General features: G+C 39.9%; 198 protein-coding genes and 2 tRNA genes (1 of these 200 running past the window's edge). 75 read left to right on the top strand and 125 right to left on the bottom strand.

Going from position 1 to position 230,686, the window contains the following annotated elements; genetic code table 11:
• Nucleotides 1–7: 7 nt before the first annotated feature.
• Entirely contained in the window at nucleotides 8–1,078 is a 1,071-nt protein-coding gene (locus tag ACKGJO_RS04340) for an alanine racemase (RefSeq protein WP_411322175.1), read from the top strand.
• Between the two features lie 12 nt (nucleotides 1,079–1,090).
• On the opposite strand, the gene ACKGJO_RS04335 is transcribed toward ACKGJO_RS04340, so the two are convergent.
• From ACKGJO_RS04335 to sufB, 13 genes are all read right to left on the bottom strand, one after another.
• Nucleotides 1,091–2,122 carry a S66 peptidase family protein gene (locus ACKGJO_RS04335; RefSeq protein WP_411322174.1) on the bottom strand — a complete coding sequence of 344 codons (1,032 nt, stop codon included), beginning with the start codon at nucleotides 2,120–2,122 and terminating at the stop codon, nucleotides 1,091–1,093.
• 23 nt (nucleotides 2,123–2,145) lie between these two features.
• The gene (gene nadD, locus ACKGJO_RS04330; protein WP_411322173.1) at nucleotides 2,146–2,730 is read right to left on the bottom strand and encodes a nicotinate (nicotinamide) nucleotide adenylyltransferase; all 585 of its coding nucleotides are present in this window, start codon (nucleotides 2,728–2,730) and stop codon (nucleotides 2,146–2,148) included.
• On the bottom strand, nucleotides 2,730–3,554 hold the full coding sequence (locus ACKGJO_RS04325) for an outer membrane protein assembly factor BamD (protein ID WP_411322172.1): 825 nt from the start codon (nucleotides 3,552–3,554) through the stop codon (nucleotides 2,730–2,732). Before ACKGJO_RS04325 ends, nadD begins: the two co-directional genes overlap by 1 nt.
• A gap of 19 nt (nucleotides 3,555–3,573) precedes the next feature.
• Nucleotides 3,574–4,569: a polyprenyl synthetase family protein gene (locus ACKGJO_RS04320; RefSeq protein WP_411322171.1), complete on the bottom strand. Its 996-nt coding sequence runs from the start codon at nucleotides 4,567–4,569 to the stop codon at nucleotides 3,574–3,576.
• A 55-nt stretch (nucleotides 4,570–4,624) separates the two neighbouring features.
• Entirely contained in the window at nucleotides 4,625–5,650 is a 1,026-nt protein-coding gene (fni, locus tag ACKGJO_RS04315; RefSeq protein WP_411322170.1) for a type 2 isopentenyl-diphosphate Delta-isomerase, read from the bottom strand.
• 59 nt (nucleotides 5,651–5,709) lie between these two features.
• Entirely contained in the window at nucleotides 5,710–6,432 is a 723-nt protein-coding gene (locus ACKGJO_RS04310) for an SDR family oxidoreductase (RefSeq protein ID WP_411322169.1), read from the bottom strand.
• A gap of 72 nt (nucleotides 6,433–6,504) precedes the next feature.
• The gene (locus tag ACKGJO_RS04305; RefSeq protein ID WP_411322168.1) at nucleotides 6,505–7,011 is read right to left on the bottom strand and encodes a DUF2480 family protein; all 507 of its coding nucleotides are present in this window, start codon (nucleotides 7,009–7,011) and stop codon (nucleotides 6,505–6,507) included.
• 60 nt (nucleotides 7,012–7,071) lie between these two features.
• Complete coding sequence (locus ACKGJO_RS04300) at nucleotides 7,072–7,407, bottom strand: HesB/IscA family protein (protein WP_411322167.1); 336 nt, start codon at nucleotides 7,405–7,407, stop codon at nucleotides 7,072–7,074.
• A 25-nt stretch (nucleotides 7,408–7,432) separates the two neighbouring features.
• A complete protein-coding gene (locus ACKGJO_RS04295) occupies nucleotides 7,433–7,984 on the bottom strand; it encodes a NifU family protein (RefSeq protein ID WP_411322166.1) in 552 nt (183 codons plus the stop codon).
• A gap of 18 nt (nucleotides 7,985–8,002) precedes the next feature.
• Nucleotides 8,003–9,250 carry an aminotransferase class V-fold PLP-dependent enzyme gene (locus tag ACKGJO_RS04290; protein WP_411323275.1) on the bottom strand — a complete coding sequence of 416 codons (1,248 nt, stop codon included), beginning with the start codon at nucleotides 9,248–9,250 and terminating at the stop codon, nucleotides 8,003–8,005.
• A gap of 78 nt (nucleotides 9,251–9,328) precedes the next feature.
• Nucleotides 9,329–10,666: a Fe-S cluster assembly protein SufD gene (gene sufD / locus ACKGJO_RS04285; RefSeq protein WP_411322165.1), complete on the bottom strand. Its 1,338-nt coding sequence runs from the start codon at nucleotides 10,664–10,666 to the stop codon at nucleotides 9,329–9,331.
• Entirely contained in the window at nucleotides 10,666–11,439 is a 774-nt protein-coding gene (sufC, locus tag ACKGJO_RS04280) for a Fe-S cluster assembly ATPase SufC (protein WP_411322164.1), read from the bottom strand. The genes sufD and sufC overlap by 1 nt, the downstream gene beginning before the upstream one ends.
• A gap of 107 nt (nucleotides 11,440–11,546) precedes the next feature.
• Nucleotides 11,547–12,989, bottom strand: coding sequence for a Fe-S cluster assembly protein SufB (gene sufB / locus ACKGJO_RS04275; protein WP_411322163.1), 1,443 nt, complete (start codon nucleotides 12,987–12,989; stop codon nucleotides 11,547–11,549).
• Between the two features lie 261 nt (nucleotides 12,990–13,250).
• Between sufB and ACKGJO_RS04270 the strand changes: the two genes are divergently transcribed.
• From ACKGJO_RS04270 to dnaB, 4 genes are all read left to right on the top strand, one after another.
• Nucleotides 13,251–13,784, top strand: a complete 534-nt coding sequence (locus ACKGJO_RS04270) for an RNA methyltransferase (RefSeq protein WP_411322162.1) — start codon at nucleotides 13,251–13,253, stop codon at nucleotides 13,782–13,784.
• A gap of 84 nt (nucleotides 13,785–13,868) precedes the next feature.
• Nucleotides 13,869–14,630, top strand: a complete 762-nt coding sequence (locus tag ACKGJO_RS04265) for a uracil-DNA glycosylase (RefSeq protein WP_411322161.1) — start codon at nucleotides 13,869–13,871, stop codon at nucleotides 14,628–14,630.
• 87 nt (nucleotides 14,631–14,717) lie between these two features.
• Nucleotides 14,718–15,485 (top strand): CDP-alcohol phosphatidyltransferase family protein, encoded by a 768-nt coding sequence (locus ACKGJO_RS04260; RefSeq protein ID WP_411322160.1) that lies wholly within the window; start codon nucleotides 14,718–14,720, stop codon nucleotides 15,483–15,485.
• A gap of 120 nt (nucleotides 15,486–15,605) precedes the next feature.
• Nucleotides 15,606–17,141, top strand: coding sequence for a replicative DNA helicase (gene dnaB, locus ACKGJO_RS04255; protein ID WP_411322159.1), 1,536 nt, complete (start codon nucleotides 15,606–15,608; stop codon nucleotides 17,139–17,141).
• Nucleotides 17,142–17,288: 147 nt separating this feature from the next.
• Here dnaB and ACKGJO_RS04250 read toward each other — a convergent pair whose 3' ends face one another.
• The 4 genes from ACKGJO_RS04250 to ACKGJO_RS04235 all read right to left on the bottom strand — a co-directional run bounded on the left by ACKGJO_RS04250 (nucleotide 17,289) and on the right by ACKGJO_RS04235 (nucleotide 21,126).
• The gene (locus ACKGJO_RS04250) at nucleotides 17,289–18,401 is read right to left on the bottom strand and encodes a tRNA-queuosine alpha-mannosyltransferase domain-containing protein (RefSeq protein ID WP_411322158.1); all 1,113 of its coding nucleotides are present in this window, start codon (nucleotides 18,399–18,401) and stop codon (nucleotides 17,289–17,291) included.
• 406 nt (nucleotides 18,402–18,807) lie between these two features.
• Nucleotides 18,808–20,037 (bottom strand): hypothetical protein, encoded by a 1,230-nt coding sequence (locus tag ACKGJO_RS04245; protein WP_411322157.1) that lies wholly within the window; start codon nucleotides 20,035–20,037, stop codon nucleotides 18,808–18,810.
• A complete protein-coding gene (locus ACKGJO_RS04240; protein ID WP_411322156.1) occupies nucleotides 20,034–20,519 on the bottom strand; it encodes a hypothetical protein in 486 nt (161 codons plus the stop codon). The genes ACKGJO_RS04245 and ACKGJO_RS04240 overlap by 4 nt, the downstream gene beginning before the upstream one ends.
• A gap of 64 nt (nucleotides 20,520–20,583) precedes the next feature.
• Nucleotides 20,584–21,126, bottom strand: a complete 543-nt coding sequence (locus tag ACKGJO_RS04235) for an adenine phosphoribosyltransferase (protein ID WP_411322155.1) — start codon at nucleotides 21,124–21,126, stop codon at nucleotides 20,584–20,586.
• A 56-nt stretch (nucleotides 21,127–21,182) separates the two neighbouring features.
• Between ACKGJO_RS04235 and tadA the strand changes: the two genes are divergently transcribed.
• Nucleotides 21,183–21,656, top strand: coding sequence for a tRNA adenosine(34) deaminase TadA (gene tadA / locus ACKGJO_RS04230; protein ID WP_411322154.1), 474 nt, complete (start codon nucleotides 21,183–21,185; stop codon nucleotides 21,654–21,656).
• Between the two features lie 5 nt (nucleotides 21,657–21,661).
• Here tadA and ACKGJO_RS04225 read toward each other — a convergent pair whose 3' ends face one another.
• From ACKGJO_RS04225 to trpE, 10 genes are all read right to left on the bottom strand, one after another.
• Entirely contained in the window at nucleotides 21,662–22,450 is a 789-nt protein-coding gene (locus ACKGJO_RS04225; protein ID WP_411322153.1) for a methyltransferase domain-containing protein, read from the bottom strand.
• Nucleotides 22,451–22,483: 33 nt separating this feature from the next.
• Nucleotides 22,484–23,587 carry a DUF4837 family protein gene (locus ACKGJO_RS04220; RefSeq protein ID WP_411322152.1) on the bottom strand — a complete coding sequence of 368 codons (1,104 nt, stop codon included), beginning with the start codon at nucleotides 23,585–23,587 and terminating at the stop codon, nucleotides 22,484–22,486.
• A 9-nt stretch (nucleotides 23,588–23,596) separates the two neighbouring features.
• Nucleotides 23,597–24,394: a tryptophan synthase subunit alpha gene (gene trpA / locus ACKGJO_RS04215; RefSeq protein ID WP_411322151.1), complete on the bottom strand. Its 798-nt coding sequence runs from the start codon at nucleotides 24,392–24,394 to the stop codon at nucleotides 23,597–23,599.
• A 98-nt stretch (nucleotides 24,395–24,492) separates the two neighbouring features.
• Nucleotides 24,493–25,710: a tryptophan synthase subunit beta gene (gene trpB / locus ACKGJO_RS04210; RefSeq protein WP_411322150.1), complete on the bottom strand. Its 1,218-nt coding sequence runs from the start codon at nucleotides 25,708–25,710 to the stop codon at nucleotides 24,493–24,495.
• A gap of 92 nt (nucleotides 25,711–25,802) precedes the next feature.
• Entirely contained in the window at nucleotides 25,803–26,462 is a 660-nt protein-coding gene (locus ACKGJO_RS04205) for a phosphoribosylanthranilate isomerase (protein WP_411322149.1), read from the bottom strand.
• Nucleotides 26,455–27,273, bottom strand: a complete 819-nt coding sequence (gene trpC / locus ACKGJO_RS04200; protein ID WP_411322148.1) for an indole-3-glycerol phosphate synthase TrpC — start codon at nucleotides 27,271–27,273, stop codon at nucleotides 26,455–26,457. Before trpC ends, ACKGJO_RS04205 begins: the two co-directional genes overlap by 8 nt.
• Nucleotides 27,273–28,316 (bottom strand): anthranilate phosphoribosyltransferase, encoded by a 1,044-nt coding sequence (gene trpD, locus ACKGJO_RS04195; RefSeq protein WP_411322147.1) that lies wholly within the window; start codon nucleotides 28,314–28,316, stop codon nucleotides 27,273–27,275. Before trpD ends, trpC begins: the two co-directional genes overlap by 1 nt.
• A complete protein-coding gene (locus tag ACKGJO_RS04190; protein ID WP_411322146.1) occupies nucleotides 28,313–28,876 on the bottom strand; it encodes an anthranilate synthase component II in 564 nt (187 codons plus the stop codon). The genes trpD and ACKGJO_RS04190 overlap by 4 nt, the downstream gene beginning before the upstream one ends.
• A gap of 58 nt (nucleotides 28,877–28,934) precedes the next feature.
• Nucleotides 28,935–29,921, bottom strand: coding sequence for a tryptophan--tRNA ligase (gene trpS / locus ACKGJO_RS04185; protein WP_411322145.1), 987 nt, complete (start codon nucleotides 29,919–29,921; stop codon nucleotides 28,935–28,937).
• Between the two features lie 20 nt (nucleotides 29,922–29,941).
• Nucleotides 29,942–31,402 (bottom strand): anthranilate synthase component I, encoded by a 1,461-nt coding sequence (gene trpE / locus ACKGJO_RS04180; RefSeq protein WP_411322144.1) that lies wholly within the window; start codon nucleotides 31,400–31,402, stop codon nucleotides 29,942–29,944.
• Nucleotides 31,403–31,828: 426 nt separating this feature from the next.
• Between trpE and ACKGJO_RS04175 the strand changes: the two genes are divergently transcribed.
• Nucleotides 31,829–32,857 (top strand): glycosyltransferase family protein, encoded by a 1,029-nt coding sequence (locus ACKGJO_RS04175; protein WP_411322143.1) that lies wholly within the window; start codon nucleotides 31,829–31,831, stop codon nucleotides 32,855–32,857.
• Nucleotides 32,858–33,034: 177 nt separating this feature from the next.
• Here ACKGJO_RS04175 and pssA read toward each other — a convergent pair whose 3' ends face one another.
• The 16 genes from pssA to greA all read right to left on the bottom strand — a co-directional run bounded on the left by pssA (nucleotide 33,035) and on the right by greA (nucleotide 47,938).
• Nucleotides 33,035–33,865 (bottom strand): CDP-diacylglycerol--serine O-phosphatidyltransferase, encoded by an 831-nt coding sequence (pssA, locus tag ACKGJO_RS04170; protein WP_411322142.1) that lies wholly within the window; start codon nucleotides 33,863–33,865, stop codon nucleotides 33,035–33,037.
• Nucleotides 33,865–34,515 carry a phosphatidylserine decarboxylase family protein gene (locus ACKGJO_RS04165; protein WP_411322141.1) on the bottom strand — a complete coding sequence of 217 codons (651 nt, stop codon included), beginning with the start codon at nucleotides 34,513–34,515 and terminating at the stop codon, nucleotides 33,865–33,867. Before ACKGJO_RS04165 ends, pssA begins: the two co-directional genes overlap by 1 nt.
• 2 nt (nucleotides 34,516–34,517) lie before the next feature.
• Nucleotides 34,518–35,858 carry an RIP metalloprotease RseP gene (gene rseP / locus ACKGJO_RS04160; protein ID WP_411322140.1) on the bottom strand — a complete coding sequence of 447 codons (1,341 nt, stop codon included), beginning with the start codon at nucleotides 35,856–35,858 and terminating at the stop codon, nucleotides 34,518–34,520.
• A 5-nt stretch (nucleotides 35,859–35,863) separates the two neighbouring features.
• On the bottom strand, nucleotides 35,864–37,015 hold the full coding sequence (locus ACKGJO_RS04155; protein WP_411322139.1) for a 1-deoxy-D-xylulose-5-phosphate reductoisomerase: 1,152 nt from the start codon (nucleotides 37,013–37,015) through the stop codon (nucleotides 35,864–35,866).
• Between the two features lie 64 nt (nucleotides 37,016–37,079).
• Nucleotides 37,080–37,919 carry a histone deacetylase family protein gene (locus ACKGJO_RS04150; RefSeq protein ID WP_411322138.1) on the bottom strand — a complete coding sequence of 280 codons (840 nt, stop codon included), beginning with the start codon at nucleotides 37,917–37,919 and terminating at the stop codon, nucleotides 37,080–37,082.
• A 70-nt stretch (nucleotides 37,920–37,989) separates the two neighbouring features.
• Complete coding sequence (pgeF, locus tag ACKGJO_RS04145; protein ID WP_411322137.1) at nucleotides 37,990–38,736, bottom strand: peptidoglycan editing factor PgeF; 747 nt, start codon at nucleotides 38,734–38,736, stop codon at nucleotides 37,990–37,992.
• Nucleotides 38,720–39,571, bottom strand: a complete 852-nt coding sequence (aroE, locus tag ACKGJO_RS04140; RefSeq protein ID WP_411322136.1) for a shikimate dehydrogenase — start codon at nucleotides 39,569–39,571, stop codon at nucleotides 38,720–38,722. Before aroE ends, pgeF begins: the two co-directional genes overlap by 17 nt.
• 75 nt (nucleotides 39,572–39,646) lie before the next feature.
• Nucleotides 39,647–40,120 carry an SRPBCC family protein gene (locus tag ACKGJO_RS04135; protein ID WP_411322135.1) on the bottom strand — a complete coding sequence of 158 codons (474 nt, stop codon included), beginning with the start codon at nucleotides 40,118–40,120 and terminating at the stop codon, nucleotides 39,647–39,649.
• 209 nt (nucleotides 40,121–40,329) lie between these two features.
• On the bottom strand, nucleotides 40,330–40,935 hold the full coding sequence (tmk, locus tag ACKGJO_RS04130; RefSeq protein WP_411322134.1) for a dTMP kinase: 606 nt from the start codon (nucleotides 40,933–40,935) through the stop codon (nucleotides 40,330–40,332).
• 33 nt (nucleotides 40,936–40,968) lie between these two features.
• On the bottom strand, nucleotides 40,969–41,916 hold the full coding sequence (gene pta, locus ACKGJO_RS04125) for a phosphate acetyltransferase (RefSeq protein WP_411322133.1): 948 nt from the start codon (nucleotides 41,914–41,916) through the stop codon (nucleotides 40,969–40,971).
• Entirely contained in the window at nucleotides 41,916–42,779 is an 864-nt protein-coding gene (locus ACKGJO_RS04120; RefSeq protein ID WP_411322132.1) for an EamA family transporter, read from the bottom strand. Before ACKGJO_RS04120 ends, pta begins: the two co-directional genes overlap by 1 nt.
• Nucleotides 42,779–44,503 carry a caspase family protein gene (locus tag ACKGJO_RS04115; protein ID WP_411322131.1) on the bottom strand — a complete coding sequence of 575 codons (1,725 nt, stop codon included), beginning with the start codon at nucleotides 44,501–44,503 and terminating at the stop codon, nucleotides 42,779–42,781. The genes ACKGJO_RS04120 and ACKGJO_RS04115 overlap by 1 nt, the downstream gene beginning before the upstream one ends.
• A 53-nt stretch (nucleotides 44,504–44,556) precedes the next feature.
• Nucleotides 44,557–45,774, bottom strand: coding sequence for an acetate/propionate family kinase (locus tag ACKGJO_RS04110; RefSeq protein ID WP_411322130.1), 1,218 nt, complete (start codon nucleotides 45,772–45,774; stop codon nucleotides 44,557–44,559).
• A gap of 7 nt (nucleotides 45,775–45,781) precedes the next feature.
• A complete protein-coding gene (locus ACKGJO_RS04105) occupies nucleotides 45,782–46,951 on the bottom strand; it encodes a hypothetical protein (protein ID WP_411322129.1) in 1,170 nt (389 codons plus the stop codon).
• Nucleotides 46,952–46,989: 38 nt separating this feature from the next.
• Entirely contained in the window at nucleotides 46,990–47,445 is a 456-nt protein-coding gene (locus ACKGJO_RS04100) for an NUDIX domain-containing protein (protein ID WP_411322128.1), read from the bottom strand.
• Nucleotides 47,446–47,461: 16 nt separating this feature from the next.
• Entirely contained in the window at nucleotides 47,462–47,938 is a 477-nt protein-coding gene (gene greA, locus ACKGJO_RS04095) for a transcription elongation factor GreA (RefSeq protein ID WP_411322127.1), read from the bottom strand.
• A 211-nt stretch (nucleotides 47,939–48,149) separates the two neighbouring features.
• On the opposite strand from greA, the gene ACKGJO_RS04090 reads away from it, so the two are divergent.
• The 11 genes from ACKGJO_RS04090 (at nucleotide 48,150) to ACKGJO_RS04040 (ending at nucleotide 63,432) form a co-directional block, all read left to right on the top strand.
• Nucleotides 48,150–49,937 carry an SLC13 family permease gene (locus tag ACKGJO_RS04090; protein ID WP_411322126.1) on the top strand — a complete coding sequence of 596 codons (1,788 nt, stop codon included), beginning with the start codon at nucleotides 48,150–48,152 and terminating at the stop codon, nucleotides 49,935–49,937.
• An 8-nt stretch (nucleotides 49,938–49,945) separates the two neighbouring features.
• A complete protein-coding gene (locus ACKGJO_RS04085) occupies nucleotides 49,946–51,679 on the top strand; it encodes a SulP family inorganic anion transporter (RefSeq protein WP_411322125.1) in 1,734 nt (577 codons plus the stop codon).
• A gap of 102 nt (nucleotides 51,680–51,781) precedes the next feature.
• The gene (gene metG, locus ACKGJO_RS04080) at nucleotides 51,782–53,821 is read left to right on the top strand and encodes a methionine--tRNA ligase (protein WP_411322124.1); all 2,040 of its coding nucleotides are present in this window, start codon (nucleotides 51,782–51,784) and stop codon (nucleotides 53,819–53,821) included.
• Nucleotides 53,821–55,842, top strand: a complete 2,022-nt coding sequence (locus tag ACKGJO_RS04075) for an alpha-amylase family glycosyl hydrolase (RefSeq protein ID WP_411322123.1) — start codon at nucleotides 53,821–53,823, stop codon at nucleotides 55,840–55,842. Before metG ends, ACKGJO_RS04075 begins: the two co-directional genes overlap by 1 nt.
• 46 nt (nucleotides 55,843–55,888) lie before the next feature.
• On the top strand, nucleotides 55,889–57,235 hold the full coding sequence (locus ACKGJO_RS04070; RefSeq protein WP_411322122.1) for a sodium-dependent transporter: 1,347 nt from the start codon (nucleotides 55,889–55,891) through the stop codon (nucleotides 57,233–57,235).
• A gap of 67 nt (nucleotides 57,236–57,302) precedes the next feature.
• On the top strand, nucleotides 57,303–57,872 hold the full coding sequence (efp, locus tag ACKGJO_RS04065) for an elongation factor P (protein ID WP_411322121.1): 570 nt from the start codon (nucleotides 57,303–57,305) through the stop codon (nucleotides 57,870–57,872).
• Between the two features lie 7 nt (nucleotides 57,873–57,879).
• A complete protein-coding gene (gene accB, locus ACKGJO_RS04060; protein WP_411322120.1) occupies nucleotides 57,880–58,356 on the top strand; it encodes an acetyl-CoA carboxylase biotin carboxyl carrier protein in 477 nt (158 codons plus the stop codon).
• Nucleotides 58,357–58,365: 9 nt separating this feature from the next.
• Nucleotides 58,366–59,718, top strand: coding sequence for an acetyl-CoA carboxylase biotin carboxylase subunit (gene accC, locus ACKGJO_RS04055; RefSeq protein WP_411322119.1), 1,353 nt, complete (start codon nucleotides 58,366–58,368; stop codon nucleotides 59,716–59,718).
• A gap of 1 nt (nucleotide 59,719) precedes the next feature.
• Nucleotides 59,720–60,100 carry a glycine cleavage system protein GcvH gene (gene gcvH, locus ACKGJO_RS04050; RefSeq protein WP_411322118.1) on the top strand — a complete coding sequence of 127 codons (381 nt, stop codon included), beginning with the start codon at nucleotides 59,720–59,722 and terminating at the stop codon, nucleotides 60,098–60,100.
• Nucleotides 60,101–60,121: 21 nt separating this feature from the next.
• Nucleotides 60,122–61,672, top strand: coding sequence for a glutamine-hydrolyzing GMP synthase (guaA, locus tag ACKGJO_RS04045; protein WP_411322117.1), 1,551 nt, complete (start codon nucleotides 60,122–60,124; stop codon nucleotides 61,670–61,672).
• A 41-nt stretch (nucleotides 61,673–61,713) separates the two neighbouring features.
• Nucleotides 61,714–63,432, top strand: coding sequence for an ABC transporter substrate-binding protein (locus tag ACKGJO_RS04040; RefSeq protein ID WP_411322116.1), 1,719 nt, complete (start codon nucleotides 61,714–61,716; stop codon nucleotides 63,430–63,432).
• Here ACKGJO_RS04040 and mltG read toward each other — a convergent pair.
• The 10 genes from mltG to ACKGJO_RS03990 all read right to left on the bottom strand — a co-directional run bounded on the left by mltG (nucleotide 63,416) and on the right by ACKGJO_RS03990 (nucleotide 72,168).
• The gene (gene mltG, locus ACKGJO_RS04035) at nucleotides 63,416–64,498 is read right to left on the bottom strand and encodes an endolytic transglycosylase MltG (protein ID WP_411322114.1); all 1,083 of its coding nucleotides are present in this window, start codon (nucleotides 64,496–64,498) and stop codon (nucleotides 63,416–63,418) included. The genes ACKGJO_RS04040 and mltG overlap by 17 nt on opposite strands.
• 248 nt (nucleotides 64,499–64,746) lie before the next feature.
• Nucleotides 64,747–66,015: a BamA/TamA family outer membrane protein gene (locus tag ACKGJO_RS04030; RefSeq protein ID WP_411322113.1), complete on the bottom strand. Its 1,269-nt coding sequence runs from the start codon at nucleotides 66,013–66,015 to the stop codon at nucleotides 64,747–64,749.
• 73 nt (nucleotides 66,016–66,088) lie between these two features.
• On the bottom strand, nucleotides 66,089–66,625 hold the full coding sequence (locus tag ACKGJO_RS04025) for an HD domain-containing protein (RefSeq protein ID WP_411322112.1): 537 nt from the start codon (nucleotides 66,623–66,625) through the stop codon (nucleotides 66,089–66,091).
• A 2-nt stretch (nucleotides 66,626–66,627) separates the two neighbouring features.
• Nucleotides 66,628–66,972 carry a TM2 domain-containing protein gene (locus tag ACKGJO_RS04020; protein ID WP_411322111.1) on the bottom strand — a complete coding sequence of 115 codons (345 nt, stop codon included), beginning with the start codon at nucleotides 66,970–66,972 and terminating at the stop codon, nucleotides 66,628–66,630.
• Nucleotides 66,965–67,279 carry a DUF2752 domain-containing protein gene (locus tag ACKGJO_RS04015; protein ID WP_411322110.1) on the bottom strand — a complete coding sequence of 105 codons (315 nt, stop codon included), beginning with the start codon at nucleotides 67,277–67,279 and terminating at the stop codon, nucleotides 66,965–66,967. The genes ACKGJO_RS04020 and ACKGJO_RS04015 overlap by 8 nt, the downstream gene beginning before the upstream one ends.
• A 25-nt stretch (nucleotides 67,280–67,304) precedes the next feature.
• Entirely contained in the window at nucleotides 67,305–68,456 is a 1,152-nt protein-coding gene (locus ACKGJO_RS04010; protein WP_411322109.1) for a hybrid sensor histidine kinase/response regulator, read from the bottom strand.
• Between the two features lie 162 nt (nucleotides 68,457–68,618).
• On the bottom strand, nucleotides 68,619–69,353 hold the full coding sequence (locus tag ACKGJO_RS04005; protein ID WP_411322108.1) for a PspC domain-containing protein: 735 nt from the start codon (nucleotides 69,351–69,353) through the stop codon (nucleotides 68,619–68,621).
• 42 nt (nucleotides 69,354–69,395) lie between these two features.
• A complete protein-coding gene (locus tag ACKGJO_RS04000) occupies nucleotides 69,396–69,971 on the bottom strand; it encodes a 5-formyltetrahydrofolate cyclo-ligase (protein WP_411322107.1) in 576 nt (191 codons plus the stop codon).
• A gap of 1 nt (nucleotide 69,972) precedes the next feature.
• Complete coding sequence (gene bshC, locus ACKGJO_RS03995; RefSeq protein ID WP_411322106.1) at nucleotides 69,973–71,586, bottom strand: bacillithiol biosynthesis cysteine-adding enzyme BshC; 1,614 nt, start codon at nucleotides 71,584–71,586, stop codon at nucleotides 69,973–69,975.
• Nucleotides 71,587–71,589: 3 nt separating this feature from the next.
• Nucleotides 71,590–72,168: a bifunctional nuclease family protein gene (locus ACKGJO_RS03990; protein WP_411322105.1), complete on the bottom strand. Its 579-nt coding sequence runs from the start codon at nucleotides 72,166–72,168 to the stop codon at nucleotides 71,590–71,592.
• Nucleotides 72,169–72,442: 274 nt separating this feature from the next.
• On the opposite strand from ACKGJO_RS03990, the gene ACKGJO_RS03985 reads away from it, so the two are divergent.
• Both ACKGJO_RS03985 and ACKGJO_RS03980 read left to right on the top strand, forming a co-directional pair.
• Nucleotides 72,443–72,946 carry a hypothetical protein gene (locus ACKGJO_RS03985; RefSeq protein ID WP_411322104.1) on the top strand — a complete coding sequence of 168 codons (504 nt, stop codon included), beginning with the start codon at nucleotides 72,443–72,445 and terminating at the stop codon, nucleotides 72,944–72,946.
• Between the two features lie 56 nt (nucleotides 72,947–73,002).
• Nucleotides 73,003–73,491 carry an outer membrane beta-barrel protein gene (locus ACKGJO_RS03980; RefSeq protein WP_411322103.1) on the top strand — a complete coding sequence of 163 codons (489 nt, stop codon included), beginning with the start codon at nucleotides 73,003–73,005 and terminating at the stop codon, nucleotides 73,489–73,491.
• A gap of 413 nt (nucleotides 73,492–73,904) precedes the next feature.
• On the opposite strand, the gene ACKGJO_RS03975 is transcribed toward ACKGJO_RS03980, so the two are convergent.
• Both ACKGJO_RS03975 and ACKGJO_RS03970 read right to left on the bottom strand, forming a co-directional pair.
• Nucleotides 73,905–75,065: an alkaline phosphatase gene (locus ACKGJO_RS03975; protein WP_411322102.1), complete on the bottom strand. Its 1,161-nt coding sequence runs from the start codon at nucleotides 75,063–75,065 to the stop codon at nucleotides 73,905–73,907.
• A gap of 64 nt (nucleotides 75,066–75,129) precedes the next feature.
• Nucleotides 75,130–76,713, bottom strand: a complete 1,584-nt coding sequence (locus ACKGJO_RS03970) for a DEAD/DEAH box helicase (protein WP_411322101.1) — start codon at nucleotides 76,711–76,713, stop codon at nucleotides 75,130–75,132.
• Nucleotides 76,714–76,851: 138 nt separating this feature from the next.
• Here ACKGJO_RS03970 and ACKGJO_RS03965 point away from each other — a divergent pair, with 138 nt between their 5' ends.
• Nucleotides 76,852–77,565, top strand: a complete 714-nt coding sequence (locus tag ACKGJO_RS03965) for an FKBP-type peptidyl-prolyl cis-trans isomerase (protein ID WP_411322100.1) — start codon at nucleotides 76,852–76,854, stop codon at nucleotides 77,563–77,565.
• A 294-nt stretch (nucleotides 77,566–77,859) separates the two neighbouring features.
• On the opposite strand, the gene recD is transcribed toward ACKGJO_RS03965, so the two are convergent.
• From recD to ACKGJO_RS03940, 5 genes are read right to left on the bottom strand one after another with little or no spacing between them, the layout of a single operon-like run.
• Nucleotides 77,860–79,662 carry an exodeoxyribonuclease V subunit alpha gene (gene recD / locus ACKGJO_RS03960; protein WP_411322099.1) on the bottom strand — a complete coding sequence of 601 codons (1,803 nt, stop codon included), beginning with the start codon at nucleotides 79,660–79,662 and terminating at the stop codon, nucleotides 77,860–77,862.
• The gene (gene recB, locus ACKGJO_RS03955; protein ID WP_411322098.1) at nucleotides 79,659–83,183 is read right to left on the bottom strand and encodes an exodeoxyribonuclease V subunit beta; all 3,525 of its coding nucleotides are present in this window, start codon (nucleotides 83,181–83,183) and stop codon (nucleotides 79,659–79,661) included. The genes recD and recB overlap by 4 nt, the downstream gene beginning before the upstream one ends.
• Complete coding sequence (locus tag ACKGJO_RS03950) at nucleotides 83,180–86,278, bottom strand: exodeoxyribonuclease V subunit gamma (protein ID WP_411322097.1); 3,099 nt, start codon at nucleotides 86,276–86,278, stop codon at nucleotides 83,180–83,182. The genes recB and ACKGJO_RS03950 overlap by 4 nt, the downstream gene beginning before the upstream one ends.
• A gap of 50 nt (nucleotides 86,279–86,328) precedes the next feature.
• Nucleotides 86,329–86,607 (bottom strand): hypothetical protein, encoded by a 279-nt coding sequence (locus ACKGJO_RS03945; protein ID WP_411322096.1) that lies wholly within the window; start codon nucleotides 86,605–86,607, stop codon nucleotides 86,329–86,331.
• A 4-nt stretch (nucleotides 86,608–86,611) separates the two neighbouring features.
• Complete coding sequence (locus ACKGJO_RS03940; protein WP_411322095.1) at nucleotides 86,612–87,370, bottom strand: ParA family protein; 759 nt, start codon at nucleotides 87,368–87,370, stop codon at nucleotides 86,612–86,614.
• 178 nt (nucleotides 87,371–87,548) lie between these two features.
• Here ACKGJO_RS03940 and ACKGJO_RS03935 point away from each other — a divergent pair, with 178 nt between their 5' ends.
• Genes ACKGJO_RS03935 through galE form a run of 3 tightly spaced genes read left to right on the top strand, consistent with a single transcriptional unit; the run spans nucleotide 87,549 to nucleotide 89,289 of the window.
• Nucleotides 87,549–87,923 carry an acyl-CoA thioesterase gene (locus ACKGJO_RS03935; RefSeq protein WP_411322094.1) on the top strand — a complete coding sequence of 125 codons (375 nt, stop codon included), beginning with the start codon at nucleotides 87,549–87,551 and terminating at the stop codon, nucleotides 87,921–87,923.
• Nucleotide 87,924: 1 nt separating this feature from the next.
• Nucleotides 87,925–88,275 (top strand): taurine dioxygenase, encoded by a 351-nt coding sequence (locus tag ACKGJO_RS03930; RefSeq protein WP_411322093.1) that lies wholly within the window; start codon nucleotides 87,925–87,927, stop codon nucleotides 88,273–88,275.
• A 3-nt stretch (nucleotides 88,276–88,278) separates the two neighbouring features.
• Nucleotides 88,279–89,289: a UDP-glucose 4-epimerase GalE gene (gene galE, locus ACKGJO_RS03925; RefSeq protein WP_411322092.1), complete on the top strand. Its 1,011-nt coding sequence runs from the start codon at nucleotides 88,279–88,281 to the stop codon at nucleotides 89,287–89,289.
• A gap of 1 nt (nucleotide 89,290) precedes the next feature.
• Here galE and ACKGJO_RS03920 read toward each other — a convergent pair whose 3' ends face one another.
• From ACKGJO_RS03920 to ACKGJO_RS03910, 3 genes are all read right to left on the bottom strand, one after another.
• Nucleotides 89,291–89,887 carry a Tll0287-like domain-containing protein gene (locus tag ACKGJO_RS03920; protein ID WP_411322091.1) on the bottom strand — a complete coding sequence of 199 codons (597 nt, stop codon included), beginning with the start codon at nucleotides 89,885–89,887 and terminating at the stop codon, nucleotides 89,291–89,293.
• Nucleotides 89,888–90,012: 125 nt separating this feature from the next.
• Nucleotides 90,013–91,923, bottom strand: coding sequence for an acetate--CoA ligase (acs, locus tag ACKGJO_RS03915; RefSeq protein ID WP_411322090.1), 1,911 nt, complete (start codon nucleotides 91,921–91,923; stop codon nucleotides 90,013–90,015).
• A 161-nt stretch (nucleotides 91,924–92,084) separates the two neighbouring features.
• A tRNA-Leu gene (locus ACKGJO_RS03910) sits at nucleotides 92,085–92,166 on the bottom strand.
• 196 nt (nucleotides 92,167–92,362) lie between these two features.
• Between ACKGJO_RS03910 and ACKGJO_RS03905 the strand changes: the two genes are divergently transcribed.
• The 9 genes from ACKGJO_RS03905 (at nucleotide 92,363) to ACKGJO_RS03865 (ending at nucleotide 99,103) form a co-directional block, all read left to right on the top strand.
• The gene (locus ACKGJO_RS03905) at nucleotides 92,363–92,947 is read left to right on the top strand and encodes a hypothetical protein (RefSeq protein ID WP_411322089.1); all 585 of its coding nucleotides are present in this window, start codon (nucleotides 92,363–92,365) and stop codon (nucleotides 92,945–92,947) included.
• 117 nt (nucleotides 92,948–93,064) lie between these two features.
• Nucleotides 93,065–93,298 (top strand): cold-shock protein, encoded by a 234-nt coding sequence (locus ACKGJO_RS03900; RefSeq protein WP_411322088.1) that lies wholly within the window; start codon nucleotides 93,065–93,067, stop codon nucleotides 93,296–93,298.
• Nucleotides 93,299–93,303: 5 nt separating this feature from the next.
• A complete protein-coding gene (locus ACKGJO_RS03895; protein ID WP_411322087.1) occupies nucleotides 93,304–93,630 on the top strand; it encodes a hypothetical protein in 327 nt (108 codons plus the stop codon).
• A gap of 62 nt (nucleotides 93,631–93,692) precedes the next feature.
• On the top strand, nucleotides 93,693–94,265 hold the full coding sequence (locus ACKGJO_RS03890; RefSeq protein WP_411322086.1) for an acyloxyacyl hydrolase: 573 nt from the start codon (nucleotides 93,693–93,695) through the stop codon (nucleotides 94,263–94,265).
• A 7-nt stretch (nucleotides 94,266–94,272) separates the two neighbouring features.
• Nucleotides 94,273–94,803: a peptidylprolyl isomerase gene (locus ACKGJO_RS03885; RefSeq protein WP_411322085.1), complete on the top strand. Its 531-nt coding sequence runs from the start codon at nucleotides 94,273–94,275 to the stop codon at nucleotides 94,801–94,803.
• 88 nt (nucleotides 94,804–94,891) lie between these two features.
• Complete coding sequence (locus tag ACKGJO_RS03880) at nucleotides 94,892–96,370, top strand: pentapeptide repeat-containing protein (protein WP_411322084.1); 1,479 nt, start codon at nucleotides 94,892–94,894, stop codon at nucleotides 96,368–96,370.
• Between the two features lie 202 nt (nucleotides 96,371–96,572).
• Entirely contained in the window at nucleotides 96,573–97,010 is a 438-nt protein-coding gene (msrB, locus tag ACKGJO_RS03875; protein WP_411323274.1) for a peptide-methionine (R)-S-oxide reductase MsrB, read from the top strand.
• 77 nt (nucleotides 97,011–97,087) lie between these two features.
• Nucleotides 97,088–97,612 carry a PH domain-containing protein gene (locus ACKGJO_RS03870; protein ID WP_411322083.1) on the top strand — a complete coding sequence of 175 codons (525 nt, stop codon included), beginning with the start codon at nucleotides 97,088–97,090 and terminating at the stop codon, nucleotides 97,610–97,612.
• Between the two features lie 12 nt (nucleotides 97,613–97,624).
• Complete coding sequence (locus tag ACKGJO_RS03865) at nucleotides 97,625–99,103, top strand: phytoene desaturase family protein (RefSeq protein ID WP_411322082.1); 1,479 nt, start codon at nucleotides 97,625–97,627, stop codon at nucleotides 99,101–99,103.
• A 14-nt stretch (nucleotides 99,104–99,117) separates the two neighbouring features.
• On the opposite strand, the gene ACKGJO_RS03860 is transcribed toward ACKGJO_RS03865, so the two are convergent.
• The gene (locus tag ACKGJO_RS03860; protein WP_411322081.1) at nucleotides 99,118–99,633 is read right to left on the bottom strand and encodes a metallophosphoesterase family protein; all 516 of its coding nucleotides are present in this window, start codon (nucleotides 99,631–99,633) and stop codon (nucleotides 99,118–99,120) included.
• A gap of 92 nt (nucleotides 99,634–99,725) precedes the next feature.
• Between ACKGJO_RS03860 and ACKGJO_RS03855 the strand changes: the two genes are divergently transcribed.
• Entirely contained in the window at nucleotides 99,726–100,745 is a 1,020-nt protein-coding gene (locus tag ACKGJO_RS03855; RefSeq protein WP_411322080.1) for a glycosyltransferase family 2 protein, read from the top strand.
• Nucleotides 100,746–101,004: 259 nt separating this feature from the next.
• Here ACKGJO_RS03855 and ACKGJO_RS03850 read toward each other — a convergent pair whose 3' ends face one another.
• Nucleotides 101,005–102,966, bottom strand: a complete 1,962-nt coding sequence (locus tag ACKGJO_RS03850) for an aconitate hydratase (protein ID WP_411322079.1) — start codon at nucleotides 102,964–102,966, stop codon at nucleotides 101,005–101,007.
• 185 nt (nucleotides 102,967–103,151) lie between these two features.
• Here ACKGJO_RS03850 and ACKGJO_RS03845 point away from each other — a divergent pair, with 185 nt between their 5' ends.
• The gene (locus ACKGJO_RS03845; RefSeq protein WP_411322078.1) at nucleotides 103,152–103,658 is read left to right on the top strand and encodes a hypothetical protein; all 507 of its coding nucleotides are present in this window, start codon (nucleotides 103,152–103,154) and stop codon (nucleotides 103,656–103,658) included.
• 256 nt (nucleotides 103,659–103,914) lie between these two features.
• Nucleotides 103,915–104,790, top strand: coding sequence for a DUF58 domain-containing protein (locus ACKGJO_RS03840; RefSeq protein ID WP_411322077.1), 876 nt, complete (start codon nucleotides 103,915–103,917; stop codon nucleotides 104,788–104,790).
• A gap of 20 nt (nucleotides 104,791–104,810) precedes the next feature.
• On the opposite strand, the gene ACKGJO_RS03835 is transcribed toward ACKGJO_RS03840, so the two are convergent.
• Nucleotides 104,811–106,106, bottom strand: coding sequence for a peptidoglycan DD-metalloendopeptidase family protein (locus tag ACKGJO_RS03835; protein ID WP_411322076.1), 1,296 nt, complete (start codon nucleotides 106,104–106,106; stop codon nucleotides 104,811–104,813).
• 157 nt (nucleotides 106,107–106,263) lie between these two features.
• On the opposite strand from ACKGJO_RS03835, the gene ACKGJO_RS03830 reads away from it, so the two are divergent.
• The 8 genes from ACKGJO_RS03830 (at nucleotide 106,264) to ACKGJO_RS03795 (ending at nucleotide 118,841) form a co-directional block, all read left to right on the top strand.
• Nucleotides 106,264–107,268: a hypothetical protein gene (locus tag ACKGJO_RS03830; RefSeq protein ID WP_411322075.1), complete on the top strand. Its 1,005-nt coding sequence runs from the start codon at nucleotides 106,264–106,266 to the stop codon at nucleotides 107,266–107,268.
• Nucleotides 107,268–108,266: a vWA domain-containing protein gene (locus ACKGJO_RS03825; RefSeq protein ID WP_411322074.1), complete on the top strand. Its 999-nt coding sequence runs from the start codon at nucleotides 107,268–107,270 to the stop codon at nucleotides 108,264–108,266. Before ACKGJO_RS03830 ends, ACKGJO_RS03825 begins: the two co-directional genes overlap by 1 nt.
• A 113-nt stretch (nucleotides 108,267–108,379) precedes the next feature.
• Nucleotides 108,380–111,724 (top strand): transcription-repair coupling factor, encoded by a 3,345-nt coding sequence (mfd, locus tag ACKGJO_RS03820; RefSeq protein WP_411322073.1) that lies wholly within the window; start codon nucleotides 108,380–108,382, stop codon nucleotides 111,722–111,724.
• Nucleotides 111,717–112,646 carry an L-threonylcarbamoyladenylate synthase gene (locus tag ACKGJO_RS03815; protein WP_411322072.1) on the top strand — a complete coding sequence of 310 codons (930 nt, stop codon included), beginning with the start codon at nucleotides 111,717–111,719 and terminating at the stop codon, nucleotides 112,644–112,646. Before mfd ends, ACKGJO_RS03815 begins: the two co-directional genes overlap by 8 nt.
• A gap of 77 nt (nucleotides 112,647–112,723) precedes the next feature.
• Nucleotides 112,724–113,311, top strand: coding sequence for an RNA polymerase sigma-70 factor (locus ACKGJO_RS03810; protein WP_411322071.1), 588 nt, complete (start codon nucleotides 112,724–112,726; stop codon nucleotides 113,309–113,311).
• Complete coding sequence (locus ACKGJO_RS03805) at nucleotides 113,308–114,234, top strand: FecR family protein (RefSeq protein ID WP_411322070.1); 927 nt, start codon at nucleotides 113,308–113,310, stop codon at nucleotides 114,232–114,234. Before ACKGJO_RS03810 ends, ACKGJO_RS03805 begins: the two co-directional genes overlap by 4 nt.
• Nucleotide 114,235: 1 nt before the next feature.
• Nucleotides 114,236–116,998: a TonB-dependent receptor gene (locus tag ACKGJO_RS03800; protein WP_411322069.1), complete on the top strand. Its 2,763-nt coding sequence runs from the start codon at nucleotides 114,236–114,238 to the stop codon at nucleotides 116,996–116,998.
• A 79-nt stretch (nucleotides 116,999–117,077) separates the two neighbouring features.
• Nucleotides 117,078–118,841, top strand: coding sequence for a fasciclin domain-containing protein (locus tag ACKGJO_RS03795; RefSeq protein WP_411322068.1), 1,764 nt, complete (start codon nucleotides 117,078–117,080; stop codon nucleotides 118,839–118,841).
• A 103-nt stretch (nucleotides 118,842–118,944) separates the two neighbouring features.
• On the opposite strand, the gene ACKGJO_RS03790 is transcribed toward ACKGJO_RS03795, so the two are convergent.
• The gene (locus tag ACKGJO_RS03790) at nucleotides 118,945–120,033 is read right to left on the bottom strand and encodes a M42 family metallopeptidase (protein ID WP_411322067.1); all 1,089 of its coding nucleotides are present in this window, start codon (nucleotides 120,031–120,033) and stop codon (nucleotides 118,945–118,947) included.
• Nucleotides 120,034–120,135: 102 nt separating this feature from the next.
• Here ACKGJO_RS03790 and ACKGJO_RS03785 point away from each other — a divergent pair, with 102 nt between their 5' ends.
• Together ACKGJO_RS03785 and ACKGJO_RS03780 are read left to right on the top strand one after the other, a co-directional pair.
• The gene (locus ACKGJO_RS03785) at nucleotides 120,136–120,579 is read left to right on the top strand and encodes an acyl-CoA thioesterase (RefSeq protein WP_411322066.1); all 444 of its coding nucleotides are present in this window, start codon (nucleotides 120,136–120,138) and stop codon (nucleotides 120,577–120,579) included.
• 82 nt (nucleotides 120,580–120,661) lie between these two features.
• Complete coding sequence (locus tag ACKGJO_RS03780) at nucleotides 120,662–121,918, top strand: HD domain-containing protein (RefSeq protein ID WP_411322065.1); 1,257 nt, start codon at nucleotides 120,662–120,664, stop codon at nucleotides 121,916–121,918.
• On the opposite strand, the gene ACKGJO_RS03775 is transcribed toward ACKGJO_RS03780, so the two are convergent.
• The 16 genes from ACKGJO_RS03775 to pfkA all read right to left on the bottom strand — a co-directional run bounded on the left by ACKGJO_RS03775 (nucleotide 121,915) and on the right by pfkA (nucleotide 135,397).
• The gene (locus tag ACKGJO_RS03775) at nucleotides 121,915–122,661 is read right to left on the bottom strand and encodes an ATP-binding response regulator (protein ID WP_411322064.1); all 747 of its coding nucleotides are present in this window, start codon (nucleotides 122,659–122,661) and stop codon (nucleotides 121,915–121,917) included. The genes ACKGJO_RS03780 and ACKGJO_RS03775 overlap by 4 nt on opposite strands.
• A gap of 209 nt (nucleotides 122,662–122,870) precedes the next feature.
• Nucleotides 122,871–123,338, bottom strand: a complete 468-nt coding sequence (locus ACKGJO_RS03770) for a dihydrofolate reductase (protein WP_411322063.1) — start codon at nucleotides 123,336–123,338, stop codon at nucleotides 122,871–122,873.
• Complete coding sequence (locus ACKGJO_RS03765; protein ID WP_411322062.1) at nucleotides 123,335–124,183, bottom strand: thymidylate synthase; 849 nt, start codon at nucleotides 124,181–124,183, stop codon at nucleotides 123,335–123,337. Before ACKGJO_RS03765 ends, ACKGJO_RS03770 begins: the two co-directional genes overlap by 4 nt.
• A gap of 17 nt (nucleotides 124,184–124,200) precedes the next feature.
• Complete coding sequence (gene mgtE / locus ACKGJO_RS03760; protein WP_411322061.1) at nucleotides 124,201–125,583, bottom strand: magnesium transporter; 1,383 nt, start codon at nucleotides 125,581–125,583, stop codon at nucleotides 124,201–124,203.
• A gap of 135 nt (nucleotides 125,584–125,718) precedes the next feature.
• The gene (gene rnc, locus ACKGJO_RS03755; RefSeq protein WP_411322060.1) at nucleotides 125,719–126,462 is read right to left on the bottom strand and encodes a ribonuclease III; all 744 of its coding nucleotides are present in this window, start codon (nucleotides 126,460–126,462) and stop codon (nucleotides 125,719–125,721) included.
• A 6-nt stretch (nucleotides 126,463–126,468) separates the two neighbouring features.
• Nucleotides 126,469–127,713: a beta-ketoacyl-ACP synthase II gene (fabF, locus tag ACKGJO_RS03750; RefSeq protein WP_411322059.1), complete on the bottom strand. Its 1,245-nt coding sequence runs from the start codon at nucleotides 127,711–127,713 to the stop codon at nucleotides 126,469–126,471.
• Nucleotides 127,714–127,737: 24 nt separating this feature from the next.
• Nucleotides 127,738–127,977 (bottom strand): acyl carrier protein, encoded by a 240-nt coding sequence (locus ACKGJO_RS03745; RefSeq protein WP_411322058.1) that lies wholly within the window; start codon nucleotides 127,975–127,977, stop codon nucleotides 127,738–127,740.
• 95 nt (nucleotides 127,978–128,072) lie between these two features.
• Nucleotides 128,073–128,822 carry a 3-oxoacyl-[acyl-carrier-protein] reductase gene (gene fabG, locus ACKGJO_RS03740; protein ID WP_411322056.1) on the bottom strand — a complete coding sequence of 250 codons (750 nt, stop codon included), beginning with the start codon at nucleotides 128,820–128,822 and terminating at the stop codon, nucleotides 128,073–128,075.
• A 7-nt stretch (nucleotides 128,823–128,829) separates the two neighbouring features.
• A complete protein-coding gene (gene fabD, locus ACKGJO_RS03735) occupies nucleotides 128,830–129,717 on the bottom strand; it encodes an ACP S-malonyltransferase (RefSeq protein WP_411322055.1) in 888 nt (295 codons plus the stop codon).
• Nucleotides 129,717–130,709: a beta-ketoacyl-ACP synthase III gene (locus ACKGJO_RS03730; RefSeq protein WP_411322054.1), complete on the bottom strand. Its 993-nt coding sequence runs from the start codon at nucleotides 130,707–130,709 to the stop codon at nucleotides 129,717–129,719. Before ACKGJO_RS03730 ends, fabD begins: the two co-directional genes overlap by 1 nt.
• A gap of 14 nt (nucleotides 130,710–130,723) precedes the next feature.
• Nucleotides 130,724–131,707: a phosphate acyltransferase PlsX gene (plsX, locus tag ACKGJO_RS03725; protein ID WP_411322053.1), complete on the bottom strand. Its 984-nt coding sequence runs from the start codon at nucleotides 131,705–131,707 to the stop codon at nucleotides 130,724–130,726.
• 11 nt (nucleotides 131,708–131,718) lie between these two features.
• Nucleotides 131,719–131,898: a 50S ribosomal protein L32 gene (gene rpmF, locus ACKGJO_RS03720; RefSeq protein WP_103663746.1), complete on the bottom strand. Its 180-nt coding sequence runs from the start codon at nucleotides 131,896–131,898 to the stop codon at nucleotides 131,719–131,721.
• A gap of 17 nt (nucleotides 131,899–131,915) precedes the next feature.
• Nucleotides 131,916–132,419, bottom strand: coding sequence for a YceD family protein (locus tag ACKGJO_RS03715; RefSeq protein ID WP_411322052.1), 504 nt, complete (start codon nucleotides 132,417–132,419; stop codon nucleotides 131,916–131,918).
• Nucleotides 132,420–132,472: 53 nt separating this feature from the next.
• Complete coding sequence (locus ACKGJO_RS03710; RefSeq protein WP_411322051.1) at nucleotides 132,473–133,108, bottom strand: deoxynucleoside kinase; 636 nt, start codon at nucleotides 133,106–133,108, stop codon at nucleotides 132,473–132,475.
• Nucleotides 133,109–133,114: 6 nt separating this feature from the next.
• Nucleotides 133,115–134,404, bottom strand: coding sequence for a glucose-6-phosphate isomerase (locus ACKGJO_RS03705; protein WP_411322050.1), 1,290 nt, complete (start codon nucleotides 134,402–134,404; stop codon nucleotides 133,115–133,117).
• 3 nt (nucleotides 134,405–134,407) lie between these two features.
• Nucleotides 134,408–135,397 carry a 6-phosphofructokinase gene (gene pfkA, locus ACKGJO_RS03700; protein WP_411322049.1) on the bottom strand — a complete coding sequence of 330 codons (990 nt, stop codon included), beginning with the start codon at nucleotides 135,395–135,397 and terminating at the stop codon, nucleotides 134,408–134,410.
• 97 nt (nucleotides 135,398–135,494) lie between these two features.
• On the opposite strand from pfkA, the gene ACKGJO_RS03695 reads away from it, so the two are divergent.
• The 3 genes from ACKGJO_RS03695 to ACKGJO_RS03685 are packed head-to-tail and all read left to right on the top strand — an operon-like array spanning nucleotide 135,495 to nucleotide 139,622.
• Complete coding sequence (locus tag ACKGJO_RS03695) at nucleotides 135,495–136,514, top strand: polyprenyl synthetase family protein (RefSeq protein ID WP_411322048.1); 1,020 nt, start codon at nucleotides 135,495–135,497, stop codon at nucleotides 136,512–136,514.
• Nucleotides 136,515–136,518: 4 nt separating this feature from the next.
• Nucleotides 136,519–137,295 (top strand): UDP-2,3-diacylglucosamine diphosphatase, encoded by a 777-nt coding sequence (locus ACKGJO_RS03690; protein ID WP_411322047.1) that lies wholly within the window; start codon nucleotides 136,519–136,521, stop codon nucleotides 137,293–137,295.
• Nucleotides 137,292–139,622, top strand: a complete 2,331-nt coding sequence (locus tag ACKGJO_RS03685; RefSeq protein ID WP_411322046.1) for a penicillin-binding protein 1A — start codon at nucleotides 137,292–137,294, stop codon at nucleotides 139,620–139,622. The genes ACKGJO_RS03690 and ACKGJO_RS03685 overlap by 4 nt, the downstream gene beginning before the upstream one ends.
• Before the next feature lie 25 nt (nucleotides 139,623–139,647).
• Here the strand turns inward: ACKGJO_RS03685 and ACKGJO_RS03680 are convergent, their stop codons facing one another.
• The 3 genes from ACKGJO_RS03680 to atpD all read right to left on the bottom strand — a co-directional run bounded on the left by ACKGJO_RS03680 (nucleotide 139,648) and on the right by atpD (nucleotide 142,439).
• On the bottom strand, nucleotides 139,648–140,559 hold the full coding sequence (locus ACKGJO_RS03680) for a DUF4350 domain-containing protein (protein ID WP_411322045.1): 912 nt from the start codon (nucleotides 140,557–140,559) through the stop codon (nucleotides 139,648–139,650).
• 102 nt (nucleotides 140,560–140,661) lie between these two features.
• Nucleotides 140,662–140,919 carry an ATP synthase F1 subunit epsilon gene (gene atpC / locus ACKGJO_RS03675; RefSeq protein WP_411322044.1) on the bottom strand — a complete coding sequence of 86 codons (258 nt, stop codon included), beginning with the start codon at nucleotides 140,917–140,919 and terminating at the stop codon, nucleotides 140,662–140,664.
• A 20-nt stretch (nucleotides 140,920–140,939) separates the two neighbouring features.
• Nucleotides 140,940–142,439, bottom strand: a complete 1,500-nt coding sequence (gene atpD, locus ACKGJO_RS03670) for a F0F1 ATP synthase subunit beta (RefSeq protein WP_411322043.1) — start codon at nucleotides 142,437–142,439, stop codon at nucleotides 140,940–140,942.
• Between the two features lie 477 nt (nucleotides 142,440–142,916).
• Between atpD and ACKGJO_RS03665 the strand changes: the two genes are divergently transcribed.
• The 6 genes from ACKGJO_RS03665 to lon all read left to right on the top strand — a co-directional run bounded on the left by ACKGJO_RS03665 (nucleotide 142,917) and on the right by lon (nucleotide 155,583).
• Nucleotides 142,917–144,500, top strand: a complete 1,584-nt coding sequence (locus ACKGJO_RS03665; RefSeq protein ID WP_411322042.1) for a mucoidy inhibitor MuiA family protein — start codon at nucleotides 142,917–142,919, stop codon at nucleotides 144,498–144,500.
• Between the two features lie 178 nt (nucleotides 144,501–144,678).
• The gene (gene rsmB / locus ACKGJO_RS03660; protein ID WP_411322041.1) at nucleotides 144,679–145,998 is read left to right on the top strand and encodes a 16S rRNA (cytosine(967)-C(5))-methyltransferase RsmB; all 1,320 of its coding nucleotides are present in this window, start codon (nucleotides 144,679–144,681) and stop codon (nucleotides 145,996–145,998) included.
• 85 nt (nucleotides 145,999–146,083) lie between these two features.
• Nucleotides 146,084–148,777, top strand: coding sequence for a valine--tRNA ligase (locus ACKGJO_RS03655; RefSeq protein ID WP_411322040.1), 2,694 nt, complete (start codon nucleotides 146,084–146,086; stop codon nucleotides 148,775–148,777).
• A 300-nt stretch (nucleotides 148,778–149,077) separates the two neighbouring features.
• Entirely contained in the window at nucleotides 149,078–151,366 is a 2,289-nt protein-coding gene (locus ACKGJO_RS03650) for an ATP-dependent helicase (protein WP_411322039.1), read from the top strand.
• A gap of 25 nt (nucleotides 151,367–151,391) precedes the next feature.
• On the top strand, nucleotides 151,392–152,906 hold the full coding sequence (locus ACKGJO_RS03645) for a DUF5723 family protein (RefSeq protein ID WP_411322038.1): 1,515 nt from the start codon (nucleotides 151,392–151,394) through the stop codon (nucleotides 152,904–152,906).
• A gap of 130 nt (nucleotides 152,907–153,036) precedes the next feature.
• A complete protein-coding gene (gene lon / locus ACKGJO_RS03640) occupies nucleotides 153,037–155,583 on the top strand; it encodes an endopeptidase La (protein ID WP_411322037.1) in 2,547 nt (848 codons plus the stop codon).
• A gap of 362 nt (nucleotides 155,584–155,945) precedes the next feature.
• On the opposite strand, the gene ACKGJO_RS03635 is transcribed toward lon, so the two are convergent.
• Entirely contained in the window at nucleotides 155,946–156,287 is a 342-nt protein-coding gene (locus ACKGJO_RS03635; RefSeq protein WP_411323273.1) for a DUF6122 family protein, read from the bottom strand.
• Between the two features lie 112 nt (nucleotides 156,288–156,399).
• Between ACKGJO_RS03635 and rsgA the strand changes: the two genes are divergently transcribed.
• On the top strand, nucleotides 156,400–157,305 hold the full coding sequence (gene rsgA, locus ACKGJO_RS03630) for a ribosome small subunit-dependent GTPase A (protein WP_411322036.1): 906 nt from the start codon (nucleotides 156,400–156,402) through the stop codon (nucleotides 157,303–157,305).
• A gap of 143 nt (nucleotides 157,306–157,448) precedes the next feature.
• The gene (locus tag ACKGJO_RS03625; RefSeq protein ID WP_411322035.1) at nucleotides 157,449–158,468 is read left to right on the top strand and encodes a DUF6588 family protein; all 1,020 of its coding nucleotides are present in this window, start codon (nucleotides 157,449–157,451) and stop codon (nucleotides 158,466–158,468) included.
• Nucleotides 158,469–158,544: 76 nt separating this feature from the next.
• On the opposite strand, the gene ACKGJO_RS03620 is transcribed toward ACKGJO_RS03625, so the two are convergent.
• The 8 genes from ACKGJO_RS03620 to ACKGJO_RS03585 form a co-directional block, all read right to left on the bottom strand.
• Nucleotides 158,545–159,270 (bottom strand): ABC transporter ATP-binding protein, encoded by a 726-nt coding sequence (locus ACKGJO_RS03620; protein WP_411322034.1) that lies wholly within the window; start codon nucleotides 159,268–159,270, stop codon nucleotides 158,545–158,547.
• Between the two features lie 13 nt (nucleotides 159,271–159,283).
• On the bottom strand, nucleotides 159,284–160,669 hold the full coding sequence (locus ACKGJO_RS03615) for an efflux RND transporter periplasmic adaptor subunit (RefSeq protein WP_411322033.1): 1,386 nt from the start codon (nucleotides 160,667–160,669) through the stop codon (nucleotides 159,284–159,286).
• A gap of 36 nt (nucleotides 160,670–160,705) precedes the next feature.
• Nucleotides 160,706–162,085: a TolC family protein gene (locus ACKGJO_RS03610; protein WP_411322032.1), complete on the bottom strand. Its 1,380-nt coding sequence runs from the start codon at nucleotides 162,083–162,085 to the stop codon at nucleotides 160,706–160,708.
• Nucleotides 162,086–162,208: 123 nt separating this feature from the next.
• Nucleotides 162,209–162,592: a hypothetical protein gene (locus ACKGJO_RS03605; RefSeq protein WP_411322031.1), complete on the bottom strand. Its 384-nt coding sequence runs from the start codon at nucleotides 162,590–162,592 to the stop codon at nucleotides 162,209–162,211.
• Nucleotides 162,585–163,004 carry a phage holin family protein gene (locus ACKGJO_RS03600; RefSeq protein ID WP_411322030.1) on the bottom strand — a complete coding sequence of 140 codons (420 nt, stop codon included), beginning with the start codon at nucleotides 163,002–163,004 and terminating at the stop codon, nucleotides 162,585–162,587. Before ACKGJO_RS03600 ends, ACKGJO_RS03605 begins: the two co-directional genes overlap by 8 nt.
• Before the next feature lie 6 nt (nucleotides 163,005–163,010).
• Nucleotides 163,011–163,223 (bottom strand): hypothetical protein, encoded by a 213-nt coding sequence (locus tag ACKGJO_RS03595; protein ID WP_411322029.1) that lies wholly within the window; start codon nucleotides 163,221–163,223, stop codon nucleotides 163,011–163,013.
• 71 nt (nucleotides 163,224–163,294) lie between these two features.
• A complete protein-coding gene (locus tag ACKGJO_RS03590; protein WP_411322028.1) occupies nucleotides 163,295–164,518 on the bottom strand; it encodes an ABC transporter permease in 1,224 nt (407 codons plus the stop codon).
• A 1-nt stretch (nucleotide 164,519) separates the two neighbouring features.
• Complete coding sequence (locus tag ACKGJO_RS03585; RefSeq protein WP_411322027.1) at nucleotides 164,520–165,749, bottom strand: ABC transporter permease; 1,230 nt, start codon at nucleotides 165,747–165,749, stop codon at nucleotides 164,520–164,522.
• Between the two features lie 140 nt (nucleotides 165,750–165,889).
• Between ACKGJO_RS03585 and bshB1 the strand changes: the two genes are divergently transcribed.
• Complete coding sequence (bshB1, locus tag ACKGJO_RS03580) at nucleotides 165,890–166,633, top strand: bacillithiol biosynthesis deacetylase BshB1 (protein WP_411322026.1); 744 nt, start codon at nucleotides 165,890–165,892, stop codon at nucleotides 166,631–166,633.
• Nucleotides 166,634–166,707: 74 nt separating this feature from the next.
• Nucleotides 166,708–167,574, top strand: coding sequence for a hypothetical protein (locus tag ACKGJO_RS03575; protein ID WP_411322025.1), 867 nt, complete (start codon nucleotides 166,708–166,710; stop codon nucleotides 167,572–167,574).
• Here ACKGJO_RS03575 and ACKGJO_RS03570 read toward each other — a convergent pair.
• Nucleotides 167,568–169,547, bottom strand: coding sequence for a GNAT family N-acetyltransferase (locus tag ACKGJO_RS03570; protein WP_411322024.1), 1,980 nt, complete (start codon nucleotides 169,545–169,547; stop codon nucleotides 167,568–167,570). The two genes, ACKGJO_RS03575 and ACKGJO_RS03570, sit on opposite strands and share 7 nt — an antisense overlap.
• A 95-nt stretch (nucleotides 169,548–169,642) precedes the next feature.
• Entirely contained in the window at nucleotides 169,643–170,452 is an 810-nt protein-coding gene (locus ACKGJO_RS03565; protein ID WP_411322023.1) for an inositol monophosphatase family protein, read from the bottom strand.
• 149 nt (nucleotides 170,453–170,601) lie between these two features.
• On the opposite strand from ACKGJO_RS03565, the gene rpiB reads away from it, so the two are divergent.
• The 4 genes from rpiB (at nucleotide 170,602) to ACKGJO_RS03545 (ending at nucleotide 173,823) form a co-directional block, all read left to right on the top strand.
• Nucleotides 170,602–171,039 carry a ribose 5-phosphate isomerase B gene (gene rpiB, locus ACKGJO_RS03560; protein ID WP_411322022.1) on the top strand — a complete coding sequence of 146 codons (438 nt, stop codon included), beginning with the start codon at nucleotides 170,602–170,604 and terminating at the stop codon, nucleotides 171,037–171,039.
• An 8-nt stretch (nucleotides 171,040–171,047) separates the two neighbouring features.
• Entirely contained in the window at nucleotides 171,048–172,346 is a 1,299-nt protein-coding gene (glyA, locus tag ACKGJO_RS03555; RefSeq protein ID WP_411322021.1) for a serine hydroxymethyltransferase, read from the top strand.
• 12 nt (nucleotides 172,347–172,358) lie between these two features.
• Nucleotides 172,359–173,207, top strand: a complete 849-nt coding sequence (gene tatC, locus ACKGJO_RS03550) for a twin-arginine translocase subunit TatC (RefSeq protein WP_411322020.1) — start codon at nucleotides 172,359–172,361, stop codon at nucleotides 173,205–173,207.
• 130 nt (nucleotides 173,208–173,337) lie between these two features.
• On the top strand, nucleotides 173,338–173,823 hold the full coding sequence (locus ACKGJO_RS03545; protein WP_411322019.1) for an FKBP-type peptidyl-prolyl cis-trans isomerase: 486 nt from the start codon (nucleotides 173,338–173,340) through the stop codon (nucleotides 173,821–173,823).
• 7 nt (nucleotides 173,824–173,830) lie between these two features.
• Here ACKGJO_RS03545 and alr read toward each other — a convergent pair whose 3' ends face one another.
• Together alr and ACKGJO_RS03535 are read right to left on the bottom strand one after the other, a co-directional pair.
• Nucleotides 173,831–174,889, bottom strand: coding sequence for an alanine racemase (gene alr, locus ACKGJO_RS03540; protein ID WP_411322018.1), 1,059 nt, complete (start codon nucleotides 174,887–174,889; stop codon nucleotides 173,831–173,833).
• A gap of 8 nt (nucleotides 174,890–174,897) precedes the next feature.
• Nucleotides 174,898–176,502: a phytoene desaturase family protein gene (locus ACKGJO_RS03535; RefSeq protein WP_411322017.1), complete on the bottom strand. Its 1,605-nt coding sequence runs from the start codon at nucleotides 176,500–176,502 to the stop codon at nucleotides 174,898–174,900.
• A gap of 119 nt (nucleotides 176,503–176,621) precedes the next feature.
• Between ACKGJO_RS03535 and sppA the strand changes: the two genes are divergently transcribed.
• The 4 genes from sppA (at nucleotide 176,622) to ACKGJO_RS03515 (ending at nucleotide 182,246) form a co-directional block, all read left to right on the top strand.
• Nucleotides 176,622–178,412, top strand: a complete 1,791-nt coding sequence (gene sppA / locus ACKGJO_RS03530; RefSeq protein ID WP_411322016.1) for a signal peptide peptidase SppA — start codon at nucleotides 176,622–176,624, stop codon at nucleotides 178,410–178,412.
• Nucleotides 178,413–178,421: 9 nt separating this feature from the next.
• Nucleotides 178,422–179,270 carry an MBL fold metallo-hydrolase gene (locus tag ACKGJO_RS03525; RefSeq protein WP_411322015.1) on the top strand — a complete coding sequence of 283 codons (849 nt, stop codon included), beginning with the start codon at nucleotides 178,422–178,424 and terminating at the stop codon, nucleotides 179,268–179,270.
• A gap of 111 nt (nucleotides 179,271–179,381) precedes the next feature.
• Nucleotides 179,382–181,787, top strand: coding sequence for a TonB-dependent receptor (locus tag ACKGJO_RS03520; RefSeq protein ID WP_411322014.1), 2,406 nt, complete (start codon nucleotides 179,382–179,384; stop codon nucleotides 181,785–181,787).
• Nucleotides 181,788–181,808: 21 nt separating this feature from the next.
• On the top strand, nucleotides 181,809–182,246 hold the full coding sequence (locus tag ACKGJO_RS03515; RefSeq protein ID WP_411322013.1) for a copper resistance protein NlpE: 438 nt from the start codon (nucleotides 181,809–181,811) through the stop codon (nucleotides 182,244–182,246).
• A 20-nt stretch (nucleotides 182,247–182,266) separates the two neighbouring features.
• Here the strand turns inward: ACKGJO_RS03515 and rho are convergent, their stop codons facing one another.
• From rho to ACKGJO_RS03420, 19 genes are all read right to left on the bottom strand, one after another.
• On the bottom strand, nucleotides 182,267–183,808 hold the full coding sequence (gene rho, locus ACKGJO_RS03510; protein ID WP_411322012.1) for a transcription termination factor Rho: 1,542 nt from the start codon (nucleotides 183,806–183,808) through the stop codon (nucleotides 182,267–182,269).
• 119 nt (nucleotides 183,809–183,927) lie between these two features.
• Entirely contained in the window at nucleotides 183,928–185,181 is a 1,254-nt protein-coding gene (locus ACKGJO_RS03505) for a bifunctional folylpolyglutamate synthase/dihydrofolate synthase (protein WP_411322011.1), read from the bottom strand.
• On the bottom strand, nucleotides 185,178–186,032 hold the full coding sequence (locus ACKGJO_RS03500) for an aminotransferase class IV (protein ID WP_411322010.1): 855 nt from the start codon (nucleotides 186,030–186,032) through the stop codon (nucleotides 185,178–185,180). The genes ACKGJO_RS03505 and ACKGJO_RS03500 overlap by 4 nt, the downstream gene beginning before the upstream one ends.
• Entirely contained in the window at nucleotides 186,025–186,552 is a 528-nt protein-coding gene (locus tag ACKGJO_RS03495) for a TlpA disulfide reductase family protein (protein WP_411322009.1), read from the bottom strand. The genes ACKGJO_RS03500 and ACKGJO_RS03495 overlap by 8 nt, the downstream gene beginning before the upstream one ends.
• 30 nt (nucleotides 186,553–186,582) lie before the next feature.
• Nucleotides 186,583–188,361, bottom strand: a complete 1,779-nt coding sequence (locus ACKGJO_RS03490) for a glycoside hydrolase family 13 protein (protein WP_411322008.1) — start codon at nucleotides 188,359–188,361, stop codon at nucleotides 186,583–186,585.
• 10 nt (nucleotides 188,362–188,371) lie between these two features.
• Nucleotides 188,372–189,907: an MFS transporter gene (locus tag ACKGJO_RS03485; RefSeq protein ID WP_411322007.1), complete on the bottom strand. Its 1,536-nt coding sequence runs from the start codon at nucleotides 189,905–189,907 to the stop codon at nucleotides 188,372–188,374.
• Nucleotides 189,908–190,075: 168 nt separating this feature from the next.
• Nucleotides 190,076–191,449, bottom strand: a complete 1,374-nt coding sequence (locus ACKGJO_RS03480; protein ID WP_411322006.1) for an alpha-amylase family glycosyl hydrolase — start codon at nucleotides 191,447–191,449, stop codon at nucleotides 190,076–190,078.
• 9 nt (nucleotides 191,450–191,458) lie between these two features.
• Nucleotides 191,459–193,831, bottom strand: a complete 2,373-nt coding sequence (locus ACKGJO_RS03475; RefSeq protein ID WP_411322005.1) for an alpha-amylase family glycosyl hydrolase — start codon at nucleotides 193,829–193,831, stop codon at nucleotides 191,459–191,461.
• Nucleotides 193,832–193,843: 12 nt separating this feature from the next.
• Nucleotides 193,844–196,699 carry an alpha-amylase family glycosyl hydrolase gene (locus tag ACKGJO_RS03470; RefSeq protein ID WP_411322004.1) on the bottom strand — a complete coding sequence of 952 codons (2,856 nt, stop codon included), beginning with the start codon at nucleotides 196,697–196,699 and terminating at the stop codon, nucleotides 193,844–193,846.
• 11 nt (nucleotides 196,700–196,710) lie between these two features.
• Nucleotides 196,711–197,724 (bottom strand): LacI family DNA-binding transcriptional regulator, encoded by a 1,014-nt coding sequence (locus ACKGJO_RS03465; RefSeq protein ID WP_411322003.1) that lies wholly within the window; start codon nucleotides 197,722–197,724, stop codon nucleotides 196,711–196,713.
• Nucleotides 197,725–197,845: 121 nt separating this feature from the next.
• Nucleotides 197,846–198,913, bottom strand: a complete 1,068-nt coding sequence (locus ACKGJO_RS03460; RefSeq protein ID WP_411322002.1) for a SusE domain-containing protein — start codon at nucleotides 198,911–198,913, stop codon at nucleotides 197,846–197,848.
• Nucleotides 198,914–198,938: 25 nt separating this feature from the next.
• Nucleotides 198,939–200,486 (bottom strand): RagB/SusD family nutrient uptake outer membrane protein, encoded by a 1,548-nt coding sequence (locus ACKGJO_RS03455; RefSeq protein WP_411322001.1) that lies wholly within the window; start codon nucleotides 200,484–200,486, stop codon nucleotides 198,939–198,941.
• A gap of 25 nt (nucleotides 200,487–200,511) precedes the next feature.
• Entirely contained in the window at nucleotides 200,512–203,559 is a 3,048-nt protein-coding gene (locus ACKGJO_RS03450; protein WP_411322000.1) for a SusC/RagA family TonB-linked outer membrane protein, read from the bottom strand.
• A 308-nt stretch (nucleotides 203,560–203,867) separates the two neighbouring features.
• A complete protein-coding gene (gene ispG, locus ACKGJO_RS03445) occupies nucleotides 203,868–205,097 on the bottom strand; it encodes a flavodoxin-dependent (E)-4-hydroxy-3-methylbut-2-enyl-diphosphate synthase (RefSeq protein WP_411321999.1) in 1,230 nt (409 codons plus the stop codon).
• Nucleotides 205,097–206,017, bottom strand: coding sequence for a rhomboid family intramembrane serine protease (locus tag ACKGJO_RS03440; RefSeq protein WP_411321998.1), 921 nt, complete (start codon nucleotides 206,015–206,017; stop codon nucleotides 205,097–205,099). The genes ispG and ACKGJO_RS03440 overlap by 1 nt, the downstream gene beginning before the upstream one ends.
• The gene (locus ACKGJO_RS03435) at nucleotides 206,010–206,642 is read right to left on the bottom strand and encodes a rhomboid family intramembrane serine protease (RefSeq protein WP_411321997.1); all 633 of its coding nucleotides are present in this window, start codon (nucleotides 206,640–206,642) and stop codon (nucleotides 206,010–206,012) included. The genes ACKGJO_RS03440 and ACKGJO_RS03435 overlap by 8 nt, the downstream gene beginning before the upstream one ends.
• Before the next feature lie 243 nt (nucleotides 206,643–206,885).
• Nucleotides 206,886–208,391 (bottom strand): phytoene desaturase family protein, encoded by a 1,506-nt coding sequence (locus tag ACKGJO_RS03430; RefSeq protein ID WP_411321996.1) that lies wholly within the window; start codon nucleotides 208,389–208,391, stop codon nucleotides 206,886–206,888.
• A gap of 181 nt (nucleotides 208,392–208,572) precedes the next feature.
• Nucleotides 208,573–209,142, bottom strand: a complete 570-nt coding sequence (locus tag ACKGJO_RS03425) for a hypothetical protein (protein WP_411321995.1) — start codon at nucleotides 209,140–209,142, stop codon at nucleotides 208,573–208,575.
• A gap of 103 nt (nucleotides 209,143–209,245) precedes the next feature.
• Nucleotides 209,246–209,431 carry a hypothetical protein gene (locus tag ACKGJO_RS03420; RefSeq protein WP_411321994.1) on the bottom strand — a complete coding sequence of 62 codons (186 nt, stop codon included), beginning with the start codon at nucleotides 209,429–209,431 and terminating at the stop codon, nucleotides 209,246–209,248.
• Between the two features lie 526 nt (nucleotides 209,432–209,957).
• Here ACKGJO_RS03420 and ACKGJO_RS03415 point away from each other — a divergent pair.
• Together ACKGJO_RS03415 and ACKGJO_RS03410 are read left to right on the top strand one after the other, a co-directional pair.
• Nucleotides 209,958–211,046, top strand: coding sequence for a 3-oxoacyl-ACP synthase III family protein (locus tag ACKGJO_RS03415; protein WP_411321993.1), 1,089 nt, complete (start codon nucleotides 209,958–209,960; stop codon nucleotides 211,044–211,046).
• A gap of 199 nt (nucleotides 211,047–211,245) precedes the next feature.
• A complete protein-coding gene (locus ACKGJO_RS03410) occupies nucleotides 211,246–211,404 on the top strand; it encodes a hypothetical protein (RefSeq protein WP_411321992.1) in 159 nt (52 codons plus the stop codon).
• 357 nt (nucleotides 211,405–211,761) lie between these two features.
• Here ACKGJO_RS03410 and polA read toward each other — a convergent pair whose 3' ends face one another.
• Entirely contained in the window at nucleotides 211,762–214,515 is a 2,754-nt protein-coding gene (polA, locus tag ACKGJO_RS03405; RefSeq protein ID WP_411321991.1) for a DNA polymerase I, read from the bottom strand.
• A gap of 142 nt (nucleotides 214,516–214,657) precedes the next feature.
• Between polA and add the strand changes: the two genes are divergently transcribed.
• Nucleotides 214,658–215,647 carry an adenosine deaminase gene (gene add, locus ACKGJO_RS03400; RefSeq protein WP_411321990.1) on the top strand — a complete coding sequence of 330 codons (990 nt, stop codon included), beginning with the start codon at nucleotides 214,658–214,660 and terminating at the stop codon, nucleotides 215,645–215,647.
• A gap of 31 nt (nucleotides 215,648–215,678) precedes the next feature.
• On the opposite strand, the gene ychF is transcribed toward add, so the two are convergent.
• Genes ychF through nusB form a run of 3 tightly spaced genes read right to left on the bottom strand, consistent with a single transcriptional unit; the run spans nucleotide 215,679 to nucleotide 217,938 of the window.
• On the bottom strand, nucleotides 215,679–216,773 hold the full coding sequence (ychF, locus tag ACKGJO_RS03395; RefSeq protein ID WP_411321989.1) for a redox-regulated ATPase YchF: 1,095 nt from the start codon (nucleotides 216,771–216,773) through the stop codon (nucleotides 215,679–215,681).
• A 16-nt stretch (nucleotides 216,774–216,789) separates the two neighbouring features.
• Nucleotides 216,790–217,467: a metallophosphoesterase family protein gene (locus ACKGJO_RS03390; protein WP_411321988.1), complete on the bottom strand. Its 678-nt coding sequence runs from the start codon at nucleotides 217,465–217,467 to the stop codon at nucleotides 216,790–216,792.
• A 3-nt stretch (nucleotides 217,468–217,470) separates the two neighbouring features.
• Entirely contained in the window at nucleotides 217,471–217,938 is a 468-nt protein-coding gene (nusB, locus tag ACKGJO_RS03385; protein ID WP_411321987.1) for a transcription antitermination factor NusB, read from the bottom strand.
• A gap of 792 nt (nucleotides 217,939–218,730) precedes the next feature.
• On the opposite strand from nusB, the gene ACKGJO_RS03380 reads away from it, so the two are divergent.
• The 4 genes from ACKGJO_RS03380 to ACKGJO_RS03365 all read left to right on the top strand — a co-directional run bounded on the left by ACKGJO_RS03380 (nucleotide 218,731) and on the right by ACKGJO_RS03365 (nucleotide 224,999).
• Nucleotides 218,731–220,386: an L-lactate permease gene (locus ACKGJO_RS03380; RefSeq protein ID WP_411321986.1), complete on the top strand. Its 1,656-nt coding sequence runs from the start codon at nucleotides 218,731–218,733 to the stop codon at nucleotides 220,384–220,386.
• Between the two features lie 4 nt (nucleotides 220,387–220,390).
• Complete coding sequence (locus ACKGJO_RS03375) at nucleotides 220,391–223,237, top strand: FAD-binding and (Fe-S)-binding domain-containing protein (protein WP_411321985.1); 2,847 nt, start codon at nucleotides 220,391–220,393, stop codon at nucleotides 223,235–223,237.
• 45 nt (nucleotides 223,238–223,282) lie between these two features.
• Nucleotides 223,283–224,512, top strand: a complete 1,230-nt coding sequence (locus ACKGJO_RS03370) for a hypothetical protein (RefSeq protein ID WP_411321984.1) — start codon at nucleotides 223,283–223,285, stop codon at nucleotides 224,510–224,512.
• Between the two features lie 410 nt (nucleotides 224,513–224,922).
• Nucleotides 224,923–224,999: transfer RNA gene (locus ACKGJO_RS03365), tRNA-Val, on the top strand.
• Between the two features lie 95 nt (nucleotides 225,000–225,094).
• On the opposite strand, the gene ACKGJO_RS03360 is transcribed toward ACKGJO_RS03365, so the two are convergent.
• The 3 genes from ACKGJO_RS03360 to ACKGJO_RS03350 form a co-directional block, all read right to left on the bottom strand.
• Nucleotides 225,095–226,165 (bottom strand): hypothetical protein, encoded by a 1,071-nt coding sequence (locus ACKGJO_RS03360; RefSeq protein WP_411321983.1) that lies wholly within the window; start codon nucleotides 226,163–226,165, stop codon nucleotides 225,095–225,097.
• Nucleotides 226,165–227,217 carry a type I restriction endonuclease gene (locus tag ACKGJO_RS03355; RefSeq protein WP_411321982.1) on the bottom strand — a complete coding sequence of 351 codons (1,053 nt, stop codon included), beginning with the start codon at nucleotides 227,215–227,217 and terminating at the stop codon, nucleotides 226,165–226,167. Before ACKGJO_RS03355 ends, ACKGJO_RS03360 begins: the two co-directional genes overlap by 1 nt.
• 498 nt (nucleotides 227,218–227,715) lie before the next feature.
• On the bottom strand, nucleotides 227,716–229,863 hold the full coding sequence (locus tag ACKGJO_RS03350) for a PAS domain-containing sensor histidine kinase (protein ID WP_411321981.1): 2,148 nt from the start codon (nucleotides 229,861–229,863) through the stop codon (nucleotides 227,716–227,718).
• Nucleotides 229,864–230,032: 169 nt separating this feature from the next.
• Between ACKGJO_RS03350 and thrS the strand changes: the two genes are divergently transcribed.
• Nucleotides 230,033–230,686, top strand: the 5' portion of a protein-coding gene (gene thrS / locus ACKGJO_RS03345) for a threonine--tRNA ligase (RefSeq protein WP_411321980.1). The gene runs 1,290 nt beyond the window's last position; only the first 654 of its 1,944 coding nucleotides appear in the window; the start codon lies at nucleotides 230,033–230,035; the stop codon falls past the right edge of the window.

Here is a 230,686-nt window from a genome sequence, read left to right as displayed (position 1 = left end):
CAATATCATGAGTTCAATATATCCTACACTTAATCTGGATTTGGAAATTGTCAGACAGAATATTAAAAATATGGCTGTGAAGTGTCGCCGTTCTGATATTGAATTCAGACCCCATTTTAAAACACATCAGTCGATTGATATTGGTCGAATATTCAAAGAAAATGGTGTGAAAGGAATAACCGTTTCCTCCCTTAAAATGGCTGAATATTTTGCCAATGATGGCTGGGAGGATATAACTATTGCCTTTCCTGCCAATATTTTAGCTTCATCAGTTTATAATGATATTGCTTCAAGGATAGATCTTAAAACACTCGTTATCTCTGATGATGTCATCAAGAAATTAGATTCTGAGATCCGACATGAAATGGGACTGTATATAGAATTGGATCCTGATTATGGACGTAGCGGTGTACCAATTGGTGATCTCGACAAAATGGAGATACTGCTAAAGACCATAAATTCCTCTAAAAACTTATATGCAGCAGGTTTTTATTGCCACGCCGGTTTTACATATAAAGCCCGTTCAGCTGAGAATGTATTAAACCTGATCGAACCTGTGATAGAAAAGCTATCGACTATAAAGAGTAAATTCTCTGATCTACCTATTTGTTTTGGGGACACGCCCTCTTGCAGTCTACTGAATGACTTTGGACCTGTAGACCAGCTTAGTCCGGGTAATTTTGTATTCTACGATTGGATGCAGGTTGAAATAGGCTCCTGCTCACCTAACGAAATTGCAATATATATGGAATGTCCTGTTATCGAAAAGTTTGATGAAAGATATGAGGTTTTGATTCACGGTGGTGCCGTTCATTTTTCTAAAGAAGCTATCGAGATCAATGGCAGTAATAGTTTTGGAGAACCGCGTCTTAAACATCTTTCTGTGGAAACATACCTGAAAAGCTTATCCCAGGAACATGGTATCATTAAATGCAGCCCACCGGTATTTAATGAGATCAACGTTGAAGAAACGATTCAGATTTTTCCAATACATTCATGTCTTACAGCTGATCTTATGCAGTCCTATATAACTACGGAAGGTAAAATTGTTGATCATTTATCTGCTGTAAATAAATAGCGTGTGCTTACTTTAGCTTAACACAGCTTTTTCCATAAATCGAATGACCATATTATCCGCATCCATTTCAGTATTTATTCCAATTGGAATAGTGAGGTTGTTATCTTCATGACTGATCATTGCCCCATAGAATGCCGGAATTTGTAATGGTTTGATGTGGTGTTTAAGTACTTCACCCATCTGCAGACTATTTGATCCTGAATTGCATTTCGTACATTTTCCAAAAATAAACCCACTGATTTTGTCTAGTATACCTGCCATTTTAAGATGTGTTAGTAGTCTGTCAATACGATAAACACTTTCCCCAACATCTTCTAAAAACAAAATTACTCCTTCAAGATCAGGTAAATAATCAGTACCGATCAAAGTTGTCAATACGGATAGATTTCCACCGAAAATTCTTTCGGTTGTTTTACCTGAGTTTATTATAAAGGCGTTTTCTTTTTCTTCATCGGGAATTTTAATCTCTTTTAATTTTGGAGACATCACTGTATCTCGAAAAGCCTGAGTTGTATATTCATTCCAAACAGACTTGCCGACCGGTCCATGAAAAGTATAAAGGCCTGAATATTTATTAATGGCCATGTGGATAGAGGTAATATCACTAAATCCACAAAATACCTTAGGATTATCTCTGATCAGTTTGTAGTCAATTAGCGGCAATATTCGGTTACTACCCCATCCGCCCCTGATACACATGATACCGTTTACTTCATCATCCTCAAACATTGTCATAAGATCAAGCAGGCGTTCGTCATCCCTGCCGGCAAGGTAGCCATATTGTTTTTTTACTGACTTACCGAGCTTTAGTTTAAAACCAAGATCTTTCAGATTTGCAATCATTTCCTGAAACACCTGATCTTGATAAATTGGGCTTGCCGGAGCAACAAGACCCAAAGTATCACCTACTTTTAAAGCCCGCGGTTTGATCATCTCCGGTTTATTAATCCAATTAAGATCCTTGATAATTTGACTTGCACTTGTTATTGATAAGCCTGTGGCTAACAGTGAATTCCGAAGAAAGTCTTTTCTGGATATTGGCATGCTTAATTCACTTTAAAGTGGTATTACTGATATAGATTATTAGCCATAATATATTTATAAACTTCCGGCGTCAGTAAATGTTTTACACTTTTACCATCAGATATCAGTGATCTTATAGAAGTTGAGGATACTTCAACAGGTTTATGTTCTACAAAATGTACTTTGTTCATGATCTCTTTATCAACATGTTCGTGGGAAACATCTGGCCGTTCTGCAACTAGAAGTTCACACATATCAAGGATATCTCTGTGGTCTTTCCATTTATCAAAATTGGCCAAGCTATCCTCTCCTATACACAGGTAAAATTTTACACTTTGATGTTCTTTAAGTAGATGCCTTAATGTCCTAATGGTATAGGAAGGTTTTGGAAGATCTCGCTCAACTGTATTGATACTCACACGATTGTCATTTTTGAATGCAAGATTAAGCATGTGTTTTCTGTCATCAAATGAAGCATGCTCTTTGTCTTGTTTGTGAGGTGGTACTGGAGTGAGTAAAACCCATAATTCGTCAATTTTGTGGGACTCCAGAAATGAGTTCACTAAAGCAACATGCCCATAATGGACGGGATCAAAAGTACCCCCGAATAATCCGATCCGTTTAGACATTAGTTATCAGATGATTCACTGACCATATCATTTAGGACATCAGTAAGTTTATTCTGAGCTTCATCATGCATATTCTCTACATTACTCCTGTAGTCACTTTCAGGGAAAAGTTGTAAGAACTTCTCATAAGTATCCACAGCCTTGGAATAACGTTCCTCCTGTCGATCCGGCACGCTGTTGTCGGCATAGGTTATGTAAGTCTTAATAAGGTCAACCAAGGCTCTTTCTGCCCATTCTGATTCAGGATATTGATCAATGGTTTCTTCAAGATAGATGGTAGCTGCTAAATACTGATCTGTTCTTACATAGAATTGAGCAGCTTCATAAGATTTTCGGGCGAGTTTATTTCTAAGTTCATCAATTTTATCAGCGGCATCGGTAACCAGTTCCGAATCGGGATAACGGTTGTTGAATAGTTGAAAGCGTTCAATGGCATTTCGTGTGGCAGACTGATCCAACTTATAGCGTGGACTTTGGTGATAGTAGGACATGGCAGCTTTAAATTCTGCCTCCTGTCGGCGTTCCTCATTTGGGTAAAGGCTTGCAAAGCGATCAAATTCTGAGGCAGCCAGCAAATACTGTCTGTTTTTATAATAGCTTTCTGCCAGATAGAATTGAGCTTCCTGGCCATAGTCAGTTCCCCGTCCAAGTCTGGTAACTGTATCAAAAGCATTAGCGGCCTCAGTGTAATCTTCATCCATGTAAAAAGCCATAGCCTTTTGATAGGCAACCTGTAAGGTATCTCCTCTTTTGATCAATTTATCGTTTTGACAGGCTGAAAATATGAACAGCAGTCCAAATACCGTTAACAGTTTATTAAGCATCGAAATTTTTGATTGTTTTTTAATGATCACGTTTTCGTAAGAAGTTAAGAAGTTTTTCAAGCTCTATTTTATATTCAGAATTTTCAAATTTACTCAATAGGTCAAATGCCTTTTGATAATGTTCGTCAGTTTCGTTGTCCACGTCCTTAAGCACTCCCAGATCACCCATAATCTCAAGTACCTGTTCTACAGCTTCTTCAGTAGGTTCATCTTGTTCTAAAGTGTTGCTGATGATCTTTTGCTCAACGTCATCTGCCCTTTCTAACGCAAGTATGGTAAGATATGTTTTCTTGCCCTCATAAATATCTCCACCGGGCCTCTTGCCGAATTTTTCAGGGTCTGCAATAGCATCTAAAAGATCATCCTGTATTTGAAATGCAACACCCATCTCATATCCAAGTTCAGCTAATTCAGCTCTTTTATGATGTGTGGCGTGTGCCGCCACAGCTCCCATTTCAAGTGAACCGCTTAATAGAGCTGCTGTTTTGCCACCGATCATTTGTAAATATTCTTTGTTTGAGACATCTATGCGATCTACAAATTCCATATCCAGTGCCTGGCCTTCACAAACTGTTATGATCGATCTTGAAAAGATGTGATGCATCGCAGCAAATTCTTGTTTTGAAAACTTATCAGACTCACCATAATAATGCAGATGTTTGTAGGCATCTGCAAACATTACATCTCCGGTTAAAATAGCTGTATTTTCATTCCATTTTTTATATACACTTTGCTCTCCTCTTCGAGTATCAGCACTATCCATAATATCATCATGGACCAGCGTAAAATTGTGAAGTACCTCAACAGCCAATGCTGCAGGTAGAGCATCGTCAATTTCACCTTCACATAACCCACAGGCTATTAAGGTTAATAAAGGTCTTATCCTTTTACCCCCAACGGCCATAGCATATTTATACGGTTCGTATAAAGAAATGGGTGAGTCGGGCAGTTCCATTTGCTGCAGTGCCTGCTCTACCTTCTCAAGTAAAATGTATTGTAATCCGGTTTTGCTCAATGCTCTTTTGATCTGATGAGTCGATGAATATAAGGAATATCTTGCAGCTTATGGGTTAAGCTTTTCTTCTAAGGTCGCTCTTATTTAATTTTAGAATATTAGGATGTCCTAAGAGTGTTAGGATGGTTTTCAGGTCATTTTTCAACTCTTTATATAGAGTTTCCAAACCTTCATACCCATCTTCTTTGATCGCTTTTATTACAGGTTGAGCCGATGCCGTGAAATGAGCACCAAGACAAATTGCCTTAGCAATATCAAAAGCTGATCTGATACCTCCTGATGCAATCATTTCGAAACCACGCTCGCACTCCAATCTACTCAATTCAATGAGGCATTCTACAGTCGGTATACCCCATTCATCAAAAGAATGATTTGCCTTTTGATTTGTATGTCTGAAATTTTCAACTTTCGACCAACTTGTGCCCCCGGCTCCCGCAATATCAATAACTTTTACACCGGCGTTCAACAGCCGCTTTGCAGTATGTAATGAAATTCCGGCTCCGGTTTCTTTGACAATTACAGGGAGTTGGGTGTCGGATACTATCTTTTCTATTCCATTTAAAATTCCTTTGAAATATCGGTCTCCTTCAGGTTGCATTAACTCCTGTAGTGGATTCAAATGCACGATCAAAGCATCAGCTTCAATAGAATTGATCAATCTTTTCAGTAAATTCGCTTTTAAGCCACCTATCAGTTGTGCACCGCCAATGTTTGATGCTATAAAAGCATTTGGAGCCTTTTCCCGAACTATAGAAAATGTATCTGTTAAAGACTCATCTTCCAGCATAGCTCTCTGGCTGCCTACACCAAATGGCAGGTTTTCAGCTTCACAAAATTCAGCGATTACTGCATTAACAGGGCCTGCATCAGCATATCCACCGGTCATAGAAGAAATAAAGAGAGGAAAATCAAAAGTTCGACCTAAAAGTTTAGCTTTAGTCGTAACTGAGTTATAGTCTAATTCAGGAAGCGCATTATGATCAAAATAATACTGATCAAACCCGGTAGGCGTATTGTACTGCGTACCGTCAGTAACGGTTAACTCAACATGATCCTTCTTTCGGTCTCTGATATCTGTCATACTTAAAATTCCAAAATCATTAGACTAATTGCCACAGTTAAACATTTTTATTTTGCTGATCAGATGAGGTATGAGCCGGAGTTTATATGAAAAGTCTGCCCGGTGGCGTGTGTCAATTTACCTTCAGCCAACAGGCTTACGATATTCGCGATCTGTTCTGGTGGTGCAATAGAATCAAGTGCAAGATCTTGAGTAAGGTAATCTTCTCCGTATACTTCAATGGAACCTTGAGCCATATCTGTATCTACAAATCCCGGAGCTACCGTATAAGCAGTGATTCCAAATTTACCAAGACTCCTTGCTAAACTCTTTGTAAAGGCCACCAAACCGCCTTTACTGGCTCCATAACTGGCATATTCTCCGGTGTCTCCCCTATATCCGGCTCTGGAGGATATATTTATCAATCTTCCGGAAATGTTGTTCTTTTGCCATGCGTTGACAGCCGATTTTGACAATATGGCTGGTGAGCGTAAATTTACTTGTAAAGTTCTGTCCCAATTTGCCAACCATTCATCGTCGTTGATATTTAACTGAGCCTCCTGAAACATACCGGCGTTGTTTACCAGTACTTCAGGTGGTTCTTTAAGCTCAAAGACTTTTTTTAAATTTTCTAAATCATTTTCCACAGACAAATCACATTTAATGTGAGAATAAGACGAGTTGTCGGGAAATGGAGATCTGTCAGAACGGGACGTTCCAATTACCTCATAATCTTTATTCAGTAGATCCTGAGCAATTGAAAAGCCAATTCCGCGTGAGGTACCAGTGACAAGCAATTTCATATATCAATTTATTTAAAGAAAGTTTTCGCTTATCAAGATAAGAGATTTGTCTCTTTCAATGAAAGGTGAAGGCTAATCTCTCCAAACCGGTACATTAGAGCAAGCTTCACCATACATGATCTTTTTGGCTTTACCAATTAACTTATTGGTAACCAATAAGTAAACTGAATCAGGCACAGTAATGTCACCGCAACCTTTTAGCATTACAAACTTGTCCTGATATTGATTCCAATCATGCTGATTCAAAGATGATTTATAAAGGTCGTAATGAAAAGCTTCTCTTGTGCCTTTAAAAATTTGGGACGCATAACTTGAAGCATGTGCAGTGATCAACATCCACGCCCATGGAGCAATGATGGCATCGGTGCTGCAATATACTCGTAGGTATTTTCCTTCATACTGCGACCAATCATGATCTTTCAATAGCCGCCGAAATTCTTTTTCCTTTAGCAATAACTCCTGAAACAAAAACTGTTTGATGTCTAGCTCCTCAATGGGCGTATCATCATAGAATTTCTGAAGATCCAAGGTAACCAACTTAGTGTTTTGTTGGATCTTATTTACTATTGTTTCAGACATGAAATGTTTAATTTTTTGTGATAACTGTTATAAGACAAGGCAAATATTTAACAGCTAAAATTATATAGAAAACGACTCACCACAAGAACATGTCCTGGTAGCATTGGGATTTTTGAAATGGAAACCTTGCCCATCCAATCCTTCCGTATAATCCAACTCAGTGCCAGCTAAATATAAAAAGCTCCGCATGTCTACTAAGATTTTTATGCCTTCTATATTAAAAACTTTATCATTTTCCTGAACTTCAGCATCAGTATCAAAGTCAAGATCATAAGTTAAGCCCGAACAGCCTCCACTTACAACGCCCACACGTAAGATCGCTGAATCCGGCACACTTTTTTCTTGCCGAATGTTATTGATCATTTTAATGGCTCTTTCTGTAACCGTTAGTTCCATGTTACCTGTTATGTTCTTACACTTATTAAACTGAAACGACTTGGATTTCAGGATCGATACGTCTTACCATACTTTCGATGGCATATAACGTACCAGTAGTAGCTGTTGGACATGTTCCACATGCTCCCTGATAGTGAACTTTCAGTCGATTATTTTCCAGTCCCAATACTTTCAAACCACCGCCGTCAGCCAATAGATATGGACGTACCTGCTCATCCAGCATCTTAGTGATCTCCTGTAAACGAGGGTCATCTGAACCTTGAACTTCTTTACTCAGGTGTACATCGGTATCATCTTCTTCTACCGTTACCGGCTTAGCTTCACGGATTGGAGGTGCTAGTTTCCGTAGCAGTTCAGACCAAACAGCATTTCCATCCTGTGTTACTGTAATGTATTTGTCTACGTAATAAATATTGATCACATGGTCTACTGAAAATAGAGCAGATGCCAGCTCATCGCCTTCCGCTTCATTCGCGTTCTCAAAAGAACGGGTAGTCCCATTTGTCAATGGTTCAGCCAAGACAAAGCGCATGGCGTCAGGATTAGGTGTGCGTTCTATTTCTTTAATTTTAGCCATCTTTATTCTCCTTTGTTATCAAAAAAATTCTTGTACATATTTAATTCCATCGACCAAGCGGTCAATATCATCCTTTGAGTTATAAAATGAAATGGAAGCCCTTGCGGTACCTGGTATCCCAAAACTGTCCATGATCGGCTGCGTGCAATGATGACCGGTTCTAACGGCAATACTTTTCTGATCTAAAATGGTTCCTACATCAGTGGGATGAATATCCTTGAGTAGAAACGAGATTACTGATGCTTTGCTTTTTGCAGTACCAACTATTTGAAGACCGTCGATCATACTTAATTTCTCAGTTGCATACTTCAGTAATTCTTGCTCCCGAGCTGCGATGTTATCCATGCCAATTTCATTAAGAAATGCGATGGTTTCGGCAAATCCTACTCCTGCTGAAATCGGTGGTGTACCAGCCTCAAACTTATGGGGAATATCATTCCAGGTAGTCTTTTCGAACGTAACCTTGTCGATCATATCGCCTCCTCCGCGATATGGAGGCATTTCATTTAATAATTTTCGTTTCCCGTAGAGAATACCAAACCCTGTTGGACCGCACATTTTGTGAGCCGAGAATGCGTAAAAATCAGCATCTAGTGCCTGAACATCTACTTTCATATGAGGAACGGCTTGTGCTCCATCTATCAGAACCGGAACATCATAGGCATGAGCAGATTCAATAATCTCTTGAACAGGATTGATAGTTCCAAGTGTATTCGAAACATGCACTACGGCAACCATCTTCGTTTTGGAAGATAGTAACCTATGGAACTCGTTTAATAGCAATTCACCATTGTTATCCATGGGAATGACTTTTAAGACGGCACCTGTTTGTTCTGCGATCATCTGCCAGGGCACTATGTTGGCATGATGCTCCATTGCACTGATCAGAATTTCATCACCTTCATTGAAATGCTTTCTTCCATAGCTTTGAGCTACTAAATTGATAGAATCTGTGGTCCCGGTAGTATATATGATCTCTTCTTCATACTGCGCATTAATGAATTTGCGCATGCGCTTACGGGCTAATTCAAAAGCATCCGTAGCTTTTTGACTCAATGTATGTATTCCCCGATGCACATTGGCATGCTCATTGGAATGATAATCGTTTATTCTATCGATCACTCGCTGTGGCATTTGTGAAGAAGCCCCGTTATCCAGATATACCAACTTATGCCCATTCACTTCATGCTTAAGTATGGGGAATTGACTGCGAATAGCTTCCCAGTCTGTGTTAGTTTTAGTTACTGTTTTCAGGGTTTCTTGCATGATGTATTTTATGATGTCATCCTGATAATACCTTCGCTTTAGTTCAGAATGTCTTTTTAAAATCAATAATTCAATCGATCAACTGCCTACCGCAACAAATTCTTCGTCGCGAGAAGTATATTTCACAACTTCGTCTAATAATAATTTATGAACTGATTCAACTTCCATGGTTTCGATACTCTCAAGAGTGAAAGCGTAAACTAGCAGCTCACGAGCTTTTTTCTTGGTCAGACCACGACTGTGCAGGTAAAAAACCTCGTCTTCGTTCAAGTGCCCGATTGTTGCACCGTGGGAACAGAGCACATCATCTGAAAAGATCTCAAGCTGTGGTTTAGTGTGAACCGTTCCATCCACAGAAAGTAACAAGTTTCTGTTTTCCTGAAATGAATCGATCTTCTGTGAATCTTCACGTACAAAGATCTTGCCATTGAAAATAGAATGCGCTTCATCATTCACTACAACTTTATGCAGCTGGTGGCTTTGAGCATGCCAGTGTCTATGGTCGATAGCAGAATGTGTATCAGCAATTTGATCACCATCAATCAGCACCAGACCATCAATAGTAAAATCTACTTCTTCATCATTTTGAACCACGCGTGGATCGTTACGGAATAACTTCGCTCCAAGACAAATAGTGTATGAGTGATACTCAGCATATTTATCCAAATGTGCAATCGGTCGTGAAATGTGATTGGCCTTTTTACTGTCGCGCTGGATACGCGCATGGTGAACATGAGCACCCTCAAACAATTTGAATTCATTCACGGTAACGTTTAGGTATACATTTTGCTCCAAGGCAACATGCTCTTCCACGATGGTGGCTTTTGAATATGCTTCACCCACAAACAAAACACGGGGTGTAGCGTAAAATGCTTTTTGTGCATCCGTAAATACATTCAGAATGTGTATAGGTGATTCTACCTTCGTTTCTTTTGGAACATAAATAAACCCGCCATCTTTGAAATTAGCATCATTCAGAGCAGAGAATACATCCCGGTCTTCATCATAGTTAGTATATTTACCCAAATGTTCTTTAAGAATATCATGGTCAGCATAAGCAGCCATATTCCCAACAATAACTTCCTCGGGAATGTCAGCCGTTGATGATAATTCACTGTTATATTCACCATTCACAAATACCAAACGACTGTTGGCAGCTTCCGGTAAATAATAATCACTAATGTCTTCAAGCGGATTGACAGCTGCATCTGCAACCGGTACAAAATGATTCCGGCTGATAGATCTTAGATCAGTGAACCTCCAATCTTCATCTTTTTTGGTTGGAAATGGAAATTCAGAAATATTCCCGGCTCCTTTCTCATTCAATCCAGCAATGACGGGGATATTTGAAACTGACCCGAAATCGCCATCCAAATATTTTAGTATGGTTTCTTTGTCTTGTACTGCTGTACTCATTACTGAGCCTCTCCGTTTACAGAAAATTCTTTTTCAAGTTGTTCATAACCTTGGTCCTCAAGCTCATGTGCGAGTTCTTTACCTGCTGATTTTACGATCTTTCCATTCATCATCACATGCACATGATCAGGCGTGATGTAATTCAATAATCGCTGGTAGTGAGTGATCAGAACGATAGCATTTTCAGGTCCGGCAATTTTATTGATTCCATCAGAAACAACTTTTAGGGCATCAATATCTAAGCCGGAGTCAGTTTCATCCATGAAAGCCAACTTTGGATTCAGTACAGCCATTTGGAAAACCTCATTTTTCTTCTTCTCCCCACCGGAAAAACCAGTATTGATACTACGCTCAAGAAATTCATCCTTCATATCTATGATTTCAAGACGCTCTTTCAGGTAATCATCAAATTCAAGTGGATCCAGTTCTTCGCGGTCGTTTTCGCGGGCTATAGTATTATAAGATTCACGTAACAGTGTTCTGTTGGTAATACCAGGAACTTCGATCGGGTATTGAAAAGCAAGGAACATACCCAAATGAGCACGCTCATCGGCATCCATTTCGGTAATGTCTTCACCTTCAAATAAAATCTCTCCTTCAGTGATCTCATACTCGGGATGGCCGGAAACTACTTTGGCCAATGTACTTTTACCACTTCCGTTTGGCCCCATTATAGCATGAATCTCGCCTTTATTGATGGTGAGATTTACACCTTTGAGAATCTGTTCGTCTTCGCCTTCAACCGAGGCATGTAAGTTTTTGATCTCTAACACGTTTCTGTTCTTTTGTCTTTTTTTGATTATTTAATTTCTATAGGAAATGTTGAATTTTAAATGTGTACTGCATCTTTTAACATTGAGCATTCAACATTTAAAATTACTTATCCAACACTACCTTCCAGTTTCACATCAAGCAGTGCGTTGGCTTCTGTTGCAAACTCTAGCGGGAGCTCTTTTAGAACCTCCTTCACAAATCCATTAATGATCATGGAAATAGCATCCTGTTCACTAATTCCGCGCTGCATTAGGTAAAAGATCTGTTCCTCTCCAACTCTGGACGTTGAAGCCTCATGCTCAACACTTGCCGTTGGGTTTTGGGATGATATATAAGGAAAAGTATGTGCACCACAAGTTTGACCGATCAACATAGAATCACAAACCGAATAATTTCGGGCGCCATCAGCTCCTTTAGCAATGCGAACCTCCCCACGGTAGCTGTTATTAGATCTTCCCGCAGAAATACCTTTTGATATGATCGTACTCTTGGTATTTTTGCCGAGATGGATCATTTTAGTTCCGGTATCAGCCTGCTGCTTCTTTGTGGTTACTGCAACGGAATAGAATTCACCAATGGAACCATCCCCCTGTAAGATCACACTTGGATATTTCAGCGTGACGGCAGAACCGGTTTCGAGCTGTGTCCAGCTGATCTTTGAGTTTTTACCACGGCAAGCACCACGCTTGGTTACAAAATTATAAATACCACCTTTACCTTCTTCATCGCCGGCATACCAGTTTTGAATAGTGGAATATTTGATCTCCGCATTATCCAATGCTACTAATTCTACAACAGCAGCATGAAGTTGATGCTCATCATACATAGGAGCAGTACAACCTTCCAAATAACTGACGTGGGAATTATCTTCTGCAATGATAAGCGTACGCTCAAATTGACCTGAGTTCATATTATTAATACGAAAATAGGTGGAAAGCTCCATTGGGCATATCGTATCCTTTGGTACGTAGCAGAATGAACCATCAGAAAATACAGCTGAGTTCAGAGCCGCATAAAAGTTATCACGGACTGGAACAACTGAACCCATATATTTCTTAACAAGTTCCGGATGATCTTTTATTGCTTCAGATATGGAACAGAAGATTACACCTGCCTCAGCAAGCTTTTCTTTAAAACTGGTAAATACAGATACGCTATCAAAAACCGCATCTACAGCAACGCCAGATAATGCTTTTTGCTCTTCAAGTGGTATACCTAATTTATCGTAGGTTTCCCGAATCTTTGGATCAACATCATCAAGGCTGTCTAATTTTGGTTTATTCTTCGGAGCTGAATAATACTGCAGAGTATCAAATTTCGGTTTCTCATATTCAGCGTTAAACCAATCCGGCTCTTCCATTTCCGTCCAGGCTCTGTAGGCCTTCAAACGGAATTCAAGCATCCACTCCGGCTCTTCTTTACGTGTTGAAAGCTCTCGAATGATATCCTCATTGATTCCATTGGGAAACTCTTCATATTCAATATCGGTGGAAAAGCCATACTTGTATTCCTCTCCGATCATTGATTCTAAGGCTTGCGTTTCGCTCATTAGCTATTGATGTTTTAAAAGTTTGTACTTTACAGCTCACGAAAAAACAACCTTGTATCGCACTGCGTTCGTTGTTTTTGGAGCCTATTTAGAACGAGTACAAATATACAAAAAGTCCCTCTCTTAACTAAACCGAATTGATTGAGAATTTCTATGACTTCTATCAAACCAAGATAACACCTTTGTATGCTGTGATTTAAAGTTAAAACAATTCTATCTTAAAATATGAACGAAAATAGCTGAAATTAAAGACTTGAGGCATTGAATAAGTTAACAACAAAAGAAATACTGAAAGAAAACCTTTTAAGAACTGCCCCTGATAAACTCAGTGCGATGAAGATCATGGTTCCAAACATTCGAAGCTTACACAACGTAGGCTCTATTTTCAGGTCCGCGGATGCTTTTGGTATTTCAGATATTATATTATCAGGATACACGCCTACACCACCCCGTGCAGAGATCAACAAAACAGCAATAGGTGCTGAAGAATTTGTTTCCTGGAAATACGTAGATAATCCTGTTCACACTTTAGATGAGTTAAAGAAACAGGGCTATTATATAGTTGGACTTGAACAAACTGACAAGAGTACAGATCTTCCTGATTTTGATGCGAAAATTCATAAAAATCTATGTATTGTTTTGGGAAGCGAAGTATCGGGCATCGATGAGGACCTTTTACCGCATATCGATGAATTTGTTGCTATTCCACAGTATGGAAGAAAGCATTCCCTTAATGTATCAGTTGCGGCCGGTGTGATCCTATATGCCATGCTTGAGAAATTATGGGATCGATGATCGGTACTGACATGCTCGTTGTCACGCTATTTAGTAAATTGAAAGTATTAAGTAAGACTAGAAACCCAAATAACCATTCCTAAAGTGCCGGAACCAAAAGATCTGATCGAAAAAGCTGAAAGATATTTAAAACAACAACAGGAAATGTATGGTAAATTTTCAGTCAGCTTATCAAATACTGATGAAAAAAATGATACGGTTGAGCAATCTGATGATATTAAAAGACCGGGATCGCCTCAATCAAAAGCTAAGAGAGAATTGACTCAGGATGAGAAGATAGCTGCTTGTCAAACATTGGATGAGCTAAAATCATTATGTAAAAATGCTGATGAATTAAAAACTGACCTTCAAGGAACCAACTTGGTTTTTGGTGTGGGAGATCCGAAGGCAGATCTGATAGTGATCGGTGAAGCCCCTGGTTATAATGAAGACCAACAAGGAGAACCATTTGTAGGTGAAGCAGGTCAGTTACTGGACAAGATCATGAATGCTATTAATTTTAGTAGGGATGAAATCTATATTACCAATATCCTAAAGCATCGTCCACCTAACAATCGTGATCCAAAACAAGAAGAACGACAGCGTAGCCTGCCCTACCTGTTGCGACAGATAGAACTTATCGATCCTAAACTAATCTTATGTGTTGGCAGAATTTCAGCGACAACTCTTTTAGGTGAAGATACCTCCTTAAGTAAACTCAGAGGTGAATTTCACTCATTTCATGGACGAGAACTCATGGCCACCTACCATCCGGCAGCGTTACTCAGAAACCCTAAGTGGAAACGCCATGCATGGGAGGATGTTCAAAAATTGAGAAAACGATACAATGAACTTGGTGGCAAATAGGTCTATTTAAAATAAATAAATAAATACAGGAACGCAGTTCTGATTATTTCACTTTAGCTTCAGAATGTCAGCACAAACAAATCCACAGTGTCAAAATTACCCAACGAGCATAAATTTACTGACCTTTCTGACTATGGCAGGCCATTGGCTCGCATTATTGCAAATTCTCTAAAAGAAACACAATTTTCTCCTATTCACGTTACGATTTGGTTTGTGATTTCCGGCTTAATTGCTATTGCGTGTATTTTAACCGGAAATTATTACCTGGCTGCTTTTTTCCTGATCCTGAAATCAATTTTAGATGCTGCCGATGGCGAGCTGGCCCGCATCAAAAAAACGCCCTCCTACACAGGTCGGTATCTTGATTCCGTTTCTGATATAATATTAAACCTCCTGATAATTACCTCTATATGGTGTATTACAGATATTCATTTTGCTTTTGCACTTTTAGCTTTTTTAGGTATTCAGCTACAAGGCACCCTCTATAACTACTATTACGTGATCCTTAGAACGCATGTCGGTGGTGATAATACAAGTCAGGTGTTTGAAAATAAAGTTCCACGAGCACTTGAGGGCGAAAATCAAAGAAACGTTAACATTCTATTTAAAATCTATAAGTATCTATATGGAATGTTCGATAAGATTATCTATGCTCTAGATCGTGAAGCCGCGACGTCATCAAATTTTCCTAAATGGCTCATGACATCACTTTCAACATTTGGCTTGGGATTCCAGCTTCTCATCATCAGTATTTTTCTTGTTGCAGGGCTTAAAGATCTCATCATACCCTTTTTTATTGCTTACACCCTTCTTATTCCTGTATTTATCGGTATTCGAAAGTTGCTCCCGGATTAGATCGTTTATGTGGATAACAGTGTTTAAAATTTGTTCAAAAAGAATCACCATTCGGTCTGATTTTATACCTATTTTTGAATTCTGAATTAGCACACGATTATTAGGTTTTCAGTTTAAAATATGGCGAATAAATCAGGGTCTTATAATAATAAGTACCGGCAAAAGGACACTCAGGAATTAGAAAAAGGTGGCCGGATTCCTCCACAGGCTGTGGAAGTTGAAGAAGCTGTCTTAGGTGCTATGCTTATAGAGCATGGTGCTGCAACTATTGCTCTCCAAATGCTGAAACCAACAGATTTCTACAAAACAGCCAACCGACACATATTTGAAACACTTTCCAATTTATACGAACGTGATAATCCATTAGATCTGCTGACCGTAGAAAATGAACTCAAAGACAATAATCTGCTTGAGGTCTGTGGTGGCACTACTTATCTCTCCGATTTGACCCGTTCTGTTAGTTCATCTGCTAACATTGAGTATCATGCGCAGATAATCATAGAAAAAGCAATCAAAAGAAACCTTATTCTGGCAAGTAATGATGTCATAAAAGATGCGTATGATACTACTTCCGATGCTTATGATGTTTTGGATCATGCTGAACAAAGCATCTTTGATCTCTCCAATCAGAAAAGCCGAAGTTCAGCCGTACCGGTTGAAAAATTACTTAAAGACACCTTATCGTACCTGGAAGACCTACGGGGGAAAGAATACGGCATTACAGGTGTTCCTTCTGGGTTGGCCATTGATGATATGACTGCAGGCTGGCAAAAAGGTGATCTGGTTATCATTGCTGCGAGACCATCAATGGGTAAAACAGCGTTTGTCCTTACAGCAGCGCGTAACGCGGCTTTGCATCCTGACGAAAATTTAAGAACCCCTATTGCACTGTTTAGTCTTGAGATGTCAAATCAGTCACTGGTCCAACGTCTCTTGACCATGGAGGCACGCGTAAGGGCTGATGAAGCCAGAAAAGGAACCTTAAAGGATGAGGATTTCAGACGACTCATCGATGCTGCCAGTCGTTTATTCAGTGCCGAAATTTATATTGACGATACCCCCGGTATTACCCTCATGGAACTCAGAACCAAATGTCGCCGGCTGAAAAGTGAAAAGGATATTGGACTGATTATTGTGGATTATCTTCAGCTAATGCAGGCAAACTCAAAAGATATTGGTAACCGTGAACAGGAGATCGCAACTATTTCCCGTGGACTGAAAGGACTCGCAAAAGAACTTGATGTTCCTGTCATTGCTTTAGCTCAGTTGTCACGCGCTGTGGAGCAGCGAGGTGGTGATAAACGTCCACAACTCAGTGACTTACGTGAATCAGGTTCGATAGAGCAGGATGCTGATATTGTGATGTTCTTGTACAGAGCGGAATATTACGGCATTACTACGACAGAAGAAGGTCAGTCTACAGCAGGACTAGCAGAGGTGATTGTTGGAAAACAACGTAATGGACCTGTAGGAAGTAAGATGCATTACTTTGTCAAAGATTATGCTCGTTTTGAGAATCTGACCTCAGCAAATAACAATAACCCTTCATTAAATGCTGGAAATGATAGTGGAGGCCCAAGTCTCAGTGATGGGGGAAATGGTGGGCCACCACCTGCCCCCCACAATCCGGCACCTGACGAGGATGCTCCGTTTTAGGGTTTTTTAAAGTCAACGGGAATTCTTGCGCTTGAAACGTCATTTAAATTATCAAAATAGGGATAACTCAAACTGAATTTGGTGTAAATGTCACCATATAAAATTAGGTCATTCTGAGGACTTTAATCTGTTAAGGGCGCAGACCGATTAGTGCTTAATCATTTCCTCAAACAGTCTGTCAAAATGTTTAATTCGCTTTGACCACTCCAAGTGCTTGTTGATATTCTGAAGTGAAGATTTTGGCAGTGGTTTAGTTTTTCCGGTTAACAGCTCTTTAAGATGGTGGAATAGATCATCTTCATTATCATATAAAACCGGAGCATGCAACAGTGGATCATGAAGACTCTTTGGTATGAGTTCAGGGTAATGTAACTCATTGGGCACCATAGGATGACATCCACAATATATGGCCTCCATGATGGCCACACAGAAAAACTCATAACTTGCAGTAGAAACCACTATATCTCCAGAATGGAGAAGTTTACTGTAATTCTCTTTGTCATCAACGTATCCAAAGTGAGTGATCTGCTGACCGAATCGCTGCCAAGCCTTTTCAAACTCTTCAGGTTTTTCATGTTGGGTATCACCGGCTAAAATGAGGTCAAACTTCAGGTCTATGTCATTTAGTCGGTTCAACACCCTAAAGAACTTGGCCGGGTTTCGGTCAAATTGCCACCGCTGATTCCAAACTATGACGGGATTCTCATTATCTTCTCTGGTATCAGGCTGTGCATCAAAGCTGCTCAGGTCTAGACCCGGATACATTACCACACTTTTATCACGGATCTTGTTTACGGTATCGTATTGCTTGCCGTCCGGAAAATTATCTAAAAATGATGGTAATGCACCTAACAGGTCATCGAGGTGAAATTGCGACGAGAACACCAACTTATCGGCTACCAGCATACTCAGATAGTTAATGTAGCAATAGGTCAGATCACGATTCTCTCCTTCCGGTATTGGCCTTGTGAATTGATTTTCATGCATATACATAATAACAGGTGTATGGGAGAATCTCGGATTCGTGAGCGCCATAAATGCAGGTAGGTTCGTCATGCTGCTTGTCAGCAAAAGATCGATATTCTCCTGAACTTGATTAGTCATTTCCGTAAGTGTGACGGAATCACCATGCATTCTCCACTTCCATCCTTTATAGTTCAGTTTAATGGGAATAATATTATGGCTTGAATGTTTTTCAAGTCCCTTCAAAAATGCTTTATGTGAGCCACTGTAAAATGGCTCTACTGCCAAAATATTCATGCAAAGATCTTATTGTCACTTTCTGATTAAGGCTAAGTATATGAAATTTTAACGATGGGCAAATTAATTTAATGACCATAAAAAGATCATTATCTCTCTAGCTAGAAGTATTTTATATCATAAATGTCTAATACCTGATTTGAAATTTTCTTCACAAATCATTGTTTAGTCAATTTGTTTAAAAAAAATCATCATTCCTCAATGCTATAAGGCAAATATTAAGGAGTCAATTCAATAGCAATCTACTGATAAGGTTAAATATTCCTCTGTGTCCTTTATAGTAATTTCTCTTTTCCTAACTTAATATAACTATCTAGTGATTGCTGGAATCAGTAAAACCAAGGTCCACAAAAAGCCGAACAAGGTGACTGTCCGGCTTAAGGCTACCGTGGGTTTATTTAAACTATTAGTTTTTTCTGGTAAGGACTATGATCAATCCTGCAATAGTGATGAAACTCAGACCTAGTAGAATTGGAATTACAAATGAGGTCGGTGTGGTTTCGTCTCTCCAGTTAATGAGTTCGGCATCTATAGTTGAGATCTGACTCATGGTAAGTACTTCTCCGTCCTGAATGTAATTACCCCATTCATTTTTCACTTTAGAGGTCCAGAAGTCATAAAAGGATTTAAATTCATCTCTGTTCCCTTCACCTATGAACTTATCTTCACTAGCCTCTACTGAGCTATCGATAAATGATTCAATAGCCGTATAAAAGCTTTGATTATTATCAAAAGCGCCTATATCAACATTGTTTTGCTCAAGGGTATTATTGATGGAATCCCACATGTTCTTGGAAGTACTCGCCCTCCAGTCTTTAAGCTGACCGTCGATCTTATTCTTCCATTGTCGGGATTCGCTACCACCATAAATTTGACTCAGATCATTGCCCACTTTATTCCAGGTATCTGCAAAGCGTTTCTGAATAGTATGCATCTTCAGATAATCTTCAGTACTTAGTTCGGATGATCCAGCTTTCAGAACCTGTATGTTTTCCTCAATGGTAGCATTAATAAATTCCAGGGGATTGTCTCCTTGCTGAATAGCTATGGCACTGGATGCAATCTCTTTATTGCTTCCGGGACTCATTTCAAGTTCTCGATATGCCACAAACAGTGAGTCCATCATTTTGAGAACAAATTCGTCTCTTTCCTCTACCCTTTGCCTATATTGCTTTACCAGACGTGATAGATTTTGTTCACTTTTTTGAGATTCTGTAATAAGAGTTCTAAGTGAGTCTGTTTCATTATTTAAAAATGCAATTTCAGACTGATAACTTGCGATCTGTTCATTCAATGAGGTAAGTTTTTTACCTTGATTTTCAATAATCATCAGAACTTCTTCTGTTTCATTAACTTCGGCCATCAAATCCTGAATTGTATCATAGAAGGTATTGGGATATAATGCATGGTCGATCAACGACTGATGATCTGCATATGTATTCCTTAGCTTACCAACTTCATTATTCAGGCTATCTGCTTCCTCAATTGTAGTAGCGTTATTTATTGACGCTTCGAGCGATTTATAGGAATTTTCAAATTCTTTGGTGATCTGATAATCAGACGACTGGGCGAATACCGCTGTAGTCGTGCAAATTAAGAGTATAACTGTACCGGTTACTTTAAGTATCATCTTCATGATTGTTCCTCCTCTTCATTTTCCAAAATTCCTGTTTCATTCATTTTAATGGTTTTATTGGTATCCCTCATTACAAGCTGCACACCTGAGGTTCGTAAATTAAAAGCCGGGTCTTGCAGGGGAGATTCTGATACATTGATTTTGTTCTTTAACTTAAGGGAACCTTTACCGGGTTCCATTACGTAAACATTTTTGAACTGATCTGCAGTAATAAAATAAAATCCATCTGCATTTCGGATGAGTCTAATTTCTCTTATCTGTTTTGAGGAATCGGAAGCCCCAAACTCTTGTTCTTTGAAGGATTTTACATTAAAGGAAATCCCGTGCCTGACATCGGTGATCTTTCCGTTTTCGTCAGGGACCAATACTGACTCAAGTTGCTGTGAATAGTCTACATTTTCCACAACAAATGAATTACAGGCAGAGGCTGTCGTTATTATCAGCAAAGCTGATAAAATGTAAGTTATTCTGTTGATTCTCATTCTGTTCTTGTTACTGATATTTTCTGTTCAGTAACTTGTAGTTATCAAAATGAGATATGTTCCACTATTCTATAATTATACTTTCGACGGGAACACCGGTTTTTAGTATATTTTTTCCTTCAAGAAATGAAAGCTCTATGATAAATGAATAGCCGATCACATCGCCCCCTAACCTTTTAATTAGTTTAGTTGCAGCAGCAGCACTTCCCCCGGTCGCGATAAGGTCATCGTGAATCAACACTTTGGCTCCCTCAAAAATAGCGTCTTCATGTATTTCTATATTATCTTTTCCATATTCAAGAGCATAAGTTTCTGATAATGTATTAGATGGCAACTTACCTGGCTTGCGAATGGGAATAAAACCCGCATTCAGATCCTGCGCCAGATTAGTTCCAAATAAAAAACCTCTAGATTCCAAACCCACCACAAAATCAACCTCCTTGTGTCGATAAGGCTGCAGCAACATAAATGATGTCAATTCAAGGGCACGCGGATCCTGCAGCAAGGTTGTAATATCCTTAAATTTGATGCCTTTCTCAGGAAAATCAGGAATAGTGCGGATCGTTTCAGCAATGTAATCCTTTATACTTTGTTCTATTTTTTTCATCAATATTAGATTAAGTTCGCAACAAGGTAATTAAAAGAAATGCAGTCAGACAAAAAATGAGTATCACAAAACTTCCGTTAATGCAAAAGCATTATAAATTCATGGCCAGAGCATTTATGTTGGCTGAGCAGGCTTTTGAAAATGATGAGATTCCGGTTGGAGCCATTGTCGTATATAAAGATCAGATAATCGGTAAGGGATTCAATCAGGTTGAAATGCTGAATGACCCTACTGCGCATGCCGAGATGCTTGCGATTTCGGCTGCCTGCGAAACAATGTCAGAAAAATACCTGAGTGATTGTACCCTTTATGTTACACTTGAACCATGTGCTATGTGCGCAGGAGCTGCCATATGGAGTAAATTGGGGACGATCGTATTTGGAGCACAAGATGCCAGATCGGGAGGCTGTGGCAGCGTATTCAATATTGCCTCTAACAAAAAGTTGAATCACCGCATCGATTTAATACAAGGTGTAATGGAATCCGAATCTGAGTTTTTACTTAAAGAATTCTTTAAACAAAAGCGTTAGTAAGATCACTCAAACTCACGTTTAGCTGCCACATATACAATGTGCCATTTCATTTTTATATCCTCCGTTTTATCCCAATGATCTATAAGCAATTTAAACTGTTTATAACTTAATGATTTGCCTAGTATAGAATAAGATTCACCCGTTTTCTTCAAATAGCGGAAAAATTCCAGGGAATGTTCAAACTCCTTATACAAATCGTTTTCGTAATAATCGATCTGTATGGGGCCCATGGAAAGTTTGACGACAATCTCTTCAACGTCAGGTAATGGATTAGCTGTATGGGGTAAACCTAATTCCAGACATTTTTCATACCAACCTGGAAATGTATGATTACCCGGAAATGAGCACAATAAAAAACCCCCGGGAATCAAACCTTCTGAAAGATTCTGTAAAGCCAAAGAAGTATCTTTGAACCAATGAGGGGTAAATCCACTAATTATCAATCCAAAAGAATCCTTCTCAATATTATAATCATCAGCATTTAAGATCTTAAAAGAAACCTTTGAATGCTCTATTCCTGTTCTTTGTAGCTTTTGTTTACATTTGTCGAGCATCCTTTTAGAAGCATCCGTAACAATAATCTCTCTGTCGGGGAATTGTTGAATAAGTTTTTCAGTGACGAATCCTGTGCCACATCCGACTTCTAATATAGGTCCGGATGGAACTGCTTCTTTCCATGGTATTAGTGAGGCAATCAGACCATCAGCAACTTTATTTTGTATCTCAGCATACTCATCGTATGTATCTGTAGCTTTTTCAAATGCTGAGATGATGCCTTTATGATAACTCAATATATTTGAAAACCTCTATATATTTAAGGTGATTTAGCTTGGCAGGTTGTATTGATCTGTTGTCCAAGATGAATCAGATTCAAACGTTCTTCCCATTGCTCTAAATTGACGTACAAACGGTAATTTGTTTCGAACACCCGGTGCAAATTGATTGTAATCGATCATAAATAGACGCTTAGAATCCGGATCGTAATATGTAAAGTTTACAAAAGGTCCGCCCATCAAGCCATTCACCATATGCCACGTCCCACGGGTTTCATAAGCCAATAATCTGCCTTTTTGGAAAGTCTCAGATTCAATGGGTCTGATCTCTGGCCTGTTCAGATAGGTTTGAACATACATGGAATCTCTTGCTCCCTTAATGAAATGCTTTGAGAGAGAATCCCGTGTTGATATTATCCAGTCCCTATCCAAAAATGAGATGTCCTCTACGTTATCCTGATACCAAATCCACATCCAGCGATCATTTTGAGGTAATGCTCTACGGTAACTGATAAAGTTTAACGTATCAACATTCTTTATATAATCATGTTGAAAGCGAACTTTGAAGCCCCTGTTTTGCCAAAGTGAATCTGAATATTCGGTGAGTTCTTTTTTCTCATAAACGAAATATTCCCATCGCTTGAGTTCTTTTTCCAGCATGTTTGACAGCAGTGAGTTCTCGGTATTTCGTATTTTTTCAGCCAAAGTAGAGTCTGATGTAGATGTCAGTATCAGTGCATATTGATCCCGATACCACTGATCTTGAAACGGGAAAGCAAAGCTTTCACCTTGTCGGACGCGCTGTTCGATACTATCATCCAATAAACCCCGGATCTGTCGTCCTACATTTGAGTCTTCCTCAATAGGTGCAGCAAATATTAGGTTCTTTTGTTTCTTTAAGCGATCCAACTGATCCTGAGATGTGATCTGGGTAAACTGTAGGTCATAATATGGTTCTCCATTTGGTACGGTAAGTACCCATTGGCCAAAGACATCGCGAATAGCATCGGCAGTTTTACTTTCCCATGTTGTAGAATCCATTACTACAACAACTTCGCGGGTATTTCCATCCGCTAATGGTCGATAATCTCCATCACAAGAAATGGTCATGATCCCCAGTATTGCCGTTAAACCAAAAAGAAAAAGTCGCTTCATATCTCGTTATTATTTTCCAAATTTCAGTGAATGAACGAAAGAGAACAGCTCAGATTGCCAGCCATCTTTCGGATAATGTTTTGTGATAGTATCAATTAAGGCACTTCCAACAATAAATCCATCGGCATTTGATGCGATGTCTTGAGCATCTCCGAAGGATTTGATGCCAAACCCAACCATAACAGGATTTTTGTTGATATTCTTGCGCACCCGGCTAATGAACCGATCTACAGACCGAGTAACCTCTTCCCCCTCCCTGGCACCCGTAACGCCTGTAACAGATACACAATATACAAATCCACTGGAATTCTCATCAGCAAGTTTCATGCGTTCATCGGATGTGTTGGGAGCCACCAAATGTATGACGTTTAGATCATTAGATTTTGCAGATTCTTTAATAATACCATCCTCCTCAAGCGGAATATCAGGTATAATAAGGCCATCCACACCTGCTTCAGCGGCTTTTTTTGTAAACGAATCCACACCATAACGCAAAACGGGGTTCATGTATCCCATTAGAATAATTGGAATCTGTGATCTTTGCCGAACCTTTTTAACCATCTCAAAGATCTTATTCATAGTGATACCATTCTTGATGGCAACCTCACTTGAGTATTGAATGGTAGGTCCATCGGCAAGTGGGTCACTGAAAGGCATTCCAAGCTCGATCATATCCGCTCCGTTTTTCTCAAAACCCAATATAAGATCCACTGTAGAATCCAGTTCGGGATAACCTGCGGTAATGAACAGACTCATTAGCTTATCATCAGGTTTCTTATTCTTAAAAACGTTTTCAATTCTATTCATGATTCTAAAATCTTTGCCGGTGATAAAGTATTGTTTCGTCACAATAATGCTCCGGTATAAAGCATCCAAGCAACTTTATTAAAAAGTAATTGACTGTCTTAGCTTTCTTCGCGAATATATTCAGATATGGTCCCCATGTCTTTGTCTCCTCTTCCTGATAGATTCAAGATCACAATTTCATCTTCTGAAGTTTGCGGCATTAGATTTTCAAGCCATGCAAAGGCATGGGCCGTTTCCAATGCCGGAATGATACCTTCTGTTTTTGAAAGTAATTTAACAGCTTCCATTGCTTCTTTATCAGTTACAGAATAATAATTAACCCTACCTAGATCTTTTAAATGAGCGTGCTCGGGACCTACACCGGGATAATCAAGTCCGGCACTAATTGAATGAGCCAATTCTATCTGTCCTTCATCTGATTGTAGTAAGTAACTTAATGACCCGTGAAGAATACCTGGTGTACCTTTACTCATCGTAGCTGCTGTTTTACCGGAATTAACACCAAAACCAGCAGCCTCCACGCCGATTATATTTACAGACTCATCGTCTATAAAGGGATAGAAAAAGCCAATAGCATTTGATCCGCCTCCCACACAGGCAACTAAATATTCCGGATTTCTCCCTTCTAATTCTTTTATCTGATTTTGGGTTTCAAAACCGATCACTTCATGAAAATATCTAACCATCATTGGGTATGGATGAGGTCCTACTACAGAACCTATTATATAGAACGTTGTTTCAACATTGGTAACCCAATCGCGGATCGCTTCATTTGTGGCATCTTTCAGAGTTTTAGAGCCACTTGTTACAGAACGAACTTCAGCCCCTAACAGTCTCATTCGGTCTACATTCAGCTTTTGGCGAACCATATCTTCCTCACCCATATAGACGATACATTCCAGGCCAAATTTGGCACAAGCGGTAGCTGTTGCCACGCCGTGTTGACCTGCACCAGTCTCAGCAATGATTCGCTTTTTACCCATTCGTCGAGCAAGTAAAACCTGACCAATGGCATTATTGATCTTATGAGCTCCGGTATGGCAAAGATCTTCACGCTTTAAGTATATCTTGGCTTTGCCGTAATGCTCAGTAAGCCGATCGGCATAAGTAAGCTTGGTAGGCCGACCAACGTATTCATCGAGCAATTTAGCCAGTTCAGAATTAAACGCAGGATCATCCTTGGCTTTTATGAATTCCTCTTCTAATCCCTGAATGGCAGGAATAAGTATTTCAGGCACAAATTTACCTCCAAATTGGCCATAATAGCCTTTCTCATTTGGAAATTTATAAGTCTTTTTCTTGGTTTGTGTGGTCATAATAATTATGTCGGTCGTCATCCTAAGGTTGCTCCAGAAGTACCTTCACAGATCGAAAAACTGTAGGTTCTTCACTTTCGCTCAGTATGATTTTAAAATTTAGTTTCTTCGATTTTTCTAATCTCTTCCATAAAAGCTTCGATCTTGGCAAAGTCTTTTAATCCCGGTTTTTGTTCTATGCTGCTTGAAATATCTACAGCAAATGGTTGAACGGATTTAATAGCTTCTTTGATATTCCCTGTTTTTAGTCCTCCTGAAAGGAAGTACGGAATATCAAGTTCCAGATCGCTTATCAATGACCAATCAAAGCTTTTTCCGGTCCCCCCCCATAATCCATCGATCTTGGTATCAAATAAAAGATAATCGGCAACTTCAGCATATTGTTCAATCTGATGCTTTAACAAATAATCTACTGAATCTTCTTCAATATGAATGGCTTTTATGACCGGCTTCTCGATCAATCCACAATACTCAGGAGATTCATCCCCATGTAGCTGCACATAATCAAGTCCTGTTTGCTTTGCGATACTGTTCACATTATCCAGTGTTTGATTTACGAACACTCCTACTTTTTCAGGACCTTCGATCCAGTTTATAATAGCACCTGCCTCTCCCGGCTCGATGTAACGGGGACTTTTATCGTAGAAAATGAAACCCAGATAATCCACCAGTGCCCCGGCTGCAAACCGGGCATCCTCTAAATTCGTGATGCCACATATCTTGATTTTAGTTCTATCAGTTTGTTCAGTCATTTAAATTCGATATTTCAAATTCTGTTTCCAGTTGCTCAAGTAAGTCTTTTAAAGCCTGACCGGGATCTTTCTCCCTCATAAAGTATTCACCTATCAAAGCGGAGTGTATTCCTTCATTTTTCAATAGAGCCAGTTCCTTTCCACTAGATAAGCCACTTTCAGAAACTAATATTGTATCTTTAGGAGCTTGCTGTAAGATGGCTATGCCTCTGTGAACGTCCACTTCAAAGGTTTTCAGATCACGATTGTTAACGCCTAAAATTTCAGTTTGTTCAAAGTCTAAGCGATCAAAATCGTCCCGATCGTAACATTCAACCAAAGCATCTAAACCAAATTCTTTAGCGGCATATTGTAGTTCATGTAGCTGATCACCCTCAGTGATTGCCACTATGATCAAAACAGCATCTGCACCATGTGCTTTTGCTTCTTTTATTTGATATGGGTCGATAATGAAATCTTTCCGTAAAAGAGGTAATTTTACTCGTTTGGAAATTCCTTCCAAATATTTGATATCACCTTTGAAAAACGGTTCATCTGTTAATATAGAAATGGCTGAAGCCCCTCCCTCCTCATATCTTAGTGCTATATCTACGGGATCAAAATCAGGACGGATAATACCTTTCGAAGGTGATGCTTTTTTGACTTCTGCTATGATAGAAACTGTATTAGAATCTTCGAGTGATTTTTTGAATGAAACTCTTTCCTTTTCAAATCCCTCGAAAGTATTAAAATCGGCCAGTGAAACCTTTTTCTTACGCTTGGCCAGATCTTCAGCTGTCTTTTCTGTTATTTTGTCTAAGATGTTGTTCATTAGTATTTAAATGTTCCCATTGCATCATTTGTGGCATCAATGAAATCGTTAAATAATTTACGTGCTTTGCCTGATTCGAGTGCTTCCATTGCCATCTTTTTGGCATCCTCCAGTTTTTCCACTTTGCCGGAGGCCTGAATGGCAAAGGTTGCATTCAATAAAGCAATGCCTTGCTGAGCCTCAGTTGCCTTATTCGATATAATGTTAGTTAAGATCTGAGCGTTTTCTTCTTTGCCTCCCCCCATTAATTCTTTCATTTTTACTTTGGTGAAGCCTATCGATTCCGGATCGAACACAATTGAGGTGGATACTACCTTGTCATTTAGTTCAAAGATCTCTGATTGTGATGTCAAACTCACTTCATCGAGTCCATCATGGGCATTAAATGTGTATGCAAAGTCAGTTTCGAGGTTTGACAAAATATGAACCATTTTCTCAGCGACTTCCTTACTAAAAGCACCTATAACATACCTTTGAACTCCAGCCGGATTTACCATTGGTCCCAGAATATTGAAAAAAGTACGAAAACCGATCTCACGTCGTGATGGCATTACGTATTTCATAGCAGGATGAAACATTGGGGCAAACATAAAAGCCATATTTATTTCATCAAAAACCTGTTCCACTTGCTCCTTACCAAGCTCAATTGACGCTCCTAAATGTTCTAAAACGTCTGCACTTCCGCATTTACTGGAAGCACTGCGGTTACCATGTTTAATGACAGGAACGCCTGCAGCAGCAGTTATAAAAGAGGCAGCTGTAGAAATGTTAAAAGTTCCTGATTGATCTCCACCTGTACCTACTAGATCAATAGCACCGGTAACATCAACATTAACTTTAACGGCTTTGGAGCGCATCACTTTTACAAAAGCTGTGAGCTCTTCCACTGTTTCACCTTTTAAGCGCATAGCAGTCAGGAAAGAAGCGATTTGGGGTTCGGATATCTCCCCAGACATAATCAGCTTCATTGCCGTTTCCGCTTCACCTTGAGTTAGATCCTCTGAAAATGATAGCTTATTAAGTATGATTTTAAAATCCATCATTGATTTAGCCAGTTTGAAATAATTTTTGGTCCTTCGGTTGTTAGAATGCTTTCCGGGTGGAATTGAATTCCCTGAATCGGAAATTCTTTGTGACGTATTCCCTGTATCACTCCATCGTCTGAATGAGCGGTTACCTGAAGAGCATCGGGTATGGTATTAGGGTCTAATACTAAAGAATGATATCGGGTGGCAGTAAAACTTTCTTTGACTCCAGAAAATATAAATAGATCATCATGTGATACCTTTGACACTTTGCCGTGCATAAGTTTAGGGGCATGGATAACCTTCGCTCCAAACACCTCACCTATGGCTTGATGTCCAAGACAAACTCCTAAAATAGGTGTTTCTTTACCAAGTTCTCCAATGATCTCCTCAGTAACACCGGCTTCATGTGGCCGACCGGGTCCAGGTGATATTAGGATTTTGGTTGGGTTTAATTCACGTATTTCATCCAGTGTTAAAGCATCGTTACGAATCACTTTATAATTGTCCGTTTCAGCCGCTACCAGGTGAACAAGGTTGTAGGTGAAGGAGTCGTAGTTATCTATTATTAGGATCAATTCGTTTCTACTGTAATAGTTATAATTAAAGGTCTAGTGGATATCACTGCTAACAAAACTAAAAATGTCTTACAATACCCGTTACTTCCCTGATCGGTTCCATAACTTCCTCAGCGCGATTACGGGCTCTTTTACTTCCCTGTCGCAGTACATCATGAACATAATCAAGGTCCGTTTCCAAGTCCTTGCGTCTTTCCCTTGCCTCTTCGAAGAAATCTTCAATCATGCCTAAAAGTTCCTTTTTTGCATGACCATAACCATATCCACCCGCTCGATATTTTTCAGCAATCTCACTCTGAGTTTCCTTGTCAGCAAAAAGCTTGATCAGGGCAAACACATTATCACTTTCCGGGTCTTTTGGGTCTTCTAGAGCTGTTGAGTCTGTCTGAATTGACATTACGCGTTTTTTCAAAGCTTTGCCTTCAGCAAAAATATCTATGGTGTTATCGTAACTCTTACTCATTTTGCGTCCATCTATACCCGGAACAACGGCTACTGACTTTACTATGTGTTCTTCAGGTAGCTTGAGATACTCGTTATTGTAAGTATGATTAAACTTACCGGCCAGATCACGTGTTATCTCAATATTTTGTTTTTGGTCTTCGCCCACAGGCACAATATCAGAGTGATAGATCAAAATATCTGCGGCTTGCAGGATGGGATAAGTGAATAATCCAATATTTGGTTTGAGCCCGGCAGCGATCTTGTCCTTGTAAGAAACTCCTTTTTCCATCAATGACACAGGTGCCAGGGTTCCAAGTATCCAGGCTAGTTCAGTTACCTGAGGTACATCCGATTGTGCAAAGAAAGTGGCCTTTTTGGGATCCAGTCCTAACGCCAGATAGTCAAGCGTTACATCGATCGTGTTTTGATACAACTGTTTACCATCATTTAAAGATGTCAACGAATGGTAATTTGCAATGAAGAAAAAGGCATCTCCCTCCTCCTGCATGGCAATGTGTTGACGTATAGCTCCGAAATAATTACCGATATGTAGTTTTCCGGAAGGCTGAATACCTGATAAAATAGTTTTTTTCTTACTCATTGATCTGATTTAAGTAATATTTATTGAATATCTAAAGCTACATTGAGCGCCTGAATCAATGCGCCAGCTTTGTTTTGAGTTTCTTCGAATTCTTTAACAGGGTCACTATCAGCCACGATTCCTGCACCTGCCTGAATATATGCTTTGTTACCGGTTACGACCATAGTTCTGATAGCAATGCAAGTATCCATATTGCCAGAAAAATCAAAATATCCTACGGCACCTGCATAAATACCTCGTTTTGTGTGTTCCAACTCATCAATGATCTCCATAGCCCTTATTTTTGGGGCTCCGCTTACCGTACCGGCAGGAAAGCACTGCATAAGGGCATCAACTGAAGTTTGGTTGTCCTGTAATTCACCAACCACATCACTTACAATGTGCATGACGTGAGAATAACGTTCGATCACCTGATTTCGCTCCATCTTTACAGTACCGGGTTTACATACTCGCGACAAATCATTTCGCCCCAGATCTACCAGCATGATATGCTCAGAAACTTCTTTTGGATCTCTTTTAAGATCCTCTTCAAAAGCGAGATCTTCTTCATGAGTTTTTCCACGCGGACGTGTACCGGCGATCGGCAGCACTCTGGTTTCGCCTTCTTGAACACGAACCAAGACTTCCGGTGAAGACCCAACCAGTTGGAAGTCTTCAAAATCCAGATAGAATAAATAAGGAGACGGATTTACCATTCGTAATGCGCGGTATAACATGAATGGATCACCACTCATGTCAGCCTCAAATCGCTGTGAAAGAACAACCTGAAATATATCTCCTTCATAGATGTACTCCTTACCCTTCTTAACTATCTTTTGAAAATACTCCTGTTCCATGTTACTGGTAAGAGAATTTGTATCGATACTGAAAGGACGGGTTTTAAAATTTGAATTTAATGCCGCCTCTTCCATTTCATCCAGGTTTTGCTGCGCTTTCTGATATGCTTCTTCGAGATTATCCTCTTCTTCAACAAAGACGGTTTTGATCAATACCACCTGATGTTTAACATGGTCGAATGCATAGATCTCATCATAAAAAGCCCAGATGGCTTCCGGAAGATTCAGGTCATCTTCAGGTACATTTGGCAGGTCTTCCACTTGGCGAAAGGTGTCATAGGCTGAAAATCCAACAGCACCACCCTTTAATCGAGGAAGCCCGGGAAGTGTAGGTTCAGAATAGGCCGTAGTAAGCTCTTTAAGTTTTTCAAAATACGATGATGATACTATTTTTCGTTCATCTTTAGTTTCAAGCGTTGTTTTAGCTCCATCAAAGGATAGCTTTTGATATGGATTTCGTCCAATAAATGAATAACGGGCCAATTGCTCTCCGCCTTCAACTGATTCAAGAAGAAATGGGAATTCAGCTCCTTCTCGAATATTCATAAACAGGGAAACCGGGGTCAATACATCCGCAAGTAGTCTCCTATAAACCGGTATGGCCGTGTATTCTTTACTTAATTCTAAAAATTGTTCTTTATTCATCTATTTTTCGTTAATCGATCTTAGTTATTTAAAAACTGATAAATGGGTCGTGAATAACTAATAACGCACTCATAAAAACAAAAAAACCCACCATTCGAACGAACAGTGGGTTTTAAACTTCTTTTCTCAAATGCTCAATTACATAGCAGTCCCACTGTTATATTCTATAACGGGCCACCACCAATATTGTAAATCGTTAATTTGATTCTTCATGTCGCGCTGAATATAAAGGCCTGTTCAGGTTTATGCAATACAGAATCCTGATTTGTTACAATTAATGATATAGTGGACTTACGATTTATCATTGATTAACATTAGCATAAACCTGATGCTATAATTTAATGAATCTGATTTAATTCGAATCACCGCTTGTGAACCGGCTTTGGCACTGCACACTCATTAGGGATTCAATAGACCTTTTAGATCATGAAGAACTCAGAAGCTTTAGCCAAACTCTATCATTCGTTGAACCCAAACGCAGAAAAGATCTATGTGGTACCGCTGATACGGTTCTCCCACAAGAAAACAGATTACCTATACCTGCTATACAAAAATTTGATCGAAAGTGAAGAGTTTAAGATAAGGTCCATAAGCATTTTTGATCATTTTAAACTAATCGCAGCTATTCTAACAAACAGAAACTCCATATTACATTATCATTGGTTTGAATTTCAAGACTTCAAATCTTTGATAGGGATGCCCTGGAAATTGTTTTGTATTTACTTCTTTCAAAAACTTGGAGGAACTGTTGTATGGACTATTCACAATGAATTTCCCCACGACCGTAAGTATTTAAATCTGCATCTTTATCTGCATCAGAAAATGGCCAAGTGGTCGAAAGCTTTACATGTTCATTGCGCCAAGGCCGTTGATATAATGTCCAATCGTTTAATGTGTGATAAGGAAAAATTTCACGTTATATCCCACCCTGAATATCCACTGGATTCAATCGCTAAGAATGAGGCAAGAGACCTCCTAAGAACCCATTACAAAGTTGTATTAGAAGATGAAGAACCAATTTTGTTAATGTTTGGAAATATCAGCAGGTATAAGAGAATGGATCTGGTGGCAACATTAATTATTGAATTTGATCTAAAGTGTAAACTGTTGATCGTAGGTCCAATTAAAAAAGGAAATGAAAAGCTTTACAAGAAATTAGGTGTTTACGAGCAATCAGATGACAGAATTAAGGTCATACCTCATTTTATTGGAGAAGATCGGGTAAGCTGGTTCTTTTCGGCCGCTGACATCTCCGTATACAATTATAGAGAGATTTTGTCCTCCAGCAGTTATCATATGGCACTAGCGTTCAATAAAGCTGTATTAGCCCCTGATATTGGCTGTTTGTCTGAAGAAGCTGAAAAAACAAATGTCTTTCTGTTCAAAGATCAAAATGAATTAAAAGATTTGATAAAACATCACGCTGCTGAGACCCGGAAAGATGACAAGGCCTAAAGAAAAAGCTTTCTGGATCGTAACCGGAAATCTTCTTGGTCGTGGCATGACTTTTATTGTTTCTATCGACCTTGCAAGAACACATGCCATTAATTGATATGAGTTGATCATTTTACTATATCTATACCTGTTCCGCATATAAACTAGTTTGCTGACAGCATGAGATTGTATTGTAAATCAGCTGTAATCCTGAAATTCATCAGTGCCTTCCGGTCCATAATCATCCGTAAAGAATTGGATAGCACCTATCGTAATACCTTTAAGCACGAAAATCGTGAATACAATCATCAAACCATATTCTTTGAAGGCAAGTATGAGTATCAGATAAGTTATAAATAGAATAAAGGTCCCTCTCTGTTCACGGATCGTATTTCGGTCAAATCTTGGGATCTTATCAAATGGAAGCGTACTTACCATCAAAAAAGATATCACAACAATGATAGGTATCAGAGCTGAATTGACTCCGTTTTCAAGAAATGAAAACAGTTCTACAGAGTCTTTAAAGGTCAAAAAGAAGGATCCCAAAATAATAGCCTGTGCAGGAATTGGTAATCCTATGAAAAAACCCTGAGAGGGCTGTAGGCGTGCATTAACATTAAACCGTGCAAGTCTTACTGCGCCGCATAAAGGAGGAAGTGCACTAACTATGATCCCTACAAAACCAAGTTCATGTAAACTCCAGCTGTAGATCAGGAATCCCGGAGCGACTCCAAAAGAGACCATATCACTGATCGAGTCCAACTCAATACCAAAATCACTGGTGGCATTGGCCAATCTTGCCATTAATCCGTCAAAAACGTCAAATAAACCGGCTAAAGCAATCAGCCAAGCTCCCAGTACAAAATCTTCATTGGATATAGAAATAATCGCAAGAAAACCACTGAAAAGGTTCATTAAAGTAAAGAAACTAGGAACGGCAATTCGTTTATTTACCGGTGGCTTTACCTCCTTTCGTCGCTTCTGTCGCTGCTTGAATGAGTGATATTTCTTTTGGATAGGATATTTCATTATTGAATAGTTCCAAGTACAGATTCCCCGGCTACAGTCTTATCTCCTTCTTTAACCTGAGTTGTAACATTACCGGGGACAACAACATCCATTCGCGAACCAAATTTCATAATGCCAAAACGTTCTCCTGCAACAAGGTCATCACCCTCATTGATCTTGTAAACGATACGACGTGCCAAAAATCCGGTAATCTGACGGAAAAAGATTTTGGTTCCTGATGGATGAAGAACTCCAAAGTCTGCCCTCTCATTGAGTTCCGAAGCATGCTCGGTCCATGCCATTAGATATTCGCCCGGATGATATTTGACATATTCCAACTTTCCTGAAACCGGATTTCTATTAACATGAACATTCAAAGGTGATAAGAAAATACTGATCTGTGTTGCTTTGCCTTTTAAATAAACGTTTTCTTCAATTTCCTTTATAAAAACAACCTTACCGTCTGCCGGTGCAATAATTAGATTGGTATCAGAGGGAATATTTCTATCCGGATCTCTAAAAAAATAGACCGTTAAAGCTGTGAGGACTAAAAATACAGAATAGAACATGTAGGTTATCCTCTCCGGTAAATAATAACCGGCAAAGCCGCTTACCAATAACGATACTAGAACAACGAATGCAATTGTGCCGTAACCTTCTTTAGAGATCATTTTTATAATCCAAAATACCTGAATGCATCATTAAACATAACAAAAATAAAGAGCCCTATCATTAAGAAGAAACCGATCTGTTGTGCCACCATTCGAACCTTTTCGGAGGGTTCTCTCCTGGTAATTCCTTCATAAAGCAGAAATACCAAATGTCCTCCATCCAATGCAGGTATAGGAAGTATATTTAATATGGCCAGCGTAATACTTAATAATGCCGTTATGTTCCAAAATCCAATCCAACCGGCTTGATCAGTTGCCTCGCGAGTAATATTTGCAATGGCAATTGGTCCGCCAAGGTTTTGTTTAACTGAAATATCGCCTGTTAACATTCTTGCAAAACCCTGCAAAATGCCGGTGGTTTGTTCAATGGTTTGATTATAACCTTCACCTATGGATTCAAAAAAACCGTACTCAATGCGTTCAAAACCCAGAGATTGAGGATTAGGTGAAGCAATTCCTATAGTTTTACTTTCTTGGTCAGGCATAATGGATGCGTAGAATAATGAGTCTGCCCTCATTACACCAAAGTTTATAGCAGTGTCAGCTTCTTGTATGATCTCTACTAATTGCACCCAGTAGCTAACGCTGTCACCATTGGCAGAAACGATCCTGTCTCCAGCCTTGAGCCCGGCTTCGGCTGCAGGTCTCCCTGCCGGTACAGATGATACCTTACTTGGAAGCATGTAGCTTATATCCAGGAATCCACGCGTTTGAAGACTGTCCAGATAGTTTGAACTTACAGGCACATTGATCTTCTGACCATCACGCAACACGGAATAGTTCAGGTTATCAGCTGTTAACTCAGAGGCAGAAACCAGATCATTGAAGTAGGTTACTTCCTTTCCGTTTACACCTACGATCTTATCACCGGTTTCAAAACCAATCTCATTTAAAATGGAAGTTTCAGGTACATAAATACCCTGTGATTCCTGAATTGGCAGTACCGCTTTCCCATTGGAGTAGGTCATCCCGAAGTAGATAAAGAAAGCGAGGATCATATTGAAAATAACACCGGCAGTTATAGTAATAATTCTTTGCCATACCGGCTTGCTTCGGTATTCCCAATCTTCAGGTTCTTTTTCTAAATGATCGGTATCCATACTTTCATCTATCATCCCTGAGATCTTAACGTAACCTCCCAGTGGTGTAGCACCAATGCAATAATCAGTATCACCTTTCTGAAATCCCCAGACTCGTGGTGGAAATCCAATTGAGAAGCGTTCAACTCTCATGCCAAATAGTTTAGCCGCCAAAAAATGACCCAACTCATGTACAAAAACGAGGATCATGATCGCCCCGCCGAATATGAGTAACGTGTTTAATAAACTTAAAAACCAATCCATGTAATTTATTTAAATATTGATGCTGCGAATGCTCGCGTTTCTTTATCTATTTCTTTAATCTTATCAAGACTCAAACTATCATTCAAATCTATGTTCGCCAAACTTTGTTTCACAATTTTTGGGATTTGAATATAACCAATTTCTCGATTCAAAAATCTCTCAACAGCTATCTCATTTGCTGCATTCAAAACTGTAGGAGCAAACCCGCCTTTGCTGATGCTTTCCATCGCTAATCTTACACAAGGAAACTTCTGAAAGTCAACAGGACTAAACGTCAGGCTATGCGTTTTACCCCAATCCATTCTTGGCGTCTTCAATGGAAGTCTGTCAGGATACCCTAAAGCGTATATTATGGGTACTTTCATATCTGGTGGCCCCATTTGGGCCTTACTTGAACCGTCTTTAAATGTAATAATGGAATGAATAATACTTTGCGGATGAATAACGGGCTCAATGTCTTCAACAGGAATACCAAATAACCAATGAGCTTCTATGATCTCGAGGCCTTTATTCATCATCGTGGCTGAATCTATGGTTATCTTATCACCCATATCCCAGTTAGGATGATCGAGAGCTTCTTTTAAGGTTACTTTTTTTAGCTGATCGACTGTGTGGTTCCGGAATGGCCCACCACTTGCTGTGATCACTATTTTCTCGATATCCTTCATATCTTCACCGGCCATACACTGAAACATGGCACTGTGCTCTGAATCTACAGGTATAAGTTCAGCATTTGATTGTTTCAACTCCTTCATGATAATCTCTCCACCAGCTACAAGAGATTCTTTATTAGCCAATGCTACCTTTTTGTTGGCCTGAATAGCATTCAAAGTTGATTCAAATCCTGCAAAACCTACAAGACTATTAAGTATTATATCAGCTTCATCCAGAGTAGCTAAGGCCGGTAAATGCTCTTCACCACTTATTATTTTTATAGAAGAAGATATATTGCTTCGAAGATCAGAATAATAATCTGAGTTACATATTAGGGCAAATTTAGGAGTAAATTCATTGATCTGGTCCGAAAACAATTTCCAGTTGGTATTAGCTGAAATTGCTAAAACCTCAAATTGATCAGGATGTTGCCGGACGATCTCAAGAGCCTGCGTACCAATGGATCCTGTAGAGCCCAAAATAACTAGTTTTTTCTTTTTCACTCTTAGAGATGAATAATCTTCAATTTTAAATTCTTTATAGACCCTAAAGGTAAGGAATGAATGTTCAAAACCCCATTTCTTTTGCTACTTCAAACATCTGAGCGTGAGCTGTAACCGTCTCAGATAATGACGGTGCATACCCGCCTGAAAGTAGTAAAGTAATCGGTTTATCCCATTGAGTGACAGTCTCAATTACAATGCGATCTCTTACCCTTAATCCATTTAACGTTAATGATAATCTTCCAAAATGATCTCTCTTTAAAGGATCGATCCCTCCAAGGTAAAAGACAAGATCCGGATCAAATTCGCTTTTTATCTTATCTAAAGCACTAATGAGCACATTATGATAGTCTTTGTCATTTGTTTTATCGGGTAGCCCAACATCAAGATCTGATGGAGGCTTTTTGAAAGGGTAATTATTTTGCCCGTGAATAGAGAATGTATAAACTGATTCATCATTCTCGAATATATGAGCCGTGCCGTTTCCTTGATGAACATCACAATCAATGACGAGCACCTTGTTTACCCACATAGATTGTTGAAGAACGCGAATGGCAACTGCAACATCATTGTATACACAAAATCCCTCGCCATAATCCGGCATGGAATGATGCGTGCCCCCGGCCAAATTACCGGCTAATCCATCCTGCAAAGCCATCAAACCGGCATTAATAGTGCCTTGTACGGCTAATCTCGACCTAATGGCAAGCGACTTACTCCATGGCAACCCCATTCTGCGGATTTCTTTTTTATCTAATTCTCCGGTCCATACGGCTTTTGCATAACGATCGGTATGTGCCGTGATTAGACTTGAAAATTCAACCAAAGAAGGCTTAACTACTTCATTTTCAGATACGACATCATTATTGACAAGATAATGATGTAACGCTCTGAATTTCTTCATCGGGAAAACATGATCATCGGGGATATCCGCAACATAACCCTGGCTATAGCTCACTCTCAAGATAAATTACCTAATTAAGTTTAATCATAGCCATCATTCTTCCACTCTTGTTCTTCTGCCGCCGATAAGAATAAAAATACTCATTATCGATTGTACACTTTCCACTTAATTCAATATTCTCTTCTGCAATTCCCTGTTCCATCAACTGATCTTTAATAAATGTATTGAGATCTACATGAGGCTTTTCATAAGAGGTGAGATCTATATAGCGAGAGGGGAATTGAATTGCTACTTCCTCTCCCACTTCAAAGTTCTTCAGGGATATACAGGGGCTAATAAATGCTTTTATTTGTTTGGACTCAGCCCCTAGCTCTTTCATTCTCATAATTACTTTGATGCAAATATCATCAACAGCTCCTCTCCATCCGGCATGTGCAGCCCCAATTACATGATTTTTTCTGTCTCCCAATAAAATTGCTGCACAATCAGCCACTTGAATAGCAAGTACAAGGTTTCTTTCATTCGTTACCAGTCCATCTGTGTCAGGGTATTCACCGCCGGTGTCAACTGTTTCTATATTGGTCTTGTGAATCTGTTTTGCATAAGCTAATTCATGCTGCTCAATTTTCAACCTTTTAAGTAGTAGATTTCTGTTATGCTCTACTACTTCTATTGGCTCAATTGTATTTAATCCAAGATTCAGACCCGGTATATTACTATTCTGATTTACATTTTGATGATTTCTGAGCGTAAACCAACTGGAAATACCATGCCCATTTAGCAATGCAGGCTGGATATATTCAATCCGGGAAGACATCATCTAATTTCATTTTTATAAGACCTAATGGAAATTCCAGACCGGTCCACATTTTAAATGACTTAGCTGCCTGATGGATCAACATATCCAAACCACCCACTGGTATTCCATCAGCTTGTTTTGATTGTTTTAAAAATTTTGTTTCCTGTGGATTATACACAACATCATAACAAATTTTACCTGTTAAAATATCTACCTGATCGTCTGCTACCGGAGATGCTTCGATATTTGGCTCCATACCTAAAGGGGTTGCATTGATTATAATTGAAGCATCCTCTGCATAGGCTGTCCAGTTATCATAATTACACATCTTTATATTACCGGAAGTATCATATTGTCCGGGTCTCCTTGAAACCATGATAATATCTTCCAAACCCATACCCTGTAATGCAAAGTTTATGGCTTTTGTGGCTCCCCCCGTTCCAAAAATAACAGCCGTTTCTCCATAGAGTTCATCCTCATATTCTTCAATGGGAACCCGAAATCCATATTCATCCGTATTTTCTCCAATTATTTTTCCATCTCGCTTCACGATGGTGTTAATTGCTTCAATTTGAGCCGCTTCCATTCCGAGTGTATCCATGGCTTCAAACACAGTTTCCTTATACGGTATAGTAACATTTGCCCCAAGGAATTCCAGTTTATTGAAGTGTGCTATCAAACTTGGTATTTCACTCTGACGAACCCCCACTGCGTGATATTCTGCTTTAAGGTCGTGGTGTTGCAGAGCAATATTGTGCATCAGCGGTGAAACACTGTGACTAATGGGGCTGCCAATGAGTAAATAATGCGGGCGATGGCTCGACTCTGAAGCTAAAAATTCACTGAAATTCATAATGGTGATCTAATGACAAAAAAAATGCGCATCGTTAAGGATGCGCATTCAATATGAAATTATATATCGATCTGACTAAGCAGTAACTTCTTCTTTCTCTTCATCAGTTTCGATCGGAGTTTCTTTAAAAGTTCCTCCTTCGGCTAGTTCTTTGAACTTTGCCAGATCTTTAGCTAACTGAGCCGGTGAATCTTCAATAAAAGAAGCAAGTTCTTCCTCTGGTTCACCGAAAAAGGTTCGGTAGTCTAATGAAAACTCAACGCGAGTGCGTTCTCCATTATCAAGTGGAGTAAAACGTATAGTACCTGTTTGATTCAGGTTACCACTTATGGTAATCCAGGCAAAACGGGTATTACGTAGGTTGTCGATTAAGTTAGTTGTCCAACTGTACTCTTCGTCCCCTATCATAGTTTTATACTCAAATGTCTGCGAGTTGACTCGCTCTACTTTGTCGATGCGTTCCAAAAACTTAGGAAATTCAACTGGGTTGCTTAAGAGTTCGTAGACTTTGGCAAGAGGTAGATCAATTTCGATTCTTTCGTGCGCCATAATTTAATACTTGGTAGTTATGATCGTTAGAATTGTATTCTTTTGATGAACTGGTTGTCATGGAAAAAGGCAGGACTCATCCAGATTGTTCTAAATTTACGGATAATATGACTAAGCCTCAATTATCCTGGCACATAAAAATTTATTTTCTATAACTTTTTATAATAAAAAGTCTTTTATTCCGAAGATTTGCCGAATACGAGGGTCGATTAAAGCAGTCTATTTTCAAGATTACTTACGATCTCTTCATGTATTTCCTGAACTCCCTGCCCCGCATCAATTGTCTTAAATCTCTCTTCAGTTTTAGCTATCTGTTCGAATCCATCGAATACTCGTTTAAAAAATGAATCTCCTGAAAGCTCCATCCTGTCTTTCTCAAATCTTTTGGTTCGTTCAGCAGCTTCTTCCAGACTAAGACGAAGGTAAAAAGTGACATCTGGGGTCAAATTATGGGTAGCAATCTCGTTTATCTGTTTGATCTCTTCAATTGGCATGCTTTTTCTTCCAAAGCCTTGATAGGCAGTTGTTGAATCAAAGAACCGGTCTAGGATCACTACAACATCTTTCTTCAGTAAGGGTAATAACTTTTCCGCTACAAGTTGTGACCGTGCTGATGAAAATAGCAAAAGCTCTGTAACCGGATCTATTTCGATCTCAGGGTTCAACAACATACCTCGGATCATTTCAGATACATCTGTTCCTCCGGGTTCCCGGAAAACCTGTACCTCATAACTTTTATCTCTCAAATATTGCTGTAATAGTTCAATTTGAGTCGATTTACCGCTTCCGTCTATTCCTTCGAATGTTATTAACATATTATCGACTATTCATCCCCTGTTATTGTTCACTTAATTCATCAGAGCACATACGCAGGCTGTATTGACAATATCTTCCCAGCTGCAGCCTCTTGATAGGTCCATCATAGGTTTTGCCAATCCTTGTATCACAGGCCCTGTAGCTGTTGCATCTGCCAATCTTTCTGTAATTTTATAAGCAATATTTCCAGCATCCAAATTTGGAAAGATAAATACATTGGCCTGACCCGCTACTTCAGATCCAGGAGCTTTACGTTTCGCGATCTCAGGGATGATTGCGGCATCAAACTGAAGTTCACCATCTGCGGAAAAATCCAGGTTATGAGTTTTTACGATCTCAAGTGCATTTTTCACCAAATCGATACGCTCGTGCTGTGCACTGCCCTTCGTAGAAAAAGACAACATGGCTACTTTGGGATCTGTACCGGTGACTTTTTCATGTGTTTGAGCTGAATCAATGGCAATGGTTGCTAGCTGCTCCTCATTTGGATAAGGCACAACGGCGCAATCTCCATAAGTGTAAACCCTGCCGTCTTCAAAACTCATGATAAAAACACTTGAAACAACATTTGATCCCTTTTTTAACCCAATGGCTTGGATAGCAGCTCTCAGCACATCTCCTGTAGTTGCTACAGAACCGGCCACAGCTCCGTCTGCATCTCCGGCTGCAAGCATAGAAGCAGCAAAGAAAAGTGGATCCTTTATAATTTCGATGCTTTCAGCTTCAGAAATTCCTTTATGTTTTCTTCTTTCGTAAAAAGTAGTTGCGTAAGCCTTTAGCCTTTCATCCGATACAGGATCGATCACATCTAAATGTTTTGGAATAGAAGCCTCTTCATTTTGAATTAAAATCGGCTTTGCTAAATTATTATCCTGTAAGTATTCAGCAGCTTTAATTACTCGAATATCTGATGAACGAGGCAGAACGATCCTTTTTGATGTTGATGAAGCTCTTTTTCTTATATCTTGTATGAAATTCATTATCCTATCAATAAATAGATTGAAATTACAGCAACAGCCAAACCTGACCACTGCTTTACTGTCGGTTTATCTTTCCAGACCCAAACACCTATAAGGGTGCCTAAAATAACCAGAGAAACATTTACTATCGGGAATACTACCGAACCTGGCATTAATTTCAACGCATAGATCAAAAAGATAGAAGAATATAGGTTTACTATTCCAGTGGCTATACCATAGCCAATTTCTTTAAAGGTAAAATGAAGTTCTCTTCTTTTTATCAAAATGCATAATCCTGTCAGAAATGAAATAAAAAATATACCTGATACAAAAAGTTCTTCTGAAAGTTGTGATGCAAACATTCGTTCATAAACTTTCAGGCCTGTATCTGCAGCTCCGGTCATTAAAAAGATCAAAACAGGAAGCCATGCATCCGATATTCCGGATATTCTTTTTGTTTTGATCCTCGGTACCATCAACAGTAACGCTACTAAAGCCATTAAGATACCCAAGTACCGTATTGAAGCTAATTCTTCCCCAAAAATAAATAAGCTGACTGCTATCGGGAATATCAATGACATACGCATAGCCGCTATACTCACTCCCATCCCCACACGATCGATCGATCGACTGTATACCACCAAATTACCGATGAATATTAGACCTAATAAGATCATCACACCTAAAATTACAAACTCTTGGTCAATTAGGATCAGACTCTCAGAACCGAATTCAGCAGAATTGAACAGACTTATCAGTGATCCTGCCAGATAATTTATAACAAGAATATTTAACACCCTCATCTTATTATTCTCTGCTATCTTTAAGATCTGAGCAATAGAAAGGGAACAACAAATGCTTAAAAAGATGAAGATAAAAGCCATTATTCAACTAATTGTATATCGGATCTGCCAATTAGTACAGGATCCTGAGGTCGATCATAGATACTTCTAGATCTGAACGGTACGTTTCTCTTCAGATGGTCCAGGATCTGATTTATTCCCGTTTTGTTCTGTTTGAGTGCCTCTGCCAGATAATAGGTAAAAATACTGTGTCGGTTTTTTTCACCATTTTGTGAAGAAAACACACCTGAGCGCTGTGAGGGTGTGCTTGAAAAAATTACAGCAGATTGTGAAATATCCTTCGATAGATCAGATAGAAAGGCTTCATAATTAAAATCAGAATTATCAGTTTGAAGAATGTCGAGATCTACAAAGCCAATAAACTGAGTCGGCTGAGCTTCTCTAATTTCTTCGAAAAACATTTTCAGATTTATAAGCCCGGAATCCTCACCAGTATAGTCAGTACCAAGTATATATAAGTTACCATCTTCAACTATAGCATAACCATTAATGTAAGCGATAACCCTTTTACGGTTACTGTCAAGTAAATTTACCAGACGGTCAGTTGCAGTATTCAATTGTTCAACTGAATCAATATTAAAGCTTCGAATGATGTTATTTGAGCGAATACCAAGAGCCTGTAAGAAGTATTCTTCTATCAGCTGACTATCACGATCACCGTATGTTCTTTCACTATACTGCCCTGAATACTGATCATTTGAAAGTATAAATGCAGCTGTATTTTGTGCAAGATCATCTAAAACCGGAATATCTCGTTCCACATCTATAGACCCAAATGGTATATTTGGAATGGTAACCACGGTAAGGTCTGAGGAAAACTCAGCAGGCCTCCAGATGGTATACACATCGCCGACTGATATCCAGGTTTCTGAAATTCCATACAAAACCTTGAACCATTCTTCTTCCCTTTGAACTAACTTAAGTTGACTGCCCTTTGCCAGATCAGTTAATACATTATCTGCATTCACATCTGGTGCATTTCGTAATGGTGATACATCTGTATCAACTACTACAAACTGTTCGAATATTGATGATATCGGTATATTCTTTAAGGCTGTCAGTGAATCATACTCTATAGATATATTTAAATTAAATTCAGGATCTTCCCCAAATAAATTTGAATTCACCTCATCAACCAAATTTATTGAAACGTTATTTTCGGTAAATGTATAATTCTTGTCTGTGACTAAAAGGCTGTCTCCATATGAGATAGACACTTTTGCCGGTTCATCAGTATAAGGCAGGGTTTCTATAGTATCAGCAACCACTACCGTGCCGGTTTTACGAAGCAGTCGAGTCTCCCCGGTTTTAGTTGGCTCGTCCACCGGTTTCATATTCAAAAATGATAAGCCTGTTAATAATGTGCCAGCGCCTATCAAAGAATATCTTTGAGGACCAGTTGGCTGTTGTAATAACTGATCAGAAAATGCTGCATAATATGAAAGACCAGCTCCGGCTACACCCAACATTACATATCCTAATCTTGGGCGATATCGTTGTATGTAACGTTCAGTCTTGATGCGCTGAGCATACTCATATGAGTTAACTGCCATTAAGTCTACATCAAGGATAGGTATTTGAGGTGTGATTGTGTCATTCGAATCAAGGTAAAATTCTGACTTGATCAATTCATAATCACTGATATCTGTTGCGTCTTCCTCAATAACTACCCAACTGGTACTTGAACAAGAAACTGTCAAAAGAGAAATCACTACTAAAAATAAAGCAGTCGTTGACTTAAACAAGAGCCGAGCAGTACAAACTGCAATTCTAAGAACAGAATCCCATATTAAAAGTTTTAAGCCCATGGAGTTTGTTTGGAAGCTGTTGCAATTTTTGCTGCATCAATAGCGATCACTAATTCTTCATTTGTTGGAATTACGTGCACCTCTGTGTCAGAATCTTCAGTAGTAATAAGAGTGCTCTCTCCTCGATCTTTGTTTTTATTTAGATCCAGTTTCACACCGGCATAATCCATATCTGACATGATCTTTTCCCGAATTGGTGCAGCGTTTTCTCCGATACCACCGGTAAAAATAATGGCGTCAACTCCATTCATGGCAGCTATATATGACCCAATATATTTTTGGACTCTGTAACAGAAAACATCAATCGCCTCTATACATCTACGATCACCATTCTCTGCTTCCTCGAGAAGGTCTCGCATATCAGCAGCATATCCACTCAAGCCAAGCAGTCCACTGTGTTTATTCAATAACGCATGCACATTTGCCAGGGAAAGTTCCTCTTTATCGATGAGATAGAACAAAATAGAAGGATCGATATCACCACTTCTGGTACCCATCACAAGTCCTTCCAAAGGTGAAAACCCCATGCTGGTATCGTAAGAGTTCCCATCCTTGATAGCTGTTACTGAACAACCATTACCTAAATGACATGTGATGATCTTTGATCCTTTTTTTACTTTATCTGTTATTTTATAGTACTTCCGACTTACGTAATAGTGAGATGTTCCATGAAAGCCATATTTTCTGATCTTATACCTCCTGTATAAACGGTTTGGTATACCGTACAAGAAAGCATGTTTTGGTATTGAGTGATGGAATGCCGTATCAAACACTGCTACGTGAGGAACATCCGGTAAATGTTTTTTTGCAGCCCTGATTCCATCCAAATTTGGCGGATTGTGAAGAGGAGCAATATCGAATGCCTGTTGAATAGCTTCCTCAACATCTTCATCAATAAGAACAGAGTCTTTAAAAGTCTCCCCTCCATGTACCACACGGTGACCTACAGCTTCTATTTCACCCAAAGACTGGAGGTGATCATTATCAGCTTCCACCAAAAGTTCCATAATGGTCTTTAAGGCGGAGGCATGATTTTCAATAACCATTGTTTTTTTGAATGGTTTCTCGCCTTTAAATTCCTGCTTAATGATCGAGGTGACTGCTCCAATTCTTTCAACCAATCCTTTACACAGACAATCCTGAGTTTCAGTGTTTATAAGCTGATATTTGATGGAAGAACTGCCACAATTTATAACTAAAATTTTCATGAGTGAGTTAGAATGAGATTACGGCTCCTATGCCAATTAAATTACGATATTTAAAATGCTTTTCAGATCCCATTGGTTTGGAAATCCAAAACGGAACTTCATACCTGAGCGCAACACCTCTGTCTTTTCCGAGATAATCAGGGATATTAATAGAAAACTGCACACCGATACCGGCATCTGCGACCCAAGTAGGGTTTTCAACCATTGGTAAATTCACGGTTTCTTCTTTATCAAAAGTGCATCCCAAATCACCAAAAACATAGGATCTTAGTTTCACGAAATCCCCAATGATGGTGCGATCAAGTTTATTATTTAAAAAATTTGGAAACTCAAATTCAGTATTAAATGCAGCTATAGATTTATACTGAGGAACGCCTCCGTTACTTAAAATTTCAAAATCGTGGCGGGTATACCCTCTTAGGTTAGGGCCACTGGCAAAACTGATCAGACCACTGCTAAGCCAGGATTCTTTAAGTGTTCCTTTGGCTCTGGAAATACCAGTATCTAACCACTCCATGGGCAGTCCAAAACTATAACCAAACAGATATTCAGGAGCCCCATCCTCAGTTACATATCCACCAAAACCACGCAAACGTAGTTTAAACAGATCATTCAAAAATATTTGCTCTGTAATTTCAAGAGTTCCAACCGTAAAATAATTAGATGCTTCATTTACATTTTGAAGAAGAGTGAACTGAATATCAAACTTTTGTTTGTCCCATTTCTCACTGATCCAGAAGTTTAAGCTTATTATTGACTTCCAGTCATCCTGCCAAAGTTGTGGATAAGGTCGGTATGCAAAATCGATCAATTTTTCCTGACTGAAACCTAATGAAAGTTCTTTAAACTGAAGTTCATCAAAACCGGGTTGCCATCTTTTGTTAAATGAAACTTCGTGATAACTGTATCCTGTCCTAATTGTTGATAACAGCTGTATGCTTCCTTCATTGGCATACGAAGATATACCCTTTATGGGCTCGGTATATCTAACAAAATAAGACAACGGGGACTTAGGCAGTGCGGTCCCTAGCCAAAGACCTGCGTCAAGCCGATGGGGACCACTTCTGAATTCCCCCTCCACATTACCGGCTACACGAACTCCCAGTCTGATACCATCAACGGAGTTATACCAAACATCAGGTGCAAAAGACAACTCATATTCATCCGATTGTGCCATTAATCCAGCAGGCAGTAGAACAAATATGAAAAATAAAATCAGACTTCTATGATCCACTCTGGTAATATTTCGTTAGTTTCATTTTTTAGCAGCTCATCAATAAGCTTCATTAAACGCTGTTGCTCAGGCCATTTTATAAAATCAGAAATCTGCTGAATGGTGATCCACTTGTAGCCAGTATGTTCATCATCCAATTTTATGTATCCCTGATCTGATAATTCTGCTGCAAAAGCTGGTATACTGTGTATCATATCGGTTGTGTGTTCATAGAACTGATTTACAGAGGGGACCGACCAGTACTTTAAAGGTTTGAGGCCAGTTTCTTCTTGGAGTTCTCTTAAACCCGCATTCCAACTTGTTTCACCTGACTTTACCTTGCCCCCAATCATCCGCCACTGTTCAGCGTAGATCTTACTTGATGATCGCTTAAGAACCAAAAAATGGACCTCGCCATTTACGATCTTGTATGGGTAAACGTCGATGAGTTTTTTCATATTTTAGATGTAGTGATCAGTCGATCTCAATTTTCAAGATCTCAAGTTCAAGTTTACCTGCCGGTACATCAACTTTAACTACTTCGCCTTGTTCCCTGCCAAGAAGTGCTTTTCCTATAGGTGATTCAATGGAGATCTTACCTGCAGCAAAATCAGCTTCATTAGGTGAAACGATGGTGTACTTCATTTCCTTATCCATTTTTTTGTTCAAAATGGTAACCGTAGTGAGTACACGGACTCTTGAGAGATCAAGATCTTTCTTGTCCAGTACCCTTGCATTTGCAAGTGCATCCTCAAGTTTGGTAATTCTGTCCTCGAGGTGTCCCTGTGCTTCTTTGGCGGCATCATACTCAGCATTCTCACTAAGGTCCCCTTTTGCTCTGGCTTCAGATATCTCTTCAGCTATCTCCCTGCGTCCTCTTGATTTCAGGTCTTTCAACTCAGCATCAAGCTTGTCATAACCTTCTTGCGTCAGATATTGAACTTTACTCATAATCTTTTTTTAATCGGTTTCTATAAATAAAAAAAGCAACTTACCGGTGGCAAGTGGCTTTTACATTCATTTGTATTTTATCTTAAAATAAGAGCTTAATCAATGGATTTCCATCCTTGTTTTCTTATTCAGTTAATCTTATAAAAAGGTTTTTATAAATGCCTGTCAATTTTGATATTTGACCCTTAATAATGACTTCATAAATTTAAGAATGTTTGGGATAGCTCCAGAAATACTTTTTGTCTACGGACTTATTTTGTTGGCAGTTGTATTATTTGTCAACAAAAGGATTCCCTTCGACACTACATCTTTGATCCTGCTGGCCATTTTAGTGGTATCAGGAATATTGACACCTAAGGAAGGGCTTTCGGGCTTTAGCAATCCCGCTACAGTAACAATTGCATGCATGTTCATATTGAGTGAAGGACTAAGAAAGACAGGTGCTCTCGATATTGTCGGGGAGTATTTTTACACACTGAGTAAACTTAACTTCAATATTGCCATGTTGATCATCATGCTGGTGATCGGTGTGATCTCAGCATTTATAAATAATACGGCCGCTGTAGCCATATTCATTCCTGTCATCATCAGTCTTTCGAGGGATCTGGGCCAAAGTGCCTCTAAACTTCTTATGCCGTTATCATTCGCAGCTATGCTGGGTGGGGTATTCACTCTTATCGGGACCTCGACCAACCTTCTGGTAGATTCTATCGCAAGAGATAATGACATGGCTGGTTTCACCATGTTTGAATTTGCTCCTGTTGCCGCCATTTTCTTTGTAACTGGCTTTATCTATCTGTTTACTATTGGTATTAAGATCATACCAAAACGTCGAAAAGACGAACCCCTGACTGAGACCTTTGAAATGCAGAGTTATTTAACTGACGTGGTTTTGCAGCAGAACTCTGAGTTTGTGAGAACCCCCTTGGAAAACACTGATCTGATAAAGGATCTTGATCTGGATATAGTCGAAGTTTTTGATGCAAAGATGACTTCCAAGCCGAATCGTGGAAGTATTACCCTCGAATCTAATGATGTCTTAAGAATTCGCGGAAGCGTTAAAGAGTTAAATAAATTATTAAATCGGGAAGATGTGCTTATCAAACCCACCAAAGCGTGGGAGGATAAAGATTTTGAATTAGGTAATGCCCAATTAGTTGAGGCTGTTGTAGCTCCTGAATCATCCTACGAAGGAAAAAAATTAAACCAACTTAATATTTATCAACAGTATGAAGGTATCGTATTAGCAATTCGACAAAGGGGTAAAATTGAGCAGGAACAATTAGCTGATATCAGATTGCAAAGAGGTACTTCTCTTTTGCTATATGTAGATAAAGAACGTGTAAATGATATTAAAACATCGGAGGAGTTTGTACTAGCCACAGAGATCAATCTTCCTGAGCACAAGACATCAAAAATACCCATTGCATTGACAATAATAGCCGGCGTAGTGGGTTTCGCAGCTTTCGGGGTTCTACCCATTGTAGCCACCGCTATTTGCGGGGTGATATTAATGATTCTGACGGGCTGCCTGACAAACGAAGAGGCCTATCAATCCATTAACTGGAAAGTAATATTCCTCTTGGCTGGCGTCCTTCCTCTTGGTATTGCGATGCAGAAAACCGGAGCTGCTCAATTATTGGTTGATGGATTGATCACCCAGTTTGAATCCATCGGCCCAACTGCAGTCTTATCTGCTTTCTTTTTTCTATCCATGATGCTCACAAATTTGATCTCAAATCAAGCAACAGCTGCTCTTCTTGCCCCAATTGCCATCGAGGCAGCTACCACCTTAGGAATTGATGCTACACCTTTTCTCGTGGCTGTAACTATGGCTGCATCATTGAGTTTTATAACGCCGATCGGCTATCAGACAAACACTATGATCTTTGGGCCGGGTCATTATAAATTTACAGATTTTGTGAAAGTTGGGACACCGCTTAACATTATTTTCTGGATTATTGGTACCTTTGTGATTCCTTATTTCTGGCCATTTTAAACTGACAAATGCAGTACTTTCTGAAAAAATACATACCCATTCTTGAAGTTCTCATAGGCTATAACCTTTCGAAACTTAAGGCTGACCTTATAGCCGGGTCAACTGTTGGTGTAGTTCTTATTCCTCAGGGAATGGCCTACGCAGTGATTGCAGGTTTACCTCCAATCTATGGCTTATATGCCGGTCTCATTCCATTATTTGTCTATCCTTTATTTGGGACATCACGACATATATCGATCGGGCCGGTTGCAATAGACATGTTGATTTTAGCTGCTGGTCTCGGTTTTTTAGCAGGCGGTGACCCCAGTGAAAAAATCACCTTTGCTATTCTCATTGCTGTAATGACCGGTACGTTTCAGATCCTGATGGGATTAATGAAACTGGGTTTTGTTTTTAATCTGTTCTCACGACCTGTCATTTCCGGGTTCACCATTGCTGCCCCAATTATAATCATTGCAAGCCAGATGGGAACCTTGCTTAACATTGAAATCCAAAATTCTCAATACATCCATGTGATCCTAATCGATCTTTGGCACCAGATCGGTAATATTCACTTTCCGTCATTAGGTCTTTCAGTCTTCTTTGTCCTATTTTTGGTTTTAACCAGAAGGTACTATGCTAAACTGCCGGAGTCGGTGATATTGGTTACTGTGACGATTATTGTAGTATCATTCATAAGTATATCTCAATGGGGAATTGCTCAGGTAGGTGCAATCCCGGTCGGTCTGCCCGAATTCGCCCTGCCGGCCTTCGATACCGAAGCAATCAGAGAAATAGCCCCCAATGCATTTACTCTTGCCTTGATCCAGTTTATGACCGTAGCTTCACTGTCGAAATCTTTTGCCAGGAAACATGGCTATACTGTCAACCCAAATCAGGAGTTGATGGCTGTGGGTGCCAGTAATATTGCAGGGAGCCTTTTTCAATCTCTACCGATCTCGTCAAGTTTTTCCCGTTCAGCTATTGCAGAACAGGCCGGTGCTCAAACATCATTAAATAATATTTTTGCGGGCCTACTTATTCTATTTACACTGTTGTTTCTCACACCTCTGTTTGAGATACTGCCTAAACCTTTACTGGGTGCTATCATAGTGGTATCAGTGAGCAATCTCGTAGATGTAAAAGAACTCAGGTTTCTCATAAATACCAAGCGAAGAGATGCCTTGGTTGCTTTCATTACTTTTATAAGTGTTTTAGCCATTGGTATTCAGGAAGGCATCATTATAGGATTGGTATCATCTGTATTGGCTCTTTTAATGAAGATGAGCAAACCAACTGTTGCTGAACTGGGTTTGATGCCTGAGACAAGAGATTTCAAAAACAAAGAACGCTTTTCAGAAGTTAAAACTATCCCCGGAGTACTAATTCTCAGGGTTGATGCCCCTTTCTCTTTTGTGAATGCAGAGTTCTTTAAAAATTACATTCTTGAAAAAAGCATGAACGGTTCCGAAGCTCCCAAATATGTGATCATTGATGGGACAACCATAGGTGATATGGATGTCTCTGCAATGGATTCATTATTAATGATCATAGAAACCTTGAATAAACAAGGTATAGAATTATACATTTCAGGTCTAATAGGGCCGGTCCGTGACGTCATCAGAAAATCAGATATCAGCACCTTTGTTAAATCAAATCGCTTCTTTAATACAGTACATGAAGGCGTAAGAGCCGCACTTAAGAAATTGGATAAGAAAGATGGAGGAAGCCGTTTAAGTGATTATGATAAAATCTGCGCTTGATGCGTCGACCCAAAAAAACATTCACCCAATTTTTGTCTCATCATTTTAAATATTGAGACATTCATTTCTTATCTTCGAAAAAAAACCGACTAACTTACTCTAATGCCCGAAAGAAAACGAATTCTTGTTACTTCGGCTCTGCCTTATGCAAACGGACCTATTCACCTTGGTCATCTTGCCGGAGCCTATCTCACTCCTGATTTTTACGTACGCTATAAACGAAGGACTGATGCAGACGTAGCATTTATATGTGGATCTGATGAACATGGTGTTCCAATTACCATAGCTGCTGAAAAGGAAGGCGTATCTCCACAGGACATTGTGGACCGTTATCATGAAATGAACAAAAAAGTATTTGAGGAATTCGGTATCTCGTTTGATTTTTATGGACGTACCAGTTCAAAAGTACATCACGAAACCTCACAAGAATTCTTTACAAATCTGAATCAGAAAGGTTTTTTTAAAAAGAAGACCGAAGAACAGCTCTATGATCCTAAAGCGGATATGTTCCTGCCTGATAGATATGTGAAAGGTACCTGTCCTAATTGTGGATATGAAGAAGCTTACGGTGATCAGTGTGAAAAATGTGGTACATCCCTATCCCCTACAGAATTAATTGAACCTGTCAGTGCTTTAACCGGCGAAAAACCTGAACTAAAGAAAACAGAACACTGGTATATGCCACTAGGCGATGTTCAGCCTAAACTTGAAAAATGGCTTAAAACCCGTAAAAACTGGAAACCAAACGTTATGGGACAGGTCAAGAGCTGGCTCAACGATGGACTTACTGACCGTGCTGCCACAAGAGATCTAAGTTGGGGAGTGCCGGTTCCACTTGAAGAAGCTAAAGGTAAGGTTCTGTATGTGTGGTTTGATGCGCCTATCGGCTATGTGTCTGCCACTAAAGAGTGGGCGTTAGAACAAAATAAACCCGAGCTTTGGAAAGATTATTGGCAGAGTGAGGACACTGAGCTGTATCATTTCATAGGCAAAGATAATATTGTATTTCACTGTATCATGTTCCCTGTAGTATTGATGGAGCATGGAGGATATGTGCTCCCTAAAAATGTACCGGCTAACGAATTTTTAAATCTTGAAGGCAAAAAACTTTCTACATCTCGTGGGTGGGCCGTCTGGCTGCACGAATATTTGGAAGAATTTGAACCTGATCTTTTGCGTTATGCTTTAGGTACTACTTTACCTGAATCCAAAGATTCTGATTTTTCCTGGAAAGACTTTCAGATGCATATCAATACAGAACTAGCGGATGTACTCGGTAATTTTACCAACCGTTCCCTCTCTTTTACTGTTAATTATGCTGATGGAAAAATTCCAGAATTAATTGAACCTTCTGAAACAGACAAAGAAGCGTTACAGGCTATCAAAGATCAAAAAGAAAAGGTTACGCAGGCATATGAGAATTTCCGATTCAAAGAAGCTATCTCAGAAACTATGAATTTGGCTCGCATCGGGAACCGTTATTTTACGGAAACTGAGCCATGGAAAACCCGAAAGACAGAACCCGTTAAAGCCGGTAATACACTTCATGTTAGTTTACAGATCAGTGCTGCTCTCTCCTGTTTGTTTGATCCCATTCTTCCGGATAAAATGAAACAGCTAAGAGCGCAACTTGGGCTAACTGACTCATTCTCGTGGAATGATATTTCAAACAGCATGCTTGAAGTCGGAGATTCCGTTATTCAAGGCGATATTCTATTTGAAAAAATTGAGGATAATATCATCGAAGAACAAATTCAGAAACTACACGACAAAGTTAAAGATGAAGATGAAGACCCTGTACCTGATGTTCCAGGGTTGAAAGAGAACATTGAGTTCGAAGATTTTATGAAGTTAGATCTTCGAGCCGGTGAGATCTTATCAGCTAAAAAGATCGAAAAATCCAATAAACTACTTGAGATCAAGGTTGATATTGGCCTTGAAAAGAGAATAATAGTTTCAGGTATCTCCAAATACTTTGATCCTGATAAGCTTTCGGGACAAAAAGTGAGTGTTGTCGCTAATCTCGCTCCAAAAAAACTTATGGGGGTTGAGAGTAAAGGCATGATCCTGATGGCTGAAAATCCGGATGGTTCACTCAAATTTGTTGAAACTGATGCAGAACCGGGAAGCCCGATCACTTAATGCAAAACTCATCAAATTACGAGTGCAGGGTTACCGGACTTGAGGAATATCCTCTTGGTTGTACCATTACCGAGACTGCTACTATTTTTAGGTTATTTTCGCAGAAAGCCCATTCCGTAGAGGTCGTCATATTTGAAGATTATGAGGACGAATCAGGTCTCGGGTTTCAAATGGAAAAAGGACAGACCGGGATATGGAGTTGCATGATTCAGGATCATTTCAAAGAGCATTGGTATGCATTTAGAATTAAAGGCCCGGAAAACAGCCATTTTTTCTTGTCCACCGATGAACTTATAGCAGATCCCAGAAGCAGGCATGTAACGACTAGAAATCATTATCTGCAGTATCCAAAAACAAAATTATGCTCATCTGTTGATTTTAATTGGGAAGACGATGCTTTTGTAGCACCTGAAGATCCCAGAGATCTAGTCATCTATGAGACACATATTAAAGATATGGTGGCTCATCCGTCAGCTAAGACAAAAGGGCACGGAGTTTACAATGATTTCAGAGAAGCTGAAGTTGGAGGTATAAAACACCTTAAAAAATTGGGTGTCAATGCTGTAGAGTTTTTACCTCTTCAGAAGTTCGCGTATTTCGAGCCTCCCTTTAAGGAAACTGTTCCGGATGGTATAAAAAATGTATGGAATCCTTATTCTAGGAATTATTGGGGTTATATGACTTCCTTTCATTTTGCACCGGAAACACTTTATGCCTCCGATGCTACTACAGAACCGGATAGAGTGATAGGAAAATCTCTTAACGCAGAAAGAGAATTAAAAGAGTTGATCAAGGCCTTGCATCATGAAAATATCACTGTTTTGATGGATGTTGTATATAATCATGCATCTCACTACGACCTCAATCCTCTTAAGTATACCGCTAAGGAACATTATTTCAGCCTGGACAACAGTGGTAATTTCAAAAATGATAGTTGGACAGGAAATGATATTGATACTTCAGCTAAGTACGCCAGAGAGATCATAGTGGAATCAGTAAAATACTGGATGAAGGAATTCCATATTGATGGATTCAGGTTTGATCTTGCAGGCATCATAGATTGGGAAACCGTAGACTACATCAAGGAGGAAGCTCAAAAGGTCAACCCAAACGTTCTCTTAATTGCAGAGCCCTGGGGAAAAGAATATAAACCCGATGGATTTTCTGACCATGGATGGCCCTCCTGGAATGATAAGTACAGAAATACAATAAAAGGCTATAATCCTAAAGAAGACAAAGGTCTGATCTTTGGCAGTACCGGTAATAATACAAGATTTGGCATTGAAAACATGATCCGTGGAACGATAAGATCTGAAGAAAATGGATTATTCCAGCACTCAGGGCATTCCGTGAATTATGTTGAAAGCCATGATGGTTATACTCTAGGCGATTATATAAGAATTGCGTTAGATCCTGAAAAAGCTGATCAGGTATTTCACGATGTCAGTCATCTCGTCGACCTCAACCAAAATGAAAAATCGATATCCAAGTTAGCAGCATTAATACTGTTTGTCTCTCAGGGTATTACCATGATGCATGCGGGTCAGGAATGGGCGCGCTCAAAGATCATTCGTGATCCTGAAAATATAGATCCCCAGAAAGGGAAAATTGACAGAGATACTTATAATAAGGACGATAAAACAAACTGGTTGAATTTCAACGAAATTGAAACAAATAAAGACCTTTTTAATTATTATAAAGGACTGATAAATTTACGCTTAAACTCCCCTGCTTTACGAAAAGCAAATGCTGAAGATATCAATTTTAAAGTTTATAATGACCCCCTTCACATCACCTTCTCTATTGACGGAAAAAGTTCAGGTGATATGTACAATTACTTTGTATCATTGAACGCAAGTTTGGAGCAGGAATATGAGATCATACTCCCTGAAGGTTATTGGGAAGTAGTTTCAGACGATCAGTATTCAGGAAATAAAACTTTAAAAAGCGTTAAAAGTAAGTATATAGTGCCGGCGAGCTCTGGAATTATTTTAAGAAAGTTGCGTGTGAGCAATGCTTAAAATATTTTAAGCCGTCTCAACAATAATCATCCTAAGGAGGAAAAACTTGGCTGGAACAACCACCACAGACAGAGGTTCATGGAATTCGAAATTAGGCTTTGTTCTCGCAGCAGCGGGTTCAGCAGTCGGATTGGGTAATATTTGGGCATTCCCAACAAAAGTTGCAACACAGGGAGGTGCAGCCTATCTCATTATTTATCTTTTATGTACCTTTGCTATCGGTTTTCCCGTTATGGCGGCGGAGATCGCTATCGGTAGAAAATCAGGTAAAAACCCTGTTGGAGCCTTCAAGGCTATTACTTCAAACAAATTTTTCCCACTCGTAGGTCTTTGGGGAGTTATTTGTGGTGTAATGATCTTATCCTTCTATACTGTAATAGCAGGCTGGGCTTTTGGTTTTGCCTTCGAAGAGATCTTCTATTTCTTTGGGTGGGCAGGAGCTGCTGACTGGCTTACAGATACCGGTAACGGTTTTAAAAATGCCATTATTGCCACAGCCTTTATGCTCGCAACCATAAAGATTATTACAGGTGGTGTGAGTGATGGTATTGAACGTGCAACAAAGGCCATGATGCCCCTGCTTATCAGTATTATTGTAATAATGATTATTTACGTGTTGTTGCAACCCGGCAGTGCTGAAGGCGTTAGAGCTTACCTGCTACCTGATTTTTCTAAAATAAACACAGAATTGATCTTTTCCGCAATGGGACAAGCTTTCTTTTCACTTTCATTGGGCATGGGGGCTCTCATTACCTATGGTTCGTATTTGAATAAGAAAGAAAATATTCCACAGGCGGCTGCCTTTGTAACCCTTGCGGATGTTGGAATTGCTTTCCTGGCAGGCCTTTTGATAGTACCGGCTATGTACCTTGCTCAAAGTCAAGGTATCAGCATTACGGCAGGAGGCTCACTTGCTTCCAGTACAGATCTTGTTTTCCAGATACTGCCTGCCTTGTTTCATACCATTGGCGGTGGTGTAGGCATGTTACTTGGTGTTACATTCTTCCTTCTTTTAAGTATAGCCGCACTTACATCCACAATATCACTTTTGGAAGTGCCGGTATCTTTTGTGATAGATGAATTTGAGGTTAAACGTAAGAAGGCTGCATGGACCGTAGGGCTTGGTATTCTTGCTGTCTCTATTTGTGTAGCTTTCTTTCCAGTACTTATTGGATGGTTTGACTATCTATTTAGCAGCATTGGTCTCCCGCTCGGTGGTTTCCTTATCTGCTTATTTGTGGGTTACGTATGGACTACTGATAGTGCCATTAATGAAATGGAATATGGATTTGCAGGGATAAAACAAACTCTATTCTCAAAAGTATGGCCAATATTTATTAAATTTATATGCCCAGCTGCCATTCTTTATAACTTGATCTCTAATTTCATCTAAACACGTTTGTTATCCAAAGAGGCAGATGCTATTTTTGGAGGAATTTTATTAAAGGAGAATTTAAAGAATGTCAAAAATATCAACATCGGATTTCAGAAATGGTATGGTTCTGAATATGGACGGTGAATTTTATTCGATCACTGAATTTCAGCATGTTAAACCCGGGAAAGGACCTGCTTTTGTAAGAACCAAACTCAAAGGCATTCTGAACGGTAAGAACATTGATAAGACATGGCGTTCAGGGGAAAATGCTGAATCAGTCCGTATCGAAACAAGAGACTATCAATATTTATATAATGATGGTGAATTATACTACTTAATGCATACAGACACCTATGAACAGGTACCTGTAAATGCCTCTCAAGTTGAGCGCAAAGGATATTTCGTTGAAGGTCAGAATTGCACTGTAGTCGTCAATGCTGATGAAGAAACTATTCTTTATGCAGAACCTAAGGACCATATCGAAGTTACAGTTGAAAAAACTGATCCAGGTTTACGTGGTGACACAGCCCAAGGCGGCAGTAAACCCGCAACTTTAGAATCGGGAGCAACCGTCCAGGTTCCTCTTTTTATCAACGAGAATGAAAAGATCAAGGTTGATACCAGAACAGGTGAATATATAGAACGAGCTAAATAAACTAATCATGGATTTAAAACTTATAAAAAACATTTTAGAATTAATCTCCGAAAGTGACGTGAATGAAGTGTCACTTGAAGAAGGAGATTTCAAGATCAAAGTAAAAAAACAAGGTGAGGTACAGCAAGTAAGCTATACGCAAGCAGCTCCGCCTCAGGCTCCTGCACAACCGGCTGCTGCCCCCCAACCTCAACAAGCTGGACAACCTGAAACATCAGATTCTGTAGCAGATGACCAACCGACCGGTGATACTGTAAAATCACCAATTGTAGGAACATTCTACACTGCACCATCTCCAGATTCTGACCCTTTCGTTAAAGTTGGGGATCACATATCAAAGGGAGATACACTTTGTATTGTAGAAGCTATGAAGATCATGAACGAGATCGATGCTGAGTTCAGCGGAACCGTTCAAAAGGTATTGGTCGAAGATGGACAACCTGTAGAATTTGACCAGCCATTATTTATCATTAAAAAAGACTAAGCGGCTTTCATGTTTAAAAAAATTCTGATTGCCAATAGAGGCGAAATTGCACTGCGCATAATCCGTACTTGTCAGGAAATGGGTATTAAGACCGTTGCTGTATACTCTACAGCTGATGCCGATAGCCTTCATGTAAAGTTTGCTGATGAAGCAGTTTGCATAGGCCCTCCTGCCGGTAAAGACAGCTATTTAAAAATACCGAGCATCTTGGCAGCTGCCGAGATCACCAACGCTGAAGCTATACATCCGGGATATGGTTTTTTAGCTGAAAATGCCGAATTTTCCCGTATTTGCCGTGAACACGAAATAAAGTTTATAGGGCCATCTCCTGAAGCTATCAATTCAATGGGAGATAAAGCTGTTGCCAAGGCTACCATGATCTCTAGTGGAGTACCAGTTGTTCCGGGAAGTGACGGAGTTGTGGAAAGCTATGAGGATGCAAAAAAAGTTTGTGATGAGATCGGTTTTCCGGTTATCATTAAAGCATCAGCCGGTGGCGGTGGCCGTGGAATGCGCATGGTAATGGATGCTAAAGACCTCGAGAAAAATTATAAGATGTGTCGCCAGGAGGCTGAGACATCATTTAATAATCCTGCCGTATACATCGAGAGATTTGTATTGAATCCACACCACGTAGAGATTCAGATAATGGCTGACCAACACGGTACAGCCGTACATTACGGTGAAAGAGACTGTTCAATGCAGCGTCGCCACCAGAAAGTGTTAGAGGAGTCCCCCTCTCCCCTCATGACAGAAGAATTACGGAAACGTATGGGTGATGCAGCTGTGAATGCTGCTAAAGCCGTTGATTATGAAGGTGCAGGAACAGTTGAATTTTTGGTTGATGATGATCACAATTTCTACTTCATGGAAATGAATACCCGAATTCAGGTAGAGCATCCTGTTACTGAAGAAGTCACAGGAATTGACCTTATCGAACAACAAATTCGTGTGGCTGCAGGTGAAAAGATCGAGGAATACCCTCTTAATTTTGTCAATCACGCTATAGAATGTCGTATTAACGCAGAAGATCCTGAGCATAATTTCAGGCCGTCTGCCGGTGAGGTCACAGTATTCCATCCTCCAGGCGGACACGGTGTTCGTTTAGATACACATGCTTACTCTGGTTACAGGATCCCTCCCCACTATGACTCTATGATAGCTAAATTGATCGTAAGTGCTCCTACCAGAATAGAGGCGATAAAAAAAATGAAGCGTGCGCTGAAGGAATTCATAATCGAAGGAATTAAAACTAATATTCCTTTCCATATTCAATTGATGGATGATGAGAACTTCATTAAAGGTACCTTCGATACGAAATACCTCGAAAGAGAATTCAAATATATACCTAAAAAGGACTGAGATGAGTATACCAGCTGATTTAAAATATACCCGCGAGCACGAATGGATCAAAGATAACGCTGACGGAACTGTCACTGTCGGAATTACTGATTTTGCCCAGGGTGAATTAGGCGACATTGTTTTTGTAGAACTTGAACCTGAAGGAACCGATTTTTCACAAGATGATACATTTGGCACTGTTGAGGCAGTAAAAACGGTATCTGACCTATATGCCCCTGTAGATGGCGAGATCGTTGAGATAAATGAAGCATTGGAAGATGAACCTGAACTCGTTAACGACGATCCCTATGGTGAGGGCTGGATGGTTAAGATCAAATTATCTGAGGCAAGTCAGCTTGAGGATCTTTTATCCGCTGAAGAATACGAAGAGGTTATCGCCTAAATTTTTTAACAATCCGATTTCATGCACAGCCGACATTCTGAATGGATCTTGATCCTTGACTACGGTTCTCAATTTACACAACTAATCGCACGTCGGCTTAGAGAGCTGAATATTTATTGTGAAATTCATCCTTTTAATGTCGATCTCGATACTGTAAGGGAGCCTCACCCTGGTGGGATTATCTTATCCGGGGGACCAAAAAGTGTAAATGATAAAGGAGCCCCTGCCCTTCAAAAAGAAATTCTTGACTGGAATGTCCCAATTTTAGGAGTTTGTTATGGTTTGCAGCTTTTGGCTCATACCGAAATTCCGGGCAGCGTGGAAAAAGCAGAGAAACGCGAATACGGCCGTGCAAATCTTCTGGTTGACAACAAAGAGGATCTTCTCAAAGATATACCCAATGAAAGTGTTGTTTGGATGAGTCATGGAGACCACATCCATCAATTGCCTGCTAATTACGAGGTTATTGGTCATACATCTAATGCCAAAGTAGCCGCTGTACGTCATAAAATTGACCAAATTTATGGGGTTCAGTTCCACCCCGAAGTAGCACATACAGATCATGGCAAACAGCTTCTACAGAATTTCGCTTATAATATTTGCGGGTTGAAAGGTGACTGGACATCTGAATCGTTTATTGACGAGCAGATCAGCAGCATTAGAGAAAAAGTCGGAAATGATAAAGTTCTTTGCGGTCTGTCAGGTGGTGTTGATTCTACTGTAGTTGCTACACTCATTCATAAAGCCATCGGAGATCAGCTAGAATGTGTATTCGTAGATAATGGACTACTGCGAAAGAATGAATTTGACTCAGTCATGCATTTGTACACCAGAGACCTGCATTTACCGGTTCGTGGTGTTGATGCTTCGGATCTATTCCTAAATAGACTAAAGGGTATTTCTGACCCAGAAGAGAAAAGAAAGGTCATCGGTAATACATTCATTGACGTTTTTGATGATGAGATAGGGAATGATACCGATTTTAAATATTTGGCTCAGGGAACACTCTATCCGGATGTTATAGAAAGCGTTTCGTTCAAAGGACCATCTGCCACCATTAAATCTCACCACAATGTGGGTGGCCTTCCTGAAAAAATGAAACTCGATCTTATTGAACCGGTTAGGGAGTTATTTAAAGACGAGGTCCGAAATGTAGGACGCACACTTGGTATACCTGATCACTTCATCGATCGCCACCCATTTCCCGGACCCGGACTTGGTATCAGAGTTTTAGGAGACTTGTCTAAAGAACGATTACAATTATTACGTGAAGCTGATTACATCTTTGTTGAAGAACTCAAAAAACAGGATTTATACAAGGATGTATGGCAAGCTTTAGCCGTACTTCTTCCCGTTCAAAGTGTTGGTGTAATGGGTGATGAAAGAACCTACGAATTTACCTGCACCCTTCGTGCTGTAACAAGCCTGGATGGGATGACAGCTGACTGGGCTCGCTTGCCTTACGAATTTTTAGCTGATGTCTCCAATCGTATCATAAACGAGATAAAAGGAATTAATCGTGTTGTTTATGATATCAGTTCAAAACCCCCCGCTACAATTGAGTGGGAATAAATATTCCTAGAACAATTAGGCCTTAATTAAGTATCAACTTAATGTATCCTAAACCAATGGAAATGATGAAACGAATTTCTCTACTATTTACACTTTGTTTAATTTTTGCATCTGCTAATGCACAATCATTGCAAACAGGTATAAACTTCTATGAAGAAGGAAACTATGAGGAAGCTCTGAGTATATTCGAAAAGATCGAAGAACCCTCAGCCTATTTATTTACCGGAAAAACCTATTTCGCACTAAACAATTATTTAAAAGCCAAGAGTTTTCTAAATAAAATAGAAAGTACCGCATCAGTTTATTATGAAGCTAAATACACTAAAGCTTTAGCAGACTTTGAACTTGAAAACTTTGCATCTTCACTCGATGCTCTTTTTGAGATCAATCAACTTTCATTGCAAGGAAGTGTTAAAAGGGATGCCTTGAACTTCTATAGGGATGTATTGAACTACCTTACTTTAGAACAACGCTATAGAGCCTTTAAAGATGTTTCAAGTGATCAGGTAAGGTTAGACCTTATAGAGTCTGCTGTTGGAATTGTGGATTACCCATCCGCAAAAACATTATTTACTGCTTACACAAATTCAGTTAATATATCGGACTCGAGCAGTTACGATAATTTATTTAATGTATTGGAAGATTCTGCTTCCTATGCACGTCGCTATAATCCTAATAAATATACCCAGGCTCCATCAGGATTATCTTATAATATCGGAGTTGCCTTACCTGAATTCAGCATGGAGGCAGAAGAGTTTGAGATCACTCAGCATTTATATTTTGGGATACAGTTAGCCATCGAAAATTTCAATTCACAGAATACTCGCCAGAAAGCATTCCTAACATATCGTAATACTGATGCTGATGTGAATAATGCTGCTTTTATTGCAAACGATCTGATCTGGAATCATAATGTAGATGCAGTAATTGGACCGCTGTTCTCAGAAGTAGCTTTCGAACTTTCAGAATATGCAGAACTTTACGAAACACCACTTCTAACCCCTTTGGCTAATTCTGACAATCTTAATCTCGATCTAAATTACACCTTTCAGTTAAACCCAACTTTTGCCGTTCAAGGTAAAGAGATGGCTAAGTATGCCATTCAAACACTTCAGTATGATACATTAGCTGTTCTAGCAGAAAAAGGATCTCTAGGCGAAGCCTCTGCTTATGCTTTTATCGATGAGGTTAGAAAACTTGGTGGGGAAATAGTTAGATTTTATGTTGAAGACCTTGCTTCACAAGGCTATGATATCAGTGAATATGTAAAATACTTTGACCCTGAAGTAGATACCGTTTATAATTACAATATTGACGCGGTATATGCACCATTCACAGGTAATATTGCTCAAACCTTGATGAGTGCTTTGATCACTAACCTGGAAGCTATGGGAAGCAAAATGTCAATTTTGGGTTCAGAAGAATGGGAGTCTGCCGACATAAACTCAGGAAGATTACCTGAAACTAATGTATACTATACAAAAACATTTGAAGTTGACACTACTAACTCTTCAGTTAATGATTTTGAAAGTGAATTCAGATTGAGATTCGACACTCAACCAAACCAATTCGCTTACATAGGATATGATGCTGCTAATGTGCTACTGGAATCATTAAAAAGAGTACAAAATCCAAACTATTTAAAGGAAGGACTGAAAAGCTTTGACAATTTCAGAGGTTTGATCACACGAGTAAATTTTAATGGTTCACATATCAATCAGGAAGTTAGGATCAAGAAGTTAATTACCGCTGAGAATTAGTATTTAACTCTTTGTTTTCAATATAATCTTTTTGTTGAGCTTCCTGCTGCCTTTTGATACGATATTGTTCTCTTAGCCAGATTCTCCATTTTTCACTTTCACGTCGGTGTTCCTGAAATGTTTTGGTGAATACGTGTCCTCCCTCTGGGTTTGCTACCATATATAGATAGTCATGCTCAACAGGAAAAAGTGTTGCCTCAATTGTACTTAAACTTGGATTCGTAATCGGTCCCGGAGGTAAGCCTCTGTTTACATAAGTATTATAAGGGTGGTCAAATAGATAATCCTCAAATAACAATCTTCTTCTCTCTCCTAAAGCATAATTAACCGTGGGATCCGCCTGTAGAAGCATTCCTTTTTTTAGTCGATTCCAATATAAGCCACTGATAATCGGCTTTTCCTCACTGTTCTTTGCCTCCCACTCTACAATTGATGCCAAAGTAACTATCTGATTCGCAGAATATTCAAGTTCTTTCAAACGGGATTGATATGTAGTTTCCACCTTCGACTTAAACTCTCTCAGAACCAGGTTGACAATCTGCCTGGGTGATCTTGTCCAATACGTTGAATAAGTATCGGGTAACATTCTGCCGAACAGTTCTTCTTCAGTAAAGCCTTTCTCAGAAAGATAGGTACTATCTGAAAATACTTGAAGAAGATCATCCTCGTTAAAATGTAATTTTTCAGCAATAGTGGATGAAAAACGTTCAACCGTAATTCCTGGTAATATAACGATCTCTACCGGATCTTGGATACCACGTGTCATTTTAGATAAAAAGGCGTTATAACTTAAAAGTCCTTCAAATTCATATCTTCCTCGCTGAAATTTACGCCATCCCAGTAATGTTGCAGCCCATTTTAATTCAACAGAGTCATAGTCCACATTAAGTGTATCCAGATTTTTCTCAAGTTCATCAAGACCAGAGAGTTCTGTAAATGTTATTACTGTATTGGAATCAAATGCAATGGCTTCACTGCCGGATAATCTGGTTAGTCTGGAGGTCATGACAGATCCCATTACCAACAGAAATATTGTTAAGGCCACAATCAGCTCTGCCCTACTCATAGAAAAAGTTTGTCGAATATTCATAATGAAAGATAAGAAATGGTGTCAATTATGACGTAATAGTGTTACAGAAATATTTGATTTCTTTTCTAAGACGGTTTGAAACAATTCTATTCATTGACCGTAGGCTAGTGTCGAAGAGCAAAAGAGTTTTTGGATGCTGCATAAGCACCAAATGCCCTAAAGAAAAAACCCGGGTCTTGAACGATCCGGGTTTTTTAATGGCCTGAGTATTTTTTAGATATGAGCTAAAATGTTGGATTCAGTCGGATCCAAAATACACTCTGCCCTCCTGTACCTGAAACAGGCTTGGCAACTTCAAATTTTATAAAGCCCAATCCTAATCCCATTCCAATATTATGGGAAAGATCAGACAAAACTATATCAAAATGATCCAATGGATTGTCAGCTGTAATTTGTTCAGGATTGAAGTTTGAGTAACCTGAATCCATAAAAACGGAGATAGTGATATTACTTAGATCAGGCCATTGGCTATCAGTATTCCTACTGTTTCCGAATTCAAGTTCAAGATTACTCAATAACATCTGATTTCCCTTCATCATCTTATAGCCAAAGGCTCTTAAACTTCCAATACCACCAAGGGCAAAGTTTTTATAATCAGGGGCAGTACCTGTAATACCACCTGCCATCAAACGCCATTTCAGTACAGTACTCCTATCCAAACGAAAATATGATTTGGCCTCAGCCTGATATGAATTATATTTGAAATCGTTGTTAAACCCATCCAGGTTGGCTAATTCAGCTTTGGCAGAAAGAGTTGTTTGAAGAATTGAATTGCTTCTGATACCATAAGGATTTAATGTGATCCCAACGGTAAGGTTTTGCTGACCAATTCGATCAAATTGCGAATCAATAGCCGGATTGGGTCTCCAATCAGAATATCTGGTAAAGATCGAAAACTCAGTTTGTTGCTCAACCGTTTTTACTATTTGATTGTTGTAAGCTAATCCCAGTTCAATATTCTTGAAAGGCTTTATTAGAGTGTAGAATCCAAAACCTTCATTTTCTTGGTAATCGAAATAATCAAAACCGTTTAAAAAAGATGAGACCGAATTCTCGAAAATTCCCGTACGCCAATAATCTTCTGTTGATGTGGAGTTATAGAATTCACCACCTATTAGCCACCATTTATGCTCCTGACCGATACTTTTCTCTGCACCGAGTGAATACTGGATATTTCCTAAAGCAGTTGAAAATCCAATTAATCCATGTAGATCAACATTTTCAACATTAATAAAATTTGAGTTCTTCCATTCCATTTTTTCTTCTTGGTATCCAATAAATAAACCGTCTACACGATTATAGCGAAGCATTGAATTAACAGGAAAAGCAGAGTATATAGGATTTTTTACACCGAAACTGCTTTCTGTATAAAAACTTGTGTCTAGTCCTTCATACAGATCTACAGAGTAATGAAGTTTGTTCTCTAAATGCTGGGCATTTACGCTAACTGAATAGCTCAATATTATGATAATTGCACAGTATAGTACTTTCATATTATCCCGTTTTATTGATGTTTGTACCTCTCCGAATATTTACTACATCATAAGAATAATAAAAATCGAATAATCATGCACCAAAAACATTTATAAGAAACTGTATATGGTCATTTAGCTCAACTCCAATCAAATCGGCTCCCTTTTTAATGTCTTCTCTAGGGACGTTTGCTGCAAACTTCGAATCTTTAAGTTTCTTGGTCACTGACTTAACCTTCATATCGTCAAATTTATTAGGTCTCATCAGTGATACGGCATTCATGAATCCTGAAAGTTCATCGGAGGCAAACAGATACCTCTCTATCTCAGTTTCGGGTTGTTTTCCGGTTCTTTCCGGAGCGTGGGCCTTCACAGCCATTATTACATCATCTGCATACCCATGTTCAGGCAAGATCTCGTCTACTGCTTTATTAGGATGCTCATCAGGATATTTTTCCCAGTCAATGTCATGTAACAAGCCTGCCTGCCACCACTTTTCGATCTCTTCCTCACTTTTATCAAGATGTCGCGCGTAAGCCTCCATTGCCTGGGCAACCATCTCGCAGTGGTTGATTAGGTTTTCATTATCAATGTATTTCTTTAATAGATCTAAAGATTCTTGTCTGTCCATGTCTATTTGATATATGAGTGTACTTCTTTTGCTACTTTTCTGTTATACTGAAACGTGAGATCTTTATAGTTGATCAGGTCTACGATAGTACCGATCACACAAAGACCACCTGTTAAAATATAAAGTATACCCATTCCAATTTGATTAAGAATCAAACGATGAACTCCTGCTATAAGGAAAAATCCAAGTAAACAGGTTATAAGTATTGTTTGGGGATCTTTTCTTCTGCTACGATACACGTTTGCAAATTTTTCTGCCTGTTCTTCATTTAACTGTGTTAGCAGTTTTCCGATATACAACGATTCATCGCCTTCAAGTTCAGGTAAATAATCGATTACATTAGCCATGGTGTTCCTTATTATCAGTTAGTTTGAATGTGATCATGTTTTTCCAGATAAATACGATCCTTAAAATTAAAATTAAAACAGCTGCCGGTCCTGCAAGATGTGCCTCAAAAGCCGCACTCATATCGCCTCTGAATGTATATGAGATAGAATGTCCAAGTCCTTCCCCCGGACAGTATTCAATTCCTAACCATTCAAAAAGGCATAGACTAACTCCGGCATCACCGGGATTCATAATGGCAAGGAGCAAAAGCCCAATACTAAATACCAGCCATTCGGAATGCTTATGTATTATTTTAATTAACATCATTTGGTATAATAGATGGTTTATAGCTTTATTCTGGCGAAGGTTTTACCGGAAGTTCAACAAAGAAACTTGTGCCAACATTTTCTTCAGACTCAAGCCTGATATTACCATTATGAAGCGACACATATAAATGTACAATATCCAAACCAAGCCCTGTACCGGCTTCCCCACCCGTTCCCTTACGCGAATTTTTTATTTCATTTTCAAAAAGATCATCACGCATACTTTCAGGAATACCTATACCTGAGTCTTTAACTTCAATAAGAATAGTGTTTTTTGCTTTATTTTGATTTACTGATAATGAAACAGTTCCACGAGATGGCGTAAATTTCAAAGCATTTGACACAAGATTATTGATAGCGATCTCTATCTTGTTTTGGTCCAATGTTGCTCGCAGGCCATCTGGTTCTACATTATGTACCAATTCAATGTCTTTAAGCATAGATTTCGCTTTATTCATCGAGATGACCCGCTCAATGAGTTTTACAATTTCTATATCGACCAGATCAAGTGACTCAGGTACATCTTTTTTACTTTCTCTGTCAAGAACTTCATGCACCATATTCAGAAGATCATTTCCACTATTTTCGATCACAGAAAGCATATGTTTTCTTTCTTCCGGGGTAATATCGTCTGTATCACGCATTAGCTTTACCAAGCCAATAATTCCTGTCAATGGGTTTTTAATATCGTGACTAACCATTCTTACAAGATCATCCTTCTTTTTGTTAAGTCTGCTTAATTCAACTTCACGATCTTTAAGCACATCAATTCGATCATTCAGTTGTTTTTGTAGATTTCTGATCTTTAGGTGGGTATCTATGCGGGCCAGTGTCTCTTCTTTTTGAAAAGGTTTTGTGATATAATCAACACCACCGTATTCAAAGGCCTGTATTTTATCGTCAGTCTCTGTTAAGGCACTTAGAAATATAACAGGAATATCTTCAAGACCATTTTTACTTTTTATTTTATGAACTGCCTCAAAACCATCCATTCCCGGCATCATTATATCCATGAGGATAAGATCCGGCTTTTTTGATTCAGCCAATTCTATAGCTTCCTTGCCATTTTGAGCCTTAATATGCTTGTATCCACCGTTTTCTAAAACATGGGATAATAGCCTCAAATTCAGCAAAGTGTCATCAACAATAAGAATTAGGTTATCTTTAGTATCAGACATGTGTTGGCGCTTGATTATAGATGATAAGGTTTTTCAAACATCTCATTTAATGAGATACGTAGTAATTAACAATTTAATACTGAACAAGCCAAAAGGACATCACCATAAAAGTGATACCTCTAATAAATTTCGATGGAGAACTATACATAGAAGTATTTTGATCTAAAAATCAAAATCATCCATCAATTCAATGGGCTCTTTTGGCATCGCAATAGCTAAGCCAATATAAACTAGCAAACTTGCTCCCCAACCCATTATGAATGCAGCTACAAAAATAAAACGAACTACGGTTGAACTAATACCGAAATATTTGGCCAATCCCCCACAAACACCTGATATTTTTTTATCAGATCTGGACTTCATTAATTTTTTTGAATGTCGGTACCCGTATTTTTCCAAATTATCAGAAGAAGAGGCAGTAGCAGATCTGTTTTGATCACGGTCGAGTGCATTATTCAGTTTCGAACCAGATCCAAAACCGGCATCTTCAGATCCATGGATATCATTGTAGCTGGTGGCATTTTTATTTTTAGCTGCACTCTTTTTTGCCTTTTTGATCTTTCGGGCACGTTTCCTGTCACCAACAAAAAAACCAAATCCTACTAAAGTTATTAAACCCCCGCCAATTAGTGGTAAAATAGATGAACCGATCAAGCCTTCAGTTAATCCAGATAAAAATCCACCGGTCGGCAGGCCTAAAGTTTGAATAATGAAGGTGAAAGCCAAAAAGATCATCACCATGCCGGAAATTGTTGCAATGTTCCAAATACTTTTTCCCGTCTCTTTCTCATCACCGTTGAGGAATTCCTGCATGGTTGAATTCAACTCAAATTCATCAAATTCAAGTGTTGCAGTTCCGGTTTTGGATGCTGTTCTTTGTTTAGTTTGTTCAGCCATAAATTTCTTTTTTTTATTCACTACGAGGTCAAAGTAATAATGTTACGTGTAAATCACTTCCTTATCCGTGATAATTGCATCCAGTTTTTCATCAAAGGCTTCAGTTGGTATTTCCTCAAATAAAAAGTCACTGAATACCAACCCCGTTTTAAAAGCATTGCTATTATTCAGAAATCGATCGTAAAATCCTTTTCCATACCCAAGTCTGTTTCCGCTCCTATCAGCTGCGGCCATCGGTATAATGATCAAATCCAGTTTTGAAATATCAAATTGTTTGATGGTTTTGGGTTCCTTTACACCCCATTTATTTTGTTTCAATTCACTTTTATCAGAAAGTATTGAGTGGGTAAGCGTTCCATTCCTAAAGTTTGTGACAGGCACAACGAGATGTTTACCCGATTCCAAAACCTCATCGATCAAACTTTCTGTTTCAACCTCATTTCTTTCGTTCATTGAAACATAAAGATGAATATATTTAGCTGTTATAAACTGTTCTAAATTCTGAACTTTTTTAATTATAAGGTCAGACTTATTTCGCCACGTTTTGGTGTCAAACTGTTCTCTTTGTTTTAAAACCGTTTTCCTGAATACAGTTTTTTGTTCTCTTTTATCAGACATGTCATAATTCTATCAGGTGATGTTTTGTAAGGTCAATTCCTTTATCTTTCATCTCTTCTAGCATTTTATGCCAAATATCGGTTCCATACTTATTCATAAAATAGATCGGTGAAATGGATCTTTCCTGAAGGCCCCCATCAGGAAACAGATTAACCTTGATTTTCTCTATTCTCTTAAGTTGTGTTTCTTCCTGTTGTTTGATGGACCGGTACACCTTTCCTTTTAATTTATTAAGCTCATTCTCGAAACCAGCAACCGTTTTACCGACAGTTCCGTCAAGTGTTGGGTCAATATTGTCAATTACCTTAAGGGGTCTCTCAGCTGCTTCTTCCAGTTTTTCTTTCCATTCATCAAACACTATTTCAAGATCTACATTATCAGTTTGTTCAACGTAAGCTGATTCAAGGTCCTCAATGCGTTGATCGTACTCACAAACCTTAAATGGTAATTTTTGTAAGATCCTGGAAATCCCTGACTCAATTACCGTTGCTGTATACCGAGGAATTATAAGAGGCATTTCAAGGCCAAATACTTCATAAAGAGAACGCATCTGTCCATAATAAGCCAACTCACCGGGTCCTGCTACATATCCAAGTGTTGGAAGCAATCTGTCCTGGATGATTGGTCGAAGGAACACGTTTGGAGAAAATGACTCAGGTTTTACTTCAATGTCTTTTACCAAATCATTTGTTGACCAACTTTTATTCTTTGCCGTCCACGTCTCCCCTTCTCTCCCGATCTTTATGCGCTTAGAGTTTTCATCCAGATAAAAAAGATTACTATCACCATTCACCACCTGCCTGTGAAATACAGATTCTAACTCTTCACTCTTTTCTTCGATAGCTTCATAAATAGCATCTGCCGATGAGATACTTTTTGCAAAGTCATCAGCCAGAAGTTGTTTTAAGGCTTTGTGGTTGCTCCCGGCTATCAATAATCCTTGTTTCGCAAACAGTTCATTCATAAAACCAGCAAAGGCCTCACCATGCGTTTTTCCTTCCTGATAGTGCCGATCCATGATCTCCCATAGATCATTTGAAAAATCAGTCTCGAACATTATGGATTTTACATTTTCCCGAAATAGTTGAAGAGAATCATTTAATTCTTCATGGAAGACCGGTATACCATTTCCCTGTTGTTCTAGTTCGACCTTGACAAAATCATCTTTTCCTATTAAACCTGTCCATGAGATCTCTTCAAAGTCATGGTCTTCATCAGCCATCCAGAAAACAGGAATAACCGGTTTTCCTATTTTCTTTTCGTATTCTTTAGCTAAAACTATAGTCGTTAATGTTTTATATATAGTAAATACAGGTCCACCGTACATTCCCAACTGTTGACCGGTGACGACAGCAAGTGCATCATTATGGGATAATTTTTCAAGTTGTTCAGATTGGTCATTAGTTATTCCTAAACTGCTATGGTAGCCTGAAAGTGCGGAAATGAGTTTCTCTCTATCAACTGTCCCGGAAATATTTTTGGCTTTACGCTTTACATCTGTTTCGGACAGAGGATTGTAGGGGTAAAAAGAACTTAATTTATTAAAATTATTGAGGTAAGTAGTAAATAGTTTCGAGTATGATAGTTCACTAAATGAACAGCCGGAAATATCCAATGTTTATCCTTTCATTTTTGAAATGCGATCTCTGATCTTTGCCGCTTTTTCATAGTTTTCAGTTTCTATAGCAGTTTTTAGCTCTGCCTCTAGTTTTTCAAGCTGTGATAACTCTTTTTGTCCCGGTGAGGTTTCATCACTATTTAATGCTTCTTCTACCGTCTTATGTTCAGGCTCTGTTTTAATACCTGCCTCAATAAGTACACTTTCATCCACGTAGATTGGTGCATTAAATCTGACAGCGAGAGCAATGGCGTCACTTGGCCTGGCATCTATTTCAATGGTTCCGTCTTCTCTTTTTAAAATGATCTGAGCAAAGAATGTGCCCTCATTCAACTCATTTATGTATACTTCTTTTATCTCCGTGTTAAAACTTAGAACGAAATTCTTTAAAAGGTCGTGAGTCATTGGTCGTGGTGGCTTAATATTTTCCAACTCTAAAGCAATAGCCTGAGCTTCAAAAGAGCCTATAATGATCGGTAATCTTTGGTTTCCGTCGGCTTCACTTAATATTAAGGCATATGCCCCCCCACTGCTGGGGCTAGTAGAAAGTCCAAGTATCTCCATTAAAATCTTACTCAAAAGCTTTACCCTGTTTGCTTAAAATTCACTTTAATGAAGTTAATGATTTTTCGGTAAGTCTTAAACCAAACTGTATAACTTTCCGATTCTTTAGATTTTAGTTGTCTTGTTGAAATAAAAAATGAATAAAAACCGCGAAAAAGAATTTTTATAGAGATACAAATTATCTGAGCTCCTATCGCATGAATTGCCTAATCATAACATGCGATACGATATTGATATGCAATTTTTTAAGCTCCTGATAGCTGATTTTAATTAAACATGTGAGGACGCCATGAAAGTTCTGAAATTTATTCTCATTATTATAGGGCTGTATACTTTAAGTTCCTGTACTATTTATGATAACGATATTGAAGGAGAAGCAGACCTTGTTTATTCTAGTACCATCAATATTCAAGCAAATGATTTTTATTATGTAGATGATTATATAACTATGGCTGAATATGGGTGGGATAATCTTGATGAAGAAATGGTTGATTATGGACTCGTTCACGGATATCTGCGGTTTGAAGGAACAACTACCTGGAACGCTCTTCCGTTTGCAGTACCGTTCGAGAACGACTTGGTAAATCTTAGATATCAATTTGATATTGGAAGTTTTAATTTAGTGTTGGAGGGAGAAATTGCAGGAAACAATCAAGCGAATGCCGACCTTTTTCACAATGATGTGCTTAGAGTAATTGCCATCCCTCCATCTGCAATAGTAAGAGGAAAAGGTATTGATTACAGGAACTATCACCAGGTTATTGAGTTATACGGATTAGATGACATAAATTGATCGTATAATTTAGTTCGATCTAAAATATATCTAATACATTAACTAACCATTAACCCATGAAATCAATAACAAAATTAAGTTTTCTTATTGCTGTACTCATAAGTTTTACTACTGTTTCTCTTCAGGCTCAAAGTATTCCTGAAGAAGGATCTTTAGGTCTAAGAGCTAACTTTACAGGGCAAACAGCTATAGAAGTTCCCTATATGCTTAATGATAAATTGTCCTTGGCTCCTTTTCTTGGCCTCAATTCAACTCAGGACCAATCTACTAATTTTTCACTTGGTGTGAGGCCTCGATACTATTTTAGTCAGGACAGATCATTGGCAACTTATGTTACGGGTGCCCTTGGATTTTCAAATACCTCTTTCAGCAATAATAACATCAACTCAGTGACAAATTTTGATCTTATGATCGGATATGGTGCTGAATACTTTTTTTCTGATCAGCTTAGTATCAGTTCTGATGCGAATTTGGGAACACGTTTCGGTGACAGTGCCACAAATATTGCTACCTCCGCCAGGATCTCAGCATCTGTATACTTCTAATTTTTAAAATAAAGTATGACTTATAGGGAGCCACAGATTATCTGTGGCTTTTTTAATTTCTTGAAACGTCACATTGATGATAAAAATATATACCAAATTGGTATATATAACTGTATAAGAAGATTAAAATGATACTTGAATTATATTGCTCACCATATTTAGAATAATCGAGTTTACATTATTGATCGAAAAGCATAAAAGTATTTAATAATCATGCACTATTAATCCATTCTTAAACCTGAAAAGAGCATTCTTATATTTTTGTTCAGGTAGCAGGTCTATTGTGTAATGAAAAAACCAATGTTAGCGGACCTAAAGGATTTCTGCTTTCTGAAAATCACTCTCAAATTCCGATCGTGAAGAACTAGTTAGTTCCTTGAGGCCATCTAGATTATGTAAAAATATAAAAAGCCCTAATTCAAAATGGGCAACTCACCCAGCCCCAACAATTCAGCTAATTTTATTCCTACATAAGTGTTATCTCTCCAACCCATAAATTCTGTTGCACTAGGGCCATAAGCCATTATAGGAACGGGTATTCCAGTATGATAATCAGTTGACCAAAATATCTCAAGAGAATCACCTTCTGCAACTTGTCTTTGCATGGTCATTCCACCTGTTTCGTGGTCGGCAGTCAATACAACCAGAGTTTCGCCGTCTTCTTGGGCAAAGTCGAGCACTGCTTTCACTGCTTCATCAAAATCCTGGATCTCTCGTTTTAGATACTCAACACTGTTACCATGTCCTGCCCAGTCAATTTGGCTGCCTTCCACCATCAGGAAAAACCCTTTCTCATTTTTATTAAGAACCTGAAGAGCTTTGCTGACCATAGCTTTTGAAGAAGGTTCCCCTTTTTCCCTTTCCAAACCATCCGTCGCAAATAGACCCAATAATTTATCAGAAGATGAAGTTGTTAGTTCATTATCGTTTAACAAAATCTCATATCCTTCTTCCCTGAATTTCCCAATCAGATCAAGGGAATCAGATCTTTGATTCTCGTTAAACCATTTAACACCACCACCAAGAAATACCTCTACTCCTGAATGCAAAAAATCTTCTGCAATCTCTTCCTGCATGCTTCTTTGTATTACGTGAGATGCAAAACTTGCCGGTGTGGCATGTGTTATTGAAGACGTTGAAATTAAACCTGTGCTTAATCCTTTGTCTTCAGCAAGTTCTAATATTGTTTTGCAAGGTGTTAATTCGGGATTAACACCAATTGCTCCGTTATAGGTTTTCAATCCACATGAGAATGCAGTAGCACCTGCAGCTGAATCAGTAATAAGATTATCAGAGGAATGAGTTTTTACAATTCCGGTAACGGGCATGGTTTGCATATGTAAGAGTCCATCAGGACCGGCTATAGCAATTTGACCAGAAGCAATTTGGGCTAAACCCGTTCCATCGCCGATCAAAAAGATCACATTTTTGATCTCTTTATCCTCAACCAAAGGCAAAATATCTTTTGTTGCATTTTCTTTGGCCACTTCGACCGTTTCGATCTTGTAATAATCTGTTTCCTGTGTGGCTGTGAATGAGATAGTTATGAGAAGAAATGCTAGAAACTTTTTCATGTCCTTTATTTTTAAACTTAAAACTTAAATCAAAGAATTATGTTAACCCTGTATAAATTATTCGTTAAGAGAATATAGCTTTTATAAGCCCCCAAATTCCTTTAGCAGGTTTAAGTGATTTTTGATTTCTCTTGGTCGCTTTCTTTATCCTTTCGGCCGGAATAACTGGTTCGTCATTTCGATTATCATGATCAGAATCTGTTGACTTCTTTCGCGTTTTTCCTCTTTTGGAATCTGATTTATCTTTTCCAGAAGAGCCTTTACCGGATTCATCTGATTTTTTAGAAGATTTCTTTTTGCTACCCTTAAGTACAACATCGACGCTATCGAGGTTTTCAACTTTATTATTTGCTTTCGCAATCTCTTGTTTAGTAAGTTTTCTTGATTCGCTCTTACTTTTAGAAGCTTTCTTATCTTCTACCTCTTTTGAAGACGAGTCGTTTTTATTTGATGACTTCCCTGACGCTTTTCTGCTTTTCTTATCGGATTGATTGTCATTATTTTTTGAATATTCAGCCTGTGAAGTTTTTTTACTTCCCTTTTTATTCATTTCCAGGATTTCAAGTTGATCACCAACTTTATCCTGAATTGCAGAAAATGCTCGTCGATCCTTTTTATTTACAAATGTGACTGCTATACCGGATTTATCATATCGACCTGTTCTTCCGATTCGGTGCACGTAATCTTCAACCTGACGGGGTACGTCGTAGTTAATAATCATAGATATGTTATCAATATCTATTCCCCTGGCTAAAACATCAGTAGCTACTATGACGGGAACTTTACCACTTTTGAATTCGTGCAGTGATTTATTCCGCTCATCCTGATTCCTGTCACCATGAATGCTACCCGCCTTGATCCCTTTTTTGATCAGGAGTTTTTCCAGTTCGTCAGTACCTCTTTTAGTGGCACAAAATATTAAGCAAGATTCCCAGGCTGTTTCATCAAGCACATCCTGCACCAGCTTCAGTTTATCCTTTTGATCAACGAAATAAGCTTTTTGAGTTATACTTCCAGAAGGTTTTTCAATTGCTATCTCGATCTTCTCTGGATCTTTCATAAAGTCGTTTGCCAACTTCTTGATCTGATCTGGCATTGTAGCCGAAAAGAGAAGTGTCTGACGATCCTGAGGAAGTTTTTTAATGATCTTGGTAACATCAGGAAGGAAGCCCATATCCAGCATACGATCCGCTTCATCCAATATCAGAAATTTTATGTGACTGAAATCAATATCCAACACTTTTGTTTGATCTATCAATCGACCCGGTGTGGCGACAATTATGTCAATTCCTGACCTGATGGCTTTAGCCTGTTTAGAGAAATCTTCACCTCCAATAATGGTAGCAGACGTAATACCGGTATGATACCCTAAAGCAAAGATCTGTTCGTCGATCTGTTGAGCCAGTTCTCTTGTAGGTGAAAGAATTAACACCTGCGTATGTTCTGATGGATTTTGAAGGATCTGATGCAACACAGGAATTACAAAAGCGCCCGTTTTACCAGTTCCTGTTTGTGCGGCACCAATCAGGTCTTTTTTATTTAAAATAATTGGTATGGATTGCTCCTGAATAGGAGTTGGTTCTGAATAACCAATATCTCTCAAGCCCGCCTTTAGTTCGTCCTGTAAATCAAAGTCGTTAAATGTCAATGTATTCGTCTGTTATGAAATTTTTTTATATAGTACTAATATACAAAGATTTAATGATTATTTATTCCACTTTGCTATGATTTCCCCTATTTTATAAACCTTTGATAATCATAAATAACTAATAAGCTCAAAATATACATGGATTTTAGAAAATTAAGTTTAGCGGTATTACTTTGTTCTGCTATTGTGATCACAGGATGCAATCAGGACATGGATGACAATGGTGAAGCTGACCTATCTAGCGAAATTGACAGCGTAAGTTACGCACTTGGATTTCAGAATGGTACTTTTTTAGCAAGAGAGGGCATCACTGATATTGATATGAGTAATTATGCTGCCGGATTAAGCAACGGACTTGGATCCGAAGAAGGTGCACTGACCCAAGATGAAGTATATGCTGTTGTAAATCGGTACGTGCAGCAATTAAATGAAGAAAGAAGCACACAAAATACTGAAGAGGGAACATCATTTTTAGAGGAAAACAAAAATAAAGAAGATGTAATGGTAACAGATTCCGGACTTCAGTACAAAGTACTTGAAGAAGGCGAAGGTGAATCTCCTTCAACCGAAAACATTGTTCGTGTTAATTACGAGGGCCGGCTGATTGATGGGGAAGTATTTGACAGCTCCTATGACAGAGGACAACCTGCTGAATTTCCATTAAATCAGGTTATTCCAGGATGGACGGAAGGAGTTCAGCTAATGAGAGAAGGTGCGACTTATGAATTCTATATTCCTTCAGAGCTGGCTTACGGTGCTCGACCTCCTCAAGGCAGCCCAATTGGACCTAATGAAACACTTATTTTTAAAGTAGAACTATTGGAAGTGAAAGAAGCTCCTTCTTCTAACTAGTACTTTATATAATAAATTTATTGCAAAAGCCTGTTTCACATTTGTGGGACGGGCTTTTTTATTTACGGTATTCTTTAACCGGTATAAAACAATAAGAATTCTTTAATCCCGATTAAAAATATCTAAGTGGTATTTAGTATAGACTTGCACATATTAGAGAAAGCAATGAGGGGAAACAGCTATCAACTGTTTCCCCCTGATACGTTGGCTTTTTGGGGTATAATATCAAGCTACAATGTGTAATGCATTGTAGCTTTTGTTTTTTAAAAAGTTCCGAGATTTATAAAAGACGTTTCAACTGCTCCAAATCTTACCTTTTACCCCACTCTGTCTGTTTACCGAACGTTCTACTGTTTTTTGTATTACATCCTTACTTCCAAATACAAGAGTATTTTTTCGAGCTCTTGTTACAGCTGTATAAAGAATTTCTTTTGAAAGAACGTCAGAATAGCTCTCAGGAAGCATAATGGCCACATCTTCGAATTCAGAACCCTGACTTTTATGAATAGTAATTGCATAGGCACTTTCATAATCAGCTAACCTCGATGGAGATATCGAGAAATTATGCTCACCTTCAAACTGTATCTTATCTTCCTTTATGTTGAAAATCCCCATTTCTCCGTTTCTTATTCGAAGTGCGGCATCATTCTTCGTTGCCATTACTAACCTTCCATCATACCAATCATTTGATATAATTAAACTATTTTTTCTTTTAATTCCTATTTCGACTAACTGATTTATTGATTCTACCCCATATTTCGTCTTCCTGATTGCACATAAGATCTTTCGTGAATTTGAAGCCTCCATTCTTTTCTCATCATTTGCTGAATACTCCTCAAAGTGATTTAAACCATACTTCGAGATAATTTTTTCCAGCGTATTGGTTTTTGGTTCAATCCACTTTAGATCCGGATGATCCTCGTTTTGTAAGAGGTTCAGAACCGCTTCACTATTTTGGTCGTTTATGGCATCTGCAAGTTTTTTGATCCCACTATCATCACTGAATCGATAACTTTTTGTCAAAAAGACGACACAATCATTTATTGCCGGAGTATTTGGTGCAGCAGTTAATGGTGCAGTACCTGTTAAATCAGAGATCTGTGTTGCTACCTCATTGGAATAAGAATTTTCGCCGGCACAGATATCACCAAGAATGGAACCTGCTTCAACGGAAGCAAGCTGATCTTTATCACCTAATACCACCAGTTTTGTATTGGGACCGATTGCTCGCACTAATCGAACCCACATATTAATATCCAGCATGGAGGCTTCATCAACAACGACAATATCATGGGGTAAATGATTTTCATTATCATATTGGAATGTATTACTCCTATAACTGGCTCCTAATAGCTTGTGGACAGTCATTGCACTTTCAGGCAGTACTATCTCTTCTTTTAAATGATTCGGTAGACTTTCTTTCCCTTCTTCAATGGAATCTATGAGCCTGCGGGCTGCTTTACCGGTCGGTGCCGTCAAAGCAATATTATAATTCTTATTCTGATTTGACAATAACTGAGCAGTAATGATATTTAAAACAGTATGGGTTTTTCCGGTACCGGGGCCTCCGGATATGACAATCAGGTTTTTTATGAAACTCAGGCAAAGAGCCACTTCCTGCCAATTACTTACGAACTGTTCTTTTTTCGGTTTTATAAATTCAGCTATGACCTTTTTTTCATTTTCAGTGATCTCATTGGTGATCTTTGCTCTGTTTCTGATCCATGCTGTAAGTTCCTCTTCAAATTTCCAAAATTTATGTAAATACAGACGCCCTTCTTCCATTACCAAAGGTTGTAAGGATCCATCTTTACTCACCAGTTCACTGGTCCCAAGAGAGTTTAACCATTTTTCAAAAGTAGCTGTATCAAGCCTAATTCCTGTCTTATCCTCATCAAAGAGTGGCTCATTTGTAGGTTTATTCAGATCGATACATATATGTCCATTTTTTTGTGCAAAAATGCACGCGGTTCCTGCCAATAGTATCTCATCATTTGCAGCGGGATCCAACTGCCGTAAAAATCTGGCATATTCAAGTTCAACATCAGTTATAAGGCCTTCATGTTTCCAGTTCTGCAAAGTTTTCCAAGTGCTCATGGCGCGCCTCCCTTGAATAACTTATCCATCGTTCGGATCACAGCTTCGCCTGGTTTCTGAAAAAACACACCGGAACCGGGCTGCTCCTTATTTATGCCCCTGAGGAAATAGTATAGAACGCCTCCGAAATGTTCTTTATAGTTATATTTCTTTGATCTCATTTTTAGATACCGATGCAAAGCCAATGTATAAATGTGATACTGAAGATCATACCCTGCATCCTGTATCGCAGTTTCTAAAGCAGATAAGCCATAGTCAGAAGCTGTATAGCCTAAAAAATTAGATTTGTAATCGAGGATGTAATATTTCCCATTCCACTTAAAGATCAGGTCAATATAGCCCTTCATGAAACCAAAATATGATTCACCAGATAATTGTTGTGCAAAATCGGGCCGTATGATATTCCAGATATTTTCAGTTTCAATTTCATTAACTGGAAAATAAAACTCCATTTCCTTCAGGAGATTATCATCAGATATCAGTGATAATGAGGCTTGAGGAGTTCCCAGTGAATGTTTCAATGATTCACTTACCCATTCCTTTACTGTAAGAAACCATTCTTCTTTAAATCCAAATTGATCCAGATTATCCAGAATTACATCATCAATTTCATCATCAGATCGATGGAATGTCAGATCTTCAAATATTTTGTGTAGAAAAGAACCGGCATTCGCCCCTTTTGGAAAACTAAAACGATCTTTGACATCATCATCCTCTTTTGGTTTAGTTTCCGGTACTATAATTTGACTGTCATAGTCCCTAGCTGATTCCTCATCATTATGATCTCCGGCAATGGTAGAGTAACTGAGCATTCGTGGAAAGCGAAATATGTCCACTCTTGAAAATTCAGCTGCGGGCATTAATTTTAGGACTTTATCACCATCTTCGGATTTCTCTTTTAACACATTAACCGGCTGTCTTACGGCTATATGATCCAGATTTTCAAGAAAATGCCGGATAGACTCAAAGTCAGTAACACTCTCATCTTGTTTGCCATTGAGAATGTAAGAGATAGATGAATCATTTATTTTATTGTAGTGTGGAAGGAAGACGTAACAGGCAGATATAGCTCTGGTTAGTGATACATAGGACAATCGCACATCCTCAGCTTTGTTTTGAATTTCTGTTAGACTTAGGTAATCCTGTTTATACTTGTGTTCAAAATCCTGACTCACATCAATATGAATATTACCCTCATAGTGAAATTTAAGAACATCATTACTTTTGGGTTTTGCTTTGGAGCTCCATAAAAACGGACAAAATACAATTGGGAATTGTAATCCTTTTGAGGAGTGCATAGTTGTGATCTGGATAAGTTCGTCATCACTTTCAAGACGAAGTTCTTCTTCATCAGTTGCTTTGTTTTCTCCGGAATTATTTACCTTTTGAAAATAGTATCTCATCAGCGATCTTGGTGTATAGCGATTCTCCCGTGACGTTTTAGATAGTAATTCTGAGATATGCAACAGGTTGGATATTCGTCTCTCGGCCGATTTTTGTAGCGATAAACGGTCAAATACATGAAACAGGTCGATCATCTTATTAAAAGCTGCCTCTATCCCACTTTTATGCCATACCTCCCTAACCTCTGAAAATTTTTCTATTTGCTCAGCCCACAATGATTCATTTTGATCCATTTCTAACAGGTCATCGGCTGTAAAACCCAAAAGAGTTGTAGCCAATGCACTTTTGACACCGGGTTCAAAACTCAGCTTTTGTACTGCACTCAAAACCCTGAAAAGCTCCTCAGCTTCTTCGGTTTCAAAGACACTGGCATTAGACCTTAAAACGCTTTTAATGTCGTTCTCTCTAAGTGCACTTTGTATCGCCTCTCCTTCTTTACCCGTTCTTACTAAAATAGCTATATGCTTTTCCTGAACCTGGACTTTGCCATTTTTCCCATCAACGATCTGGAACGCCCCTGATAACAAATTCAATATTTCTTTGCTGATCCTTCCGAATATGACCTGATTTATTTCATCTTTATTCGAATATTTCTCTTCATTTAATATAATGAACTGCAGTGGATTAACTCTTTCACCTTCACTATAATACAAATAATTATCATCAGTCGTATTATCAGGGAACTGAGCTGGCTGAAACTTTATATCATCGACAATAAAAGAGTTTTGACCGTCTTTAAACAGGCTGTTAACACCCTCGATCATTTCTTCATTTGACCGATAATTTTCAGATAAACCATATGCCTGCCCTTTTGATACATCATCTTTTGCCTGCAGGTAGGTATAAACATCAGCTCCTCGAAAACTATATATAGCCTGCTTTGGATCTCCGATCATGAATAACCCCTTATCAGGGTTTTCATAATATATAGATTTCAGTATACCATACTGTATCTGGTCAGTATCCTGGAATTCATCAACTAGTGCGATCGGATATTTTTGCGCCAGGCGATTTCGCAGGTCTAATGATGATTGAGTCTCAAGACCCTTCTTTACCTCAACCAGCATATCGTCATAACTTAGCAACTGCAGTGATTGCTTTGCCTTGGCGAAACGGGATCTTATGTCATCTATCGATTCTTTTACGAAAACAGGTTTGAGTGCTTTTAAAGCATCAACTTTAACGAGATACTCGTCAATAAGTACGCAGATATCCAAGACTGGAAATTCAGGAGCAGATTTCTTTAAAGATCTGTAGATCTTAGTACCAAACTTTTCTAATCGTTCAGATGCAGTTATTTTTGAGTTCTCATTGCCTAACCAATCAATGAGTAACTCCCAATCTCTATCATGAGTAGCATCTGTATAAATATTCTTCTTTAAATGCTCACTGTTATACTGTTTTTGCAGGATCTTTTTTTCTTCAGGCCAGAGTTCCTGTATTTTAACATAAACGGCTTCAAGATCTTCCAGTATACGTTTTAGCTTCCTAAGATCCAGTTCAGGTACTATTTTTGCACAAGAGTGATCCATCACTTGCTTCACTACCTCTTTAAGGTTATCCGGACCAAATCCAATATCAGTCAAGTAATCCAGTATTTGCCATTTAAAATGGTCTGAATCGGAGTCCTTAAGGAAACTCCGCCAATAGTCGTCCACGCACTCCTGAAGTAATTCTGTTGGATCTGCGAGTAATTCGTAGTTCGGAGGTACATCAAACTGTACACCGTATTCTGTTAATAGCTTATTACAAAATCCATGAATTGTGAATACAGAGGCCTCATCGAATGCATTTAATGCTGCCTTTAACCTCATTTCAGCATTGGAAAAATTCTGTTCTATCAACTCTTTCAGGAATTTATCATCATCATTCCGATTACCTTGAATAGCATCAAGTGATTCTTTTAATCTGGAACGCAGCCTTGCTTTCAACTCTGCAGTAGCCGCCTCAGTAAAGGTCATCACAAGTATCTGAGAAGGTTCAAGGTTTTTCTCGAGGATAGCTCTAACATATAATGATGTGATGTTATATGTTTTTCCGGTACCTGCACTTGCCTCAACAAGACTTATACCCTCTAGAGGAGCTTCAAATACATTTAAAGGAGTTAAATCGATCATTTGGAAGCCTCAACTGCCTTGAAAAATGGCTCCCAAAATCTTTTCGCGTTAACTTTAAAAGCCTGATTTTCTGTTGGATTTTTGCCCTTCCATATCAATTTATTGTAGTATTGACGCCCCTCAGCATATGAGGAATTATAGCCACCTAAATATTTTTTATGAGATTTACCTAGAGCATATTCTTCAGAATTACCTTTCATAAGTTGTGTGACAAATTCTTTACTGCTTTCAGGAAAGAAATTTAGTTTGTCCGTTGTTTTTTTACCTGACGTATACCACTTAAGTAAGTCTGAAAATATTGATTTATCTATAGATTCTGAGTCTAACATTAAGGTCTCCACCTTGTTTTCCTTATTGTCGACTGATATATAGTAACTGTTTACGATCGGGTAATCACTGGCCAACAGGATATTATGAATGATCCATAATTTAACTTCATGAACGGCTCTGCGCTTTCCAATACGGTGAACTACAAGTGAATTCTCATAGATCCCATTGATATTTCCATGGATCTCAACGCCACCGCTTTCAATACTGACCTCAACTTCCTTATCAAAGCCAGATGTCAACTTTCGTATCTCTTTAATTAGATTTTTAGTATTACTATACTCTTGTTCAAAATTCTTTTCACCCTGCAACTTATCGGGAATCATTCCGGATGCTTGTAAATAATTTAGCATCTTCACCGGCCCAACATTACTGTGGATCTGTAAGGAATCATACAATAACGCATCAACTCGATATCGGTTCAAACCACCCAATTTAAATAATTCACGGTCCTGCACTTCATTTTGAAATAGTCTTTCTGATATACCTATATAGTTGGCAAGCAAATGTTTACTCGGATCAGTATAAAATGATATCATATCATTGACCGATATCAAATTGACAGACTTAACTAAATTTGGTGGTGAATAATCATCTAAAAATTCAGGGATCAGGTTTTTACCTGCAATCAAATTCTCAACTAGTCGCCGATGTTTTTTAGAGTATGAACGATGTACACCATTTGGCTCCTTTTGATCTGTAAAATATTTCATGCTAAAGGCCTGCAGTTTGTGTTTGATTGTATTCAGGCTTTCTTCAGGTAATGCCTCCTTTAGTTGCTGAACCAGCATTGAAGGCAGCCTATCAGATTCCGTTCGCTGGTCCTGCCCAATGTAACTTAAGTGCAGGTGTTGCTCTGCTGCAGCCAACGTTTCCAGAAACAAATAGGTATCATCGTCACTTTGAATTCTGTCACCCGTTCGTGGTTCTTTATATATAAGATCAAATTCAGGCCGTATCGATCTTCTTGGGAAGAGGTCTTCATTCAAACCTAATACAGCAATAAATTTAAACGGAACAGACCTATAGGGAACATAAGTACTGACTGTAACACCCTGCCCAAACCTCCCTGAAGCTGATCTAGTTGTGTTTAGCTGATTCTTAAGCCAGTTTTTTATCAGGTTATATGGAACCTCTTCATCAGATGTTGTATACGCAAGCTGATCATTTAATTTTTTGATTGTCCGTAGCAACCCCATTCCTTTATCAGTGCTATCAGGTACCACTAGCAAGGCTTCAACCAAAAATTGCGCCAAATTAAGCCATTCAAGAGGTGTTTTATTTTTCTCGACCTCAAATACGCAATCCAATAACAGATGTATAAACTTAGAGAACTTTGCAGCCAATTTAAGTTCATCACTGGACGTCGAACCCACAGTTGGCACAAGACCTCTGTATACTTCAAGGAAATCCGGAGCCATTGTAAAACCTGCAAACAACTGGTTTAAGCCTTTTTGCCAACTAAATGGAGAATTAAATGAGTCACCAACTCCCCGGTATATACTGTTCGCATTTATCCATTCTTCTAGTAAATCTACATCATCATCACTGAAGTCAAAACGTTCTTTTACGGGATTCAAAACTAGAACATCGACTACAGAACTAGGCTTAAATGATGAATTCAACACATTTAAGATCTTTACAAGGGCGTGTTCATAGATCTGTGTTTGTAACCGAGAAAGCTTTGTTACAGGAAGAGAAGTTTCATTTCCACTTACTGAATCATTGAAAATTGTTTCAATTAGAGATGCATATTGAGCCGGATCGGGAACCATGATGAGCATATCAGCTGGCTGCACATCTGTATGTTTATCTAAAAATCTAAGTATTTGATCTTTAAGCACCTCTACTTCCCTTCGAGTGTTGTGACAAGAATGCAAGTCAATGTTGGGCAGTTCTGAATCATCTTGATCGGCATAAAAAGACCTGTACTGAATCTCTTGATCACCCAGTATACCATTTAGATAATCCCGTTGTTTTTTATTTGGAGTAAGCCAACTCCCGATCAGCTCTGTATCATTAAAGCCAGCATTTTTTAATTTAATTTCGCGGTTAAAAAAGTGTACATCACGGTGCCTGGACAAGCCTGTCGATACTTCAATAAAAGGTCGATTTAAATGAGACAGCCCGAATATAAATATTTGTTCAGGCAGGCTTTCGATCAAATTTTGATCTCCTTCATTTAACCAACTCTTTATATTATTGTAAGCATCTGCCCTGCTTGGAATTAAGTTATTTACATCATTTCTTTTCCAATGTTTGTTTAGCAGCTTCCATAACTTTAATTGCCAAATCTCATCGGCATGATTTGTTATAGGCTTACCTTGAATCCAGCTTTCCAACATATCTGGCCGGTAAACTTGATACTGATCAAAGATATCAGCGATCTGACCTGCCAGTTGAAACCTCTTTGATATCGTGAAATCAGATTCATTAACTGAGGGAATACTAGATATCAAACTCGACTCTGCACCAAACAATTCAAATAAAGCCCATTGCATCGCATTTAGGTCAGATGGCAGCGATTTTGGAATATCATCATTTTTAAGCCTGTACAAAGCCCAAATAAATTCAGATGGAAATATAAAATGGAAATTACCCGCTATACCGCTTTCTTTTGACAGTTGCAGCGACAGCCATTCCCTAATTTCGTTATTCTGAACAACGACCCATAATGGTTGCAGGGGATTCGATGAGTCTGATTGATCAACTTCAGACATCATTTTAGCCAAGTCTGTTAACGAAGGTGAATGATATTTATAAAACATAGTCCATTAAATATGGACTTATTAATTAAAAGAAAAGCTAAAAAACTGATTTATGAATCAGAGGTGATATCACGAAGAGAATGTTTTAAGATATTATTTACGAGAGCTGAGTAAGAAGTTTCCTTTTGGTCAGCCAAATTTCTGACTTTATCTACAACAGGTTCTTCTAAGTAATAACTGGCAGTTACCTTATTGACTTTCTTTTCTTCTTGAGCAGACTCCGCCTTATCCTCCTCCTCTTTGTAGGAAGGAGCAATGAAATCAAATGAAGCATGTGCCCTCGTACTATACGACAGTGGGTTATGCCCAAGGCTTTTCTTCTTACTCATCGGTTTAGTGTCCGTTTTTAACTTCTTTTGCCAGTGCAAAATAATCTTCGGCGCCCGCACTGTTGCCATCATACTCAAAAATTGTTTTATGATGACTTGGAGCCTCTGCCAATGCTACATTATCTCTAATAATAGTCTTAAAAACCTTTGGACCAAAATAGTCTTTAATATGCCCTACTACTTCTTTGTTCAAATTCTTACGGCTATCATACATTGTACAGATAATACCACCTACTTCAAGTTGGTTATTCAATCTTTGTTGAACAATCTTTACAAGATCTAACAGCTTTGAAAGTCCATGAAGTGCTAAATATTCTGACTGCAGAACAATGAAAATGTCTTCAACAGCAGTAAAGGCATTTAGTGTAAGTAATCCAAGGTTTGGAGGGCAATCAATTAAAACGTAATCGTAGTCGTAATTATGTTCGATATCCTTGATCACGTTTTTCAGCAAACCTTCTCTTGCGGGTTCACTAGCCAGTTCCAATTCAGCACCTGATAATTCCAGAGACGAGGGTAAGAAGTCAAACCCATTGTGCTCCACTAAGATATCCTTAACAGTTGCAACTCCCTTAAGCGCATGGTAGATGGTTTTATCCAAGCGATGGGAATGAGTTCTCAGTGAATAAGTCAAATTCGCCTGAGGATCAAGATCTATAAGTAATATTTTTTTTCCGAGTTTAGCTAAACCCGCTCCCAGATTGATCGTTGTAGTTGTTTTACCAACACCACCCTTTTGGTTTGTCAGTGCTATTGTCTTCATAATTTATTAGCCATGATATTTCTTTTACATAGAGAGTAAAATTAAATCGCTTTGTTACAATAAAATAACTTCTATTGATATTCTAATAGAACATATTAATTCTAACACTGTTAAATCAAATTATTTGATTAAATCATTATACCTTATCTTTAAGGTACTAATAATCAACAAAGATAATATGAGATTTTTCAGTAGAAAATTAATTAAACCTGAGGATTTAAATGCCCATGGCACTCTATTTGGCGGTACAGTCATCTCTTGGATAGATGAAGAAGCTGCTATCTACGTCCTTTGTCAACTTGGTAAAGGCAATATCGTCACCAAATATATGTCTGAAATCAACTTTGTTCACTCAGCTAAACTGGGAGAAGTGATAGAGATAGGCATGGAAACAGTTAAATTTGGCCGCACCTCAATAACTGTTAAATGTTTGGTGCGCAATAAATTCACTAAGGAACATATTATTACTATTGAGAAGATTGTATTCGTTCATCTTGATGAATTTGGCAAACCCACTCCTCACAATATCAAAGAACCTGTAAACGAAGAATAAATTGACTGACAAAACCACCTTGATAGACTTTAGTAGTTTATCAGAAATGCTATACGGGGAAGAAAAATACATAAGCGAGTTTTCAGAAGCTGCCGTTGATTCGTTTACTGAGTTTAGCAGTAATTACAGAAAATACCTGTTGGCTCGAGATGAAACCAATTTTAGAAAAGCTGGTCATAAGATAAAACCAGTTGCTCAATTACTTGGTTTAGATCAAATTATAGATGAGTATGAATACGCTAAAACTTTATTATGGGACGAGAAACCGGATGAAGAACTCGAAATGTCTGCAAAAAAAATAAATAGAATTTGCAATAAGGTAGTTGAAGAATTAAAACTGCAAATCAAATAAAATATGAACGTATTTGTAACAGGTGGTGCAGGTTATATTGGAAGTCACACGGTTCTGAAACTCTTAGAATCCGGTCACAAAGTCATTGTAATAGACAACCTTTCAAATAGTCGATATGAGGCCATTAAGCGAGTAGAGAACCTCACTGGAGAAAAAGTGGTTTTCTACGAAGAAGACTTACTAAATAAAGATGGTGTTAGAAAGATTTTTGAAGATCATCAAATTGATTCGGTTATTCACTTTGCAGGTTTTAAAGCAGTCGGAGAATCTGTCGAAAAGCCGTTAGTATATTACAACAATAACATCAGCAGTACTCTCATACTTTGTGAAGTCATGCAAGAGCATAATGTTAAAAATCTGGTCTTTTCATCCTCAGCTACAGTCTATGGAGATGCTGAAACCGTTCCGATAACTGAAGACTTTCCCCTCTCTGCCACTAATCCATACGGCCGAACCAAACTGTTTATAGAGTACATACTCAAAGATCTCCACATTGCAGATCCGGCATGGAATATATCATTACTAAGATACTTTAATCCGGTTGGTGCCCACGTAAGCGGTCTCATCGGAGAAGATCCAAATGATATTCCCAATAACCTTATGCCTTATATCTCACAAGTTGCAGTGGGAAAACTTAAAAAACTGTCTGTATTTGGTGGTAACTATCCTACACCAGACGGTACAGGGGTTAGAGATTATATACACGTTGTGGATCTTTCCATCGGGCATTTAAAAGCTCTTGAAAAACTTGAAACGAATCCCGGACTTATTGTCCACAACCTGGGAACCGGAAAAGGAACCAGTGTATTGGATATGATTAAAGCATTTGAAAAGGCTTCCGGAAAGGAAGTACCATATGTCATCACTGATCGGCGATCGGGCGACATTGCAGAGTGCTATGCCGATCCATCTAAAGCCGAAAAGGATCTGGATTGGAAGGCCGAGCGTGATATCAGACAAATGTGTGAAGATACCTGGCGATGGCAATCAAATAACCCAAATGGCTACAAATAGATCAAGGTTTTTCCATTTCCACTACCCAGATCCCGCGTAACTCACCTGTGTCATAACCTGTAGCCTGATCTTCAGGATATAGCTCTTTGATCTTTGCTAAGGTCTTATCGTTAATCTGACCGCTTTTGCTGCCATGACATTGCATGCACAGCTGGTTAGTGACTATGGGGTAATACCCGGTGATCTTTCCATCAATAACATTGACTTCAGGTTTGACTTCTTCACCTGAGTTTAATTTCATTTTAGCAGAATTTATGTATTCCAACTGCCTTTGATTGGCTGTATTATTGGGGTTTCTTGGTTGATCAGTGACCCTTTTGATATGAGCTTGCAATTCAGTTGCCATACTGTCAGTCAGAGGACTAGCCTGAATCTTACAAAACTCCAGTGCATTGACAGGTCCGCCTTCCTTAATTGCATTCATCAAATTTGATCCCAGCACCTTTTGTGTAGCACTTGCCAACTCTCCGCCTTTTTTACGGTACTCTTTTCTTTCATTCTCATTTAGAGTTATTTCCGGTTCAGATTTATCGCTTTTTTCACCACAGGCTCCAACTGTAAATAACAAGGCAATTAGTAAAAAAGAGTAAGGCTTCATATATATTTGTGTTTTAAAATTTAAATAAACAATGTTCATTTTATATTAGCAACATGTCATAATAAGTATACCTCCAGAATCATTAACTCCGGAGGTTTTAAGACTTATTATTTAAGTTCCCTTTATTATACAATTCTGCCCTCGATGATCTTTTCCACAACCTCGGGATCCTGTAGTGTCGAAACATCCCCAAGTTGATCAGTTTTGTTGGAAGCGATCTTACGAAGAATGCGACGCATGATCTTACCTGAACGCGTTTTTGGGAGGGCTTCACAGAACTGGATCTTATCAAGCTTAGCGATCGGGCCAATATGTTCAGACAGTATTTGATTGATCTCTTTTCTCAGGTTATCCTGAACTCTGGACTCTCCGGTTTCTTTAAGTGTAATGAAACCATATAAGGCATTCCCTTTTAGCTCGTGTGGAAAGCCAACGATAGCAGATTCAGCCACTGCAGGATGTTCATTGATTGAATCTTCAATTGGTGCAGTACCAAGGTTGTGACCTGATACTATAACCACATCATCTACTCTACCGGTAATTCTGTAGTACCCTGTTGCATCTCGTCTGGCGCCATCGCCCGTAAAGTACATATTCTCATAAGCTGAGAAATAGGTGCTTTTGAACCTTTCATGGTTGCCCCAGATAGTTCTGGCAATACCCGGCCAAGGATGCTTGATACATAATCGACCCTCTACCTGATTTCCTTTGATCTCATTGCCATTTTCATCCATTAAAGTCGGTTTTACACCTGGCAGTGGTAAAGTTGCAAAGGTCGGAATGGTCGGTGTCACATAAGGAATTGGAGATATCATGATACCTCCGGTTTCTGTCTGCCACCATGTATCAACAATGGGACTGTTTTTATTACCTACATTGTCATTATACCAGTGCCAAGCTTCTTCATTGATCGGTTCACCAACTGTACCTAATACTTTAAGTGATGATAGATCGTGTTTTTCAAGATAGGATAAGTTTTCCTTGGCTAATGCACGGATGGCCGTTGGTGCAGTATAAAATTGATTCACTTTATGTTTTTCAACAACTTCCCAAAACCGGCTAAAATCCGGGTAGTTTGGAACTCCTTCAAACATAACAGAGGTTGCACCGTTCAACAAAGGACCATAAACAATGTAACTGTGTCCGGTGATCCAGCCAATATCTGCAGTACACCAATAAACATCATCATTTTGGTACTGAAATACATTTTTGAAAGTATAAGCTGTATAGACCATATACCCTGCCGATGTGTGAACCATACCCTTAGGCTTCCCCGTTGAACCGGAGGTATAGAGGATAAATAATGGATCTTCTGCATCCATGACCTCGATCTCACATTCATCTGAAGCCTCATCTAATAATGGCTGTAACCACTTATCGCGTCCTTTTTCCATGCGAATATCAGATTTGATACGTTTGGCTACCAGGACAGATTCTACATCGGGACATTCTTTCATAGCTTTATCAACGATTCCCTTTAGATCAATGGTCTTTTGTCCCCTGTAAGATCCATCTGATGTAATCACAATCTTTGCATCACAATCCTTAATACGCGTAGACAGTGCTTTTGAAGAAAACCCGGCAAAAACAACGGAATGTATCGCCCCAATTCTTGCACAAGCCAGCATTGATACTGCTAATTCAGGAATCATGGGCAGATAGATGCATACCCTGTCTCCTTTGCCAACGCCCTGATCTTTTAATACATTGGCAAATTTATTAACTCTTTTATGCAATTCAGAGTAACTGATATGTTCAGCTTCATCATCCGGATCGTTCGGTTCAAACAGTATAGCTGTTCTATCTCCTTTGGCAAGCAGGTGCCGGTCGATACAATTTTCAGTAATATTGAGTTTAGAACCTTCAAACCACTTTATTTCAGGTTTACCAAAATCCCATTCTAACACATTGTCCCAACCTTTACGCCAGGTAAAATGCTCTTCAGCAATCTCAGACCAAAATATCTCAGGCTCTCTGATTGAGTGGCGATAAACCTTAAAATACTCCTCTAAACTTTTTATGTGGTAATTACTCATAACACCTATTTAATTGTGGTTTTATTAATATTTCCACTTAAAATAAAAATAAATGAACCTGATGCTACAAATAACTCGCTACTTTCTATAAAACTTTGCAGTTTTTAATGTGCCATAGATAAGAAATAAAAAAAGCCTCACAGAAACCTGCAAGGCCTTAGTACCAAAGGTGGGACTCGAACCCACACTCCCGAAGGAACGCGATTTTGAGTCGCGCGCGTCTACCAATTCCGCCACTTTGGCTTTTGGAAGGCTTAAAAGATACGGTTTCCTATCTGTAAATAACAATGTGTATTTACACAAATAATTCACTGAAAATTAAATACTTGATCATTAGAAATCGGGAACATTGTAACTGCCAAACATTATAAGATCATAATAAATCTGTAACGTAAACGGTCAACGGCTCTCTTGTAAGAAAATAAATAAGGTGAAAGTTATGGTAAAGTATTTAGTTTTCTGTGTATTTGTAGCTGCCAGTTATATTGTCTACTCGACATTCCCTGTCGACCGCGGACCGGGAGTCATGGTGAAAAATGCACCCGATATAGAAAGGTTGACCTGGCAAGAGCCATTTACTTTTAAAGGAACCAAGGTAACTCCTAAAAAAGTGATTGAAGGCGAAGTATTGATCATAAAACGGAAACGATATTTCTTTGACAGTATCACTAAATATGCTCCTGCCGATGCTATGGTGGGATGGAATCAACTTTCTGACGAAAGAAATCTTGAGTACATCTTCTACTCTTTAAAAGACCGCTCATTTAAGCTGGATCTGACACGCCCTCCACTTCCACTAAACACTATTTACGCAGAAAGCGATCTATGGCATCTTATTCCATCAACGTCCGATATAGGTGAAAAAATAAAAACACTTAGAGACGGTCATATAATATATGTTAAAGGACTTATTGTAGATATGGAAACTGAGGATGAAATGATTCTTAGATCCCAAACAGAACTGACATCGACCAAGAATTCTGACGGAATGACGATATGGATTGAGGAACTCAGAATTCGATAATAGTAACTAATTACAGGTTACTGTTGATTGTATTGTTCTCAAAAATTATTTTAGCCTTAGTTATGGGTAACATTTGTTAGTTATTCACTTAGTTAACATTAATTAATTTTTGGGTTTATGTCAGACAAGCAAAAGGGTACGGTTAAGTGGTTTCACAATACCAAAGGTTATGGATTTATAAGTACTGATACAGGTGAAGACGCCTTTGTTCATTACTCTGAAATTCAGGCAGATGGATTTAAAAAGCTGAGGCGAGGTGAAGAAGTTGAATTCCATTTGGACGAGGGCGATAAAGGTCTTCATGCCAAAGAAGTAGTATCTCTTAATCCAATACAAGATCAGGTAGAATAATATTAATGAAATGGCTTAAAGACGCCTATCTCGATGTAGTTGTTCTTCTAATTATCGCACTATATGCTTTTTATCCCAATGATGTCCTGAACATCGTTCTTTGGGTTTATACAGTCTTATTGTTAATTAGCAAGTTACTTACCTTTGTAATGCCCACACTTAACAGTAAGGCCAATAAAACATCGGCTCCTCCCCTGTTCTATCACCTTGTTTATGGTTTAACAGTTGCGATCCTATTTTATGTTGAAAATTTATATTTAGGTGGTGCCTGGATCTTGATATGGGGTGTATCAGTTATAAGTTTTTTGAATACCAAAAAATCTAAATCCTGATATATACTTTGAGATTTTCTGACACTCATAGTTCTACACTTCTATTTATAATTATTGGCTGTATGTTTTTATTTATTCATTCAGAGCTATTTGCTCAGGATAGAATGGATATTGAAGCCTACGAAATCAGATATACTGTTTGGGGAGGGTATTCAGCTCAATCCATGCAATTCTTAGGCAAGACACGAAACTCTCAAACTCAGATTCTTAGATTTGGTTTTCAAAAACATCTCAAAGATCTTAACAAGGGTATTTCATTGTGGTACACTGCAGGATTTATACCTTATCTCCATTTTGATTATCCTAAACGGGATGCCAACGATCGAAGAACCGTTAACAGTGGTTTTGGAATTTCTCCTGTTGGTTTCATGATAAAAAATTACAAATCCAAATGGTTATCACCTTTTACACAAACCAACGGTGGCATCATCTATATGGATGATTATTTCCCCACTGATAAAGCTCAAAGACTCAATTTCACCTTTGATATAATCATCGGAAATATTTTTAAACTCAACTCATTTTCTGATATTTCATTGGGTTATAAATTTCATCATATTTCTAATGCACAGACTGGCACCCAAAACCCGGGACTTGATTCAAACTTTTTATTTTTAACTTTATCTGTACACTAATTCTTTTATGAATATTACAAGCACTTTAAACACATCTAAGGGACCAATACACATTGAATTGTTTCCTGATAAAGCTCCAAAAACAGTGGCTAATTTTGTTAACCTGGCTTCACGTGGATTCTATGATGAACTATATTTTCATCGCGTGATTAATAATTTTATGATTCAGGGTGGATGCCCAAATGGAGACGGCCGTGGCGGACCCGGTTATCGATTTGAAGACGAATTTCATGAAGATCTGATCCATGACAAACCCGGAAAACTTTCAATGGCCAATGCTGGACCTAACACAAACGGAAGTCAGTTTTTTATAACTCACGTGGAAACCCCATGGCTGGATGGTAAACATGCAGTTTTCGGTGAGGTAGTATCAGAAGATGATATGAACGTTGTCAATCAAATTGCTCGGGGTGATAAGATCGTTTCCATAGACCTTGAAGGTGATACTGAGGAATTATTATCAAGTGTTGATAAGATCGATAAATGGAATGAGGTTTTGGATAATAAGTTTCCTGACCTCAAAGAACCGCTGGTCTGAAAATTATATATCACTAAGGTATTTCATCTATAACCTTTTACAGTTATATCCGTAGTGATGACTGAATTCACTAAATATAATTCAGATCATGACTAAATACATTCTCACTTTAATACTATTGCTCACAGGATTTGCACTAATCCCAGGTCATTCTGTTGCTCAAGATGATCAAGGTAATGACCTTGAATACAGAAAGTGGAGAATCACTCTCTTCCCTCCTTTAAGCACTAACGGTGTTGAAGCTCCGAATTATACCGCAAGATACTCTATCAATATTCTTGGCGGTTATCACGGCGGACTTGATGGGGTTGAGGTCGGGGGGGTGATCAACTACAACAAATACTATGCTTCGGGCTTTCAGCTGGCAGGTTTGGGTAACATTACAAAAGGAGATCTTGAAGGTATAAATCTTGCCGGTATTGGGAATTTTTCCGGCAGTGACATGACCGGTATCCAGCTCTCTGGTATCACAAATTTTTCTGCGGGTGAACTCGAAGGTATGCAGTTGGCTGGAGCCGCTAATGTGTCAGGTGATAATTTGAGTGGTATACAATTATCAGGTTTCGCAAATATTGCCAAGAAAGACATTAAAGGATTACAAGGAACCGGGCTTTTCAATGCCTCATACGGTGATATGTCAGGAATACAACTTGCAGGTATTACCAACGTTGCCAAAGAAAGCATTGAAGGATTGCAGGTAGCCGGTATTTTGAATTTTGCCGGATCCAACGTTTCCGGATTACAAGTATCAGGAATTGGAAACACATCCTTGGCTGATATTGAGGGATTAATGGTTTCCGGGGCATTTAACTTTGCAAAAGATAATGCCAGCGGATTACTTATTTCAGGTGGTTTGAATTATGCGAGAAAACTCGAGGGCGCTTCTATTTCTGGTGGTGCAAATATAGCTCAAGAAATGACAGGACTTCAATTTGCCGGATTATTGAATGCCTCTCAAAAAGCAACAGGTCTTCAGATCGGCTTTATTAATTATGCCAAAGAGTTTGAGGGAGTACCGATAGGATTTATCAGTTACTACGGCAACGGTCGTAAAAATGTAGATGTAAGATTTTCAGACGGTGGTTTTACTGACGTTGGCTTGACCTTGGGGACACACAGAGTGTACAATTCTGCCCTATTTGGTTACAATACCCTACTAGATAGAAATGTTTTCCGATTTGGACTTGCCGTAGGAATAGAAAAAAATGTAACTGATTCTTTTGCAAAGTGGGAAAATGAAACAGTTTATGTTAATCAGGAATTTTCAGTGCTACATCATTTTGAAAATGAATGGAGAGAAGATCTCAACCTCATTTATTCATATAAATTCATGCTGGGAAAAAGGTTTTCCAACGGTTTTTCTTTCTATGGAGGTCCATCACTCAATGCACAAGTTACAAGAGTTGCCAGTGCAAATGAATATACCTGGTATAGTTTCTGGTCCCCTGAGAGAAAAGGAAGGCAATATCGTTTTTGGGTCGGCTTTACAGCCGGTATAAGATTGTTTAACCAAAAAGCACCCAAAAGATTTAAGGATGAATTCAATAATTGGGATATAGAATGGTAAACCTGAATTATTTCAGAGACTGCAAACTAAATACCTATTATAGCTGTTAACCTATAGCACATTTATCTAACAGACTAACAATCCTATGAAGTTCACCATTACGGCTATTATAGCAGTCACTCTATTAAGTCTCAGCATTTATCTATTAAACAGCAGTGATAATCCCGAAACCGGTATTAATGTAAAAGTCGCTTCGTTGCATATTGCACAGACTGATACTTTTCCCAAAAAGGATTACCCGGTTCAAAAATCAGAAGCCGAATGGAAGGAGATCCTCACCAGTAAAGAGTATCGCATACTCAGAGATCGCGGCACTGAACTCCCATTTGTTAACGAATATAACAGTAATAAACGAGAAGGTATTTACGTGTGTGGAGCTTGTGGTCAGAAACTGTATAGTTCCCAACATAAATATGAAAGCGGCTCCGGATGGCCTAGCTTCTGGAAACCATTTGCAGATTCACTTGTCGGAGAACGCGAAGACAATAGCTGGTTCATGAGTCGCACTGAAATAGTCTGTTCAAACTGCGGAAGTCACCTCGGCCACGTTTTTGATGACGGACCTCAACCAACAGGACTCAGATACTGCATGAACTCTCTAGCCATGGACTTCATCCCAAAAGAGGAAGTTAATAAGTAGTACAATAGGTAATTTGCTTATCATTGAGGGATGTCAGATAATAATTACGCAGTAGAATCAATTTCCAGATCATGACCATGGCTTCAAAAGCAACGGTACTCCAAAAAGCAGAATTCAACCCCAGGATCAAGTCCTATGTACTGTGGTATGTTTCTTTAGTGATGGTTCTTACAATTGTATTCCTTCCCTTGCTTCCGTTTTGGCTTTTCCTCGGAAATATTTATCTGAATCGTTATTTTAAAAGATTGGAATGTGAATTAACAACACGCTCCCTTCGATTTAAGAAAGGTTATATCTTTCAAACAGAAAGGACAATCCCGTTAGACAAAATTCAGGATCTGACCTTTAAAGAAGGCCCACTTTTAAAATATTTTGGAATAAGTTTACTGAAGATCGAAACTGCAGGTAACACAGGTCAAAATTCTGCTGATCTGTCTCTAATTGGTATTGTGGATGCTGTGCAGTTCAGAAATATGGTTTTCGAACAACGAGATAAAGTTACTGAAACTTCTTCTTCCACTGAAAGATCTGAAAACACAGTAGACCTGCTCATAGATATTCGAAATACCTTGAAGTCTATTGAACAAAAGATTCAGTCTTAATCCCTATAATTAATGAAAATTGCGGTCATTGGAGCAGGTTTAGGTGGACTTTCGATAGCTAACTTACTGGCAGCTAAAGGTCACGAAATAAACGTATTCGAAAAGAACGAAAAAGTAGGCGGTAAGATGAATGAGGTGGAAGCTGAGAACTTCAGATTCGATACCGGACCCAGTTTACTAACCATGCCATTCCTTCTTGAAAAGCTCTTCAAGGATTGTGGCTCGTCTCTAAAAGATCATTTGGACCTGATTCCCCTCGATCCTGTATGTAAATACTTTTATAAGGATGGAACTGTGTTTACTAATTATGAAGATCTAGAAGATAATATTGAAGAGATCAAATCTTTTTCTCCAGAAGATGCACAAATCTATCCTGAGTTTTTGGACCATGCTGCCGAACTGTACAATAAGACGGCGGATGCTTTTATCTTCAACCCTTTGTATAGTTTTAAAGACCTGAAACAACTTGATATATTTAGTTTTTTCGGAATCGATGCTTTCAGTACTGTAGCTGATAAAGTGGACAGCAAGTTTAGCTCTGATTACATGCGTAAATTCTTTAAACGTTTTACGACGTATAATGGATCTTCTCCTTATCAGGCTCCTGCCACTTTGAACGTAATTCCTCATGTGGAACTCAATCAGGGTGGCTTCTATATTAAAGGTGGATTATATAAAGTAGCTGAAAGTCTTTATAATCTGGCAAAATCAAGTGGTGTTGAGTTTCACTTTAACAGCAGGGTTCAGTCGCTTGTAATTGAAAATGGGATGGCACAAGGTCTTGAATTAACAAATGGTGAAATAATTAAAGCAGACCTGATCGTTGCTAATAGTGACGCCACAGAAACCATTGTTAACCTAATACCTGACGAGTCGTTAAGAGCCTCAAAAAAGAGAAAAGTCTCATCTGTCGAACCATCCTGTTCAGGTTATGTACTGTTGCTTGGTTTAGATAAACAGTACGAGGATTTAGTCCATCACAACATCTTTTTTTCAGAAAATTATAAGCAAGAGTTTCAGCAGATCTTTCAGGAAAAAATAATGCCTGAAGATCCCACTATCTATGTAGCAAATACGTCTTATTCGGATCCTGACCATGCTCCTGAAAACGGAAGTAATCTATTCATTTTAGTAAATGCGCCTTACCTCAGCAGTAAATATAACTGGAAAAAAAATAAACACGTATATGGAGATAAGATTATAAGTGAATTAGAAAGCCGGGGTTTAAGGTCGTTATCTGACCACATCGTATACCGTTCACAGATAACCCCTTTTGATTTTTCTGAGAAATACCTCTCCAATAAGGGAAGTATCTACGGTACATCATCCAATAATCTGTTTTCAGCCTTTATTCGCCCAAGAAATAAATCAAAAGATGTAGACAATCTGTACCTGGTAGGCGGTTCAACGCATCCGGGTGGGGGTATTCCTTTAGTTATTCAATCCGCCTTTAATGCAATGAAGTTGATCGAGCGTTTTCAAAGTATTTAATTTCAATCTAGGTTTCACTCGGCAGCTATCTCTTCTTCCAAATCAAGGTTTATCACTTCAACGTTATGGATCTTTCCAGCCTCGATCTGGAACCGGATTATGGTTCGGTGTGATTGAAACCCTTGTTTTCCGGCCGCACCCGGGTTCATGTAAAGCATATTCTCAAGATCAGAATCTCTCGAAATTCTCAGGATATGTGAGTGACCACAAATAAATAATTCGGGCGGATCATCTTCCAATTCTTCTCGAATAGGCAAGCAATAGCGGCCTGGTATTCCTCCGATATGTGTTATCCACACGCGCAAACCTTCTTTTACAAACCTTTGATGAAGCGGAAATTCATTCCGAATATCTTCTCCATCGATGTTGCCGTAGACACCTACTACGGGTGCGATTTCACGCAATTTTTCAGCAATCTGAATGTTTCCAAAATCTCCGGCATGCCAGATCTCATCACATCCCTCAAAGTAATCAAAGATCTGAGGATCCAGAAAACTATGTGTATCAGATATAAGGCCTATTTTGATCATACTTTTTGTATCATCTAACTATTATTCGTGTGTCCGGTTACATAAGCTGTAACAAGAATATTTCTTAACAATCACATAATTACATTCATTCGTTGAAAGGCTTCAGTATTATTATAGTAACCTGGAACGCTCTTGAGCACCTAAAGAGGTTTTTGCCATCCGTATCTGAAACTGATTACCCGAATTTTGAGATCATCATTGCAGATAACGCCTCTGATGACGGTTCAAAAAAGTGGATCAGGTCCAATTTTCCTCATGTAAAAATTGTGTCCTTAGATCAAAATTACGGCTATTGTGGCGGAAATAACAGGGCTGCCCCATTTGCTTCAAAAGAAATTCTACTCTTCCTGAATAATGATGTAGAAGTCGATAAAAACTGGCTTTACGATATTAATAAAGCCTTTGATCATGAATCAGTGGCTGCTGTTCAACCCAAAATGAGAGCATACCAGCAAAAAAATCGGTTTGAATATGCGGGTGCTGCCGGCGGTTACATCGACAATTATGGGTTTCCTTTCTGCCGTGGCAGGGTCTTTGATACGATTGAGGAGGACCTCGGGCAGTATGATTCTAAAGTGGATCTTTTTTGGGCTTCCGGTGCTGCTTTAGCAATTCGCTCTGAACTTTTTACTGATTGCGGTGGGTTTGATGTTGATTTTGAATTTCATATGGAAGAGATCGATCTATGCTGGAGATTACAAAATCAGGGATATAAGATTCGTTATGCACCTGAAAGCATCGTTTATCATTTAGGAGGTGGATCACTGCCAATGGACTCCCCGCGCAAGGTATATTATAACTTTCGAAATAGTTTATTCATGCTATGGAAAAATTATTCCACTTTAAGTCTATTTACAAGATTTCCAATACGATTAATCCTGGATACCATTGCAGCATGGAAAGCTCTGTTTGAAGGAAAACCTAAGGAGTGGCTGGCAGTAGCAAAAGCTCAATTTCATTTCATTAAAGGTTTATTAAAAGTGCACCGAAAGCGTAAAAAACTTCAGAAGAAAAGAATTGCGAATCATGATCCTTCCACTATGATAAATTTAAGCATCGTATGGCAGTATTTTATCAAGGGTATTGATCGATTTGACGATCTCAATTCGTAATTAGTCAATTCGGTCCGTCACTAACGCATCTGACTAAAAGTTATGTTTTATTCTTCTTCGTTCATAGAGCTGTCAGGCAAATTATCAGTCTAAGAAAGTTCGAAAATTTGAACCTGCCTCTAGCCAGCATCGGCCTCGCTATATCTAAACGATTGCCTGAGCTGCTACTTATAATTTACTTTTTCTCAAATGAACACCCGAAGTTTAATCATCTACTGGACAGGTTATCAATAAGATCCAGTATGATATAAGATATTAACTATGATGCCTTTTTCTTTTTAAAGGTATTAATAATCCCCCCGTCTAAAATAGCTTCTCTCTGGCGATCACTGAGGCTGTGTTTCACTTCGTACTCATTGCCTTTTGTAACGTTAATCAGCTTGGCAGTATTTCCACTTTCAATACTATCCCGAATGTTTTCTGATCTCAGGATATCACCCTGATCTATATCATCATAGTCTTCGTGGTTAGCAAACTCAAAGGGAGGAATTCCAAAATTGGCTAGGTTTTGCCAGCCAATGCGTGCATAACTTTTGGCAATAACCGCTTTCTGTCCCAAGTATCTGGGCGCAATAGCAGCATGCTCACGACTTGAACCCTGAGCATAATTTTGACCGGCAATCACCATATGTCCACCGTGTTTTTCTTTGGCCTCCAATGCTCGCTCGTGAAAATTCTCATCAACCACATCTAACGTAAATTTACTTATTTCAGGAATATTACTGCGAAACGGAAGCACCTCTGCTCCTGCCCTCAAAATTTCATCAGTGGATATATCATCGTCCATTTTGAGTAACACAGGAACTTCAAAATCATCAAGTTCATCAAAATCAGGCATGGTAGAGATATTTGGCCCTTTTTTGATCTTCCCCCGTTCTTCTTTTGGAACCGGCTCCGTAAGCATATCAGTATTAACGATGGGATTTTCAAGCTCTTCAAATTTTGGATACGTCATATCGTACAACTCTTCCAGATCACGGGGATCAGTTATCTTACCTGTCAAGGCAGAAGCTGCAGCAGTTTCTGGACTTACAAGGAATACTGAATCCTCCTTAGTACCTGAGCGATCCGGAAAATTACGCGGAACGGTCCGTAAACTGTTTTGTCCAGATGCAGGTGCCTGCCCCATGCCAATACAGCCATTACATCCAGCTTGATGAATTCGCGCTCCGGACTGTACAAGGTGAAACATGACATCATTCTTCACCATGTTCTCGATGATTTGGCGTGAAGTTGGATTTATATCCCATGACACATTTTCGTGTACCATCTTATCTTTTACAATTTCGGAAGCCATCCAAAAATCACGATAACCGGGATTAGCTGATGATCCCACGTACGCTTGATAGATCGGCTTGCCCTCTACTTCCCGAACCGGAACCACATTACCGGGACTACTTGGCAGAGCGATCAAGGGTTCTATATTATCAAGGATCAATTCTTCGTATTTATCATATTCAGCCCCTTCATCAGCTATTAATTCAACAAAATCATCGCCTCTTCCCTGAGTAGTCATAAAACGCCGAACTTCATCATCGGCGGGAAAAACAGTACTTGTGGCTCCCATTTCTGTACCCATGTTGGCAATCACATGGCGATCCATAGTGGATAGATTTTTCAAACCTTCACCAAAATATTCGATTACATATCCGTTAGCTCCATCTACATCATAACGACGGAGCATTTCAAGAACCACATCTTTTGCGCTAACCCAATCAGGAAGGTTACCTTTAAGTTCAACACCCAGCACTTTAGGCATTTTTATGTGCATAGGTTCACCCGCAATGGCAAAAGCTACATCAAGACCACCAGCTCCAAGAGCTAACATTCCCATACAGCCTGATGCAGGTGTATGACTGTCAGATCCCGCAAGTGTCTTACCCGGTATGGCAAATCGCTCCGTTTCAATTGGATGACTTACTCCATTCCCAGGTCTACTAAACCACATTCCAAAGCGTTCAGCAGCAGATTTTAGAAATACATGGTCGTCAGGATTTTTGAAGTCCGTTTGTAGAAGATTGTGATCAACAAACTGACAGGATAACTCAGTTTTAGCGTCATCCAGCTCCATGGCTTCCAGTTCTAACATTACCAACGTCCCTGTAGCATCCTGAGTCAGAGTTTGGTCTATTTTTAGACCGATCTCTTCACCGGGTATCATCTCACCTTCTACTAAATGATCTTTGATTAATTTTTGAGTTACGTTCAGTTGCTTACTCATAGATATAAAGTTGTTTGATATGCGTATAATTTCTACTATCACAACTCTATTACAGCCCAAATGATTCAGATATATTGAATTTCGATTTAGAACTAACATTCGATAAAGCACTGCCTTACATAAAGAAGTGGTGGTTTTCGGTAATATGTATTCCCTTTTGTTGGGTGCTTGCGAACCAGTATTGGATGGCTCTAAAATGGGAGATCTCATTTGCCTGGATTTATGACCATCCCTTTTTCCTCTCTCCCTTCTTTTTTTTGATCGATAATTTTCTTCTGATAGTGCATGAAGCAGGACACACTTTTTTCGGATTCATTGGATCCAGATTTTTTACCGTTCTTGGTGGAACTTTCTTAGAGATCCTGCTTCCGTTTGTCATTGTTTTATTTGGATGGTGGAAACGTCAGCGATTGACTGCTCAGTTGGGTCTTCTGTTGACTGCCTTTGCATGGCTTGAGACCTCTGCTTATGCTGCTGATGCGATGGCCCGAAGGATGCCCCTGATCGGAAGCCTCCCGAAATCAGCCCACGACTTCTACAACTTATTTTCCATGAAGGGCATACTTGATGAATACATGACTTACGCTTGGAGTATGTACTGGATAGGCATCCTGACTTTGATCCTTTTCTTTCTTTATCCCCTCTTTGAACGGAAACAATATGAGCACACCAATATAAATCTAGATTTATGATATTCTCTTTGCACAGGATAAAACTCGATCTAACGGATTACCAGTCTGATCGTCAAGTAAAGCAACGAATATGTGAAACGAAAAAAGAAAAGCACTTATGCGTGGGTCAGGCAATCAGCCAAATGGACTTAAATCCTACAAGATGAAAGGTGTATAATAGTGTACAGCAATAATTTTGGCTTTATTATTTTTACCTTTCAGATTCTTGATTATATCTGCCATTTCTTATCTTCGTTTAATCAAATAAGCAGATGATATGATCCCAAAGGAAATCCTAAAAAAAATTAGAAAACTTGAAATACAGACCAAGGGAATAGTTAACTCCCTCTTTGGTGGTGAGTATCAATCTGCCTTTAAAGGTCGTGGGATGGAATTTTCAGAGGTCCGTGCTTATACCTATGGCGATGATATTCGTCAGATAGATTGGAACGTAACCGCCCGAACCGGAGACCCTTTCATTAAGATTTTTGAAGAAGAAAGGGAACAAACCCTGATGCTTTGTATCGATATCTCCCAAAGCGGTACTTTTGGTACATTGGAGCAAAGTAAGATGGATCTGGCCATAGAGATCTGTGCAGTATTAGCTTTCAGTGCCATTAAGAACAGTGATAAAGTAGGACTTGTTTTATTCAGTGATCATATCGAAAAGGTGGTACCGCCCAAAAAAGGCAGGACTCACGTTCTGCGACTGATCCGCGAGATGTATACTACTGAACCAACCGGCAAAGGAACTGACATCGCCGATGGCCTATCCTACATAAATCGCTTACTTGATAGAAGAGCTATTGTGGTTTTAGCATCCGATTTTCAGGACAATGATTTTGACAAGCAGCTCAGGATAACTAATCAAAAACATGACCTGGTAAGTATCATCATTAATGACCAATTTGAAGATGAGTTACCTGATCTAGGATTGGTCAAGTTACGGGATTCTGAAACCGGTGCCGAAAAAATAGTGGACACATCTAGCGATAAAGTGAGAAAAGTCTATAAGATCAACCGGATGAAACAAAAGGCTTACCTACACGAAATGATGCTTAAAATGAAGATCGATGCAGTTGAGGTTAAAACCAACGAATCTTATGTAAAGCCATTGATGAATTTCTTTCAGAGACGTGGAAGCCGTTACTAATTTACTATTTTCTAAATTAGTTAATCCGTTGAAAGAATTGAAGCAACGTTATCATCACCCTTGATATCTTCCATTTGCTCTCTCAAACGCTTTATCAGACCCTCAAATTCACTCCTCTCTGATTCATCAATAGCTTTAGATGGTGGGAGGTCTATCGTGAGTGGGTTTACGGGTTGACCGTTCTTGTAGATCATATAGTGCAGATGAACTCCGGTTACCCGGCCGGTTCTGCCTACATAACCAATTACCTGCCCTTGACGCACTCTTGTACCGGGTGTAATGCCTTTGGCGAAACCATTTAAATGTAGATAAGCAGTAGTATATGTACCGTTGTGCCGGATCTTGACAATATTTCCGTTTGCACCTCTGAACTGAGCCTCTGTCACTTGCCCATCCCCCACTGATAAAATAGGCGTTCCGATTGGGGCAGCATAATCCACTCCGGTGTGAGGCAGCCTTCTTTTTAAAACAGGATGAAATCGATTTCTGTTAAATGAGGAACTGATCCTTTGAGAGAATTTAAACGGTGCTTTGAGCAACGCTTTCTGAACCCCATTGCCATCACTGTCGTAAAACCCCTCGCTCTTCTCACCCTTAAAATAATAGGCATCATAGATTCTGCCGCTATGTTCAAATTGAGCTGCAAGGATCTCGCCTATACCATAGGGTTTATCATCTACAAACTGCTTTTCATATATCAACTTGTAGTTATCACCGGGATATAATCTGAAAAAGTCGATCTGCCAGGCAAAGATCTCACTTAATCGATTAGCTATAAGAATGTTCTTATCCTGTTCTACCAGCGACTCATACAGAGACGAGGTAATAACACCAGATGCTTCAAAAATCTCTTTCTTTATCTCTTTTTGCCCCGCACTGACACGTATACCATTTCGCCATTCAAATATTACATAATCAAGGGCGTTGCTATGCAGAATCAATCGGTAAGGCTGGGCATCTTTTGCGTCCTTGTAAACGATGTATCGTTGACCGGGTTTAACACGATTACTTTGAAACACTCCTTTTGACTCTCTGTTGATCTCATAAATAGTTTGGGGAGTTACATCCATGTCGCGCAGTATCAAATATAAACTTTGATTTCGCTTAACTCGTCCCTCCTCTATTTCGGCATCTATCACATTAAAACCATATGAATCGAGTTTGACCTCTTCCTTTATCTCGATCACATTATTTTCAGTAATGGTAAATTCCGGTGGAGTATCATTGCCGGTAAAATTCAGTATCAGTACGGAAGTAATCACTAAACCTAATGTTAACGCACTGATGCCCCATTTCGATTTGATCTTTTCCTTCAACGTGTACTGTAGATTTCTTTTGATTAACGTAAAAAATAATAAGAATTAATAGGGTACTTTCATAAACAGATATATACTTTTAGTTTTGTAAAATATTTACATCTCAAAGTGATATTTTCATACCGAATTAATTATAAATCAGTCGCAAATACCCTAGATGAAAAAAAACCTGTTAAACCGATGTGCATCACTTCTGTTTCTTGCACTATCTATTTTATTTACAGGACATATTCAGGCACAATCTGTAAGAACACAGGTCGACAAAGATTCCCTCCAAATTGGTGATACTTTTAACTATTCTCTAATAATACAATTAGATGAGGAATATCAAAGTGTTCAATTTCCTGACACCAATTCATTTCCGTCTTCCGTTGAAGTGTTGAATCGAAAACAGTTTAAGCTTTCCGAGTTTTCTGATAGCTTGGTCTATGAGTTGCAATATTTTGAAAATGAAGATCTCCGGCTCCCTTCTATGTCTGTTACTGTTTTTAGCGAGCCTGACACGACAACTTTATCAACCGATCCCGTAACAATCTATTTCAAACCCATTGTAGCTGAAGGTGATACTACTCTGAAACCAATGAAGCCAAACTACGGTTTTCCACGTTCTTGGTGGCCTTGGATCCTGGGTTTAGCAGCTCTGGCGGCCTTTCTCATTTGGTGGTTCAAATACAGAGAACAAAGTAAAGACGAACCTGATATTCAGGAGGCAGTGATCCCTGATTTTTACGATCCGATCAAAGAACTCGAAAAAGATCTGATCCGTATTAAGAATGAAACTAAAGTTGAACAGACTAAAGACTTTAAATTGTTTTACAGTCAGATCGGAGATGCCATCAGAACTTATTTTGAAGAGCTTTATAAGATTCCGGCACTTGAATCTACATCAGGGGAGTTGATCAGGTATCTGGATGCTTATGGTGTTGATGATGTTCTTGCAGATAAAACCAGAAATATTTTACGCAGAGCTGATCTTGTAAAATTTGCAAAGTTTACACCCACCCTTGAAGACGCATGGAATACTTATGAAGAGGCTATGGAGTTTCTGGAACGAGCTAAACTGACGGATGCATCCCGCATTGGCAGATTAAAAGCAGAATACGATGCCAGATATTTTTCCTCAGGAAAAGATGAAGATCCAATAAATGGAGAAGGTATATAATGGAATTTGCTAATCCATATTGGTTTTGGGCACTGATCGTTATACCGGTTTTAGCAGGATTGTACATCTATCGTTTTTTTACAGGAAAGCAATCTTCACTCTCCTTTTCATCCCTTGATCTTATGGAAGACCTTCCAGGAAACTGGAAATCACACTTGCATTGGCTACAGGCTGTATTAAAGTGGGCCGGTTTAGCATTTTTGATCATAGCCCTTGCCCGACCCCAAGAGAGATTGACCACTGTTGAAAGGAATGCCGAAGGTATTGATATCGTAATGGTCTTAGATATGTCAACGTCTATGCTTGCAGAGGACCTTAAACCCAATCGCTTTGAAGCAGCCCGAGAAGTAGCTAAAGATTTCGTGGATAAACGGGAAACGGACCGTATTGGACTGGTTACTTTTGCAATGAAAAGTTTCACTGTCGTCCCCCCTACGCTTGATTACAGGTTATTGAAAAGACTGATTGATGATCTTGAAATGGGTGTGATCCAGGATGGTACGGCTATTGGTATGGGTATTGCCACAGCAGTGAACCGCATGAAAGAAAGTCCTGCCGAAAGTAAGGTTGTGATATTATTGACAGACGGTCAAAATAATTCCGGAGAGATCGACCCGGTTACTGCTGCAGACCTCGCTCTCACCTATAACATCAAGATCTATACCATTGGAGCCGGTACAAGAGGTACGGCTCCTTATCCAATTCAGGATCCAATTTTCGGGCGTCGTTACCAAAACGTCCAGGTTAATATTGACGAAGAGATGCTTACCCAAGTAGCTGACCTGACAGGCGGCCGGTATTTTCGTGCAACAGACAGTGAACAACTTGAAAGTATCTATGCTGAAATCGATGAACTTGAGCGTACAGAAGTTGAAGAACTCATCTACACTGACTATGAGGACAAATATTCATTCTATCTTGGTATGTCATTTCTACTGTTTGGCCTTTCATTTCTGATCAAGGTCTTCTTTACACAAACTATCACTCCCCTGGATTAGGCGCGACAACTTATCTTTAGTTGATCAGCATCTTAAATAAATAAGATTACATACTAAATCCTTTCGCTTTATCTTTGGAACCTAAACGAATCTTAAAATCACCGTACTCCTAAATGAGCATTTCCTTCATAAGAGAGCAACTTATAAAGTCAGATATTTTCAATAATATCTACAACAAATTGCAATCTCATTCTTCCCTTACTCTAAAGAAAAGTATAGGGGCTTTGAACAGTTTTCTGATCGATGCCTTAAATGCTCGATACCAGAACATCGTTGTTTTATCAGAATCAGATGAAGGTGCCCGTTTTTTATATGCAGATCTAAATGCCATTTCTCCTGACAAAGAGATCATCTTATTTCCTTCATCAAACAACAAACCATATGACAATCAACAATTAAGAGATACTGCGCTTTTAGTTCAGCGATCTGAGGCTTTGCAAAAAGTCACTGAACATAACCAAAAGATCATAATAACCTCTGCCGAAGCTATATTTGAAAAGGTAGCTCCCCCCTCAGCGCTGGATGAAGTTAGTATCAGATTAAAAAAAGGGGCAGACATTGATCCTCAAACACTTCGAGAAGAACTGGTTGAACAAGGCTATAATCCGGTTAGGTTTGTAGATGAACCTGGTGAATTCGCCGTTCGTGGAGGTATTATTGATGTTTTTCCTTTTTCAGGAGAATATCCACTCCGGCTAGAATTCTTTGGCGATGAGCTGGATACAATCAGGGAATTTGATGCTGATTCGCAGCGGTCGATCGCTTTTTTAAATGAAGCACGTATCATTCCGGATCTGAGCAATCTGCCTGATAAGATAAAAGCTGATTTTCTGTCCTATTTTGATGAAAAAACACTTTTGATCACATCAGACAGAGAATTTATTGTATCAAAGATCGACGAGCTTTACGAGAAAGCAGAATCAGCTTATGAAGATCACAGCGATAACGAATCTCTTGACCTTCCTGAACAGCTGTTTATCTCGAAAGAGTTGTTTGAGGATAAGCTTAATGGATTCGAACACTCTCTTTATGTGGCTGATGTTAATGCCTCAGCAAAAGATGAAAAGACTTTTACCTTGGAAGCCAAACCCCAGCCCGATTTTCACGGTAACTTCAAACTGTTACGGGATGAGATCACAAAATATTCAAAGAATAATATAACCACCGTAATTCTATGTGATAACGAAGGGCAACAGGATCGATTTGAGGAACTCTTAGGCGATGCAAGTGATAACTTTGATTACCTGTTATCTGTAGAGACTCTACACGAAGGATTCGTTTACCCCCCAGCCGGTATTGCTGCATTCACAGATCACCAGATCTTTAATCGATATCATCGTCCTAAAACAAAAAGAAGGAAATTTCACGGCGGTATTTCCTTCAAAGAATTGAAGGATCTTAGTATGGGAGATTTCGTAGTCCATGTTGATTACGGTATCGGGAAGTTCCTTGGCTTCAAAAAGATCGAAGTAAAAAATACTGAGCAGGAAGTAGTTGTTCTTCAGTATAAAGATGACTCCACTCTGTATGTGAATGTCACCAGCCTGCACAAGTTACAAAAATACTCCGGTAAAGAAGGCACGGCACCCAGAATTACTAAGCTGGGATCCGGATCTTGGGCACGGAAAAAGGCTCAGACCAAAAAGAAAGTTAAGGATATTGCCAGAGAGCTCATTCAGTTATATGCAAAGCGTAAAGCACAAAAAGCATATGATTTCTCTCCTGATAATGAGTGGCAGATCGAACTTGAAGCCAATTTTGAATACGAAGAGACTCCGGACCAATATGATGCCATTCAGTCCGTAAAATCTGATATGGAAAGCGAGCACCCCATGGACCGACTTATTTGTGGAGATGTAGGTTTTGGTAAAACTGAAGTAGCTGTACGTGCAGCTTTCAAGTCCGTTTTAGATCACAAGCAAGTAGCTCTGCTGGTCCCTACTACCATACTTGCTGAACAACACACTAAGACGTTTAAAAAGCGAATGGAGAAATTTCCGGTTCGAATTGAATCACTTTCAAGATTTCGAACCACTAAAGAACAAAAAAAGGTGATCAACGACCTGGAAGAAGGTGAAGTTGATGTTGTGATAGGAACCCACCGATTGCTCTCTAAGGATGTTAAGTTCAAAGACCTAGGATTGATCATAGTGGATGAGGAGCAACGATTCGGAGTATCGGCCAAGGAAAAACTAAAAAAATTCCGTGCTACTGTGGATGTCTTAACATTAACAGCAACCCCGATCCCAAGAACGCTACAATTCTCCCTCATGGGCGCCCGTGATCTGAGTGTAATAAATACACCTCCACCCAACAGACAGCCGGTTTATACCGAAATTCATAGTTTTGATGAGGAATTGATCCGCGATGCCATATTGCAGGAAGTGTCGAGAGGCGGACAGGTATTTTTTATCCATAACAGAGTGAAAAATATAGAAGAGATCGCGGAGATGGTCCGACGTCTTGTGCCTGATATCAGGGTAAGGTTTGGTCATGGGCAAATGAGTGGAACCCAGCTTGAAAAAATAATAAATGATTTCTATCAGCATAAATTCGATGTGCTCGTATCAACAAATATTGTTGAGAATGGAATCGATATTGCCAATGCTAACACTATTATAATCAATCATGCCAACCATTTTGGTTTAGCAGAACTACATCAGCTTCGAGGTCGCGTAGGAAGATCGAATCGTAAGGCATTTTGCTACTTATTTACCAATCCAATTAAGACTCTAACCCCTGAAGCACGTAAAAGACTTTTGGCCTTAGAGGAATTCTCAGATCTTGGTTCCGGTTTCAACATTGCCATGCGTGATCTTGACATTCGCGGAGCCGGTGATATCCTTGGAGCTGAACAAAGTGGGTTTATCAACGATATTGGTTTCGATCTATACACCAAGATCCTGAATGATGCAGTTAACGAACTCAAGCGCACAGAATTTAGCGATATGTTTGATAATGTTGATATTGAGATCGAGCACCCTGAAACAACCGTTGAATTTGATGAAACTGCCCTTCTGCCTCAGAATTATGTATCGGATAATGTTGAAAGACTCAATCTTTATCGTAAACTTTCGGAAGCTGAAAAACCCGAACAAATTGATGAATGGCAGGAAGAGATTAAGGATAGATTTGGCCCAATACCAAAAGAAACCAATTATCTGATCCTTGCCAGCAAGATCAAGTTATTTGCTTCGCTAAATTTCTTTACAAAGGTTACGATCCGTGCTGACAGAATGTGGATGATTTGCCCAAAACAAGATTCAGATGCAGGTAAAAATTTCTTCGATGGCGGTAAATTTCAGGAAATACTTGAGAGTATTGAACAACTTAAAAACGATAAATTCCAGGTCATTCAAAAGAAAGATACCGTACGCTTCGTTATTCAGGAGATTCCTGATATAGAAAAAGCACTATCATTCCTTAAACAACTATATAAAGCTGAAGTCCATGTCTGATCTTGCCCCATTTGTGAAAATCATCCATGAAGGTGGTATTGTGGCTTTCCCAACAGAAACCGTATATGGGCTTGGTGCTGATGCATGGGATCCTGAAGCTATTCAAAGGATCTTTGAAACCAAAGGCAGGCCTTCCGATAATCCCCTTATTGTTCACCTGTCAAATGTTAAAGAGGCAGAAGATTTTGTTGAGGTGATCCCTGAAGTCGCTAAATTACTTATGAAGCATTTCTGGCCGGGCCCACTCACATTTGTTCTACCAAAAAAGAGAGAGGTTTTGGACTCTGTCACAGCTGGCTTATCAACCGTAGCCCTTAGGATTCCCTCCCACCCAAAGGCACTTGAATTTATAAAGCAAACGGGTCCCCTCGTCGGGCCCAGTGCGAACCGTTCCGGTAAACCCAGCCCAACCAAAGCAGAACATGTGAAAGAAGATTTTGGAGATGATTTTCCGATTATTGACGGCGGCTCCACTAAAGTTGGGTTAGAATCCACGGTTATTGGATTCCAGGATGATCATATAATTATCATGAGACCCGGAAAGATCGGAGCCGATGAACTCAAGTCTGTTACCGGCTTAAAGATCATCGAAGAGTATACAAACAATGATGATACTCCTAAAAGCCCCGGTCAAAAGTATTCACATTACAAACCGCAAGCTCATGTAGTGTATAAAGGCATCAGTACGTTCAATGATCATACAATGTACCTGATGCAATCAGCTTCGCATGTATATCAAGATAATGTGATCTGTTATAATGGTGATTTAAAACAACTTTCAAAAGAGTTATATGATCGTTTTCGCCAGGCCGATCATTTGGGATATAAACATATCCATATTGAACCATTCGATGATCTCAGATCAAGATATCCGGCATATTATGAAGCCTTGATGAATCGCATACAAAAAACCTTGGGTTAAACAGAACGGTTTTTTTTTCATTTCAGTTAATTCTTCATAGTCATAAGGCTATTTTCACGTGTATTAACTGTACAAATATGGATAACATCACCGATAATCAGTTTACCGAGTGGAGTCATGCAATTAAAGATGGGAGTAAAAAAAGCTACTCCGATTTTTTTCGTAACTGTTATGAACACTATGTACGATTCGCTTATCGATATGTTAAATCCAAAGATCAGGCATGTGATTTAGTACAAGAAGCTTTTATCAAGCTGTGGAAAAATCGTGAACAGTTGGATCCTTCAAAATCATTGAAATCCTATATGTTTACGATAGTTCGTAATCTAAGTCTAAATCATATACGAGATCACAAGAGCAGATTCGAATCGCTTGAGGATAAAGATCACTCTTTAAATGCCCTGATTATTCATCAAGAACAAAACAAGAATGACTCTTACATTAAGCAAACAGTACAGATCATAGAACACCTCATAAAAAAGCTTCCCGACAGGCAACGGGAAGCTTTTGAACTGAGTCGATTTGAGGGTTTGCGACATGATGAGATCGCCGAGGTCATGAAAATCTCAGCAAGAACAGTTAACAATCATATTGTTTCCGCATGTAGATTTCTTAGGGAGGAATATGAGGTTAAAAACGAACGTGATAAAGATATCGCTTTATGAATATACACAGACACAATAGTTCAGGCGAAAATGATGACTATTCCATTCCCGATGAACTAGAAGAAGGTTTAGAAGATTACCGCATTTCTGAGAACAATAAACTCTCTCTCTCTGATTCAGAGGTAGAAAGAGCATTAGACAAAGTTCTTGATCAGGTCGATGAAGAGGAAGCTGAGGAATCAGAAACTGACTGGAGCTTTACTTTTAATTGGAAGTTAATGTCTATAGCGGCTACGATTACATTTATTGGGATGCTTTTCGCTCTTTCAATTCCTGTAAGTGTCGAAGTTCCAAATGGAGAACTAGCAACCGTAAATCTTCCTGACGGAACTTCAATAACACTGAACAGTGGGTCAGAATTGTCATACTCCAGATTCTATAACTATTTCGGCCGAAATGTAACACTAAATGGAGAAGGGTTTTTTGATGTATATAGTAATGCTGATGATCCTTTTACTGTCAATACTTTAAACAGCTCAATAAAAGTATTGGGAACCAAGTTTAATCTATCTGACTGGAATTCTGAAACCGGAGCGAAGGCAAAACTGGCAGTAACTGAAGGTTCAGTTCGGTTTGCAGACTTGAACAGTAAAGATTCAATCGTTCTCTCAGCTAACGAAGGCGCTATGATCACTCAAACAAGAGAAATCATTACTTCCCCTGTTGAACTCGAGAAAACTTTAGCCTGGACATCAAATAATATTGCATTTCAAAATGAAAATCTGGGACAAGCTTTTGGTATGCTTGAACGTCGATTTGATCTGACCATTGAACTTGGAAACAAACTTACCCTAAAAGACGAAAGCATTACTGCCTTTTACCATTATCCTGTAGATCCTGAGTCTATTATACGAGATATTTGCACGATCAAAGGACTGGGATATCAGAAAACACATAATGGGTTCAAGATAACTTCAAACTGATATGAGAACTTTTATTCTCTTATTATCAGTAATCTTCTTTACTCAGACAGTAAATGCTCAATCTGCAAGTAAAGATAAGAAATTGTATTCCCTGACTATCAGAAATGTCAGTATTGAGGATGCACTCATAAAGTTGGCAAATATCTCGCATATTGATTTTGCCTACGATTCAAAAATAGAACTTCAGGCAACAGTTTATATAGATGAGAGGAATCAACCGGTGGACAAGATTTTGAAGAAGATCTTGTCTTTTTCAAATCTAGATTATGTTATCCTTTCCACAGGAACTTATGTGATCACTACCTCTCCCAACAAAAGCACACAATACGGCAGTCTAGCAGGTTATGTCAGAGATGCTGAGACCGGTGAGCCACTTGTTAATGCAACTATTTTCATTGCTGATGCAACCGGTGCCACAGCAACAAATCGTAATGGTTATTTTAATATTTCATCATTGTTATCCGGAGAATATCAGATCCGAGCCACTTACATCGGCTATCAATCAAAACAAAGCAGGGTTGTTATAGGACCTGATTCAGAGGGACTAACAGTTATTGAGTTAAAACCTAAAAGTTATATGATGGAACCTTTAGTGGTAAGTAGCAATTCACCTGTGTTTGGATTCAAAGACAAACAAAATGGCACCAGCTATTCCACAATTGAAGATAACTTTATTGGCGCAGATCGAAATGTAGTCCGCTCTCTAAAAGCTTTTCCCGGACTTTCATTTTCTGCAGGGCAACAAAATTTCAACATTCATGGAAGTGATTCAAGGGATCATACTGTTAAACTTGATGGTGTATCTATTTATAACTCAAACATTGCAGGTAACACATTTGGGATATTCAGTCCTTATGCTATTGATCATATAAGCGTTTCTAAAACAGGCTTTAGCGCTGATGTAGGCAGTTCTTTATCTGGTTTTGTGGATTTCAGTCATGATATCAGTGACCGAAAAGAATCCATCTCAACTTTACAAGCTGATCCGTATGCTTTGAATGCACGTCTTGAAATGCCCTTTTCATCAGATAGTAAGTTAAGGGCTATGTCTACTATTCGATTTAGCACCTGGGGGGTGTACGAGCCTTCTGAATTGAATGATACATTTGATCAATGGAACCAATTAGATCCCCTACTGCAGAATTTCATTATGGGTAGCAGTAACGATATTGCACACTATAATTCTGTGGTTCAGGATTCTGACATAACGTTTTACGACCTTCATTTTGCACTTAACAGGTCTGGAGATTTTTCTTCCACGAAAATCTCCGCATATCTGGGAAAGAACTTCATTGATACACGACTGCTATCTGAAAGGCAAAATATTGTTTCACAGCAGCCCAATTATGTTTTTTCAGAAGATAAGTCGAATCAAAACAATGCAATGATCAATATAGAACAAAGTGGAATCTTAAATGCCAGATCCGACTACTGGATCAAAGCATATTACACTGTATCCAGGTTCGAAAATGATTATCGCATGATCGGCAATAATACCATTGCAAATGACGGAATAGATACTGAGACTGCATTTGACTATTTCGCAGATCTGAATACCCTGAATGATATCAGTATAAACAAGAATAATATCTCTGAGTACGGTCTGGAAACTGAATTTACATACAATATCAATACAAAAAGTTTACTTAAAATTGGTTTAGATCCTAATATTGTTACATACGATTTTACGCTCAGTGATCTGTTTTACTTTCCAACTACAACATCCAAAACATCATACATCTTAAGTTCTTTTGGCCAGTTTACTCATAATTTCAATAATCAGACAAAAATTCAGCTAGGGGCGCGAACAACTTATCTACCTGAAAAAGAATCATTTTATTATGAACCAAGATTTACTGTTGAATATCTTACTAAAGAAACCGGCACAGGATATCATTCAATTAAAATATCTACCGGTATCTACCACCAATTTATAAATCGTTTTGATCTTGCCAGCTTTGGCCCTAGTGCATTAGTTCCTTCATATAAATTTTGGCAGGCCAATGATCAAACCACTGAGGTCCCTAAATCATACCATACTGCTCTTTCATGGTCCGTTTCTACTTCAGATGCTTTTATGCTAAACATTGAAACATACTATAAATGGAAACCGGTAAATTGGCGCTTAAACTATCATGAACTTAATAAACCTCAGGTACTGCCCGGAAATATACTCGAAGACCAAAACTCATATTTTTCAAAGGCTGAGGGATTTGCCTATGGTGGTTCACTCTCTACCAAGTTTATATTTGAAGATCCAAAATTAATAATCGATCTGACACACCAAATCAATATTTCAAAGGAAAGAACAGAAGATCGTTTCAATAATGAAATGGTTCATTCAGAATGGAGTGAGCCCTATTCACTGTCTTCCTTCATTAACTGGAGAGTTTTCAAAAATTTCAATACCCTCATTAATCTTGAATGGACACCAATAAGATACTGGGCATATAACAAAGCTTACTACGATTATTTGGGAATTCATGGAGAAACTATTTTTGGAAGCTTTGATCTCACTTCTCCGGAAAACACAACCATGCCCTATTACCTTAGACTAGATGCTGGCTTCAATTATTCGATGATGATCGGCTCCCGCATTCAGCTTGAAACCAAAATTGATCTTGTAAACCTACTAGATCGAGCAAATCCTGTTTTCTATACATTAAGCCCTAACCTTCAATCAGTTAACAATATTACTTACAATAGAAACAGCCGAACTTTGCCCGGTTTCACCCCGTCTTTAGCTATTGAAATATCATTCTGAATTTTTTTCAGAAAAAACTAGTCATACCACCTTTTCGATGTGTAATTAATTTGAACCTTAATTATAAAACATCGATAAAATGAATTCACACTACTATTCATCGAGATTTACATTATTCGTTGCTTCATTATTTATGTTATCCATGACCTTTATGGCATGCGGCAATGATAATGACGGCGGAGGTTTAGGTCCAGCACCTGAGCCAAACATAGTTGAAGTAGCTTCAGAAAGTGGCAACTTTGATATTTTAGTACAAGCTATTCAAGATGCGGGCTTAGCTGAAACTCTTCAACAAGAAGGACCAATTTTCACTGTTTTTGCTCCAACTGATGATGCTTTTGAGGCACTCCCAGAAGGAACACTTTCAAATTTGTCACCTGAACAATTAGCTGATATACTTCAGTTTCATGTGGTAAACGGTGAAATTGAATCAAGCGATCTACAGCCTACTCAAGACGTAGAAACTCTATTAGGTGAAGAAATTCTAGTAGAAGCTGATGGCGGAGTATTGATTAATGGTTATTCAAATGTGGTAACAGCTGACGTAGAAGCATCAAACGGAATAATTCATGCTGTTGATGCTGTACTGCTTCCAGAAGGTTACAGAGACGCTAATATTATTGATCAGGCTGTTGAGCTTGGTAATTTTACTACACTTGCCTCAGCTGTAGAGCAAGTTGGGCTAACTTCAACCTTGAAGTATAAAGGTGACTTTACCGTATTTGCACCAACGGATGATGCTTTTGCTGCACTGCCCCAAGGACTATTGGGAAGTTTGAGTGATGCGGAACTCACGGAGATCCTCACTTATCATGTACTTTCCGGAGAAATCTTTGCTGATCAACTAAACGCTGAGCAAGCCCCTGCTTCACTTGAAGGTGGCGAAGTATTCGTTACTAAAGATGGTAATGGAGATGTTACTGTTAATGGTGCAGCTTCTGTTGTAGCAGCTGATGTAGATGTATCAAATGGTGTTATCCATGCAATTGATCAGGTTATCCTTCCAGATGCTTACGGAACTGTTGTAGATGCTGCTTCTAAGCGTTACAACTTTGAATCCTTAGTAAGTGCTGTTGTTGATGCGGGACTAGCTGGTACACTTAGCGATACTGAAGCCTCTTACACTGTATTTGCTCCAACTGATGATGCATTTGCAGCAGTAGAAAGTGTGGTTAATTCTTTGACCAATCAGCAACTTGCTACTGTATTAAGTTACCATGTATTACCAGTAGAAGTAGCTTCCGGTGACCTGTCTGCAGAGCAAGCACCTGCTTCTCTTACAGACGAAGCCGTTTATGTAACTGCAGCTGATGGTAATGTAACTATAAATGGTTCAGCTAGTGTTGTAGAAGCCGATATTATGACAAATAACGGCACTATTCATGCAATCAATGAAGTAATCCTGCCTAATGAGTTATTGAATGTAGTTCAGATAGCATCTAAGAATTATGATCTAAGTACTCTGGTATCACTTGTATCTGATGCCGGGTTAGCAGGCACACTTTCTGATGAAAATGGTACATTCACAGTATTTGCACCTACAAATGCTGCGTTTGATGCTGTAAGTACAACATTAGACGGACTGTCTGAAGCTCAGGTTTCTGAGGTACTGCAATATCATGTAGCAGGACAGGAGATTCTCTCAGATAACTTACCTGCACCTGGTAACTCAACAACAGTGACAACTGTGCAGGGAGAGGACATAACAGTAGCAGTTGATACTGAAGGTAATGTAACACTGAATGGCAGTGTAAATGTAACCACTGTTGATCTGCAAGGTGTAAACGGTGTAATTCACATCATCGACGGTGTTCTATTACCACCCAGCTATACTTCAAACTAAGATCTTATCTACGACTTTAGATTCTAAAGTCACATTTGATCCAAACAAAAAGCCTGCTCAAATGAGCAGGCTTTTTTATTGACCGATATTTTTTTTTGGCAAGTTAGTTTTCATCTCCGAAAACAGAGAATGTTTGGTCAGGACTCATGGCTAACACAGTTTCTACCATAACATCGACTAGATTCTCAACATCCTTCATTGAAACCATTTCAACAGGAGAATGCATGTACCTTAGTGGCGTTGAGAGCAAAGCACTTGGAATTCCGGTCTGCTGATAGAATATACTATCGGTATCAGTACCTGTTCTTACACTGGTAGCTTCATGCTGAATATCGATCTTTTTCTGTGCACACACCTCCTCAACGAACTCAACCAATTTAGGATGATTCGCACCACCGTGCTGCACCGTAGGTCCTTTACCTAACTCAACGGTACCATGCTCTTTTTGGTCAATTCCCGGGGTGTCAGTAGCATGAGTCACATCTGTGACAAGGGCCACATCAGGCATAAACCTATAGCTCATCATGCGTGCTCCAAATCCTCCAACCTCTTCCTGAACCGAATTTAGGGCGATCACATTAACTTTAAGATCTTTCTTTCTCTTACTGAGCTTCTTCAACGCTTCAGCGATCACATATCCACCAATTCTGTTGTCAAGCGCACGGGCAGAAAGCAGATCGTCATTTAAAAATTCCGTATCCGTTGCATAGGTGATCGGATCACCAACCTGTACCAGCTCTAGTGCTTCTTCCTTTGAAGAGACTCCAATATCTACATAAATATCTTTCCACTTTGGCTGCTTGCCTCCACCGTTCTTATTATCCTGAAGGTGTATAGCCGTATTTCCTGTTATACCTACAACACGGCCTCTTTTGTTATGAATAAAAACCTTCTTAGCACGAGCGATGGTAGAGTCACTTCCACCCAGTTTATTGATATACACAAAACCCTGTTCATTAATATGCTGAACAACCATGCCGATCTCATCGCAATGCGCCTCGAGCATGACAGTAGCTACATCACCACCCATATTTATCTTAGCAGCACAGGAACCGTAGGCATCTGTCACCACTTCATCGGCGAATTTAGATACATAATCTTTCCAAACCCGGACTCCTTCTTTCTCATAACCGGTAGGACTTGGAGTGATCAGTAATTCCTCTAAAAATTCTTGCTCGTTTTTCTTACTCATCTACTTATTTATTTGGTTAAATTTCATACTCATAAATATAACAATTATACAGGGCACACACTCATTTAGAATTCAGCCCTTTATTAAAAAAGAATATTATTCATGTTCAGACCCAAATACGACAAAAGCCTATTTTATCACTGGAAAGAAATCCCTGTTAGATTCCGGGATCTTGATCCCCTAAATCATGTAAACAACGCTTTGTTCAACACCTATTTGGAAGAGGCAAGGATCAGTTTTTTAGGAAAAGTGGGTAAAATGCAAAGTGAATTCACTGATGGTAAAACCTTTGTACTGGTTAAATCGACTATCGAATATTTGGATCAGATAAAATATCCATCAAGTGTTTTGGTAGGAACCGGAATTGGAAAGATTGGAAGTTCCAGTATTACAGCTATTCAGGCTATATATAATAGGAATTCTAAAGATCTGCTATGTGTAGCCGAAACCAAAGGTGTATGGTTTGATATCTCAGATCAAAGGCCGACTCGACTGCCTGAAATTGAAGACATTGAGGATATGATAGTTGAAGGAGCTTTTGAGTAGCACTATTTAAAATACTCATCTCATTTATGTGATCAATTTTAAATATCTTCAAACGCTCGTGAACCTAATGCTATCATGATCAATGGATAAAAGCACCCGTTACAAAATTTTCAACGATCCCATTCACGGATTTATTACCGTTCCCAAAGGGCCCATATTACGACTCATTGATCATCCCTATGTTCAACGTTTAAGACGCGTCCGACAACTTGGTTTGGGTTACCTTGTTTTTCCTGCTGCAGAACACTCCCGGTTTTCACATGCCTTAGGTGCTTTAGAACTGGGACAAAGAGTTCTGAATAATCTAAAGGAAAAAGATACTACCATTAGTCAGCCCGAATTTGATGGTACACTAATGGCAATTCTACTACACGATGTAGGACATGGGCCCCTTTCACATACTCTTGAACATTCCCTCATCAAAGATTTCAATCATGAAATGATGAGCCTTGCGATCATGAAAAAATTAAATCAGGAATTTGACGGAGCTTTGGATACAGCCGTCTCAATTTTCACCAATCAGTACAAAAAGAAATTTCTGCACCAGCTTATTTCATCACAGCTAGACCTTGACAGGCTCGATTACCTGCGCAGAGACAGTTTTTTTACCGGGGTATCAGAAGGATCAGTAGGAATTAACCGGATCCTAAAAACCATGCGTGTCTTCAAAGGCAATATCGTTATTGAGAAAAAAGGCATCTATGCCATTGAAAACTATATCATTGCGCGCCGTTTGATGTATATGCAGGTATATCAGCATAAAACTGTACTCAGTGCTGATTTTTTACTCAAGAAGATTTTCGACCGCGTACGTTATCTTATTGACTCAGGAATTAAATTGGATTTTGCATCCCCTGCCCTTCAATATTTTATGAAGAAGCAGCCATCTGCTAAAAAAATGATCTCTGCTGAAGTGATCGATAAATACACACAACTGGATGATCACGATGTATATCTTTCGATCAAACTTTGGCAAAATAATCCTGACAAGGTATTATCCGATCTTAGTTTCAGATTTTTGAACCGGCGACTGTATCGTACAAGCTTTTCAGACAGGAAATTCAGTCAGTCAGCTATCAAGAAAATTAGAGAGAGCACCCTCAAGCAGCTAAAAAAACTAAATATTCCAGAACCTGAGAAGAATTTAGAATATTATCTTGGTTTTGAGAACAGTTATTCAGAAGCTTACAAATATAAAAATAAAAGCATTTGGATCCTGGAAAATGAAAAGGCTATTGAATTTTCAAAAGCAGCAGAAACAAAGAATATCATTGCCCTCACTGAGCCGGTCATAAAACACTACTGTGTTCACCTGAAAGAAATTGACGCCATCGTTTAAATTTTAGCAACGGCTTTTAGATCCTGTTCAGGAACCTGAATAAACATTGAAATCTTCCTGATAAGTTCTTCTTCTCTATAAGGCTTTTGAATATATTCTGAGAATCCCTTTTCCATTAATTCAGATCTGCTTCCTGCGTGCCCTCCTGCTGTTATGGCAATGATGGGCGTATTGGAATATTCTGTATGATCTAATTCACGTATTTGATGCATAGCGTCAACACCGTTCATTATCGGCATTGATATATCCATTAATATTATATCCGGCTCATCATCGTTAAATATTTGTACTGCTTCTTTTCCATTTTCAGCTTCCAGGGTTATAAAATTACGTGTTTCCAACATGATCCTGGCAAGTGTTCGGTTCATTACAAGATCATCAACGATCAAAGCTTTTGGAGAATAAGTGGCATTATCTATTTCTGCAAACTCATTCTCCTGCTTTACAAGACTCATCGCACTGTGTTTTATAGGAATACTAACAGCAACGGTTGAACCCTTATTCACTTCACTCTGCAATTCAACCTTTCCGGTTTCAATATTAGAAAGCTCGATAATATCATTTATTATGTGAAGTAGCTGCTGCCCTCCATTTGCGATACTACTGATATGAGACTTCTGATCATCAGTAAGATTTTCACTTTTACTTAAAAGTTCGGAGTACCCTAAAATAGCATTCAGTGGTGTCCGTAATTCATGGGACAAAGTCTCCACCATTTCTGATAAATGAATATTATTTTTCATACTACTGCTTGAATTATTGAATTGATAAGGCGATCCAACTTGATGCACAGGCACTTATAAGACCGGAACATAGCCTTTGTATCCTGATAGTTTAGATATGTAGCCAACACTGAGTTTATTTTTTCTCAAAAACGTTGCCCAAAACTATTAAAATGCTTGGTAGTAAGCAGGTTAGGCTTTCTTAATTAGTGATTACTAATCTCTGACTATTAAATTCTCTCGTAAGTAATAAAAGATAGCTCGTCATTATCTTCTCTCTCAATTTCTTTCCATACAGAGCCAATATCGTCCCGATATTCAGGAAAGTAAGTATCTCCTTCGTATTCCTTTTGGATCTCAGTTATGATCATTTTATCGGCCGTATCCAAGGCATCACGATAAAGAACTCCTCCCCCGATTATAAATACTTCTTCCTCATCAATAGCTTCAAGTGCATCACTAAGCGATTTAAAAGTCTCAACATTATCGTAGGTCTTAGTCGTACTTAGAACGATATTAGTCCGGCCCGGTAATGGGATTTCATTCAGTTCTTCAAACACGCCCCGCCCCATAATGATGGTATTACCAAGTGTTGTATTCTTAAAGTGTTTCAAGTCTTCAGGATAACGCCAGGGCAGTCCTCCATCTTTTCCTATCACCAGATTTGGATCATGTGCAGCAACTATCGTTTTTTTCATACCGCCACCTCAAATTTGATCACAGGATCCGGATCATAATTTTCTAAGGTGAAATCTTCAAAGGCAAGCTCATCTACGGGTTTATTCGCGATCTTTAACGTGGGAAGCTCTTTAGGTTCACGTTTCAGTTGCTCTTTTAGCCCATCAACATGATTTACATATATATGAGCATCTACAATAGTGTGAGCAAAAGTACCCGGTTCCAACCCTACTTCCTGAGCGATCGCCATCGTCAATGCAGAGTAACATGCCATATTAAAAGGAATACCTAACGCAATATCCCCTGAACGTTGTGTAAGATGGCAATTGAGTTTACCGTTTTGCACATTGAAAATATACATGATATGGCACGGAGGCAGTGCCATCTCACTCAGCAGACCAGGGTGCCACGCACTTACCACAATACGTCGGCTATTTGGATTATCCTTTAACATATCTATAGCCCGTTGTACCTGATCGAACTCCTTTCGAACCCAAACTTCTTTGTTTAAAGCTGAACCATTACCCTCAAAGCAGACTGTTTCTTTTTCAAAATATGGGAATTTTCTCCATAATACGGGATATATCGGCCCTACGTGTCCATCTTCTTCAGCCCAGGCATCCCATATATGAACATTATTTTCATCACGTAGCCATCGGATATGATTCTCTCCCCTTAAGTACCAAAGGAGCTCCATGACTACCGATTTAAAAAAGACCTTTTTTGTGGTCAACAACGGAAATCCTTCCGACAGGTCAACTTTATAAAACTCAGAAAAGTTTGAGATCGTATCGGTACCTGTTCTATTTTCCTTACGTACTCCATTTTCTAAAACGTTTCTGACTAGATCATGATACTGTTTCATAAGATAATAATATGTATTTAAAGGAGTGTTCCGCTTAATAGTAGTATTGCTATTGAGAAATAGATAATGATCCCACTCACATCTACAATGGTAGCTACAAAAGGTGCTGATGAAACTGCAGGATCCAAGTTAAGCTTGGAAAGAACAAATGGTAACATAGCACCTGTAAAATTACCAAATAAAACGATGCAAAATAAACTTAACCCTACAACGCCCGCTGTAAGGAAAGTAGTGGAAACGATTGGTAAACCCATCATAAAATCCCAACCAACTAATGTAACAAATCCCAGTGTTCCGATTAGTCCACCTAACATCAATCCTGATGTGAACTCGCGTTTAAAAACTCTGATCCAATCATCCGGTTTTATGTCATCGGTTGCTAAAGCACGAATAACCAAAGTTGCGGCTTGTGAACCTGAGTTACCTCCACTAGAGATGATCAAAGGTACAAAGAATGATAAAGCCACAACTTTCTGAAGCACTTCCTCATAACCTCCCATAGCAATAGCTGTAAGAATCTGCCCGACAAAAAGAACAATAAGCCACCAAAGTCGCTTTTTAACCAAGTCAAATATTGAAGACTGAGAATAGTAATCATCCAAAGCGTCCATACCGGCCATTTTCTGCATATCCTCTGTGGTCTCTTCCTCAGCCACATCCATCACGTCATCAGCCGTTACAATACCTACTAATACACCATCAGAATCGACTGCAGGAAGCGCAACGCGATCATATTTAGCGAGCATCTTAACTGCCTCCTCCTGATCATCATAAACAGATAAGGCTTCAAAACTTCGGTCCATCAAAGTTTCGATCAGATCATCCTGATCTGCAAGTATAAGATGATTCAGTCTAAGGTCATCAATTAAGTGTTCTTTATCATCAACAACATAGATAACGTTAATGGTCTCTGCCGTTTTTCCATATGTTCGTATATGTTTCATACTGCGACGAATAGTCCAGTCTGATTTTACCCGAACATACCTTGGAGTCATCAAACGACCCACACTCTCTTCCGGATAACCAAGCAATTTCTTAAGCTGCTTTTGGTCTTCCAGATCAATGGAGTTCATGACCCTTTGCGTCAAATGTCCGGGTAGTTCCTCAAGGATAGAAACCTGCTCATCCGGTTCAAGATTACCCATCACATCACTTAGCTGCTGCTTGTTGAATAACTCAAGCAGCTCAACTCCTTTAGTAGTAGGTAACTCAGCGAACACATCTGCAGCAATAGGCTTTTTTAGAAGCCTGAAAACAACAATAGCAATCTCTCCGGGAAGTTCAAGTAAAAGATCGGCAATGTCAGCTGATGGCACATCATTTAAAACCTCTTTGAGAGCAACCCAGTCTTTCTCTGCGATAAGCTCCTCAAATTCTGGTTTTATTAATTGTACAAACATGGTTCTGTCCGGATGAAATTGCCTTAATAAGTTCGGCTAAGAATCGTGGATAATACGACAAAAAACAAATGTAAGCCTCTACAAAATCTTGGATGGCGCATATTGTTAATGAACAACAGTAATGCTGAATAGAAGTTACGAGTTCAATCTGTCCAAGGCTTCCCTGGCTGCTCTTTGTTCGGCTTTCTTTTTACTTTTGCCTTTACCCTTTCCCAGTTCCTCATCTCCAATCATTACTTTAACTTCGAAAGTCTTGTTATGACCCGGTCCGGTTTCATCGACCAGTTCGTAATAAGGAATCGGTTTCTTTATTGATTGCGCCAGCTCTAATAAAGCACTTTTATAGTTATCTGTAGTATTTATAAGTTCAGACAAGTCTAGGTTTTTTCGAATAACCGAGTGTACAAAATTATAGGCATCCTGATAGCCCCTAGTAATATATATAGCCGCAATAATGGACTCCAAAGCATCCGCTAGAATACTTTTCGAAATAGCACTTTGTCCATTTCTTTCCCCAAGTTCCATAAGGTCATCCAAACCAAGTTTTACAGATAATTTAGAAAGGGTATCACCCCTTACCAGTTTTGCTCTGACTTTGGTGAGGAAGCCTTCATCTTTTTCGGGATAATCATTAAAGAGGATCTCGGCTGCGATCAGATCCAAGACGGCATCACCTAAAAATTCCAGGCGTTCGTATGAATCATAAGTCTCATATTTCTCTTGTGATAAGGTTGACCGGTGGCGAAGTGCTTTTAAAAAAAGAGAAGGATCGTCGATTTTAAAACCAACGATCCTTTCTAATTTCTCTAATCTACCTTTAAGTTCAGGACTAAGATCTGACTCTTTTTCAGTAAAAAGTGACCTAAACCATTTAGGCATGGGGTATTAGTCCTGGTATTTCTTAAATACTAAGGTTGAATTGTGCCCACCAAAACCAAATGCATTATTTAATGCATATTTAACATCACGAACCACAGATTCATTTGCTGTGTAATTCAAATTACACTCAGGATCTTGATTCTCGATATTTATAGTTGGCGGAACGGTTCCATGATAGATAGCTAACAAAGTAGCGATCGATTCAATAGCTCCCGCAGCTCCTAATGTATGCCCATGCATACTTTTGGTAGAGTTCAAATTTATATTTTTGGCATAGTCACCAAATACTTTTTTAATTGTATTGGTTTCAGCCACATCACCTAGCGGAGTTGAAGTTCCGTGCATATTTATGTGGTCAACATCCTCAGGTTTAATGCCTGCCGCTTTCAAAGCTCTTGACATAGCAAGAATAACTCCATTGCCTTCCGGGTCAGGAGCTGTAATATGATAGGCATCTGCTGAGAAACCGTAACCTTTTATCTCACCATAAATTCGAGCACCTCTTTCAAGAGCTGAATCAAGGCTTTCTAGAATAAAGATCCCCGCACCCTCACCTAATACGAAGCCATCACGATCCTTATCAAATGGCCGTGAAGCAGTTTCAGGTGAATCATTTCGGGTTGACATAGCCTTCATGCTATTGAAACCTGATATACCAATTCTGGTTACAGGTGCTTCAGTTCCACCGGCTACTGCAATATCAGACTGACCATAACGAATCGTATCGTACGCCAGCCCAATATTATGAGAACCTGTAGCACATGCAGAAACAGCACAGTAATTCGGGCCTCTAAATCCATACTTAATGGAGATCTGTCCTGATACAATATCAGGGATCAACATTGGTATGAAGAAAGGAGATACGCCTCTCGGGCCATGTTCATGGAAGGATATCGATTGCTCATAGAATGTTTCCATTCCACCGATGCCGGTGCCAACTAAGACAGCAACTTCATCTTTATCGATTTTTTCCAGATCAAGCTTACTATCTTTGATCGCTTCTTCAGATGCAATAAGGGCATATTGTGCAACCTTATCTAATCTTCTGGCTTCTTTACGATCAAAGTAGTCAGTAGGTTCGTAATCCTCAATCTGAGCAGCAAATTTTGTGGCAAAATTGGAAGTATCGAAATGTTCGATCGTACGAACACCATTCTTTCCGGAAATTAAACCATTCCAAAAATCTGGCGCACTTTTACCCATAGGGGTAAAAGCACCGATACCTGTTACTACAACTCTACGAGTGCTCATAGGTGATTTATTAAATTATATTATTTAAGACAATTTTCCTGTCAGGTAAGTTACAGCGTCTCCAACAGTTGCAATATTTTCAGCGTCTTCGTCAGGAATACTCAGATCGAATTCTTTCTCAAATTCCATGATCAATTCAACAGTATCCAAAGAGTCTGCACCAAGATCGTTGGTGAAGTTTGCTTCAGCAACAACTTCTGATTCGTCAACGCCTAGTTTATCTACAATGATGGCTTTTACTTTTGATTCTACGTCTTTTGACATTTTGTGTCCTTTTCAGTGATTAATTAGTAGTTATAATTTTGATAAAATAAGTTTTTCAACTTAAAGATTCAGTATGGTATCTGCAATATATGCAATTACATTGCCATTCCACCGTCAACTCGTATGACTTCACCCGTAATATATGAACTCATATCAGATGACAGAAATGTTACAGCATCAGCAACTTCTTCAGGGTTACCTGCTCTGCCTAATGGTGTTTCATCTTTAATTCCTTGTAGTACCTTTTCATCTAGTTCTCCTGTCATATCGGTCAAAATATATCCCGGAGCAACTACATTTGCACGGATATTTCTTGAGGCCAATTCCTTAGCATATGATTTAGTAAATCCAATGATACCTGCTTTGGAAGCTGAGTAATTACTTTGGCCGGCATTTCCTGAAATACCAACAACTGAACTAATGTTGATAATGGAACCTCCTCGGTTTCTCATCATTGGCTTAGCAGCTGCTTTTGAATAATTGAATACACTCTTCAAGTTTGTGGTAATAACATCGTCCCACTGCTCTTCACTCATGCGAAGTATCAGATTATCTTTTGTGATACCCGCATTGTTTACTATCACGTCGATACTACCCCAGTCATCAACAATCTCACTGATCACTTCTTCTGCTCTGCCAAGATCGACAGCATCGGCCTGGATCGACTTACATTTTCTGCCAAGTCCTTCAATTTCTTTTTTTACTTCTTCAGCAGCGTCAGCAGAACGCGCATAGGTAATTGCCACATCAGCACCAAATTCAGCTAGTCTAATGGCAATGGCTTTACCAATGCCTCGGCTTCCGCCGGTTACAAGACATGTTTTATCTTCTAAAGTAAGATTCATAGGTAGTTTATTGATATCCTGATATTTTTACGTCATTCAATGTTCTTTTCACTAAACCCTGTAAGACTTTGCCCGGGCCAACTTCGACAAAAGATTCAGCGCCATCTTTTTTCATATTGATCAGTGTTTGCGTCCATTTTACGGGATTCAAGAGTTGATTCAAAAGATTAGATCTTATCTCTTCAATATCTGTAGTGGCTTCAGCAGTATAATTACTATAGATAGGGCAATTGGGTTCTTTAATATTTAGTTCTTCCAACTGCGACTTTAAACCATCATAAGCGGGTTTCATTAGGGAGGAATGAAAGGCACCGCTAACAGAAAGTTTTTTTGCAAGCCTGGCACCTTCTTCTTTAGCAATTTCTATTGCCTTTTCTACTGCTTCAACATAACCTGAGATAACAATCTGACCGGGTGAGTTATAGTTGGCAGGAATGACCTCTTTATCAGTTTCTTCAGTTGCTCTTTCACAAATATTTTCAACGTCATCGTCATCCATTCCAATCACTGCAGCCATTGTTCCGGGGTTGGTATTTCCGGCCTCCTGCATCAACTGTCCACGTCTGCGAACGATCTTGAGGGCCTCCTCAAAAGATACAGCCTCGCAAGCCACTAATGCTGAGAACTCACCAAGACTATGACCTGCAACCATGTCTGGAGTAACACCCAGTGTTTTAAATAATGCGACTGAATGTAAAAATATCGCAGGTTGAGTAAACTCAGTCTGCTTGAGTTTTTCTTCAGGACCTTCAAACATAATGGTTTTAAGATCGATCTCTAAGATCTCGTTAGCCTGATCGAAATACTTCATAGCTTCGGGGTTGGTCTCATAAATGGCCTTACCCATTTCTATAAATTGAGCGCCTTGTCCCGGAAAAAGATATGCTGTTTTCATTACTTAATTCCCCATTTTAGGTAAATAGCACCCCAGGTGAATCCACCACCAAATGCTGCCAATACCAAATTATCTCCATAATTCAAATTATCCTGCCAATCATATAAACATAAAGGTATAGTTGCGGCAGTCGTGTTACCATACTTTTCAATATTTATCATCACTTTCTCAGTAGAAAGTCCCATTCTTTTAGCTGTTGCATGAATGATCCTTAGATTAGCCTGATGTGGTACTAGCCATGCAACATCTTCAGGTTCCAGATCATTACGCTGCATGATCTCAAGAGAAACATCCGCCATTCCGGTTGTGGCCTTTTTAAATACAGCTCTACCATCTTGTTGCAGATAATGCATTTTATTTTTCACAGTTTTTTCAGTTGCCGGATTGCGACTTCCTCCGGCCGGTTGATATAAGCTGCATTCAGTGTCACCTTCAACATAATGCTTTTGGTCGATGATGCCCGTTTCATCATCAGACTCCTCTAACAATACAGCACCAGCACCATCTCCAAACAAAATACAAGTAGTTCTGTCGCTGTAATCCAGGATTGAGCTCATCTTATCGGTTCCAATAACGAGTACCTTTTTAGCCCTCCCAGACTCGATATACATAGAACCAGTACTAAGTGCATATAAAAACCCGGAACAAGCCGCAGACAGATCAAATGCAAAAGCATTTTTAGCACCGATATTCTTTTGAACCAAACAAGCTGTTGCAGGAAATAGATAATCAGGAGTTACAGTTGCCAAAATGATAAGATCAATTTCCTCAGCAGAAACTCCACTTTTTTCAAGTACTTCTTTTGCTGCTTCAGACCCCATAAAAGCAGTTGCCTTATCAGGGTCATTTAGGATACGGCGTTCTTCTATGCCTGTTCTGCTTCTAATCCATTCATCATTGGTATCTACAAGCTGTTCAAGGTCTTTGTTGGTCATTCTATCTTCAGGCAGATAGTGACCTACTGCAGTAATTTTAGCTCTTTTAACTTCCATTAAATATTATTTTCTCAGTTTAGAGATGCTACAATTTTACCGTTTACATCATTTTCAACGGTTTTAACGGCACTTTTTATCATATTTTTAATGGCCAGTGGTGAACTTCCTCCATGCCCTACAATACTCACTCCGTTAACTCCCAAAAAAGGAATACCACCTACATTCTCATAATTAAATGGGGCAAGGGCTGTTCTCAAAACAGTAGTAATTTTTTTCAGGTCTTCTTGAGGAAGTTCCATGTCCATTGCTGCTTTTCCGATCATCTTCTCAAGTATTTCAGGAATGGACTCACCAAACTTCAGTACGATGTTACCTACAAAACCATCCGAAATATAGACATCAGCTTTGCCTGGAAGAATATCTTTACCTTCAACATTACCAATAAAGTTCGGAAAAAACTTAAGGTAGTCGTGAATTTCTTTAATGCATTCAGTTCCCTTGCCCTCTTCCTCACCCACATTCAGTAAACCGACCTTGGGTTTATCTATCTTTAAGATCTGTTGACAATAGATCTGCGCCATTTGAGCAAACTGAACGGCTGTTTCCGGTTTTATTTCCAGATTTGCACCAGCATCAACCAACAATCTAAAACCTTTTAATGTAGGATAATAGACTGCAATGGTGGGTCTTAAAACGCCTTTCAGTTTACCTAATATGAACATTGAAGCGGCTAATAAAGCACCAGTGTTGCCGGCACTTACAAAAGCATCGCATTTACCTGCTTTATGAAGTCCCAAACCAATTACTATAGAAGATTGTCGCTTATTTTTGATAGCCTGTGCGGGTGATTCCTCCATTCCAATAACCTGAGGAGCATGCTGAATCAAAACACGACTTTTATCATAATCATGATTCTCAAGCTCTTTTTTGAGAGCATCTTCAGGGCCGACTAATAAAACAGTAAGCTCTTTGTTTTCATCAACTGCTTGCAATGCTCCTTCTACAGGATTTTTGGGATAGTGGTCTCCACCGGCTGCATCTACTGCAACAATCATAAAAATAGAATTTAGTTAGCGGCTTTCATTACTTGACGGCCGCGGTAATAACCACACTCTGAGCAGGCATGGTGATATCTGTGCAGTGCGCCGCAATTGGAGCATTTTGCCAATGTTACATCAGAAATAGCGTGATGTGCACGACGCTTGTTCTTACGGGCATTCGATGTTCTTCGTTTTGGATGTGCCATTAAATTTTACCTTATCGTTATTCTTTTAAATCTTTCAATTTTTCCCACCTTGGATCGATGCTTTCCTCATCTTCATCAGGAATATCGCCAAATTGTTCATTCAGAACTTTTTTAGGGTTTCCATCTTCATCAAGGTAACGGGGATGTAATTTTTTTGTTGGGAGGTTAAGCAAAATAGTATCTCTAACATCTTGCTCCAGGTCTATTTGTTTAGATGCATGGTCGTAATTTCTTACGGCTCCATTTTCATCTGCAGATTCTTCAACTTCTTCAGCCTTAAAAAGTACTTCATATTTCTGCTCAATATTATGATCATAAGTATCTAAAGAACGATCACAAGTCAGTTCAACATTCACATCAACATTAAACTGAGCTCTCACAAAATGAAGTGTGCGGTAAAATTCTATATGAAGTTCACCACCCTTAAAAGCAAGGTCACCCAGACCCAGATCATTTGGTTCCAGATCAACTGTCCGCTCGCTTTGGCCTTCAGGTATTTCAAAGATCTTAAATTTTAACATAAAACTTCTCCTCAATAGCTACCTAAAATAAGGATTATTGATCTGTGGTTCAATCAATTAAATAAACCAAACATGCGCTGGTCAATCAAGTCTATTACCTTCCCGAGATCTTCGTCATTATTTACAAAATCCAAGTCGTCAGTGTCTATTATTAGCTTATCATGGGGATATCTGCCTATCCAGTCCTCATATAGGTTGTTGAGGCGCTCAAGGTATTCAATTCGAATGGTGTTCTCATAGTCTCTGCCTCTTTGCTGAATTTGCCTCACTAAAGTCGGAACCTGTGCACGTAAATAGATCAAAAGATCAGGAGGCCGTAGATAATAACCCATCTCTTTGAATAGAGCCTCGTAGTTAATAAAATCTCTGTCACTCATGAGATTCATTTGATGGAGATTCTTTGCAAAGATCTCAACATCCTCATATATAGTTCTGTCCTGAATCAAATTGACATCATCATTCAGCATTTCTTTTTGATGCCGGAAGCGACTTGACAGAAAATATATCTGAAGATTAAAACTCCATCTCCGCATGTCTTCATAGAAATCCTGCAAATATGGGTTGTCATCAACGGATTCATAGAAAGCTTGCCATTTGTAGTGTTTTGCAAGCAAACCGGTTAATGAGGATTTACCGGCCCCAATATTCCCGGCTACTGCGATGTACTTAGATTGATTCTTTTGATCCATAAATAATTAGTGTTTACCAAGTAAGCGATACATTGCTTTTTTATAGTCTTCCACTCCAGGCTGATTGAAGGGATTTACATTCAAGCTATATACAAATATGCCGGTCAATAACTCAAAGAAATATATTAGCTGACCAATATTTTCCGCATTCAGCGCCTCCAAATATATCCTGACAATTGGTACAGCACCCTCACTGTGTGCCTCTATTGTCCCTTCCCTGGCTTTAGCATTGATCTCATGAAATGACTTGCCCGATAAGTAATTAAGTTTATCGTCGTTTTCTTCTAGTTCATTTACAGAAAGTTCTGAAAATGATTTCTCGATAATGATGAAAGTTTCCATCAGGCTTCGTTGCCCCTGTTGAATAAATTGGCCTAAACTATGAAGATCTGTTGAATAACTGGCGACCGTTGGAAAGATCCCTTTTCCTTCTTTTCCTTCACTTTCGCCCAGAAGCTGCTGTATCCAACCGCCAATTGATGCAAGCTCAGGTTCAAAAGTTGCAAATACATCTATAGTTTTACCAGACTCATGAATAGCATTTCTAAGTGCTGCATACTCTACTAAGTCTTCTGCATTTTCCTCAAATTGATTGTATGCAGTAACGGCACCATAAAATAAAGTTTTAATATCTATACCGGCTACAGCAATAGGTACAAGGCCAACAGGTGTTAGAACTGAAAACCTGCCTCCCACATCATCAGGGACTATGAATTTTCGATAACCCTTGGCTTCGATCATCTCGTTCAGCAGTCCACCTTCTTTACCTGTAGTACAAATAATATGTTCATAGGCTTCTTCGCCATATAGATCTTCGATAAGCTCACGAAGCATTCTGAAAGACAGCGCCGTTTCCAGCGTTGAACCTGATTTTGAGATCACATTCAGATATATGTTTTTAGGCGAACCGTCTTTTTTAGGTTTTTTTAGATGAGAGAGCATTTGTTCCAGATACTTGCCTCCCATGTGGTGTCCCGCATAAAGTATCTCAGGACCGTCCTGATCAAAATGATCTGATAAAGCGTCTATGACCGCCTTAGCTCCCAGATATGAACCCCCAATACCGCACACAATAAATACGTCGGCTTTAGACCTGATCTGTTCACCTAATTCAGAAATTTGTTCCAATTTAGCATCATTAGGTTCAGCAAGGATATCACGCCAGCCAAGCCATTCGGATCCCGGTCCTGTTCCATGCCTCAACTGCTCAAGAGCCTGGTCGGCTTTTTTTCTGGAGTGCAGGTAGGTACTGTCATCGATGAATTTTCGGGCTAAACTTATATCACTTTTAATCATATTCTATCTCAGTGTTTTTGCTAAATCAATTAATGTGTGATCGATGTCTTTTTTCTTGGATATAGCAACGCGCATTGGCGTCAATTTAAGGGAGTTATTGACTACACCTACCATGATATCACTGTGTCCTTCGTTTAGTACTTTAACTGCGGCTGAACCAAGTCTGCTCGCCAAGACCCTATCCCGTGCTGAAGGCGCCCCACCTCTTTGAGTGTGGCCTAAAATACAAACACGCAGATCATATTGAGCGAAATCATCTTTGATCTTTTCTGCAAGTTTGAGAGCACCCCCTGTTTCGTCCCCTTCTGCAACTACCACAAGGCTGCTCCTTCGCTGAGCCTGTAACATATCATGGAGTTGTTTTTTTACTTCGTCAACGTGAGTCAATTCTTCAGGTAAAAGTGCTACTTCTGCACCGCTCGCAATACTTGTTTCCAAAGCTATAAAGCCGGTATCTCTTCCCATTACCTCTACAAGGAACATGCGTTCATGTGCATCGGCAGTATCACGGATCTTATCAATGGCTTCCAGAGCTGTATTTAGGGCTGTGTCATAACCTATAGTCTCATCCGTTCCAATTATATCATTATCTATGGTTGCCGGTACACCAACAACATTTATATTATGCTCTTTGCTGAGTTTGTTAGCTCCGGTAAAGGTTCCATCACCTCCGATTACAATCAAAGCATCAATGTCATACTTTTTTAGATTTTCTGCGGCCTTTGCTCTCCCTTCTTCAGTTCTGAACTGATCGGAACGCGCAGATTTCAAAAAGGTACCGCCTCTCTGAATGATATTGGAAACGTCATGTGTGTCTATTTCAACGATTTCGTTGTTGATCAAGCCAAAATACCCGTGTTTAATGCCAAACACTTTTATATCAAATTTCTCTGCGGTTCTAACTACGGCTCGTATTGAGGCGTTCATGCCGGGAGAATCTCCCCCACTTGTCAAAACGCCAATCGTTTTAACTTTAAATAATTCGTCTGTCATAAAATTCAATGAGTGTGAGTGATTGTGAGTAAATAATTGTTCTGTTTTATCAGTAAATTATTACACGGCCAAGTTTAAGAAAATTTCAACACAATTGATGACAGATAACGAAGACTTAGAACAGATAAATTCTGAAACCGTTTCCAGGAAAACCTTAAAAGAGATCACAGCACCGGTTTCAGAAAATCTTTCAGAATTCAGGAGCTTTTTCAAGCAAACCATTAAGTCTGATGTTTTTCTGTTAGATCAGATCGTCAAGTATTTACTGCGCCAAAAAGGAAAGGAATTACGCCCAACGCTGGTGTTTATGACTGCCAACTTATTTGGTGGAGTAACCCACAAGAGCTATATAGCTGCAACAATGATCGAATTGCTGCACACAGCCACTCTTATTCATGACGATGTAGTGGATGAGGCCGATAGTCGAAGAGGATTTGTAAGCATCAATAAGATATGGAGAAATAAGGCCGGAGTGCTTTTAGGAGATTACCTTCTTTCTAAAGGATTACTCATAGCACTTGAAAATAAAGAATATCAGCTTCTTGAAGTTCAGTCCAGAGCCGTTCAGGCTATGAGCGAAGGTGAGTTGAGGCAGCTTAAAACGGCAGGTTTATTTAATATGACAGAAGATCGCTACTTCCAGATCATTTCAGAAAAAACGGCCAGTCTGATATCGACCTGCTGTGAATGCGGTGCTGTTTCAGTGATTGAAGAGGAAAAAACCCACGAATTAATGAGAGATATTGGATTAAATATAGGAATAGCCTTTCAGATCCGCGATGATCTTTTCGATTATGGTATGTATGACATAGGAAAGCCAACCAGAAACGACATTCAGGAACGTAAGGTAACCCTGCCACTGATCAAAGCCCTGGAACATGCTCCAAAAAGCAAGTCGGCTCATATCAGGGCCCTCATGAAAAAGCGAAAGAAATCATCCAAAAATGTAGATGAGATAGTGAATTTTGTGCACGATAATGGCGGTATGGAGTATGCAAAGAAAACTATGTACGACCACGCAAACAAAGCTATCGAAAAACTTAAGCTAGTACCTGCATCCGACGCCAGAAATGACTTTGTTGATCTCATCGAGTTTGTGATCACCAGAAAGAAGTAAGTGCATGATCACTGAGCAAATATTTATTTCGGACGTCCATTTAGGCGCCTTTTCTCCTGAAACAAATAATGAGATTGAACAGGATCTCATCAAACTGATCAGGTACTGTTCGGAGCATAAGATCAAAATTAACATTCTTGGTGATCTTTTTGACTATTGGATGGAATTCCCAGAAAAAAATTATGTACCGGCTTTGGGTTCAAAAGTTCTGAAAGAATTTGAAGAATATAATAATGATGTATCTCCTGCTCTCTATATAACTGGAAATCATGATAATTGGACCTTTGGCCACTTTAAAGAACGCGGTTTTGACGTTGAAGAAAATTTCAGACTTATTGAAATTGGAGAAATTCGAATTTTAACGTTGCACGGTGACGGCGTAGCAACCACTAAAATTGATTTTCCCAGAGTCGCTTTTCACCGTTTATTGCGTAATCCAAATTTTATAAACATTTATCAAAAAGTTTTTACACCTGAACGCGGACTCGCAACAATGAAGGCATTTTCAAATCTTACTCGCCGAAGAAATAACCACAATCCTGAACCGTTAAACAGACAGGCTAAAAAGATATTTGATAAGCATAATTTAGATTATATTATAAGTGGTCACGATCATGTACCGCGGGTAGAAACATTTTCACGAGGAAACTATATAAACCTTGGAGCTTTCTTTAACAACAGAACTCTTGCGTTGTATAACAATAGAGGAATGAATCTCGTTAAATGGAGGGCTGAATCGAACTCATTTATCCCTTTTTCAGGCAAACAAAGTAAACCATGAGCGAAGAACATAAAGGACCTATTGACAACAAACGGTATTTCAGTGATCCTGAATACAGAAAACAAGTATTGGCGGAACGCAAAGCCAAAAGCAAAAATAACTCTGAGGAAATGAATCCTTATTTAAAAAAAATATTGATATGGGGTGGAGGTTTTGTTGGGGTAATGCTTCTGTTAATAGCCGGATACGTAACTTACTTGATATCAGGCTTGCCATCAGCAAATGAATTTGAGAATCCTGAAACCGCCATCGCATCAGAAGTTAAAAGCCGAGATGGCGTTACATTAGATAAATATTTCATTGAAAACCGCAATTGGGTTCGGTATGACAAAATATCTCCACACGTAATTGATGCTCTGATCGCGACAGAAGATCACCGTTTTTACAATCACTGGGGAATTGATACCTATGCCACTCTAGCCATACCATGGCATCTTATCAATGGCAGATGGCAGGGAGCTTCCACGATTAGTCAGCAGTTGGCAAGAAATCTTTATAAGAAGATCGGTCAGGAATTTTCGGTTACAAGAAAGTTTAGGGAAATGATCACGGCTATTCAGCTTGAACGCCGTTATACCAAACGTGAGATTACTGAGATGTATCTGAATACAGTTGAATTCCCAAATTCTACTTTCGGTATAGAATCTGCCGCTCAAACACATTTTGACAAACCTGCTAAAGAATTGAATATTTCTGAGGCAGCTGCCATGATCGGTTCTCTGCAGGCAATTTACGCCTTTAATCCCCGTATCTTTCCGGAGCGTTCTAAATCCCGCCGTGATATCGTGCTCAGCCAGATGAATAAACGTAATTTCCTCACTGACAGTGAATTTCAAGTGTTAGCCTCAGAACCCATTGAGCTTGACTACCAACCTCCTTCCAAGGCCGGCCGACAAAGCCGCTATTTTGGTGAGTACGTACGCCAGCAAGTAAATCCATGGCTTGAGGAAAACGGATATGACCTATTCAAAGACGGCCTCGTTATATACACCACTATCGATTCCAGATTACAGCAACATGCTGAACGTGCTGTTAAAACCAAACTGGATTCGCTACAGGTAATTTTTGAAAAGGAGTGGACAACGCCAGGCAGTGATGAGTACATGGATAAACTGTGGAACGAATTTCCTCTCTTCTTTAGAACGTTCGTCCGGGAGACCGATCGTTACAAGAATGGTTTCTCCAAATACGACACTAAACTGGAAAGTGTAGTTTTCGATTCTCTCTTTGCAGATACTGCTTTTGTGGATTCTGTAAAACGAGTACGTACTCAACTACAGGCTAGTTTTGTAGCAATAGAACCGACAAACGGAAACATCCTGGCCTGGGTAGGTGGTACTGATTATGGTGACGTACAATTCGATCACGTGTATCAGTCCAAGCGACAGGCCGGTTCAACCTTTAAGCCATTTGTTTATGCTGTGGCTATTGATAACGGTTACAAGCCGTACCATAAATTTTCAAAATTTCCGGTTACATTCAGGCAAAGAGACGGAACAACCTGGACACCGAAGGATGAAACAGTAGCTGAAGGTCCGGTTGAGGTGCCCTTACGAGAGGCCCTTGCGCGAAGTATGAACAATGTAACCGTTCGTTTACTTCCGGAAATTGCCGGTGCTCCCGGTACCAATAAATTATGGGAACTGGATCCGGCTGCACGTAAGATCAAGGACATGGCCTCCAAACTTGGAATAGATATGGGCAATACACCTGCCTACCCCTCCATTGCGTTGGGTACAGCAAATGTCTCATTGCTTGAATTAACGAGTGCTTATACTACTTTTGTCAATGCCGGAGTTCATATTGATCCGATCGCTATTACACGAATTGAAGATAAAGAAGGAAACATTTTGAAAGAATTTCATCCTGAATTAACGGCAGAGGTGATCAGCCCTGAAACTGCCTATATCATAACGGATATGTTACGAGGTGTAATTCGCGGTGGCGAAGATTTTTATGGAACCGGAGTAAGACTTAGAAATACATACGGTGTACGACAAGATGTAGCCGGCAAAACAGGAACTACCAACGATGCAGCCGATAACTGGTTTGTGGCTATGATGCCGCACATTGTTATGGGGGCATGGGTTGGAGGTAAAGACAGAAGGGTCAGGTTCAATCAGGATCTGTCATATAGTATTGGGCAGGGTGCGCGAACGGCCTTACCAATAGTCGGTGAGTTCATTAACTATGCCACTGCTGATGAGCAGGCATACTGGAAATATGATGCCTTTGAACCACCACCCGGTTTCGTGATGCCTGAGGATCCTGAAAAGACCCGCAACGAATTGATCAAAGATGAGAATAAAGGAAAGATAGGCTGGTAATGACAGCTCTTCCCTTTTGTTTGCATTATTGAGTTAACCATTTCATCAGGCTCCTTAAGAATTCAAGATTTTGAGGAGCCAATTCTTTGTTATTGAGCCCTACTTTGAATTCACCCTGTGGCGCGGTTATGATTTGTGCTGTGAACATAGCGGCCTCACCAAATACAGCTAATTTTCCCTTTCCATAATCCATGATTGCTCCCTGACTGTAGCCTGAAATATCTGTAGCCTTAGTGTCATCATTAAATTGCCAGGCGATTTCCGGCTCAAGACTAAAATCTCCACTTTTGAACAGAAGAATCGTTTTTGCATTCCCTGGATATTTAAAAGCAGACCCTGTAAAAGTAGTTACACTGTTTATTTTTGGATTTGGAAGGTTCATTGTAACCAATCTCCTGTTATCTGAATTGAAAACATCCGGTTCATTCTGTTCTTTTACCAAAGAGGCAAAGCCGTTATTAAATTCAAATCCAAAGATTCTTCCGAGTTCTTCTGCAGCTCCGGCAAAAGGCATATGATCTGCAATCAAAAATAATCTGCCACCTGACTTGACCCATTTTTCAATATTATTTATCTCATCCTTTGAAAATGCTGAGGGATTCGGCAAACGCCAGTTGTTAATATTATTTTCATGAAGAGCATTGGCGATCACTAGTATTTTACAGTCGTGGAATGTTTCTGTACCTGCTTCTGCTCGCTTCTTAAAAGAGGTCACCTTAAATCCATCGAGCTTCAAAATCTTGACTAATGGAGCAAATCCGGTTTCAGCTGTATGGAAGTTATTATGAGCAGCGTCAATACATACTGTTGGTCCCGTTCCTTTTTTAAACAAAGGAGTAGTTAATTTTTCGATAAAAGTGGTATCAGGCCTTTGCTGGCCATAAGAGTAAATTACACTTAAAAATACTATTAAAACAGTAAAGGCTGATCTGATCATTTTTCATGGTTATTAATTGGGTCTATGATACTTCAAACCAGATACAAAAAAAGCCGGTACCCAATTTGGATACCGGCTTTCAATTCATTTATCTGTAAACAGCTAGGACTCACTGACCGATTCTGCCAATAGAGTCAATTTATTATTGTTTACTTCAACAAAACCACCTGATATAGTGTAAGTTACATCACCGCCCGATTTCCGGACAAGCACGTTTCCTTCTTCCAGTGTTGACACAATCGCAGCGTGATTAGCTTTTACTTCAAAACTACCTTTTGAACCCGGCAGTTTTACACCACTAACTTCTCCTTCAAAAAGAGAGCCGTTGGGCGTCAATATTTGTGCGTTAAAAGTACTCATGATCTGCTATAATAAATTAATTATGCTGCTTCTTCCTGTTCGCTTTCTTCCAGCAGTTTTTCGCCTTTTTCGATCGCTTCCTGAATATCCCCTACCATGTAGAAAGCATTCTCAGGCAGATGATCAAGTTCACCATCGAGGATCATTTTAAACCCTTTGATTGTATCTTCTACTTTCACATATACACCCGGTTGACCGGTAAACTGCTCAGCAACATGGAAGTTCTGTGACAGGAAACGCTGAACACGACGTGCACGGCTTACTACAAGTTTATCCTCATCAGAAAGTTCATCCATACCAAGAATGGCGATGATGTCCTGAAGATCTTTGTAATTCTGCAGAAGACGGGTCACGCGGTTTGCAATATCGTAATGCTCTTGTCCCACTACTTTAGGATCCAAAATGGTGGATGTCGAATCAAGCGGATCAACCGCAGGATAAATACCGATCTGTGTCAATGCGCGAGAAAGTACGGTAGTGGCATCCAGGTGAGTAAAAGTGGTTGCAGGAGCAGGGTCAGTCAAGTCATCAGCGGGTACATATACAGCCTGTACCGATGTAATGGAACCGTCTTTAGTAGAAGTAATACGTTCCTGAAGATCACCCATCTCAGAAGCCAATGTCGGCTGGTACCCTACAGCAGAAGGCATTCGACCTAAAAGTGCAGACACCTCAGAACCGGCCTGTGTAAATCGAAAAATATTATCAATAAAAAGCAGGATATCACGGGAAACTTCATCACGAAAATACTCAGCAACGGTCAAACCTGAGAGCGCAACGCGAGCACGTGCTCCGGGAGGCTCATTCATCTGACCAAATACCAGGGTAGCCTGAGATTCTTTAAGTTTTGCCTTATCTACTTTGGAAAGGTCCCACTCTCCTTCTTCCATAGATTTTTTAAATTCATCACCGTAGTTGATAATTCCGGATTCAATGAATTCTCGCAGAAGGTCATTTCCTTCACGGGTACGTTCACCAACACCGGCAAATACAGACAAACCACCGTGTTGCTTTGCGATGTTGTTAATAAGCTCCTGGATCAAAACTGTTTTACCTACACCGGCACCACCAAACAAACCGATCTTGCCACCTTTAGCATAAGGGCAAAGCAGATCAACCACTTTTATGCCCGTTTCAAGCATTTCAGAGGATGTTGCAAGTTGATCAAAAGCAGGCGCATCACGGTGAATAGGATAAGACTCTTTTCCTTCTGGAGCATCAATACCATCAATTGATTCGCCCACCACATTAAACAGACGTCCGCGAATATCTTCACCAATAGGCATTGAAATAGCTTTGCCGGTATTGATCACTTCCATGCCTCTTACGAGACCGTCAGTGGAATCCATCGCGATAGTACGCACACGATCTTCACCAAGGTGTTGTGCAACTTCTAAGATTAATGTGGATCCGTCCGTCATTTCTATCTCAAGGGCATTGAGAACAGGCGGTGTTTTACTTTCTAGAAAATCAACATCAACTACAGGTCCAATTACCTGCGCTATCGTTCCTTTATTCATGTGGTAAATCGCGATTTTGTTTGTTTAGCTTTATTGATTTAGCAGCATATTTATACGCTACTGCAAAGGCTGATAAAGATAGTGAGATACTTAAAGAGAGGCAACGAAAAAAAGCAGGTTAATACAGAAGGTAATTTTAATGACTAACTGCCGCCACCCTGCTCTGATAAGTAGACCGATAAAACACCCACGAACTCGATCTTACGGATCACCCGTCTGATCGATAGATTACGATTGGGAGCCTCTACATGAGTAGACGGCAGGACTCGAAAGCAAAGTCCAACAATCGGTCAGACGGACTTTAGTCGTCAAACCGAGAGATAGGCCTTACAGAGCTGAGCGCCACAACGAAAAGCAGGGGTATTTCAGATCTATTTACCAAAAAAATTATCAGACCATAGTGTAACATCAAGATGCAGGTTTATTTGTTTTATACTATGTTCAAGTTTGACCAACTATTAATTAAGTGTTCTAAAAATGACATTCATTCTCTTAGCCCATATTTTTATTGCTTCTCTTTTTGTGCCGGCTGACACCGTTAACATATCATCTTCCATCAGTGAAGTGACGGTTTTCAGGCAGCAGGCTCAGATCCAGCGCACCGCTGATGTTGATCTTAAACAGGGAAAGAATATCATTGTTTTTAATAGACTCACCCCCTATTTGAATCAAAATAGTTTGCAGCTGAAAGCCACAGGCACCTTCACCGTTCAATCAATGAAAAGAGGGTTCAATTACTTCTACAGTGAGATACCTGATCCACAAATACAGGCACTTGAGGTGCAAAGGGATTCCCTTCAGCAAAAAATTACGGTTCTTGAATCGGACCTGAGTGTAATACAAAATGAACTCAGGCTACTTGAGAATACAACTTCAAATATTGGTAATAAAGAACTGACCGCAGCAGAACTTGCTCAATTCCTGGACCTTTACAGAGAACGTGCCCGTTATTTAAAGAAAGATGAGATCGAACTTAATGATTCCATTCAAACAAGCCGTATTCAGCTGAATAAGCTCGTTTCACAGATCAATGAATTGAGAGGTGGACTACAAACCCGATTTTCAGAAGTGATAGCTGAAGTCTATTCAGAAAAAGATCAAAGCCTCACCTTTACACTGGATTTCCTGGCACCGTCAGCAGGCTGGACCCCCTCATACGACATTCGTTCCGATGATATATCAAATCCCCTGAATATCAGTTATAAAGCTGATATTTATCAAAATACCGGGATTGACTGGGAAAATGTTGTCATTACTATTAACTCCGGTAATCCTTCTGCTAATTCGGTCCTGCCTTCCCTTAACCCAAGCTATGTTGACCTTTATCAAACGCCGCCTGCAATGGATAAGCAAGCTTTAAGAGAAGTAGTTGTTAACGGTTCCGCCTCCGCTGGCGAGTCTGAAAATGACATGACTATGGAAGCGGCATTATCTTTGCCTGATTTTAGCAGAAATCAAACATCATTTAGTTATCGAATAAAAACACGCTATACGGTACCTTCTGATGGGAAAGTCCATACAGTTGAAGTCAACCGTTCTGAAGTTCAAACTAACTACTCATACACCACCATACCCAAACTATCACAAACTGCTTATCTGGTAGGACACATGGCAAACTGGGAAGACCTAAACCTGTTAGCCGGTAAGGGCAATGTTTATTTCGAAAATAAATTTATTGGTACCACAAGAATTAACCCTGACACCTTTGATGATACCCTCACTGTTTCTCTTGGCAGAGATGAGAGTATTGTTGTAGAACGAAATAAGGTTCAGGATTTTGAGGAACGTAGCTTTTTCGGAAATAAAGTTCGTGAAAAAAATTCCTGGGAGATAAGTATCAGAAATACAAAAAATGAACCCATTGACATCACGGTTAAAGATCAAATTCCGGTCTCCAAGAATGAAAGCATCAAAGTAGAGTCACTCCGGCTATCAGGTGGAAAACTGAACAAAGAAACCGGCATTATAACATGGCTGTTGACCCTGCCTCCGAGCACCACAGAAAATGTACGATTTGAATATCAGGTTGAATATCCGTCTGGTCAACAGATCAGATACTAAATTTCTGCTAAAAGAGCACACTTACATTAGCAAGTCCCGCGTTAAAATTTTATCTTTCAAAGCTATTGAAGCCACACAAGGTTATTGGTTTCACTGAAAGAATCGAATTATTTGCAAAAGGTGAATTCAATCACCTTTTTTTATAGCAGGCAACCACAAATTTAAAAATCTGACTCCTTTGGAAACCGAATTATCAGAACGCTCAGTAAGTGTAGACATTCTAATTGATTTCGACGAAAACGGTCGGCTGGATTATTCTAAAGCGGATGAACTTGAAACGCGTGAACGTGCTCAGGTGCGTGAATATGTTCAAAATATCCTAAGAAAAAGAAGTTATCTGGATTTTTTGATCGATGAATTTTCAAGCGTCTCGGTCAAGGAAATGAAACCTGGGCTAAAGAACATCCTTAGACTGTCAATTTATGATATGCTGTTCATGGACAGCACGCCTGATTATGCAGCCATCAATGAAGCCGTTGAGATCGCCAAAATGAAGCTCGGCTCCAAAACAGGTGACTTGGTCAATGCGATCATGCGTAATCTCCAAAGAGATCGGGAAAAACTTCCCAAGCCTGCTTTTAAAGACAGAAATAAATTGGTAGCCACCACCTTCTCCCATCCTGAGTGGATGGTTGCAAGATGGAGAAAACGTTTTGGGGAGCGCGAAGCTTTTCAGCTCATGCAGGCCAATAACACCCGCCCCCATTATTACGTACGGGTTAACAGTTTGCGAACCAAGCCTGAGAATTTTGAACTCCGTATGGAAAAGATGGATGTCAATTTTGAAGCGAGTGAGTGGCTGCCCTATTATTATAAAGTAGATTCTGTGCAACCGTTTATCGAAAAAGGTTTACTAAGTAAAGGCATCTGTTTGGTACAAGACATTGCTGCCGGTTTTGCCCCTACCGTTCTGGATCCACAACCGGGTGAGAAAGTATTCGACCTTTGTGCTGCTCCCGGAACCAAGTCTATTATGATGGCTGACCTGATGCAAGCCGAAGGCGACATTACTTCGGTCGACATTTCAACTGAAAGACTTCAAAAGCTTGCTGAAAGTGCCCTCAATTATGGAGCAGAAAATATAAAGATCAGAGGCGGAGATGTACGGGAAGTCAATTTAGGTTTAGCCGATGCTGTATTGTTAGATGCTCCTTGTACCGGAACCGGTGTTTTAAGTAAGCGTGCTGACCTCCGATGGAGACGTGATGAAGAAGGACTGAAAAATGCTGTTGCCCTTCAGGAAGAATTACTTGAAGAAGCTGCCAATATGGTAAAACGTGGCGGCCGGCTGGTTTACAGCACCTGTTCACTGGAACCTGAAGAGAATATGGAACAGATAACCAAGTTTCTGGAAAGATACGACAACTTTGAGCTGGAGCCACTTGATGATTATCTCCCAGAGGAAGTATTGGCAGAAGACACTCTTTCTTACCAGACCTTACCTCACAAGCATGGCTGTGACGGCCACTTTGGTGTACTCCTTAAGCGAGTTAAGTAAATTATCAAAATTCAGAATTCTCGATTCAGAATTCTGAATTCTTACATTGGATGCTTTATCAACTAACGCTACCTGTAATCATTTTATGAGTTCTGATTCAAATAACTTAGACATTCCCGCACAATACGACGCTTCCAAAGTTGAGGATAAATGGTATCAGCACTGGATGGAGAACAATTACTTCCATTCAACTCCCGATGATAGAGAATCTTTTACCGTCGTTATACCACCGCCTAACGTAACAGGCGTACTTCACATGGGCCACATGCTCAACAATACCATTCAGGATGTTTTGGTAAGAAGAGCCCGCATGCAGGGCTATAATGCATGCTGGGTGCCCGGAACAGATCATGCCTCCATTGCTACGGAAGCTAAAGTTGTAAGGAGACTCCGGGAAAAAGGTGTAAAGAAAAGTGATCTTGGTCGGGATGAATTCATGGAGCATGCCTGGGAATGGACACACGAACACGGCGGTATAATCCTGGAGCAACTTAAGAAATTAGGAGCCAGTTGTGATTGGGATCGCACCAATTTCACAATGAATCCCGAGTATTCCGAAAGTGTGATCGATGTATTCATTGATCTGTTTGAAAAAGGAAAGATCTATCGCGGTGCAAGGATGATCAATTGGGATCCGGTTGCTAAAACTGCTTTGAGTGATGAAGAGGTGATTCACAAGGAAGTAAATTCCAAGCTGTATCACATAAAGTATAAAATTGTGGGCGAAAATGATTATGTAACTATCGCTACTACCAGACCGGAGACGCTATTGGGTGATACCGCTGTTTGTATCAATCCAGAGGATGAAAGGTATACTCACCTGAAAGGCAAAAATGTGATCGTGCCGCTTGTAAATCGTGAAGTACCAATCATAGAAGATGATTATGTAGATATGGAATTTGGAACGGGTTGCTTAAAAATCACTCCGGCTCACGATGAAAATGACTATAACATTGGGCAAAAGCACAACTTGCCTACCATTAACATGCTTAACGAGGACGGAACCGTAAGCGAGGAAGGCGAACTATACATCGGAATGGACCGATTTAAAGCCCGCAAACATATAGTTAAAGATCTTGACGAAGCAGATCTGCTGCTGAAAACCGAAGATTATAAAAATAAGGTCGGCTATTCAGAACGGACCGATGCTGTGATAGAACCACGCCTTTCGCTACAGTGGTGGGTATCCATGAAAGAACTGGCTCAGCCCGCCCTCGAAAACGTAATGGACGACACAGTTGAATTTCATCCTGCCAAATTCAAGAACACCTACCGCCATTGGATGGAAAATGTTCGTGATTGGTGTATATCCCGTCAGCTTTGGTGGGGACACAGAATCCCAGCCTGGTATAATGAAGATGAAGAATTTGTTGTAGCTAAAACCGAAGATGAAGCCAAAGAAAAATTCAAAATTAAAAATTCAAAACATGAGAAACTAAGGCAGGATGAGGATGTACTGGATACCTGGTTTTCATCATGGTTATGGCCAATTTCTGTTTTTGATCCGAAATACATCGCGGAATATCAGAAGCGCGATCCGAATAAAGAATTAGATTACTACTACCCAACCAAAGACCTGGTAACTGCCCCTGAGATCATGTTCTTCTGGGTGGCACGGATGATCATTGCCGGGTATGAGTATATGGACGACAAGCCGTTCGATAACGTGTATTACACTGGTATCGTACGCGATAAAAAAGGCCGCAAAATGAGCAAGAGCCTTGGGAATTCCCCTGATCCTCTGGAGCTTATTGATAAATACGGAGCCGATGGTATCCGTATGGGAATGTTGTTTGCAACACCCGCCGGAAATGACCTCCCCTTCGATGAAAAGCTCTGCGAGCAAGGCCGGAATTTCAGTAATAAGATCTGGAATGCCTTCAGGTTTCTCACCATGAACATGGAAGATGGTGTACATTATGAACCCACAACCGACATCAACGAAAATGATATTTCTGACCGATGGATGTCAGCCCGTATTCAGGAAACCATTGCCGGGGTGAATGAAGACTTCGATAAATACAAGCTGAATGATGCCATCAAGAAGATCTACTCTTTGATCTGGGATGATTTCTGTGACTGGTACATTGAGCTGGCCAAGCCTGAAGAATACGGCCAACATATTTCGAAAGAAAAACTAAACACAGCGCTTGGATTCTTTGAGCAGCTAATGAAGCTCCTCCATCCTTTCATGCCGTTCATCAGTGAAGAGATCTGGCAGCATATTCAGGAGCGTTCCACTGAGGAAGCCCTGCTGATCACAGAATGGCCAAAAGTGGATGAATACAGATTGAACAAAAAAGACATTCAAACCTTTGGCGTTCTTCAGGAAATGGTTTCCTCATTGAGAAATATCCGTTCGGAAGTCAACGTATCACCAAAAGAAGAATTGAGCGTCTTCATTAACACGAAAGATGAATCTACGGCACAGTCTGTATCAACCAACCGGATTGTTCTGGAGAAATTAGAAAATATCTCAAGCCTTGAAGTGGGAACAAAGGTTGAGAAACCAAAGGTTTATTCATCCTCTATGGTGGATGGAAATGAGATCTATGTTCCTTTGGAGGGACTCGTTGATTTTGAAAAAGAACGAGAACGCATCCAGAAAGAGATCGACCGCCTGGAAGGATTCTTAAAGGGAATCAAAGCCAAATTAAACAACGACGGTTTCGTTAATAACGCCCCGGAGGCTGTTGTAGAAAAAGAGAAGAAGAAAAAAGCCGATACTGAGGAAAGTATAGCAAAATTGAATGAGCAGCTGAAGGATTTTGAAGGGTGATTATTTGCTTAAGTTGCAACAAAAAACGTGTGAGTCACCAACTCACCTATCCTGGCAAATGAACTGAAGATCATTTGCATCCCTCTTCAAAGAGTGAATTTTTCTTGACGAATCAGAGTGAAAATTAAACCATTTAAATCCCAACCAATTTGACTGGTATTAAAGAATTATTCTCCTTTGGAAGGCAGACCTATGAGTGCTCAGGCACCTATCGAGAGGGATGATCGTTAGAAAACATTTTTAATTTTAGAGCTTTTACATCTACTCCGTGTCAACATTTTGAGTAGTTAACCGATATTTATGAAAACATTTTCACTTACATCCGAAGAACCCAAGGGTAGACCAGATTTTCTTTCCACGCTGAATGAACAGCAGAAAAAAGCGGTAACTCACACAGACGGGCCATTGCTTATAGTAGCTGGAGCCGGTTCCGGAAAAACACGGGTACTTACCTATCGTATTGCTTATTTGCTTCAGCAGTATAAAGCTGCCCCTGAACAGATACTTGCCCTTACCTTTACCAATAAGGCAGCGCGCGAGATGAAAGATCGTATTCAGAGCTTGATCGGCGATAAAGGAAAAAAGTTATGGATGGGAACCTTTCACTCAATATTTTCAAAAATACTGCGCTTTGAAGCAGAAAAGATAGGTTACGGCTCTGATTTTACGATCTATGATTCAAACGATTCACAGACGGTAGTCAAACAGATCCTTCAGGAGTTGAATTTCGATCCTAAAGAGATCAAACCAAAAACCATTCACAACAAGATCAGTGATTCAAAGAATCAGCTGATCACGGCGGATACCTTCCAGGAGAAATTCATCAGCAGTACGTTGGATGACATTACAGCACGGGTATATAACATCTATAATAAGCGACTGAAGCAAAGTAATGCCATGGATTTCGACGATCTATTGGTGAAGCCTATTGAATTGTTCCAACAGCATCCGGACATTCTTGAGAAATATCAGGATCGGTTTAAATACATTCTTATTGATGAGTATCAGGATACCAATCATGCTCAGTACAAGGTTACAAAAATGCTGGCTGCCAAGTATGAAAATATTTGTGTGGTTGGTGATGATGCGCAGAGTATCTACTCCTTTCGCGGAGCCGATATTTCTAACATCCTGAATTTCAAGCAAGACTACGAAGGTGCAACCCAAGTTCCTTTAGAGCAGAATTACCGCTCCACTAAAGCCATTCTTCAGTGTGCTGATTCCATCATCAAGCAAAACACCAAACAACTTGATAAAACGCTGTGGACAGAACAGGATTATGGCGAGCGAATCACGGTTCTTGAAAATTTTGATGAACGAGATGAGGCCAACCGCGTAGCCAGTCATATCCAAAACCTTAAGATGCGGGAAGGTTATGAGAATAATAAATTCGCCATCCTCTATCGCACCAATTATCAATCTAGGGTATTTGAAGAAGCACTTCGTCGAAAAGATCTGACGTATCAGCTGGTCGGCGGACTTTCTTTCTATCAGCGTAAGGAGATCAAAGATGTATTGGCCTATTTAACCCTTTTAGTAAATCCTCATGATGAAACTAATTTACTTAGGATCATCAATGAACCAAGCCGTGGAATTGGCAATAAGTCCATTCAAGATATCTTGAAGCAGGCTCGGGAAGAGGGACGCTCGATGTGGAGTATTATACAGCATGTGGAAGCACTTGATGTATATAAGCCTGCCAAAGCTCGGGTCAGAGAATTTGTGGATATGATAGATCAACTCAGAAATGACCTGGAAAACGGACAATCTTTAGTGAACGTAACCAAAGCAATGCTTGAGCAATCAGGATATATGAGAGCGTTGGTTGAAGAGAATTCACATGAATCGATGATGAGACGCGATAATATCATCGAACTGCAAAATGCACTATCCTACTTTGAAAAAGGAAAATCAAAAGCTTCTTTAAGTGCTTTTTTACAAGAGATCAGCCTCATCACCGACCAAGACAAATTTGATGAAAATAAGCCGGCAATTACCTTAATGACGGTTCACGCCTCCAAGGGTCTTGAATTTCCGGTAGTATTTATTGTTGGGCTTGAAGAAAATCTTTTCCCTATGGGAGCTCGAAATAATTTCGATGTAGATATTGAGGAAGAACGCCGTTTGTTTTATGTGGCTATTACACGGGCTGAAGAAAGACTTTACTTCAGTCACTGCAGAAGCCGATTCAAATTTGGAGAAGAAACACGACAGGCTCGCTCCCGATTCCTGGACGAAGTGGATCCCGGCGTGGTCCAGACTGAAACAGGGTCCACCATTACCCAGAAAAAAGAGCGCTTCAAAAACGAAAATAAATCCGGTTCCTCGAACTATGACGTGGATTACGACTGGAAGCAAGATCAAACGAAAAAAACGTACAACTCCCCTTCTGCTACTATTCATTATGATTATCAGGAGGGTGAAGATCCTTTTCAGGTCGGCGTTCAGGTTCAACATAAAAAATTTGGTATCGGAAAGATCATATCAAGATCCGGATCGGGCACAGATGCTAAAGTTGTTGTATTTTTCAAGAAAAGAGGCCAAAAGAAACTCATGTTAAGGGCGGCGCCTCTACAAGTAATTGATTAGTTATTTTTCAGCTTAGGAAGGTTAAATGAAGCAGTTTTTAACGGCACTGCTTATTGTGCTTACAGGATTTTCACTGGGAATGGCCCAGCCTGTTTTAACACCACTAAATATGGCTTTAGGTGGGGGTGGAAGTACCTATGTCACTGATTTTAACGCTAATTTCTATAATCCGGCCAATCTGCTTATCCTCGAACACGAACGGGGTTTATCAGTAGGAATCGGGGTTGCGGGCATCTATTCAGACCAGCTCATCAATTACACCTCTTTCAGCACTCAGATCAGCAGCATCAAAGATCATTTTGATGTGTATAAGCCGGGTAATTTTAAAATAGACAACACCTTAAGAGAACAGATCATTAACGATAATTATCCGGGTCGCAACACCCTCTCTGATAACAGGGTTAGATCTGATATCACCATTGCAGGAGTTAAATGGCACCGTAATGACCGATCTTATGCTATTGCTTTAAGAAGCCGAAGCTCAACTTCTTTCAGAGTTGGCTTAGGGTGGTATGATCTTGATTACAAGACCAACTCCTCAAACGATAATATTGTAGATCGTTCATTGATCTACCGCCGGCAAAGCATGTATGAGATCTCTTTTGGCTATTCTGAATCTTTTCAATTTCTAACCGGGCTGACGTCTCGTCTTGACAATTTTATAATTGGTATCGCTCCTAAAGTTGTCATCGGCACGGAATATGAAAATGCTGTTTGGAAAAACGTTTATAGTTCACTGGATGGCTCTGCAACAGCTAGAAGAATTCAGAGTTTCAATTACAGTGCAACCGGAGAACATACTTCTGCAATCAGTCGTTATCTGACCGGTAATTCGGTGACTTCTTCAAATCAGGTATTTTCAAAAGATCCCTTTGACATAAACGGGATCGGGGCCGGGTTGGATATTGGTGTTACCTATCTTGTCAGCCTTGGTAGTGATCTTTCAGCAATTCGACGCGATGGACAGCCCACAAGACGATCTCTTCGACTTTCTTTCTCAATGACTGATATAGGTTTGGTTTCCTACAGTTCTAACGACATCTCAATTTCCTCACCCGTGGATTCCACACAGAATATAACTGTCCCCGTTACTACAGCTACAGAATCCTTTGGAGGCTCCAAAGGTCAGTACCTGCATTTTATTGATATGTTTGCAGAATCAGACCCTTTTAATTCCAATACGGAAAATAATAAAAATAAGTTTTCTGTTTTGCTGCCAATGGCACTGCATAGTGGGGCCTTACTCGAAATTAACAGACTTAAGTTAATGGCTGATATAAGTGTAGGATTGACCAACAATGCATTCAACTCAACCAAGCTAAAATCTTCATTTGGAATGGAATTAAGACCAATTTCCTTTTTACCAATTAGAGGTGGAATTAGATTTGAAGCACAGAGACCTGATTTCATCAGTTTCGGTACAGCTATTGAAACAGAGAGATTTAATATATCAATTGCCACTATCCTTAAACCAAATTCACTGTCAGAGCGTCCATCACTTACAGGAGCTGTCGTTTCAGCACTTCGAATACATTTTTAAAGACTGACACTTTGCCCTACTTTCCTGACAGGCAGCGGGTATATATGACGCTTTGTTTCCAACCCAATAAATGGCTTTGTATTTGCCATTAGTTAATAAAACAAAAAAACTTTTTTAGACTATACATCCTATGAAACAACGTTTTGAGTTATTTCAAAATTTAAGTGCCTCTGATGACAACCTTGATGATTTTGAACAGGCAATCCCGTTAATGTCCGAAGAGGAAGAACGAGAACTCACTGAAGCTGAGATCCCGGACTCCCTCCCTATATTACCTCTCAAGAACACCGTATTGTTCCCGGGAGTTGTAGTACCTATCACTGTTGGTCGAGATCGCTCGCTGGCACTTGTAAAAGAGGCCTATGAAGGAGATAAAATCATTGGTGTGGTAACTCAAAAGAACGAAGATATTGAGGAGCCTGAGTATAAAGATTTGCATACTGTTGGAACAGTAGCTCAGATTCTTAAACTCATTAAAATGCCGGATGGCAGCAAAAGCATTGTCATTCAGGGAAAATCCAATTTTAAGGTTAAGGATTTCATTCAGAGTAATCCCTATTTCAAGGCTAATGTTGAACCCTACGCCAAAGAAATGGATATAGAAGGAGTGGAACTTGATGCTTCTGTTCGTAACATCAAAGAAACAGCGGCCAAGATCATCAATATGTCTCCAAATATTCCATCTGAGGCCTCAATTGCCGTTGATAATATCAATAGCCCTACCTTTTTGCTGAATTTTATCTCATCAAATCTGAACGTTTCAGTGAATGAGAAACAAACTCTTCTCGAAATTCGGAAATTCTCTGATAATCTGGACAAGGTCATGGAATTTCTGGAAAAGGAAGTTCAGGTTCTGGATATGAGTGAAAAGATCCGCACCAAGGTGAAATCAGATATTGACGATCAACAGCGCGAGTTTTACCTACGGCAACAAATGAAAGCCATTCAGGAAGAACTGGGTGATGATGCTGAACAGCAGGATATAGAAAAACTGCGCGAACGTTTATCCAAAAAGAAATTACCGGAAGATGCTCGGGAAACGGCTGAAAAGGAACTACAGCGTCTGGAAATGACACCAAGTGCCTCACCTAATTATGGCATAATCTATGCTTATGTAGAATGGATCCTCGATCTGCCTTGGAATGAATTCTCCAAAGATAAACTGGATCTAGAATTTGCCCGTAAGGTACTTGATGAAGATCATTACGGTTTAGAAAAAGTAAAAAAACGTATCGTAGAGTACCTGGCTGTCCTTAAACTCAAGAAGGATATGAAAGCCCCTATTCTCTGCTTTTACGGCCCTCCCGGTGTTGGTAAGACATCTCTCGGTAAATCAATCGCCAGAGCCTTAAATCGTGAATTTGAGCGTTTCAGCTTAGGCGGAATTCGGGATGAAGCCGAGGTTCGAGGTCACCGAAGGACCTATATAGGTGCCCTGCCCGGCCGAATAATCAGATCCATGAAAAAAGCCGGAAAAGGTAATCCGGTTATTATGCTTGATGAGATCGATAAGGTTGGTGCAGATTATCGTGGTGACCCTACTTCTGCCCTTCTCGAAGTTCTGGATCCTGAACAAAATGACACTTTCACCGATAACTATATGGAGCTTGAATACGACCTCTCTAAGGTCATGTTCATTGCCACAGCAAACTCATTGGATACTATTCCGGCTCCTTTGAGAGACAGAATGGAGATCATCAATATCAGTGGTTACACTCTTGAAGAGAAAACACAGATCGCCAAAAAGTATCTAATTCCAAAACAGATCGAAGAAAATGGTCTTAAGGAAGATCAGATAACTATCACAGATGAGGCTATTGAAAGATTGATCGATCAATACACGCGTGAATCAGGAGTCCGTAATCTGGAACGGCAGATCGCTGGAGTGTGCCGAGGTGTGGCTGCCAAGATCGCTTCCAACGAGATTGAGAAATTTGATGTAGATGTTGAGGACGTGGAAGAATTTCTTGGAAAACGCAAGTTCTTCAGCGATGCTGCTGAACGAACAACCGTACCGGGTGTAGCAACAGGCATGGCTTGGACTCCCTATGGAGGTGACATCCTGTTCATTGAGGCTAGCGTCTCGAAAGGATCGGGTAAATTAAACATAACCGGTCAATTAGGTGATGTCATGAAAGAATCAGCTATGCTCGCTGTTTCGTACCTGAAAGCACACTCTGATGAGATCGGTATTCCAGAAGAAGCTTTTAAATACTGGGACCTTCACGTACACGTTCCGGCCGGAGCAGTACCTAAAGATGGACCATCAGCCGGTGTGTCACTTATGTCAGCCATAGCTTCCATCTTTACACAAAGAAAGGTAAGAGGCACTATCGCCATGACAGGTGAAATCACCTTACGCGGACTTGTTCTTCCCGTGGGCGGTATAAAAGAAAAAGTTCTGGCTGCTAAACGAGCCGGTATCAAGAAGGTTCTGTTACCGAAGAAAAATGAAAAAGATGTAGCCGAGATAGAAGAAGATGTACTTGGAAATCTTGAGGTGCAGTACCTTGAACGAATGGATCCACTGTTGGATGTAGTACTTGAAGACAAACCTGAGATCGAACCAAATGATTTCTTTAAGGTTAGTGATGCACATAAAGCAGCTGTTTCCGGAAACAACGGTAAGCTACCTGATGATGTGGAAGTGGTAAGCCGAGATTCTGATAAGAAATAATTCCAGATTATTTACTGGAATGACTAAAAAGGCGAGCTCAATGGAGCTTGCCTTTTTTATTTGCAGGAATTGCTATAATTCGTTCCAATTCTTTTTCGACATGTCGAAATCCAAGTTCGATCACAATTATAGCATTTTTTCATCCTTCTAATTTACTGCAAAGAGTGCAGATTCCAGGTAACTTGCAACGATGTATTTTTAAAAAGGTGACAGTGAATATGAAGTTTAGATACAGGCCAAGAACCGAAATTTTATAGCAGTTTAAAACAGCTAACAGTTGAATGTGGCATCATATCTTATAATTCTAAAGCTATTGTTGAACTTTAGAGGTACTATGAAAAGGATTTATCGATAGCGTATTATCACAAACAGTCAACGGCATCCAAAGCCATATGAATGATAAAACCAAGTCCGATTAGTTGAATGATATCAAGTCGCTTTTTAACTGACTTTTTAAGTGATCTTTTCTTCAGAAGTACGGGTATCAAAAATAGCAGAACATATAACCCGATAGCTAAATAACTATGCAGCGGATGAAAATTGATAGAGCATCTCAAAGGTTCATAAATGGGATCAGCCAGTAAATGGTCAACATCAACGAGCATAGTAATAATCATTAGTGAGGAAGCAAATATCCAACGAGTCCTGTAAAATATAAAACCGGCCAAGAATGGTATCAAAAAATGTAGTACAACATGAATCATATCCAAAATTAGGGTGATTTACCTCAATAGTCCAAACAATTAATATTACGATTATAATTATTTACTTCTTATTTGTTCTTGTTAATCCCTTCTACTTCCGTATTTTTGGCACATGCAAAAAGGACGCGTTATACAATCAACCGGCAGCTGGTACCTTGTGGATACCGGAGAAGAAATCGTGGAAAGCCGTTTACCAGGTCGTTTCCGACTGGAAGAAAAAGAAGTTACCAATCCTATTGCTGTTGGTGACTATGTGGAGATATTCATTAACGATGATAGAACCGGAACAATCGAAACTATAGAGACACGGGAGAATTACATCACCCGGCAGGCTACTCATGGAAAACGTGGCGAGCAGATCTTAGTGTCTAATCTCGATCAGGCCTGTGTAGTTCAATCTATTAAAAAACCTCGCATCAAAGAGGGCTTTATCGATAGAGTATTGGTTACCTGTGAAGCCTATGAAGTAAAACCGGTGATCATTATCAACAAAATTGATCTTGCAAAGCAAGGTGGAAGAGATTTTGCAGATGAACTGGAAGGACTGTATACCAGTCTCGGTTATACAATTTTGCAAACTAGCATTGAAGACCATGATTCGCTTGAAGCCCTGAAGGAATTACTCAAGGATAAGACCTCTGCTTTTATAGGTCCATCCGGTGTGGGAAAAACGAGTCTCATTAACGCTATTGATCCTAACTATGCACTTAAAACCGGAAAGATCTCAGATTTTTCTAATAAAGGTAAACATACAACCACCTTTGCCCGGTTGATCCCACTCTCTTTTGGTGGCTATATTGCAGACACACCCGGCATCCGGGAATTTGGATTGGTAAATATTGAACCATATGAACTTTCCCTTTTCTTTCCTGAAATGCTGGAACCCCGGGAACATTGTAAATTTCATAACTGTACACATAACCACGAACCTAAATGTGGAGTGGCAGAAGCTTTTGAGAACGGAGACATTGCAGCCAGCAGGTATCAGTCATATTTGAACATGCTGGAATCTCTTTGACAAAGTCGTAACGTTTAGAACATTTCTAACTCTTAATGTTGTCTGTATGAATTATTACAGATATTGCACTTAATCAATAATAATTATCAGGTGATTCTATGTTAAAAAATTACAGACGTTTATTAAAAATCGGTTTAACATTAATGATTACGGCATTTTTCGCCACCGGATCTGCATATGCTCAGCTGGGTGATATCGGTGCTTTCCTTCGAGCCGGTGCAGATGATGCCACTCTATTAACCAAAGAATATCTTAAGCCATTTCCTACCGGATTTGGAACGGGTTTAAATGCAGGTTGGACTGAAGAAGCTGCTCCAAAAAAGGAACTTGGATTCAGTTTACAGATACGTTCTTCTCTCGCATTGGTTCCAACTTCTGATCAGGAGTTTGATATTTCCACTCTAGGGTTAAACAATATGGAAGTTGCGCCCGGAAACAGCTCCATTACTCCAACAATTGCGGGTAATGATTCCCCGGGGCCGGAAATGATCGTAACAGATGACAACGGCAACGAGCTTACCCGCTTTAATATGCCTGAGGGCACTGGATTTGCATTTGTTCCTGCTCCAACAATTCAAGCTAGCATTGGCTTGATAAAGAATACAGATGTAACCGTTCGATACTTTCCTCAAACTGACATCAGTGATTTTGGCAGTTTTGGAGTCTTAGGTGGTGCAATCAAACATGATATTACACAATGGATACCAGCTGGAAGTGCGCTACCTGTTGATATCTCTTTAATGGCAGGATTTAACAGGATCACTGTTGATGGTAATTTAGATGTACAACCTGATCCTGGTGCTATCCCAAATGATCCAAGTAACGTTGGAGATTTCAGTGATCAGGCAGTAAATACTTCCACTAATACCTTTGTGATCAATGCCCTTGTTGGTAAATCATTGCCTATTATATCTGGATATGTAGGAGCCGGTTATCAGAAATCTACCTTTGACTTAGACGTTAATGGTGACTATCCGGTATCTTTACCTCTGAACCGTTATGAAGTGGTCAATGATCCTATCAGTTTTTCTTTAGATGGAGAATCAAGTGTACACCTACTTGGTGGTTTCAGGGTCAAACTTGGATTCCTGGCTATTTATGGAGAGGCAACACTCGCAAACTATTTTACAGCTAATGCCGGTGTAGGTCTTAGTTTCAGATGATCTGCAAAAACATATTACATTAAAAAAGGCGCTAAAATAGCGCCTTTTTTTTTATTAATATTGGGTATAAATACTTTTAAACTGCTATTTCTAAATTTTCAAGAACCGGATTTTCAATTTTGGTATCTGATTCTATTATTCCATCACGCAGGCGAATCACACGGCGAGCATGATCTGCTATCTCCTGCTCGTGAGTTACTACGATAATTGTATTCCCTTGCCTGTATAATTCCTCAAAGAGCATCATGATCTCCTCACCTGTTTTAGTATCAAGGTTTCCTGTAGGCTCATCCGCGAGGATGATAGAAGGATTATTAACTAATGCTCTGGCAATCGCTACCCGCTGTCGCTGACCACCGGAAAGCTCATTGGGTTTATGATCGATACGATCTCCCAGTCCGACTTTATTCAACACATCTTTAGCCCTTACTTTACGGTCAGCTGATTTCATTCCTGAATAGATCAAGGGTAATTCAGCATTGGCAAGACAAGAGGTCCTGGGTAATAAGTTAAAGGTTTGAAATACAAATCCGATCTCGCGGTTCCTGATTTCAGCCAGTTCCGCATCGTCCATATTACTTACATTATTTCCATTTAATATGTAATCACCGGAAGTGGGTGTATCAAGGCACCCGATCATATTCATCAATGTTGACTTGCCGGATCCGGATGGACCCATAATAGCAATGTATTCGTTTTCAAGTATATCAAAGGTTACCCCGGCCAATGCATGGACTTCGGTCTGCCCCATTTGGTAAACTTTAGTAAGATCAGATATTTGAATGACAGCCTTTTTGGACATAATGTTTCCCTGATTAGTTATTTACCGTTTTAGAATTATTTACTGAGATTTTGTCACCATTTTTTAATTGATTAGAAAGCATGCGATAACTTCCTGTCACGATCTCTTCCCCTGCTTCAATGCCTGCCAGAACTTGAATGTGAGTATTATCACTGATACCTGTCTCAACCTCTTTACGCACAGCTTTGCCATCTTCAATCACAAACACAACCTTTCGTATATCTTCTTGCTCGATAACCAATTCATTGTCACGATCAGAAGCCATGATCATTTCTGCTTCATCATCAGAACTTTCTGTTGAATCGGATTCAGCAGCATCATCCATTGCAAAATCACGAACGGTAACAGATTGAATAGGAACGGAAACCACATTCATAGCGGTTTGTGTCTCAATATCAACAGTTGCAGACATGCCGGGACGGAAATTAGGAACAAACATCTCTTCAGGATCTTCCGAGACTTCATTGCGTACCATCTTTTGAGGGCTGCTGTCAAGGTTGTGTGGTGTGGTAATGCGAACTTTGACGGAGTAATTTGTTACCTGTTCATTGGTTCCACTACCCGTTATTCTTGCAGAGTTAGCGATCTCTGTAACTACACCTTTGAACATACGTTCTGGGTATGCATCTACTTCGATTCGAGCAGTATCAGCATAATCTACATTGACGATATCGTTTTCATTGACTTCCACCAGAACTTCCATACGATCCAGTAAAGAAACACGCATCATCTCGGTTCCTGCCATTTGAGCGTTACCTAAAACACGTTCGCCCTCTTCCACGCCCAGTCCGGTTATGGTACCGTTCTGTGGCGCTCTGATCACCGTTTGCTCGAGTTCTTCGCGAGCCTGCCTTAGTTGAGCTTCAGCACTTTGTATCTGATATTCTGCAGCTTTAAGACTTGCCTGCTGGGAATCATATTCTGATTTGGTTTGAATATACTCCATTTCGGAGATCAGATCTTTTTCAAACAGTTGTTTATCTCTTTCAAATGCCGCTTTAGCTCGTATCAATGAGGCACGGGTTTGTTCAAGTCTTGCTTGTTGAGTCAACAAAGCTGCATTCAGGTTATCGATCTGTGCCTGATATATATCGGGCTTAATCCTAACCAATAGATCATCCTGACGAACAAAATCACCTTCTTTAACGGCTAGCTCAATGATCTCACCTGAAACATCCGGGCGAATAATAACCTCAATTTCCGGCTGAACCTTACCGGAAGCGGAAACCAACTGCGTAATGGTTTTAAGTTTTGCAGTAGACGTTTCTACCTCTTTGCCTTCATTGGCGTTTCCTATCACACCTGTGAATCGAAGAGTTAAACCAGTCACAATTACGATACCTAAAACACCGAGTATCCAATAAAGTGGTTTTTTTGCAGATGATTTCTTATTCGCCATTTTGTGTACCTAACCTGTTTTAATCTAATTAATTAATTAAAATTCTACGTTCTCGCTGCTGAGTTTACCCAAGTAATAATCAAGTAATTTTTCTTGAAAAATGAGATTGTAAACCGCCTGAGTATAATCTGATTGTGCACCAACATAATTTGCCTGAGCCTGACTCAGTTCGATCAACGTGCTAGAACCGACATTATAGCGTTCTTGTTGTGTTTCAAAAGCGCGCTCACTTGCTTTTAATGATTTTTCAGAAGCCGACAGCTGTTGTACGTAGGAACTGTAGTCATTATAAGCCTGAGTTACCTCCTGAATAACCTGTAATCTAGAGTTATCAAGATTCAACTCAGCATTTTTAAGCTGTACTTTGGATGATTGAATATTAGTCATGCGGTTCCAGTTCTGGAAAATTGGAATATTGACTGAAAACCCAAGTGAACGGTTAATACGTTGATCAAAAAACTGATCACTGAAACCAACATCTTCACCAAGAACAGAGTATTGATCACTGTAAGAACTTGACAGTCCGAAACTGGCTGAAACAGATGGATAGAGGCTTCCTTTTGTGATACTCAGCTGATATTCCAAAGCTCTGATATTTGAAATAGAACTTTTCAGGTCAGAACGGCTCAGCAATGCCTGATCTATCATTTCGCTAAGCGAATAGGTCTGTATATTCGCTGAAGAGATCTCAGATTCAATTTCCGGAACTTCAAATTCGTAATTGCCTAGTGGATCGATCTGCAGCTGTCTTATCAAAAGCAGCTTACTGAACTTAAGACTGTTATCTTGTTGCGTAAGCAGTAATTCGTCGTTGGCTACCTGTGCTTCCTGATTGTAAAGATCAACTGTTGGTCGGGACCCTACTTCTACCTGTGCCTGAACCTGTTCCAATTGCTTAAGAGAATTATCAAGGTTCTCTTTTCTTATCTCGAGCAACTCCATATCAAGCAATACTTGCAAATAGCTTGAAGCCGTATTAAAGATTACCTGTTCTTTTGCTCTTTGATAACTTTCCTCTTCTGAAATTTTGGATTGTTGACTGGCACGAAGTGAATTTATGTTTTCAAATCCATTGAAAACCGGGATGCTGGCATTCATGCTTCCGGAAATGGATTTAGAGGTAATATCCACAAACGGATCCAGGCCTTCACTAAATCGATCTGAAATAAACTGTTGACCGGTTCTTCTTGAACCGTTAATGTTACTGCTCACTGAGGGAAGAAAATCAGCATATTCACTTTTTAGCCTGTAGTCGGATAGATCCAGATTATTTTGGGCTTGTTTCAGCTGATAATTGTTTTCTAAAGCTATTTCAATGGCTTCCTGAAGAGTAATAGTGCGCGATTCCTGAGCAAAACCGCTGTTTGTTATAAACAGAAGTGCAATTAGGAATAATGATGATATAAATCTTTTCATGATTGATGTTCGATTTGTGTTGACAGATTGGTACACGATATTTGACGAAAATAGTTGCACTTTAGTTGCTCTATTTTCAAAATTTAAATCCTTTTACAGGAGAGAACAGCTTTTAACCCCAGATCAATTTCGGTCAGATGTGTCTTTATGCTTATGTTCAGCAATTTTTTCATCCAGGTAGTCTAATAGCAGACTTAGTCCTTTTCTGGCAAGCACTTTTTTGATCTCACGCGAAATTCCGGAATCAGATGTACTGCTTCCTTCACGAGTATATGATGATAGTCCGGATGATTCCTTTCGGCCTTTACCCAAGAAAAAGCCGAGTACTAAGGAGGCTCCTAATGCAGGCAGAGGATACCTGCGGATAATATTCTTGGGATCCATGTTGGATGATACTCCTTCTCTCACTTCGTCAATTGACTTATCCAGGTCAGATTGGATATTGGCCAATTCATTTTCCAATTCATTCTTTTTCTTTTCCAGATTAGACAATTTTTTTTCAGACATTATCTTCAGTTTCTTTATTCAAAGTTTTTTCGGTAAGCAATGTTTTTTCTTCCAAATCTTTTTTTTCAAGGGAGCTCAAAAGTTCGTTAAGCATTTGGTCCTGAATTTTCTTGACTAAAGATTTCGGCTTTGTGATCACCAGAATTAATCCGATAACCACAATTGGAGCTGAAACAATGGCAAAACCCGCCCACTCTTTTCCAATCAGCTCACCCAAAAAGATCGACAAGGCAATCAGTGCAAAGACTAGTCCCAAACCAAGTATCGTGTACCCAATTAAACTCTGAACCGATCTTCCGACCCAGTAAGTGATCTCACCGCTTATATTAAGAATGGTAAGCTCCATTCTTTTTTCTACATATTCTTTAAGCTCGTGAGTTACGTGCTTGATGCGTTTGCCCAGATCATCCATAACCGATCAGTCTCCCGATGTGAAAATTTTAGATACCACAAATCCGACTGCAAGTCCTATGGCAACAGATTTTATAGGATTACGCCGAATTGTGTCTTCCGTTTTATATTTAACCTCTTCGAGACGTCTCTGAAGTTCTTCATCTTCAAGAATTACCCGTCCCCGTTCTATCGCGTTATCTAACCTTTCATTTAAGTTTTGCAGGATCTCTTCATTCATAACTGTGCCCTATGTTTTTATCTTAATATAACAAATTGAAGCGGATGCTTAAATCATTAATTTGCTCAAAGTTATTCATACCTTAAACTTTCTATGGGATCCAGTTTTGCTGCTTTGAAAGCCGGATAGACGCCAAATAACAATCCTATTAAAAGCATACCAACAAAACCGCCTACCACCGACCAGATAGGTACTACTACTTCTGTATCTATCCAAACAGCCATCAGGTTTCCTACCCCTATCCCGAATATCATCCCAATAATTCCACCAAGCTGACATATAAAAACGGCTTCCATCAAAAATTGATTGGTTATCGCTCTTCGCGTAGCCCCCACAGCTTTTCGGATCCCGATCTCCCTGGTTCTTTCAGAGACAGAAACGAGCATAATATTCATAACGCCAATTCCGGCTCCCAACAGAGTTATAAATCCAATAGCAAAACCTCCTACATAAAGCGCATAGGTGAAAGTATCAAAGGTGCCGGCCAGGCTTTCATTTGTTGAAACTTCAAAATCATTAATATCTCCCGGACCAACTTTTCTTATCACACGTAATATTCCGGTAATTTCATCAACTGTCCTCTCTATTAGGTCTATCTCCGGTGCTTTGACTTGTACAGAGATGCTTCGGTTTTTACCATAAATGTTCATAGCCGTTGTATAAGGAATAAGAACAAAATTATCGAACGATTGTCCGAAAATTTGCCCCTTGGCTTTTAGAGTACCAATAACCTGAAATGGCTTTCCTTTGAATCGGATCTCCTTTCCTACAGGATATTGAGTTTCGAATAAGACGTTTGCTACATCTTTTCCAATGATCACGACATTTCGGCCATATTGAATATCATCACTGTTGAAGTTTCTGCCATCCTCGATCTCATATGAATTGTTATCAAGATAATTCTCGTTACTCCCTCGTACCGCTACATTTGGCTCAGTTTCCTGATCCATAAATGATATATCTGTGATGTCAAAATATTCATCCGGACTCATACCCCGACCAAGTTGCATTTGCTCCTCAAGCCTTTCTGCTGTTTCAAAGGTGATATCCTTTCTATTCCTTACACTCTCATCCAATGATCCCATCTGAACGGCTGGTGTTTTTGAAACAACGATAACATTACTTCCCATGATACTCATGGTATTCTTAAAATAATTGTCGAGCACAGCCACTGCTGTTGTTGATACGATCACTGAAAAAACCCCTATTACCAAAGCCAACAACGTAAGACCGGATCTTAGCTTATTAGCTTTTATTGAGTCGTAGGCTTGTTGTATAGTTTCTTTTATCTGCATGTTATTCGAACCTTAAGGATTCAATTGGATCTGATTTTGCAGCACGATAAGCAGGGATGAATCCAAATAGGACTCCAACAGCTGTACAAATACTAAAGCCGAGCATGACCACACTCACATTCATTACGGCAACAAACGCCTGATTGATTAGTATGGTAAGTCCGGCAGCCAAGGCCACTCCTATCACTCCACCCAATAAGCATATGGCTATGGCCTCCAATAAGAACTGTAATAGAATTTCCCAAGATTTAGCCCCTACAGCTTTTCTTATTCCGATCTCTTTTGTTCGTTCGCGAACTGAAACAAACATAATATTCATCACACCGATACCCCCGATCAAAAGAGATAAGCCACTTAAAATGAATCCAACCGCATAGATGCCTGCTTTCATCCCTGCCAGTTGTTGCTTAAAGGCTTCAGGCTTATTCAATGAAAAGTCATTGTCTTCTGTGGCATCAAGTTGCCGTATTCTTCTCATTATACCTTCAAGCTCGTACTCACCTTCCACCAGAGACTCCTGATCGTCAAATTTAACTCCGATTTGCAATCCGCTTCTTAATCCATAAATATTTTGATAAGCTGAAATAGGAATAATAATCCGGTTATCAGTATCCTCCAGACCCATAAATTTCCCCTGTTTTTCGAGCACGCCAACCACCGTAAACCGTTTACTACCAAGCCTGATCTGTTTACCTAGAGGTCTTTCAAATTCAAAAAGTGATTCTTGTAATGTTTTTCCGATCACAGCGACATTAGATCCTGACCTGACCTCCTGTTCCACATACATACGGCCTTCATCGATATTCAACCCCTGAATTTCCAGATAGTTTGCTGTAGCTCCATCCAAGCCAACTGATTCAGCGCTTTTTTCCTTATACCTGACACTGACACCCCTGCTAGCTGAAGCTGCTACACTTTTTGCATAATCACTGTATTCACTTATCTGGTCGACATACTGCAAATCCATTTCTTTGCGATTTCTGTACTCCCACCATTTATACTCGCCGCCCATGCCCCATGGCCATTTTTCAACATAGACCACATTTTGGCCTAGCATAGACATACTTTTTTCAAAGGTAATATCCATTCCAGTAGTCACAGAGTCCACCACTGTAACCATGGTAATACCTATGATTATACACAAAGCCGTAAGTGTAGACCGTATTTTATTTGTTTTCAGGGCAATGAGGGCGATCTTTGCCCCTTCGGAAAAACTATTTAAAAATCTCATATGAAATATTCAGTGGTTCAATAAATGGTTACGTATTAAAAATTAATTCGTTGCACTTAGAGATGATTATTTTATTTACGAACCTGACAACAATATCTATTATCTTTTTATCTGACTCTAAAAATACAAATTATCAGCTCATGAAATTAGATGTACTTGTTTTTGCTTCTCACCCTGATGATGCGGAATTGGGTTGCGGAGGTACTATCGCTTCTCTTACTTCTGCCGGTAAAAAAGTGGGTATCATAGATCTTACCAAAGGTGAAATGGGAACACGAGGCACTGAACTGACGCGTGCACAAGAAGTTGAAAATGCCTCAGAGATAATGGGTATAACCTATAGAGTTAACCTGGATCTGGGAGATTCTTTTATCCTCAATACTCGTGAAAATCAGATCAAGATAATTGAGCAGGTACGCAAGACACAACCCCATATTTGCATTACCGGCGCTCCTTTTGATCGCCATCCCGACCACGGAAAAGGCACTTCACTGGTTTTAGACGCCCTATTTTATTCCGGATTAAAGAAGATACCAACCTCCAACGCTAAAGCGGGGCCTCAAGATCCCTGGCGCCCTTCTCATATCCTGCATTATATGCAGGATCGGTCCATTGAAACCGATTTTGTTTATGATATCTCGGATTACTGGGAAATAAAGAAAAAGGCTATACTGGCATTCAAAACTCAGTTTAACATAAATGAACCGGGTAACGAACCGGAGACCTATATTTCATCTAAGAATTATTTCAAACAGTTAGAAGCCCGGGCAAGGTATTTTGGACACTTATCAGGATTTACCTATGGCGAGGCTTTTCAATATTACCTTTCTCCAACTCCGCTTCGTTCAATGGATGTATTTTTTGAGCATACACCAAAGCGATGAATAATCCCCGATCCCGGTGATTCACAATCACTTCATTTGATTTCCATAGATTAGGAAAGTAAAAATTTAATCAGATGAAATTTAAAAAGGCACTTACTTTTCTAGTTTCAAGTATTATTGCAGCCAGTACCATATCTGCTTTATCAGGATTGTTAAGTTCAGGTGGGCCCGGAACTTTTAACTATGATTCTATCCGTGATCAAACTATCAATATATACGGCACTGGCATTTACCAGCATATGTCTTATGAAGTAGCTATTCAGGGAATCGCACAGGATTTGATCACACTCTTGATCGGAGTTCCTGCTTTAATCATCAGTTTCATATACGCCTCAAAAGGTTCATTAAGAGCCCGGATCATTTTTACAGGAGTAAATTTTTATTTCTTCGTTACATATCTGATGTATCAACTAATGGCAATGTACAATCAGCTCTTTTTGATCTACGTATTTTTAGCGGCGGCTTCTTTCTTTTCCCTATTACTCAATTTGCACCCACTGAGTCCTTCGGATGTGAAAAAAACGTTTTCTAAAAAAGCTAAGACTACTTTTGGTGGGGTATTTCTGATATTCAATGGGGCTGCTATCACTCTTATGTGGTTGGGAATGATCGTTCCACCACTTCTGGATGGATCAATTTATCCTCTTGGTGTTGAACACTACACAACATTAGTGGTCCAGGCAGTTGACCTCAGCTTATTGCTACCACTTTCATTCTTATTTGGGTATTTGCTCTATAAACAGAAACCTGAAGGATATCTATATGGAACAGCTTATCTCGTCTTTTTAGTTTTCATGATGACTGCCTTACTTTCCAAGATCATATTTATGGGTGCATATGGATATGAGATCATGCCGGTCATAATAATAATTCCAGCGATCTTACTCTGTGCACTGATAGGATCATATGGCATGCTTAAGGATTTTAAGTTTAGTCAGTAATTAGGTTTTGAATCCGGCTCATAGCTAACGTATCGGTCAATATTACGAGCAACCTCAATGCGTTTAATAAAGGAGTTAATGATTTTTCTGTATAGCTCTTCTCCTAATACTTTGTCTTCAATACCACTGTCAATGTTTGGGTTATCGTTGACTTCTATTACAAATACTTTGCCATCTACCTCCTTCAGATCAACACCATATAATCCATCACCCATCAGTTTTGAAGCTTTCAAAGCGGTATTGATAACATTATCGGGGACCTGGTCAAGCGGCAAGGTATCAGCATTTCCTTCCAAATCCGCTGAAGTTGAATTCCAGTTATAGATCTGCCAATGATTTTTTGCCATGTAGTATTTACAGGCAAACAAAGCCTTGTGATCCAGAACCCCGATCCTCCAGTCAAACTGAGAGATCATAAATTCTTGTCCTATCACAAGATCAGAGCCTTTAAACATGTCATTTAGTGAATCTTCTAATTCATTGATAGATTTGACCTTAACTACACCCATCGAAAATGAGCTATCGGGTTTTTTCAATATGATGGGCAAAGAAATTGAGGTTAATTCTTCTTCAGTGACCAACCCTTTCATGAATACTTTTGTAGCAGGTGCCGGAATGTTATTCAGCTTCAAACTTTCATGTAAAAATACCTTATTTGAACACCTCAGTATCGACCATGGATCATCAATAACAGCTAACCCTTCTGCATATGCTTTTCTTGAGAATTTATAGGTATAATCATTTACATTTGTTGTATCACGAATAAAAAGAGCATCAAACTCGGAGATCCGGTTAAAATCATCTTTGGTGATAAACTCAGTATCAACACCCATATCTTCAGCTACACTTCTCAATTTTTTCAGTGCCTTTTTATTTGACGGAGGGTGTTGATCTGCAGGATCAGTCAATATTGCCAGATAGTATTTATAGGCCTTCATTTTTGTTCTGTGGTATCGCTTGGTTTTAAAATAGGAAATGGCCATTTGTTGTATTAATGGAATCTCACTCTTATCAATTTTATTCAGACTTAAAGCCCGGACCTTTCTCACCTTCCATTTATGAGTTCGTTCAAAGTCTACCTGAAATAATGGGTATTGAAATATATTATATAGACTGTTTGCCAATAACTTATACCTATCAACTAAAGTCTTACTAAAGTATATTTTAAGCGTCAGTTTATTATCATCAAACCCCTTAAAAGACGATTGAATTAAGCCATCAATATCTTCCGTCAGTGATTTTATCAGGCTGATATTTTGCAGGTCTCTGATGTTTGTGACGTTAGGTATTGCGCGATGTTCTCTTGCTGACGCAAGTAGCGATACATAATATCCTTTGCTTTGGTACCGATAGGAATTACATAAATTGAATATCCTTAAAGCCTTTTCAGAATATAATCCCTTATTAGTTATATAATCTTTTGATGAAACGATTTCCAAATTATCAACCTCGATACTTAAGGAATTTCGGTCATCCGTCACAATTACATTCTTAATTCTGCTTTGCTGAGTATTTGCAGAGATGATCTTTACCATTTTATAAGCGTCCACACCTTCAGCATAGTAATCCTGACTTAGCTCGGCAACCTCATACCCCCTTTTTTTATACCAGTTTATTAACTTTTTATTTCCGGCATCTGCCTCCAGACTGATTCGCTCGAACCCACTAAAACCGGAAATACCTTCAGCATGCTTCAGCAAAGCATCTCCTATTCCCATACCCTGATAATTTTGAGATGTAGCAATTGAATAAATTCGAAGGGTCTTTTTGTAAGCATATAAGATCAAGATTCCACAGATGTCTGTGTCCCCAACGTTTTTACACTCTGCTAACCATACCTGTTGAAAATTACTTCTAAGTGAAAGCTTCAATGTCCTTCTTGAGCTTTGCTGAAAAACCGGAAAAACAGTTCTTTCTATATTAAGGATCCTTGTAAGATCTGTTATATTACCCCTGCGAATATTGAGATCCATATCTGACTCATTGAGGATTAAAACTCAATGATATTACTTTTTTCATTATCAGTAACGGTTATTGAAAAAATAATTTATAAAATAAATTTAACCAGTTATTCTGATAGCTCATTTTCATTGAAGCATTTCTTAATTTCCCTAACAAGAAAATCAGCGATTGGTTCATTGCCTGCAACGATCCTTTTTCCAAATAACCAATCATTCCCACCTTTCCAGTCTGTCACCCTGCCTCCTGCTTCTTTTATAATTAATGAACCCGCAGCTACATCCCATGCACTCAATCCATATTCATAAAAGCCTTCAAAACGCCCACAGGCTACATTACAAAGATCCCAAGCAGCTGTACCGGGTCTTCTTACACCATGTGTTTTTCCCATCATCCGCTTGAATAATTTCAGATAATTATCAATTAAATCTAATTCTTTGTACGGAAACCCTGTTCCTATAAGCGCTGAAGACGGAGCTGTTTCATCGGAAACCTGAATAGGATCTCCATTTCTAAAAGCACCCCGGCCTTTTACAGCATGGAACAACTCATTGTTGGCCACTTCCATGACCAATCCAATAAGCGGCTCTTTGTTCTCCCACAATGCGATGGAGATACAATAAGCAGGAAATCCATGTGCAAAGTTTGTGGTACCGTCAATGGGATCGATGATCCAGATCCGACCTTCAGGTATTTTATCCTTTTGCTCTGACTCCTCTGCCAGAACCTCATCACCCGGAAAATATTCCTTGATACACTCAATGATCTTTTTTTCTGAGGCCAGATCAGCATCCGTTACCAGATCATTCACCCCTTTCAAGCTCACGTTAAATGAAGAATCTTCAGCGTAGTCACGGATGATCTTCGCAGCTGCACGAGCCGCTTTTTTTGCCACTTTCAATTCGTTTTTATAACTCAAGGTGATTCTCTTTATTAATCTGTTTTAATAAAGATATCATACAATAGATGTCAATCCCAAATTGTACCGGTAATTCCTTATTCCTTCTTTAATCTCATTAAAAAAATGAGGATATTCACAGCCCAATTTCTTACCTAAAGCATATTTAGATGATCATCCCAATTGCCAGCGACCATGCCGGATATCCGGCTAAAGAAAAAGTAATTAAAATCCTGAAAGACATGGACTATGATATTGTTGATTATGGTACTCATTCAGAGGAATCCGTTGATTACCCTGATTATGCCGTTCAGGTTGCTCAAAAAGTTAATGATGGAGAGTACAAACTTGGCATCGTGATCTGCGGAAGTGGTCAAGGCGTTTGTATGACAGCTAATAAATTTCCAAAGATCAGAGCCGGGCTGGTTTATTCCAAAGAATCTGCTGAAATGACCCGGCTGCATAACAATGCTAATATTTTGTGCCTACCCGGCAGAGAGTTGAACGAAGATCAACTTAAAGAGTTTGTTAATACCTGGCTGAACACAGAATTTGAAGGCGGCAGACATAAGCGTCGAATTGATAAAATTGAATCCCTAACAAAATAAATGCTTACATGAAGTCATTACAGGATCAGGATCCTAAGGTCTTTAAACTTCTTGAGGAAGAAACAGATCGTCAAAATTATAATCTGGAATTGATAGCATCTGAAAACTTTGCTTCCAGGGCAGTAATTTCGGCGATGGGCAGTGTGCTAACAAATAAGTATGCTGAAGGATATCCCGGCAAGCGCTACTATGGCGGCTGCGAGGTTGTTGATGTAGTAGAAAATGTTGCTAGAGACCGTGCCAAGGATCTTTTTGGAGCCGACTGGGTAAATGTTCAGCCTCATTCAGGTGCCACTGCTAATGCAGCCGTTTATCTTGCCTGTATGAATCCCGGTGATACATTATTGGGCTTCGACCTATCTCATGGTGGACATTTAACCCATGGATCCCCTGTAAACTTTTCCGGCATCACATATGATGCTAAGTTTTACGGTGTGGAAAAAGATACAGGCCGGCTTGACATGAATAAGATCCGGGATAAGGCAAAACAAGTAAAACCGAAGATGATCTCTATTGGAGCTTCTGCATATCCACGTGATTACGATTACGAAGCTTTCAGAGATATTGCAGACGAAGTAGGTGCATTATTATGGATGGATATGGCTCACACTGCCGGCTTGATAGCTACTGGAAATTTAAGAGATCCCTTACCTCTTGCACATGTTGTTACCACCACAACCCACAAAACATTGCGCGGACCAAGAGGTGGCATGATCCTGGTCGGCAAAGACAGTGAGAATACTCTTGGCGTAACGGCAAGAAAATCAGGCAGAACAAAAAACTGGGGTGAGATCTTTGATTCGGCTGTTTTTCCGGGAACTCAGGGAGGTCCTTTAATGCATGTTATTGCAGCAAAAGCCGTTGCTTTCGGTGAAGCACTGGAAGATGATTTTAAGACCTATCAGACCCAAACTCAAAAAAATGCCAAAGCCATGGCAAACAAATTCATAGACCTGGGTTATAACATTGTAAGCAATGGCACAGACAACCATCTTATTCTTATCGATCTAAGAAATAAAGACCTTAATGGTAAGATCGCTGAAGAAGCTCTTGGTAATGCTGCCATCACTGTAAATAAGAATATGGTTCCCTTCGATACAGAGAGTCCTTTTGTGACTTCGGGTATCAGAATCGGTTCACCTGCAATGACCACTCGCGGCCTTAAAGAAGCTGAGTTTGAACAGATAGCTATTCTGATCGATAAGGTGCTGCAAAAGCCCACTGATGAAGAAAATCATAAAAAAGTTGAACAGGAAGTGAGAGACCTTTGCGACAAGTTTCCCCTTTACGATTTTGTAACTACATAATAAAAAACAGAGTTGGAAGAACGGCAAATAATGCAAGGCACCCCTCCTGAAGCCAAACAACCGGCTGACCTTACTGATACTATGTCATTCCTCGAGCACCTCGAAGAACTTCGCTGGAGGATCATCAAAGGATTGGTTGGTGTACTGGTTGGTATTGCGATCGCCTTTGTATTTTCTGATTTCTTTGTTGAAGATGTGATGCTTGGTCCTACCCGTGCAGACTTTTTCATGTACGATATTCTTAGAGTTGAGGCTGAAAACTTTGAACTTCAAAGTCGCCGATTGCCAGGACAGTTCTTCACCTTTTGGGGAACCTTATTTGTGATGGGATTTATCATTAGTTCTCCTTTCTTCATTTTTCAAATGTGGTCATTCATAGAACCTGCCCTGGAGAGAAAAGAAAAGAAAAAGACTTTCTTCAGTGCATTTTTCATCACTTTCTTTTTTCTATTGGGAGTTGCTTTCGGATATTTGATACTGGTACCTTTTGCCCTGCAGTTCTTTGCTCAATTTCAGATTTCTGATATCATTAGAAATGATTTTGATATCAATGAATACTTCAGCTCGGTATCAATGTGGGTAGTGGCCTGCGGTATAATATTCCAGATCCCCGTGGTAAGCTATTCCCTTTCTAAGATTGGCCTACTTACCCCAGAATTATTAAAAACCTACCGTCGTCACGCTATCGTGATGTGCCTGGTTCTTTCTGCCATGCTTACCCCTCCTGATCCTATCTCGCAGGTACTTATAGCATTGCCTCTTACCATTTTATATGAGATATCGATATGGGTGAGCCGTTATGCAAATAAAAAACGTGAAAAGGAACTAAATGAGGCTATAACCGGAGTATCAGAAACCTAAAGGATAGTTCAAATGGATTTATGATCATCATATGGTATTATGATAGGTAAACCTTATCTTCATTCATACTAAATAAGCCATCAGAAAGTTAACAGAGCGATATATTAAATCAATCATCTCAATCCCTACAATGACATTCAGCAAACGAATTTTTCCAATATTACTGCTTTCCTTTTTAACTATCGGATTCATCTCTTGTAATGACGATGATCCTTTTGAAGTGGACTACTCGGCAGTACCTGAGCCTTATGATATTAGCAATGCAGAAAGAGTTGAAACAGAAACCGGTCTGATCTACTACGTTGTAGAAGAAGGAAGCGGAGCATTTGAAGTTCAGCGACGTGATCAGGTCCGAGTGTTTTATACCGGACGAATCAACAACACCGGAGAGATCTTTGACAGTTCCTATCGAAACAGAAATACCTCACCTACCAGTTTTTCCTCACTCGAAAATTTGATCGCAGGTTTCAGAGAAGGGCTAATTGGCATGAAAGAAGGTGGAAAACGCGTACTTATCATACCACCTGAACTTGGCTATGGAAACTCTCCTTCATCAAGATTAAGTGACGACACCCTCCGGTTTGACGTGAAGCTTGATGAGATCATTAGCGACTAATTAATCTTTAGTCCAGATATACCCGTTCTATTTTTGGGGATATTGCCGTTGTGATTTCATACGGTATAGTCCCTATTTTTTTTGCCCAGTTTTTGGCAGACAACTCGTGATTTTTAAGAATAGTAACCTCATCCCCTATTTCGGGTTTGGTTCTATTTATGAATACCATAAAATAATCCATGCTGATAGTACCAACTTCAGGTACTGGAACTGAGTTTAGTTTTACCTGAAAATTGTTTGTTAACCCTCTGAAAATGCCATCTGCATAGCCAACCGGAACCACTCCCAGCCAGCCATCTTCCGGAGCTGTCCATTTGCTTCCATATCCAACCATATCTCCCTGCCTGATCTTTTTGACCTGAACTAATTTTGACTTCCACTCGATCACCGGCTCAAGTTCAGCTATCTCATCCGATCCGGGGGCATATCCATAAAGACAGACACCAGGGCGAACAGCATCGAAGTAAAGGCTTTCATCTCCATAATAAAATATAGCTCCACTGTTTGCGGTATGGGTCATAAGTTCTCTCGGAAACTGGCTTCGAATACTATTAAAGGTTCTCAGTTGCTCTTTCACTCTAGGGTGATGCTTAACATCTGAATTAGCAAAATGCGTGTATATACCTGTATAATTAAGATCTGAGGCCTTCATTTCCTCAAGAGCTTTGCTAAGCTCATCAGGCAACATGCCAAGCCTGAACATCCCGGTATCAAAATGAAGGTGGGCTTTTGTACCGGCCTTCAGTCGATCAAAAACAGAAAGGTCTGAAATACTGGCTGTTATATTAAAATCCAGATATTGCTGTTCACTGCCTTCCGGTGGAATCTCGAAAACAAGGATTTCATTTTCTATACCGTTTTTCCTTAACTCAAGAGCTTCTACAAGTTTTGCCGTACAAAACCAATCTACCTTATCATGAAGATATTTTGCTACCTGAACCATTCCATGTCCGTAGGCCTCATCTTTTACTACAGCCATGCATTTGACACTGTCTCCAACCTTATCCTTTACGGCATTCAAGTTGTTAAGTAGCTTACTTCGGTGTATGTATAAGGTGGAGCTCAAAATCTGCTTTAACTGAATGAAAAGAATTTCTTACGATTGTTTTTTATGATCACTTGGGCTGCGTTGTGCCCTGCCGCGCCAAATACTCCACCACCCGGATGGCAGGAAGCGCTGGAAAGATATAGATTCTTGACAGGCGTTTCATATTTACTCATTTCAGGTATTGGGCGGAACATAAACATCTGATCAAAACTCATTTCTACATGCATAACATTACCTTTTAATAATCCATGCTTACGTTCAATATCCAATGGAGACTGTATGTACCAGTCGATGAGTTTATCCTTCATATTGGGAGCATAATCAGTGACTACATCGTAGATCTTCTGAGCCTCACTTTCACGGATATCATCCCATTTCAAACCATTTGCCAGTTCATACGGGTGCCATTGGGCCCAGGCAAACAAGGTATGATTCCCATCCTTTGCAACCTCAGAATCTATCTTTGAAAAGGTCATACATAAAACAGCCGGTTTTTCAGGGGGCAGTTTTTTAGTATAATCACCGATTGCATTGTTCATATACTGAACTGACGGAGCCAGTAGCTGAATACCGTTATGAATATCAGGATCCCCTGGTGCAGCCGTATATTCCGGCAACTCTTCGACGGCACAACGGATCACCATCCCAAATCCATTTCCTACATTGATGTTTTTTACTTTAGTAAATAATGAATTGTCCAGATGCTCTCTGCCTACCATTTTCATCATAGTGGTCTGAATATGAGCATTGGAAACGATAGTCTTTGCCCTGAATTCTTTCCCTTTCTCGGTTCTAACACCGATGGCTTTATTATTCTCTATCAGTATATCTTCGACCGGATGATCAGCCCTCACTTCTCCACCATGAGCTTCAATCATGTTTTTCATAGCCTGTGTAAGCATACCGCTGCCACCCTTCGGATGTTTGGCTCCACTTTGATGAAGCATGGATTGCCACCCGGCAAAATCACCCGTAGCAGAATGATCAGGTAACGGTCCTGACTGAGCTGCAAACCAAAGTATTGCCGCCTTCATGTAAGGACTTTCGAATGCATCATCCACAACCTTGCCATAACTGGATAATATCTTTTGCAACCCGGCGGCCTGCTCACCTTTCTTGAACATGGCCCCATCTTTGATCTGGGCCTTGGTCATCTCAGTAAATAAATTACCTCCTGAAGGAGTAGTCATGAATGCCTTTAATACGCCCTTGTTGATCTTTCCCCAAAATTCAATAAAATTCTTGTAGTTTTGAACATCTTCAGGCGCTACTTTGGAAATGGATTCGAGGGTACGTTCCACATCTTTCCAGAAATGGATCACGCCATTTCCGGTTGGAACCGGGTACGACATAATAGGATCCATATCAATATACTCCAGACCGTGTTTTTCAAGCTCCAGATCTTCAATAATACCGGTTTGATGGATCATGATATGTACAGACGAACCCACATCCATTCGAAAGCCATTTGGATTTTCATCAGACTTAAACATGGTTTCAGTGCGAACAGCACCACCGATAGTTTTTTCTTTTTCCAGCACAAGAACCTTGTAGCCATTCTTTGCAAGATAACAAGCCGTTACCAAGCCATTATGGCCGGAACCAATTACGATCGCATCATGTATAGACATATAATTATGAGTTTTTGGATGGAATGAAGTGGAACTTTTACTAAGTTGAGGAAACAGGTTATTGACCTGTATTCATTCCAATGATCAATTCCCTAAAGTACTTTAAATAATAGACAATCATGACATTTTTTAAATCATTTTTAGCTTCCTGTCTCGGTATTTTTGTGACTTTTGTTTTATTCATACTAACATTATTCATCTTTTTGATTGCCACTTCTTCCCAACCTTTGCCTGAAGTTAAAGATAATGGAATACTCACTATTGAGATGACCGGCACCCTGCCGGCTCGAGTATTACCAAGTCCATTCGAGACCTATTTTGATCCCGCTGCAGGAAATAAACTTTCACTGGTAACACTGAAGGAAAATCTTACCAAAGCTGCTGCTGATGAAAGGATCAAAGGTGTATGGGTGAAAGCCAATCTGATGAATGCCTCATGGGCGAATCTTCAGCAAGCCTATGATTACCTGGAAGAATATAAAGAAAGCGGAAAGTTTCTCTATTTCAGTACAGATGATATTGGTTTCAACGAACAATCGTATTACCTCGCTACGGTAGCTGACAGTGTTTTCAGTCCGCCCTATACTAATTTTGAATTTGATGGATTTGTGTCTCAATTTACATTTTACACCAATATGCTTGACAAGATCGGTATTGAGCCGGAAATATTCAGAGTTGGCAAATTTAAGTCTGCAGTGGAGCCTTTTTTGGAGACATCTGCATCGCCTGAAAGTCGCCAACAGATCTCTGAAATTCTTAATGCGGCTACCGTAACCTTTACAGACGCAGTAGCCAAAAAGACGGGCAGATCGGTTGATGAGGTCACAGAACTATTAGACAGCCCTCCGGTCAACAGACTTGAGTCAGCTATAGAATTTGGTTTGATCGATGAGCTGATGTTCGAGAATGAAATTGAAAATGTAATCAGGACACGGATGGGAATAGGACCAGACGATGATCTCAATACCATCTCTTTCAAAAATTATGGTCAGATACCTCCTGCCTCGGTAGGCGTGAGCACCCCTTCTACTTTTGATAGAATTGCTGTTATTTATGCAGACGGACCTATCATGCCTGACTTTGGTTCCGAAACTCCGTTTGACAACAATGCAACCATCACATCAGAAAATATTAAAAAACAGATCGATGAGGCGCTGAACAGCTCTTCTGTTAAAGCCATTGTGGTTCATATAAACAGTCCAGGAGGCTCCGCCACAACTTCCGATCTGATCTGGAATGCATTGAAAACAGCTTCAGACAAAAAACCTGTAGTTGCCTCCATGGGCAGTGTTGCAGCCTCAGGTGGTTATTACATTGCCATGGGAGCAGATACCGTGGTCGCTAATTCAAATACCATCACCGGTTCTATCGGGATCTTCAATCTGCTGTTTAACGTTAAGGAGTTGACCGAAGATAAGATCGGACTCGATTTTGAAGTGGTCAAAACCCACCAATATGCAGACCTTCTCGATCTCACCACTCCATTCACCCCTGCAGAAGAAAGAGTGATTCAGCAAAATGTAGAAAACGGATACGAAGTATTCCTCAAACGTGTGGCTGAATCAAGAGGTATGAGCCGTGATGAAGTAAACGAACTGGCTCAGGGCCGGGTCTGGACAGGAACAGCTGCTAAAGATGCAGGATTAATTGACGAACTGGGTTCGATCGACGATGCCATTACTATAGCTGCAGAAATGGCCGGCGTGGAAGAATATAGAATTGAAAACTATCCTAAAGCAAAAGGATTATTTGAAGTTATTATGTCGGGAACCGAAGCCAAAGTTTACAGCTATATCAACAGTTGGTTTCCATTTATGAATAACGAAGAAGTTAAAAATTTAAGGATGCTAATGAATGAACCGGCCGGCCAAAATTGGATGATATTGCCAACCGACATTTCAGTCAGATAACTTAAGCCTATGAATATTGGCCGATTTGAAATAGAACAATTAAGTGAGGGAATATTTGAGATATTTGAGGATGGATTGATCCAAAAATCGACACTCTCTGAGATAAAAGAAGACACAAATCTACCCGGTCTCAGAGACACCTCACAATATATTGGTATAAATCCTCTGCTTATTAGAGATGGTAAGCACAATGTACTGGTAGATACCGGACTTGGGTGGGGATTAGATCATAAAAGTTCTTATACCGATACTTCAAATCTCCTAACCAATCTCGATATTTTCGGACTCACTCCTGCCGATATAACTCATGTTGTCTTAAGTCATCTTCACTATGACCATTCAGCAGGATCAACCTATGTAGATCATAATATGAGTACGCAGCCTACTATGTCGTACGCTAATTATTTTCTTCAAAAGAAGGAATGGTACTTTGCTTTAGAGGAAACAGTCAGCGGAAATCAACGTCCGGGAGCGGGCTATCAGCTGGATGAACTGTATAAACTTGCTGCAGAGGATAAATTGGTGTTTCTAACTGATCAGCATTTTGAGCTATTGCCGGGAATAAAAATAATTCGCACCGGCGGTCACACCCCCGGACATCAGATCATAAAAGTACAGGATGCCGGTGAGACAGCCTATTTCTTAGGAGACCTGATACCAAGCGAATTCCACCTTAATCATTATGCCATGCGAAAGATGGATGTTGATCCCATTGAATCAAAGAAAGCCAAAACTCTGATACTAAGGCAAGCCCTCAAAGAAAACGCTGTATTACTTTTCTATCACTCCCTCCATGCAAAAGCAGGCAAATTGGTCTTGAACAACAATAAAAAATTTGCTCTTAAAGATATACGGTAAGTTATTCTATAGCATCAATTGCCTATTTATTTTGCAAGATTTGATAAATATCCTGTTTTCTTTTCAATAATATCAGGATCTAATATCTATCATCTAAGAGTTTCTCGGTTAATGAAACACGTATCACTTCTTTTCATATTTTTTGTATTACCCTTATTTGTTACTGCTCAAACTGTAACAGTCAAAGATGCGGATACTGAAGATCCACTTCCTGCCGTAACTTTAAGCAGTGAAAATCCTACATACTTTGTCACAACCGATGAAAACGGAAAGGCTGAATTAACCCGATTTGAAGGTGTGAACCGAATACAAATTCGCATGTTGGGTTACCGCACTAAAGTTCTCAGTTACTCCCAGATCGAAGCAAACGGTTTTGAGATATTAATGCAACCTGTAGCATTTGATCTTAATGATATGGTGGTATCTGCTAATCGATGGTCCCAAAGCGCATCCAATGTGCCTTCGAAAATTACTACTGTAAGTCCTGATGAAATTAGACTGCAGAATCCTCAAACAGCTGCAGATCTCTTAAACCTTTCCGGCGAGGTTTTTATTCAAAAAAGTCAGCAAGGCGGTGGCAGTCCCATGATCCGTGGTTTTGCAACCAATCGACTGTTATACACCATCGACGGAGTGCGCATGAATACGGCTATTTTCAGAGGCGGAAATGTTCAGAACGTGATATCCCTTGATCCCTTTGCCATTCAAAACACAGAAGTCTTATTCGGTCCCGGTTCTGTTATCTATGGGAGTGATGCCATTGGCGGAGTCATGAGTTTCAGCACTCTTACTCCCACCCTTTCTTCAGATGAACATCTGCTTACAAAACTGGGAGCTTCAGTACGGTACTCCTCAGCAAATAGTGAAAACACGAATCATATCGATCTTAGTGTTGGGGCGAAAAGATGGGGTATCCTCAGCAGTCTTTCCTACTTTGACTACGGCCATCTTCGACAGGGAAGCAATGGGCCTGAAGATTATATCAAATCCTATTACGTTGAACCCCAGCTGAATAATGATACCATTATTTTGCAGAAAGACCCACTTTTGCAGATCCCAACAGCTTATTCTCAGCTCAACACCATGCAAAAGATACGCTTCAAAGCCTCAGACAAACTTGAATTCAATTACGGTCTGCATTATTCTGAGACAACCCCGTACGGCAGATACGACCGTCATAATAGAATTAAAAACGGGTTACCACGCTATGCCGAATGGAAATACGGTCCTCAAAAGTGGTTAATGAATCACTTCAAGACCGACTATGTAAATCCTTCCCTGCTTTTCGATAATCTGAGTCTAAGCCTTGCTCATCAGAATTTTGAGGAAAGCCGTATCAGTCGCGACCTGAACAGCACAAACCGAGAGATCAGAGCTGAAAAAGTGCAGGCATACTCTGTTAAAATGGATTTCTTAAAGATCACAGGAGATCGTAACACATTTTATTATGGGTTTGAATATGTTCTCAATGATGTAACCTCAGAGGGCACTGATGAGGAAATATTCACAGGTACTGAACAGGATGGTCCGGCAAGATATCCACTGGCTACGTGGCAATCACTGGCAGTTTATATCAACGATGAATTTGAGGCATCAGAACAAATTACATTACAAGGTGGGGTCAGGTATAATCAGATCATCCTGGACGCAGATTTTGATACACAGTTCTATCCATTCCCGTTTGAGGAAGCCAGCATCAACAATGGTTCACTTACCGGAAGCATTGGCGCCGTATACAGACCAAATGATAGCTGGATCATCAGTACAAACCTGTCAACTGCATTCCGAGCGCCCAACGTGGATGATATTGGCAAGATCTTTGACTCTGAACCCGGAGCCGTAGTAATTCCAAATCCTAACCTAAAACCTGAATATGCCTACAATGCCGACCTGGGTATAGCCCATACATTTGATGATTTCCTAAAAGCTGATATTACCGGGTATTATACCATTTTGGAAGATGCTATTGTCCGCAGGAATTTTAGTTTAAACGGATCCGACAGTTTAATGTATGATGGAGTAATGAGCCGCATTCAAGCACTTCAGAATGCTGCTGAAGCACACGTATATGGAATACAATTAGGCATAGAAGCTAAGCTATCGTCAGAGCTTGAGCTTACTTCTGACTTTAATTTTCAAAAAGGTGAAGAAGAGCTGGATGACGGAAGCACAAGTCCGTCAAGACATGCGGCTCCATGGTTTGGCGTTAGCCGGATCACTTATGAACTTACAAGTTTGACTCTGGAACTCAATTCACAATATCAGGGAGAAAAATCACACAGTGACCTCTCTGTAAGTGAGCAGGGGAAAACAGAGATCTATGCCTTGAATAAAAGTGGGGATACCTATTCTCCGCCTTGGTATACCCTCAACTTCAAAGCTTTATACAATCTGAATTCCAGCTATACCATCACGGCTGGGCTCGAAAATATCACTGATCAGAGATATCGTCCATACAGTTCAGGGGTTTCAGCTCCCGGAAGGAACTTTATAATTTCACTGAGTGTAAAAATCTAACCACTCAGTAAGATCACCCTTATGAAAAGATTTTCGCTGCTAATACTTTGCCTCACATTAACCGGCTGTATAGAAAAGAACCAGCAAGCAAACACCGGAACAAAAATACAGACAACTGTGCCTGATGGTCATAGTTCGCAAAATTCCTTGGATTGGGCCGGCACTTATTCCGGCATACCACCCTGTGCTTCCTGCAGAACCATCAAAATGGAAATCGTTTTGAAAAATGACGGCCGCTACGAACAAACCGGTGTGTATGAGTATGATGGAGAATCTGATGTAGTCTTTGCATCCGGTTCGTTTAGCTGGAATGAGTCGGGCAGCACTATTACCTTGAATAACGCAGAAAAACCTAATCAGTTTTTTGTCGGCGAGAACTATCTTGTGAAACTGGATATGAATGGAAACCAGATCACCGGAGACTTAGCAGATAAGTACATCCTCACAAAAAATAAGTAAGAACCAATACTCAGTTCTTATTATTTATTCATAGATATCAGGAATTCTTCATTGTTCTTAGTGCCTTTTATCTTCTCGAGCAGGAAGTCCATGGCTTCATACGGACTCATATTCGTCAGATAACGGCGAAGCAAGACTACTTTTTCACGTTCAGCTTCAGAGACTAAGAGTTCCTCACGTCGGGTTCCACTTCTGAAGATATCGATGGCAGGATACAATCGTCGTTCTGATATTCTTCGATCCAGATAAATTTCCATATTACCGGTACCCTTGAATTCCTCAAATATCACGTCATCCATGCGTGAACCGGTATCAATAAGAGCCGTGGCCATTATGGTAAGCGAGCCACCATTCTCAATATTACGTGCGGAACTGAACAACTGTCGGGGTGCCTTGAGTGCTTCTGAATCTACCCCACCACTCATTGTACGTCCCTTGTTTGAAGCCACAACATTATAGGCTCTGGCAAGTCTGGTGATGGAATCCATGAGCATTAATACATCATGTCCACTTTCTACCAGTCGTTTTGCCTTTTCAAAAACGATCTCTGCCAGACCGATGTGATTTTCAGGTTTTTCATCAAAAGTGGATGCTACCACTTCCGCATTTTTAACCGTTCGCTCCATTTCTGTTACTTCCTCAGGACGCTCATCTACAAGCACGATCAGGATCTTAGTATCAGGATGGTTTGCAGCAACTGCATTAGCTATGTTACGCAAAATTGTAGTCTTACCTGTTTTCGGCTGTGCCACTATCAATCCCCTCTGTCCTTTTCCAACAGGAGCAAAGAGATCGATGATACGGGTAGTATGTTCTTTCGGATCAAACTCAAGACGAAAGCGCTGGTCAGGGTGAACCGGAAGCAGATCTTCAAAATCCTGCCGATTATCCATATCGTGCGGAATACGCCCGTTCACACCTTCAATACGAAGCAAAGCAAAGTACCGTTCACCTACTTTAGGCGGACGTATCACACCGATCACGCAATCTCCCTGCTTTAAACGAAAGCGCTTGATCTGTGATGGTGATACATAGATATCATCCGGACTTGCTTTATAGTTGTAATTTACTGAACGAAGGAATCCATAGCCATCAGGCAGTATCTCCAATGTACCTTCATTAAAGAGATAAGGTCCCAGATCAGGTTCAAGTTCTTTGATCCTTTCCGCTAAGGTATTAGCATCAGACTCTGGCAATTTATTATGCTCATGTCCGGGTCTGCGTTTTTTATTCTTGTGCTGATGCTTCCTATTCGATTTTTTATCCTTGCTCTCGTCCTTTTTCTTATAAGACACAATATGATCCTGACTTCCATAGGATTTCATTTCTGAATCCTTTTGAGTGGAATCATTTTTTTGATTGTCTGTCTTAGCATCTGAAGAGTCGGAGTTTTTCAATTCGTTTGCTTTTTCACGAATACTCTCGATAAGATGTACTTTTCGAATACCGGTAACCCTTTTGATACCAATGGATTTTGCAATCGTCTGTAATTCGTGAAGCTTTTTCCCCTCTAAGGATTCTAACTCCCCGGCCGAGATTCCGGCAGTTTGATTATCTGACATAAAATGTGGCTGTTATAAATATATGATTCTTACTGAATTTTGGGGTGAACATCGTGCCGTCTGTCATTCAAAGCGGCTATAAAGGATATTCAATCAGGTAAGGATAATAGCGATGATAGTTATGGTACGTTTCTTGTCCATCGCTTAACGATAGGATAAAAGTAAAAACTTCCCATAAAAATTACTAACTCAGACTTCAATTCATTTAAAATAATTCCTGCGTTCGTTTCGTCCATCATTTCAACACTGATCTGCTTATGTATATCCTTATATTTTGCTGCCCTATCACCTGCTTGTTCCACAAAATACCTATGTCCAAAATCACTGAGTACATGTAGGAAATCAGGGTTGACCTTATCCTTCATCGCCGAAAAAACCAACACTGTATCTTCAAGTGATTTCAGCTGTTTAACTGCCTCTATGGACGATAAAAGAGCGTCTTTGTTATGTGAACCGCTAAAGTACCAATCGTAATTCGGGTGTATCTTCTCGAACCGACCGGGCGCTCCTTTGAAATCTTCAACTGCATTTTTGAATACTAGATCCGGTACGGGAAATCTGCCATCCAGAGTCATCACGCTTTGCCAAACAATAGCAACATTCCATTTATTTACGGACTCCCTAAAAACAGTATTAAGTTTTAAACCCTTTTTATTGAGCGTAATAACTTCCTCATTCCATTCAGGATGTACTGATGTTGCGTAAGAAACGGGTGCTTTCATTTCATCAGCAAACTGCTCACAAACCCGCAAGGCCGCCGAGGGCATATTTCCTAAAACAACCGGTGTATGCTTCTTTATGATCCCGGCTTTTTCTAGTGCGATCTCCTCCACGGTTTCTCCCAGAATATCCTGATGATCAAGGCCAATACTTGTTATGATAGACAACAACGGCTGAATGATGTTTGTGGAATCAAGTCTTCCACCCAGACCTGTCTCAATGATAGCAATATCCACATCTCGCTTTTTAAAATACCAAAAAGCAATAACGGTACTGATCTCAAAATAACTGAGCTTCATTTTATGAAGAAGATCATCCCATCTATTGAAAAAATCCATGAGGTCTTTATCGGGGATCTCTTCCTTGTTTATCCTGATCCGCTCATTATATCGAAAGAGATGTGGTGAGGTAAATAAACCTGTTTTGTAGCCTGCTTCCGAATATACTTTTTCAAGTAAATAACCTGTTGTACCCTTCCCATTCGTTCCTGCAATGTGAATAGCCGGCAGATCATAGTGTGGATTTCCCATTTCATCCAGAAAAGCGAGAATGGTATCAAGGGAAAAGTTCGCAGCGGCGGCTCCTGAATTCTCAAATTTTGGTATCCGTTCTATAAAAGTCCAAACCTGCTCAATACTACTGAACTTACTCATTTTCTAAGCTCCTCTTGCTTATACTTCTCATATAACTCAAGAATTTCTTCAAAGGGCTTTTGTCCTGTTTTGAATTGAATATCATCAACAGCTCTTATCTCTCTGATCTCGATAAGTGAATTGGTGCAGAAAGCTGCTTCAGCCTCATAAATTGACTTAGGTTCAAACTTTCCTATTTGAATATTGATTCCTCTTTCCTGTAAGATACTAATTATACTACCTCTGGTAATGCCAGGCAGCAGATCACACTCTTCTGATGGTGTATGGATAATTCCATCTTTCATCCAAAACAGATTCGCAATAGTAGTTTCACTTACAAGGCCATTAACGGTAAGCATCACGGCATCGTCTTTCTGATGCCTGTCAGCCTCCTGAGCGGCTTTGATGTAGTTCAAGCCATTAGTCAGCTTATATTTTCTTTCTAGAGCTTCTGAAGGGATACATCGCGTTTTTGCTGTGAGCAGATCCAACGGCTCAGAAGATCGGGTATATGAATTTACCTGAATCATTCTGAATGTTTTTGAGGATGAACTTTTATAACCCCGCCTGCCCTCTCGCCAAAACTGAATACGAACCATGGATTCTTCTGAACTCAAGTTATTTGTACCAAGAAGGTCTGAGACTTCTTTTTTCAGTTCTGCTGAATCTATGGGTGAATGCATGCCTAAATACGCCAACCCTTCTTTTAATCTGTCAAAGTGTTCTTCCCACTTCAGAAACCTGCCATTATAGCTTTTCAGTGTTTCAAAACAGCCGTCACCATACATCATACCACGGTTTAGAGGAGAAACAGAAGCCTCATCGCTATTGATCAAAGATCCGTTCAATGATATGTAACCGTTATCAGTCATTTAAATATACTTTCAGAGAATCGTACCCTACCCCCTTTTTATAACCTACCTGTGCATTGATCACCTCAGAGTTCTCATCAAATAAGATATAGCTTGGGTAACCTGGCACTTTAAGGTCATTGAACAGTTCTGTCCCATCAGTATAAAAGAAAGTAGGGAAGGTTTTATCATCCGGCAGAGATTCCTCAGCGTCTTTCACTAAAGCAGCGATCACCTGCAGCGAGTCTGATTCAAATTGTGTCTTTTCGATCTCTCCCAGCATCAGCTCTGATTTTTCTGACCAGCTGGCCCAAAATACCAAAACTGATTTTTTTCCCTTCATATCACTTATACTCAGTGAATCAGCTTCTCCAACCAATCTCATGTACTTGATAGTCAATGAATCTGATTCAACAAGATTCTCCCTGAAGCGTTCTTGTCGCTTGTTATTAAAATGAAAAGACGAGTATATAATAACCAACATTGTGATCACACCAACAGTGATCATGAACGGTACAAACTGCTCTTGTTTGAGGCGCATAAATTTTTTGTTTTGAAGATAGAGAAGTTTCTACTTCAATATGAGGCCTGAAATTGGTTTAATTTTGATAGATGAAGTCGTATAGGAGATCCCATCAATTATATTCTCAACTGACTTTTCTTTAATGTATTCTGAAAGATCTGCTTCTTGTTCAAACTCAGAACGGTTTAATATTACAATGATCTCCTCACCGGCAGATTTTCGTACAAAGATCACAAGCTTTTTTTCCGGATCGTCGAATAAAATTTTTGCCTCACCGTATTTCAGAGCATCAGAAGAATTTCTAAGCTCAATGAGTTTTTTATAATACTCAAATAATTCAAGGTCAAAATTATTGCTATCAGCCGGCCTATCATCTCCAAAAGGATGATGAGTCTCAGGTTCATACTCCATGTCTTCCCATACCATAGGTTTTCGGTCGTCGGGGTCATCCGCACCCCACATCCCGCTTTCGGTTCCATAGTAGATCATCGGTGCTCCTTTCCAGCTAAACTGGAACAATGCTACCAATTTCTGAAGCTTGCGTTCTTTTTCATTGGGTTTACGAACTTTGAAGCCATCTCTGGGGTGACTCTCTCCTTCATACTCAACTCCCTGATTTACAGTAAAAGAAGCCAATCGAGCTGTATCGTGACTGTCCATCAGGTTTTGAAGTACATATCCCGCACCCTTCGGATAATCCTTTTCTATCTGTATCAGGCGATCTGCAAATTCTTCGGTATTGATCTTATCATCGATCAGAAAATCTTTGGCTGCGTAGGCGAAGCGGTAGTTCATCACAGTAGTAAATAGGCCGCCGGAAATATATTCTTTGGCATTCTCTGTCCAGATCTCAGCAACGGTGACAGCTTCCGGATTCAGATTTCTGACCAATTCATGCCATTCAATCCAAAAATTTATTCCTAGTTCTTCTGCCACATCCAGACGCCAACCGTCTATGCCATCAGAGGGATCGCCATCGCCATTAGGATCCATCCACCGCCTGGTCACAGCAAAAATGTGGTTGCGAATCGGCTTAACGAGTGTCCCATTTTCTTCTTGAAATACCGGCAGTCCTTTGAAGCCCCACCACCCTTCATAATCAAATTCGTTGGTATCAGGAGTAGCAGGATCATCAAAAGAATTCACGACATACCAGTCTTTATAAGCGGATTCTTCTTGATTCTCTACAAGATCCTGAAAAGCCCAGAACTCTGTTCCCGTGTGATTCCAAACTCCATCTATGATCACTTTCAAGTCTCGGTCATGAGCTTCATCAATCAACTGAAGAAAGAGTGAATCCGCTGAGGTCCATTCCCACGTCGAAGCATCAGCCGGATCTTCTGCCTTAAACCGGCCCACATCTCCATCCGGATCAGGACCAAAGTTTCTATCAATATGATGATAATATGAGGCATCGTATTTATGCATAGATTGTGCATCAAATACCGGATTGAAATAAATAGCACCCAATCCCAATTCTTTAAGATAATCAAGCTTATCGATCACACCCTGAAGGTCTCCCCCGTATCTTCTCTCTCTTACAACGGCATAGAAGTCATCTGTGTGCTCTCTCTCCCACAGATCTCGTTTATACCAATCCTGAGTCCATTCAGTAATCTCCCATCCTTCCGGTCCCCTTGCTCTCTTTCGGTCAGGTTGATTGCCGGGATCTCCATCCCTAAAACGCTCCGGAAATATTTGATACCAAACAATTCCCTCAGCCCATTCCGGGGCATTATATGAATCTGATCCTATTTCAGGGCTTGTACAAGCCTGGGTTATGATCAACAGTATAACTGAAAGTGAGAGTAAACCATTGTGTATCATGTAACTCCGATCAATCTACTGCGTCAACGTCATCCACAAAATACATAGTGGCCGCCGCAATGAATAACACGATCCCGCCAAGCACCAAAGCATAAACTGCTTCACCGCCGAAGTAAGTGCGGGTCACAAAACCGAGAACCGTAGCAGCTATAAGCTGAGGAAGTACAATAAAAAAGTTAAAGATACCCATGTATAAACCCATCTTATTCGAAGGTATGGACCCGGCTAAAATGGCATAAGGCATAGCAAGGATAGATGCCCAGGCAATACCGACTCCGACCATGGAAAAGATCATCAAAATTGGATCTGAGATGAAGTAGATCATAATTAGACCTGCACCGCCTAACATAAGTGATATGGCATGAACCCATTTACGACTTAATAGTTTTGCCATAGGAGCAAGCCCAAAAGCTACAATGGCTGCAACACCATTGTAAACGCCGAACATCAACCCTACCCAGTCGGCCCCTTCATTGTATAGAGCAGATGTCGTGTCTATAGCCCCATAAATGTGGGCAGTAACTGCAGACGTTGTATATATCCACATTGCAAAAAGTGCAAACCAAGAAAAGAACTGAACCAAAGCAAGCTGCTTCATAGTCTTCGGCATGTGGATAAAATCATGCATTACCACAACAAGACCCTGTTCTGTCTTACCGGATTTTTGCAACAAACCGGCGACCATCATCACCAATCCAACTACCGCCAAACCGCCGGTTGCTACGTATACTTCCTTATCCAAGCCATAATGATAGGTAAGCCACGTTGTGACGACTCCAAATATGGCAAACAGGATGCCCAGAACTACCTTTTTTTGGCCATCACCTGCTTCGATGGGAACTTCACGAAGAGCATTTTTATCTTCTATCTCTTCTTTTTCAGCATCTTCAAAGGCTTTAAGCTGCTCAGGCGAGTATTCCTTGGTTTTGACCACAGTCCATAACACAGCACCCAAAAAAGCAATAGCACCCAGATAGAACGACCATTTTACCGATGGAGGGATGATTCCTTCGGGTGCCGTATTTGCAACATCAAACCAATTAGTCAGTACCCACGGTAAAGCTGACGCAACTACTGCCCCGGTTCCTATAAAGAAACTCTGCATGGCAAAACCTTTGGTTCGCTGTTCCGATGGCAACATATCTCCCACAAATGCGCGAAATGGCTCCATGGAAATATTAATGGAAGCATCCATGATCCATAGCATACCGGCAGCTACCCAAAGTACCGGAGAATTAGGCATAATGATCAAAGCGATCGAGGCTGCTATAGCACCAAACAAGAAATAGGGTCGCCGCCTGCCAAGACTTGTCCAAGTACGGTCACTGAAATACCCAATGATCGGCTGGACCACTAAACCCGTTAACGGGGCAGCGATCCACAAAATGGGGATATCATCAACATTGGCACCCAGTGTCTCAAAAATTCGGCTCACGTTGGCGTTTTGCAAGGCAAAACCAAACTGTATTCCAAGGAAGCCAAAACTCATATTCCAGATCTCCCAAAAACTGAGACGTGGTCTTTTGTTTAAAAGTTGGTCTGACATAAGCTGACGAAATTAAATTGGTGGTTATATAAAAGTGATCTTAATAAAAGAACAATTTGGAGACCCATCAGACGTATATTCCGTTCGATGGGGCGTTCTTGTCAAGTAAATGAACCTGATTTTAACGGTCCGACGGATTTTGTTCCATCAGACCGTGAACATGCATTATTATTCGTTGGCAATCAGCAACCAGGAGTTTGGTGCAACCTCAAAGTAATTATTCGTGGTTGGTGGCAGTTGTTCCGAATAGATCTCATAGGATGATTCATCAACCGGGATCTCATAATCATCGAGCGGCACATTAATTGATTCTGTACCGTTATTCAGATACACGAATACCCAGTCAACACCTTTAACCCTTTTGTAGGCATAGGTTTGATCAGGTGATTCATAAATATTCAGATCACCCCCAAACTGACCGTTCCAAAGTGCTTCATTATCTTCTTTGAGCTGAAGAAGCATCGTATAAAATGGCTGATATTCGTAATCCTTCCACTCTATCTCATCTTTTTCAAAGAACTCAAGCTGCTTGTCCAGGTTTGATTCCTGACCATTATATATCAAAGGCATCCCGTCTATAGTGGCAGACAGTACAACAAAGTTTTCAAAGTTGTCACCATACATTTCGGGGTCAGTTCCGGTCCACGAATTTTCATCATGGTTGGTTGTAAAATACATGCGGTAAGCACTTTCAGGGAATTTGGTTTCTTCAACTTCCATCAGGCTGTCAAGAGTCCCAAAATCATCATTACCTGCAGCAATCTCACGAATAATGTGTGCGTAACTCCAAGCATATGTCATATCGAATGCCTCATGCATTTCAGGGCCTTCATCTTCTGCCAGCATAAATACAGGTTTGATCTCATCAAGTTTGGCTCTTACATCTTTCCAATAATCAAGAGGAACCATACCGGCCACATCACAGCGATATCCATCGATGTCAAATTCACGAACCCAGTATTCCATAGCATCGGTCATGGCAGCTCTCATTTCTGCATTCTCAAAATCGAGTTGAATAACATCGGTCCAGTCAGTACCCCTTGGAGGCATAAAGTTTCCGTTTTCATCCAGTTCGTACCAATCCTTATTCTCAGTCCATGGACTGTCCCATGCAGTGTGATTGGCAACCCAATCAATGATCACCTTCATACCCAATTCATGAGCTTCACTTACAAGAGCTTTAAAATCTTCTTCAGTACCAAAGTTTGGATTAACAGCTTTATAATCCTGTACGGAGTAATAGCTGCCCAATGGCCCTTTTCGGTTCTCTTCCCCGATCGGATGGATAGGCATTAGCCAAAGTATATCAACACCCATGGCTTCCAGTCTTGGAAGGTCTTCACGAAACGCATTAAAGGTTCCTTCCTCAGAATACTGACGAATGTTCACCTCATAGATACTTGCATTCTTACTCCATTCCGGATGAGCCGTAATGGGATCAATGGTATTCTCCTTAGGATCGACTTCAGGTGCAGCACAAGATGCCAGTAACAGTGCTGAAACCGTAAATAGTGCATATAGATATTTGGGTAGTTTAAACATGGGTCTCTTTTAGAGTGTTAATATTTCAAATTTGTTTGAAGGCAGTGTTATGATCAGTATTCCGTTTTCAATTCTGAACTCGTGTCCAAATTGCGGTTTTAAATTGGTGTAGTCGAATTCTTCCCGAAGCTCGACCTCTACAGTCTGATCGGTTTCAGCTTTGTTGAAGACCACAATGACCTGATCCTCAAAATAAGCCCTTGAATAGGCCATGGTATTATTCTCTGTGGTATGGAACTTAAAATCTCCGTAAGTCAACGCCATTTCGCTATTTCTAAGACCAGTGATCTTTTTAAAGACATTACGATTTCTTTTTTCAGGTTCGGTCAGCTCGCTTTCATCAAATTCCATCCACCGGCGATTGTCAGGATCATTGGCTCCGGGCTGCCCGTATTCATCTCCCATATAGGTCACAGGAATGCCTGGAATGGTCTGATTGAAGGCATGAAACATGCTTAGCCGTTCGTAAGCAAAGGCTTGTGGATCCTCAATTTCACGTGTCCAGCCGGCTAATTTTCCATCCTCATCCCAGCTTACTTCTCCACTTGTAAGTGTTATAAAACGGGTTTTATCGTGGTTACCGGATATATATCCCATCAAATTATGATAACCAAAATAATTAAAACTTTCCTGAAGCTGAGTTCTGAGATTTTCAAAGGTGTTACCCTGACCAAATGTGTTAAGCCCGGTATCATACATATTGAAATCGAACTGACTGTCTAACATGCCCGAGTTGATATAACTGGCAACCAACTCACGACTACCGTAGGTTTCACCGATCTGAAATATCTGTTTACCGGTTGGGATGGTCACGGAATCTTTGATCTTTCGGGTCAAAGTGCGCCAGAATTCAAGTTGAATATGTTTTGTGGCATCATGACGGAATCCATCCAAGTCATATTCTTTAACCCAGAAAAGAGCTGAATCTGTCATGGTCTCTACCACTTCCTCTTTAGAAAAATCAAGAGTTGGCATAAAGGTATCAAACCAGGTCGTAAGCCGATATTCATCCCATTTCTCGGTATTCAGGGTCCCATCGGGCAGATATAAATCGGTGGCCCAGTCGGGGTTGTTTTGATAAACCGGATGCTCCTCATGCACATGATTTGCTACATAATCAAGGATCACGCTCATTCCATTTAGATGAGCCACATCAAGCAATTTCCTGAATTCTTCTTCAGTACCGTATCTATAATCTAATTTTGAAGATGAAACCGGCCAGTACCCATGGTAACCTGAAAATTTGGTGGTGACTCCCCCTCGATCCCATAGTCCGTAAGCTCCTTCAGGATTTTGAGTGATCGGTGATAACCAAAGTGTGTTCACACCAATACTTTCAAAATAACCATCTTCTATTTTTTGAGTGATCCCGGCAAAATCTCCTCCATAATAGTTTGCTTTTGGGTGAATATCCGGATCGTCTACTTTCGTTGTGTTGGAAGGGTTACCGTCTTTGAAACGATCAATTAAAACAAAATACATATTCCAGTTGTGATTATCCTTTCGGGTAAGGTCTTCGGTTGACTCTATAACCCAACCACTGCTTAGTGGAATAAGCACATCATTTGATACCCTTCCATCCTCATCAAAGGTCCATGCCCTGATGTGGGATCGCTCCATCACTCTTCCATTTGAAGGAATCTCAAAACTAACAATGCCATCCTGATATTTCGTCTCAAGCTGATGATTCTCCCAGAATACAATGGTATTTTCGGGTGCCTCAGTTTTTAAATAAACGGAGGGCCCCGAGTGATCGTAAGTATCCAGATAAAGCTTTTCACTATCCGGGTTACCGACCGTCAGAACCGAATTGGTTCCTCCCATTCCGTTTGAAACCGTATTAGGATTATCAGGATCAGGCATCTCCTTACCGTCAACAACAAATATATACTGATATACACCTTCATTGACGATCATACTTGTCTCCCACATATCTCCTTTCTTTTCAAGGATGGCTGCATTGGGATTCCAGTTATTCATCTCCCCTTTAAGCTTTACCGATGTAACATTGTCTCCGGCAGGATCAAAAGTAATGGTAACCTTTTCCTTGGTTGATGCCTTCAATAGCAGATCATAGGAATAACCGTCGGCCCATACCCTGAGCACACCCAGAGGATCTTCGATAGAGCCGGTTAACGTGATCACAGAATCATTACTGCTTAATATCGCGTTCAGGCCGACTGGAGCCTGAACTGAATCGATGAGTGAGTAAGATTTAAAATAATCGGCGGTAATAATATCAGTGGTATCTTGTTGCAGCGTAACCGGTGAAGCCAATCCAATGATCTCAGAATTTCGCGGTGCTTCTATTGGTGAGGTACATCCTGCAAAAAACGCTGTAATTAAGAATAAAAGTAAAAGTCTTTTTGTGTCTGATGCCATTTTATATCCAGCTTATTTTATCAGTGTCATTTTCTTTGAGATAACTGCATTTTTTGCCTGTAATCGATAGATATAGATTCCACTGCTTAGGTCATTTGCCTGAAATGAAATATGATAAGTACCTGCAGCTTTACGTTCATTTACCAGTTCTTTTACTTTTCTCCCGAGCAGATCGTAAACCACAAGCTTAACATCAGACTCCTCTGCCACTTCATAGCTGAATGATGTACCTGGGTTGAACGGATTTGGATAATTCTGGCCAAGACTGAATGATTGTGGGGTTATATCAGGATCCGGATCGCTATTATCAGGTTCTGCAAATTCTTTGGTTGTATAGATCCTGTATTCACCGGGACCTAATGTCAAATCTCTCTGTAGGTTTGACACATCTACCGTGGAGGCATTAAAATAATCATACCAGGTTCCGTTCTGAGTATAGTTTAATACTATGTTCGATTCTTCAACTCCAAAGTTACCTACAATCACCACATCTGTGTCCTGATGTTCCAAAGTGATGGTTTTGACAGTACCTGACAGGTCATACGTTGCATTATCCGGCTCTGTGAATGCAGCACTAGAATGCCTAAGGTTTAACAATTGGCTCCAGTTGTTATATAACTCACGGCGATCAGGGTCTTCAAAATACTCCCATCGGATTGGTTTTTCACCTGTTCTGCCATTAAAATTGATATCGACCTCATAACCCAATTCACCGAACTGCCATAACATTTTCGGCCCCGGTAAAGTAAAGAAAAAAGCCCCTGCTATCTTCTGTCGGTCCAGTGCTGTAGGTAATTCCTTGATATTATAATCACCTGATTGTGCTCCATATTGCAAGTTTTTAAACATCAGTCTTTGTTCATCATGACTTTCCATGTAACCAATCAAATGGCGGGCCTGAAAACTATTTCTGGATTCAGAAAGAACACCAAATAAATTTGATTTACCATTACTGTTGAAACCCATGGTGGCCTCGTTATAAGGGCCATTCATATTGCCCCAGAGCAAAATTCCCTTACCTTCGTCCAGGCGGTAATTGGCCCACTCAGCTTCCTCAGATTCACCGCCAAGGTGTTCAAAGATCACGTAAAAATCAGGGTCGGCGGCCCATTGATAATCGGCATACTGTTTGAGCACATCTACCCTATCCTGTTGATAACTGCCGGTACAGGCCTCATCAGATTCGGTGCAGTTCTGAGTGAATCCTTTGGTGAGATCCCACCGAAACCCATCTATGTTATATTCATTGATCCAGTGTTCTATCATTCTCTTTGTGTAATACCGTGTTCCTGAATAAGAATGATCAAAGTCATTGAATACATTATATGAATGGGTTGGAACCGGATTGAAATAAGGATTCGATCCATAATCGTATAACCTGTAAAGTGAACTTGCACCGGTGGCATGATTCATCACAACGTCCAGAATAACAGCCATATCCCTTTTATGAGCTTCATCAACAAAGCGTTTGAAGGCTTCGGGTGTACCGTAAAATTTATCCAGGGCAAGATGGAAGCTTGGATTATAACCCCAGCTTAAATTTCCATCGAACTCACTCACCGGCATCAACTCGATGGCATTTACACCCAGATTCTCCAGGTAATCAAGAGTATCGGTCAGCGTCTCAAAATTTTGTGCTTCCACAAAATCACGGATCAACAGTTCATATACCACAAGTTCTGTTTTCTTTGGCCGTTGATAGTTTGTAGCCTCCCAGGTGTATTCAGATACTCCGGGTCGCACCAGGCTCACCCATCCACTGGTCTTATCCTGAGGATATGGTTTCAGATTCGGATAGCTTGTCTCAGGAATGTATTGATCATTAAAGGGATCCAGTATCTGACTGGAATAAGGATCCGCAATGCGGATCTGACCTTCAACTAAATATTGAAATGCATATTCTTCGCCGGAATTCAGGCTGATGTTTTCTATCCAAAACCAGGCACTGTCTGCTCCGGCCGTTTCTTTGTTCATGAGATACTCAGAAGTCGGAGTCCAGTCATTAAAATCTCCGATCACATATACATAGTCTTTATTTGGGGCAAATAAAGACAGGCTCATAGTATTCGATGAAAGGGTTATACCGTCTTCAAGTTCTGTTGGTCGGGCAACTGTTTCACCTACATTATCGCGAATAGTTACAAAGGCTGTTGCCGTATCAGCTACATTTTCTCCGTTATCTGCTATAAGGGAAAAATGAACATCATTTTCACCCACGGCAGGATTGAATGTATATCGGAGAGTGTCTTGTGTTGTACCGGCAACTTCTGTTCCCTCTTTCAAAAGCCTGAGATTCAGTGTGCCTGAACTGACATTACCGATTCCAACAAGTTCAAATGAATTCCCTTCTTCTATGATCTCGAAATCATCGAATGGAGATATGAACTGCGCATTCACGCTTCCTGATGATAATGGAATAAAGATATCATCCCCGCCTGAATCTCTGCCAACAGCATCCGGATCACCGCTTCCATCTACCGTGCCTCTGAATAAAACAGCGATCTCTAATATACTTTCGTTAGGGTCCGTGATATTAAAAAAATCTCTGACCGATGGCCCGTAAGTAAATTCCCATTTGTTATTTCCCAGTGATGTTGCTTTGAGTTCTGCAGGATAACTGGTCCAGCCTCCTGCCGGCCGAACATTTTTCCATTCTCCATTACTCTCTGAGGTAATTGCACCGGTATACAGATATACATCACCGGTAAAACCTTCAAGTTCTCCATTACCCTGAGTGGCATCAAATGTTATGGTAACTGATTGTGTCTCAGTCGGGAAAGCCGGATCGGTTGTTACAACCTGAGCATGTAATACACCTATAAACAGGCTAAAGATAATTGTCAGTAAAAGGGTCTTAATAAATTTCATACAATGTTAGGTCAAACTTTCACTTTACTGCCATTCAGAGCAGTTGAATTTCGTGAAATTAGTTTAGGTGTATAAATTGTTTGTGAAACGGCTTTGGAAGGATTATTCATGCGGTCGATCAAATTCTGAGTGGCATAAAATCCCATTTCTCTCATTGGCTGCCTGATGGTAGAAAGGCCCATATACTCAGCCAGTTCAATGTCATCATATCCGATAATAGGAATACGTTTACCGGCATCCTGCATGGCTTTTAAAGCACCAACTGCCTGTATATCTGATGAACAGAAACAGGCATCGGGCGTAGGATCCATCTTCAGGATCTTTTTCATGGCTTCAAAGCCGGCACGTTCCGTAAATCCGTCCCGGTTGGTCAGATCACCGGTTACGAACATTTTTTTATCGTATTCTATGCCTGCCTCTTCTAGGGCTCTTTTATATCCTTCCAGGCGATCTCTGATGGGTTTGGATGATTTAAGAGCGCCAAGCATCGCAATACGCTTGTAACCTCGGTCTGTCAGTGCCTTTACGGCTCTGTATGCTCCCTGACTGTTATCAACACTCACTGAGTCAAATCCATCAAAATACTCATCTATCAGAGTAATTGGCACGTTGTATTTCTGAAGGCTTTGCCAATCCTTATCCTCAAGGTGAACCGAAATGAACATATACCCTTCAGCCAAACGACGCTTTAGAACGTGTTCAACCTGTTTTTTCAGGTCTTTGTTTGGTGAGATATTAAAGATACTGAGTTCGTAATTCTTTTCGCTCAGTTTATCCTGTATACCTCCCAGTATCTCCATAAAAAAGTAGTTGGAGATCACAGGGACCACAACCATGATCGTATTATTCTTACGGCTGGCCAGGCCCTGTGCAAAAGCTTGTGGGTGATATCCCACTTCATTAGCAACAGTCAGCACTTTTTCTCGTGCCTTATCCGATACTTTCCCGCTTTTATTAAAAACGCGGGATACCGTTGCAATACTTACTCCGGCTTTTTTTGCGATATCGTATATAGTTGCTGCCAAATCTAGGTGTTTTTTATATGAAACAGACCTTTCACAGTCTGTAACAAAAATTTAAATCTAAAATGTTAAAGAAGTATCAATGAGAAACTGCCTGTTTTAGCAGCCCATGCTGATTGTTTATTTATTCAATTGAGTATGTATAAGGATACTCACTTAAGTTTAGAATAATAATATAATTGCCGGCAGAAGAAACTGAAATGTTTCCACCTCCTTGATCTAGTTCACCATCACCTTCATTGTCTCCATAATCTAGGTTCCAGGCATCATTAGCTCTGAATTTAAAAGTACCTGAAGTAAGATTGATATCAACTGTCCAAACTTTGTTAACCGGATCATAAGTCATATCAGTATCACTATCCCATCCGTTTGGAGTAGCATCACCAATTACACCCCAATCAGTCTTGGTTACAGAATACTCTAAGTTGTTAATGTTAACGTTCATTTTATAATAACCGGACTCTGCTAATGTAGCATTAGTTTCACCATCACCGTCAACCAGTTCAGATGTTGAACCATTGTTACTACCCCAATCTTTGCTCCAGTCTCTGACAGCTGTAAATTTGAATTCGTTATTGGCATTTGCCATATAAACGTAACCCTCATAATTATCTGTGAGACCATCCAATGAAGATAAGGCTGGTGCATCTGCAGGGCTCCAATCATTTGTATACCCACTAGCACCTTGGTAATTTCCAGGCACATATATTGCCGGGCAATAATTACATGTTGAGTATGGGGTAAGATTTAAACTTACAGGCGATGTATACATGGTATCCACCTGATCGTTGACTACAGCCTGGACTCTAACCATAGCATTTATTTCCTGCAATGGTGTAAAATTAGCTCCTAACAATACTGCATTCAAGTCCTTAACAGTAGTAGTAAATTTTGTGGTATTAGATCTACCTAAATTTACAATACTATTATTATCGAAGTCTGCATTCTCCGGATCCATTTGCACTGTGTATGTAACCGCAGCATCGAATCCATAGTCAGATTCAGACCACTCTAGGAGAGTTAATGAATCACCTGCTACATCCTTATTAAGTACATAAGTCTCACCATCCCCTGAAATAATGGTTGGGGAATCTACATCAGTTTTAAGCATCGGTCCGGTACTGTCTTCACAAGAAATTGTGAATAACAACCCAAACATGATCGTGCTTGTTATTAAAATTAGTTTCTTCATAATATTACCTCTATAGTTAAATACTTTAGTATCCTGGGTTTTGAGTCAGGTTTGGGTTTGCATTCACATCAGAAAATGGTAGTGGATAAATTTCATATTTATCACTTACACTCTGTCCAGCTTGTATATCTCCTTTCCAAGCCCATACATATTCACCTGAAGTAAATCTACCAAATCGACGTAAATCAGTTCTTCGGTGACCTTCCCAGTATAATTCTCTGGCACGTTCATCAAGGATAAAATCAAGAGTTAAATCACTAGTGGTAATATCACCTGAGTTATCGCCAAACGCTCTAAATCTAAGTGCGTTTATATAGTTAACAGCTTGCGCCTCAGTTCCTCCTGAGGCTCCTCTAACGACAGCTTCAGCATACATTAGGTAAGCGTCCGCCAATCGGAACATTGGGAAATCTGTATCGACAAATTCCAGATCACTGCCGTTCTCACCGTTTGATTTCTTATTGGTCCATTTTTCAATAGCATAACCGCTTGTGAATGAGCCTAGTTCATCAACTTCGAGAGTTTGACCGTCTGTGTGAAACATACCTCTTGAATCACCTGTATTAAATTTATTGACAAATTCAGGGGTTGTTCTATTTCCTGCCCAACCCCCATTTACTCCGTAATCAGCGGAATTCATACTACCTCCAAGCTGTGCAAAGACAAGAAAAGTAGTCCCACCGAAGGTAGTTGAATTGATACCATCAAAAGTGACCGGAAATATGATTCCATCTGCTGTATGGTTATCAGCCATAAACAGCTCTTGATAGTTATCGTGTAGCGTATACGCGTTGGAAACATCTTCAGCGTAGGTCAAGGCATCATCATAGCGTTCCTGACCAATATAGACTTCGGCATTCAAATAGAGCTTAGCCAACAACATCCAGGCAGCACCACGATCGGCACGGCCGTATTCTTGTGAACCTGATGCAGGTAGTGTACCTGCAATGTCGAGCAGTTCACTTTCAATGAAAGCAAACAGGTCATCGGCATTGGTAGGCATTGGTGGTTCCGCACCTACAGCATCATCTTCCGTTACAAATGGTACATTGCCACCGAATAGATCGAGTGCATGCCAGTAACTAAGAGCGCGCAGGAAGCGAGCTTCAGCTACATAAGCCTGAATTTCAGCTTCTTCTCGTCCTTCTGAATTCCGGATGAATTCGTTCGTCATGGCAATCTCATAATAGATCCGACTATACATTGCCATTACGAAATCATTAGAAGCCGTCCATGACAGGGTATTAAATTCTGGAAGACCTTCGTCATTCCATCCTACAATTGCCTCATCGGTTGGATTTTCCTGATGCGTAAAATATTGACGAATATAGCTTGAGAAGCCCTCATCAATACCCTGAATATCAGCATTTCCGGCAGGACCTTGTTGTCCTGTCATGGAGAATCCCGCATACAGTTTAGCTAATACCTGCTTATAATCCTCAGGGGTTTCGTAAACCGACTCAGATGTAACAACATCATCATCGAGAGGTGTGGTGCTCAGGTCATCGACGCACGACACCATCAAAAAACCCAAGAGTACAGTAAATAATATTATATATGTTTTTTTAAACATGATCTTGGTTATTAAATGGTTTCAATTAAAAGTTCAGGTTCAAGCCCAGAACGAATGTTCTCGGTCTTGGGTAGATATTATTGTCAATACCTCCAAAGACTTCTGGATCCAATCCACTGTAATCAGAGATCACAAATACGTTTTGAACCGTTGCTGAAATTCTTAAGCTGTTAATGGCATCAAATACATCATTGAATGTATAACCAACATTAACGTTATCAAGTCTTAGGAAGGATGCATTTTCTACATAATAGTCTGAGAAGAATTGAGCTTCCTCAAATCCTGTCTCAAGTACTGATGCAGGTGCATTTCTGAGATAACCTTCATACAACATCTCGCTGTAGAAAGCATTACCTGAGGCAACGTTATTGTATACGTAGTTACCAAGGCTTGCGTGACCGGCAAAAGAAGCATCCCAGTTCTTGTATTCTACCCGGGATGAGAAACCGAATTCATAATCAGCGGCCGGGCTTTCGTGGCGGTATTTATCGGAATCGTTTATGACACCGTCACCGTTTCTATCCACGTACACACCTTCCAGAGGTTTGCCGTTAGCATCGTAAACCTGCTCATATACAAAGAATGAGTTTCTTGGAAATCCGACACTGTGGATCTGAATGGTGTTACCCACACCACCGGAAATACCCCCGGTTTCAACACCAATATAATTTGGATCGTCCACGGTAGTCAGTTTCGTGATCTCATCAGTGTTCTTGGAAACGTTCATGCCAAGTTCCCAATAGGTATCCTGAGTATTGATAATACGTCCTGTGACCTCAAATTCGAGTCCCTGAACTTCTAAAGTCCCTACGTTTGAAAGTATTCGGTTAGTGAAGTTCGATCCTGCAGCAACCGGCACTACATTAAGTAGGTCATTCGTTTCTCTGTAGTATCCTTCGATCTTACCAAAGATACGATCATTCAGGATGCTATAGTCAACGGCTACGTTGTAAGTGGTTGTTTCCTCCCACTTAAGGTTGGCATTGTATCCTTCCGGTCTCAGTGTGGTAATAAATTCGTCGCCAAACTGATATCTCGCATTAGGCTGGCTGTAGGTATACTGTGCCAGATAAGGATAATCACCCTGCCCGATCTGCTGTTGACCGGTAACACCGTAACCAACTCTTAGCTTAAGTTCATTTAAGCCTTCAAAATCATCCATAAAGCTTTCTTCATGGATCTTCCAGGCCAATGCAGCTGATGGGAAAAGCCCCCAGCGATTGTCTTCAGAGAATCTGGAAGTACCATCCTGTCGAAGGGTAGCTGTTAACAGATACTTATCCTTGAATGTGTAGTTCAAACGTCCAAAAAATGACACTATGTAATTCTCTGTGGCATAATCTGTGTCGGAACGTACATCAAGGGTTCCTTGTCTGTCAAAGTTAGTTGCGTAATTAGAGCCTTCTTCGAAGCGATGCTCCCAGGAATAACCGGCCATTACATCAAGTTCACTTTCCCAGCCTTCAACTATGGTATCGTAGTTCACGTAAAAATCAAAAAGTTCATTCTCTTTACGTTGATCATAATTTTGTCTGAGACCGGATGTTGCAATATTGCCTGAATATTCAAATGCTGCTATATCAGGTACCACTACATTGCCTTCTGTTACGTCTGAATAGTCGAACCCTGCGTTAACAATAGCACTAAGTCCTTCGACGAATGGCAATTCATAATCCAGCTTAACATTACCAATAGTACGATAAACTTTAGACTCATCATCCCGTTGGTTCAATAAAGCCAGAGGATTGCTGGGTGCAAGTGGATTAGGGTTACCATTTACATCTGTCCAGGTAAAGTAACCGCCATATTGATCATATGGTGCTCCCCCCGGCTTTACAGGTTGAGTAGGGTCAAAGATCACAGCAGACCCGATGGCTCCCTGGTTGCCAAATTGGTTATTGACCTGCATTCCTTTCAAGTTCACATCCAATTTAAGGGCATCATCAAGGAAAGTTGGATTCAATGCTACAGAACCGGTCAAACGATCGTTTCTGTCAGTCAAAAGGATACCTTCATTCCCTGAAAATCCTAAAGAAACACGGTATGGAAGAATTTTGTAGGCACCGGATACACTTATGTTGTGATCCTGCCCTACTGCATTTCTATAGATCTCTTCCTGCCAGTCCGTTTCAGCATTACCTAAACGCTGAGTACCGGTAGCACCGAACTGATCTTGTACGACCTGTCGGAATTGATCCGGATCAAGCATATCAACACCATCACCATAGATCTGGTAAGAAGCTTTTGCTGTATAATTTACCTGAAGAGCCTGGCCTTCCCGGCCTCTCTTCGTGTTAATAATGATCACACCATTTGATGCACGTGAACCATAAATGGCCGTTGCAGAAGCATCTTTCAGGATGTTGATCGATTCAATATCGTTAGGATTGATCGTATTGAGAGGGTTTCTCATACCAGAGACACCTGAGCCATCCAATGGCACACCATCAACTACAAAAAGAGGGTCATTACTTGCAGAAAGTGAAGAACCACCGCGAATACGAATGGTTGCACCACTACCGGGGGCACCATCACCGGAAGTAACGCTTACACCGGCTGCTTTCCCCTGAAATAATTCCTGAGGTGAAGTAATGTTACCTTCGTTAAAATCGGCAGTACTTATAGAACTGACAGAACCGGTATTATCACCTTGCTGTTGTGTTCCATAACCAATTACAACCAACTCCTCTCCTGTAATGGTCTGAGATCTTAATTGTACATTAATTTCTGTTCTTCCGTTGATTGGAACCAGCTGCCGCTGAAAACCCAAAAATGAAAAAGAAAGAGTATCCTGTAAACTGGGAACTGCTAACTCATAATATCCGTCGGGGTTAGTTGTGGTACCGATCGTGGTTCCTACAACTATTATATTTACACCCGGAAGAGTTTCTCCGTTTTCGCCATCAGTAACAGTACCACTGATCGTAGTTCTGCTTTGTGCTATGGCTTCCGTATTTCCAATCTCCGAGAATAGCAATCCGGCTATCAGTGGTATAACTGCAAGCATCTTGAGTGCGTTGAAGCTAAACCAGTCGACAGTAGATCCTAAAATCGGTATCGCTGTTTTTTTCATGTTAAATCTCCAATGTTGGTTTTGTAATTGGCTGAAATGTTAAAATTTATTTTCTCCAATTAAGTTATGTAAGCGCTTACATTATTTCAAGGGAGATTTAACATTATCGTAACACCCTAATAATCTAACTCAGCTATTAGATTTTTGTTTACTTTGGGATAAGTACTTGTAATTTATGCCTTAATACTGATATTACATCACTAATATGACCGTAAGATCTTGTATACCCATTCCTGAAGGCAACAGCTATTAACGCTGTAAACAACTGAGTATAAATACTTTATGTAAGGGCTTACATAAAGTAGGCTTTATTGAGCAGATGAGCCTTTGCCGTATTTTACTTTGATGTAATTATTTAGAATTGTTCTGAATTCTTCGCCAATATTGTCTCCCCTGAGAGTGATGGAATGTTCACCATCGATGTATACCGGAGCTTTTGGTTCTTCAAAAGTACCTGGCAGAGATATACCGATATTAGCGTTGCGTGATTCACCGGGCCCGTTAACTACGCATCCCATCACAGCTACGTCCATCTCTTCTACCCCAGGGTATGCTTTCCTCCATATTGGCATGGATTCTACAATATATTCTTGTATCTCTTGTGCCAGCTCCTGGAAATACGTGCTTTTGGTTCTGCCGCACCCCGGGCAGGCCGTAACCTGAGGTATGAAACTTCGGATCTTCAGAGATTGAAGGATCTGTTGTGCTACCTGAACCTCAAGTGCCCGGTCGGCTCCGGGTTTCGGTGTCAGGGAAACTCTGATCGTATCACCTATGCCCTGCTGGAGGATCACCGCCAATGCTGAGGCACTGGCTACCATGCCTTTCATGCCCATTCCGGCTTCAGTCAACCCTACATGCAGCGGATAATCCACTTCTTCTGCTATTCTTTCATAAACCGTGACCACATCCTGTACACCCGACATCTTACAGCTGATAATGATCTTATCTGATGCAAGCCCCACATCTTCTGCCAGTTTGGATGATCGCTTTGCACTCTCCACCATGGTATCAAGCATAACCTGCTTGGCCGATCTTGGTTTTTCAAGTTCATTATTGGCATCCATTCGCTGCGCCAGGAGCTGCTGATCCAAGGATCCCCAATTCACTCCTATTCTTACCGGCTTGTCGTACTTGATGGCTTGTTCAACAATGGTCGCAAAATTCTCGTCCCGGGTCTTTGTACCGGTATTTCCGGGATTGATGCGAAATTTAGCCAATGCCTCGGCCATCTCAGGATACCTGGTTAACAGCTTATGGCCATTGTAATGAAAGTCTCCGATCACGGGAACCGGTATTCCCCTCTTGAGTAGTTTCTCTTTTATATAAGGAACTGCCTTAGCTGCTTCATCATTGTTTACGGTTATCCGAACTAACTCAGATCCTGAGCGATAAAGGTGTTCGATCTGATCAGCTGTATCATCAATATCAGCCGTATCGGTATTGGTCATCGATTGCACAACGATCGGTGCACCTCCTCCAACCGGAACATTGCCTACCATTACCTGAATTGATTTACGTCGCTTGATGTCAGCCATTATTGATCTTTCTTACTCAGTTCAAATAGTTTCTTTTTTTCTCCCGGGGTAAGGGCATCATATCCCTTTTTAGAGATCTTTTCCAAAATGGCATCCAATTCAGTTTGATCCACTTCTTCCACGATTTCAGCATCCTGAACGATGTGCATGTTCTTATTTCTTCCCTTATGCCCTTTGCCGGTACTTTTAGGCTTTACTTTTCCAAAAAGATATTCAAAATAACGGATGACCATACTCAGATCGGTTCCACTCTGATGGGCTTTTACAAGCAAGTATCCTCCCAAAGCGCCTCCAAGGTGAACCAGTCTCGCCACTCCATCTCCGGCACCGATAAACAGAATATCGATCGCGATCCAGCCGGCCACAAAATAGCGGGCTTCGATCGGTGGAAACAGAAACAACATGATGGGGGCTTTCGGGTAGAGCATTGCAAAGGCTACCAGCATACCCGTTACGGCTCCGGACGCACCTATCACCAATGCATTTCCGAAGATCAGTGCTAAGGCAGCATCAAGCAGGGCTCCTAAAATACCGGCACCAAAATAGATCACTGTAAATGTACGCGGGCCCACGGTCTCTTCTACGGCTCGTCCCATCCACCACAGCCATAACATGTTAAACAGGATATGCAAGAATCCTCCATGGAGAAACATGTAAGTGATGAGTCGCCAAGGCTGTGTTAAAAAGGTCGGAAAGGCAGGATCAAATCCAAGATAGTTGACCAGCCAGGTATTGAGTGTTTGACCGCCAAATATCTGAACAATAAAAACTGCGACATTCGCAAGAATAATGGTACGGATGGCCACCGGCATCCGCATAAAACCAAATTTTAATCCACCCCAGAAGGAATCAAATGGCATCTGATTTCTCATATTTCCACCGCCGCCACCAAAATTAAATGAACCTCTTCCTCTATCCATAGTTATCAGGCTTTTTTAATCCCCAGATCTTGATCAATACAAAACCGACAGCAAGTCCGCCAAGGTGCGCAAAGTGAGCAATTCCACTGTTTGGCATAGAAAGGCCACTAAATAATTCAAAGGCTCCGTAGATCATTACAAAGTATTTAGCTTTGATGGGTATAGGAGGGATCAGCAACATGATGTATCGATCGGGAAACATCATTCCAAAGGCTAAAAGGATCCCAAATACCGCACCGGATGCACCCAAGGTATACGTGAAATATCCACCCAGAAACATATGAATTACTGCTGCTCCAATACCGGTAAGCAAATAATATAGCAGGAATCGTTTTGATCCCCACAAATTTTCAATAGCCTGGCCAAATATCCAAAGAGCGAACAAATTGAAGAAAAGGTGACCCAGGCCGGCGTGGAGAAACATATAGGTTACCAACTGCCACGGCATAAAGCCTTCTCCAAGGGGATTAAGAACAAGATAAGGCGCTATTTCGGCCCCAATAGGAGTCCAGCCTGTACCAAATAACTGTTTGGTTAACAGAAAGGCTAATCCGTTGATGATCAACAAGTTCTTAATTACCGGTGGAAATAAAGTGAATTGTGTGTTGGGTGAAAAATTATCCAAAGATATCTGCTTTAATGATGATTTTTAAGTTTAAACTAAAACAATCAGTTGTCATCCTGAGGGCTTTAATATTTTATCCGGGATCCGAAGTTCACGCGAAGGATCTCAAAATAAGATCAAAATTTGATTAGAAATTCTGTTTTGAGTCACTTCACGGCATTAAAGATCCCCTGAACATATTCATATTATAGGGCTCTCAGCGTGACAACTTATCAATAATTAAAAGATCGTTTTTACTACGTCCTATTGATGATTCTTTTTTATGCGTGAATATACGTTGATTCCGCTCAAAGTTACGCCCGGAATTCCTTGTCCCGGAAAGGTCGTATCTCCGCAAAGATACAAACCTTTGAACGGAGTTTCGCTTGCCGTCCACTTGAGCAAGCTTCGTGCCATACTTTGAGGAATACCACCCACTCTGCCCTTTTTACGGTATACCCAGCTTTCCCAGGTTACAGGTGTTGCGGTGTGGATCACATCGATCTGTGCGTGAGAGAACCCGGGCAATTTGTTCCGCAGAGTTTCAACGATGAAATCCTGAACCTGTTGTTTGGCTTCATCATATGAGCCATTGAGCGCATACCAACGTTCAGGTGAAGCATGAGTTGAAACATTAAGCGTTCTCATCCCATTCTCTTTGTTTCTGAACGAATCCCCCGGTTTTGACATAGAAACAAATATGGAATCAGAGTTGGTGTAGGGAACGGTTTCACCTTCATCCAAATGGATCTGATTGTGCAGTGGCAGATCAGCCGGATATGCATCATCAGTGGCTATTCCCAATGTGATGGCGCCCCAGGCCTCGTCAAAATCTTTTGCTTCGGATCTGAAATAATTCCTTATCTCACCTTCTGTCATATCCTGCATATTCCACACCGGTACATTTGAGATGACGATCGGTGCCTGATAGAAGGATTTCTCCTTTCGTTTATTATTGGTTTGAACCGTGAACCCATTCTCATTTCTCAAAATCCTTTCAACCCCCTCTTTTGTATGCAGAGCTCCTCCTTTATCCTGAATATACTCCTTTATAGAATTGATCATTTCCAATAGACCTCCGGGGACATAGAAGTTCGAATAATTTGTATAGGTTAGGCCTGCTGCTCCAAACAGAAAAGGGGTTTCTCCTGAACCGGCCTGTGCAGTGATCTTCAATTGTTCATCCACAAACCGTTTGAATTTGGGGGTATCCAGTCCAAATTTCTTCATAACAGTCTCAACCGACCTAAAAGCGTATTTTAGCACCCACACGTCGAGTGGACTGTTATTGATGGCAAGTTGAGCCCACTCACTTACTTTTTGTGGCGGAAAGAATGGATTTTTCAGAGAAACTTTCCAGACCAGATCGGAAACTCTAAAAGCTTCATGCCAGAATGCTCTTTGTGCATCTTCGTTACCAAAAACCCGGGCACATTCCTGTATCCACTGCTTCCGGTCTTTGTAACGTGTGATCTGCTCACCGTCAATCCACACCGACATGCTGGGTGTGATCTCCTCACGGGGAATCTCAAGCCCGGTCTCTTTTTCCAGCTTCCATAACGGCTGATCTTCGTCAAATCCAATAAGGGTGGTCGCACCCGATTCGAAAATGTAGCCCTTTCTGAAATAGGACGAAGAACATCCGCCCGGGGCGTGGGCTTTTTCGAGAATGAGGACTTTATATCCGTCATTCGCGAGCATTGCTCCGGCACTCATGCCACCCATACCGGAACCAATAATAATCGCGTCGTAGTCATGATTTATTTTCATGTGGATGTAACATGAAACATAGGGTTAAATGTTCCAATGAAATGAAACCCGGATAGAACAAATTGCGCAGCATACTCGGTGAATAGCAATCGGTATTACACAGTCACATTAACGGGCTGAGCGGTAAAATAAAAAAGCCACATCGCTATGGCTTTAAACAATCACAAAGTTCAAGATCAACTTAATCAGTAATAGTAAATGTTTTTAGCATGCCTTTATTTGCAGGATCAGGTACTTCAGCTATCCAGGCATAATCACCGGGTTCAAGATCCACATGCATATATCCGCTTTGTCCTTCAGCCATTTCCATCACGCCACCTATAAATATTGCGCCATTTGGTGCATTTGCTGTCAATCCAAATGGAGTCATCCAATTCATCCACTCTCCAACTGATCGAAGTAATGAATCATCTTCTGCATTCTCTAATTTTACAAGCTGTACATTATGGCCAAGCAAGTGGCTATAGGTTGACTGATCCTCATAATTAACTTCAATAATTTGTTTTCCGGCATCAAAAGGTTCAGTAAACTCTATTCCGTTCTCTGACGAGATCGCAACTTTCTTACCGGCTTGTGGTTTATCAGCTTCATTCTCCTCTTCGGTCACCGTTAAGTGTTCTAACATTCCGATATATGAATGGAATACCTGATCCTTATCTTTTACATAGCACTCAACAATATATTCTCCGGGATCAAGAAACACGGTCGTTGCAGAACTTCTTCCTGCTGCTGTAAAACCGGGGCCTCCCATTGGCGGCGCTCCGGGATCAAAGAACCATGGACCAATGGCAGATATATCAGCGACAAGGCCGTCTACAAATTCACCATATTCAACATTTCCATTTATGTAAGAGTTAAAAATTCTCCTGAAATGGAGTCGTTAATGCACTATGCCAAAGCTCCAATAATGATTCACCGGCTTCATCTGCAGACTGTATTGCGGCTTCAGGAACTTTATATAATAAGAAGAAATGATCCGAGGGAGATGCATTTTCAAAATTAAAGGTAACCCAACCTGATTTTGTTTCCTTTGTATTCATATGAAAGAGATGCTGATTGTTTACAGCATCATGCGTGGCGGTTACAGATATGGTCTGTGAATCCTCTTTTTTCTCGGTACAAGAAATCAATGAAAAGCTAAATAAAAATATTACGACCAAAATGTAGGAGATGATACCCGAACGTTTAAAATATTTCTTAGTGCCTATGGTTAGTTATTTGTTAATGCACTTCAGTAAGCAGCTCTCTCCCATAACATTCTATCCACTTCTTTATGTTTGAATAATCTGGGTTTAAATAAAATATTTTTTTGTTCGAATCAATTTTTCAGCCGCTTTCTAATTTCTTTACACTACCCTATTTTTGAACCTCCGTACTAAAAATGACCCTAAAAATTAAGCCAGGCTGATATTATTTCTTAAATTAAAGAACCGAGTTTCTATCCAACGTTTACTAATTAAAACAGTAAATTAATCATTTGAATTTAGCCTCCTAATCTTTAGGTTAAAATTAGTAAAAGGGCATATAAATTACTCCGGTACAGATTCTGGAAAAACAACGACCATTATGAAGAGTTCAGTCAATAGCATAATCACAGGTACGGGCAGTTACATACCAACCAGGCGTATCAAAAACGAAGCTTTCCTGGAAAACGAATTTTTTGACCGTTCAGGAAACCGACTCGAAAAGGAAAATGAAGAGATCATTCAAAAGTTTTTCGAGATCACAGAAATTAAAGAACGTCGTTACGTAACAGATGACCTTGTTACTTCAGACATAGCCCATCTTGCTGCCGAGGAGGCCATCAAATCTGCAGGGATCGATAAGGAAGAACTCGACCATATCATCGTAGCTCATAATTTTGGTGATGTAAAGCACGGCACTAACCGCACTGATATGGTTCCCAGTCTGGCAGCTCGTGTTAAGCATAAACTGGAAATTGAAAATCCCGGAACCATTGCCACTGACATCCCATTCGGTTGTCCGGGGTGGCTTCAGGGTATCATTCAAGCTGATTATTACATCAGATCAGGAGATGCCAAAAAAGTGATGGTCATTGGCGCGGAGACTTTATCGCGGGTTTCTGACCCACACGACCGTGACAGCATGCTCTATGCTGATGGAGCTGCTGCTACCATTTTGGAGGCTAAAGAAAGTGAAGCTCCCATCGGAATTCTATCACATAATACCCGTTCCGATACCAAAGTGTATGCCAAAATGTTGTATATGGATACATCCTACAATCCTGCACTGAAAGATGAGGGTGATATCTTCCTGAAGATGCACGGCCGTAAGCTATACCAATATGCTCTTACCAATGTTCCCAAAGCCATAAAAGGCTGCCTTGATAAAAGTGATCTGTCTATCGATGATGTTAATCACATTCTCATTCATCAGGCTAACGGAAAAATGGACGATGCCATAGTGAAAAGACTTTATGCCCTTTATGACAAAGACGAGGTGCCTAAAAATGTTATGCCTATGATCATTTCCTGGCTGGGGAATTCGTCGGTAGCCACCATCCCTACTCTTCTCGACCTTATCTGGAAAGATAAACTGGAGGGTTATGAGATCAACAAAGATAAAGGTGACATCCTGGTGTTTGCATCGGTTGGAGCAGGCATGAACATAAATGCCCTTGCTTACAAGATCTAAAATGTATGAATATGATCTTATCCCTTAGCCCACATTTACAACCATGGGTTTGGGAAGAAAAAAAGGGGCTCTTCGACCGGTAGGTTCTACCTCGTTTTGGGTACTCCGCTCCGGAATGCTTTATTGAGACTCTGCCTGATACAGAACATCCATTGTAAAAACTGGCTTGCCTTTAATGGAAGTCAGAGACTTCCTAAGCATGAACTTTCCAGTCACCGCTTCGCTCAAGACTGAAAAGATGTTTATACACACTCCGACGCAGAGTGGTTATGAGATCAACAAAGATAAAGGTGACATCCTGGTGTTTGCATCGGTTGGAGCAGGCATGAACATAAATGCCCTTGCTTACAAGATCTAAAATGTATGAATATGATCTTATCCCTTAGCCCACATTTACAACCATGGGTTTGGGAAGAAAAAAAGGGGCTCTTCGACCGGTAGGTTCTACCTCGTTTTGGGTACTCCGCTCCGGAATGCTTTATTGAGACTCTGCCTGATACAGAACATCCATTGTAAAAACTGGCTTGCCTTTAATGGAAGTCAGAGACTTCCTAAGCATGAACTTTCCAGTCACCGCTTCGCTCAAGACTGAAAAAATTTTTGGATGTTTGGCAGTTTAATCAAAGACTCAATCCGATCTAATCAGCCATCTGTCACTGACCACTGTTTACTGTTTACTGTTTACTGTTTACTGATAACTGTTAACTGCTCACTGCTAATGCGCTTCCAGCCAATTATCTGCAATGCCTGCTTCCACTTTTAGTGGCACATCCAGTTCTACGGCATTTTCCATGAGCTCTGTGATCTTTGCCGGCACTTCGTTCATTTCACTTTCATGGATCTCGAAAATGAGTTCATCATGCACCTGGAGCAGCATGCGACTTTTCTTGTTTTGGTCGATCAACCAGTGATGGATCTCGATCATAGCCAGTTTGATGATGTCGGCGGCAGTACCCTGTATCGGCATGTTGATGGCCGTTCGTTCGGCAAATCCACGCACGTTCCAGTTACTTGCTTTGATATCGGGAATATATCTCCGGCGACCCAGCATCGTTTTCACAAAGCCGTGCTCTTTAGCAAATTCCTTGGTCTCGTTGATGTACTCCAGAATATTCGGAAAACGCTCAAAGTATTGATCGATCATCTGCTTCCCTTCTTCATTATCAATACCGAGCCGTGAGGCCAATCCATAAGCACTCACTCCATAAGGAATGCCGAAATTCACTTCCTTCGCCTTCCTTCTCTGATCAGGAGTCACGTCATCCAGAGAATCCAGGTCAAAGACCTCCTTGGCTGTCCTGGCGTGAATATCCTCATCGTTCTTGAACGCCTCTATCATCGCATCATCCTCTGATATGTGAGCGATCACGCGTAATTCTACCTGGGAATAGTCAGCAGACATGAGCTTGAATCCCTCTTCAGCCACAAAAGCCTTTCTGATCTCGCGTCCCCTTTTGGTTCGGATCGGAATGTTTTGAAGGTTGGGATTGGATGAACTGAGACGGCCTGTCGCTGCTATACTTTGATTAAACTGGGTATGTATACGGCCTGTCTCTTCCACCACAAGCTCAGGCAAGGCATCCACGTATGTGGATTTAAGCTTGATTAACTGACGGTAATCCAGGATCAGGCCTGGCATCTCATATTTAGGAGCCAGTTTTGTCAATACCGATTCGGCTGTTGAATACTGCCCGGTCTTTGTCTTCTTGCCGGCCGGCAGACCCATTTTATCAAATAAGATAGTACCCAATTGCTGCGGAGAGTTGATATTGAATTCCTCTTCTGCCTTTTCGTAGATCTCAGTTTCAAGTTCTTTAAGATCTTTTTCCAGTTCTTCAGAAAAGGCATTCAGCATCTCGGTATCCAGCTTGATACCTTTCAGTTCCATATCAGCCAATACATCCATGAGTGGAAAATCAACCTTGTAGGCTATCTCGAGCAGTTCGTCATCTTTAAGCCTTTCATTAAGGATCTCATACAGCCGAAGGGTGATATCTGAATCTTCGCAGGCATACAAATACACGTCTTCCACTTTCAGGTCGGCCATCGATTTCTGATTTCTGCCCTTCCCGATCAGGCCTTCAATAGGAACAGGTTTATAATTCAGCAGGCTTTTGGATAATTCATCCATTTTGAGCCGCTGATTGGCATCGATAAGGTATGCCGCGATCATAGTATCAAAAGCATTCCCTTTAACTTTCAGTCCCGCCCGCTTCAGGATCATGGAATCAAATTTATAATTGTGGGCGATCTTCAGAATATGATCATCCTCAAACAGGGGCCGCAGGGCTTCAATGACTTCCTTTTCATCCAGTCCGTCTTCTACATTAACCGGAATATAATAGGCCGTACCCGGTGTAGCCGTCAGGGAGATTCCAACCAGCGATCCGGTTACCGGATCAACACTGTCTGTTTCAGTATCAAAACAAAAATGATCTTCATCCTTATATTCATCCACCAGGCCTTTTACTTTATCCAGTGTATCAAGCAGAGCGTAATTTACCTTTTCCTCATCCAGCTCCTGCTTCGGGGCTTCTTCTTTAAAAGATCCAAAAAGATCTACCTGATCACCCTCCTTTTTGGCAACGGGACCTTCTTCGCCCAAAAACTTTTTGGTTAAGGTCCTGAACTCCATACGTTTAAAAAAGAGTCCCAGCTTTTTCTTATCTGGGCCGCTCCATTCGAGTTCTTCCCACTCTGCTGTATCAGGTACATCCGTTTTAATGGTGACCATTTCCTTTGCATGCAAAGCCTGTTCTCCAAATTCTGAAAGGCCCTCGCGCGCTCTTTTTCCTTTAATATTCGGGGCATCCTCAATAGCTGCCTCCAGCGAACCATATTTCTTGATGAGTTTTGGAGCTCCCTTTTTTCCAATACCGGGCACTCCGGGAATATTATCAGCTGTATCACCGATCATGGCCAATACATCGATCACCTGATCAGGATATACGCCAAAATAATCCTGCACTCCTTCACGGTCTATGATATCAAATCCACCATTGTTGTTATCCGGTTTCATCATGTGGATGTGGTCGTGCACCAGCTGCATGAAATCCTTATCAGGGGTAACCATCATTACATCTACATCATCAGCGTTTGCACCATTCGCTATGGTACCGATGATATCATCCGCCTCATATCCGTCCTGCTCCAGGTTCTGAATCCCCCATGACTCAACCATCTCTTTGATCAGCGGGATACCGATCTTCAGTTCTTCAGGTTGTGGCGGTCTGTGCGCTTTGTATTCTTCGTCTTTTTCATGACGGAAGGTAGGTGCATGTGTATCCCAGGCAACAGCAATATGCGTTGGTTCTTTTTCATCCAGCATTTTTTGAAGGGTATTGGCAAAGCCAAGAACCGGACCGGTTGGAATTCCCTCAGAGTTCTTTAGCCTGCTGTTGATAAAAGCAAAGTGAGCCCGGTATGCCAGAGCCATACCATCCAGTAAATAAAGCAGTTTTTTCGACATGAATTTGGTTAAGTTTAGAACCTTAATTTTCTGATGGAAACTAATTTTTTTTGATCCGAAATACGAATGTAGATTCGTATTTGATCAATCACCGCAGGGGCAATTCATGAATTAGCCCTGCGGTGATTGGAAATAGGCTTATATGAACATACAAAATCTTCCAAAAATTGAACTTCACCTGCATCTCGACTGCTCCCTAAGCTTTGAGGTGGTAAAACAATTACGTCCGGAAACTACACATGAGGATTATAAGCGAGATTTCATTGCTCCTGAAAACTGTTCCAGCCTCGAGGAATATCTGCAATGTGCGCAGGCTCCCGTTGCCATTATGCAAACAAAGGACCAACTTGAAGCTGTTACTCTCGATCTTTTTAAGCAGCTAAAAGCTGATAATGTGATATATGCCGAGATCCGCTTTGCTCCGCTTCTGCATACCGAGCAGGGACTGACGCCTGAAGAAATAGTAAAGACTGTGGATGAGGCCACCACCAAAGGCATCAAACAAAGCGGAGTTGAGGCGCGGATCATCCTTTGTACCCTCCGTCATTTTTCTGAAGAACAAAGCATGAGAACCGTGAAGCTGGTTGAACATTTTCAGGGCACTAATGTAACAGGATTTGATATTGCAGCAGATGAAACCCTCCCTATCGAAAATCACATCAAAGCTTTTGAATACGCCCATGAGCATGATATCCCCTGCACGGCACATGCCGGCGAGGCACGTGGCCCGGACAGCGTGAAGGAAACCATGCAACATTTTCATCCTTCCCGAATTGGTCACGGTGTAAGAAGCCTTGAAGATCCTGAATTACTTGATGAGCTGAAAGACAAGAATATTCATATGGAGGTATGCCCTACCAGTAATGTACAGACCGGGATCTATGATTCTGTGGCTCAGCATCGCATAAATGAAATCTATCTGAATGGTAATTCACTAAGTGTTAATACCGATGGGCGGACTATTTCAAACGTTAGCCTAACTGATGAATATGAAAAGCTTCACAAGTACTTTGACTGGCATAAAGAGCAATATTTACGAGTGAACCAATTCGCAATAGATGCCGCATTTTGTGATGAAGAAACGAAAGAAAAAATCCGCGGTAAATTATCAGACGGATTTAAAATGACGTAGGGGCCTATTGCAATAGGCACCTAAAGGTATTTTAAACATTGAATCGGAATAGCAAGACATCGCCGTCTTTAACGACGTATTCTTTTCCTTCCTGACGCATTTTGCCGGCGTCGCGGGCGGCTTTCTCAGAACCCAGCTCCTTATAATCTGAGAATGCTATGGTTTCCGCGCGGATAAATCCTTTCTCGAAATCAGTGTGAATGACACCGGCAGCCTGAGGGGCTTTGGTCCCTTCTTTGATGGTCCAGGCACGTGCCTCCTTCGGTCCGGCTGTAAAATACGTGATCAATCCAAGTTCCCTGAACGCACCTTTGATAAGTCTGTCAAGTCCGGCACTTTCAACTCCCAGTTCTTCCAGGAACATCTCTTTTTCGTCTTCATCCAGTTCGGCGATCTCTGCCTCTATTTTGGCACAGAACATAACCACTTCATCGTCGTGTTTTGAGGCGATCTCCTTAACGGTATCCACATACTCGTTGCCGGTTTCCAGATCAGATTCCCCTACATTACATGCGTAAAGCACTTGTTTAGCGGAGAGCAGAAACAGGTCTTTATAGGCTTCTCTTTCCTCCTTGGATACTTCAAAGGTTCGGGCTGAATTTCCCTCCCCTAAGTGATCGGCTAAGCGCTGAACCACATCCAGCTGAGCAACGATCTTCCTGTCGCCGCTTTTAGCTTCTTTTTTGAGCTTCTCAACCCGTTTTTCAACGCTTTCGAGATCTTTCAGGATCAACTCTTCCTCAATAATAGCAATATCCCTTTCAGGATCTACACTGCCTTCCACGTGAATGATATCGTCGTCATCAAAACAGCGAACCACGTGCAGGATCAGATCTACCTCTCGAATATGGGATAAAAAGGCATTTCCTTTTCCTTTTCCTTCTGAAGCTCCCTTCACCAGGCCTGCAATATCCACAAACTCGATACTGGCAGGAAGTACATTCTTTGACTCAGCCAGTTCAGCCAGTGTGTGAAGCCGTTGATCCGGTACAGGAACCATGCCCACATTGGGGTCGATGGTACAAAAAGGAAAGTTAGCAGATTCTGCCCCTGCGTTACTCAGGGCATTGAATAAAGTTGATTTACCGACGTTGGGCAGGCCAACGATACCGCATCTTAAGCTCATGTATTAAATCTTGTTTTTAAAAGTCTAAACTTTTTTGTTGAAATATCTTTTTATCGGGAAGTAAAATGGCCGTAAGCACTCCAAAACCGGGCCGGTCATACACGCATCCGGTATCAATACCGATCCTGTTATCTTTGATCAACGGCTCCTTAACGGGCGTATGACCAAATACTACTGTCTTTTCCCATTGGTTATTATCGGTATAAATATGATCTCTTTGCCACAGAAATTGCTCTCTTTCATATTCACTGTCCAGGTTTTCCTGTATGGTCAGCTCCGGTGAGATACCTGCGTGCACAAAAAAGTAGTCTTCTGTTTCCCAATACAACTTCGTTTCATTAAAGAATTCGTAATGGGCTTTTGGAAGGTCAAAATTACGGGGTGTAGAATCGTAATCACTTAGTGTTGTGCTGCCGCCGTTACTCAACCAAAGGTCCCATTCACCTTTTTCGTAGGCATCCAGTAGCATCTGATCATGATTCCCTCTTAAGAAGATGCAATCATGATAATGGTTAAACTCCAGCAGTTGATCTATGACTTCTTTGGAATCAGAACCGCGATCGGTATAGTCTCCGAGAAATACGTAAAAAACATGGTTGCCAAACTCAGATTCGAGTTTTTCAAGCATTACCTCGTTGGTTTTGGCACATCCGTGAATATCCCCTATGGCAATGATCTTCTTATCTTTTTGCATTACTTATGATCCCAACGATTTTTGAATCAGTCCTCGTCCTTTCTTATTAATACGTCCTGATTCACTAAGGTCGGTCAAGGCAGCATCTAAAATTCCATTAATAAAGCGGCCGGATTTCGCCGTTGAGTATCGTTTTGAGATCTCAATGGCTTCATTTATACTAACTTTGGTTGGGATCTCCTCAAAATATAGTAACTCGCAAATAGCCATTTTCAATATGAGCCGGTCGATGAGTGCAAGCCTTTTGATATCCCAGTTTTTAATATGATCGACAATGACTTCATCCAGTTCTTCTTCGTGCTCAAGTGTTCTGAAGAAAAGTTTTTCAGCGAATCTTCGCAGCTCTTTATCTTTAGTGAATTCCTGTTTTTTGATGAGCGTGTCCACAATATGCTGGGAGCTATCTTTGCTCAGCTGGTAAGCGTAAATTGCTTTGAGAACGGTCTCTCTAACTTGTCTGCGTTTTATCATGCCAAATAACTAATCTTAATGAGCGCCAAAGATAAGGGTTTGCTGAAACAATTGTGTACTCCTAAAATTAAAAATCGGTTAATCGGTCGTTTGCTCCACCATTGAATAGCTATTCAATCATTTGATCTGCGATGGACAAATTAATCTTTGTAAGAAACAGACTTTAAACTGCTCTTACATATTAAAACAGATCTGACATTTTTTGATATGAACAAAGCAGGCTTAGAAGACCAACTGATCAAATTCTCGATACTCATCATTAAAATCCTTGATGATATTCCTTCACTTAAAAAGGTGATCATTTATCCGGATAATTTTTGCGTCCGACATCTCTCCTGCTTTGAATTAGGGTATAGCATGAAGTGCAGATTTATGTTTTACTTTCAAAGGTGAAGTGGAATGAAAATGAATGATCTGTTTACCATCTTAAATTCAGCACGCGACTCTCTTCTTTTGATCTATCAAAATTAAACTTAAAGATTAATAAGGTAATACGTTGAGAAAGTGTGAACACAGTAGTTTCAATATAGACTCAATAGTCTAACTGATTTATCTCTACTGTCGAGTTGCATATTTTCACTGTATTTCACATAATAGCCTTAGATTGTTATGGGCAAAAAACCTTCTAGTGTTTTTTAAATTAAATGGGTATTAAGGGGAGCGCCTCTACTCATCTTTAAATGGCCAGAATCTATATTATTTCATTATCACAAGAACAGGTTAGAAATTCTAGTTTTAGAAAACTGAGGGTGATCTGTAGCTCTCTGAACATTAAATCCTAATAGATATCATATGAGTGCACTGTTAGCTTTTATACCCATTCTTGCAGCCATCATCCTGATGGCCGGCCTAAACTGGCCCGCTACAAAAGCTTTGACACTTTCACTGCTTATAGCCATAGGAGTTGCCTTTTTCTACTGGCAGATGACCCTACCCTATATATTCGGATATACGTTTTTCGGCTTTTTGAAAGCGCTGGATATCCTCATCATTATTTTTGGGGCTATTCTTATTTTGAATACGCTCAAGATCTCAGGGGCTATGACCACTATTAATAATGGTTTTAGCGGTATCACAGACGACAGACGTATTCAGGTTATCATTATTGGATTTATGTTTGGTTCTTTTATTGAAGGGGCCGCCGGGTTTGGAACTCCCGCAGCTTTGGCCGGTCCTTTGCTTGTAGGTTTAGGATTTCCTCCTCTTGCAGCTGCCATCGTCGCCCTCATATTCAACAGCGTGGCAGTGCCTTTCGGTGCCGTTGGTACACCGATTTTTGGGGCCATGAGTACTCTTGACAGTAATATTGAGGCACTCGGTGTCGCACCTGATGCATTTATGATGTCTCTTACTCAGTGGATCGCCATCCCTAATTTATTTGCCGGTATCTTTATTCCCCTGCTGGGTCTTATGATAATGACACGCATGTTCGGCGAGTCCAAGTCTATAAAACCGGCCCTTTCAGCAGCCCCTTTCGCCATTTTTGCCGGACTCGCATTTACAGTTCCTTATGTTCTTATTGCTATTATTTTCGGACCTGAGCTTCCTTCACTCGTAGGGGCATTTATTGGACTGGGTATTGTAGTTTACGCGGCAAAGAAGAATTTTCTTGTCCCCAAAGACGACTGGGATTTTCCTGACAAAAGCTTGTGGCCAAAGGTCTGGCAATCCAGTGTTGACACCGGGAGTACCGGAGAGGCAAAAATGTCTTTGCTTAAAGCCTGGGCCCCTTACTTGCTCATTGCTATAATTCTTGTAGTTACCAGAATTCCTGAATTCGGGTTGAAGAACTTCCTGGTTAATCTGGACTTTACCTTCAATAATGTTGCAAATATTTCCGGACTGACGTATGAGTTAAAGTGGGCTTATTTGCCGGGCACTATTCCTTTTGTATTGGTTGCCCTCTTTACCCACTTCATGTACAAGATGCCTCTGAAAGATGTGAAAGACGCATGGGCACTTACCTTTAAACAGCTAAAAAATGCCGCTATTGCCTTGTTTGCAGGGGTAGGCATGGTTCAGCTCATGCTTAATTCTGACGTAAACACAACCGGTATGGACAGCATGCTTACTGAAATGGCGGTAGCCGCCTCTAATTTATCCGGCTCAGCATATCCGCTTTTCGCCACGGCTATAGGGGCCTTAGGCTCTTTTATGTCAGGTTCGGCAACCGTATCAAATATTTTATTTATGTCTTTTCAGTTTGAGACCGCCGTCCTGTTGGATTTTTCTCCCATACTCATTACTGCAATGCAAGGTATAGGAGCAGGTGTTGGAAATATGATTTGTGTCAACAATGTCGTTGCCGTTGCAGCAACGGTTGGATGTATTGGTGCAGAAGGGCAGATCATACGAACAAACGCAGTACCGGCCTTATTCTATTATTTATTGATCACAATAATTGTTAGTGTCCTCATGCTTACCGGCGTATCACCATTAATACCGTAATATTATGCTACATCTACCAAAAGAATACAAGCACATATATGATCAATTTTCCAAAAAAATTGATCGCTCTAGGATATATACTGAACCGCTGCAAACCTTTGCTTTTGGTACCGATGCAAGCTTTTACCGGCTTATTCCAAAAATTGTAGTCAAGGCTAATAATGCCGAAGAGGTGTCTTACATCTTGTCGGAATGTGATCAAGCATCTATCCCGGTAACCTTTCGCGCGGCCGGTACCAGCCTTTCCGGGCAAGCCATCACCGACTCTGTGCTGGTAGTTGCCGGAAATAACTGGAAGCAACATCGTGTTCTGGATGATGGGGATAAAATCAGTCTTCAGCCCGGTGTTATCGGTGCACATGCAAACAATATCCTTAAACCCTATTTGCGCAAAATCGGGCCGGATCCGGCTTCTATCAATTCAGCAATGATCGGAGGTATTGCAGCCAACAACGCCAGCGGCATGTGCTGTGGAACGGCACAAAACTCCTATCAAACCGTCGATAGTATGAAGGTTATTGTACAAGATGGTACCATGGTGGATACAGGAGACACTGATAGCCGTAAAGCATTTGAGAAGTCGCACGGCGATTTACTGAAAGACCTGAAACAGCTTTCACTGGATGTCAAAAATAACAAAGCGCTGTCCGAGAGAATTACCCAAAAGTTCAAGATGAAGAATACGACCGGATACAGCTTAAATGCTCTGGTTGATTTTGATGACCCGTTCGACATACTTGAGCACATTATGATCGGATCAGAAGGCACACTCGGCTTTATCGCTGAGATCACGTATAGAACAGTGGAAGAACATCAGCATAAAGCTAGCGCACTGATCACTTTTCCCAACATTGAAGATGCTTGCCGGGCCGTTATTCGCCTGAAGTCGGAGCCGGTGCAAGCTGTGGAGTTGATGGATCGTGTCAGCCTGAGATCTATGGAAAATGCCGACGGTGTGCCGGTATATCTGAAAGATCTTTCCGAGAATGCTTCTTCTTTGCTGGTTCAAACGGCATCCAACGATAAGGAAACGCTCGATCTGCAAATTGAACAAATAAAGAAATCGATAAAGGATATTCCGATCGAGATCCCGATCGAGTTTACCGATATACCATCCGAATACGCAAAACTGTGGAAAGTACGTAAAGGATTATTCCCGACCGTTGGAGCCATGCGAGAAACGGGTACATCGGTTGTCATTGAAGACGTATGTTTTCCGGTTCCAACATTAGCTGAAGCAATACCTGCCCTGCAAGCCCTTTTTTCTAAATATGAATATGATGAAGCCGTTATTTTCGGTCATGCGCTGGAAGGCAACGTCCATTTTGTATTCAGCCAGGATTTTGATGACGAAAAGGAACTGGAGCGGTACAAGGCTTTCATGGATGATCTGGCTAAGCTGGTAGTAGACCGTTTTGATGGGGCGCTGAAAGCCGAGCACGGTACCGGCCGTAACATGGCGCCCTTTGTTGAAAAAGAATGGGGCTCAGAGGCCTACGAATTAATGAAACGTTTAAAGGCCATCTTTGACCCTAATGACCTGCTTAATCCCGGTGTTATTTTAAACAATGATCCTGAGCTCCATCTCAAAAATTTGAAACCCATGCCCGCTGCACATGAGACCATTGATATGTGTACGGAATGTGGATTTTGTGAACCGGCCTGTGTTTCCCATGACCTGACACTGTCACCACGGCAGCGGATCACAGTTTACCGTGAGATGATGCGCCTCAAAGAGACAGGCGAGAAACCCGAGGTGCTGGCTTCGATGGAGAAGGCTTATGATTATCAATCTCTTGATACGTGTGCTACAGACGGTTTATGTGGTATTGCCTGCCCTTTGGATATCAATACCGGAGAGTTTGTCAAAGATCTGCGCAGGCAAAAAAATACACCGGTACAGAAGAAAGTGGCTTCAGCGATAGCTCCGCGCATGGCAACTATGACGGGTGCTACAAAATTTGCTTTAAGTACATCAAATATGTTTCATTCTCTGCTTGGACCCAAGACACTTGGTGCCATCGCCGACGGATTACGCAAGGTATCAGGGAACAGGATGCCCAAGTGGAATAAATATATTCCTAAAGGAGCGCCTAAAGTAAAGCCGGAGCAGTACGCTGTTAAAGATACTGCCCCCGATAAGGTCGTTTATTTCCCCTCATGTATTAATCAAACCATGGGCTTGCCCAAAGGCCATGAGGAAAAGGTACCGCTTACCACTAAAGTGAAACAGCTTATTCATAAATCAGGGTATGAGATCATCTATCCAAAAGACCTGTCAAGCCAATGCTGTGGAATGCCTTTTTCCAGCAAAGGCTTCAAAGAACAGGGGAAAGAGATCTCTGATAAACTGGAGCAGGCCCTTTATGAAGCCAGCGATGGCGGAAGATATCCCATAGTTTGTGATATGAGTTCTTGCCAGTTAACTATGGTAGAAAATATGGAACCTCGTCTAAAAGTTTACGGCCCGGTTGAGTTTACCCTTAAATATTTAGCACCCAAATTGGATTTCCAGCCGATCGATGAACCCATAAGTATTTTTGCGGTATGCAGTGCTAAAAAATTGGGAATGGACAGTAAGCTGGAAGAATTGGCCAATTTATGTGCTGATACTGTGATCGTACCTGAAACGAATTGCTGCGGATTCGCCGGTGACCGTGGATTCAGCCATCCCGAACTGGTAGAGCATGGCCTCAGGCATCTTAATGAGCAAATACCAAAGGAAGTAAAAAACGGCTATTGTACAAATCGCACATGTGAAATAGGCCTCTCAACCCACAGCGATATCACCTATTCATCCATCCTCTACCTGGTTGACCGTGTAACTGCTGCTAAACAAAAGCAGGTATAAGCTCAATGATTTCAATTTAGCCAACCACTAATAATTAACATGCTTATGAAATGGTTCTTGTTTACAATTTTGCTCGCTCTTCTTCCCGGTTTTTTGTTAGCCCAGGATGAAAACAATTACGATCTGAATTTCAGCGGATTTATCAGTTATGAAAGCATTTTTGATACGCGGCAAACGGTATCAGCTCGTGAGGGCGATGTGTTGATCTTTCCGTCTCGTGTCGTGGACGATCTGAATGGTGATGATATAAACGCACAGCCTAATTTCAACATGTTTGCACTTCATAGTCGTTTGAAAGCTGATATTTCAGGTCCGGATATATTTGGTGCCCGGTCAAGTGCACTGCTGGAACTCGATTTTCTTGGCAACTCCGATCCTGTAATTAGCCTGGTAAGGCTGCGCCACTCCATCATAAAATTGGATTGGGAAAAGGCCTCTCTTTTATTTGGACAATACTGGCATCCAATGTTTGTTACAAGCAGCTTCCCTGAAGTCTCCTCCTGGGGAGGTGGTGCTCCTTTTGCAGCTTTTTCGCGAAATCCCCAGATCAGGTTTACCTATGCCCTGTCAGATAATTTTTCGGCAGCCTTCATAGCGCTTACACAGCGTGATTTCTCAACAACTGGACCTAAGGGTGGGTCTCCCGACTACCTGCGCAATTCAGCAATACCTGAGCTGAATCTACATCTGGTATATCAGAATAAAGGATGGGATCTGGGAACTGTGGCCGGTTATAAAGTCATAAAGCCCAGGCTTGCGGATCTCAACGGAGAAAAGCTGGACCAAACACTGGGTTCATGGCACACCAATGGATATATCCGCAAAGACTGGTCCGATTTAACCATTAAAATTCAGGGATTGTATGGTCAGAACATGCATAATTTTCTAATGATGGGCGGATATGGTGAGTTTGTGGATAACCAAACCAATGAGATCACCTATAACAATTCAGAAACCGTATCTTTCTGGACAGAATGGTTATACAGAAATGGAGATCTGACCTACTCTGTCTTTGGCGGCTATTCTGAAAACTTGGGATTTACTGATATGCCGGGTGCTAATGAAACTGTTAACTTTTACGGAAGAGGTTCGGATATTGATCACAGCTATCGGTTTTCACCACGGCTGACCCTGGAAGTTGAAAAGTTCCAGATCATGGGCGAGATCATGTACAGCGTGGCAGCATATGGATCAACTCAACCCGATGGAACCGTTTCAGATACAGAAGACGCCAATAATGTGAGGTTTCAACTACATCTCAAATACGGTTTTTAATCAGGTTTACGTGACTTATTAAAACGTTATAATGAAATATCGTTTCTGAGGTTGAAGGTCTTCTCCTTGTCCTTCCGGTATCATGTTATTACATCCCATAAAATAAACCTGCTAATATTTCCTTTAGCAAGTATAATATTCACTACTCAAATTTATATATCTCAGATCTGCAACTTTTTGATGGTTTGAATGAATGCAATGAGCTTATATCCATACTTTTGAAAAGCGTACAGATCTCCCTTAAGAAACTAAGTCATTATAAAACACGCTACAGTTCGATTCCCTCAGTTTTCGATCTACCGATAGACCGATCTGCGACGGACCCAATTAAAATTATCAATAAACCAAAACTTCCGTTGTAATACTCCCAAAAAGGTGCCTATATTTGGAGCCTTGATTCTAAAATACATGCGTCCTTAGCTCAGTTGGTTAGAGCGTTGCATTGACATTGCAGAGGTCACTGGTTCGAATCCAGTAGGACGCACCAAAACCCTATATAAGTACTTGATTTATATAGGGTTTATTATTTTTAGGTACTAGTAAAGGTACAAACGTTTTATAATACCTATGTTGTATGGTTAGCTATAGTCCTTTTTTCAAATTACCCTTATACACCCACCCTATCTCGTAATCTCCAGTTTCATAATCTACATAAAAGATATTATACCACCATTTCTCACCCTGAATTAATCCTAATGCCTGATCTTTACGAATAATACCTACAGAATCAGATTTAGATGAAGGCTTTTCTCTTACTGTTGACTCTCTTTTAGCTATTAAAGTATTGTGCTCTATTGTTTGGTCAATATTCACATTCATTTCTACAGATAAATTTTTTGCGCTCTCTGCTACCTGTTTCAAATCTCTTGATAGATCGTCAAGTTTATTTTCTAACTTTTCAGAACTTGAGTGACTTTGATAAATCATAATGACAGTTAAAATCAACATAATCAGTTGATAGGCATAGTTTATATTCAAATTTTCCAAAATAAATTTTGAACCCTGGCCTTCAATTTCATTATCGTGTTTTATCACATCCTTAGTAGAATCAATTGCATTCCTAGCAACAGACTCCAACTCATCAACACTTAATTCTTTAAAATTATCATTGTAAGTACCATAGAGATATTCAATATCTCTAAGTGCTGAGCTTGCATTGATAAGGTTTTTATTGGGTTTTAGGCCAAATGATTTTGAAAATTGCTTTTGAATATTCTCAATTTCACTAAGATTACTTGAGAGTTCTCTTAATATATTATTGTAGTCCCAATTTATATGGTTAATTGAGGTATTTTTTAGATCAATCTTTGCAAACGGCCCAAGTGCAGAATTAATTGAACTTAAAGATGCATGTGAATCAAATATATCTTTATAAGAATCAATTAGTCTTTGATTTGATATATTTATTGTATCTAAAGTCTTTACCCATTGAGTCATCCAATGAATGTTAGAGTTGATCCCTATCGTTTTTAGATCTTTGTGAAGTGATCTAAATACATCAAATTGTCTAACTATTCCAAGATTATTGAAAGGAGAATTTTGGTTGACTAATTTTTGCAGTTCTTTTGATAAATTGGATGAAATTTCACCTTTCACATCTGAAAGATCTTTATTGCCTTCAGGGGTTGGTTTATCTTCTTCCTTCTTACTCATCAGTAACTCTTAGCTACAATTTTTAGTTGATTTGCATATTTATATAAATCGTTAAGAGAATCTATATCCACTCTTTCACCATTTTTATTTTCATCAAATAAAGTAATGTATTTGTTATCACTAGAATTGAAGTGTAGCCTACATATAGGTTGTCTGTTATTGTCATCCAGTAAAATTCCCATATAACTTTTTGTATCTCTGTGGTGAACTCTACTAGGTGATACAACCTCTGATACAATGGCTTTCACTATATGGTAACCCTCTATTTCTTCCTCTGTAGTTTCTATCCCATTATCTTTGGATTCTAATTCTTCTTCTGATACAACCTCTTCTTGTTCTTCCTCATCAAAAGCTGAGTTTATTTTTTCATTAATTTTTTCTCTTATAAATTGGTTAAATGCTTTTTTAACTATCGGAGTAAATTGTTCTTCAGTATTACTAGTGAATCTGCCATCATAAACTAATGAGGTAAAAAACTTCACAAACTCTTTAGTAGGATTTTCAAGAAGTGTTGCAATCTCTCGCTTAATAGCCTTTGTATACTTTAATTCAACAGCTGTTTCTAGAGTAGCATCTAAGTCAAATGTGCCTTTTGAAATTTTCTTTAATTGAGGAATTAGATGTTCATCGATATTCAATAAATCTAATTCCATGTAAGGTTTATCATCCATTTTATTTGACTCTTCCAAATCAGAGTAAAAATGATAATGTCTACCATCTGTAACTATACCAAGTTTAGCATCACTCACTGAATAATATCGGTACAACTGTGAAGGAGCTTTTGCCTTCAAATCTATTTGTAATTTTTTGCATTCAAAAAGTATCGCTGGTTTACCGTCTATGAAAATGGCATAGTCTACTTTCTCACCCTTTTTAATTCCAACATCTGATGTGAATTCCGGAACTACTTCATCAGGATTAAAAACATCATACCCCAAAGCTTTGATAAAAGGCATAACAAATGCATTTTTTGTTGCCTCTTCAGTTAATACTTTATCTTTTTGTCTCTCAATGTTATTCGAAATCGACTTTAACTGATCTATTAAATCCATGTATGTACCTCTACTTTTAATTAATATTCGATAAGTGTAACAAAATTAATCTAGTAATTCTACATACACTTTAGCTTTTGAATCAGTGAGTTATGGGACTTACTACAAGCCCAGAGGGGTAAGTCCCTTAATATTGGAAAGGCTTCGCCTTACCTTTTTCGCTTCGCTTTTTTGGGCTACAAGTGCTTGTAGCCTATTGCTGTAACTCGTTTCACTCGCAACAGGGAAACTCTTTTGTGTTTTAGGAAAAGTTGAGAAAACAAAAAAGGCACCCCAAATGGGATGCCTTCTTTTCCTTAAATCCTGTATCTATGGTTTCCATTCCTTAAATACAGGCAAATTTAAACGTAATACTAGTAGTTATGAGTGACCCAAATTAATGCCTCAATGAAGAATGAATACCTTCCCCATACCTCTATATTTTCGTTACTGCTTATCATCTTTGCTAGTTTAGGGTTGTCGCTTGTGACGCACACATTCTATAAACCTCTCTTCTTGCTAGATACCTTTATTCAGCCCTTCATCACCATCAAATTTTTCGCCTTCTTTTTTCTCAAAACTGAACCGAAAACAAGTTCCATTTTTTGAGTCAATATCTAAGGAAGCATCGAGCTGTTTTGCCAGGGCTTTGATCAGCGTCATGCCCATAGAACTGTTGATATCAACATCCGATGTATCCGGCATTCCCAACCCATTATCACACATTTCAACGTAGATACTGTTGTTTTCTTTTCTGAGCTTAAGCCTGAATTTACCGGCACTCAATCCCTTGAAGGCATGCTTCATACTGTTGGTTAGGATCTCATTCAACAACAAACCGCAGGGAATGGCCTGAATGATCGGGAGTTTGGTATCCTCCAAATCCAAAATAATATCTACTTTTTTGTCATTTGTTTTGAGTGTGTTATAAATGACCTCACTTAGCTCTTCAAAATATTGAGCAATATTAACCTCTGAAAAGTCCTCACTGTTGTACAACTTTTCGTGAACCATGGCAATGGAATTCACCCGCATCTGACTCTCCCGCAAGACCTCTTTGGCAGATTCACTTTCAGTCGAATAGGTTTGCAATTCAAGCAGCCCCGTGATGACGGCCAGGTTATTTTTTACCCGATGATGGATCTCAGCCAGCAACATTTCTTTTTCCTGCAGTGATTCCTGGATCTTATTTTCTGCCTTTATCCGATCGGTGATATCAACGTACAGTCCATAAATTCCAACTACACTCTTCTCTACTACCACAGGTACTGCATAAATGATCACATCAATGACAGAACCATCTTTACGAATTCGCTTTTGGGTGACCTGTTTTATTTTTTCACTTTCACTTAGTTGTTCGGCTGCCCTTTGCTCACATTCCGGCACAATAAGCTTATCCAGGTCAAGGCCTTTTAACTCATTTTCCCTGTAACCGAACAGTTGCTCAAAGCCATCGTTTACCATTTCCACTTCATGATGCTCATTCAACAGAGCAATGCCAACCGGACTGGAATTGAATAATTTACTTAAAAGGCCTTCACGCTTTTTAAGAGCTTCTTCGGATGCTCTGCGTTCACTTATATCCCTTTCAATTATGATAAACACGTCTTCTCCAAAATAATTACCGGTGTTCACCAAAAACTCAGTAGGAAAGACCTCGCCATTATTCTTTCGGCCCCAGCCCTCGTATTTAACGGCTAATCCTTTTTCAGCTTTTTCAAAGATCTTGCCTATTCTATTTTCATCAAATTTTCCCGGAGCAATAAGCATCCGGATATGTTTCCCTACCACTTCGTTCCGATTATAACCAAAAGTATATTCCAGGCCTTCATTTACCTCAATGATATGACCTTTTTTATTGATGAGATAAATAGCATCACTTATTGAGTTAAAAAGGTCCTGATAACTCATCATGCTTCTCTTGGTTTCCAAAAGTGCCTCTTCCCTCTCGGTAACGTCATGAGTCAGTGAATACATAGAAATCATATTGTTATCACTGTCATACATCAGGGAATTATACCACTCACAATATATGACCTCTCCGGTTTTGGTCACATTTCGGTTAATAAGGGTAAGTTCTCTTCCTCCCTGCTCCAAGGTTTTCTCAACATGATGCATCACATAATCAAGATCATCATCATGAATGAACTCTTTGATCATCCCTTTCTCAGAAACCACTTCCTCCGACGTATATCCAAACAAGTCCTCAGCCTTCTTTGACCATCGACTTACATTCATTTGGGCATCCCATTCGATCTCAGCCAGCGGAAAATTATTAAAGCTGATCTGACTTGAAAGCAATTCATCTCTCACAAACCTTTTTGTAACAAGGTCCGTGATATTATGGGCAATAACCAGTTTCGACGGATCCCCTTTATATTTGATCATATGGGCAGAAAGCTGAAAGTATTTACTGCTTCCGTCTTCGCATTTAAATTCCCAGATACCGGTTGAGTTCAACATTTTTTGAGCTTTGCTACTCAAGTTCAATGAAGAGGGATCTACCTTTGAACCAAGTTTCAGGATCCTTTTACCGACCAGGTATTCACTGGAAAAGCCTAAAAGGTCAGTAGCGGCTTTATTTACATCGAAAATCTTTAACGTAACCTGCTCGCAAACGAACATAGGCTGAGCGTCAAAAAAACTTACTTCGGAGTTAAAATTCATGAAGTTTCTGTACTACAATATCTTAATTTTATGCCGCTCGAATATCTCATTTATAGGCTGACATGTCCAATTACAATTTATTAAAAAAATATCTCAGGAATAAGGCTGTGTGGGCATTCCATTTTTTTTATCTTGCAGGTATTAAGAATTTTTGAGAATTAAATATTGAATGGCTGACAAAACAATTACTTTAACTTTACCGGACGGAAGCGAACGAGAATATTCATCAGGTGTCACAGGACTGGAAGTAGCACAATCAATCGCAGCGGGCCTGGCTCGTGCCGCACTCAGTGTTACTGTGAATGGAGATATCATAGACCTTGACCGGCCTATCACCGAAGACGCTGACATCACCATTAATACCTGGGACAGCGAAGACGGTAAATACACTTTTTGGCATTCATCTGCTCACCTGCTTGCTGAAGCGGTTCAGGAATTATACCCTGAGGCAAAGTTCGGTATCGGCCCTCCTATCGAAAACGGATTCTATTACGATATTGATTTTGGTGATAACCAGATCAGCCAGGAAGATCTTCCGAAGATCGAGAAGAAGTTCATTGAAATGGCTCGAAAGAAATCAGAATTCGAGCGCAGGAATGTCAGCAAAGATGAAGCCCTCTCCTTCTATAAAGAAAGAGGTAATGAATATAAAGTTGATCTGATCGAGGATCTCGAAGATGGAACCATCACATTTTACGAACAGGGTAATTTCACAGATCTCTGTCGCGGACCGCACATTCCATCTACCGGAGATGTTAAAGCTGTTAAGCTGACAAGCCTTGCCGGCGCCTACTGGCGTGGAGACTCTGACAGCAAGCAGCTG

The organism is Gracilimonas qinghaiensis (assembly GCF_046602855.1).
Classification (GTDB): domain Bacteria; phylum Bacteroidota; class Rhodothermia; order Balneolales; family Balneolaceae; genus Gracilimonas.
The sequence above is the reverse complement of the archived record's forward strand: the minus strand, read 5'-3'. Positions and strand labels throughout refer to the sequence as shown.

Coding starts and splice junctions, on each gene's coding strand:
- ACKGJO_RS04340 (WP_411322175.1), top strand. CDS start 8: ATGAGTTCAATATATCCTACACTTAATCTGGATTTGGAAATTGTCAGA.
- ACKGJO_RS04335 (WP_411322174.1), bottom strand. CDS start 2,122: ATGCCAATATCCAGAAAAGACTTTCTTCGGAATTCACTGTTAGCCACA.
- nadD (WP_411322173.1), bottom strand. CDS start 2,730: ATGTCTAAACGGATCGGATTATTCGGGGGTACTTTTGATCCCGTCCAT.
- ACKGJO_RS04325 (WP_411322172.1), bottom strand. CDS start 3,554: ATGCTTAATAAACTGTTAACGGTATTTGGACTGCTGTTCATATTTTCA.
- fni (WP_411322170.1), bottom strand. CDS start 5,650: ATGACAGATATCAGAGACCGAAAGAAGGATCATGTTGAGTTAACCGTT.
- ACKGJO_RS04310 (WP_411322169.1), bottom strand. CDS start 6,432: ATGAAATTGCTTGTCACTGGTACCTCACGCGGAATTGGCTTTTCAATT.
- ACKGJO_RS04305 (WP_411322168.1), bottom strand. CDS start 7,011: ATGTCTGAAACAATAGTAAATAAGATCCAACAAAACACTAAGTTGGTT.
- ACKGJO_RS04300 (WP_411322167.1), bottom strand. CDS start 7,407: ATGGAACTAACGGTTACAGAAAGAGCCATTAAAATGATCAATAACATT.
- ACKGJO_RS04295 (WP_411322166.1), bottom strand. CDS start 7,984: ATGGCTAAAATTAAAGAAATAGAACGCACACCTAATCCTGACGCCATG.
- ACKGJO_RS04290 (WP_411323275.1), bottom strand. CDS start 9,250: ATGCAAGAAACCCTGAAAACAGTAACTAAAACTAACACAGACTGGGAA.
- sufD (WP_411322165.1), bottom strand. CDS start 10,666: ATGAGTACAGCAGTACAAGACAAAGAAACCATACTAAAATATTTGGAT.
- sufB (WP_411322163.1), bottom strand. CDS start 12,989: ATGAGCGAAACGCAAGCCTTAGAATCAATGATCGGAGAGGAATACAAG.
- dnaB (WP_411322159.1), top strand. CDS start 15,606: ATGGCGAATAAATCAGGGTCTTATAATAATAAGTACCGGCAAAAGGAC.
- ACKGJO_RS04250 (WP_411322158.1), bottom strand. CDS start 18,401: ATGAATATTTTGGCAGTAGAGCCATTTTACAGTGGCTCACATAAAGCA.
- ACKGJO_RS04245 (WP_411322157.1), bottom strand. CDS start 20,037: ATGAAGATGATACTTAAAGTAACCGGTACAGTTATACTCTTAATTTGC.
- ACKGJO_RS04240 (WP_411322156.1), bottom strand. CDS start 20,519: ATGAGAATCAACAGAATAACTTACATTTTATCAGCTTTGCTGATAATA.
- ACKGJO_RS04235 (WP_411322155.1), bottom strand. CDS start 21,126: ATGAAAAAAATAGAACAAAGTATAAAGGATTACATTGCTGAAACGATC.
- tadA (WP_411322154.1), top strand. CDS start 21,183: ATGAGTATCACAAAACTTCCGTTAATGCAAAAGCATTATAAATTCATG.
- ACKGJO_RS04220 (WP_411322152.1), bottom strand. CDS start 23,587: ATGAAGCGACTTTTTCTTTTTGGTTTAACGGCAATACTGGGGATCATG.
- trpA (WP_411322151.1), bottom strand. CDS start 24,394: ATGAATAGAATTGAAAACGTTTTTAAGAATAAGAAACCTGATGATAAG.
- trpB (WP_411322150.1), bottom strand. CDS start 25,710: ATGACCACACAAACCAAGAAAAAGACTTATAAATTTCCAAATGAGAAA.
- ACKGJO_RS04205 (WP_411322149.1), bottom strand. CDS start 26,462: ATGACTGAACAAACTGATAGAACTAAAATCAAGATATGTGGCATCACG.
- trpC (WP_411322148.1), bottom strand. CDS start 27,273: ATGAACAACATCTTAGACAAAATAACAGAAAAGACAGCTGAAGATCTG.
- trpD (WP_411322147.1), bottom strand. CDS start 28,316: ATGATGGATTTTAAAATCATACTTAATAAGCTATCATTTTCAGAGGAT.
- trpS (WP_411322145.1), bottom strand. CDS start 29,921: ATGAGTAAGAAAAAAACTATTTTATCAGGTATTCAGCCTTCCGGAAAA.
- trpE (WP_411322144.1), bottom strand. CDS start 31,402: ATGAATAAAGAACAATTTTTAGAATTAAGTAAAGAATACACGGCCATA.
- ACKGJO_RS04175 (WP_411322143.1), top strand. CDS start 31,829: ATGAAGAACTCAGAAGCTTTAGCCAAACTCTATCATTCGTTGAACCCA.
- pssA (WP_411322142.1), bottom strand. CDS start 33,865: ATGAAATATCCTATCCAAAAGAAATATCACTCATTCAAGCAGCGACAG.
- ACKGJO_RS04165 (WP_411322141.1), bottom strand. CDS start 34,515: ATGATCTCTAAAGAAGGTTACGGCACAATTGCATTCGTTGTTCTAGTA.
- rseP (WP_411322140.1), bottom strand. CDS start 35,858: ATGGATTGGTTTTTAAGTTTATTAAACACGTTACTCATATTCGGCGGG.
- ACKGJO_RS04150 (WP_411322138.1), bottom strand. CDS start 37,919: ATGAAGAAATTCAGAGCGTTACATCATTATCTTGTCAATAATGATGTC.
- pgeF (WP_411322137.1), bottom strand. CDS start 38,736: ATGTCTTCCCGGATTGAATATATCCAGCCTGCATTGCTAAATGGGCAT.
- aroE (WP_411322136.1), bottom strand. CDS start 39,571: ATGAATTTCAGTGAATTTTTAGCTTCAGAGTCGAGCCATCGCCCGCAT.
- ACKGJO_RS04135 (WP_411322135.1), bottom strand. CDS start 40,120: ATGGCGCACGAAAGAATCGAAATTGATCTACCTCTTGCCAAAGTCTAC.
- tmk (WP_411322134.1), bottom strand. CDS start 40,935: ATGTTAATAACATTCGAAGGAATAGACGGAAGCGGTAAATCGACTCAA.
- pta (WP_411322133.1), bottom strand. CDS start 41,916: ATGAATTTCATACAAGATATAAGAAAAAGAGCTTCATCAACATCAAAA.
- ACKGJO_RS04120 (WP_411322132.1), bottom strand. CDS start 42,779: ATGGCTTTTATCTTCATCTTTTTAAGCATTTGTTGTTCCCTTTCTATT.
- ACKGJO_RS04110 (WP_411322130.1), bottom strand. CDS start 45,774: ATGAAAATTTTAGTTATAAATTGTGGCAGTTCTTCCATCAAATATCAG.
- ACKGJO_RS04105 (WP_411322129.1), bottom strand. CDS start 46,951: ATGGCACAATCGGATGAATATGAGTTGTCTTTTGCACCTGATGTTTGG.
- ACKGJO_RS04100 (WP_411322128.1), bottom strand. CDS start 47,445: ATGAAAAAACTCATCGACGTTTACCCATACAAGATCGTAAATGGCGAG.
- greA (WP_411322127.1), bottom strand. CDS start 47,938: ATGAGTAAAGTTCAATATCTGACGCAAGAAGGTTATGACAAGCTTGAT.
- ACKGJO_RS04090 (WP_411322126.1), top strand. CDS start 48,150: ATGTTTGGGATAGCTCCAGAAATACTTTTTGTCTACGGACTTATTTTG.
- ACKGJO_RS04085 (WP_411322125.1), top strand. CDS start 49,946: ATGCAGTACTTTCTGAAAAAATACATACCCATTCTTGAAGTTCTCATA.
- metG (WP_411322124.1), top strand. CDS start 51,782: ATGCCCGAAAGAAAACGAATTCTTGTTACTTCGGCTCTGCCTTATGCA.
- ACKGJO_RS04075 (WP_411322123.1), top strand. CDS start 53,821: ATGCAAAACTCATCAAATTACGAGTGCAGGGTTACCGGACTTGAGGAA.
- efp (WP_411322121.1), top strand. CDS start 57,303: ATGTCAAAAATATCAACATCGGATTTCAGAAATGGTATGGTTCTGAAT.
- accB (WP_411322120.1), top strand. CDS start 57,880: ATGGATTTAAAACTTATAAAAAACATTTTAGAATTAATCTCCGAAAGT.
- accC (WP_411322119.1), top strand. CDS start 58,366: ATGTTTAAAAAAATTCTGATTGCCAATAGAGGCGAAATTGCACTGCGC.
- gcvH (WP_411322118.1), top strand. CDS start 59,720: ATGAGTATACCAGCTGATTTAAAATATACCCGCGAGCACGAATGGATC.
- guaA (WP_411322117.1), top strand. CDS start 60,122: ATGCACAGCCGACATTCTGAATGGATCTTGATCCTTGACTACGGTTCT.
- ACKGJO_RS04040 (WP_411322116.1), top strand. CDS start 61,714: ATGTATCCTAAACCAATGGAAATGATGAAACGAATTTCTCTACTATTT.
- mltG (WP_411322114.1), bottom strand. CDS start 64,498: ATGAGTAGGGCAGAGCTGATTGTGGCCTTAACAATATTTCTGTTGGTA.
- ACKGJO_RS04030 (WP_411322113.1), bottom strand. CDS start 66,015: ATGAAAGTACTATACTGTGCAATTATCATAATATTGAGCTATTCAGTT.
- ACKGJO_RS04025 (WP_411322112.1), bottom strand. CDS start 66,625: ATGGACAGACAAGAATCTTTAGATCTATTAAAGAAATACATTGATAAT.
- ACKGJO_RS04020 (WP_411322111.1), bottom strand. CDS start 66,972: ATGGCTAATGTAATCGATTATTTACCTGAACTTGAAGGCGATGAATCG.
- ACKGJO_RS04015 (WP_411322110.1), bottom strand. CDS start 67,279: ATGATGTTAATTAAAATAATACATAAGCATTCCGAATGGCTGGTATTT.
- ACKGJO_RS04010 (WP_411322109.1), bottom strand. CDS start 68,456: ATGTCTGATACTAAAGATAACCTAATTCTTATTGTTGATGACACTTTG.
- ACKGJO_RS04005 (WP_411322108.1), bottom strand. CDS start 69,353: ATGGCTGAACAAACTAAACAAAGAACAGCATCCAAAACCGGAACTGCA.
- ACKGJO_RS04000 (WP_411322107.1), bottom strand. CDS start 69,971: ATGTCTGATAAAAGAGAACAAAAAACTGTATTCAGGAAAACGGTTTTA.
- ACKGJO_RS03985 (WP_411322104.1), top strand. CDS start 72,443: ATGAAAGTTCTGAAATTTATTCTCATTATTATAGGGCTGTATACTTTA.
- ACKGJO_RS03980 (WP_411322103.1), top strand. CDS start 73,003: ATGAAATCAATAACAAAATTAAGTTTTCTTATTGCTGTACTCATAAGT.
- ACKGJO_RS03975 (WP_411322102.1), bottom strand. CDS start 75,065: ATGAAAAAGTTTCTAGCATTTCTTCTCATAACTATCTCATTCACAGCC.
- ACKGJO_RS03965 (WP_411322100.1), top strand. CDS start 76,852: ATGGATTTTAGAAAATTAAGTTTAGCGGTATTACTTTGTTCTGCTATT.
- recD (WP_411322099.1), bottom strand. CDS start 79,662: ATGAGCACTTGGAAAACTTTGCAGAACTGGAAACATGAAGGCCTTATA.
- recB (WP_411322098.1), bottom strand. CDS start 83,183: ATGATCGATTTAACTCCTTTAAATGTATTTGAAGCTCCTCTAGAGGGT.
- ACKGJO_RS03950 (WP_411322097.1), bottom strand. CDS start 86,278: ATGTTTTATAAATATCATTCACCTTCGTTAACAGACTTGGCTAAAATG.
- ACKGJO_RS03945 (WP_411322096.1), bottom strand. CDS start 86,607: ATGAGTAAGAAGAAAAGCCTTGGGCATAACCCACTGTCGTATAGTACG.
- ACKGJO_RS03940 (WP_411322095.1), bottom strand. CDS start 87,370: ATGAAGACAATAGCACTGACAAACCAAAAGGGTGGTGTTGGTAAAACA.
- ACKGJO_RS03935 (WP_411322094.1), top strand. CDS start 87,549: ATGAGATTTTTCAGTAGAAAATTAATTAAACCTGAGGATTTAAATGCC.
- galE (WP_411322092.1), top strand. CDS start 88,279: ATGAACGTATTTGTAACAGGTGGTGCAGGTTATATTGGAAGTCACACG.
- ACKGJO_RS03920 (WP_411322091.1), bottom strand. CDS start 89,887: ATGAAGCCTTACTCTTTTTTACTAATTGCCTTGTTATTTACAGTTGGA.
- acs (WP_411322090.1), bottom strand. CDS start 91,923: ATGAGTAATTACCACATAAAAAGTTTAGAGGAGTATTTTAAGGTTTAT.
- ACKGJO_RS03905 (WP_411322089.1), top strand. CDS start 92,363: ATGGTAAAGTATTTAGTTTTCTGTGTATTTGTAGCTGCCAGTTATATT.
- ACKGJO_RS03900 (WP_411322088.1), top strand. CDS start 93,065: ATGTCAGACAAGCAAAAGGGTACGGTTAAGTGGTTTCACAATACCAAA.
- ACKGJO_RS03895 (WP_411322087.1), top strand. CDS start 93,304: ATGAAATGGCTTAAAGACGCCTATCTCGATGTAGTTGTTCTTCTAATT.
- ACKGJO_RS03890 (WP_411322086.1), top strand. CDS start 93,693: ATGTTTTTATTTATTCATTCAGAGCTATTTGCTCAGGATAGAATGGAT.
- ACKGJO_RS03885 (WP_411322085.1), top strand. CDS start 94,273: ATGAATATTACAAGCACTTTAAACACATCTAAGGGACCAATACACATT.
- ACKGJO_RS03880 (WP_411322084.1), top strand. CDS start 94,892: ATGACTAAATACATTCTCACTTTAATACTATTGCTCACAGGATTTGCA.
- ACKGJO_RS03870 (WP_411322083.1), top strand. CDS start 97,088: ATGGCTTCAAAAGCAACGGTACTCCAAAAAGCAGAATTCAACCCCAGG.
- ACKGJO_RS03865 (WP_411322082.1), top strand. CDS start 97,625: ATGAAAATTGCGGTCATTGGAGCAGGTTTAGGTGGACTTTCGATAGCT.
- ACKGJO_RS03860 (WP_411322081.1), bottom strand. CDS start 99,633: ATGATCAAAATAGGCCTTATATCTGATACACATAGTTTTCTGGATCCT.
- ACKGJO_RS03850 (WP_411322079.1), bottom strand. CDS start 102,966: ATGAGTAAGCAACTGAACGTAACTCAAAAATTAATCAAAGATCATTTA.
- ACKGJO_RS03845 (WP_411322078.1), top strand. CDS start 103,152: ATGGCTCTAAAATGGGAGATCTCATTTGCCTGGATTTATGACCATCCC.
- ACKGJO_RS03840 (WP_411322077.1), top strand. CDS start 103,915: ATGATCCCAAAGGAAATCCTAAAAAAAATTAGAAAACTTGAAATACAG.
- ACKGJO_RS03830 (WP_411322075.1), top strand. CDS start 106,264: ATGAAAAAAAACCTGTTAAACCGATGTGCATCACTTCTGTTTCTTGCA.
- ACKGJO_RS03825 (WP_411322074.1), top strand. CDS start 107,268: ATGGAATTTGCTAATCCATATTGGTTTTGGGCACTGATCGTTATACCG.
- mfd (WP_411322073.1), top strand. CDS start 108,380: ATGAGCATTTCCTTCATAAGAGAGCAACTTATAAAGTCAGATATTTTC.
- ACKGJO_RS03815 (WP_411322072.1), top strand. CDS start 111,717: ATGTCTGATCTTGCCCCATTTGTGAAAATCATCCATGAAGGTGGTATT.
- ACKGJO_RS03810 (WP_411322071.1), top strand. CDS start 112,724: ATGGATAACATCACCGATAATCAGTTTACCGAGTGGAGTCATGCAATT.
- ACKGJO_RS03805 (WP_411322070.1), top strand. CDS start 113,308: ATGAATATACACAGACACAATAGTTCAGGCGAAAATGATGACTATTCC.
- ACKGJO_RS03800 (WP_411322069.1), top strand. CDS start 114,236: ATGAGAACTTTTATTCTCTTATTATCAGTAATCTTCTTTACTCAGACA.
- ACKGJO_RS03795 (WP_411322068.1), top strand. CDS start 117,078: ATGAATTCACACTACTATTCATCGAGATTTACATTATTCGTTGCTTCA.
- ACKGJO_RS03790 (WP_411322067.1), bottom strand. CDS start 120,033: ATGAGTAAGAAAAACGAGCAAGAATTTTTAGAGGAATTACTGATCACT.
- ACKGJO_RS03785 (WP_411322066.1), top strand. CDS start 120,136: ATGTTCAGACCCAAATACGACAAAAGCCTATTTTATCACTGGAAAGAA.
- ACKGJO_RS03780 (WP_411322065.1), top strand. CDS start 120,662: ATGGATAAAAGCACCCGTTACAAAATTTTCAACGATCCCATTCACGGA.
- ACKGJO_RS03775 (WP_411322064.1), bottom strand. CDS start 122,661: ATGAAAAATAATATTCATTTATCAGAAATGGTGGAGACTTTGTCCCAT.
- ACKGJO_RS03770 (WP_411322063.1), bottom strand. CDS start 123,338: ATGAAAAAAACGATAGTTGCTGCACATGATCCAAATCTGGTGATAGGA.
- ACKGJO_RS03765 (WP_411322062.1), bottom strand. CDS start 124,183: ATGAAACAGTATCATGATCTAGTCAGAAACGTTTTAGAAAATGGAGTA.
- mgtE (WP_411322061.1), bottom strand. CDS start 125,583: ATGTTTGTACAATTAATAAAACCAGAATTTGAGGAGCTTATCGCAGAG.
- rnc (WP_411322060.1), bottom strand. CDS start 126,462: ATGCCTAAATGGTTTAGGTCACTTTTTACTGAAAAAGAGTCAGATCTT.
- fabF (WP_411322059.1), bottom strand. CDS start 127,713: ATGAGCACTCGTAGAGTTGTAGTAACAGGTATCGGTGCTTTTACCCCT.
- ACKGJO_RS03745 (WP_411322058.1), bottom strand. CDS start 127,977: ATGTCAAAAGACGTAGAATCAAAAGTAAAAGCCATCATTGTAGATAAA.
- fabG (WP_411322056.1), bottom strand. CDS start 128,822: ATGAATCTTACTTTAGAAGATAAAACATGTCTTGTAACCGGCGGAAGC.
- fabD (WP_411322055.1), bottom strand. CDS start 129,717: ATGAAAACAGCATATCTTTTTCCGGGACAAGGCGCTCAATTTATAGAA.
- ACKGJO_RS03730 (WP_411322054.1), bottom strand. CDS start 130,709: ATGGAAGTTAAAAGAGCTAAAATTACTGCAGTAGGTCACTATCTGCCT.
- plsX (WP_411322053.1), bottom strand. CDS start 131,707: ATGATTGTTGCAGTAGATGCAGCCGGTGGAGACCACTATCCCAAAAAT.
- rpmF (WP_103663746.1), bottom strand. CDS start 131,898: ATGGCACATCCAAAACGAAGAACATCGAATGCCCGTAAGAACAAGCGT.
- ACKGJO_RS03715 (WP_411322052.1), bottom strand. CDS start 132,419: ATGTTAAAATTTAAGATCTTTGAAATACCTGAAGGCCAAAGCGAGCGG.
- ACKGJO_RS03710 (WP_411322051.1), bottom strand. CDS start 133,108: ATGGATCAAAAGAATCAATCTAAGTACATCGCAGTAGCCGGGAATATT.
- ACKGJO_RS03705 (WP_411322050.1), bottom strand. CDS start 134,404: ATGATTAAAAGTGATATAAGTTTAGCCCGAAAATTCATCGATGACAGT.
- pfkA (WP_411322049.1), bottom strand. CDS start 135,397: ATGACAGACGAATTATTTAAAGTTAAAACGATTGGCGTTTTGACAAGT.
- ACKGJO_RS03695 (WP_411322048.1), top strand. CDS start 135,495: ATGACAGATAACGAAGACTTAGAACAGATAAATTCTGAAACCGTTTCC.
- ACKGJO_RS03690 (WP_411322047.1), top strand. CDS start 136,519: ATGATCACTGAGCAAATATTTATTTCGGACGTCCATTTAGGCGCCTTT.
- ACKGJO_RS03685 (WP_411322046.1), top strand. CDS start 137,292: ATGAGCGAAGAACATAAAGGACCTATTGACAACAAACGGTATTTCAGT.
- ACKGJO_RS03680 (WP_411322045.1), bottom strand. CDS start 140,559: ATGATCAGATCAGCCTTTACTGTTTTAATAGTATTTTTAAGTGTAATT.
- atpC (WP_411322044.1), bottom strand. CDS start 140,919: ATGAGTACTTTTAACGCACAAATATTGACGCCCAACGGCTCTCTTTTT.
- atpD (WP_411322043.1), bottom strand. CDS start 142,439: ATGAATAAAGGAACGATAGCGCAGGTAATTGGACCTGTAGTTGATGTT.
- ACKGJO_RS03665 (WP_411322042.1), top strand. CDS start 142,917: ATGACATTCATTCTCTTAGCCCATATTTTTATTGCTTCTCTTTTTGTG.
- ACKGJO_RS03655 (WP_411322040.1), top strand. CDS start 146,084: ATGAGTTCTGATTCAAATAACTTAGACATTCCCGCACAATACGACGCT.
- ACKGJO_RS03650 (WP_411322039.1), top strand. CDS start 149,078: ATGAAAACATTTTCACTTACATCCGAAGAACCCAAGGGTAGACCAGAT.
- ACKGJO_RS03645 (WP_411322038.1), top strand. CDS start 151,392: ATGAAGCAGTTTTTAACGGCACTGCTTATTGTGCTTACAGGATTTTCA.
- lon (WP_411322037.1), top strand. CDS start 153,037: ATGAAACAACGTTTTGAGTTATTTCAAAATTTAAGTGCCTCTGATGAC.
- ACKGJO_RS03635 (WP_411323273.1), bottom strand. CDS start 156,287: ATGATTCATGTTGTACTACATTTTTTGATACCATTCTTGGCCGGTTTT.
- rsgA (WP_411322036.1), top strand. CDS start 156,400: ATGCAAAAAGGACGCGTTATACAATCAACCGGCAGCTGGTACCTTGTG.
- ACKGJO_RS03625 (WP_411322035.1), top strand. CDS start 157,449: ATGATTACGGCATTTTTCGCCACCGGATCTGCATATGCTCAGCTGGGT.
- ACKGJO_RS03620 (WP_411322034.1), bottom strand. CDS start 159,270: ATGTCCAAAAAGGCTGTCATTCAAATATCTGATCTTACTAAAGTTTAC.
- ACKGJO_RS03615 (WP_411322033.1), bottom strand. CDS start 160,669: ATGGCGAATAAGAAATCATCTGCAAAAAAACCACTTTATTGGATACTC.
- ACKGJO_RS03610 (WP_411322032.1), bottom strand. CDS start 162,085: ATGAAAAGATTTATATCATCATTATTCCTAATTGCACTTCTGTTTATA.
- ACKGJO_RS03605 (WP_411322031.1), bottom strand. CDS start 162,592: ATGTCTGAAAAAAAATTGTCTAATCTGGAAAAGAAAAAGAATGAATTG.
- ACKGJO_RS03600 (WP_411322030.1), bottom strand. CDS start 163,004: ATGGATGATCTGGGCAAACGCATCAAGCACGTAACTCACGAGCTTAAA.
- ACKGJO_RS03595 (WP_411322029.1), bottom strand. CDS start 163,223: ATGAATGAAGAGATCCTGCAAAACTTAAATGAAAGGTTAGATAACGCG.
- ACKGJO_RS03590 (WP_411322028.1), bottom strand. CDS start 164,518: ATGCAGATAAAAGAAACTATACAACAAGCCTACGACTCAATAAAAGCT.
- ACKGJO_RS03585 (WP_411322027.1), bottom strand. CDS start 165,749: ATGAGATTTTTAAATAGTTTTTCCGAAGGGGCAAAGATCGCCCTCATT.
- bshB1 (WP_411322026.1), top strand. CDS start 165,890: ATGAAATTAGATGTACTTGTTTTTGCTTCTCACCCTGATGATGCGGAA.
- ACKGJO_RS03575 (WP_411322025.1), top strand. CDS start 166,708: ATGAAATTTAAAAAGGCACTTACTTTTCTAGTTTCAAGTATTATTGCA.
- ACKGJO_RS03570 (WP_411322024.1), bottom strand. CDS start 169,547: ATGGATCTCAATATTCGCAGGGGTAATATAACAGATCTTACAAGGATC.
- rpiB (WP_411322022.1), top strand. CDS start 170,602: ATGATCATCCCAATTGCCAGCGACCATGCCGGATATCCGGCTAAAGAA.
- glyA (WP_411322021.1), top strand. CDS start 171,048: ATGAAGTCATTACAGGATCAGGATCCTAAGGTCTTTAAACTTCTTGAG.
- ACKGJO_RS03545 (WP_411322019.1), top strand. CDS start 173,338: ATGACATTCAGCAAACGAATTTTTCCAATATTACTGCTTTCCTTTTTA.
- ACKGJO_RS03535 (WP_411322017.1), bottom strand. CDS start 176,502: ATGTCTATACATGATGCGATCGTAATTGGTTCCGGCCATAATGGCTTG.
- sppA (WP_411322016.1), top strand. CDS start 176,622: ATGACATTTTTTAAATCATTTTTAGCTTCCTGTCTCGGTATTTTTGTG.
- ACKGJO_RS03525 (WP_411322015.1), top strand. CDS start 178,422: ATGAATATTGGCCGATTTGAAATAGAACAATTAAGTGAGGGAATATTT.
- ACKGJO_RS03520 (WP_411322014.1), top strand. CDS start 179,382: ATGAAACACGTATCACTTCTTTTCATATTTTTTGTATTACCCTTATTT.
- ACKGJO_RS03515 (WP_411322013.1), top strand. CDS start 181,809: ATGAAAAGATTTTCGCTGCTAATACTTTGCCTCACATTAACCGGCTGT.
- rho (WP_411322012.1), bottom strand. CDS start 183,808: ATGTCAGATAATCAAACTGCCGGAATCTCGGCCGGGGAGTTAGAATCC.
- ACKGJO_RS03505 (WP_411322011.1), bottom strand. CDS start 185,181: ATGAGTAAGTTCAGTAGTATTGAGCAGGTTTGGACTTTTATAGAACGG.
- ACKGJO_RS03500 (WP_411322010.1), bottom strand. CDS start 186,032: ATGACTGATAACGGTTACATATCATTGAACGGATCTTTGATCAATAGC.
- ACKGJO_RS03495 (WP_411322009.1), bottom strand. CDS start 186,552: ATGCGCCTCAAACAAGAGCAGTTTGTACCGTTCATGATCACTGTTGGT.
- ACKGJO_RS03490 (WP_411322008.1), bottom strand. CDS start 188,361: ATGATACACAATGGTTTACTCTCACTTTCAGTTATACTGTTGATCATA.
- ACKGJO_RS03485 (WP_411322007.1), bottom strand. CDS start 189,907: ATGTCAGACCAACTTTTAAACAAAAGACCACGTCTCAGTTTTTGGGAG.
- ACKGJO_RS03480 (WP_411322006.1), bottom strand. CDS start 191,449: ATGTTTAAACTACCCAAATATCTATATGCACTATTTACGGTTTCAGCA.
- ACKGJO_RS03475 (WP_411322005.1), bottom strand. CDS start 193,831: ATGGCATCAGACACAAAAAGACTTTTACTTTTATTCTTAATTACAGCG.
- ACKGJO_RS03470 (WP_411322004.1), bottom strand. CDS start 196,699: ATGAAATTTATTAAGACCCTTTTACTGACAATTATCTTTAGCCTGTTT.
- ACKGJO_RS03460 (WP_411322002.1), bottom strand. CDS start 198,913: ATGAAGAAACTAATTTTAATAACAAGCACGATCATGTTTGGGTTGTTA.
- ACKGJO_RS03455 (WP_411322001.1), bottom strand. CDS start 200,486: ATGTTTAAAAAAACATATATAATATTATTTACTGTACTCTTGGGTTTT.
- ACKGJO_RS03450 (WP_411322000.1), bottom strand. CDS start 203,559: ATGAAAAAAACAGCGATACCGATTTTAGGATCTACTGTCGACTGGTTT.
- ispG (WP_411321999.1), bottom strand. CDS start 205,097: ATGGCTGACATCAAGCGACGTAAATCAATTCAGGTAATGGTAGGCAAT.
- ACKGJO_RS03440 (WP_411321998.1), bottom strand. CDS start 206,017: ATGGATAGAGGAAGAGGTTCATTTAATTTTGGTGGCGGCGGTGGAAAT.
- ACKGJO_RS03430 (WP_411321996.1), bottom strand. CDS start 208,391: ATGAAAATAAATCATGACTACGACGCGATTATTATTGGTTCCGGTATG.
- ACKGJO_RS03425 (WP_411321995.1), bottom strand. CDS start 209,142: ATGGGAGGCCCCGGTTTTACAGCAGCAGGAAGAAGTTCTGCAACGACC.
- ACKGJO_RS03420 (WP_411321994.1), bottom strand. CDS start 209,431: ATGAATACAAAGGAAACAAAATCAGGTTGGGTTACCTTTAATTTTGAA.
- ACKGJO_RS03415 (WP_411321993.1), top strand. CDS start 209,958: ATGAAGAGTTCAGTCAATAGCATAATCACAGGTACGGGCAGTTACATA.
- ACKGJO_RS03410 (WP_411321992.1), top strand. CDS start 211,246: ATGAACTTTCCAGTCACCGCTTCGCTCAAGACTGAAAAGATGTTTATA.
- polA (WP_411321991.1), bottom strand. CDS start 214,515: ATGTCGAAAAAACTGCTTTATTTACTGGATGGTATGGCTCTGGCATAC.
- add (WP_411321990.1), top strand. CDS start 214,658: ATGAACATACAAAATCTTCCAAAAATTGAACTTCACCTGCATCTCGAC.
- ychF (WP_411321989.1), bottom strand. CDS start 216,773: ATGAGCTTAAGATGCGGTATCGTTGGCCTGCCCAACGTCGGTAAATCA.
- ACKGJO_RS03390 (WP_411321988.1), bottom strand. CDS start 217,467: ATGCAAAAAGATAAGAAGATCATTGCCATAGGGGATATTCACGGATGT.
- nusB (WP_411321987.1), bottom strand. CDS start 217,938: ATGATAAAACGCAGACAAGTTAGAGAGACCGTTCTCAAAGCAATTTAC.
- ACKGJO_RS03380 (WP_411321986.1), top strand. CDS start 218,731: ATGAGTGCACTGTTAGCTTTTATACCCATTCTTGCAGCCATCATCCTG.
- ACKGJO_RS03375 (WP_411321985.1), top strand. CDS start 220,391: ATGCTACATCTACCAAAAGAATACAAGCACATATATGATCAATTTTCC.
- ACKGJO_RS03370 (WP_411321984.1), top strand. CDS start 223,283: ATGAAATGGTTCTTGTTTACAATTTTGCTCGCTCTTCTTCCCGGTTTT.
- ACKGJO_RS03360 (WP_411321983.1), bottom strand. CDS start 226,165: ATGAGTAAGAAGGAAGAAGATAAACCAACCCCTGAAGGCAATAAAGAT.
- ACKGJO_RS03355 (WP_411321982.1), bottom strand. CDS start 227,217: ATGGATTTAATAGATCAGTTAAAGTCGATTTCGAATAACATTGAGAGA.
- ACKGJO_RS03350 (WP_411321981.1), bottom strand. CDS start 229,863: ATGAATTTTAACTCCGAAGTAAGTTTTTTTGACGCTCAGCCTATGTTC.